Annotated in this window: 206 protein-coding genes and 9 tRNA genes (2 of these 215 cut by a window edge); 129 read left to right on the top strand and 86 right to left on the bottom strand. The window is 66.5% G+C overall.

Annotated features, from left to right (window positions below):
• The 3 genes from fabF to AC6CHL_RS03680 all read left to right on the top strand — a co-directional run.
• On the top strand, positions 1-402 hold the end of the coding sequence (fabF, locus tag AC6CHL_RS03690) for a beta-ketoacyl-ACP synthase II (protein ID WP_498293408.1). It extends 876 nt beyond the left edge of the window; 402 of the gene's 1,278 nt are visible here — the last part of the coding sequence; its start codon lies off the left edge, out of view; the stop codon is at positions 400-402.
• The gene (locus AC6CHL_RS03685) at positions 399-1,025 is read left to right on the top strand and encodes a TetR/AcrR family transcriptional regulator (protein ID WP_498293406.1); all 627 of its coding nucleotides are present in this window, start codon (positions 399-401) and stop codon (positions 1,023-1,025) included. Before fabF ends, AC6CHL_RS03685 begins: the two co-directional genes overlap by 4 nt.
• A 112-nt stretch (positions 1,026-1,137) precedes the next feature.
• The gene (locus AC6CHL_RS03680) at positions 1,138-1,482 is read left to right on the top strand and encodes a hypothetical protein (RefSeq protein ID WP_320491569.1); all 345 of its coding nucleotides are present in this window, start codon (positions 1,138-1,140) and stop codon (positions 1,480-1,482) included.
• 46 nt (positions 1,483-1,528) lie between these two features.
• Here the strand turns inward: AC6CHL_RS03680 and AC6CHL_RS03675 are convergent, their stop codons facing one another.
• Complete coding sequence (locus AC6CHL_RS03675; RefSeq protein ID WP_448136871.1) at positions 1,529-2,071, bottom strand: cysteine hydrolase family protein; 543 nt, start codon at positions 2,069-2,071, stop codon at positions 1,529-1,531.
• Between the two features lie 121 nt (positions 2,072-2,192).
• The gene (locus AC6CHL_RS03670) at positions 2,193-2,690 is read right to left on the bottom strand and encodes a YciE/YciF ferroxidase family protein (protein ID WP_038687788.1); all 498 of its coding nucleotides are present in this window, start codon (positions 2,688-2,690) and stop codon (positions 2,193-2,195) included.
• A gap of 304 nt (positions 2,691-2,994) precedes the next feature.
• On the opposite strand from AC6CHL_RS03670, the gene AC6CHL_RS03665 reads away from it, so the two are divergent.
• Positions 2,995-3,081 (top strand): DUF3606 domain-containing protein, encoded by an 87-nt coding sequence (locus tag AC6CHL_RS03665; protein WP_137190082.1) that lies wholly within the window; start codon positions 2,995-2,997, stop codon positions 3,079-3,081.
• Positions 3,082-3,174: 93 nt separating this feature from the next.
• Positions 3,175-3,984, top strand: coding sequence for an OBAP family protein (locus AC6CHL_RS03660; RefSeq protein WP_498293405.1), 810 nt, complete (start codon positions 3,175-3,177; stop codon positions 3,982-3,984).
• A gap of 671 nt (positions 3,985-4,655) precedes the next feature.
• Here the strand turns inward: AC6CHL_RS03660 and AC6CHL_RS03655 are convergent.
• Both AC6CHL_RS03655 and AC6CHL_RS03650 read right to left on the bottom strand, forming a co-directional pair.
• Positions 4,656-5,012 (bottom strand): Rossmann-fold NAD(P)-binding domain-containing protein, encoded by a 357-nt coding sequence (locus AC6CHL_RS03655; protein ID WP_498293403.1) that lies wholly within the window; start codon positions 5,010-5,012, stop codon positions 4,656-4,658.
• A 57-nt stretch (positions 5,013-5,069) separates the two neighbouring features.
• Positions 5,070-5,882 (bottom strand): AraC family transcriptional regulator, encoded by an 813-nt coding sequence (locus AC6CHL_RS03650; RefSeq protein WP_498293502.1) that lies wholly within the window; start codon positions 5,880-5,882, stop codon positions 5,070-5,072.
• Positions 5,883-6,105: 223 nt separating this feature from the next.
• Here AC6CHL_RS03650 and AC6CHL_RS03645 point away from each other — a divergent pair, with 223 nt between their 5' ends.
• The 9 genes from AC6CHL_RS03645 (at position 6,106) to AC6CHL_RS03605 (ending at position 12,246) form a co-directional block, all read left to right on the top strand.
• Positions 6,106-6,849 (top strand): SDR family NAD(P)-dependent oxidoreductase, encoded by a 744-nt coding sequence (locus AC6CHL_RS03645; protein ID WP_498293402.1) that lies wholly within the window; start codon positions 6,106-6,108, stop codon positions 6,847-6,849.
• Positions 6,850-6,868: 19 nt separating this feature from the next.
• A complete protein-coding gene (locus AC6CHL_RS03640) occupies positions 6,869-7,273 on the top strand; it encodes a VOC family protein (RefSeq protein WP_498293400.1) in 405 nt (134 codons plus the stop codon).
• On the top strand, positions 7,266-7,619 hold the full coding sequence (locus tag AC6CHL_RS03635) for a Cif family virulence factor (RefSeq protein ID WP_498293399.1): 354 nt from the start codon (positions 7,266-7,268) through the stop codon (positions 7,617-7,619). Before AC6CHL_RS03640 ends, AC6CHL_RS03635 begins: the two co-directional genes overlap by 8 nt.
• A gap of 18 nt (positions 7,620-7,637) precedes the next feature.
• Positions 7,638-8,645, top strand: a complete 1,008-nt coding sequence (locus tag AC6CHL_RS03630) for a saccharopine dehydrogenase family protein (RefSeq protein WP_498293397.1) — start codon at positions 7,638-7,640, stop codon at positions 8,643-8,645.
• A gap of 12 nt (positions 8,646-8,657) precedes the next feature.
• Positions 8,658-9,128 carry a nuclear transport factor 2 family protein gene (locus tag AC6CHL_RS03625; protein ID WP_498293396.1) on the top strand — a complete coding sequence of 157 codons (471 nt, stop codon included), beginning with the start codon at positions 8,658-8,660 and terminating at the stop codon, positions 9,126-9,128.
• Positions 9,129-9,397: 269 nt separating this feature from the next.
• A complete protein-coding gene (locus tag AC6CHL_RS03620) occupies positions 9,398-10,303 on the top strand; it encodes a LysR substrate-binding domain-containing protein (RefSeq protein ID WP_038687798.1) in 906 nt (301 codons plus the stop codon).
• A 101-nt stretch (positions 10,304-10,404) separates the two neighbouring features.
• A complete protein-coding gene (locus tag AC6CHL_RS03615; protein WP_478070739.1) occupies positions 10,405-11,586 on the top strand; it encodes an MFS transporter in 1,182 nt (393 codons plus the stop codon).
• 34 nt (positions 11,587-11,620) lie between these two features.
• On the top strand, positions 11,621-11,797 hold the full coding sequence (locus AC6CHL_RS03610; RefSeq protein WP_498293394.1) for a hypothetical protein: 177 nt from the start codon (positions 11,621-11,623) through the stop codon (positions 11,795-11,797).
• 92 nt (positions 11,798-11,889) lie between these two features.
• Positions 11,890-12,246, top strand: coding sequence for a YkgJ family cysteine cluster protein (locus AC6CHL_RS03605; RefSeq protein ID WP_498293393.1), 357 nt, complete (start codon positions 11,890-11,892; stop codon positions 12,244-12,246).
• Positions 12,247-12,330: 84 nt separating this feature from the next.
• On the opposite strand, the gene AC6CHL_RS03600 is transcribed toward AC6CHL_RS03605, so the two are convergent.
• The 7 genes from AC6CHL_RS03600 to AC6CHL_RS03570 all read right to left on the bottom strand — a co-directional run bounded on the left by AC6CHL_RS03600 (position 12,331) and on the right by AC6CHL_RS03570 (position 20,538).
• Positions 12,331-13,578, bottom strand: a complete 1,248-nt coding sequence (locus AC6CHL_RS03600; RefSeq protein WP_498293392.1) for an arsenic transporter — start codon at positions 13,576-13,578, stop codon at positions 12,331-12,333.
• A 17-nt stretch (positions 13,579-13,595) separates the two neighbouring features.
• A complete protein-coding gene (locus AC6CHL_RS03595; RefSeq protein WP_498293390.1) occupies positions 13,596-14,861 on the bottom strand; it encodes an MFS transporter in 1,266 nt (421 codons plus the stop codon).
• A 56-nt stretch (positions 14,862-14,917) separates the two neighbouring features.
• Positions 14,918-16,132, bottom strand: a complete 1,215-nt coding sequence (locus AC6CHL_RS03590) for an acyltransferase family protein (RefSeq protein WP_448136052.1) — start codon at positions 16,130-16,132, stop codon at positions 14,918-14,920.
• Positions 16,133-16,316: 184 nt separating this feature from the next.
• Positions 16,317-17,912, bottom strand: a complete 1,596-nt coding sequence (locus AC6CHL_RS03585; protein WP_498293388.1) for a phosphoethanolamine transferase — start codon at positions 17,910-17,912, stop codon at positions 16,317-16,319.
• Between the two features lie 186 nt (positions 17,913-18,098).
• Entirely contained in the window at positions 18,099-18,491 is a 393-nt protein-coding gene (locus AC6CHL_RS03580) for a diacylglycerol kinase (protein WP_478070733.1), read from the bottom strand.
• A 100-nt stretch (positions 18,492-18,591) separates the two neighbouring features.
• Complete coding sequence (locus tag AC6CHL_RS03575) at positions 18,592-19,821, bottom strand: sensor histidine kinase (protein ID WP_498293387.1); 1,230 nt, start codon at positions 19,819-19,821, stop codon at positions 18,592-18,594.
• A 21-nt stretch (positions 19,822-19,842) separates the two neighbouring features.
• Entirely contained in the window at positions 19,843-20,538 is a 696-nt protein-coding gene (locus tag AC6CHL_RS03570; RefSeq protein WP_498293386.1) for a response regulator transcription factor, read from the bottom strand.
• 239 nt (positions 20,539-20,777) lie between these two features.
• Here AC6CHL_RS03570 and AC6CHL_RS03565 point away from each other — a divergent pair, with 239 nt between their 5' ends.
• On the top strand, positions 20,778-21,551 hold the full coding sequence (locus AC6CHL_RS03565) for a hypothetical protein (protein WP_498293384.1): 774 nt from the start codon (positions 20,778-20,780) through the stop codon (positions 21,549-21,551).
• A 33-nt stretch (positions 21,552-21,584) separates the two neighbouring features.
• The gene (locus AC6CHL_RS03560; protein WP_314401882.1) at positions 21,585-21,719 is read left to right on the top strand and encodes a hypothetical protein; all 135 of its coding nucleotides are present in this window, start codon (positions 21,585-21,587) and stop codon (positions 21,717-21,719) included.
• 66 nt (positions 21,720-21,785) lie between these two features.
• Here the strand turns inward: AC6CHL_RS03560 and AC6CHL_RS03555 are convergent, their stop codons facing one another.
• From AC6CHL_RS03555 to AC6CHL_RS03540, 4 genes are all read right to left on the bottom strand, one after another.
• Positions 21,786-23,216 (bottom strand): PepSY-associated TM helix domain-containing protein, encoded by a 1,431-nt coding sequence (locus AC6CHL_RS03555; RefSeq protein ID WP_498293383.1) that lies wholly within the window; start codon positions 23,214-23,216, stop codon positions 21,786-21,788.
• A 1-nt stretch (position 23,217) separates the two neighbouring features.
• Positions 23,218-25,269, bottom strand: coding sequence for a TonB-dependent receptor (locus tag AC6CHL_RS03550; protein WP_498293381.1), 2,052 nt, complete (start codon positions 25,267-25,269; stop codon positions 23,218-23,220).
• Between the two features lie 174 nt (positions 25,270-25,443).
• Positions 25,444-25,875 (bottom strand): hypothetical protein, encoded by a 432-nt coding sequence (locus tag AC6CHL_RS03545; protein ID WP_498293500.1) that lies wholly within the window; start codon positions 25,873-25,875, stop codon positions 25,444-25,446.
• A 221-nt stretch (positions 25,876-26,096) separates the two neighbouring features.
• Positions 26,097-26,267 carry a CsbD family protein gene (locus AC6CHL_RS03540; RefSeq protein WP_081797188.1) on the bottom strand — a complete coding sequence of 57 codons (171 nt, stop codon included), beginning with the start codon at positions 26,265-26,267 and terminating at the stop codon, positions 26,097-26,099.
• 221 nt (positions 26,268-26,488) lie between these two features.
• Here AC6CHL_RS03540 and AC6CHL_RS03535 point away from each other — a divergent pair, with 221 nt between their 5' ends.
• Entirely contained in the window at positions 26,489-26,779 is a 291-nt protein-coding gene (locus tag AC6CHL_RS03535) for a hypothetical protein (RefSeq protein ID WP_478070728.1), read from the top strand.
• Between the two features lie 963 nt (positions 26,780-27,742).
• On the opposite strand, the gene AC6CHL_RS03530 is transcribed toward AC6CHL_RS03535, so the two are convergent.
• Both AC6CHL_RS03530 and AC6CHL_RS03525 read right to left on the bottom strand, forming a co-directional pair.
• Positions 27,743-28,099, bottom strand: a complete 357-nt coding sequence (locus AC6CHL_RS03530; protein ID WP_448136044.1) for a bleomycin resistance protein — start codon at positions 28,097-28,099, stop codon at positions 27,743-27,745.
• A gap of 34 nt (positions 28,100-28,133) precedes the next feature.
• Positions 28,134-32,045, bottom strand: a complete 3,912-nt coding sequence (locus AC6CHL_RS03525; RefSeq protein WP_498293378.1) for a hypothetical protein — start codon at positions 32,043-32,045, stop codon at positions 28,134-28,136.
• Positions 32,046-32,368: 323 nt separating this feature from the next.
• On the opposite strand from AC6CHL_RS03525, the gene AC6CHL_RS03520 reads away from it, so the two are divergent.
• From AC6CHL_RS03520 to AC6CHL_RS03495, 6 genes are read left to right on the top strand one after another with little or no spacing between them, the layout of a single operon-like run.
• Positions 32,369-33,229 carry an STAS domain-containing protein gene (locus AC6CHL_RS03520; protein WP_141057010.1) on the top strand — a complete coding sequence of 287 codons (861 nt, stop codon included), beginning with the start codon at positions 32,369-32,371 and terminating at the stop codon, positions 33,227-33,229.
• Position 33,230: 1 nt separating this feature from the next.
• Positions 33,231-33,596: an STAS domain-containing protein gene (locus AC6CHL_RS03515; RefSeq protein ID WP_038687823.1), complete on the top strand. Its 366-nt coding sequence runs from the start codon at positions 33,231-33,233 to the stop codon at positions 33,594-33,596.
• Complete coding sequence (locus tag AC6CHL_RS03510) at positions 33,593-33,994, top strand: ATP-binding protein (RefSeq protein ID WP_038687824.1); 402 nt, start codon at positions 33,593-33,595, stop codon at positions 33,992-33,994. The genes AC6CHL_RS03515 and AC6CHL_RS03510 overlap by 4 nt, the downstream gene beginning before the upstream one ends.
• Complete coding sequence (locus AC6CHL_RS03505; protein WP_483006900.1) at positions 33,985-35,001, top strand: ATP-binding protein; 1,017 nt, start codon at positions 33,985-33,987, stop codon at positions 34,999-35,001. The genes AC6CHL_RS03510 and AC6CHL_RS03505 overlap by 10 nt, the downstream gene beginning before the upstream one ends.
• Entirely contained in the window at positions 35,001-35,858 is an 858-nt protein-coding gene (locus AC6CHL_RS03500; RefSeq protein ID WP_038687828.1) for a sensor histidine kinase, read from the top strand. The genes AC6CHL_RS03505 and AC6CHL_RS03500 overlap by 1 nt, the downstream gene beginning before the upstream one ends.
• Positions 35,845-37,785: a response regulator gene (locus tag AC6CHL_RS03495; RefSeq protein WP_448133919.1), complete on the top strand. Its 1,941-nt coding sequence runs from the start codon at positions 35,845-35,847 to the stop codon at positions 37,783-37,785. The genes AC6CHL_RS03500 and AC6CHL_RS03495 overlap by 14 nt, the downstream gene beginning before the upstream one ends.
• Before the next feature lie 12 nt (positions 37,786-37,797).
• On the opposite strand, the gene AC6CHL_RS03490 is transcribed toward AC6CHL_RS03495, so the two are convergent.
• The 3 genes from AC6CHL_RS03490 to AC6CHL_RS03480 all read right to left on the bottom strand — a co-directional run bounded on the left by AC6CHL_RS03490 (position 37,798) and on the right by AC6CHL_RS03480 (position 40,027).
• Positions 37,798-38,757: a cation diffusion facilitator family transporter gene (locus AC6CHL_RS03490; protein WP_498293376.1), complete on the bottom strand. Its 960-nt coding sequence runs from the start codon at positions 38,755-38,757 to the stop codon at positions 37,798-37,800.
• Positions 38,758-38,768: 11 nt separating this feature from the next.
• A complete protein-coding gene (locus AC6CHL_RS03485) occupies positions 38,769-39,179 on the bottom strand; it encodes a response regulator transcription factor (RefSeq protein ID WP_051598789.1) in 411 nt (136 codons plus the stop codon).
• Positions 39,180-39,283: 104 nt separating this feature from the next.
• On the bottom strand, positions 39,284-40,027 hold the full coding sequence (locus AC6CHL_RS03480; protein ID WP_498293373.1) for an SOS response-associated peptidase: 744 nt from the start codon (positions 40,025-40,027) through the stop codon (positions 39,284-39,286).
• Positions 40,028-40,195: 168 nt separating this feature from the next.
• On the opposite strand from AC6CHL_RS03480, the gene xth reads away from it, so the two are divergent.
• Both xth and AC6CHL_RS03470 read left to right on the top strand, forming a co-directional pair.
• The gene (gene xth, locus AC6CHL_RS03475; protein ID WP_498293371.1) at positions 40,196-40,990 is read left to right on the top strand and encodes an exodeoxyribonuclease III; all 795 of its coding nucleotides are present in this window, start codon (positions 40,196-40,198) and stop codon (positions 40,988-40,990) included.
• Between the two features lie 20 nt (positions 40,991-41,010).
• Positions 41,011-45,780: an ATP-dependent helicase gene (locus AC6CHL_RS03470; protein ID WP_498293370.1), complete on the top strand. Its 4,770-nt coding sequence runs from the start codon at positions 41,011-41,013 to the stop codon at positions 45,778-45,780.
• A 12-nt stretch (positions 45,781-45,792) separates the two neighbouring features.
• Here the strand turns inward: AC6CHL_RS03470 and AC6CHL_RS03465 are convergent, their stop codons facing one another.
• Positions 45,793-46,701 carry a hypothetical protein gene (locus AC6CHL_RS03465; protein ID WP_498293369.1) on the bottom strand — a complete coding sequence of 303 codons (909 nt, stop codon included), beginning with the start codon at positions 46,699-46,701 and terminating at the stop codon, positions 45,793-45,795.
• 242 nt (positions 46,702-46,943) lie between these two features.
• Positions 46,944-48,026, bottom strand: a complete 1,083-nt coding sequence (locus AC6CHL_RS03460; RefSeq protein ID WP_498293368.1) for an alpha/beta hydrolase family protein — start codon at positions 48,024-48,026, stop codon at positions 46,944-46,946.
• Between the two features lie 131 nt (positions 48,027-48,157).
• On the opposite strand from AC6CHL_RS03460, the gene AC6CHL_RS03455 reads away from it, so the two are divergent.
• The gene (locus tag AC6CHL_RS03455) at positions 48,158-48,745 is read left to right on the top strand and encodes a DUF4124 domain-containing protein (protein ID WP_498293366.1); all 588 of its coding nucleotides are present in this window, start codon (positions 48,158-48,160) and stop codon (positions 48,743-48,745) included.
• Between the two features lie 52 nt (positions 48,746-48,797).
• Here the strand turns inward: AC6CHL_RS03455 and AC6CHL_RS03450 are convergent, their stop codons facing one another.
• From AC6CHL_RS03450 to AC6CHL_RS03440, 3 genes are all read right to left on the bottom strand, one after another.
• Positions 48,798-51,500, bottom strand: a complete 2,703-nt coding sequence (locus tag AC6CHL_RS03450; RefSeq protein ID WP_498293364.1) for a UvrD-helicase domain-containing protein — start codon at positions 51,498-51,500, stop codon at positions 48,798-48,800.
• Positions 51,501-51,512: 12 nt separating this feature from the next.
• Positions 51,513-51,779, bottom strand: a complete 267-nt coding sequence (locus AC6CHL_RS03445; protein WP_498293363.1) for a CD225/dispanin family protein — start codon at positions 51,777-51,779, stop codon at positions 51,513-51,515.
• A gap of 66 nt (positions 51,780-51,845) precedes the next feature.
• Entirely contained in the window at positions 51,846-53,060 is a 1,215-nt protein-coding gene (locus tag AC6CHL_RS03440) for an MFS transporter (RefSeq protein WP_038687844.1), read from the bottom strand.
• 250 nt (positions 53,061-53,310) lie between these two features.
• Between AC6CHL_RS03440 and AC6CHL_RS03435 the strand changes: the two genes are divergently transcribed.
• Positions 53,311-54,300 carry a GAF domain-containing protein gene (locus AC6CHL_RS03435; protein ID WP_498293362.1) on the top strand — a complete coding sequence of 330 codons (990 nt, stop codon included), beginning with the start codon at positions 53,311-53,313 and terminating at the stop codon, positions 54,298-54,300.
• A 12-nt stretch (positions 54,301-54,312) separates the two neighbouring features.
• On the opposite strand, the gene AC6CHL_RS03430 is transcribed toward AC6CHL_RS03435, so the two are convergent.
• Complete coding sequence (locus AC6CHL_RS03430) at positions 54,313-54,552, bottom strand: DUF1653 domain-containing protein (protein ID WP_498293360.1); 240 nt, start codon at positions 54,550-54,552, stop codon at positions 54,313-54,315.
• A 155-nt stretch (positions 54,553-54,707) separates the two neighbouring features.
• Here AC6CHL_RS03430 and mntR point away from each other — a divergent pair, with 155 nt between their 5' ends.
• From mntR to AC6CHL_RS03405, 5 genes are all read left to right on the top strand, one after another.
• The gene (gene mntR / locus AC6CHL_RS03425) at positions 54,708-55,166 is read left to right on the top strand and encodes a manganese-binding transcriptional regulator MntR (protein WP_038687850.1); all 459 of its coding nucleotides are present in this window, start codon (positions 54,708-54,710) and stop codon (positions 55,164-55,166) included.
• On the top strand, positions 55,159-55,683 hold the full coding sequence (gene tadA / locus AC6CHL_RS03420) for a tRNA adenosine(34) deaminase TadA (RefSeq protein ID WP_038692092.1): 525 nt from the start codon (positions 55,159-55,161) through the stop codon (positions 55,681-55,683). Before mntR ends, tadA begins: the two co-directional genes overlap by 8 nt.
• 102 nt (positions 55,684-55,785) lie before the next feature.
• Entirely contained in the window at positions 55,786-56,355 is a 570-nt protein-coding gene (orn, locus tag AC6CHL_RS03415; RefSeq protein WP_038687851.1) for an oligoribonuclease, read from the top strand.
• A 61-nt stretch (positions 56,356-56,416) separates the two neighbouring features.
• Positions 56,417-57,283, top strand: coding sequence for an EcsC family protein (locus tag AC6CHL_RS03410; RefSeq protein ID WP_258317334.1), 867 nt, complete (start codon positions 56,417-56,419; stop codon positions 57,281-57,283).
• Between the two features lie 127 nt (positions 57,284-57,410).
• Positions 57,411-58,523 (top strand): alkene reductase, encoded by a 1,113-nt coding sequence (locus tag AC6CHL_RS03405; RefSeq protein ID WP_498293358.1) that lies wholly within the window; start codon positions 57,411-57,413, stop codon positions 58,521-58,523.
• A gap of 525 nt (positions 58,524-59,048) precedes the next feature.
• Here the strand turns inward: AC6CHL_RS03405 and ppsA are convergent.
• Entirely contained in the window at positions 59,049-61,427 is a 2,379-nt protein-coding gene (gene ppsA, locus AC6CHL_RS03400) for a phosphoenolpyruvate synthase (protein ID WP_498293356.1), read from the bottom strand.
• A 144-nt stretch (positions 61,428-61,571) separates the two neighbouring features.
• Between ppsA and ppsR the strand changes: the two genes are divergently transcribed.
• Genes ppsR through AC6CHL_RS03385 form a run of 3 tightly spaced genes read left to right on the top strand, consistent with a single transcriptional unit; the run spans position 61,572 to position 63,515 of the window.
• Positions 61,572-62,393, top strand: a complete 822-nt coding sequence (gene ppsR / locus AC6CHL_RS03395) for a posphoenolpyruvate synthetase regulatory kinase/phosphorylase PpsR (RefSeq protein WP_038687857.1) — start codon at positions 61,572-61,574, stop codon at positions 62,391-62,393.
• 60 nt (positions 62,394-62,453) lie between these two features.
• Positions 62,454-62,966 carry a DUF1249 domain-containing protein gene (locus tag AC6CHL_RS03390; protein ID WP_038687859.1) on the top strand — a complete coding sequence of 171 codons (513 nt, stop codon included), beginning with the start codon at positions 62,454-62,456 and terminating at the stop codon, positions 62,964-62,966.
• A gap of 60 nt (positions 62,967-63,026) precedes the next feature.
• Positions 63,027-63,515 carry an NUDIX hydrolase gene (locus AC6CHL_RS03385; protein ID WP_038687861.1) on the top strand — a complete coding sequence of 163 codons (489 nt, stop codon included), beginning with the start codon at positions 63,027-63,029 and terminating at the stop codon, positions 63,513-63,515.
• A 55-nt stretch (positions 63,516-63,570) separates the two neighbouring features.
• On the opposite strand, the gene AC6CHL_RS03380 is transcribed toward AC6CHL_RS03385, so the two are convergent.
• Positions 63,571-64,278 carry a class I SAM-dependent methyltransferase gene (locus tag AC6CHL_RS03380; protein WP_498293354.1) on the bottom strand — a complete coding sequence of 236 codons (708 nt, stop codon included), beginning with the start codon at positions 64,276-64,278 and terminating at the stop codon, positions 63,571-63,573.
• Between the two features lie 323 nt (positions 64,279-64,601).
• On the opposite strand from AC6CHL_RS03380, the gene AC6CHL_RS03375 reads away from it, so the two are divergent.
• The 11 genes from AC6CHL_RS03375 (at position 64,602) to AC6CHL_RS03325 (ending at position 76,871) form a co-directional block, all read left to right on the top strand.
• Positions 64,602-65,216 (top strand): CDP-alcohol phosphatidyltransferase family protein, encoded by a 615-nt coding sequence (locus tag AC6CHL_RS03375; protein ID WP_354284266.1) that lies wholly within the window; start codon positions 64,602-64,604, stop codon positions 65,214-65,216.
• Between the two features lie 55 nt (positions 65,217-65,271).
• Entirely contained in the window at positions 65,272-66,375 is a 1,104-nt protein-coding gene (gene phaE / locus AC6CHL_RS03370) for a class III poly(R)-hydroxyalkanoic acid synthase subunit PhaE (RefSeq protein ID WP_498293353.1), read from the top strand.
• Positions 66,372-67,439 carry a class III poly(R)-hydroxyalkanoic acid synthase subunit PhaC gene (phaC, locus tag AC6CHL_RS03365; protein ID WP_498293352.1) on the top strand — a complete coding sequence of 356 codons (1,068 nt, stop codon included), beginning with the start codon at positions 66,372-66,374 and terminating at the stop codon, positions 67,437-67,439. Before phaE ends, phaC begins: the two co-directional genes overlap by 4 nt.
• Entirely contained in the window at positions 67,436-67,807 is a 372-nt protein-coding gene (locus AC6CHL_RS03360; protein ID WP_038687871.1) for a YfeK family protein, read from the top strand. Before phaC ends, AC6CHL_RS03360 begins: the two co-directional genes overlap by 4 nt.
• 47 nt (positions 67,808-67,854) lie before the next feature.
• Positions 67,855-68,058, top strand: coding sequence for a PspC domain-containing protein (locus AC6CHL_RS03355; protein ID WP_038687873.1), 204 nt, complete (start codon positions 67,855-67,857; stop codon positions 68,056-68,058).
• Positions 68,055-68,504 carry a hypothetical protein gene (locus tag AC6CHL_RS03350; protein WP_051598793.1) on the top strand — a complete coding sequence of 150 codons (450 nt, stop codon included), beginning with the start codon at positions 68,055-68,057 and terminating at the stop codon, positions 68,502-68,504. Before AC6CHL_RS03355 ends, AC6CHL_RS03350 begins: the two co-directional genes overlap by 4 nt.
• A 176-nt stretch (positions 68,505-68,680) precedes the next feature.
• Positions 68,681-68,896, top strand: coding sequence for a hypothetical protein (locus AC6CHL_RS03345; protein ID WP_038687875.1), 216 nt, complete (start codon positions 68,681-68,683; stop codon positions 68,894-68,896).
• 397 nt (positions 68,897-69,293) lie between these two features.
• A complete protein-coding gene (locus AC6CHL_RS03340; protein WP_498293350.1) occupies positions 69,294-71,669 on the top strand; it encodes a Tex family protein in 2,376 nt (791 codons plus the stop codon).
• A gap of 226 nt (positions 71,670-71,895) precedes the next feature.
• Positions 71,896-74,100, top strand: a complete 2,205-nt coding sequence (locus AC6CHL_RS03335) for a PAS domain S-box protein (RefSeq protein WP_498293349.1) — start codon at positions 71,896-71,898, stop codon at positions 74,098-74,100.
• A 303-nt stretch (positions 74,101-74,403) separates the two neighbouring features.
• Positions 74,404-76,263, top strand: a complete 1,860-nt coding sequence (locus AC6CHL_RS03330) for a methyl-accepting chemotaxis protein (protein WP_498293347.1) — start codon at positions 74,404-74,406, stop codon at positions 76,261-76,263.
• 101 nt (positions 76,264-76,364) lie between these two features.
• Complete coding sequence (locus tag AC6CHL_RS03325) at positions 76,365-76,871, top strand: DUF4189 domain-containing protein (protein ID WP_498293345.1); 507 nt, start codon at positions 76,365-76,367, stop codon at positions 76,869-76,871.
• 78 nt (positions 76,872-76,949) lie between these two features.
• On the opposite strand, the gene AC6CHL_RS03320 is transcribed toward AC6CHL_RS03325, so the two are convergent.
• Positions 76,950-77,036, bottom strand: a tRNA-Leu gene (locus tag AC6CHL_RS03320).
• A gap of 124 nt (positions 77,037-77,160) precedes the next feature.
• Here AC6CHL_RS03320 and AC6CHL_RS03315 point away from each other — a divergent pair.
• A complete protein-coding gene (locus AC6CHL_RS03315) occupies positions 77,161-77,541 on the top strand; it encodes a response regulator (RefSeq protein ID WP_498293344.1) in 381 nt (126 codons plus the stop codon).
• Positions 77,542-77,550: 9 nt separating this feature from the next.
• Here the strand turns inward: AC6CHL_RS03315 and AC6CHL_RS03310 are convergent, their stop codons facing one another.
• A complete protein-coding gene (locus AC6CHL_RS03310) occupies positions 77,551-78,507 on the bottom strand; it encodes an SOS response-associated peptidase family protein (RefSeq protein ID WP_498293343.1) in 957 nt (318 codons plus the stop codon).
• 109 nt (positions 78,508-78,616) lie between these two features.
• On the opposite strand from AC6CHL_RS03310, the gene AC6CHL_RS03305 reads away from it, so the two are divergent.
• Positions 78,617-79,033 (top strand): GNAT family N-acetyltransferase, encoded by a 417-nt coding sequence (locus AC6CHL_RS03305; protein WP_051598794.1) that lies wholly within the window; start codon positions 78,617-78,619, stop codon positions 79,031-79,033.
• An 80-nt stretch (positions 79,034-79,113) separates the two neighbouring features.
• Here the strand turns inward: AC6CHL_RS03305 and AC6CHL_RS03300 are convergent.
• The 9 genes from AC6CHL_RS03300 to AC6CHL_RS03260 all read right to left on the bottom strand — a co-directional run bounded on the left by AC6CHL_RS03300 (position 79,114) and on the right by AC6CHL_RS03260 (position 81,074).
• Positions 79,114-79,189 (bottom strand) — tRNA-Glu (locus AC6CHL_RS03300).
• 49 nt (positions 79,190-79,238) lie between these two features.
• A tRNA-Ala gene (locus AC6CHL_RS03295) sits at positions 79,239-79,314 on the bottom strand.
• Between the two features lie 230 nt (positions 79,315-79,544).
• Positions 79,545-79,620: transfer RNA gene (locus AC6CHL_RS03290), tRNA-Glu, on the bottom strand.
• A gap of 47 nt (positions 79,621-79,667) precedes the next feature.
• Positions 79,668-79,743 (bottom strand) — tRNA-Ala (locus tag AC6CHL_RS03285).
• A gap of 121 nt (positions 79,744-79,864) precedes the next feature.
• Positions 79,865-79,940: transfer RNA gene (locus tag AC6CHL_RS03280), tRNA-Glu, on the bottom strand.
• Between the two features lie 51 nt (positions 79,941-79,991).
• Positions 79,992-80,067: transfer RNA gene (locus AC6CHL_RS03275), tRNA-Ala, on the bottom strand.
• A 155-nt stretch (positions 80,068-80,222) separates the two neighbouring features.
• Positions 80,223-80,298, bottom strand: a tRNA-Glu gene (locus AC6CHL_RS03270).
• 53 nt (positions 80,299-80,351) lie between these two features.
• A tRNA-Ala gene (locus AC6CHL_RS03265) sits at positions 80,352-80,427 on the bottom strand.
• Between the two features lie 248 nt (positions 80,428-80,675).
• Positions 80,676-81,074 carry a heavy metal-responsive transcriptional regulator gene (locus AC6CHL_RS03260; protein ID WP_038687889.1) on the bottom strand — a complete coding sequence of 133 codons (399 nt, stop codon included), beginning with the start codon at positions 81,072-81,074 and terminating at the stop codon, positions 80,676-80,678.
• A gap of 220 nt (positions 81,075-81,294) precedes the next feature.
• On the opposite strand from AC6CHL_RS03260, the gene AC6CHL_RS03255 reads away from it, so the two are divergent.
• The 8 genes from AC6CHL_RS03255 (at position 81,295) to AC6CHL_RS03220 (ending at position 91,319) form a co-directional block, all read left to right on the top strand.
• Positions 81,295-82,359: a GlxA family transcriptional regulator gene (locus AC6CHL_RS03255; protein WP_448133894.1), complete on the top strand. Its 1,065-nt coding sequence runs from the start codon at positions 81,295-81,297 to the stop codon at positions 82,357-82,359.
• Between the two features lie 179 nt (positions 82,360-82,538).
• Positions 82,539-83,339 (top strand): redoxin domain-containing protein, encoded by an 801-nt coding sequence (locus AC6CHL_RS03250; protein WP_498293341.1) that lies wholly within the window; start codon positions 82,539-82,541, stop codon positions 83,337-83,339.
• Positions 83,340-83,379: 40 nt separating this feature from the next.
• On the top strand, positions 83,380-84,219 hold the full coding sequence (gene dsbG / locus AC6CHL_RS03245) for a thiol:disulfide interchange protein DsbG (protein WP_498293339.1): 840 nt from the start codon (positions 83,380-83,382) through the stop codon (positions 84,217-84,219).
• A gap of 350 nt (positions 84,220-84,569) precedes the next feature.
• Positions 84,570-86,141, top strand: a complete 1,572-nt coding sequence (locus AC6CHL_RS03240; protein ID WP_498293337.1) for a DcaP family trimeric outer membrane transporter — start codon at positions 84,570-84,572, stop codon at positions 86,139-86,141.
• Positions 86,142-86,192: 51 nt separating this feature from the next.
• Positions 86,193-87,542, top strand: coding sequence for an arginine/agmatine antiporter (gene adiC / locus AC6CHL_RS03235; RefSeq protein ID WP_038687895.1), 1,350 nt, complete (start codon positions 86,193-86,195; stop codon positions 87,540-87,542).
• Positions 87,543-87,563: 21 nt separating this feature from the next.
• On the top strand, positions 87,564-89,852 hold the full coding sequence (locus AC6CHL_RS03230; RefSeq protein ID WP_038687897.1) for an Orn/Lys/Arg family decarboxylase: 2,289 nt from the start codon (positions 87,564-87,566) through the stop codon (positions 89,850-89,852).
• 24 nt (positions 89,853-89,876) lie between these two features.
• Positions 89,877-90,779 carry a cation diffusion facilitator family transporter gene (locus AC6CHL_RS03225; RefSeq protein WP_498293335.1) on the top strand — a complete coding sequence of 301 codons (903 nt, stop codon included), beginning with the start codon at positions 89,877-89,879 and terminating at the stop codon, positions 90,777-90,779.
• 111 nt (positions 90,780-90,890) lie between these two features.
• Entirely contained in the window at positions 90,891-91,319 is a 429-nt protein-coding gene (locus tag AC6CHL_RS03220) for a RidA family protein (protein WP_498293333.1), read from the top strand.
• On the opposite strand, the gene AC6CHL_RS03215 is transcribed toward AC6CHL_RS03220, so the two are convergent.
• On the bottom strand, positions 91,320-91,706 hold the full coding sequence (locus tag AC6CHL_RS03215) for a hypothetical protein (RefSeq protein ID WP_498293332.1): 387 nt from the start codon (positions 91,704-91,706) through the stop codon (positions 91,320-91,322). It abuts the gene before it with no gap.
• A gap of 137 nt (positions 91,707-91,843) precedes the next feature.
• Between AC6CHL_RS03215 and AC6CHL_RS03210 the strand changes: the two genes are divergently transcribed.
• A complete protein-coding gene (locus tag AC6CHL_RS03210) occupies positions 91,844-92,056 on the top strand; it encodes a ParD-like family protein (protein ID WP_038687903.1) in 213 nt (70 codons plus the stop codon).
• Positions 92,053-92,823, top strand: coding sequence for a type I methionyl aminopeptidase (map, locus tag AC6CHL_RS03205; protein ID WP_498293330.1), 771 nt, complete (start codon positions 92,053-92,055; stop codon positions 92,821-92,823). Before AC6CHL_RS03210 ends, map begins: the two co-directional genes overlap by 4 nt.
• A gap of 99 nt (positions 92,824-92,922) precedes the next feature.
• On the opposite strand, the gene AC6CHL_RS03200 is transcribed toward map, so the two are convergent.
• Together AC6CHL_RS03200 and AC6CHL_RS03195 are read right to left on the bottom strand one after the other, a co-directional pair.
• Positions 92,923-93,699, bottom strand: a complete 777-nt coding sequence (locus AC6CHL_RS03200) for a LytR/AlgR family response regulator transcription factor (RefSeq protein ID WP_038687906.1) — start codon at positions 93,697-93,699, stop codon at positions 92,923-92,925.
• Positions 93,696-94,820, bottom strand: a complete 1,125-nt coding sequence (locus AC6CHL_RS03195) for a sensor histidine kinase (protein WP_447594202.1) — start codon at positions 94,818-94,820, stop codon at positions 93,696-93,698. The genes AC6CHL_RS03200 and AC6CHL_RS03195 overlap by 4 nt, the downstream gene beginning before the upstream one ends.
• A gap of 183 nt (positions 94,821-95,003) precedes the next feature.
• On the opposite strand from AC6CHL_RS03195, the gene AC6CHL_RS03190 reads away from it, so the two are divergent.
• Both AC6CHL_RS03190 and AC6CHL_RS03185 read left to right on the top strand, forming a co-directional pair.
• Positions 95,004-95,372, top strand: coding sequence for a hypothetical protein (locus tag AC6CHL_RS03190; protein ID WP_498293328.1), 369 nt, complete (start codon positions 95,004-95,006; stop codon positions 95,370-95,372).
• An 86-nt stretch (positions 95,373-95,458) separates the two neighbouring features.
• Positions 95,459-95,779, top strand: a complete 321-nt coding sequence (locus AC6CHL_RS03185; protein ID WP_498293326.1) for a hypothetical protein — start codon at positions 95,459-95,461, stop codon at positions 95,777-95,779.
• Between the two features lie 37 nt (positions 95,780-95,816).
• On the opposite strand, the gene gstA is transcribed toward AC6CHL_RS03185, so the two are convergent.
• Positions 95,817-96,446, bottom strand: coding sequence for a glutathione transferase GstA (gstA, locus tag AC6CHL_RS03180; RefSeq protein WP_498293324.1), 630 nt, complete (start codon positions 96,444-96,446; stop codon positions 95,817-95,819).
• Between the two features lie 141 nt (positions 96,447-96,587).
• On the opposite strand from gstA, the gene AC6CHL_RS03175 reads away from it, so the two are divergent.
• Positions 96,588-97,001, top strand: coding sequence for a winged helix-turn-helix transcriptional regulator (locus AC6CHL_RS03175; protein ID WP_498293322.1), 414 nt, complete (start codon positions 96,588-96,590; stop codon positions 96,999-97,001).
• Here the strand turns inward: AC6CHL_RS03175 and AC6CHL_RS03170 are convergent.
• Together AC6CHL_RS03170 and AC6CHL_RS03165 are read right to left on the bottom strand one after the other, a co-directional pair.
• The gene (locus tag AC6CHL_RS03170; RefSeq protein ID WP_185753491.1) at positions 96,906-97,280 is read right to left on the bottom strand and encodes a hypothetical protein; all 375 of its coding nucleotides are present in this window, start codon (positions 97,278-97,280) and stop codon (positions 96,906-96,908) included. The genes AC6CHL_RS03175 and AC6CHL_RS03170 overlap by 96 nt on opposite strands.
• Before the next feature lie 35 nt (positions 97,281-97,315).
• Entirely contained in the window at positions 97,316-98,242 is a 927-nt protein-coding gene (locus AC6CHL_RS03165) for a LysR family transcriptional regulator (protein ID WP_498293320.1), read from the bottom strand.
• A 132-nt stretch (positions 98,243-98,374) separates the two neighbouring features.
• Between AC6CHL_RS03165 and AC6CHL_RS03160 the strand changes: the two genes are divergently transcribed.
• Positions 98,375-98,779 (top strand): RidA family protein, encoded by a 405-nt coding sequence (locus tag AC6CHL_RS03160; protein ID WP_463601164.1) that lies wholly within the window; start codon positions 98,375-98,377, stop codon positions 98,777-98,779.
• Positions 98,780-98,793: 14 nt separating this feature from the next.
• Here the strand turns inward: AC6CHL_RS03160 and AC6CHL_RS03155 are convergent, their stop codons facing one another.
• Together AC6CHL_RS03155 and AC6CHL_RS03150 are read right to left on the bottom strand one after the other, a co-directional pair.
• Positions 98,794-99,225, bottom strand: a complete 432-nt coding sequence (locus tag AC6CHL_RS03155) for a hypothetical protein (RefSeq protein ID WP_498293319.1) — start codon at positions 99,223-99,225, stop codon at positions 98,794-98,796.
• Entirely contained in the window at positions 99,222-99,632 is a 411-nt protein-coding gene (locus AC6CHL_RS03150) for a hypothetical protein (RefSeq protein ID WP_498293317.1), read from the bottom strand. The genes AC6CHL_RS03155 and AC6CHL_RS03150 overlap by 4 nt, the downstream gene beginning before the upstream one ends.
• A 205-nt stretch (positions 99,633-99,837) precedes the next feature.
• On the opposite strand from AC6CHL_RS03150, the gene AC6CHL_RS03145 reads away from it, so the two are divergent.
• A complete protein-coding gene (locus AC6CHL_RS03145; protein ID WP_498293315.1) occupies positions 99,838-102,012 on the top strand; it encodes a translocation/assembly module TamB domain-containing protein in 2,175 nt (724 codons plus the stop codon).
• Positions 102,013-102,051: 39 nt separating this feature from the next.
• Here the strand turns inward: AC6CHL_RS03145 and AC6CHL_RS03140 are convergent, their stop codons facing one another.
• Entirely contained in the window at positions 102,052-102,252 is a 201-nt protein-coding gene (locus AC6CHL_RS03140) for a hypothetical protein (RefSeq protein WP_498293313.1), read from the bottom strand.
• Positions 102,253-102,351: 99 nt separating this feature from the next.
• Here AC6CHL_RS03140 and AC6CHL_RS03135 point away from each other — a divergent pair, with 99 nt between their 5' ends.
• On the top strand, positions 102,352-103,263 hold the full coding sequence (locus AC6CHL_RS03135; protein WP_498293311.1) for a LysR substrate-binding domain-containing protein: 912 nt from the start codon (positions 102,352-102,354) through the stop codon (positions 103,261-103,263).
• Positions 103,264-103,274: 11 nt separating this feature from the next.
• Here AC6CHL_RS03135 and AC6CHL_RS03130 read toward each other — a convergent pair whose 3' ends face one another.
• The 4 genes from AC6CHL_RS03130 to AC6CHL_RS03115 form a co-directional block, all read right to left on the bottom strand.
• Positions 103,275-103,697 (bottom strand): hypothetical protein, encoded by a 423-nt coding sequence (locus AC6CHL_RS03130; RefSeq protein ID WP_498293309.1) that lies wholly within the window; start codon positions 103,695-103,697, stop codon positions 103,275-103,277.
• A gap of 96 nt (positions 103,698-103,793) precedes the next feature.
• On the bottom strand, positions 103,794-104,036 hold the full coding sequence (locus tag AC6CHL_RS03125) for a hypothetical protein (RefSeq protein ID WP_314402182.1): 243 nt from the start codon (positions 104,034-104,036) through the stop codon (positions 103,794-103,796).
• Entirely contained in the window at positions 104,033-104,767 is a 735-nt protein-coding gene (locus tag AC6CHL_RS03120; protein ID WP_498293307.1) for a glutamine amidotransferase, read from the bottom strand. Before AC6CHL_RS03120 ends, AC6CHL_RS03125 begins: the two co-directional genes overlap by 4 nt.
• Positions 104,764-105,543: a YggS family pyridoxal phosphate-dependent enzyme gene (locus AC6CHL_RS03115; RefSeq protein ID WP_498293305.1), complete on the bottom strand. Its 780-nt coding sequence runs from the start codon at positions 105,541-105,543 to the stop codon at positions 104,764-104,766. The genes AC6CHL_RS03120 and AC6CHL_RS03115 overlap by 4 nt, the downstream gene beginning before the upstream one ends.
• A 90-nt stretch (positions 105,544-105,633) precedes the next feature.
• On the opposite strand from AC6CHL_RS03115, the gene ptsJ reads away from it, so the two are divergent.
• Positions 105,634-106,956, top strand: a complete 1,323-nt coding sequence (gene ptsJ / locus AC6CHL_RS03110; RefSeq protein WP_498293303.1) for a MocR-like B6 salvage transcription factor PtsJ — start codon at positions 105,634-105,636, stop codon at positions 106,954-106,956.
• On the opposite strand, the gene AC6CHL_RS03105 is transcribed toward ptsJ, so the two are convergent.
• The 4 genes from AC6CHL_RS03105 to imuA all read right to left on the bottom strand — a co-directional run bounded on the left by AC6CHL_RS03105 (position 106,923) and on the right by imuA (position 112,687).
• Positions 106,923-107,429, bottom strand: coding sequence for a hypothetical protein (locus AC6CHL_RS03105; protein WP_159496980.1), 507 nt, complete (start codon positions 107,427-107,429; stop codon positions 106,923-106,925). The two genes, ptsJ and AC6CHL_RS03105, sit on opposite strands and share 34 nt — an antisense overlap.
• Before the next feature lie 117 nt (positions 107,430-107,546).
• Entirely contained in the window at positions 107,547-110,648 is a 3,102-nt protein-coding gene (locus AC6CHL_RS03100; RefSeq protein WP_498293301.1) for an error-prone DNA polymerase, read from the bottom strand.
• Positions 110,645-112,060 (bottom strand): Y-family DNA polymerase, encoded by a 1,416-nt coding sequence (locus AC6CHL_RS03095; protein ID WP_038687935.1) that lies wholly within the window; start codon positions 112,058-112,060, stop codon positions 110,645-110,647. Before AC6CHL_RS03095 ends, AC6CHL_RS03100 begins: the two co-directional genes overlap by 4 nt.
• A gap of 9 nt (positions 112,061-112,069) precedes the next feature.
• On the bottom strand, positions 112,070-112,687 hold the full coding sequence (gene imuA / locus AC6CHL_RS03090; protein ID WP_038687937.1) for a translesion DNA synthesis-associated protein ImuA: 618 nt from the start codon (positions 112,685-112,687) through the stop codon (positions 112,070-112,072).
• A gap of 363 nt (positions 112,688-113,050) precedes the next feature.
• On the opposite strand from imuA, the gene AC6CHL_RS03085 reads away from it, so the two are divergent.
• Positions 113,051-113,941, top strand: coding sequence for a sterol desaturase family protein (locus AC6CHL_RS03085; protein WP_447594163.1), 891 nt, complete (start codon positions 113,051-113,053; stop codon positions 113,939-113,941).
• On the opposite strand, the gene AC6CHL_RS03080 is transcribed toward AC6CHL_RS03085, so the two are convergent.
• Positions 113,926-114,645, bottom strand: coding sequence for a helix-turn-helix transcriptional regulator (locus tag AC6CHL_RS03080; protein WP_498293299.1), 720 nt, complete (start codon positions 114,643-114,645; stop codon positions 113,926-113,928). The genes AC6CHL_RS03085 and AC6CHL_RS03080 overlap by 16 nt on opposite strands.
• Complete coding sequence (locus AC6CHL_RS03075; RefSeq protein WP_448135992.1) at positions 114,642-115,829, bottom strand: MFS transporter; 1,188 nt, start codon at positions 115,827-115,829, stop codon at positions 114,642-114,644. The genes AC6CHL_RS03080 and AC6CHL_RS03075 overlap by 4 nt, the downstream gene beginning before the upstream one ends.
• A 75-nt stretch (positions 115,830-115,904) precedes the next feature.
• Between AC6CHL_RS03075 and AC6CHL_RS03070 the strand changes: the two genes are divergently transcribed.
• Both AC6CHL_RS03070 and AC6CHL_RS03065 read left to right on the top strand, forming a co-directional pair.
• Positions 115,905-116,348: a winged helix-turn-helix transcriptional regulator gene (locus tag AC6CHL_RS03070; RefSeq protein ID WP_498293298.1), complete on the top strand. Its 444-nt coding sequence runs from the start codon at positions 115,905-115,907 to the stop codon at positions 116,346-116,348.
• A 269-nt stretch (positions 116,349-116,617) separates the two neighbouring features.
• Positions 116,618-119,437 carry a beta-glucosidase family protein gene (locus AC6CHL_RS03065; protein WP_498293297.1) on the top strand — a complete coding sequence of 940 codons (2,820 nt, stop codon included), beginning with the start codon at positions 116,618-116,620 and terminating at the stop codon, positions 119,435-119,437.
• A gap of 85 nt (positions 119,438-119,522) precedes the next feature.
• Here AC6CHL_RS03065 and AC6CHL_RS03060 read toward each other — a convergent pair whose 3' ends face one another.
• A complete protein-coding gene (locus AC6CHL_RS03060) occupies positions 119,523-120,419 on the bottom strand; it encodes a LysR family transcriptional regulator (protein WP_038687945.1) in 897 nt (298 codons plus the stop codon).
• Positions 120,420-120,526: 107 nt separating this feature from the next.
• Between AC6CHL_RS03060 and AC6CHL_RS03055 the strand changes: the two genes are divergently transcribed.
• Positions 120,527-121,882, top strand: coding sequence for an MFS transporter (locus AC6CHL_RS03055; protein WP_498293295.1), 1,356 nt, complete (start codon positions 120,527-120,529; stop codon positions 121,880-121,882).
• Entirely contained in the window at positions 121,879-122,268 is a 390-nt protein-coding gene (locus AC6CHL_RS03050) for a DUF4440 domain-containing protein (protein WP_463601148.1), read from the top strand. Before AC6CHL_RS03055 ends, AC6CHL_RS03050 begins: the two co-directional genes overlap by 4 nt.
• A 1-nt stretch (position 122,269) precedes the next feature.
• Here the strand turns inward: AC6CHL_RS03050 and AC6CHL_RS03045 are convergent, their stop codons facing one another.
• Positions 122,270-122,653, bottom strand: a complete 384-nt coding sequence (locus AC6CHL_RS03045) for a hypothetical protein (protein ID WP_498293294.1) — start codon at positions 122,651-122,653, stop codon at positions 122,270-122,272.
• A 197-nt stretch (positions 122,654-122,850) separates the two neighbouring features.
• On the opposite strand from AC6CHL_RS03045, the gene AC6CHL_RS03040 reads away from it, so the two are divergent.
• On the top strand, positions 122,851-124,746 hold the full coding sequence (locus tag AC6CHL_RS03040; protein WP_498293293.1) for a CocE/NonD family hydrolase: 1,896 nt from the start codon (positions 122,851-122,853) through the stop codon (positions 124,744-124,746).
• A 501-nt stretch (positions 124,747-125,247) separates the two neighbouring features.
• Here AC6CHL_RS03040 and AC6CHL_RS03035 read toward each other — a convergent pair.
• Positions 125,248-126,345 carry an alkene reductase gene (locus tag AC6CHL_RS03035; protein WP_498293292.1) on the bottom strand — a complete coding sequence of 366 codons (1,098 nt, stop codon included), beginning with the start codon at positions 126,343-126,345 and terminating at the stop codon, positions 125,248-125,250.
• A gap of 210 nt (positions 126,346-126,555) precedes the next feature.
• On the opposite strand from AC6CHL_RS03035, the gene AC6CHL_RS03030 reads away from it, so the two are divergent.
• From AC6CHL_RS03030 to dld, 7 genes are all read left to right on the top strand, one after another.
• Positions 126,556-127,314 (top strand): SDR family NAD(P)-dependent oxidoreductase, encoded by a 759-nt coding sequence (locus tag AC6CHL_RS03030; protein WP_498293291.1) that lies wholly within the window; start codon positions 126,556-126,558, stop codon positions 127,312-127,314.
• A gap of 124 nt (positions 127,315-127,438) precedes the next feature.
• On the top strand, positions 127,439-127,897 hold the full coding sequence (locus AC6CHL_RS03025) for an MgtC/SapB family protein (protein ID WP_447594139.1): 459 nt from the start codon (positions 127,439-127,441) through the stop codon (positions 127,895-127,897).
• Positions 127,894-128,331, top strand: a complete 438-nt coding sequence (locus tag AC6CHL_RS03020) for a VOC family protein (protein ID WP_498293290.1) — start codon at positions 127,894-127,896, stop codon at positions 128,329-128,331. The genes AC6CHL_RS03025 and AC6CHL_RS03020 overlap by 4 nt, the downstream gene beginning before the upstream one ends.
• A 186-nt stretch (positions 128,332-128,517) precedes the next feature.
• The gene (lldP, locus tag AC6CHL_RS03015) at positions 128,518-130,176 is read left to right on the top strand and encodes an L-lactate permease (protein ID WP_038687964.1); all 1,659 of its coding nucleotides are present in this window, start codon (positions 128,518-128,520) and stop codon (positions 130,174-130,176) included.
• A 39-nt stretch (positions 130,177-130,215) separates the two neighbouring features.
• Positions 130,216-130,980 (top strand): transcriptional regulator LldR, encoded by a 765-nt coding sequence (gene lldR, locus AC6CHL_RS03010; protein ID WP_498293499.1) that lies wholly within the window; start codon positions 130,216-130,218, stop codon positions 130,978-130,980.
• Positions 130,981-130,985: 5 nt separating this feature from the next.
• Positions 130,986-132,146, top strand: a complete 1,161-nt coding sequence (gene lldD, locus AC6CHL_RS03005) for an FMN-dependent L-lactate dehydrogenase LldD (RefSeq protein ID WP_498293288.1) — start codon at positions 130,986-130,988, stop codon at positions 132,144-132,146.
• On the top strand, positions 132,143-133,843 hold the full coding sequence (gene dld / locus AC6CHL_RS03000) for a D-lactate dehydrogenase (protein ID WP_498293287.1): 1,701 nt from the start codon (positions 132,143-132,145) through the stop codon (positions 133,841-133,843). The genes lldD and dld overlap by 4 nt, the downstream gene beginning before the upstream one ends.
• Positions 133,844-133,939: 96 nt before the next feature.
• On the opposite strand, the gene AC6CHL_RS02995 is transcribed toward dld, so the two are convergent.
• Positions 133,940-134,260 carry a hypothetical protein gene (locus tag AC6CHL_RS02995; RefSeq protein WP_038687971.1) on the bottom strand — a complete coding sequence of 107 codons (321 nt, stop codon included), beginning with the start codon at positions 134,258-134,260 and terminating at the stop codon, positions 133,940-133,942.
• A 106-nt stretch (positions 134,261-134,366) separates the two neighbouring features.
• Between AC6CHL_RS02995 and AC6CHL_RS02990 the strand changes: the two genes are divergently transcribed.
• Positions 134,367-134,861 carry a DUF1543 domain-containing protein gene (locus tag AC6CHL_RS02990; RefSeq protein WP_313422611.1) on the top strand — a complete coding sequence of 165 codons (495 nt, stop codon included), beginning with the start codon at positions 134,367-134,369 and terminating at the stop codon, positions 134,859-134,861.
• Between the two features lie 13 nt (positions 134,862-134,874).
• On the opposite strand, the gene AC6CHL_RS02985 is transcribed toward AC6CHL_RS02990, so the two are convergent.
• The 13 genes from AC6CHL_RS02985 to tssJ all read right to left on the bottom strand — a co-directional run bounded on the left by AC6CHL_RS02985 (position 134,875) and on the right by tssJ (position 152,470).
• Complete coding sequence (locus tag AC6CHL_RS02985) at positions 134,875-135,174, bottom strand: hypothetical protein (RefSeq protein ID WP_498293285.1); 300 nt, start codon at positions 135,172-135,174, stop codon at positions 134,875-134,877.
• Positions 135,175-135,403: 229 nt separating this feature from the next.
• Complete coding sequence (locus AC6CHL_RS02980) at positions 135,404-136,153, bottom strand: M949_RS01915 family surface polysaccharide biosynthesis protein (protein WP_498293284.1); 750 nt, start codon at positions 136,151-136,153, stop codon at positions 135,404-135,406.
• Positions 136,143-138,047 (bottom strand): TIGR02594 family protein, encoded by a 1,905-nt coding sequence (locus AC6CHL_RS02975; RefSeq protein WP_313245557.1) that lies wholly within the window; start codon positions 138,045-138,047, stop codon positions 136,143-136,145. Before AC6CHL_RS02975 ends, AC6CHL_RS02980 begins: the two co-directional genes overlap by 11 nt.
• Before the next feature lie 11 nt (positions 138,048-138,058).
• Positions 138,059-138,568: a hypothetical protein gene (locus AC6CHL_RS02970; RefSeq protein WP_137189658.1), complete on the bottom strand. Its 510-nt coding sequence runs from the start codon at positions 138,566-138,568 to the stop codon at positions 138,059-138,061.
• A complete protein-coding gene (locus AC6CHL_RS02965; RefSeq protein WP_498293282.1) occupies positions 138,565-141,429 on the bottom strand; it encodes a type VI secretion system Vgr family protein in 2,865 nt (954 codons plus the stop codon). Before AC6CHL_RS02965 ends, AC6CHL_RS02970 begins: the two co-directional genes overlap by 4 nt.
• 431 nt (positions 141,430-141,860) lie before the next feature.
• Entirely contained in the window at positions 141,861-142,784 is a 924-nt protein-coding gene (locus tag AC6CHL_RS02960; protein ID WP_498293281.1) for a hypothetical protein, read from the bottom strand.
• 14 nt (positions 142,785-142,798) lie between these two features.
• Entirely contained in the window at positions 142,799-143,920 is a 1,122-nt protein-coding gene (locus AC6CHL_RS02955; RefSeq protein WP_498293280.1) for a hypothetical protein, read from the bottom strand.
• Positions 143,921-143,934: 14 nt separating this feature from the next.
• Positions 143,935-145,056 (bottom strand): hypothetical protein, encoded by a 1,122-nt coding sequence (locus AC6CHL_RS02950; RefSeq protein ID WP_463601138.1) that lies wholly within the window; start codon positions 145,054-145,056, stop codon positions 143,935-143,937.
• A gap of 4 nt (positions 145,057-145,060) precedes the next feature.
• Positions 145,061-146,701 carry a hypothetical protein gene (locus AC6CHL_RS02945; protein WP_498293279.1) on the bottom strand — a complete coding sequence of 547 codons (1,641 nt, stop codon included), beginning with the start codon at positions 146,699-146,701 and terminating at the stop codon, positions 145,061-145,063.
• Positions 146,694-149,441, bottom strand: a complete 2,748-nt coding sequence (locus AC6CHL_RS02940) for a type VI secretion system Vgr family protein (RefSeq protein ID WP_498293278.1) — start codon at positions 149,439-149,441, stop codon at positions 146,694-146,696. Before AC6CHL_RS02940 ends, AC6CHL_RS02945 begins: the two co-directional genes overlap by 8 nt.
• Before the next feature lie 156 nt (positions 149,442-149,597).
• On the bottom strand, positions 149,598-150,389 hold the full coding sequence (gene icmH / locus AC6CHL_RS02935; RefSeq protein ID WP_038687984.1) for a type IVB secretion system protein IcmH/DotU: 792 nt from the start codon (positions 150,387-150,389) through the stop codon (positions 149,598-149,600).
• A complete protein-coding gene (gene tssK / locus AC6CHL_RS02930; protein WP_038687986.1) occupies positions 150,389-151,723 on the bottom strand; it encodes a type VI secretion system baseplate subunit TssK in 1,335 nt (444 codons plus the stop codon). The genes icmH and tssK overlap by 1 nt, the downstream gene beginning before the upstream one ends.
• A 186-nt stretch (positions 151,724-151,909) precedes the next feature.
• Positions 151,910-152,470, bottom strand: a complete 561-nt coding sequence (gene tssJ, locus AC6CHL_RS02925) for a type VI secretion system lipoprotein TssJ (protein WP_241658901.1) — start codon at positions 152,468-152,470, stop codon at positions 151,910-151,912.
• 303 nt (positions 152,471-152,773) lie between these two features.
• Here tssJ and AC6CHL_RS02920 point away from each other — a divergent pair, with 303 nt between their 5' ends.
• From AC6CHL_RS02920 to AC6CHL_RS02830, 19 genes are all read left to right on the top strand, one after another.
• Positions 152,774-153,394, top strand: coding sequence for a tetratricopeptide repeat protein (locus tag AC6CHL_RS02920; protein WP_428711743.1), 621 nt, complete (start codon positions 152,774-152,776; stop codon positions 153,392-153,394).
• Between the two features lie 36 nt (positions 153,395-153,430).
• Positions 153,431-153,931 (top strand): type VI secretion system contractile sheath small subunit, encoded by a 501-nt coding sequence (tssB, locus tag AC6CHL_RS02915; RefSeq protein ID WP_038687988.1) that lies wholly within the window; start codon positions 153,431-153,433, stop codon positions 153,929-153,931.
• A gap of 3 nt (positions 153,932-153,934) precedes the next feature.
• On the top strand, positions 153,935-155,428 hold the full coding sequence (gene tssC, locus AC6CHL_RS02910; protein ID WP_038687990.1) for a type VI secretion system contractile sheath large subunit: 1,494 nt from the start codon (positions 153,935-153,937) through the stop codon (positions 155,426-155,428).
• Positions 155,429-155,568: 140 nt separating this feature from the next.
• Complete coding sequence (locus AC6CHL_RS02905) at positions 155,569-156,066, top strand: Hcp family type VI secretion system effector (RefSeq protein WP_038687991.1); 498 nt, start codon at positions 155,569-155,571, stop codon at positions 156,064-156,066.
• A 139-nt stretch (positions 156,067-156,205) separates the two neighbouring features.
• Positions 156,206-156,697: a type VI secretion system baseplate subunit TssE gene (gene tssE / locus AC6CHL_RS02900; RefSeq protein WP_128097832.1), complete on the top strand. Its 492-nt coding sequence runs from the start codon at positions 156,206-156,208 to the stop codon at positions 156,695-156,697.
• A gap of 1 nt (position 156,698) precedes the next feature.
• Positions 156,699-158,534, top strand: a complete 1,836-nt coding sequence (tssF, locus tag AC6CHL_RS02895; protein WP_463601134.1) for a type VI secretion system baseplate subunit TssF — start codon at positions 156,699-156,701, stop codon at positions 158,532-158,534.
• On the top strand, positions 158,498-159,589 hold the full coding sequence (gene tssG / locus AC6CHL_RS02890; protein WP_498293276.1) for a type VI secretion system baseplate subunit TssG: 1,092 nt from the start codon (positions 158,498-158,500) through the stop codon (positions 159,587-159,589). The genes tssF and tssG overlap by 37 nt, the downstream gene beginning before the upstream one ends.
• Before the next feature lie 71 nt (positions 159,590-159,660).
• Entirely contained in the window at positions 159,661-162,411 is a 2,751-nt protein-coding gene (gene tssH / locus AC6CHL_RS02885; protein WP_498293274.1) for a type VI secretion system ATPase TssH, read from the top strand.
• Positions 162,412-162,437: 26 nt separating this feature from the next.
• Positions 162,438-162,791, top strand: coding sequence for a hypothetical protein (locus tag AC6CHL_RS02880; RefSeq protein WP_137189654.1), 354 nt, complete (start codon positions 162,438-162,440; stop codon positions 162,789-162,791).
• A gap of 230 nt (positions 162,792-163,021) precedes the next feature.
• Positions 163,022-165,763 (top strand): type VI secretion system Vgr family protein, encoded by a 2,742-nt coding sequence (locus AC6CHL_RS02875; protein WP_498293272.1) that lies wholly within the window; start codon positions 163,022-163,024, stop codon positions 165,761-165,763.
• 3 nt (positions 165,764-165,766) lie between these two features.
• Positions 165,767-166,612, top strand: a complete 846-nt coding sequence (locus AC6CHL_RS02870; protein WP_498293271.1) for a DUF4123 domain-containing protein — start codon at positions 165,767-165,769, stop codon at positions 166,610-166,612.
• On the top strand, positions 166,599-169,325 hold the full coding sequence (locus tag AC6CHL_RS02865; RefSeq protein WP_185753498.1) for a T6SS effector BTH_I2691 family protein: 2,727 nt from the start codon (positions 166,599-166,601) through the stop codon (positions 169,323-169,325). Before AC6CHL_RS02870 ends, AC6CHL_RS02865 begins: the two co-directional genes overlap by 14 nt.
• A gap of 9 nt (positions 169,326-169,334) precedes the next feature.
• Positions 169,335-170,354 carry a DUF6708 domain-containing protein gene (locus AC6CHL_RS02860; RefSeq protein WP_038688006.1) on the top strand — a complete coding sequence of 340 codons (1,020 nt, stop codon included), beginning with the start codon at positions 169,335-169,337 and terminating at the stop codon, positions 170,352-170,354.
• A 177-nt stretch (positions 170,355-170,531) separates the two neighbouring features.
• A complete protein-coding gene (locus AC6CHL_RS02855; protein ID WP_038688008.1) occupies positions 170,532-171,578 on the top strand; it encodes a DUF6708 domain-containing protein in 1,047 nt (348 codons plus the stop codon).
• A 216-nt stretch (positions 171,579-171,794) separates the two neighbouring features.
• Positions 171,795-172,640: a DUF6708 domain-containing protein gene (locus tag AC6CHL_RS02850; protein WP_185753499.1), complete on the top strand. Its 846-nt coding sequence runs from the start codon at positions 171,795-171,797 to the stop codon at positions 172,638-172,640.
• A gap of 437 nt (positions 172,641-173,077) precedes the next feature.
• Complete coding sequence (locus tag AC6CHL_RS02845) at positions 173,078-175,810, top strand: type VI secretion system Vgr family protein (RefSeq protein WP_498293270.1); 2,733 nt, start codon at positions 173,078-173,080, stop codon at positions 175,808-175,810.
• Entirely contained in the window at positions 175,797-176,711 is a 915-nt protein-coding gene (locus tag AC6CHL_RS02840) for a DUF4123 domain-containing protein (protein ID WP_185753500.1), read from the top strand. The genes AC6CHL_RS02845 and AC6CHL_RS02840 overlap by 14 nt, the downstream gene beginning before the upstream one ends.
• The gene (locus AC6CHL_RS02835) at positions 176,704-179,958 is read left to right on the top strand and encodes a toxin VasX (RefSeq protein WP_185753501.1); all 3,255 of its coding nucleotides are present in this window, start codon (positions 176,704-176,706) and stop codon (positions 179,956-179,958) included. Before AC6CHL_RS02840 ends, AC6CHL_RS02835 begins: the two co-directional genes overlap by 8 nt.
• A gap of 85 nt (positions 179,959-180,043) precedes the next feature.
• Complete coding sequence (locus AC6CHL_RS02830; RefSeq protein ID WP_498293269.1) at positions 180,044-181,021, top strand: hypothetical protein; 978 nt, start codon at positions 180,044-180,046, stop codon at positions 181,019-181,021.
• Between the two features lie 38 nt (positions 181,022-181,059).
• On the opposite strand, the gene AC6CHL_RS02825 is transcribed toward AC6CHL_RS02830, so the two are convergent.
• Positions 181,060-181,491, bottom strand: a complete 432-nt coding sequence (locus AC6CHL_RS02825; protein ID WP_081797199.1) for a formylglycine-generating enzyme family protein — start codon at positions 181,489-181,491, stop codon at positions 181,060-181,062.
• 31 nt (positions 181,492-181,522) lie between these two features.
• On the opposite strand from AC6CHL_RS02825, the gene AC6CHL_RS02820 reads away from it, so the two are divergent.
• From AC6CHL_RS02820 to AC6CHL_RS02795, 6 genes are all read left to right on the top strand, one after another.
• A complete protein-coding gene (locus AC6CHL_RS02820) occupies positions 181,523-182,494 on the top strand; it encodes a DUF6708 domain-containing protein (protein WP_498293267.1) in 972 nt (323 codons plus the stop codon).
• 15 nt (positions 182,495-182,509) lie between these two features.
• Entirely contained in the window at positions 182,510-183,613 is a 1,104-nt protein-coding gene (locus tag AC6CHL_RS02815) for a hypothetical protein (protein WP_498293265.1), read from the top strand.
• Between the two features lie 56 nt (positions 183,614-183,669).
• Positions 183,670-184,704, top strand: a complete 1,035-nt coding sequence (locus AC6CHL_RS02810; protein WP_498293263.1) for a DUF6708 domain-containing protein — start codon at positions 183,670-183,672, stop codon at positions 184,702-184,704.
• Between the two features lie 17 nt (positions 184,705-184,721).
• Complete coding sequence (locus tag AC6CHL_RS02805; RefSeq protein ID WP_498293262.1) at positions 184,722-185,681, top strand: DUF6708 domain-containing protein; 960 nt, start codon at positions 184,722-184,724, stop codon at positions 185,679-185,681.
• Positions 185,682-185,689: 8 nt separating this feature from the next.
• Positions 185,690-186,766, top strand: coding sequence for a hypothetical protein (locus tag AC6CHL_RS02800; RefSeq protein WP_498293261.1), 1,077 nt, complete (start codon positions 185,690-185,692; stop codon positions 186,764-186,766).
• Between the two features lie 264 nt (positions 186,767-187,030).
• On the top strand, positions 187,031-187,267 hold the full coding sequence (locus AC6CHL_RS02795) for a hypothetical protein (protein WP_498293260.1): 237 nt from the start codon (positions 187,031-187,033) through the stop codon (positions 187,265-187,267).
• Positions 187,268-187,339: 72 nt separating this feature from the next.
• On the opposite strand, the gene AC6CHL_RS02790 is transcribed toward AC6CHL_RS02795, so the two are convergent.
• From AC6CHL_RS02790 to AC6CHL_RS02780, 3 genes are all read right to left on the bottom strand, one after another.
• Positions 187,340-187,537, bottom strand: coding sequence for a hypothetical protein (locus tag AC6CHL_RS02790; protein ID WP_038688029.1), 198 nt, complete (start codon positions 187,535-187,537; stop codon positions 187,340-187,342).
• Positions 187,538-187,639: 102 nt separating this feature from the next.
• A complete protein-coding gene (locus tag AC6CHL_RS02785; RefSeq protein ID WP_498293258.1) occupies positions 187,640-188,695 on the bottom strand; it encodes a hypothetical protein in 1,056 nt (351 codons plus the stop codon).
• An 85-nt stretch (positions 188,696-188,780) separates the two neighbouring features.
• The gene (locus AC6CHL_RS02780) at positions 188,781-189,179 is read right to left on the bottom strand and encodes a hypothetical protein (protein WP_498293256.1); all 399 of its coding nucleotides are present in this window, start codon (positions 189,177-189,179) and stop codon (positions 188,781-188,783) included.
• Positions 189,180-189,736: 557 nt separating this feature from the next.
• On the opposite strand from AC6CHL_RS02780, the gene AC6CHL_RS02775 reads away from it, so the two are divergent.
• The 6 genes from AC6CHL_RS02775 to AC6CHL_RS02750 all read left to right on the top strand — a co-directional run bounded on the left by AC6CHL_RS02775 (position 189,737) and on the right by AC6CHL_RS02750 (position 197,985).
• On the top strand, positions 189,737-190,615 hold the full coding sequence (locus AC6CHL_RS02775) for a M15 family metallopeptidase (protein WP_498293254.1): 879 nt from the start codon (positions 189,737-189,739) through the stop codon (positions 190,613-190,615).
• Positions 190,616-190,720: 105 nt separating this feature from the next.
• Positions 190,721-190,981 carry a PAAR domain-containing protein gene (locus AC6CHL_RS02770; RefSeq protein WP_038688037.1) on the top strand — a complete coding sequence of 87 codons (261 nt, stop codon included), beginning with the start codon at positions 190,721-190,723 and terminating at the stop codon, positions 190,979-190,981.
• 59 nt (positions 190,982-191,040) lie between these two features.
• Positions 191,041-192,465 carry a hypothetical protein gene (locus tag AC6CHL_RS02765; RefSeq protein ID WP_448133837.1) on the top strand — a complete coding sequence of 475 codons (1,425 nt, stop codon included), beginning with the start codon at positions 191,041-191,043 and terminating at the stop codon, positions 192,463-192,465.
• Positions 192,466-192,479: 14 nt separating this feature from the next.
• Entirely contained in the window at positions 192,480-196,226 is a 3,747-nt protein-coding gene (tssM, locus tag AC6CHL_RS02760) for a type VI secretion system membrane subunit TssM (RefSeq protein ID WP_498293252.1), read from the top strand.
• Positions 196,223-197,206, top strand: a complete 984-nt coding sequence (gene tagF / locus AC6CHL_RS02755; protein WP_038688038.1) for a type VI secretion system-associated protein TagF — start codon at positions 196,223-196,225, stop codon at positions 197,204-197,206. The genes tssM and tagF overlap by 4 nt, the downstream gene beginning before the upstream one ends.
• Before the next feature lie 2 nt (positions 197,207-197,208).
• Complete coding sequence (locus tag AC6CHL_RS02750; RefSeq protein ID WP_498293249.1) at positions 197,209-197,985, top strand: OmpA family protein; 777 nt, start codon at positions 197,209-197,211, stop codon at positions 197,983-197,985.
• Positions 197,986-198,005: 20 nt separating this feature from the next.
• On the opposite strand, the gene tssA is transcribed toward AC6CHL_RS02750, so the two are convergent.
• Positions 198,006-199,070 (bottom strand): type VI secretion system protein TssA, encoded by a 1,065-nt coding sequence (tssA, locus tag AC6CHL_RS02745; protein ID WP_463601115.1) that lies wholly within the window; start codon positions 199,068-199,070, stop codon positions 198,006-198,008.
• A gap of 391 nt (positions 199,071-199,461) precedes the next feature.
• Between tssA and AC6CHL_RS02740 the strand changes: the two genes are divergently transcribed.
• The 16 genes from AC6CHL_RS02740 (at position 199,462) to AC6CHL_RS02665 (ending at position 219,121) form a co-directional block, all read left to right on the top strand.
• The gene (locus AC6CHL_RS02740) at positions 199,462-199,905 is read left to right on the top strand and encodes a DUF3304 domain-containing protein (RefSeq protein WP_498293247.1); all 444 of its coding nucleotides are present in this window, start codon (positions 199,462-199,464) and stop codon (positions 199,903-199,905) included.
• Positions 199,906-200,104: 199 nt separating this feature from the next.
• Positions 200,105-200,473: a hypothetical protein gene (locus tag AC6CHL_RS02735; RefSeq protein ID WP_498293245.1), complete on the top strand. Its 369-nt coding sequence runs from the start codon at positions 200,105-200,107 to the stop codon at positions 200,471-200,473.
• 95 nt (positions 200,474-200,568) lie between these two features.
• Positions 200,569-201,795, top strand: coding sequence for a T6SS phospholipase effector Tle1-like catalytic domain-containing protein (locus AC6CHL_RS02730; protein ID WP_498293243.1), 1,227 nt, complete (start codon positions 200,569-200,571; stop codon positions 201,793-201,795).
• 209 nt (positions 201,796-202,004) lie between these two features.
• Positions 202,005-204,788, top strand: coding sequence for a type VI secretion system Vgr family protein (locus AC6CHL_RS02725; protein ID WP_498293241.1), 2,784 nt, complete (start codon positions 202,005-202,007; stop codon positions 204,786-204,788).
• Positions 204,789-204,790: 2 nt separating this feature from the next.
• On the top strand, positions 204,791-205,390 hold the full coding sequence (locus AC6CHL_RS02720; protein ID WP_498293239.1) for a hypothetical protein: 600 nt from the start codon (positions 204,791-204,793) through the stop codon (positions 205,388-205,390).
• 2 nt (positions 205,391-205,392) lie between these two features.
• Complete coding sequence (locus tag AC6CHL_RS02715; protein ID WP_498293237.1) at positions 205,393-206,802, top strand: hypothetical protein; 1,410 nt, start codon at positions 205,393-205,395, stop codon at positions 206,800-206,802.
• Positions 206,795-208,978 carry an SH3 domain-containing protein gene (locus AC6CHL_RS02710; RefSeq protein WP_498293235.1) on the top strand — a complete coding sequence of 728 codons (2,184 nt, stop codon included), beginning with the start codon at positions 206,795-206,797 and terminating at the stop codon, positions 208,976-208,978. The genes AC6CHL_RS02715 and AC6CHL_RS02710 overlap by 8 nt, the downstream gene beginning before the upstream one ends.
• Before the next feature lie 8 nt (positions 208,979-208,986).
• A complete protein-coding gene (locus AC6CHL_RS02705; RefSeq protein WP_185753510.1) occupies positions 208,987-209,589 on the top strand; it encodes a hypothetical protein in 603 nt (200 codons plus the stop codon).
• Positions 209,590-209,644: 55 nt separating this feature from the next.
• Complete coding sequence (locus AC6CHL_RS02700) at positions 209,645-210,277, top strand: hypothetical protein (RefSeq protein ID WP_038688052.1); 633 nt, start codon at positions 209,645-209,647, stop codon at positions 210,275-210,277.
• 141 nt (positions 210,278-210,418) lie between these two features.
• Positions 210,419-213,208 (top strand): type VI secretion system Vgr family protein, encoded by a 2,790-nt coding sequence (locus AC6CHL_RS02695; RefSeq protein WP_498293232.1) that lies wholly within the window; start codon positions 210,419-210,421, stop codon positions 213,206-213,208.
• A gap of 3 nt (positions 213,209-213,211) precedes the next feature.
• Positions 213,212-214,069, top strand: a complete 858-nt coding sequence (locus AC6CHL_RS02690; RefSeq protein ID WP_448133825.1) for a DUF4123 domain-containing protein — start codon at positions 213,212-213,214, stop codon at positions 214,067-214,069.
• 46 nt (positions 214,070-214,115) lie between these two features.
• The gene (locus tag AC6CHL_RS02685) at positions 214,116-214,622 is read left to right on the top strand and encodes a DUF3304 domain-containing protein (RefSeq protein WP_447594013.1); all 507 of its coding nucleotides are present in this window, start codon (positions 214,116-214,118) and stop codon (positions 214,620-214,622) included.
• Between the two features lie 69 nt (positions 214,623-214,691).
• Positions 214,692-216,389 carry a T6SS phospholipase effector Tle1-like catalytic domain-containing protein gene (locus tag AC6CHL_RS02680; RefSeq protein WP_498293230.1) on the top strand — a complete coding sequence of 566 codons (1,698 nt, stop codon included), beginning with the start codon at positions 214,692-214,694 and terminating at the stop codon, positions 216,387-216,389.
• A 118-nt stretch (positions 216,390-216,507) separates the two neighbouring features.
• Positions 216,508-217,290 carry a CDP-diacylglycerol diphosphatase gene (locus tag AC6CHL_RS02675; protein WP_038692145.1) on the top strand — a complete coding sequence of 261 codons (783 nt, stop codon included), beginning with the start codon at positions 216,508-216,510 and terminating at the stop codon, positions 217,288-217,290.
• Between the two features lie 40 nt (positions 217,291-217,330).
• A complete protein-coding gene (locus AC6CHL_RS02670) occupies positions 217,331-218,218 on the top strand; it encodes a hypothetical protein (protein WP_498293228.1) in 888 nt (295 codons plus the stop codon).
• Positions 218,219-218,356: 138 nt separating this feature from the next.
• Positions 218,357-219,121: a SapC family protein gene (locus tag AC6CHL_RS02665; protein ID WP_038688062.1), complete on the top strand. Its 765-nt coding sequence runs from the start codon at positions 218,357-218,359 to the stop codon at positions 219,119-219,121.
• Positions 219,122-219,182: 61 nt separating this feature from the next.
• Here the strand turns inward: AC6CHL_RS02665 and AC6CHL_RS02660 are convergent, their stop codons facing one another.
• The gene (locus AC6CHL_RS02660) at positions 219,183-219,503 is read right to left on the bottom strand and encodes a putative quinol monooxygenase (protein ID WP_463601104.1); all 321 of its coding nucleotides are present in this window, start codon (positions 219,501-219,503) and stop codon (positions 219,183-219,185) included.
• A 215-nt stretch (positions 219,504-219,718) separates the two neighbouring features.
• On the opposite strand from AC6CHL_RS02660, the gene AC6CHL_RS02655 reads away from it, so the two are divergent.
• Positions 219,719-220,282 (top strand): hypothetical protein, encoded by a 564-nt coding sequence (locus tag AC6CHL_RS02655; protein WP_498293226.1) that lies wholly within the window; start codon positions 219,719-219,721, stop codon positions 220,280-220,282.
• A 22-nt stretch (positions 220,283-220,304) separates the two neighbouring features.
• Here the strand turns inward: AC6CHL_RS02655 and AC6CHL_RS02650 are convergent, their stop codons facing one another.
• Together AC6CHL_RS02650 and AC6CHL_RS02645 are read right to left on the bottom strand one after the other, a co-directional pair.
• Entirely contained in the window at positions 220,305-220,616 is a 312-nt protein-coding gene (locus AC6CHL_RS02650) for a LysE family transporter (RefSeq protein ID WP_463601102.1), read from the bottom strand.
• Between the two features lie 76 nt (positions 220,617-220,692).
• On the bottom strand, positions 220,693-221,472 hold the full coding sequence (locus AC6CHL_RS02645; RefSeq protein WP_498293224.1) for a helix-turn-helix transcriptional regulator: 780 nt from the start codon (positions 221,470-221,472) through the stop codon (positions 220,693-220,695).
• A 186-nt stretch (positions 221,473-221,658) separates the two neighbouring features.
• Between AC6CHL_RS02645 and AC6CHL_RS02640 the strand changes: the two genes are divergently transcribed.
• Complete coding sequence (locus AC6CHL_RS02640) at positions 221,659-222,114, top strand: GNAT family N-acetyltransferase (RefSeq protein WP_448133819.1); 456 nt, start codon at positions 221,659-221,661, stop codon at positions 222,112-222,114.
• 137 nt (positions 222,115-222,251) lie between these two features.
• Entirely contained in the window at positions 222,252-222,767 is a 516-nt protein-coding gene (locus AC6CHL_RS02635) for a hypothetical protein (protein ID WP_498293222.1), read from the top strand.
• A 13-nt stretch (positions 222,768-222,780) separates the two neighbouring features.
• Here AC6CHL_RS02635 and AC6CHL_RS02630 read toward each other — a convergent pair whose 3' ends face one another.
• The 3 genes from AC6CHL_RS02630 to AC6CHL_RS02620 all read right to left on the bottom strand — a co-directional run.
• Positions 222,781-224,142, bottom strand: a complete 1,362-nt coding sequence (locus AC6CHL_RS02630; RefSeq protein WP_498293220.1) for a serine hydrolase domain-containing protein — start codon at positions 224,140-224,142, stop codon at positions 222,781-222,783.
• 171 nt (positions 224,143-224,313) lie between these two features.
• The gene (locus AC6CHL_RS02625; protein WP_498293218.1) at positions 224,314-225,033 is read right to left on the bottom strand and encodes a DUF2968 domain-containing protein; all 720 of its coding nucleotides are present in this window, start codon (positions 225,031-225,033) and stop codon (positions 224,314-224,316) included.
• A gap of 115 nt (positions 225,034-225,148) precedes the next feature.
• Positions 225,149-226,188, bottom strand: partial view of a TadG family pilus assembly protein gene (locus AC6CHL_RS02620; RefSeq protein WP_498293216.1) — the final stretch only. It continues 1,078 nt past the right edge of the window; the window shows 1,040 of its 2,118 coding nt (coding positions 1,079-2,118); its start codon lies beyond the right edge, outside the window — the gene reads right to left on this strand; the stop codon is at positions 225,149-225,151.

The raw sequence follows: 226,188 nt of genomic DNA, 5'->3' as shown, positions 1-226,188 counted from the left end.
GCGCGCCGGGCAATGGAGATCGCGCTGGCGCAGGCAGGCATTGCGCCGGCGCAGGTCGATCACATCAATGCGCACGCCACCTCCACCCAGGTGGGCGACCGGGCAGAGCTTGCGGCGATGCGCGCGCTGTTTGGTACCCGACCCGATCTTCTGATCTCTGCCACCAAATCCAGCACCGGGCATCTGCTCGGGGCAGCAGGTGGCATCGAAGCCATCTTCACCGTGCTCGCTCTGCGTGATCAGATCGCGCCGGCGACGCTCAATCTGATGCGTCCGGATCCGCTGGCCGAAGGACTGTCGATCGTAGGCGGCGTGCCGCGGAAGGCGGACATGGCGTTCGCCCTGACCAACGGGTTCGGGTTTGGCGGCGTGAATGCCAGCGCGCTGTTCCGGCGCCTATGAACACCGCGGCCTCCACTCGTTGCGCAAGCAAAACCAGCCTCCGCTGGGAGAGGGCGAGGGAGAGCGCCAGGCGGTGCATCCGTGAAGGAGCCGCCACGGTATTTGCGGGGGAGGGGTTTGAGCGGGCAACGATGAGGCGCATCGCGGCGGTCTGTGGCGTCACGAAGGTCACCCTCTACGCGCACTATCGTGACAAGGAGCGGCTTTACAGGGCGGTCATGGACGGCCACCTGGCATCGATGCCGTCAGGCGTGCTCGACATGCACGGGGTTGCCGATCTCGGCGACGCGCTGAGGCGTATCACTGACGGCATCGGGCGATTGGCGGCAGATAGTTCGTGCCAGGCGTTCTGCCGGGCGTTGTCGCACTCTGGCCCGGCCCATGATGTCTACAGGGAACACTGGAACGCGATGCTTGCACCGTATTTCAAGCTTGCAGAAGACGCATTCACGAAGGCGTCCAGCCGCCCGACCCACGCCCCAGACAGCGAGAAGTTCCTGAGGCTGCTCCTCACAGAACATGGCTTACCCCAAGGGGACAGGCTGGTATCTGGACCCGATGCAACCGTCGCGCTTTTCCTGCGGGCCTACGCGACGCCGCTGCCAGGCGCCCGCGAATTTTGACGCGGTCTTGGCGCGTGCTGCGGATACTTCTCCGTCATTGTTCCAGAGGAGAAGGGCAATGGCCGCCAGACAAAAGACCCCGTCAAGCCCCAAGGTGGTGAGGATCGAAGCAATGCCGCTGGACTTCGGCGAAGCCGCCGTCGTGATCGAGCTGGACGCCGAGCCGCCCAAGCGCTGGTTCAAGGCGCTCAAACGCGAGATGACCTATTCAGAGGGCCTGGAGACGGCGTCGGCGAAGTTCGACGGCTGCTTCGTCTACCTCGTGGGGCTGGATCCGGCCCTGGGGAGCGCGGTCCGCTGTGCCAGCCGGCTGCTTGCAGCGGTGCAGGAGGGTCTTGAACAGACCGGCATCGGGTCTCCGGAAGCGCCCCATCTGGCCGCTGACGGCGCACCGCATACAACGGCTTCGATGCAGACGCCACCACGTCCACCTATGGGGAGTCGCCTCCTTATGTAACAGGGGACGGCTGAGACGGCGGCAGAGGACGTATTCATTCGACGCCTCAGCGGCGCAGGTAGCTGGCCAGTTTGAGGACGGTGGCTGCCTTGGACGCTTCGAGCAGTCGTAATGCAGTGGTCTTTCGGGCGCCGATGCCGGCAACCGCTTCCCGAATCACGATCGTTTCATACTCCCTGGCATTGCCATCGAAACATGTGGCCGTGATGCATGACTCCGCCGTCATCCCGGCAACCACGAGTTCCCTCACGCCGAGCTTGGCAAGCAGCACGGCGAGCGGGGTAGCGAGGAACGCCGAGTGTTTGGGCTTGAGCACGAAGTAGTCGCCATGCTCCGGCTGGAGGATCTTGGCGATCCCCGATGACGCACCCTCCGTGGCCAAACAGAGCCTCACCAGCTCTTTGAAATCCATCTGCCAGTTGGCGAAGTTGTCGTTAGCGTAGATGACCGGATGGCCGCGATCCCGGAAATGCTGCGCGAGCCTTGCGATGTGCCGCGCGGCTTCCAAAGCCTTGGGCTTTACTTGGTCGGCGTCCGGGAAATCGAACAACGTGAACATGTCGATGATCAGGAGCGCAGGGCTGGGCATACGCATAGCTGTTCTGGCGCCTTAATCGCCCGTTTGGCCGTGAGGCTCTATCAGAGGCTGGAGTGAAGGAGCGGCGGTCCATGCCGCTCCGTGGATCACTGCTGAATCCGAGCCATGGGCCTCAGGCGGCCTTTGCCGCCTTGGCGTTGCCGCCGGACTTGGCCAGGATCGTCAGCTTCTCATCGGTTGCCTTTTCTTCTTCCAGGGTTTCCAGCAGAAGCGGAAGCGCGTCCTTGTAACCCAGCTGCTTGGCGAGGGCAGCGATGGTGCCGTAGGACGCGATCTCGTAGTGTTCAACCTTCTGGGCGCCGCCGATAAGCGCGGCATCGCGCACGGGGCCTTCCTCGATGCTGTCGATGGCTTCTTTCCCCTCCTCAACCAGCCCTTCCATGGCGGCGCACTTGATGCGCTTGAGCCGAATGCCCAGCAGCTCGACGACCTGGTCGATGCGCTCGATCTGGCCCTGGGTCTCTTCAAGATGGGTTTCGAAGGCGGCGGCCAGGTCCGGGTCGGTGGCGGCGCGCGCCAGGCGGGGCAGCGCCTTGGCCATCTGCTTCTCCGCGCTGTAAATGTCCGACAGTTCGTGGATGAACAGGTCTTCTGCGGTCTTGATCGCCATGAGGATTCTCCGGGTTGGTGGTGGGTGGAGCGCTGAAGCTAGGCGCACTCTCGTTAGGCGCGTGCGCAGATCCGTGAAGGTCTGCTACACGCACGCCATGTCGCGCTTGTCGCACGGCATGCACACCGCTTTCCTTGCGTCGTTCAGGCGTTGATAACCGCCTCGCACGGGTCGTTGAACCCGCTCGCGCGCTTGGCCCAAGGGCCGCAATTCAGGATGGAACGTGTGAAGGGGCATGCAATGCATGTTCACCGGCGCCCCACAGTTGGGGGGCTAGAAAGAGGTCCAGTAGTGGACCAAGGCCTTGGGCGTGACCGCTGCTCGACTCAAGGACGCGATCAAGGCCGTAGGCCCGACCTCGGTAGCGGTTCGCAGGCATCTGGACAAGTGACGGTCGGTGGGGACGTTCCGCACTGAACATGGCCGCACGTCCAGCGTCTGGAACGCAAAGTCGGATCGGTTGGGATGTTCAGGAGGAGCCGCAATGCATCGAGCCGTCGTATGTGCCGCTGTCATCTTCACCTTGTCCGGGTGCGGAGGCGGCAACACAGCGTCCAGCGTCCAAGCGCCCGGGGCCGAAGAAACCGCGAAAACCAAAGCGCTCGAGACCGGGGCAGCCGTGCTGCAGAACCGACCGCCGGTCGATGCCATCAACGCCTATCTGGACGGATTCCATTTCTACAACGGTCAGATGAAGGTCCAGATGGAAGCCCATCACTACTGCGCCCTCCTCAACGAGGATGTCATCCAGTGCACGATCTACGACGGCAACGTGAAAGACGCCAAGTTGATGGGGGTGGAATACATCATCAGTGAGACGCTCTTTGCAGGCCTTCCTGAGCAGGAAAAGGCGCTATGGCACAGCCACGTTCAAGAGGTGAAATCCGGTCAGCTCATCGCGCCGGGGATTCCCGAGGTGGCCGAGCACGCGCTGATGGAGAAGCTCATCCATACGTATGGCAAGACCTGGCACACCTGGCACACAGACCTGGACAAGGACCTGCCCCGAGGCATGCCGCAGCTGATGATGGGATTCACCGCAGACGGCCAGGCGGACCCGGCCATGGTCGCTGCCCGTGACGCCCGGCTCGGGGTCAGTAGTGAGGACAAGCGAAAGCGCCGTGCCGACATTGCCGCGCCCTCAATCGATGCAGGCGCCGATGCGTGGCAGAAGGGGAAGGTCATCCAGATCGAAGACCCGACGGGTGGACATGCTCACGCCGGGAAGGAAGACCCCGATGCGCCGTCCGACGATGCCAAGAATGCGACGTCCAAGGGCAGCTCAGGACGGTGAGAGTGGACGTCGAGGCCAATGCCAGGACGTCCGGCGGCTACTATCTCGTTTCGATGGCCAGAGCCAAAGGGGCCACTGGCAGCATTGGGTTGAGCTGTATTTCCCGTGCCAACGCGTGCTCCGCAGAACGCCTGGAAGGCTCACCAATAGCCGAGAGCCGCGCGTTGCTGACGGCGTGATGCGAGCCGCACTGCCCACAGCGAAAAAGCGCACCACCTGGAAGCTCCATCAGGGAGCCAAGGGTTGAGGCAGTGGTTGTGCTGCAATGGCCGCACTCCACGGTCAGCGCCAGGATTCGCTCGACTTCGCCGGAAGAGGCATAGCTCGCTTCAAAGGAGCGAATGACAAAAGATGCTGAGGTGGGCATCGTTGCTCCTGAACAGGGGGAATGAGCAGAGCATCTCCGGAAACCCGTGACGGGATTGTCGTGATGGGCCGCAGTGTTGTTCTGTCACCACTGCCGCGCCGATTGATACCCACGCAGGTGGCCGGCGGGGATCGGCCAGGCCGCGTGTTGCGTCGTCCTCTCATGGGTGGCTTCCACATCAACGCCCAACCGTCCGGGTAGAGCCACCCCATGGGTGGCTGACGCCCCAATGATCCCGGTCGCACGGCAGCCACCCATGGGGTGGCTCTACCGCCCGATGCCGGTCGCACGGTGTAGCTGGCGTCTACCTGTCCACGTCCATGGCGCAGGTGATCGCCCGGTTCGCCTCCAGCTCTGCCAGCCGTTCGCGCAACGCCGCATGCACCCGCGTATACGCACTGCTTCCGAGCAACAGCCGCCGCGGCGCAACTGCGGCGTCGGCGCACGCGATGATCGCGGCCACCATTTTCTCCACCTCCCCATCGATCGAGAACGCGCCCGCGTTCTCGCCAAACAACGCGCTGCGGATGGCACCGCTGGGGGTATCGGCGTAGGCGGGCAGGGCGTCGGCCTGGTCCAGCGCACCGCCAAAGCCCGTGGCCGTAGGGCCCGGCTCGATCAACGTCATCTGGATGCCAAAAGGCGCCACTTCCTGCGCCACTGCTTCCACGAACACTCTGCTTGCACTGATTCGTGGAAGGCAGTAAGCCCGTGCCGCTTACCCACGTCGGCTTGCGATCATGCGCGCCGCATCCTGCGAGGGCGGCAAACCGAAGGCACGCGCGTATTCGCGGGTGAACTGGGTGGGACTCTCATAGCCGACATCGAGCGCGGCCGCAGTAACGCTTGTTCCCCGCGTCGACAGAATTTGGCGGGCCTGCAGCAGGCGCAGCTGTTTCTGATATTGAAGCGGACTCAGTGCGGTGGCGGACTTGAAGTGCCGGTGGAAGGCCGACTCGCTCATTGCCACCTGTTCGGCCAAGGCGGCGATTCGAAGCGGTTTGGCGTAGTCGCTACGGATGCGCTGGATCGCGCTGCTGATACGCGCCAGCGCCGAATCCGGTGTGGCCAACTGCCGCAGCATGCACCCATGTGGTCCCTGCAGCACGCGGTATAGGATCTCGCGCTCGTACGCCGGCGCCAGCGCAGGTATCTCGCCGGGGCGCTCCATCAGGCGCAACATGCGCACCCACGCATCCATCAGCTCCGGGGTGACGGCAGCGACGTTGAAGGCCTCGGTCTGGGTGGAGGGCTCGCCGCGCCCGGTGGCGGCATCGGTGGTGTCGCACAAAAGCGCTGCGATGATGCCAAGGTCCAGCGTGAGGCTCACCGCCAGGTACGGCTCGCCGGTGCTGGCCGGGTGCACCGCACCTACCGCCGGCAGGTCCACGGACATGATGAAGTACGTGGCCGGGTCGTATTCGAGGGTCTTCTCACCCACCGTCATGGATTTGCTTCCCTGCAGGATCAGGTTGATCATCGGCTCGTATACGGCCGCCAGGACATGCTCCGGGATCTCGCCTTGCACCATGGCAACGCGGGGAATGCCCGTATCGGTACGGCGATTTTCGGCATGCGCCGCGAGGCGGCGCAGTTCTTCCAGTGCGTTGTCCATGACAACATTGGACACCCGCCGCAGGGGCCTGGCAAGGCGGAAAGCAGGAATAGGCAGGAATTGGCGAGGATCAGGTCGGCGCGCCGCAGTCGGCGACCCTAGCCTGTGCATCTCCCCCCAACTGCACAGGACCACCTGCATGAAACACGTACTGATCACCGGCGGCAGCCGCGGCATTGGTGCCAGCGCCGCGTTGCACTGCGCGCAGCGCGGCATGGGCGTCATCCTCACCTACAACGCCCAGCCCCATGCTGCCCAGCTGGTGGTGGGGCGCATCCAGGCAGAAGGCGGCACGGCAGTGGCCCTGCAGCTGGATGTGGGCAACACCGGCAGCTTTGCGGCATTTGCAGCGAAGGTGAAGGACACCTTGCAGGGTACCTGGGGCGCCTCCGCGCTGGGTGGGCTGGTGAACAATGCCGGCTTCGGGCTGTTCAATCCGATCGAGACCGTGACCGAGGAACAGTTCGATGGTCTGTTCAACGTGCACCTGAAGGGGCCGTTCTTCCTCACACAGGCACTGCTGCCGCTGCTGGGTACTGGCGCAAGCATCGTCAATATCACCAGTGCCACCTCGCGTGTGGCCACCGCCGGGGTGGCGCCATACGCTGCCTTCAAGGGTGGGCTGGAGGTGCTTACCCGCTACATGGCCAAGGAGTTCGGCGAGCGCCGCATCCGCGTCAATGCCGTCGCACCTGGGGCGATCCGTACCGAACTGGGCGGCGGCCTCAACGATGAATTCGAAGCCCTGCTGGCCGCGCAGACGGCACTGGGTCGGGTAGGTGAGCCGGACGACGTGGGCCGCGTCATTGCCGGGCTGCTCGGTGATGAGCAGGCGTGGGTCAATGCGCAGACCATTGAAGTTGCAGGCGGCTACAACATCTAGTTCGCAACGGGAGTACGACATGCTCGACCACATTTTCCTCACTGTCACCGACACCACCCGCTCGGTCGCGTTCTACACGGCCGCGCTGGCCCCGCTGGGCATCGTCAACCGGCTCGACTACGACGGTCGGCAGGGGCCCCCCGGCCACCCGGACCTGAAAGGCTTCGGCGCAGGCGGCCGGGTCTTCTTCTGGCTGCGGCAGGGCTTGGCGGCGGCGCAGGCGGCACACGTTGGCTTCGTGGCAGATTCCAGCGCGATGGTCGATGCAGCGCATGCCGCCGCGATGGCCGCCGGCGCCAGCGAGATCCACCCGCCTGGCCCGCAGTTGCACTACGACCCGCGCTACTACGCCGCGCAGGTGCGCGACCCGGATGGCTACAGCCTGGAGTTCGTCTACAAAAGCTGGCAGCACGGCCATGAATGACGCCGCCGCATCGCACCCCGTGCAGGCCACGGTGGTTGACTTCATCAACGCCACGAACGCCTTCGATATCGAACGGGCCTTGGCCTTGTTCAGCACGACGGCAGTGATCGATGACCCGTCCACCGGATGCACCTTCAACGAGCACGCCGGTGTGCGTGACTATCTGGAAAAGTACTTCCTGGGTTACCACACGGTTACCCGGCTGCTGTCGCTGGAAGGTCTTGGCGATGTACGTGCAAGAGCCCGGGTCGATTTCACTGGCGATTTCGGTCACGAGATCGGATTGCTTCTAGTGGCCTTGGATCCCGCAGGCCTTATTTCCCGCATTGACGCCGCACTCGAGTAGGGTGGCGAGGAACACATCATGAAGACATTGATGATCTACGGTGCATCCGGCTACACCGGGCGCATGGCTGCAGCGCACGCGGAAGAAGCTGGGCTGAAGCTGGTACTTGCGGGACGCGACGAAGCTCCGCTGCAGGCGCTGGCCAAGCGCCTTGGCGTGGAGTACCGCGTGTTCGCGCTGGTAAACGCTGGCGATGTGGACTACGGGCTGCAGGACGTCGCGGTGCTGCTCAACTGCGCTGGGCCGTTCGCGCATACCGCAGGAGCACTGATGGAGGCTTGCCTGCGTGGCGGCGTCCACTACCTGGATATCGCCGCCGAGCTGGACAGCTACCAGCTGGCCGAGCGCCATGACCTGAGCGCCGCCAAGGCAGGGGTGATGCTGATGCCGGGTAGCGGGGGCAGCGTGGCGATGCTTGGCAGCCTGGCCGCGCGTGCGGTTGAGCGTGTGCCGTCCCCGGTGTCCATCCGTATCGCCCTGCATGTAGCGGGTTCGATGTCGCGCGGATCGGCGCTCAGTGCCAGCCAGCACGTAACTGTACAGTGTCTGATGCGCAGGGATGATGTGCTCACGGCGCATGCGCCGGACGTGCTGCAGGACCTCGATTTCGGCAATGGGCTGGTGAGTTGTTTCCCGGTGACGCTGCCTGACCTGATCACCATCGCCAGGCAGACCGGGGTTGGCGATATCGAAACCTACGTGCATGTGTCTGGCAGCGCGTTCCCCGAAGGCGGCATCGATGCACTGCCGGATGGACCCACCGCGCAGGAGCGCGCCGACAATCGGTACCAGGCAGCGGTAGAGGTGGTAGGCGCCGACGGTGCCATCACCCGCGCGGTGCTGGATACCGTGAACGGCTACAGCTTCACGCCCCTGGCCGCGGTCGTGGCTGCGCGCCGTGTGCTGGCAGGGGAAGCGCGTCCAGGCTTCCACACGCCTGTAGGTGTATTCGGCAGCGACTTCGCAGAGACCATCGCCGACACCCGTATCACCTTCATTGACCCAGCCACTCCCACGCCTCGCTAAGGAATCCAGCCCATGTCACTGCACGTCAACTCCGCCGATACCCTTCATGACACACATGCCGTGGTCGAAACGCTGTACCGCTTCGCCGCGGGTATCGACCTGCGCGACCACGCGCTACTCTCTTCGGCCTTTACAGAGGATGCCATCTCCGATTTCCGTCCCGCCGGTGCAAAAGCGGGCTTCGAGTACCCGGTGCTGCAGGGGCGGGATGCCATCGTCGAGGCCCTGTCCACGTCGCTCAGCGGGCTCGATACCTCCCACTCGTTCAGCAACCCGAGGGTGGTGGTGGACGGTGATACGGCGCGGGTGGATGTGCTGGTCGAAGCGCAGCACGTATCGAGCGTCGACGGTGCACGCCAGTATCTGATGAAGAACCGCTATGACGTTGTGTTGTCACGCCGTGACGCGGGGTGGGAGATCAAGCGCGTGGTAGTGGACAACGTCTGGAGGACGGGTGATCCGAGCGTGCTCGCCGGAATCTGAGCAGATTGGGCGGTCAATGGCCCGCTTGTGGCCGGAAGCGGACCTTGGGACCGCCATGGCAGCGCTCAAGCCAAGGCAGATGCCTGAAGACGATGGCGACCCCGGAAAGCAGAAGCGCGAGTCCCGTGGCTGACGCGCCCTGGCTAGACTTGGGTGGGTGCATGGCAGAGTGGGGGCGTTGAGATCGAGATCGCGTCGGCGCCCCAGGCGCAGTGATTTGCTATGTTGACCACGCCCAATCCAGGGAAAACAAGAGGTGTGGCGTTTCAGTGATCGAGACCCGCCTGCTCCAACAGTTCGTTGCCGTTGCCGAAGAGCTGCATTTCAATCGTGCCGCTGAGCGGCTGCACATGGCCCAGCCCCCGCTGAGCCAGGCGATCCGCAAGCTTGAGAGCGCCGTCGGTGCGCCGCTGTTCGTCCGCACCAACCGCAGTGTGGCGCTGACCCCGGCCGGGGTGGCATTCCTTGTCACTGCGCGCAGCACCTTGCGCGCGTTGGAGGAGGGCATGGCGCAGACGCGGCGGGTGGCGGAAGGTATTGAGGGCCACCTCACGCTGACCTTCATCAACATCGCGCCCTACGCCGCTCTGCTACGCGCGCTTCGCGGTTTCCGACATGCTTCCCCCGGCATTTCGTTCACCATGGTGGAAGCCACTACCCAGGAGCAGGTGATCGCGCTGGAGGAGGGCAGGGCGGATATTGGGTTCATGCGGACACCCGGAACGTCTGTCCCGCACCTGCGCCTGGCCACCGTATCCAGCGAACCGATTGTCGTCGCGCTGCCTGCCGGCCATCGGCTGGAAGCGGCCCCGACCATCGCGCTGGAGCTGCTCAAGGACGACGCGTTCGTCGCCTCACCGCGGACGCTCGGCAAGGGGTTCCATGACCAGCTCCTCAGCCTGTGCCACGCAGCGGGGTTTGTTCCCGACATCGTGCAGCACGGCCGACAGATGCAGACGCTGATCGCCCTGGTGGCCGCTGGGTTCGGCGTAGCGCTGCTGCCTGCGTCCCTGGCGACGAATGCGCGGACGGACGTGGTGTTCCGCCCGCTCCAGGCGGACGCTTCCGATGCGCTGTCCCGCCTGGACCTGTTCATGGCGTGGAACGAGACCCGGGCATCGGCGATCCGCGACCGGTTGATACAGGCGGTCCTGGAGACATTGCCATCGCCCTGATCGGATGAGACGCGCCGCGTCTTGGTGCGGTATGCAGACAGTCCTTCACCCGCATCAGGCGAGCCACTAGTCTTCGGCAGCCCCGCTGTTGAGGATCCGCAATGCCCGCCGCCATCTATGTATTTTCGCTGTGCGCATTCGCGTTCGGTCTCTCCGAGTTCGTCGTCGCGGGGCTGTTGACCGCCATTGCCGACGATCTGGATGCGCCGATTTCCCTGGTCGGTACGGCCATTGCCGCTTACGCACTGGGTGCCGCCATCGGGGCGCCGTTCATCACCGCGCTGGTCGCTCACTGGCGGGACAGGCATATCCTGTTGCTGGCTACGGCCTTGCTTGGGGTGGGCAGCCTGCTGATGAGTGCATCGCCCAATCTGGTGGTTCTGCTGGCTGTCCGCTTCGTGGTCGGCCTGGGCCACGGCGTGTTCATGGCGGTGGCCTCCGACGCGGCCACCCGGCTGGTGGATCCACAGCGATCCGGTCGGGCGCTGTCGGTGGTGTGGATCGGGCTGACGCTCGCACTGGCCATCGGCGTTCCGCTCGGCACCTATCTGGGAAGCCTGTGGTCCTGGCGCGTGGTGTTCATGGCTATCGGCGTGCTCAGTGTGGGGGGCATGCTTGGGCTGGTGCTGTGCATGCCGCGCGGCGTGGCCGAGGTGGAGTCAACCGGCGCTGGCGCATGGAAGGGCATCAAGGCCATCACCCACCCCCAGCTGCTGATCACCGCCGGTATCGGCGCGCTTGTCAGTATTGCCACGTTCTCGTTCTTTACGTTCGTCTCGCCCTACCTGCAGCAGGTTACTGCGGTGGGCGTGCAGTGGCTGAGTATGGGGATGCTGCTGTTCGGCATCTGTGCGATCGCCGGCAATCTCCTGGGAGGCTTCCTTGCCGACGCGATGGACGTGGATCGCAGCATTCGGCTGGCGTTGGTCGCCCTGGCGCTGAATCTGCTCGGTCTGTACGGCGTGGCAAGCATGCCGGTGCTGATGATGGTCCTGATCGGCACGCTGGGCATCTGCTTCTTCGCCATCGTGACCCTGCTGACGCTGCGACTGCTCAGGCAGGCCCAGCGCTTCATTCCCGCCTACAGTTCGGTGGCGGCGGGGTTGAACATTGCCTCTTTCAATCTGGGGACTGCGCTGGGCGGTGCATTGGGCGGCCTCACGATCAGTTATGCGTCATTGGCGTCCATCCCGCTGACGGGCGCGTCGGCCGCGGTGCTGGCGGTGATGGTGTTGTCCCTGCATAGGCGGCGCATGAAGGAGCTGGGATCGTCGCTCTCCTGATCGGTAGCGACTCGCTGGATGGCACCTGCTCTGATTGACTGACGCGCGGTGGGGGCGCCGCCCGGATGAACGGGACATCGACGCCCGCACCCTGCTGCTGCGGGTGCTGGTGGAGGGCCTGGCGATGCGCGCCGTGCGCGACCCCGGGCTGGCGAAGGAAACCTTGGGGAGACTGCTGACGGCTGCGATCGCGCGCGTGCTGGGGGAGTGAGTCATCTGACGCCTTCCGCAGTGATCGGCGATATCGAGACCGCGGGGGAGTAAAATGCCCCTTCCGCCGATGCGTGGCCGAGGCTCATCGCAATGCCCTATACCAACAGCGACACACTCCTGCGGCTGCGCGATCAGATCCCTTCCTTCCGGTGCATCGTCGGGTGCCACGACTGCTGTGGCCCGGTCACGGTGTCGAGCGAGGAGATGGCGCGTCTACCTGTGAAAAGCGAGGCCGAGCACGATGCTGCCCTGGCCGAGCTCAGTTGCCCCTACCTGGGCGAGCAGGGGTGCGAGATCTACGCGGAGCGCCCGCTGATCTGTCGGTTGTTCGGGACCACCCCGCGCCTGCGCTGTCCGAATGGCCAGCGGCCGGTCTATATGATCGAGGAAGCAGTGGAAGAGGAGATCCATCGCTATCTTGGCAGCACGCGCCAGGTGCTGCTCTAGCCGAGCGGGCTGCTGGCAATTGGTTCAATCGGCACGCTGGGGGCGAAGTGGCCACCGCGACCAATCCGCCATGGCACAAGGTGGCTACAGCAGCCAGAGCGCGGCAAGCAAGGCCGGCGGCATCACCAGGAGGCCTAGGCGCAGGAAGGCAAGCGCGCTGACGTGCTCGCCTTCGCGGCGCAGCGCCACCAGCCAGAGCATGGTCGCCAGCGAGCCGGTTACCGACAGGTTGGGACCGAGATCCACGCCGATGAGCAGCGCGGCGCGGGTCTGTGTGGGCAGGTCGGCCATCTGGCCCGCCGAGCCGGCCACCAGGCCGATCGGCAGGTTGTTGGCCAGGTTGCTCAGCACGGCAGCCGCGCCACCGGCCAGCCAGCTGGCTTCGCCGGGCGATGTGCGTGCAAAGGCCTCCAGTGCATCGGCGGCGATGCGAATCACCCCGGTGTGTGCCACGGCCTCGACCAGTACAAACAGCCCAGCAACCAACGGCAGCACGCCCCAGGACACATGCCGCAGGATCGGCAGCGGGCTGCGGCGTTGGCGCAGACGGATGGCGGCCAGGGTGGCAGCACCGGCGCAGAAGGTGGTCAGACCCAGCGGCCCGTTCATGGCCGAGGTGACCAGCAGCACGCTGCCGGTGACACCGACGCCGATCGCGCACAGGCGTCCGCCCTCGGACAGTGGCTGCTGTTCGGCCAGCGCCACCAGCGGCTGTGCGATCTGGCGGCGATGCGCCAGTCGCAGTACCAGGTAGGTCATGCCGATGGCGGCCAGCGAAGGCAGAGTGAACTGCTGGAGCCATTCGGGCAGCGAGGGCATGTGATCGCCGAAGACCACCAGGTTGGCCGGATTGGAAATGGGCAGGACGAAACTGGCGGCGTTGGCCACGAACGCACAGACGAACAGATACGGCAGCGGGTTGGCCCGGGCGGCCTTGCAGGCCGCGTAGACCGCCGGCGTGAGCACGACGGCCGTGGCGTCGTTGGACAGGAAGATCGTGACCAGCGTGCCCACCAGGAACACCAGGTCAAACAGGCGTTTCCCCGAGCCCTTGGCGTGCTGCACCGCGTACGCGGCCAGCCAGTCGAACAGCCCTTCCTGCCGTGCCAGTTCGGCCAGCACCATCATGCCGATCAGGAACAGGTAGACATCGCCCCCTTCGGCCACGGCGGCCATGGCCGTGTTCAACGGCAGCAGCCCGGTGACGGCCAGCAGCGCGGCCGCGCCCAGTGCCCAGGCGTACTCGGGAATGCGCCAGGGGCGAAAGATGACACCGCAGGTGGCGACGGCGGTTACCGTCCAGATGATCAGGGACGTGGTGGGGATCTGCATCGATTGCTCGGGGAAACTCAAAGGCGGGTGTCGGACGGCGGTGTCGCGGATTCGGTGGCATTGCTGGCCTGGGGGCGGGTCTCCGGCATGGCCATGGCCAGCACGAAGGCAAGGGCAGCAACCGCTGCCAGGGTCAGGAACGCGACATCATACCCAGCGAACTGGACGATCATCCCGGCCAGCCCCGGACTGAAGGCGGCGCCCAGCCCGAATGCGGTGGACACCGCGCCCAGCGTGACGTTGAAGCGACCGGTTCCCTGGGTGAGGTCACTGACGATGACCGGGAGCAGGGCGCCAAAAATGCCGGCCCCAATACCATCGAGCAGCTGTACGCCGAGCAGCCAGGCGGGCGCGTCGGACAGCGGATACAGCACGCCACGGATCGGCAGGATGAGAAACGCCGCCAGCAGCAGCGGCCTGCGCCCCCAGGCGTCGGCCCGGGAACCCACCAGCAGCGCGGCCGGCACCATCACCAGCTGGGCCGCGACAATGCATGCGGCAGTGAGCGTGGTGGCCAGCGCGGGGCTGGTCTGGGACAGCTTCTGGCCCACCAGCGGAAGCATCGCCGCGTTGGCCAGGTGGAACAGTGCGCAGCAGGCGGCCAGGATCACCAACGTTCTGTTCTGTAGCAGCAGGCGGACCGAGGCCGGCGCGGGCGCGTCCTGCCCGGGCGACGGCAACCCGCGTGCACGCTCGTGGTCGATGGCCGCGGAGGGAATCATCAGCACGGCGGCGATGCTGGCCACTGTCATGGCCGCCATCAGGTAGAACACCACCACGGGCCCGCCCACATAGGCCAGCCCGCCGGCCAGCACCGCCGCGAGGGCATTGCCGGCATGATTGAACGTTTCGTTACGGCCCATGCGCCGCGCGAACACCCGCGGCCCGCCGATACCCAGCGATATGGCCGCGATGGCCGGGGCGAAGACCGTACCGGCGATGGCGCCCAGCGCCTGGGTGAGCGCCACGAGCGTGAACGAGGCGGTCCAGGGCAGCACCAGACAGCTCACGGTGACCAGAATCGCGGCGATCACGATCGTCGCCCGCTTGCCGTTCACCCGATCGATCAAGGCGCCGGCCGGCGTCTGCGCGACCAGGGCGGCGAGCCCGGCCACGGTCATCACCGCGCCGATGCTGGCCGGTTCCCACTTGTGGACGGCCAGCAGGTAGATGGCGAGGTAGGGCCCCAGTCCGTCCCGCACATCGGCCAGGAAGAAGTTGACCGCGTCGAGCGCGCGATCGGGCGAGCGGGACGGCTGCAGGACGGGGGGCGATGGATTCACGTGCACAGGCTCGAAGGTCGGGACGATCTGCCCCGACGCTCGCGGGGGTTGGCACGTTATGCGCGTGCGTTCGTGACGGCGGCGTGGCGCCGGGAAATGTCGCCGTTGGCTGCCTTCAGCCCGAACAGGGGGCGGATCCAGCGCACGCGACGAATCAGGTATTCGTGCAGCAGCAGGCAGCCGGCCACCGTTGCCAACAACACCAGCAGGGGTTCGAGCACGGGGCCAAGGTGCAGTGGCTTCAGCCAGAACAGGGCGGCGATGAGAACGCTCTGGTGCAGGATGTACCACGGGTACACGGCCTCGGTGCAGTACGGCAGCCAGGCGAAGGGCCGGTCGAGATGGCGCTTGGCCCAGCCCAGCAGGCTCAGCATCACGCCCCACACATAGAGCATCTCGCAGAACCGGGATTGCAGGCTCCAGAACCCTTCCGGCCAGGTGCGCAATACCGAGTCTGCCGGCAGCCATCGGCCCAGCGCTTCCAGCAGGAAGTACCAGCAGACCGCCAGGCACACGGCAACAAGGCTGGCCCAGCGCAAGGCGACAGCGCGCTGCCAGAACGCGGTCTCCCGCCCGAGTGCATAGCCGATCAGGAACACCGTGAAGTACTTGGCATGCTGGTAGGTGTCGTTCACCAGGGTGTTGGTTGCCGGATGCGCCGGGGCGAGCCAGACCAGCCACAGCAGCAACACCGCGGCCGGCCCGAGAAGGAGGAACAGGCCATGGGACCGTGCCATGCGCCCGGTAAGCCGACGAACCGGGGCCGAATCCAGCAGCGGCTTCAGCAGAACCAGCACCATGCTGTAGCACCACAGGTAGGCCAGATACCACAGGTGATTCCAGGTGATGCCGAACGGGGCGCCAGCGAAACTGCCCTCCGGCCAGGGGCGGACCTGCCAGTAGCGCAGGAGGAACGCACCGAACCCGGGCGACGCATGGCCGTTGCTGACGGCTTCGCAGTAGGGCTGGATCGGGACAACCACGAACATGCCAAATACCAGCGGCAGCAGCAGTCGCCAGGTGCGCAGCAGGGCAAAGCGCCCGGCCGCCAGGCGCGGCCCGAGCAGCGCAATGGCCACCCCGGAAATCAGGAACAGCAGGGACATGCGCCAGCCGTTGACCAGGCGCATCGGCCACTGCAGGTCCGGCGTGGTGTGGGTGCTCTTGAGGTGGAAGCCCCAGCCGTCCACGTAGGCCATGCCCAGGTGATAGAGGATGAGCAGCGCGAAGGCCAGTACGCGCAGGGCGTCGATATCGTGTCGTCGGGTCATACGAAGGGACGGGATGGGGGAGCCGCAGCATGCGGGGCAGGCGGATCGGTTACAGGCCGGAAGGGACCGCCGCACAAGGGAAAGGGACCAGTGGCGGGGCCTGAGGGGCGAGTGGGACGGGCCGTGGAGGTGCACCGGACCCGGCACCGCGCGGGTGGGTTGGATGGGACGCCCGGTGCCCGTGTCAGTGGGTCATCCCCGGCGTCATAGCGGCCGCAGCGGGACGACAGCCCGCGAACAGGTCCAGCTCCTTCCGATAAACGCGGGACTGCACATCGAACAGCCCCAGCAGGGAGTGGTAGAGGTTGTCGTGGCTGTAGCGCCCGAGCTCGGCGCTGTCGCGCAGGCATGCAAGGCTGAGGTTGGCCTGTTCCGCAAAGCGCGGCGAGAACCACATGAGCAGGGGCACGTGCGTCTGCTCCGGGGGCGCAATGAGGTACGGCGTGCCGTGCAGGTACATGCCGCGCTCGCCCAACGACTCGCCATGGTCGGACACATAGATCATCGCCACGTCGCGCTGGTCCGCGTAGCCCTCCAGCAGGGTGATGGCCTTGCCCAGCATCCGGTCGGTGTAGACCAGGGTGTTGTCGTAGGTGTTGGTCAGCGCCTCGTTGGTACAGGTCTGGATCTGGTTGCTGTCACAGGTGGGGCTGAACACCCTGCCGTCTGGCGGGTAGCGCTCGAAGTAGGTGGGGCCATGGCTGCCCAGCTGGTGAAGCACGATCAGCGCGTCGCCCTGCAGGGCATCGATGCGGGCCCCGAGCTGGTGCAGCAGGACCTCGTCGTAGCAGGTGCCGTCCTTGTTGACGCACTGCCCGGCCACCTTGAGCGCCGGCATGTGCTCGGTAGGCACGCGCGCGCACACCCCCTTGCAGCCGCCGTTGTTGTTGTTGCGCCAGAGGATGCCCACGCCCGTGCGCTGCAGGATGTCCAGCAGGTTCTCCTCGGTGGCTGCGCGGACCTCGTCATACTGCGTTCGTGCCATGCGGGAGAACAGGCAGGGCACGGAAATGGCGGTGGCGGTGCCGCACGAGGCGACATGCTTGAAGGCGATGACGTCCCCGCGCTTGGCCAGCACCGGATTGGTGGCGCGGGGGTAGCCGTTGAGCTGCATGTTCTGGGCCCGCGCGGTTTCACCCACGACGGCAATGACGAGCCGGGGCCGCCGGCCTTCCACCGGCGTCGGCCGCCGGGCATCTTCGGCGACGGTCTGCAAGGGCCTCGAGACGGCGATGTACTTGCGCTTGAGGTAGCCATTGGCGTTGCGCACGACGGTGACGGGCAGCAGCTGGTCCTTGAGCTGGCGGTTGTTGCGAAGCAGGGAAGCGTAGTCCTTGTAGAACGCCAGGGACACGACGGTGAGGATCACCAGTGCCGCCACCATGTTGATGACCCACCAGGACACGGTGTGCAGGGCGCCGCCGAAACGCCGAGTGGGCAAGGACACCATGGCAGCAGCCGGCAGAACGCCCAGCGCCAGCACGGTGAGCAGCAGGGGGGCGGAGAAGTAGGAGGCAAGCTCGGCCTGGTTGGTCTCCAGTGCGTTCTGCACCATGCTGCGATCGATCAGCACGCCGTAATGCAGCATGAAGTACGTACAGGCCGCGCTGACCAGCACCAGAAGCGCCAGCAGCGGTTTGCGCAGATAAGGCAGCGCAAGTACCGGCGTAAGCAGCACGTTGAACGCGCAGAACAGGAACATGGGCAGGCTGATGAAGAACAGCGCGCTGCGCAGGCTGTTGATCTCCACGTGGGTCCAGAGCGTTTGCCACAGTGCCATGTTGCCCACAGTGGCAAAGAACAGTGCGGCTATCCAGGTGAGGTGCACCGGGTTGAGCCGCACAGAAACAAGACGTTGAATCACGCGCATTCTTCCGGGGAGCGAAAAGTGCGCGAAGTATCAGAAGGCGAGTATCAGGAAGTTGTCAGGTTTGCTTGCAACCAGACGCGCGCATTGCGTGGTGACCTACGCCAGCAGCACCACGGCCCATACCGCGCCGACCATGAGCAGTGCCACGGTCTGGGCGGCACTGCCCATGTCCTTGGCGTTCTTGGAGAGCGGGTGGCGCTCCAGCGAAATGCGGTCGACCACCGCCTCGATGGCGGAGTTGAGCAGCTCCACCAACAAACTGATGAAACTCACGGCCAGCATCACGGCACGTTCTATGGGGCTGAGGTTCAGTACGAAGGTCACGGCCATCAGCACGCCATGCAGGACCAGCAGCTGCCTGAAGGCGGCCTCGCCCCGGACGGTGGCCATGAAGCCATCGCGGGAGTAAATCAGGGTGTGCAGGATCCGGTTAAGCCCGGTTTTGCCGTGGCGATATTTGCCGGTTCCAGGGGGATTTTGGGGATGCATGTGCAGCTCACGGGGAATGGATCGCTGCAGAGCATTGGGAAGGCGGCGTCAGAAACCTGTCAGGATTCGCCCTGTTGCAGGGTGTGGCCGCGCCAGGTGGTTAGGCTGCCGACATGTCCAAGGTGAAGCGGCAGCCATGCTCCGAACTCTCGACGGCCATGTGCCACCCCAGGTGTTCCACGATGCGCTGCACGATGGACAGGCCAAGCCCTTCGCCACTCTGGCGCGCGCTGGGGGTGAAGCGCTGAAACTGCTGGGGATCGATGCTGGAGGGCAGCCCTGGGCCGGTGTCGGCGATGACCAGGGTGGTGTGCTGCACGCTGATGTGTATCTGACCTTCGTCGGTGTACTGGCATGCATTGCGCAGCAGGTTCCAGACCACGCTGCGCGCCAGTTCGGCGTTGGTGGGGACGCGCGGATCCTGCGGCGCGTCCAGCACCACCACCACCGGCTTGTTGGCCAGCCAGGGCGGGCAACGCGAAATGCATTCTTCGATCAAGGGGCGCAGCGCGACGTCTTCCTTCTCAAGCCGCTGCGGGTCGCGCGACAGCAACAGCAGGCAGGTCAGCTGGCGCTGCATCTCCTGGGTGGTGCGCATGATGCGCTCGGCGCTGGAGTGCAGGTGACTGTCGTCGGGCAGCTGGTGCACGATGGTTTCGGCCGCGCCGGCGATGATGGCCAGGGGCGTGCGCAGCTCATGGCTGGCATCGCCGACGAAGCACCGTTCGCGTTGCAGGAACTGCTGTGCCTCGTAGCTGTGCTGCGCGAAAGCGCGTGCCAGCACGCCTATCTCGTCCCGGGCGTCCTGGAACGGAAACGGCATTTCCTTGCGCTCCACCGCATCGGCCAGGCGCGTGATGGGCGCGATGACGCGCGCGGCCGTCAGCCGGCCGATCCAGAACGCGCACAGAATGCACGACAGGATGACCACCAACGCGTACGCGTCGATGACGTGCTCGAGGTACTGGTAGCGTTTGGCGTCCTGGCGCAGGTAGTAGCGCTGTCCGTCGCGGTCGAACACCAGCATGTGCCAGACGTCGGGATGTTTGGCGCTGTAGTAGCCGGGCGTATAGCTGCGCAACGCCTCGGGTACGGTAGTGGCGTCATAGAGCTGGCTGCCATCGGGCAGGGTGGGGAGGGTGCCGTTGGCCATCTCCGCTTCCAGCCGATGCATCTCGTTGTGCAGGCTCTTTGAGATGACGTAGGCCCGCAGCTCGTCATAGTCGAGCTGCTCTGCGGCCACGATGAAGCCCATCACGGCCACCATCAGCAGCACGAAGGAAATGATGATGCGCGTGCGCAGGGTAAGTTGGCGGTAGATCGATCGCATGGCCTCAACGCTGCTCCCGTATCATTGCGCGGTCGCCTTCTGCGGCTTGCTCAAGCGCCAGCCGACGCCGTGAACCGTCTCGATCAGCGTGGACGGGAAGTTCCGGTCGGCGTGCTGGCGAAGTTCATGGATGTGCGTGCGCAGTGCGCCGCTGTCGGGCGGATCGTCGCCCCAGAGCAGGTATTCCATCTCCTGCTTCCTGACCACGGCAGGTGCGGCGCGCATCAGGCACAGCAGCAGCTTGTGGGTACTGGGGGTCAGGCTGATGGCCTGGCCCTGCCGCCATGCCTGGGGAGCACGCGTGTCCACCTGCAGGTCTTCCCATGCCAGGGTGCCTTGCACCTGCCGACCCTGGGCGCGACGCACCAGCGCCTGGATGCGCGCATCCAGTTCCCGGAGCGAGAAAGGCTTGATCAGGTAGTCGTCGGCCCCCAGCGCCAGCCCCTGTACCCGGTCGTCGACCGGATCACGTGCGGTCAGCATGATGATCGGTACGGAATTCTGGAATTCCTGACGCAGCTTCTGGCACAGCGTCATGCCATCCAGCCGCGGCAGCATCAGGTCCAGCAGGATGGCGTCGTAATCATTCTGCGTGGCCAGGCGCAACCCGGTGGCACCATCACGCGCGTCGTCGAGCACATAGCCGAGTGGCTCGAAGAAGCTGTACAGGTTGGCGACCAACTCCGGGTTGTCTTCAATGATGAGCAGGCGTGTCATGACTCAAGGGCAGGTGGTGCGTGCCGGGAACTCTGCGCGATCTTGGCCGCGTTGCCAAGCGCCGTTGGTCCCGGGGGCGGGGCCGTTGGCACGACCCAACGCGCCATTGGCTGACGCCGTCATCCTTACGGAGTTGGGGACGTCCGGTTACGATAGCGCGACCTCGGACCGGTCGCGTGTCGTTCTGGCAGAGAACGTTCGCGTCAATTCCTGCAGCTGAGCACTTATAGGGACGTTGAATGAAGACGAAGCTCGGTACCCCCGCGTTTTTCTGCATCGTTGCATTGCTCAGTGGATGTACTCCGGGTGACGTGCCGGCACCGCACGCCAAGGAGCCCGCTGAGGAAGTGGACCCCGGGCGCCCTGCTCAAACAGCCGTGCCTCCGTCGGCGCAGCACGCACTCGGTCGAGCCGACACGGACATCGCTGCCACTACCTCCTGGGACGCGGAAGTACGCCGCATGCCCAAGGAGGACGCGGCGTACTTGCAAGCCATCAAGGAACGCTACTTCGGTGCCGTTGCCTATGAGAATGAGCGGGAGCGGCGCTACCTGGAGGACGCCGGTTTCCCCAGCATGGAAGAGTGGCGGCAAACCCGCATGATGAGCGACAGCGAACTGCAGCGGTGGGCGGAGACCGGCGATGGAATGGCGATGGCCTTCTACGTGGACAGAATGATGGAGCGTGCTGCTCCCCATCTTCATCTACGAGGTGCCGATGACGCCGCCTTCAACGCAGGCCCCGGCGCAGGTTACGTACTGAAGGCCTATGCGTATTCCACCCAAGTCCAGTTTGCCCACAGGAGCCCGTTCACAGGCTATCTCCTCGGCGCGGTGTTTTCGACGTTGGCGTACCCGCAATCGCCCGAATCCGCCGCTGCAGGCATGATGGCTGCGCGCGACGCGGGCGACCCCCGAGCGGAAGCGCTACTGGCTGCCTATGGCGCAAGGCATCCAGACATGAACCAGGAGACAGTACTTGCCGCCCATCGCGCAATGAAGATTCCCGAGTGATCTGAAGCGACGCTGCTTGCCGGGCGCACTTCGGTGTACAGGGGAGCGCGTGACTACCTGCTGGAGGACACCCTTGGCACGCGCGATGGTTTTCCTGTTGCGTTCGATTCGCTGGACAAGCAGGTCATGGGCGAGGTGGAAGGCGTGCGCTGCGCCCCGCAGGGATAGTCTGCGTGAAGGAATGGGCAGCGCCTGTAGCACTGCGGGGACTGCGGTCGTGGTTTGAGCGGTGCTTCAGTTCCGTGATGGGCCCGGTGTACGCCATCCACCACTGGCAACAAAATCCAACACGCCCACCACCAGCAGCGACACCCCCACCAACGGGAACAGCACCCCGCCCACGCACAGCAGTGCGAACACGATGGCGACCGTGCGCCGTTCCTTGGGCAGTGGCGGCACCCCGATGCCGCCCAGCGGCCGGCGCTTCCACCACATCACCGCGCCGCTGACGCACAACATCACGATGGCAGCGCAGGCCACCAGCAGGAACAGCCGATTGAACGTGCCGTATTCCTGGCCCAGGTGCACGTTGATGCCCCATTCCAGCCCGCGCCCCAGCGCGCCGTAGTCGGCGTAGCCCATGTCCAGCAGCACCCGACCGCTGTACTGGTTCAGGTGGACCACGCGCTGGCCCGCAACGTCTTCCGGGTACACCGAGGCGGTGTACACGCCCATCGGCCCGCGCGGCAGGGCCACGCTGTAGCCGGGCGCCAGCCCAAGGCGGTTGAACCGCTGCACGGCCGCGTCGATTCCGATGGCGCCCGGTTGCGCTGACAGGTCGCCCAGCGTGCCACCGCCGTGGCCTTCGTGCCCGTCGTGCTTTTCGGCAGCGGCGTGGTGCGCATGGGGCAGGGCCGACGCCGGCAGCCGCGCCTGTTCCATCGACCAGGTGGGCGAGGTGGCATCGGCGAGCCGTTGCTGCGACATCGGCACCTGCACGCGCACACCGGCGGGGTAGCCGTAGTCCTGGCCGTTGGCCCAGGCGTTCACCTGCTTGCCCCACACCACTGACCACGGCATGCCGGTGACGGCCAGGAACAGCAGCACCAATCCGACCCAGACGCCGGTGACAGCATGCAGGTCGCGCCAGAACAGGCGCTGGCGCGGCTGTCCGCGCACGGTCGTGATGCCGCCTTTCTGACCGCGTGGCCACCACAGGTAGAGACCGGTGAGCACCAGCAGGATCGCCCAGCCGGCGGCAATCTCGATGAGTGCGCTGGCGTAGTCGCCCAGCAGGTCCAGGCTGTGCAGGCGGCGCACGACGCCGGAGAACGTGCCTTTGTCGGGCAGGTGCCCGAGCACCTGCGCGGTGGTGGGGTCAACGTAGTAGACCTCGCGCTGCCTGTTGGGCCGCAGCACGCCGATTTCCACGCTGCCATCGGCGCGTTCGGGCGTGGTGTAGCGGAACACGTCGCCGGGGGAGAGGGTGGTGACTGCGGCAATCTGGGCGCTGGGCAGCGCAGGCGCCTGCGGCGAGGGTGCCACCACTTTCAGGTCATGATGCACCCAGCGGTCGATCGGCTTCTGGTAGAGATAGGCGGCACCGGTCAGCGCCAGCCAGGCGATGAAGGGCAGCACGAACAGGCCGGCATAGAAATGCCACCGCCACACCGCGCGGTAGAAGCGCCAGCGGCCTGGGGTGCGCGGGGCGGGGATGGTGTCCATCTCAGAGCTCCCGGGTCCAGCTCAGGTAGAGCGCGCGGCCATCGCCCGGCGAGTAGCCCGACGAGCCAGTGTCATACCAGGCATACACGTAGAAGCGGTCCGTCGCGTTTTTCAGCTGCAGGGCCAGCTGGGTGCGCGCATCCAGCCGGTAGCTGGCGCTGAGGTTCAACAGCGCGTAGCCCCCGTAACGGCCGAGTGTGTTGGTGCGCTCCACGAAGTAGTCGCCCTGGCCATTGCCCCAGGCACTGAAGGTCCAGTCCGTGGTGGGGGCGTATTCCATGCCGGCGCTGGCCAGCCAGTTCGGTACGTTTTCGATCTGCCGCCCACGGGTGCTCGGCGCGGTGGGGTCGGGTACCTGGATCACGGCTTTCTGCCGCGAGTACGCGGCCCACGCGCGCCAGTGCGGGTTGGCCTGCCAGGTCAGTTGCGCGTCCCAGCCACGGCGCAGGGTCTTGCCCACGTTGCCCACTTCGTTGCTGCCCACGCTGCCGTTGACGCCAAGGATGGTGGCCACTTCATCGGACGCGCGTTGTTCCCAGTAGGCCACCCGGGTCTGCAGGCCGTGGGTGGGCGCCCACTTGAGGCCGGTCTCCCAGCCCTCGTTGATGGAGGGCAGGAGGTTGCCGGCCTGGGTGCGGTAGGCACCGTTGCCGCTGCCGATCTGGAAGGTGCGGCCCCAGTTGGCGTAGGCCACCGTGGTGCTGGCCAGGTCGTAGGACACGCTGAGCTTGGGCTGCTTGATCAGGCCGTAGTCGTACACGGGCGCGCGGGTGGTGGCGGCCACGTTGTGGAAGTCACCCCCGATGTGGTCCACGCGGTAGGCGGGCACGATCTTCAGCGCCGGGGTGGGGCGGATCACGGCCTGCACGTAGGCGCCGCGGGTGTCCAGGTCGAAATCCCAGTCGCGCAGGGTGGCCTGGCGCTCGCGCGCCACGGTGCGGAAGCGGCGCGCGGTGTTGTCCTGCCATTGCCCGTCCACGCCGGCATCCAGCACGAACTCGGTCAGGGCCGAGGTGGGGCGCCAGGTGGTGTTGAGCATCAGCCCACGGTGGGTTTCGTCGTTGAAGCGCTCCTGCTGCGCGCCGCCGGCGGTGAACGTTACCCAGCGCTGGTTGCGGTAGTCATTCTGGTAAGCCGTGGCGTTCCAGCTCCAGTCGGTGCCCAGCGCGCCATCGAGGTGCAGGGCGGTCTGAAGGGTTTCGCGCTCGCTGCGGTCATCGCGGGCGTAGTCGGGTGACTGGTTGGGGTTGGCCCGGACGTCGGCGTAGCTCAGGTAGCCAGCTTCCAGTGCGGCGTTTTTGTAGTAACGGCTGGTCAGGCCCGCCCGCCAGCGGCCATCGGGATCGGTATAGAACCATTTGCCGGCAAAGCTGCGCTGCGTGCCATCGGCATGGTCGCGCTCGCCATCGGCGCCGCGCCAGCCGATGAAATAGTTCTGCGACCACGCGCCGTTCTCGAACCCCTTGGCCAACTGGATGTCCCGGGTGCCGAAGCTGCCCACGGTGACGCTGAGCTGGCCGTCGTTGCCGCCCTGACGGGTGAGCACGTTCACATCGCCGGCGATGGCGTGCAGGCCGTAGCGCGCATCGTTGGTGCCGCGCACGATCTCGATCGCGCTGATGTCGAGCGGGAACACGGCGTCGAGATAGGGCATGCCGCCGGCGTTGTCGTTGCTGGGGATGCCGTCGATCAGCAGCTTGACCGCATTGATGCGGCCTTCGCCGTTGAAGCCGCGGAAAGAGAAGCGGCCGGCATCGGTGCCCATCTTGAACTGGGTGACCTGCACGCCGGGGGCGTTCATCAGCAGCTCCCAGCTGTGGTCCACCTTCTGCTGCTGCAGCAGGTCGCCACCGATGATGTCCACTGAGCTGAAGACCGAGCGCGCCGGGAGCGCGCGTTCGGCGGTGGCGCGGGCCTGCACTGTGCCCAGGGTGAGCACGGTGCCGTCCTGTGCGGCGGCGACCGATGGGACCGTGGCCGCGCAGGCGAGGGCGGCCAGGAGGGCGTGGGAAAGCCGGTGTGGAGCGGGAGGTGGGTTCATTGTGCACAACATCGAAATGCCGCGACCCTCGTGGGGTCGAGGCAGGCAAAGGCGCCGGCGTGTGAGCCGGTGGTTGGAGGAGACGGGCTGGATCCAGCGCCACGCGCATGCACCCGGGCAAGGGCCGGCGTGTCTAGCGGAGCAATGACGGCGTGGCGCGATGCGCGCCTTGAGGCCTACGCTGGATCAGTAGGCGAGGGCGTGCGGTGGACCGCGTGCGCCAAGGGTTCCCGGTGAGGGAGATTGCCGCGTAGCCACGAGGCCAGCCAAGGCGCGGAAGTGCACCGGCCCGACGGTCATCAGCAGGAGCAGAGCGACCAGCAGGCTGATCATCCGCGCGGCGATCACGCAGTAGTCGCAGTCCACGCCCATGTCGTGCCGTGCATGGGGATCGGCAGGCGTGGGTGCGGCAGCGGGTGCGGATTCGGCGCGTCCCGGCGGATGCATCATGGCGTGATCCATGCCATGGGCCGAATCGTGATGCATGGGGTGCGCGTGCGGTGCGGCGGTTTCGACCGGCTGCGAATGTGCGGCATGGGCGTGCAGGGGCTGCACGGCAGCGGCCGGCGGATGCGCCAGCGCCCGGCTTACCAGCGGCGCGAGCACCACAAGCAGCATGGCCAGGCAGGCCCAGGCGTGAAGCCAGCGGTGGAGAACAGGGGAGCGCACGGCCCGGATTCTAGGCCATATCGGGGAATCCCCGCGGCGAGGGTGCCCGGTTTCAGCGTGATTGCGACGGTTTGTCGCACCTGCGGCCAGCCCCCGACGGGGGCGGATGGCCATTCATCAGATGGGTCGCTACTGCTCCCTCGCCACAGCTCAGGAGCAGCGCGCTCACGTCAGTGACGGGCGTTGTCTTTGGCCTTGCCCACTTCACTCTGCACCTTGCCAACGGTTTTCTGGGCCTTGCCTTCAAGCTCCTGGGCCTTGTCGCCGGTGACCTTGCCAGCCACTTCCTTCACGGTGCCCTTGACCTGGTTCTTTGCACCTTCGGTACGATTCTTGTCCATGTTCAATGCCTCGCTATGTCGCCCCGGAGTGGGCGTGGCCATGCTGCTTGCACGGGGGGTGTGGCGCGAGTGAAATTCTGCCGTGCGATACCAAACGGTTCAGCGATGCAACGGTGGCGCGATGGCGCCCGGTACGCATCGCGGTCGCTGCATGATCTCTGCACTCGCGCTCCACATCTGGCCGCTTACAGTTTTGCCCATCCCCTCCATGGCGCGCGCTCGTGAACCTGCAGACCTCCGTTCCCCATCCGCTTCCCCGGCGCGCGATGCCCGATAGCTGCCAGTTCGATCTGCTGGATGTGAACGCGTTGCAGGACCCGAGCAGTGGACGCATCGTCCACCTGTATTCGATGGTGGCGCGCTGCATGTCGTGCGAGGTGATCTTCAAGGCGCAGGAGGGGCAGGGTTTCGTCAGCACGTCAGCGGCGCGCGTCCTTCGTTGCCCTACCGGGTGCGGCGAGCAGGCGCTGCGAGGCGCGGCCCTGCGGCAGTGGCAGCTGCAATCGACCTAGCAACTGAAGCGCCCGGGAAGACTCCGGGGCGCCGTTGGTGCGTGGTGCGGGCAGGTCAGGCGGGCACGTTCCACTTTTCGTGGTCGGCGTTCTGCTTGCCTGCTGTGCTGGATGTGGCTGGTAGGGTCGAACCTTGGTCGAATGCCGTGGAACGGCCCGCGTTCGGTGGCGACATGACGCTGGAACGGCGAGGTTGGTTGCGATCAACGGCCCGTCTCCGTTGGAGGTCATGCGTGCAATGGCGTGGACTGTGTATCGGCGGTCGTTTGGGAACCGACCCTACCGGGGCGGCGGCGCGGCTGTTTGCGGCAACGGAGGCCGTGACTGAGACGCCACGCGGGCGGGGCATTCCTGCTGCGCTGGACGTGGCTGGTAGGGTCGAACCTTGGTCGACTGCCGTGGAACGGCCCGCGTTCGGTGGCGACATGACGCTGGAACGGCGAGGTTGGTTGCGATCAACGGCCCGTCTCCGTTGGAGGTCATGCGTGCAATGGCGTGGACTGTGTATCGGCGGTCGTTTGGGAACCGACCCTACCGGGGCGGCGGCGCGGCTGTTTGCGGCAACGGAGGCCGTGACTGAGACGCCACGCGGGCGGGGCATTCCTGCTGCGCTGGACGTGGCTGGTAGGGTCGAACCTTGGTCGACTGCCGTGGAACGGCCCGCGTTCGGTGGCGACATGACGCGGGAACGGCGAGGTTGGTTGCGATCAACGGCGCGTCTCCGTTGATGGTCATGCGTGCAATGGCGTGGACCGTGTATCGGCGGTCGTTTGGGAACCGACCCTACCAAAGCAAGCGGACCTGGCCGTTTGCAGTATGGGCAACCGCAGGACGTCGAAGTGCTTGGGCTTGCGTTCGGGCTTGCCCGTGACGGTCCAGCCTGCCTTTTTCACCGCCGCCAGTACGATGCCCGCGTCTGCTGGCGGGAATCCTGCAAGGTGGAGAGTGTTGCGAGACTGGGGTTCACTCCCCCAGCGTAGCAAACCGCAGCCGGTTGTGATCCGGATCCACCACCATCATCTCGCGACCGCCCCACGGCACATCGGCCGGCGCGCGGAACACGGCCGCTCCGGCGGCCACAAACGCGGCATGCAGGGCATCCACGTCCGGCACATGGAAGTACACCGCACCGCCGGGTTCGCAGTCACCGGCATGTTCGGTCAGGAACAGCAGCTGGCCTTCGCGGCGGATCTGCACGAACAGCGGCATGTCGGGCGCAAAGCGGTGCTCCCAGTCGATGGTGAAACCCAGCTGCTGGTAGAACGGCACGCTGACGGTTGCATCGGTCATGCGCAGCTGGGGAATGACGGTCTGTTGCATGGGGCGCTCCGTGGGTGGCGTCAAATGTCTGATGTTACGGGTGCGGCGTAGCGCCGCCAGCCTCAGCCGCCTTGCGCGCCTTGGTAAAGGCCGCCTCGGCCTTGGCCAGGCTCTGGAACCTGTCAATGCGTACCTTGCCGGCCTGGCCGCGCTTGCCCTTGCGTACCGCCAGGATGGCGGCGTCGCGGTCCAGCCGCAATTGCGTGACATGGGAGGCGCTGGCCAACTGCAGGAACTGCACGTCGGCGTCACCACGTTGGCCGTACCAGAGCAGGTCTGCGTTGGGTACGGCGTGCTCCATGATGTCCAACACTGTGTCGATCAATGCGCTGCGCAAGGCCTCATCGGCCGGGGCGTCGAAGTCGGCGTCGTGGTCGGCCGGGATCACCTGGCGGTCGCTGTCGTCGGTGTCGTCCAGCACCCAGCGTGTCGTACCGCGTGCGTCCACCAGCAGGGGGCGGCGACCGTCCATCGCAGTGATGGCAAGCAACTCGCCTGGCGGCAACAGGCGCATACCCTGGTCGGCAAATTGCCAGCCAATGCTGGCATGGTGCTGCCAGCAGGCCACCAGCACGTCCGGCAGCGGATGGGTTTGGTCGGCGGCCAGTGCGTCGATGTCGGCCTGTGCCGCGGGTGCCTCGCGGTGCGTGTGCAGGGCGGTACCGGGTGGCAACAGGGCATGCGCAGCCAGGTAGCGCTGCAGCGGTTCGGTGGTCTGTTCAAGCGCCTGCGGCACGTTGCTGGCGTGCCGCCGCCCCAGGTCCACAAACCACTCCAGCAGGGGCTGGTCCTGCGGTCGCTTGTGATTGTCCAGGCATTCGATGCTGTAGGTGAAACCGCCGGCGCGGCGGGCCGCCGCTTCCAGCGAGTCGAAGGTGGCCAGCGCTACATCGGCGGGCACGGGGGTGCGGTCGCGGTCGAGCCAGGTGCCGTTGCTGACGAAGAGCTTGAGCCCACCGCCGTGCTCGGGGTGGTAAAGGGTGCGGGCAATCTCGCCGCTCCCGGCGAGGTACCAGGGGTCGCAGGCAACGTACCCGGCGAGCGGATGGGCCCGGATGCCTGCCAGCACGTCTGCGGCGTCCTGCGCGGTGGCACAGCGCAGTGCCAGGTGGACCTGGTTGTGTCCATTGCTCGCGCCGTGGACGACATTGATGGCGGCGCCAAGGCGGGCCCAGTCGTAGAACGTGTCGCCCTTCCAGCACATCCAGCGCTCGGATACCTCGGTGGCGTCGTCAAAGAGGGCCGGACCGGTGTCGGCCAGGGTGTAGCCTTGCAACTGGAAGGGCGGCGCGACGATGGCATGGCCGTCGAAGTAATGCGTGTTGCCCAGCGCGTCCTGGAACAGGGTGGCACCGGTGACGGGATGGCGGAACCAGGCGAACGTGGCTGTTCCCCCGGCCAGCTGGCCCAGCGCCGCCAAGGGGATGCCGGTATCGGGGACGCCCTTGGCGCGCGCCTTGTGCAGGCGTGCGTGCAGCGCCGCCCGTTGCTTCTCTGCCTTGCCATCCAGCGCATCCTGCAGCTGCGCGCGAAGCGCTCCATCGCGGTAGGGGTCAAACACGGCGGTGCTGCTGCCGATTTCACGCGCGGGAACGTCGATATCGGCGGCGCGCTGGTACAACGCGCGGGCGAGGGCCGGTTGCTGGCAGGTCAGGGCAGCGGTGCTGCCCAGCAGCAGGATGTAGTTGAGATAGCCACGTTCGTCGCCGTTGTCCGGCAACGGCCACGCGAGCGCATGCTCGGCCACCTCCAATACCTGTTCGGGGTATCTGTCCCAGCTGTGGATGCTGGGGCAGTAGGTGGCGGCGGCGGTCACCGACGGCCGCGCCCGCAGCGCCTGCATGACCTGCGCATGCACGGCGGGCGAGCGGCAGATGTACAGCGCCCAGTACAGGCCGCGCGGGTAGGCGTGTTCCTGCCACAGCCGCTGAACCAGGTAGCTGGCAACGTCGGGCTGGTGCTTGGCGATCTCGCCCAGGTTGTCGTACATCGCTTTGAGCACGGTTTCGCTGGCGGGCTGACCGGCGGCCAGTGCGTTTGATTCGGCTTCCAGCACCGCACACAGGGCCGGGGCGAGGTCGGGCGATTCCAGCCGGGACAGGATGCGTGGCGTCCAGTGGTCGTCCTCGTGCGCCTGCACCCGCGGCACCGCCCAGTGCAGCAGGCGCTGTCGCTGGTCGGTGTCGAGCACGGGCAGCACCACGCCGATGGCGTTGCCCAGCCGGTCCACCAGCACGCTCTTCAGCGGCGCCCGCTCGAGCATGGCAATCAGCGGGTCGAACAGGCGGGGGTCGCCCCAGAACGGCTGCAGGCCAGCGATGATGGCGTCGGCGCGGGCGTCAGCATCCAGCTCGGCGGCGATGTCACCGGGCAACGGCTGTTGGCCGGCCAGCGTCACCAGCATTGGCACCAGCGGGTCACCGGCGTCGGTGACGGTCTTGCAGATGGCGGGCACTGCCTGCCGCTGCAGCGGTGGGCTCAATTGCGGCAGGGCGCGTTGCAACAGAGCGCAGCGCCCGGGCAGGGCGCTGTCGAGCAGGTAATGCAGTGCCCAGGCGCGGTCTGCGTCGGTGTCAGCCAGGCTTGGAGTGCGGGCCAGACGGATGGCCATCGCCTCGCGCGCGGCAGGCGTGGCGGCGGCCACGCCTTCGGCAAAGCTGGGCGCGTCCCAGATGGCCAGCACGTCCTCGGCTAGGCCACGTTGCTGGGCCAGTGCATCGGCTGGCATGACCTGTTCGCCACACAAGTGCTGCGCGTGCTCGAGCAGGTCCAGCACGCGGGTCATCAGGTCGTCCCAGGCCAGCAGCGGGGTAACCACGTCCAACAAGGCGCGGCCATCGCCGATGCACTCGCGGATGGGGTGCAGGGCCAGCACGGTCTCCAGCGGCGCATGTGGGCTGGCAGCGAGCAGGCGGGTGGCCTGGTCGGCGGCCGCCTGGGCCGGCAGCCCCTGCTTTGCCTGCAGGAACGCACGCAGTGCCCAGACGGCGGGGGCGTCGCGGTCCGGGATACGGTCCAGCAGTTGCAAGGCCACCGCCGCATCGATGGCCGCAGGATCCTGCTCGAGCGCGAGGGCGATCTTGTCCACCATGTCCAGGCCCACCGTGCGCGGGGACATCGCGAGCGCACGCAGCAGCAGCTGCACCGGGCCGTCGGTATCAGCCTGGGCCAGGATCAGCAGTCTGGCGCGGCGGTGGGCAAAGTCGTCCACGACAGTGAGGGGGGCGTTCGGCAGGTGACCGAACGTGGCCACGAATGCCTGCAGCAGCGGAATTTCGGTACGGCCGACGGCGGCCAGCACCTGGGCCAGGCGGTCGTCCTGACCCAGCAGGCTGGCGTGCAACAGCCAGTACAGGGCCACGTGGGTGTCCTGGCCCAGGCGCGGCAGTTCGCTGTCGAAGCAACGCTGCTCACTGCCATCTTCCGGGAACGTACCGATGTAACGCTGGAAGGCATCCACCACCAGGGTGTCCGCACTCAGCAGCACCTGGTCATCACGGCGCGCTGACAGCGCCAGCGCATGCATCACCCACTGGTAGCGGTCCAGCAGCGCGGCGGTGCCGGTATCGCGGTCGTTCGGGGTGAAGGCATACTCCTGCAGCAGCGACGCTTCGTCATCCGGGTCCCGGGAGAGCCGGGCGCGAAACGCCACGTACTCGTCCAGGCTGGCGAAGCGCGGTTCCACCTGACGGGTCTCATGGTCCTGCCACCACACCTGGCCGCCACCGCGCACATCGATCAGGGTGTAATTGTCGCCAGCGTCATCCAGCACCACGAATCCGGACAGGGTCTTGTCGATACCGCCGAAGTACAGCGGGTTGCGTGACAGGTGCGCGTGGACCAGGTCGCTGGTCTGGGTATCGGCGAAATCCGTATCGACTGCTGCAGCAATGGCGGCGGTGACAGGCAGCGCGTAGAAGCGCGACAGTGAGGCGTTGAAATCCATCGTACGTCCGTGTTGGCAGGGCGGCCGCGCGTGGCCGTGCCCGCGCGGGTGCATGCGGCTGTACTCCTCTCGCCGCCGGCGCATTCTAGAGGGTGATGGAAGGGGCAGGTCAAACCCTCCGATGGGGGCTGACGCAGGTGGCCAGGGCGGATCCGGGCAGCTTGAACAGGCGTTACATGAACGAGTCAGCTATGTGCTCGATTCCTTCACATCAGACACTTCACCGTACGCTCCTCAGCTACCTGAATTGATTTAAGCTCCCGTCCCGGCGCCCATTCAGGTGCGTCGGTCTGGTTCTCAACCTTTCTTTGCAGGAATTCCGTATGGCGGCTTTGCAGCAGCGCACGATCGATCTCATCCGCAGCCATCAGGAGCCTTTGCTGGCCCAGTGGACGGACAGCCTGACCTCCGGCAACCAGACCCAGGATGCGCGCTTGTCACCCCGCGAACTGGACGCCCAGGTGCGCGAGTTCTGGCGCCTGTTCCTGCAGGCGCTGTCGGTGGCCAACGTAGGCAGCCTGTCCGGCGCCGACTGGCAGGAAACCCGCCGGTTCCTGGAAGACCTGTCGCGCGACCGCGTGATCAAGGGCTTCGACTCGGCCGAAACCGCGCGCTTCCTGTTCTCGCTCAAGCGTCCGCTCTTCGATCTTATCCAGCAGGGGTACGCCGACGACCCGGCGCTGCTGGGTGACCAGTTGTGGGCGATCTCCGAACTGTTGGACCTGCTGGGCCTGCACAGCGTCAAGGCGTTCCAGAAGACCCGCGAAGACGTCATCCAGCGCCAGCAGGAAGAAATGCTCGAGCTGTCCACCCCGGTGGTGAAGCTGTGGGAAGGCGTGCTGGCGCTGCCGATGATCGGCACGCTGGATTCGCAGCGCACCCAGGTGGTGATGGAGTCGCTGCTGCAGCGGATCGTCGATACCGGCTCGGAAATCGCCATCATCGACATCACCGGCGTGCCCACCGTGGACACCCTGGTGGCCCAGCATCTGCTCAAGACGGTCACCGCCATCCGCCTGATGGGCGCCGACGCCATCATCAGTGGCGTGCGGCCGCAGATCGCCCAGACCATCGTGCACCTCGGGCTGGACCTGCAGGGCATCGTGACCAAGGCCAACCTGGCCGACGCGCTGGCGTTGGCGCTCAAGCGCACCGGGCAGACGGTGGTTCGGGCAGAGCGCTGACATGGAACGCATTCCGATCCTCCAAATGGGCGATCTGCTGCTGGTGACCATCCAGGTGGACATGCATGACCAGCTGGCGCTGACCCTGCAGGACGACCTGAGCGAGAAGATCCGCCGCACCTCCGCGCGCGGCGTGCTGATCGACATCTCGGCCCTGGACATCGTCGATTCCTTCATCGGACGCATGATTTCCACCATCTCCTCCATTGCCCGGATCATGGATGCCACCACCGTCGTGGTGGGCATGCAGCCGGCAGTGGCGATCACGCTGGTGGAGCTGGGGCTCACCCTCAGCGGCGTGCGTACCGCGCTCAACGTCGAGCGTGGCATGAAGCTGCTGCAGCGCACCGACGAAGAACTGCCATGACCGCGCCGACCGGGGTGTTGCCGATCCGCGTCGAACAGGATGTGGTGCTGGCACGCCAGGCCGCGCGCCAGGCGGCGGTGGCGTGCAAGCTGCGGCTGATCGACCAGACCAAACTGGTGACCGCAGCCAGCGAGCTGGCCCGCAACGCGGTGATCTACGGCGGCGGCGGCACCATGGCATGGGAAATACTGGAAAGCGGCCTGCGCAAGGGCGTGCGCCTGGTCTTCACCGACCAGGGCCCCGGCATTCCCGATCTGGCCCAGGCACTCACCGATGGCTGGTCGTCCGGCTCGGGCATGGGCCTGGGCCTGTCCGGGTCGCGCCGGCTGGTGGACGACTTCGAGCTGGACAGCGCACCCGGCGAGGGCACGCGCATTGCCATCACCAAATGGACCTGAACTTCACCGGCCAGGTGACCCGGGTGGTGGTGGTCGAAGAAGTCTCGCAGGTCGGGCAGGCACGGCGCGAAGCGTTGGCCCTGGCCGACCATGCCGGCTTTGACGAGATGGACGCCGGGCGCGTGGCCCTGGCCGCCACCGAACTGGCCACCAACGTGATCAAGCACGGTCGCGGCGGGCGCATGTACCTGTCGCTGGTCTGCGGCCGCAGGGGGCGTGGCGTGGAACTGTGCACGCAGGATGCCGGCCCCGGTTTCTCGCTGTCCGAGTGCCTTCCCGATGGCGTCTCCACCGGCGGAACGCAGGGGCTGGGTCTGGGCGCCATCCGCCGCCAGGCAACGGTGCTGGATGCCTGGTCCGACGCACGCGGCGCGGTGATCGTGGCGCGCATCTACCCGAGCCGATGCGCGCCGGATATCGATCTTGCCTACGGCGCGTTGCGCATCCCCATGCGCCATGAAGTAGCCTGCGGCGACGGCTGGCACCTGCGCGCCGATGGGCACACCACCGCACTGACCCTGATCGATGGACTGGGCCATGGTCTGCCGGCGGCCGATGCCGCCCAGGCCGGCACGGCGGCCATGGCCACCGCCTCGGCCTTCGATGCTGCCACGCTGATCGGCACGATGCATGCGGGCATGTCCGGCAGCCGCGGGGGCGCCGCCGCCGTGGCCTGTGTCGGGCAGAACGGCCAGACCGTGCAGTTCGCCGGCATCGGCAACATTTCCGCCTCGCTGTGCGAGCCCACCGGCTCGCGCGGGATGGCCTCGCACCCGGGCATCGTCGGGGTGCAGTTCCGCAAGGCACAACCCTTTCACTTTCACACTCACGCAGGCACGCTGCTGGTCATGCACAGTGACGGACTGCAGGCGCGCTGGAGCCTGCGCGACTACCCCGGCCTGGTCCACCGCCACCCGGCATTGATCGTGGCGGTGCTGCAGCGTGATTTCGACCGCGGTCGGGACGATGTCGGCATCGTTGCCCTGCGACTTGGAGAGTTACATTGATGTCCACTGCCAACGATCAGCAGGTGCAGCAGCTGCGCATGGAAGCCGACGCGCTGCGCGCCGAACTGGATGAAACCAACCAGGGCGTGCTGGCGCTGTATGCCGAGCTGGACCAGCAGGCCGAGCAGCTGCGCGAGGTCTCCGAGCTGAAAAGCCGGTTCCTGTCCTACATGAGCCACGAATTCCGCACGCCGCTGGGCTCGATCCTGAGCATGACGCGCCTGCTGGAAGATGGCATGGATGGTCCGCTCACCGACGAACAGCGCCGCCAGGTACGCTTCATCAGCGCCTCCACCAGCGAGCTGCGCGAGATGGTGGACGACCTGCTGGACCTGGCCAAGATCGAGGCCGGCCGCATCACCATCTCGCCGGCCTGGTTCGACCTGATGGATCTGTTCTCGGCGCTGCGCGGCATGTTCCGCCCGTTGGTCGAAGGCGACCAGCTGGACCTCCTGTTCGAGGACCCGCCGGCGTTGCCCATGCTGTACACCGATGACAAGAAGCTGGCGCAGATCCTGCGCAATTTCATTTCCAACGCACTGAAGTTCACCCCCAACGGGCAGGTGGTCGTTTCGGCCCGCATGCAGGGCGATGATTCGGTGCGCTTCAGCGTGCGCGACACCGGCATCGGCATCCCGGCGGACCTGCAGTCCACCCTGTTCGAGGATTTCGTTCAGGTCGATACGCCGCTGCAGAAGCGTCTGCGCGGCACCGGCCTGGGGCTGTCGCTGTGCAAGCGCTTCGCCGAACTGCTGGGCGGCCATGTGGGCGTGGACAGCGTGGTCGGCGAAGGCTCGGACTTTTACGTGGTGCTGCCCTACAAGCTCGCCGAGGAGACGCCCCGTGCCGAACTCTGATCGTATCCTGGTGGTGGATGACAACGCCGCAACCCGCTATGCGGTGCGGCGCGTGCTGGAACATCACGGCTACAAGGTCGAAGAGGCCGGTACCGGTGGGGAGGGCCTGGCACAGCTGGCCCGGCAGGATTTCGGTGCGCTGGTGCTGGACGTCAACCTGCCGGACATGAGCGGGTTCGACGTGGTGCGGCAGTTGCGCGACGACCCGCGCATGCGGCTGTTGCCGGTGGTGCACGTGTCGGCGGCCTCGATCGCCACCGGCGACCTCATCACCGGCTTGAACGCCGGTGCGGATGCCTACCTGATCCACCCGGTCGATCCGGACGTCCTGCTGGCCACGTTGCGCACGCTGTTGCGCGCGCGGCGTTCGGAAGAAGCCCTGCGTGAAGCCGAAGCACGTTTTGGCGAGATCTTCCGCCAGATCAATGCGCCGATCGCGGTACTGGATGCCGAGCTGCGCTATCACGATGCCAACGACGCCTTCGTGCGGCTGCTCGGTGAAGACGGTGCGCCGGGCAGGTTGGAGGCGCTGCTGGCGGACCAGGTGGTCCCGCTGAGCGCGCTGAAGGTTGCGCTGGCCGAGGGCGAGCGCTGGCAGGGCACGTTTACCCTGCGTGCGGGCGCGGCAACGCGCATCACCGAATGGCGCGTCACGCCGTACCGTGCGCCCGGCCAGGGCCTGGTGCTGGTCCAGGACACCACCGAACGCCACGCGCGCGAGACCGAGCAGCGCCAGGAGCTGGAAAGCGCGACCTCGGAACTGGCCTTTCAGATCGCAGAGCGCCAGCGCACCGAGGTCGAGCTGCTGCAGGCGCAGAAGATGGATTCGCTGGGCCAGCTCACCGGCGGTATCGCGCACGACTTCAACAACCTGCTGACCACGATCATCTCCGGCCTGGACATGATCGAGATCGCCGTGGCCCGAGGCGCATGGGACAAGGCCTCGCGCTATGTCGACATCGCCACCGCCTCGGCCCACCGCGCCGCCGCGCTGACCCAGCGCATGCTGGCCTTCGCACGCAAGCAGCCGCTCGATCCGCAGACCTTCGACGTGGTGGCCCGGATCCGCTCGCTGGAAGACATGCTGCGCCGGTCCATTGGCGAGAACATCGAGCTGGAACTGGAGCTGGGTGCGCAGCCCATGGTGGCCGTGGCCGATCCGAACCAGTTCGAGAACGTGATCCTCAATCTGGTGATCAACGCGCGCGATGCGCTGGCCGGCCAAGGGCTCATCCGGATCCGGGCCGGCCGTACCCATGTGGAACGCGACCATGAGCTGGCGCCGGGGCACTACATCAGCGTGAAGGTGCTCGACAACGGCAGCGGCATTCCGCTTGAGCTGCTGACCAAGGTCTTCGAGCCGTTCTTCACCACCAAGCCGCAGGGCGAAGGCACCGGCCTGGGCTTGTCGATGACCTACGGGTTTGCCCGGCAGTCCGGCGGCAGTGCGCGCATCGCCAGCGAGCGCGGGGAAGGGACCGAGATCGAGCTTCTGCTGCCCGAAGGCCAGCTGCTCAGCCCCGAGCAGGCGCCGCAGCCCACCCAGGTGCCGCGAGGACGGTCCGAGCGGATCCTGCTGGTGGACGACACCGACTCGGTGCGCATGATGGTGCGCGAGATGCTGATGGAGTCGGGCTACCAGGTCGTGGAGGCGATCAACGCGCAACAGGCGCTGCTGGAGCTGCACTCCGAGCGCGGCATCGACCTGCTTCTGTCCGACGTGGGCCTGCCCGGTATGAACGGCCGTGAGCTGGGCGACGCTGCCCGCGCATTGCGCCCGCAGTTGCCCGTCCTGTTCATCACCGGCTATACCGAGAGCGCGGTGGTACGTAACGATTTTCTCGGAACCGGGATGGCCTTGTTGCCCAAGCCGTTCAGCGTCAACGAACTGCTGCGCAGCGTGCGCCAGATGCTTCCGCTGGCCTGAGCGGGCCGGTTGTTACGGTGACGGGCGGTGCTCGCCGAGCGCTGCCCGTCGCGCGCGGAACACCTCCGGCGTCTGCGGCTTCACGAACAGCGCCACCAGCTCGGGGTACTCCGCTTTCACCGCTTTCTCGATGCGGGTGATGCACGCCTCGATCTGCGGGGTGGTGCGGTCGTCCTCGAATTCGGCGCTCAGCATTGCCACCACCTGGTCGGGCCCCATCTGCATGGTGGTGACGCCGTTGGCATTGCGCAGGTCCGGGTCGGTGTTGGCCACCGCCAGGATCCGGTTGGCCACGCTGGGGTGGGCCGGCTCGCCCACCAGCAGTCCCTTGGTTTCGCGGGCGAGCAGGAAGGCCGTGACCGCCAGCACCGCGGCAATGCACAGCGAGGCCACGCCATCGAGCACCGGCATGTCCAGCAGTTGTGCAGCCAACAGGCCCACCAGCGCGAATCCAAGACCCAGCAGCGCTGCACTGTCTTCCAGCAGCACGGTGAAGGTGGTGGGGTCCTTGCTGCGGCGGAAGGCCTCGAAGTAGCCCATCGTGCCCTTGCTGGCACGGAACTCGCGCAGCGCGATCCACCACGACGCGCCTTCAAACGCGATGGAGATGCCCAGCACCGAATAGCTGATCAGGTGGTTGGTGGCCGGCTCGGGGTGGCGGATGTGCTGGATGCCTTCATAGGCCGACACGCCCGCACCGGCGGCGAACACCAGCAGCGCCACGATGAAGCTCCAGAAGTACAGCTCGCGCCCGTAGCCGAACGGGTGCACGGTGTCGGGCTTCTTCTCCGAGCGGCGCAGACCGTACAGCAACAACACCTCGTTGATGGTATCCACCAGCGAATGCACACCCTCGCTGAGCATCGCCGAACTGCCCGACAGGCCGGCGGCCACGAACTTGGCGATGGCGATGCACAGATTGCCAGCCAGTGCGGCGTAGATGACCAGGCGGGAACCGGACGGCGCGGCCATAACGGGGGAACTCAGTCTGCGGCGCGGTTGGAAGGTGGACCGTTGCGGCCGCGTTCGACGGCGTCCTCGACGCGTGCCACCAGTTCGTTGATGTTGAAGGGCTTGCCGATGAAGGGAACGCCCTGATGCTGCTTGGGCACCATCTGGATGTAGACCGCCGAAGCGAACAGGAACGGCGTGCCGGTGCGGGCGAGGCGATCGGCTACCGGAAACACCGGCCCGTCACCCAGCTCGATGTCCAGCACGGCAGCGTCAAAGCGCTGGTAAACCAGCGTGCCGAGCGCGTCGGTGACCGAATAGGCCGGTACCACGTCATAACCGGCCTGGCTGAGCACTTCTACGAACAACCGGGACACGTCGATCTCGTCTTCCACGACCAGAACAACACCACGCGAAGGGGGAATGCGCACACTACCGTTCATGGGGTTTTTACTGAGGGGGTATTTGATCCTGTGCCTGCTGATGTCAACGCAGCGCCAAGTTGTGTTACGTCGCCGTTGACAGAGGCATGCGGCCAACGCGTGCGCTAGTCCGCGCCGTCTTCATCGTCCAGACCATCGCCATCCCACGCCGCGGGGCCGCTGTCGGCGCCTTCCGCGGCCGGGTCCACCGGTTCCAGCAGGGTGTAGTCGTCGCGCGCGGGATCACGGAAGGCGCGGCTCACCGGATAGGCCTCCAGCGCTGGCGTATAGGCCTGCGCCTGAAGTGCGGCGGGCGTATGCAGGGCACCGGACAGCCACGCCATCGCCACCGGCGCATCGATGAACACCGGTCCATCGGGCGTGAGCGGGGCAGGGATGCCGGGGTTCGGCGCGGTCAGCACGGTGAAGCTGTCGATCTCCTCGCCATCTTCGCCGGCCCAGTGTTCCCACAGGCCGGCCGCCAGCAGCGCCAGGCCGTCGGTGCGTTGCACGAACAACGGCCACGGCGGGCGACGCTGCCGATCCCATTTGTAATAGCCGGTCAGGGCAACCACGCAGGGTCGCTGCTGCCAGGCCTGGGCGAAGATGCGGCTTTTGGCGGCGCGCTCCAGCCGCGCGGTTACGGTGGTGTAGGGCGTGGACGGTTGTTTGGACCAGCGCGGTACCAGGCCCCAGCGCATGTCCGCCGCCACCAGGCTGCCATCGCCGTCGCGGGCCAGCACGGTGGCGCTGCCGTTCTTGCCGATGTTGTAGCGGTCCGGGGCGGTGGCCAGTGCGTCGGCCAGCGAAGCCGGCAGTCCAACGGGCAGTGAGGCAGGGTCGGCGATGGCTTGGGCGAAGCGGCGCATGCCCGCAGGGTACGGGGGCGGTTGTGAGCCGCCGGTCAGGGTGACGCGCCGATGACATGCACCGGCGTCTAATCGGCGCATGGTCAACGCTTCCTTGTCGCTGTCGCTGCACGCACGCGCACCCGCGCGGTGTCACTGCGCGTCTCCTGCGCTGGCGAGGCCAGGCCGATGACGCGCCGCAAGACCCTCACGCTGGCTACCTACAACGTCAACGGCATCGGCACGCGGTTGCCGCACCTGCTGGCGTGGCTGGCGGCCGAGAAGCCCGACGTGGTGGCGCTGCAGGAGCTGAAGGCAACCGACGCGGCGTTTCCGGCGGCCGAACTGGAACAGGCCGGCTATGGCGCACTATGGCTGGGTGAGGCGCGCTGGAACGGCGTGGCCTTGCTGGGGCGCGGTGTGACGCCGGTTGAAAGCCGCCGACGCTTGCCGGGCGAACCGGCCGACACCCAGAGCCGCTACCTGGAAGCGGCCATCCACGGCATCGTGGTGGCGGGCATCTACCTGCCCAACGGCAATCCGCAACCGGGCCCGAAGTTCGACTACAAGCTGCGCTGGATGGAGCGCCTGGTCAAACACGCCCGCAGCCTGGTGGCGCTGCCGCACCCGGTGGTGATCATGGGCGACTTCAACGTCATTCCCACCGACGCGGACGTGTACGACCCCAAGGCCTGGCGCAAAGATGCCCTGCTGCAGCCGGAGGTGCGCGATGCCTACGCGCGTCTGTTGGCACAGGGCTGGACCGATGCGCTGCGTGCGCGCCACCCCGACGAGGTGATCTACACGTTCTGGGATTACTTCCGCCAGCATGCCGAGCGCGACCGTGGCCTGCGCATCGACCACCTGCTGCTCAATCCCGCGCTGGCCGACCGTCTCAAGGACGCCGGCGTGGACCGCTGGGTGCGTCTGCAGGACAAGGCCAGCGACCATGCGCCCACGTGGGTGGTGGTGAACGCGCCTTGAGGCGATCATCTGTTCCGCCCATGCCCACTTCCACGCCCCACGCCACGCCATCACTGGCCGCCTTCGAGCCGGCCACCCGCGCCTGGTTCACGTCCGCGTTCGACGCTGCCACGCCGGTGCAGGTTGCCGCGTGGGCGGCCATTGGTGCCGGCGACCACACGCTGGTGATCGCCCCGACCGGATCGGGCAAGACCCTGGCCGCGTTCCTGCATGCGATCGACCGCCTGTTCCGGGTGCGTGCGCAGCGGCCGCGCGTGCCCGGTGACGGCACCGGCGTGCTGTACATCTCGCCGATCAAGGCGCTGGGCGCGGACGTGCACCGCAACCTGCAGGTGCCGTTGGAGGGCGTGAACGCGCAGCGCGCACTGCGCGGGGACCCGGCGTTGGCGTTGTCGGTGGCGATCCGCAGTGGCGACACCACCAGCGCCGAACGCGCCCGGCTGCTGCGGCGGCCGCCGGACATCCTGATCACCACGCCCGAATCGCTGTTCCTGATGCTCACCTCCAAGGCGCGCGACAGCCTGCGCGACGTGCATACGGTGATCATCGACGAGATCCACGCGGTGGCCGGCAGCAAACGCGGCACCCACCTGGCGTTGAGCCTGGAGCGCCTCGACGCGCTGGCGCAGCAACCGGTGCAGCGGATCGGCCTGTCGGCCACGGTGCGCCCGGTGGAGCAGGTGGCCGGCTTCCTGGGCGGCGACCGGCCCGTCACCGTGGTCAACCCGCCGTCGGACCGGCAGCTGGACGTGCGCATCGTGGTGCCGGTGGAGGACATGGCCGATATTCCCTCGCCGCTGGGCGAGGGCGGCACTGCGCTGGCGGGCCGGGTCGGGTCGATCTGGCCGCACGTGGAGGCCAGCATCCTGGACCAGGTGCTGGCGCGACGCGCCACCATCGTCTTTGCCAACTCACGCGGCGTGGCCGAAAAACTCACCGCGCGGCTCAACGAGCTGTATGCCGACCGCCTGGCACGCGATCCCGGCGTGCACGCACCGCCAGCCGCCGCGCAGGATACCGTGCCTGCAGAGGGCCATTACGCCTCCTTCAACGGCGGCACCAGCGGGCGGGTGAGCGGGGCGGCGGCGCTGATTGCGCGTTCGCACCATGGGTCGGTGTCCAAGGAACAGCGCCGCGAGATCGAACAGGCGTTGAAATCCGGCGAACTGCGCTGCGTGGTGGCTACCTCGAGCCTGGAGCTGGGCATCGACATGGGGCGCGTCGATCTGGTGATCCAGGTCGCGGCGCCGCCATCGGTGGCCAGCGCGCTGCAACGGGTGGGGCGGGCCAGCCACCAGGTAGGCGGCACATCCACGGGGCTGGTGTACCCGCGCACGCGGCGCGACCTCATCGATGCCACCGTGGCCATCGAGCGCATGCTGGCCGGACGCATCGAAGCGGTGGATCCGCCGCAGAACCCGTTGGACGTCCTGGCCCAGCAGACGGTGGCGGCCGCCGCCATGGATACCCTGGATGTGGACGCCTGGTATGCCCGCGTGCGCCGCGCTGCGCCGTATCGCACGCTGCCTCGCAGTGCGTTCGATGCAACCTTGGACATGCTTACGGGGCGTTATCCGTCCGACGACTTCGCGGGCTTCCGCCCGCGCCTGGTCTGGAACCGGCAGACCGGCACGCTGGAAGCGCGGCCGGGTGCGAAACAGCTGGCCGTGACCAGCGGCGGCACCATCCCCGACCGCGGCATGTTCGGCGTGGTGCTGCCCGAAGGCGAGGAGCGCGCCGGGTCGCGGCGCGTGGGCGAGCTGGACGAAGAAATGGTGCACGAGTCGCGGGTCAACGATGTGATCACGCTGGGCGCCACGTCGTGGCGCATCGAACAGATTACCCATGACCAGGTAGTAGTGACGCCCGCGCCCGGGCGCTCGGCGCGGTTGCCGTTCTGGCGCGGCGAAGGCGTAGGACGGCCGGCGGAACTGGGCGAAGCGGTCGGGGCCTTCATAGCGGCGCTGGAACGCGCTGCCGATGAAGGCGAGCGGCCCGCCGCGATGACCGAACGCCTGCAGGCCTGCGGGCTGGCCAGCAATGCCATCGAAAACATTTACGGGCTGCTGGACGAGCAGCGCCAGGCCACCGGCGTGCTGCCTACCGACCGCAGGCTGGTGGTGGAGCGTTGCCGTGACGAGAACGGCGATTGGCGGCTGATGCTGCATTCGCCTTACGGGCGACGCGTACACGACCCGTGGGCCCTGGCGATGGCCGCGCGCATCCGCGAACGCTGGGGCGTGGACCCGGCGGTGGTGGCCAGCGACGACGGCATCATCGCGCGGATTCCCGATACGGCCGGCCGCCTGCCCGGCGCGGACCTGTTCCTGTTCGACCCGGAACAGGTGCGGCGCGAGGTGGCCCGTGCGGTGGGAACATCGGCGCTGTTCGCGGCCCGTTTCCGCGAATGTGCGGCGCGTGCGCTGTTGCTGCCGCGACGCAGCCCGGGGCGGCGCTCGCCGCTGTGGCAGCAACGCCTGCGGGCGGCCGAACTGCTGGCCATCGCACAGCGCTACCCCGACTTCCCGATCCTGATCGAGGCCGCGCGCGAGTGCCTGCAGGACGTGTACGACCTGCAGGCGCTGGGCGCGCTGATGCAGCGCCTGGCCGAGGGCAGCGTGGCCATCGCCGAGGTCACCACCGAGGTGCCATCGCCGTTCGCGGCGAACCTGTTGTTCGGCTACGTGGCCGAGTTCATGTATGGCACCGACGTGCCGCTGGCCGAGCGACGCGCGTCGGTCCTGTCGCTGGATGACGGCCTGCTGGCCGACCTGCTCGGGCAGGTGGACATGGGCGAGCTGCTGGACGCGGCCGTGGTCGACCAGGTCGGTGCGGAGCTGCAGCGTCTTGCGCCGGCGCGGCGCGCGAAGGGAAGGGAAGGAGTGGCTGACCTGCTGCGCGAGCTGGGCCCGCTGTCGCTGCCGGAGGTGGCGCGGCGGCTGGTGGACGAGGCGGCCATCGAGCACCTGCACGCCCTCGAACGCGACCACCGCGCCCTGCGCATCCGCTTGGCCGGCAGCGAACACTGGGCGGCGGTGGAAGATGCCACACGGCTGCGCGATGCGCTGGGCATCGCCTTGCCAGCGTTGCCACCGCATGCCGTATTGCCGCCATCCACCGATCCGCTTGGGGAACTGCTGGCCCGGTACGCGCGTACCCACGCGCCCTTTACCACCGCGCAAGTGGCAACGGCATTCGGCGTGGGCGTGGTGGTGGCCGACGCAGCGCTGGAACAGCTGCAGGCGCAGGGCAAGGTGCTGCGCGGCAGCTTCGGGGTAGTCCGCCAGGGGCAGGAGGCGGCGGCTGGCGTGCCCGCACCGCTGGCGCTGGCCCATCACGAATGGGTGGCCGACGACGTGCTGCGTCGGCTGCGCACGCGCTCGCTGCAGGCGGCGCGCGCGGCCACCCGGCCGGTCGCGCAGGATGCCTACGCGCTGCTGCTGCTGGAGCGGCAGGGCCTGGTGCCCGACGCGGCGCCGCCGGTGCGCGTGGCCCACGTGTCGACCGCCGCGTTGCACGGCATCGATGGCGTGGCGAGGGTAGTGGAACTGCTGGCCGGCGTGAGCGCGCCCGCATCGGTCTGGGAGAGCCAGATTCTGCCCGCACGGGTGGGCGACTACGCACCGGGCATGCTGGATGAACTGCTCGCCACCGGCAGCGTGCTGTGGGCCGGTCATGCGCGCATCGGCGACGATGATGGGCTGGTCTCACTGCACCTGCAGGAGGTCGCGTTCGAGACCCTGCCGGTACCCACCGTGACCGACCTTTCGCCGTTGCAGCAGGCCATCGTGGCGGCGCTGGGCGAGGGCGGTGCCTATTTTGCGCGCGCCTTGGCGATGGCCGTGCAGGGGCGGTTGGCCGCAACGGCGACGGATCCGGACACGGTGCCGGCGATCACTCTGGACACGCTGCATGCGGCCTTGTGGGACCTGGTCTGGGCCGGCCATGTCACCACCGACATCTGGTCGCCGCTGCGCGGGCTGTCCGGCACGCGCACGCCGCGCCCGCGGGTGGTGCGGCCCACCCGGCGGCAGCGCGATCCGCGCTGGATCGACATGGCCGCGCCACGCGAACACGCCGACACGTCGCCGACCTCGGTCGCGAGTTTTGCCGCACCCAGCCTGGCGGGGCGCTGGTCATTGCTGCCGCGCGAGACCACCAGCGACACCGTGCGTGCGGTGGCGCTCGCCGACGGCCTGCTCGACCGGCATGCCATCGTCACCCGTGGCGCGGCGGTGGCCGAGGGCATCGTGGGCGGATTCCCGGCGCTGCAGCAGGTGTATCGCAGCATGGAAGATGCCGGCCGCGTGCTGCGCGGCCGCTTCGTGACGGGGCTGGGCGGCGCGCAGTTCGCCGAGCGCGCCACGGTGGACCGGCTGCGCGCCATCGCCGACACCCTGCAGGCAGCGCCGTCGCCGGTAGTGGTGGGGCTGTCCGCGCTGGATCCCGCCAACCCCTTCGGCAGCGTGCTGCCGTGGCCAGCGCATGCCGCCACGCTGCGCCCGGTGCGACGCGCCGGCGCGCTGGTGGTCATCGGCGCCGGGCGCCCGCTGATGTATTTGGCACAAGGTGGGCGCCAGTTGCTCACGTGGTTCGATGCGGCGCAGGCAAGCGCGGATCTCACCCGGGCCGCGTGCCAGGCGTTGGCGGCGGCGTTGGGGCGTGGCCGACGGGGGCGCTTCACCCTGGAACTGATCAACGATGCACCGGTCGGTCGCGATGCACTGACCGACGCGCTGCGTGCCGCCGGATTCCGCGGTGCGCCCCGTGGCCTGGACTGGGAAGGGTGATCCAGACGCGGTCTAGCTGACCGCCACCAGTTGCTGCTTCGATACCGGGCGCAGCGCGAGTTTGTAGGTGACATTGGTGATGGTGCGGCGCGGATCGGTGGGGTGTGGGCGGGTCGCGGTGCTGGTCCTGCCCAGCCGCCACAGCCCCAGCATGACCACCTGCGCGCCCACCGGGAACGACTGCAGCCACGCTGCATCGTCATGGCCCACGCTGACCTCGACGAACACACGCTCGTCCACGATGCCGGTGTGCTGGTACTTCGGTGCGCAGTTCAGGAACGTGGTGCTGAAATCCGCGCCGGGTTGCGCGGCCCGGTGCGAACGCACGGTGCCTGACAGGGCCAGGGGAATCTCATTGCTGGCCGCATCCACGCGCTCCCATGCCGCATCGTAGCGGTCCAGTGCGTAGAAGAACGCATCCCACGCCACCCGCTTCTTGCCCAGCCGCAACACCACCCGGGCGTCCAACAGCGCGTCGTCGTCGCACATCGCGCGCAGCACCAGCAGCGCGTTCACGGTGCGCAGGTGGGCATCCAGCGCCGGCCCGCCGCCACGCTTCAGGTCCTGGTGCAGGGGCAGCAGGCGCAGCTCGTGGCGGCCGTCCTCCAGCCGATGCACCAGCGCCGGATCGAGGATGCTGGCCAGCAGCGCGTCCAGGCGACCGGGCACGTTGTAACGGCAGGTGGGCGCGTGCTCGGCGTCCTTTTCCAGCTGGATCCCGGCGGGAATCGTGACGGGCACGCGATCAGCACCGGTGCGGGTGTGCTCGGGCACGAAGCGGACCTGCGCGGTGCAGCCTTCACCGTCGCAGAACAGCGCCGGCAACGTCTGCGCTGCGTCCACGCGCTGCTGAAGACCGGCGATGCCATGCGCGGTGCCATGCGACCCGACGGCGGTGTACATCGTGATTGCGCGACTCATCTGGAACCAACTGCACCGACCGGGGGCCTACATGGTAGCGGTATTGGTGGGGCAGCCCCCGTGCGCGTCAGACCGGCGACCAGTGGCGGCACACCGGAAACGCCGGTCGCCGGCCCGCTCCCAATAACCCGGTAGTGCCGGCCGCTGGCCGGCTCCCGATAACCCGTGGAGCCGGCCAGCGGCCGGCACTACCCGGGGGCATCGCCGAGGCCGCGCGGCCACGTTGCGGTTACAACACCCCGTCAGCGGGCGGCAGCCTGCAGGGCACCTACCACGTCGGTATCGACGAAGCCGCAATGGCCTTCCCCGGTGCGCGGCAGCAAGGTAGGCGGGCGGAGGGCACCGGCGTGGGCGGCCAGGGCGGTGTACACCTCTTCGAAGCGCGCGCTGATGGTGGGGTCGTCGCGGTTGTACTGGATCACCAGCGGGCGTTGCAGCGCGCCGTTCAACCCCAGCTGGCGACGCAGATTGGCCTGTGCGGCGGGGTCGGCATCCACGCGGCGCACCGCAGCGTTGAAGGCGGCGTCATCGCCGAACCCTGCATACACGGTGTCGTGGTTCCCCACCGGAACGCCGCCACTGCGCCTGACCAGGTCGTGCCAGACCAGCGCGTGCAGGCTGATGGTGCCGGCCAACTGGTTGGCCGGCACCTGCAGGCGCGTGGCCAGGGTGGCGGCCAGCGCCGGCTGCGATTGCACGGCGGCGTCGATGGCCGGATACAGCGCCTGTTGTGGCAGCGTGGCCGCGGCCGTCGAGGCCAGCCCGTCCACCGGCAGCCCCGGGGCCGCAGGGAACAGGGTGTCGAACGCGAGCAGGGTGGTCAGCATTTCGCGGGCCAGCACCTCCCCGGGCAGGTTGGCCCCGCACAACGACACACCGCCGGCGTAGTGCTGCGGGTAGCGTTCCAGCGTGGCAATGGCCACGGCACCCCCCATCGAAAAGCCCAGAATCCAACTGCGCTGCGTGCGCGGATGTGCGTCCAGGAAGTGCTGCCGCAGGCGTTCGGTGTCGGCGATGGCATCGCTCACCGCCCAGCCTTGGCTGGCGTACCCGCTCTGCGCCACGGCGTACCCGGCCTTCAACAGGGCGGGGGTGGCATCGTTGGCCGGCCACACCGCGTCGCGCGGGGTGCCGGCCGGCTCGAAGCCGTGCGCAAGCATCACCAGTTCACCGTTCCAGCGCGCCGGCAGGTCGATGCGCCATGGCGCACCCTGCAGCTGGCCACTCTGTGTGGGCGGCGGTGGGTCGCCAGGGATGGCGGTTGCCCAACCCGGCAGCGGTGTGGCCAGGGCGATGACAAGTGGCAGCAAGATCGATCTACGCATCGTGGGTGTCCTGAGGCCAGGGCCGTCTGGCTGGAGCATAACCGCACAACAGGAATCGGGACGACGGTACTGGTGCGCTCCCATGCCAGCGGTCAAGAATGGCCCTACAACGAACACGGCGGAGTGCATTCATGGACGGAAGGCAATGGTGGGGCATGGCGCTGGTGTGCGCGGCAGGGGCGCTGGCCGTAGTGCCCTCGGCCCAGGCGCAGGTCTATAAATGCACCGGCGCCAAGGGTGAAACCGTGTACGCGCAGCAGCCGTGTGGCGCGGGCGCCAAAGAGGTCACCGTCCGCGCGAGCCGGGCGGCAACCCGGACCCCGGGAGAGGCCGCCACGCAGTCGGCGGTGTTCCGCTCCACCGATCTGTCCGATGCGTCCATCGCCGAGCGCAACTGCATGAACGCGGCGCGGTCGAACATCCAGGGGCCGATTGACCGGCGCATCGAGACCTATCAGCGCCAGGTAGCCGCACTGAACCAGCAATTGGGCCGCACCGATGAAGACGCGCTGGCCGCCGCCACGCGCGACGCGGGCGTGCGTGCGCAGATCGCCAGCCTGGAGCAGTCGATCAGCGCCGAGCGCCGCAGCGCGGACAGCGCCCTCACCTCGGCGCAGCAGCGCTGTGCCGAGCAGCGCCGGGATCGTGAAGCCAGCATCGAGCGCACGTACGCCCCGGTGCACGCGCCCTCCGACACCGCAACCGACGGCCTGCGCTAGTTCAGCGAGCCGGCCGCGCGGTGTGGCGGCGCCGCATCCGGCCGGAGGCCCATCAATGCGTGGCGTGCACGGCCGGCTGGCGCGGCTTGTACTGGCACCGCGGGTAGCCCGAGCACGACTGGAAGCTGCCGTAGGCACCACTGCGCTGCACGATCACCCCGCCATCGCAGGCCGGGCAGGGCTGTTCCTGGATGCGCTTGCCATCGAGCGATGTCACCTGCACGGCGCCGTCCTGCACCAGTTCGGTGAGGAACGCCGAGCGCCTGCCACGCACGCTGAACATCGCCACCGTGCGCCGCGCACGGGTCAGCGCCACGTAGAACAGGCGGCGCTCCTCGCCCAGCGGCCAGGTGTCGGCGTGGGGCATGGCCAGCGCCAGCACCGGGTCGTCGGCGCGGGTGTTGGGGAAGCTGCGCTCCAGCATGGCCGGCAGGATCACCACGTCCGCCTCGGCGCCCTTGGCACGGTGCGCGGTCAGGAAGCGCACCTCCAGCTGCGGGCCGAACCGTGCCTGCCAATCGGGCGGCACGAACGCGCGGTCGGCGTTGTACCGGCCCAGCACGAACACCGACAACTTGCCGCTGCGCCCCGGCGCGCGCTCGCCACTGAGCAGCTGGCGCTGCAGCTGCTGCAGGTACTGGCCCACGGCATCGCGCAGCTGGTCGCGGTTGGCCACCTGGAAGGCCAGCAGTGCCGGCCCCTGCGCGGCGGTCTGCGACCGCACCTGCTTGTCGATCTGCGCCGGGTTCCGGCTGATGAAGCGGCTGGACACATCGCACAGCGCCTGCGGGCAGCGGAAGGTCTGCTCCAGCTTCAGCACCTGGCCGTGCCCGAACCAGTCGACGAAACCGGTCATCACCGACACATCGGCGCCGGCGAAGCGGTTGATCGATTGCCAGTCGTCGCCCACCGCGAACAGGTGCCGGCCCGGCGCCTGCACCAGTGCGCGGCACAGGCGCACACGGGCGCGCGAGGCGTCCTGGAATTCATCGGCCATCACCAGCTGGTAGGGCGAGGCATAGCGGCCCTGCTCGAGCAGCTCGGCGGCCTGGTTGAGCATGTCCTCGAAGTCGATCGCGTGCTCGGCGGCCAGCGCGTCGTCCCAGCCCTGCAGGATCGGCGCGGCCAGCGCCAGGAACAGGCGATGGCGGTGCTTGAACTGGTCCTCGGGCAGGGCACGCAGGCGCTGCGCCATGTCCTCCACCGTCAGCCCGTTGCTTTTGGCGTGGCTGATGAAGGTGCGCACCAGCGCGATCAGTTCGGTGTCGGGCATGGGCCGTGCGCCACTCTCGGGCAGTGCGCGGTCGGGGTTGGGGTCAAGCAGTACCCCGTGCCTGGCCAGCGCTTGGCCGAGCAGCTCGAACAGCGCGCCGCTGCGCAAGGCGGCCGAATCGGTATGCAGCGTGTCGGCGCGGTCGCGTGCGGTTGCCTCAGGCGCGCCACTGCGGTGTTCATGCCGCAGCGGGGTGCCGGTGTAGTGGAAGCTCGCGGCACCGGCCACGTGGCGATCGGTGCCGGGGTCGAAGTGGTCGCCGCGCTCGTAGCGGTAGCCGACCCCGTTGTAGAACAGCCAGTCGGCAATCAGGCAGGCCTCAATGTCCTGCACCCGCTCGCCGTTGAGGGTGTGCACATAGCCGCGTCCGTCGGCCTCCCACCCATCGGCGATGGGCGCGCTGCCCTGCGTGACCAGGTCGCGCCCGAACACCAGCCGGAACAGGTCCCACTGGGTCCGGAACGCATGCGAGCGGTCCTTGAGCTGGTCCACCAGGTCGGCGAGCCGCTCCAGCCCTTGGCCGGCGTCCACCGCCCAGTCCGGCACGTTCGGGAAACGCCCGGTGGCCTGGCCGATGATCTGCCGGCCCAGCGCGTGGAACGTGCGCGCCTGCACGCCCTCGGCGTCCATCCCCAGCCGCTGGAAGGCCTGGTCGGCGCGCTGCTGCAGCTCGTTGGCGGCATCCTTGTTGAAGGCCAGCATCACGATCTGCTCGGCGGCCACCAGCCCACGGTCCACCGCATAGGCGGCCTTGGCCACCATCGTGGCGGTCTTGCCCGATCCTGCGGCGGCCACCACCAGCACGCGGCTGTCGAAGCACAGCACCGCCTGCAGCTGCTCGTCGGTCAGCGGGCGCTGCTCCACCCGGTCCAGCAGGGATGCCGCCACCGCGCGCTCGCGTTGCATGTGCGTTGCGTTGCGGGCCTTCCAGGCGGCAGGCCAGTCGCCGCACCAGCGGTTGAGGTCGTCTTCGATCTGCGATGCGTCGCCGGGCAACTGGCTGCGCAGGTCCGGATCATCGAACACCGCCCACAACCCCTCGTCATCCAGCGCCAGCGCCGGGCGTCGCTGCAGCAGCGCGTGTTGGTGTTCGGTGGTGAACCAGCGCTGCTGACGGTCGGCCTGCGCCAACGCGGCATCGGCCTCGTCGAGCCACTCGCCAATCACCACCAGCGCCTCGCGCATGGTCTGCACCGGGTGGTCGGCAGCATCGGGTTCCAGGCGCTGCGCCAACGCGGCCTGCAGCGGGCCCAGCTGCGCATTGGGCAGCCCGTCCACGTGCACCGTTGCATCGTCGGCAAACAGGGTCAGCCCGGTCCAGAACAGGCCGCGCTTGAATGTTATCGACGTGGTACGCAGCGGCGCCCGGTGCAGATGCCCGTCAACCTCCAGCGTGATCTGCGCTGCGCCCAGCTGCAGCCGCCACGCGGGCGACTGTGTGATGCGTTGGCCCTGCGCCGAGGGACCCCAGTACTGCGTCATGCCGCCAACGCCTCAACCCACTACGCGAAGCAGCAGACCATACCCGATCAGCACCACGCCCAGCAGGGGAATGGCGACCAGCGAGGCGATCGACCAGCGCAGTGCCTTGCGCGAGGCGGTGGTGGCCAAGGCCATGTTGCCGGCCAACCGATGCGAGGCCACGCGGTTGGCGTGGATCGTGGCGACGATGCCGAACGGCGGAAATCCGCAGATGATGCTGATCACCGCGAACGCCATGTGGTCCTTGGGCGCGTTGGCCGGTGGCGTAGCCGTGTTCATTGCACCATCCATGTTCGAAGGGCCCGGGAGTTTACCCGGGCGCCTTGCGGTTGCGCAGCCCGGCGCTCACCCCTCGCAGGCCACCGCGCTGCGCGAACGCCGGTCCACCAGCACCGCAACGCCCCACAACAGCAGGCCGCCCAGTGCCGTTGCCGCACCGACGTACCCGGTAGTGGCCGGGCTGAAACCGGCGCCGATGGCCATGCCACCGAACCACGGGCCCAGTGCATTGGCGGTGTTGAACGCGGCATGGTTGGATGCGGCGGCCAGCGTCTGTGCTTCGCCGGCCACGTCCATCAAGCGGGTCTGCAGCACCGCGGCCAGCGCGCCCATGGTGCCCACGGCGATGATCATCGGGAAAATGCTCCACACCGACTGCGCCGCCAACGGGTACGCCAGCAGCACCACGATCGACCACACCAGCACCAGTGCAGCGGCACGGAAGTGGAAGCGGTCCACCAGCCAGCCACCGGCCACGTTGCCGATGATCGCGCCGATGCCGAAGATGCCCACTGCCAGCGGCATCCAGGATTCGGCCAGGCCGGTTACCTGGACCAGCGTGGGCGCCAGGTAGGTGAACACGCAGAACATGCCGGCAAACCCCACCGAACCGATCGCCAGCGCCAGCCACACCTGGGTGCGGTTGAACGCGCGCAGTTCGCGCATCGGCGAGGTGCGCACTTCATCGGGATCGGGCAGCAGGTAGCGCGCAATCATCACCACGGTGGCGATGGCCAGCACGCTGACCAGCGCGAAGGCGGTGCGCCAGCTGAACTGCTGGCCCAGCCAGGTGGTGAGCGGGTTGCCCACCAGGATCGCCACCGACAGGCCCAGCAGCACCTTGGACATGGCTGCGCCGCGCTGTGCGGGCGGGCTGATGGCCGCGGCCACCAGCATCGCCACGCCGAAGTAGGCGCCGTGCGGCAGGCCGGCCACGAACCGGGCCACCAGCATGGTGCTGTAGTTGGGGGCCAGCGCGCTGGCCAGGTTGCCCACCGCGTAGAAGCCCATCAGCCCCAGCAGCAACGTGCGCCGGGCATAGCCGGCGCCGGCGAAAGCCAGCACCGGTGCACCCACCACAACGCCGATGGCGTAGGCGCTGATCAGGTGGCCCACCTGGGTTTCGCTGATCGACAGGCCGCGGCTGATTTCCAGCATCAGGCCCATGCTGGCGAACTCACTGGTGCCGATGGCGAAGCCACCCAGCGACAGGGCCAGCAGGATGAACGTGCGCTCGCGCGGGGACAGGCGCGCGGCCAGGGGGGCAATCGAAAGGCTCATGCGGGTGCGGTGGCGGATGCGTTGCAACGGGGAGCGGGGCATTGTACTGCTGCGGCGCAGCAATACCCCGGTTCTGTCGTGCCGCCGGGTAGGATGCTGTGATGCGCCGCCGGGCAACGCAGGCGCCCGCAGCACAAACGTGAAGCGCCGCACGGGCTGTCTCGCGGGATCGTGCGACAATTCATTCCCTGTACCCCCGATGTGGCGGGTACGCCTGCACGGGGCCCACGCCGCCCCATCGAGGAACGCAATGCACACAGGCTCCGGCTTCCCCAGTGTGGTCGGCTTTGACCTGCCTGGCCGGCAGGACGGGCCGGCCCCGTCGCGGGTGATTGTCAGTGCCTTGCTCGACACCACCCCGGCCGATGACTGGATGCGGGTCCTGGATCGCCTGGCCTGGCCGGCATTGCGGCTGGACCACGGCGTCGAACAGCTGCGCCTGGTGGGGCAGGGCATCCACTTCGTCGGGGATATCCGGGATGGACGCGGGTTGTCGGCCGCCGTGCGCGAACTGTTCGACCTGGTCACGGCCAAGGTGCTCTCTGCGCGCATGGCCGCGCTCGAAAATCCGGTGGACGACCTCGCACTGACGGCCCCGCCGTTGGCGCCCATCCTGGTGTCGCACGATCCGCGCCTCGCCGATGTCGCCGCATTGTTGGAACTACCGGCGCTGCCGGCCCTGCTGGAACTGGCCAGCCGCCTGACCGGCATGCGCTTCGTTGCGGTCGCGCGGGTCACCGCCGAACGCTGGACGGCGTGCGCCGTGCACGACCTGCTGGGCTTCGGGCTGCAACCCGGGCAAGACCTGGTGCTGGAAACCACCATCTGCGACGAGATCCGCCAGCACCATCACACGGTGCAGTTCGACCACGCCAGTGCCGACCCGGTGTTCTCCACCCATCCCACGCCGGCGATGTACGGCTTTGAAAGCTATCTGTCGGTGCCGATGTTCCGGCGTGACGGCAGCCTGTTCGGCACCCTGTGTGCGTTGGACCCCAACCCCTCGCAGCTGGATGCGGTAAGCGTGCGGTGCTTCGAAGTGCTGGCCGCATGGATCGGCGCGCAGCTGGAGCTGGAGGACGCGCAGGGCACCATCGACGGCCAGGCGCCACAGACCGTGCGTGCCGCGTTGGCGGCGGTCGCCGAACAGGCGGCACGGATCGCCGCCAGCGCGGCGCCAACGTCAGCGTTGCACGACACCGCCAAGCGCATCGAAGCGTTGAGCCGGGTGGAGCGCTGAGGCCACGCAGGCTCAGCTGTCGGCGTCGACCCGGGCAAAGCGCAGGCGGCGCACGCCGTCCACCTCCACCTCCGCGCAGAACATGGCGAACGGGCGTACCCACAGGCCCACGTCCGCATCGCGCGGGCGGTACAGCACCAGCGGCTCCAGCGTTTCGCTGTGGCGCACCACGCCCAGCACGTCGTAGTTGCCGCCCTTGAAATGGCGGTAGTGGCCAAGGGGCAGGCTGGGCAGGGGCGCAAGATCGGACATGGTGGCGTGGGCAGGTCAACCGATGGCCGCGAAGTATCGCACCGTGCAGGTTCGCTGACGGTGTCGCGCCGCCAGCCCAGCGCCGCTGCCGTATCACCCCCCAACGCGTAGAATGGCCCCATTGCCGTTGTCGGCCGCCTTGGATCCGCGCGCCCATGCCGCCAGCCTCCCTGTCCAGGAAATCCCCGTTGCTTGCCGCCGAAGCGCATGCGGAGGGCTTCGTGCAGGTGCGCGAAGCGCGCCGCTCGGAGCTGGTGGAAGACTACGTGGAGCTCATCGCCGACCTGATCGCCGACGGCCGCGAGGCCCGCCAGGTGGATATCGCCACCCGCCTGGGCGTGGCGCAGCCGACCGTGGCCAAGGCGCTGAAGCGGTTGGTCAAGGAGGGCTGGGCGGTGCAGCGGCCGTATCGGGGCGTGTTCCTGACCCCGGCCGGCGAGGCGCTGGCGGTGGAGATGCGCGCGCGCCACCAGACCGTGGAGAAGTTTCTGCTGGCACTGGGCGTGGACGCCGATTCGGCGCGACGCGATGCCGAAGGCATCGAGCATCATGTGAGCGAAGCGACCCTGGCCGCGTTCGAGGCGTTCGTGCGCAAGGCCAACGGCCATGGTTGAGTACCTGCCCGCGCCGCCGCCGCTGGGCGTGCCGGTGCACGACCAGGACGAGCACTGGATGCGCCACGCGCTGGCCCTGGCCGAGCGTGCCGAACGCGAGTTCAACGAGATTCCGGTGGGTGCGTTGCTGGTCGGCGCCGACGGCCAACTGCTGGGCGAAGGCTGGAACCTCAACATCGCCGACCACGACCCCAGCGCGCATGCCGAGATCGTGGCAATGCGCAAGGCGGGCAGGGCGATCAGCAACCACCGGCTGGTGGGCAGCACGCTGTATGTGACGTTGGAGCCGTGCGCGATGTGCGCCATGGCGATCGTGCATGCGCGCGTGGCACGCGTGGTGTATGCCGCCAGCGATCCCAAGACCGGCGCCTGCGGCAGCGTGTTCGACCTGCTGGGCGACGCGCGCCACAACCACCGGGTCGAGATTCATGGCGGCGTGCTGGCCAAGGACGCCAGCACCCGGTTGACCAACTACTTCCGCGCCAAACGCGGCAAGCCGCCGCTGCTGCTGGAATAACCGGCACTGTCCGCGACGGGGTGATGACGCGGGGGCGGTATCATATCGGCCATTCTCATCCTGGCCGGCGCTGCGGCGCCGTCCCCTGCACAAGGCGTAGACATGGCTGACAACGGCGCAGAAGGCGAACGATTGATCTGGATCGACCTGGAAATGACCGGTCTGGATACCGACAACGACGCGATCATCGAGATCGCCACCGTGGTCACCGATGCGCAGTTGAACGTCCTTGCCGAAGGCCCCGAGTTCGCCATTCACCATCCGGTCGAGCGCCTGGAAGCGATGGACGAATGGAACCGCACCCAGCACCGCCGCTCCGGCCTGTGGCAGCGCGTGGTCGACAGCCAAGTCACCCTCGGCCAGGCCGAAGCGCAGACGGTGAATTTCCTGGCGCAGTGGATCAAGGCCGGTGCCTCGCCGATGTGCGGCAACTCGATCTGCCAGGACCGCCGCTTCCTGCACCGTGAGATGCCGCGGCTGGAGAAGTACTTCCACTACCGCAACCTGGACGTGTCCACGGTGAAGGAACTGGCCAAGCGCTGGGCGCCGAGCGTGGCGGCCGGGCTGACCAAGACCGCCAGCCATACCGCGCTGAGCGACGTGCACGACTCGATCGCCGAACTGCGCCACTATCGCCAGTTCATGGGCGCGCTGTCGGGCCTGCCGGGCTGACCGCAACGGCCTGACGCGGGACGCACATTCCGTTCAACCGCCCGGCGCTATGATCCGGGCCATGAACGCCATCTCCCGCATGCCACCCCCGCTGGACACGCAGATCCTGCCCACTTCGCAGGATTGGGCCGACCTGCAGCGTGCCGTCACGCTGCTGGAGTCGCCGACGATCACCGCCAAGATGGCCAACCTGATCGGCTCACCGCTGGAGTTCGCGGTGAAGAAGCTGCCGAACGTGGTGTCCAAGCGGATCCACGGGGCGGTCGAGGCCGCCCTGTTCAAATCCGCCCAGGCGGCGTTGTGGAGCATGGACAACACCCCCGGCAAGGCGGCGTCCACGCGTTGGCACAAGCTCGCGGCCGCCACCAGCGGCGCGGTCGGCGGGGCGTTCGGCTTCACCTCGTTGTTCATCGAACTGCCGGTCTCCACCACCATCATGATGCGGTCGGTGGCCGACGTGGCACGCAGCGAAGGCTTCGACCTGCGCGACCTCAGCACCCGGCACGCCTGCCTGGAGGTGTTCGCGCTGGGCGGCAATGCCACTGGCGACGATGCCAGCGAGACCGGCTACTACATCACCCGTGGCTTCACCGCCGAAGTGATGCGGCACCTGTCGGCCGAACTGGCCGGGCGCGCCGCCAGCGGGGGCGGGGTGATGATCGGCCTGACCCCAAAGGAGGCCGGGAAGTGGTTGGCCAAGATCGTGGAGAAGGTGGCCGCGCGCTTTGGCGTGGTGGTCACCGAGAAGTTCGCCGCGCAGGCCGTGCCGATCATCGGCGCGGTCACCGGCGCCACGCTCAACACCATGTTCACCGACTACTACCAGGACATGGCGCGCGGCCACTTCATCGTGCGCCGGCTGGAGCGCACCTACGGGTATGAAACGGTGCGTGCGGCCTATTCGATGCTGGCCGGCCAGCGCGGCTGAGGCCGCCACGCCGGGCCACGGGCGGATCGTTGCGCTGGGGGCACAACTGTTTTGCCGTGGTCGCGCTGTTGCAGCCGCCTGCCAGCCCCCATCCTTCGGGCAGACCTGTTTCGAAGGATGCTGTTCCATGTTGTTCACCCCCTACCGCCTGGGCGCGCTGACGCTGCCCAACCGTATCGTGATGCCGCCGATGACCCGCTCGCGCGCGGCCGATGGCAATGTCGCCACCCCGTTGATGGCCGACTACTACGCGCAGCGTGCGTCGGCTGGCCTGATCGTCAGCGAAGGCACCCAGATCAGCCAGCAGGGCCAGGGCTACGCCTGGACCCCGGGCATCCACGATGATGCGCAGATCGCCGGCTGGCGCGGCGTGACCGATGCGGTGCACGCCGCTGGCGGCCGCATCGTGGCCCAGCTCTGGCACGTCGGCCGCGTGTCGCATACCGCGCTGCAGCCCGACGGCGGCGCGCCGGTGTCCTCCTCGGCGTTGCAGGCCGAGGGCGTCAAGGTGTTCGTCGATCCGCAGGGCAGGGGCCCGCAGGGCGGCGTGGGCGAGATGGTGCAGCACGCGATGCCGCGCGCGCTGGCGATCGAGGAAATCCCCGGCATCGTGCGCGACTACGCGCAGGCAGCACGCAACGCGATCGCCGCCGGGTTCGACGGCATCGAACTGCATGGCGCCAACGGCTACCTGATCAACCAGTTCATCGACTCGCAGGCCAACCAGCGTACCGACGCCTACGGTGGCCCGCTGCAGAACCGGCTGCGCTTCCTGCGCGAGGTGGTCGAGGCGGTGGCCGACGCGATCGGTGCCGAGCGCGTCGGCGTGCGCCTGGCCCCGCTGACCACGCTGCAGGGCGCGGTGGACGACACCCCGCAGGCGACCTACCTGGCCGCCGCACACCTGCTGGACAGTATCGGCGTGGGCTACCTGCACATCGCCGAGGCCGACTGGGAAGACGCACCGGTGATGCCGGTGGCCTTCAAGGAAGCGCTGCGCATGCTCTACCGCGGCACTTTGATCTATGCCGGCAAGTACACCGTTGAACGCGCCGAAGAGGCGCTGACCAAGGGCTGGGCCGACCTGATCGCCTTCGGCCGACCGTTCATCGCCAACCCCGACCTGCCCGAGCGCCTGCGCCAGGGCCTGCCGTTGAACACCCCGGACAAGGCCACGTTCTTCGGCGGCGGCGCCGAAGGCTTCACCGATTACCCGGTGGCAGAAACCGCCGAGGCCTGAAGGCGCGCACCCAACCGGGGGTAGAGCTGACCACCGGGTAGAGCTGACCGTTCGGTAGAGCTGACCGTTGGTCAGCTGCCCTCCGATCCGGCGCCATGCAAATCGGCAGGATCCGCCGCGCGACACGCCGCAGCCGACCAACGGTCGGCTCTACCCGGGATGTGTCCATGCGGCGCGGATGTACACCGCCCACGATCCACTCGGATGGACCAATCAACCGCCGTCCATGGGGGTAAAGCTGACCGTTGGTCAGCTGCCCTCCGATCCGGCGCCATGCATGTCGGCAGGCTCCGCCGCGCGATGCGCGGCAGCCGACCTATGGTCGGCTCTACCGGGGGGTGACCATTCGGAAGGATCCGCCGCGCCGTGCGCGGCATCCGACCAACGGTCGGCTCTACCGGGGGGCGACCATTCGGAAGGATCCGCCGCGCCGTGCGCGGCAGCCGACCAACGGTCGGCTCTACCGGAGGCCACAAAACAAAACCCCGCTTGCGCGGGGTTCTGTTTGCTACCGGTCTGGCTGGATCAGCCCTTGGCTTTCAGCTTGGCCAGGCGCAGCCAGGTGTCGACCACGGTGTCCGGGTTCAGCGACACCGACTCGATGCCTTCCTGCATCAGCCATTCGGCCAGGTCCGGGTGATCGGACGGGCCCTGCCCGCAGATGCCCACGTACTTGCCCTTGGCGCGCGCCGACTTGATCGCCATCGACAGCAGCTTCTTCACCGCCGGGTTCCGCTCGTCGAACAGGTGCGCCACGATCGACGAATCGCGGTCCAGGCCCAGGGTCAGCTGGGTCAGGTCGTTGGAGCCGATCGAGAAGCCGTCGAAGATCTCCAGGAACTCATCGGCGAGCAGTGCGTTGGACGGCACTTCGCACATCATGATGATCTTCAGGCCGTTCTCGCCCTGCTTGAGGCCATTCTGTTCGAGCACCTCGATGACCTTGCGGCCTTCTTCCAGGGTGCGCACGAACGGAATCATGACCCACAGGTTGTCCAGGCCCATCTCGTTGCGCACGCGCAGCACGGCCTGGCATTCCAGCGCGAAGGCGGCCGAGAAGCTCGGGTCGACGTAACGGCTGGCGCCGCGGAAGCCGATCATCGGGTTCTCTTCGTGCGGCTCGTAGTTGCTGCCGCCGATCAGGTTGGCGTACTCGTTGGACTTGAAGTCCGACAGGCGCACGATCACCGGGTTCGGCGCAACCGACGCGGTCAGCGTGGCGATGCCTTCGGCCAGACGGCCGACATAGAAGCTCACCGGATCGGCGTAACCGGCGATCTTCTCGTCGATCTTCTTCTTGGTCGCCGCGTCCTGGCGGTCGTATTCCAGCAGCGCGTTGGGATGGATGCCGATGTGGCTGGCAATGATCATCTCCAGGCGGGCCAGGCCGATGCCGGCGTTCGGCAGCTGGCCGAAGTCGAAGGCACGTTCCGGGTTGGCCACGTTCATCATGATCTTCAGCGGCGCCGGCGGCATGTTGCCCAGGTCTGTGGTGGTGCGCTCGAACGCGAGGATGCCGTCATAGATGAAGCCGGTGTCGCCCTCGGCGCAGCTGACGGTGACCTGCTGGCCATCCTGGATCAGCTGGGTGGCGTTGCCCGAGCCGACCACGGCCGGCACGCCCAGCTCACGAGCGATGATCGCCGCGTGGCAGGTACGGCCACCGCGGTTGGTCACGATGGCCGAGGCACGCTTCATCACCGGCTCCCAATCGGGGTCGGTCATGTCCGCAATCAGCACGTCGCCGGGCTGCACGCGGGCCATGTCTTCCAGCGACTTCACCACGCGGGCGGTACCGGCACCGATCTTGGCGCCCACGGCGCGGCCTTCGGCCAGCACCTTGCCGTCCTTCTGGCTCAGCGCGAAACGCTCGATCTGGGTGGCATGGCCACGCGACTTCACGGTCTCTGGGCGCGCCTGCACGATGAACAGCTTGCCGCTCACGCCGTCCTTGGCCCACTCGATATCCATCGGGCGGCCGTAGTGCTTCTCGATGACCAGCGCCTGCTTGGACAGTTCCTGCACGTCCTCGTCGCTGATCGAGAAGACGTTGCGCTGCTCGGCGGGGGTGTCTTCGATGCGCACGCGCTCACCGGGGACATCCGAATACACCATGCGGATGGCCTTGCTGCCCAGCGAACGGCGCAGGATCGCCGGCTTGCCGGCGCTCAGGGTGGGCTTGTAGACGTAGAACTCGTCGGGGTTGACCGCACCCTGCACGACCATTTCGCCCAGGCCGAACGAGGAGGTGACAAACACCACGTCGCGGAAGCCGGACTCGGTGTCCAGGGTGAACAGCACGCCGGACGAACCCACGCCCGAACGCACCATCAGCTGCACGCCCGAGGACAGGAACACGTCTTCGTGCTTGAAACCGTGGTGGACGCGGTAGGCGATGGCGCGGTCGTTGTACAGCGAGGCGAACACTTCCTTGACCTTGAGCACGACATCGTCGGCGCCGGTGACGTTGAGGAAGGTTTCCTGCTGGCCGGCAAACGACGCATCGGGCAGATCTTCGGCGGTGGCCGAGGAGCGCACTGCCACGGCCACGTCGCCGCCGCCGTTCTCGTCGCACAGCTTCTTGTAGGCGCTGCGGATGTCCTGGTCCAGCTGCGGCTGCAGCGGGGCGTCGATGACCCAGCCGCGGATTTCCTTGCCCGCTACGGTGAGCGCGGCGACATCTTCCACGTCCAGCGTGGCCAGCTTGTCGAAGATGCGCTTGGACAGATCGTTGTGCGCGATGAAGTCCTTGAAGGCTTCAGCGGTGGTTGCATAACCGCCGGGGACAGAAACCCCCAGGCCGGCAAGATTGCCGATCATTTCGCCCAGCGACGAATTCTTGCCGCCTACGCGGGCCAGATCGGCCAAGCGCAGTTCGTGCAACCACAGGATATTCTCGTTCAAGCGCGATGCTCCGTTTGGCCATCGCCCGAGGCGGGCTTGGATGGCCACGTCCGTAGGAAGAAGCCGATATGATGCCGGGCAGACCGCTGTCGGCACAAGCTTGTATCGACAGCCTTTTTAAGCTTCGTAGGGGGTAAAAGCCGTATGTCGACGATCCGTCCGGTGTTCTACGTGTCCGATGGAACCGGTATCACCGCTGAAACCATTGGGCATAGCCTGTTGACCCAGTTCTCCGGGTTCAGCTTCATTACCGACCGGATGTCGTTCATCGATGATCCGGAAAAGGCCCGTGAAGCGTGTGAAAGGATCCGTGCAGCCGGGGAGCGCTACCAGGTCCGGCCGATCGTGGTCAGTTCCTGCGTGGACAGCGGGCTGAGCATCATCCTGGCCGAAAGCGGCGGGTTGATGCTGGACGTGTTCGCCCCCTTCATCGAGCCCCTGGAGCGCGAACTGGCGGTCAACCGCCACTCCCGGGTGGGCCAGGCGCACGGCATGGTGGACTTCGAGACCTACCACCGGCGCATCAATGCGATGAACTTCGCGCTGACCCACGATGACGGCATTGCCATCAACTACGACGACGCCGACGTGATCCTGGTGGCGGTGTCGCGGGCCGGCAAGACCCCCACCTGCATCTACCTGGCCCTGCATTACGGGGTGCGCGCGGCCAATTACCCGCTCACCGACGAAGACCTGGAGCAGGACCGCCTGCCGCCCCGGCTGCGCCCGTACCGCAAGAAGCTGTTCGGCCTGACCATCGACCCGGACCGCCTGCAGCAGATCCGCCAGGAGCGCCGCCCAAACTCGCGCTACGCCAACCTGGAGACCTGCAAGCGCGAGGTGGCTGCGGCCGAGACCATGTTCCGCATGGAGCGCATCCCGACCCTGAGCACCACGCACACCTCGATCGAGGAGATTTCCAGCAAGGTGCTGACCACCCTGGGGCTGCAGCGCGAGTTGTATTGACCCCTTTGGCCGGGGCCTGGCCGCCCCCACGTTGAAGGATCAACGTGTAGGATCGACCCCATGGCCCAGGCAACGCCCCGCATCGAACGCATCCCCAGGCTCAGCCGTCTGAGCTGGCTGATGGGCCTGTACGCGGAAAACTACCAGCACCTGGTGCGGCTGTTCGCACCGGCCGAACTGGTGGCCGGCAGCTATGTGTCGTCGGTGGGCGATGGGCTGGACGTCCGCCTGGACGTCATTGAGTGCCACCGCTACACGGTCGAGCTGCGCCTGACCTACGATTTCGCCGACCCGGTCACCGGGCAGCCGGATCCGTCGGCCTATGTGCGGCTGTACCGTGACGCGCGCCAAGCCGAGACCACCCACTGCTACGTGGGGCGGCGCTGGCAGGACGTGGTGGGCATGTACCCGCCGCCGGCCGAGTTGATCAGCCACCGCATGCGCATGAACACCTTCCTGGGCAAATGGCTGGAATACCTGGCCGAGCGCGGTCACGGCGTGGCCACCCTGCGCCGCGACGGCGATGCGCTGCCGGCCCCGGCCGACACCCAGCGCACCCGCGTGGCCGGCTGAGCCAACCGCGCCGCGCCGATCGCGCATAATCGGGGTTTGTGCCTGTTGAGCCCCTGCCTCATGCCCTATACCCCGATCATGGCCACCCTCGGCTACGTGATTTCGCCCGACGGCAAGCAAGCCCTGATGATCCACCGCAACGCCCGCCCGGGCGATCTGCACCTGGGCAAGTACAACGGCCTGGGCGGCAAGATGGAGCGTGATGAAGACGCTGCGGCCTGCATGCGCCGCGAGATCCGCGAGGAAGCCGGGATCGAATGCGGCACCATGCGCCTGCGCGGCACCATCAGCTGGCCGGGCTTCGGCAAGCACGGCGAAGACTGGTTCGGGTTCGTGTTCGTGATCGACGATTTCACCGGTACGCCGCTGACCTCCAACCCCGAGGGCACCCTGGAGTGGGTGGACCTGGACAAGCTGGACACCCTGCCACTGTGGGAAGGCGACCGCAGCTTCCTGCCGCTGGTGTTCGGCGACGACCCGCGCGCCTTCCACGGGGTGATGCCGTACCGCGACGGCGCCATGCAGTCCTGGACCTACACCCGCCTGTAACCGGGTAGTGCCGGCCGCTGGCCGGCAACCCAACCAAGCCAACACCGCCGCGCCATCACCGCCGCGCCAGCAACAGATGGAAGTGCTTCTCCACCTGGCGCCCGTCATTGCTGGTACCGGTTTCCCGGTGCGCCCGCCAGCCGCAGACCCGCAGCCCACTGCTGCGCATGGCCAGCTCCACGTCGGCCAGCTCATGCAGGTGGAACCCATGCGCGGTAAAGGGCAGGGTGCGCATGAAGGCCGCATCGCCGAAGGCCAGGCACAGCCGGCCGCCGGGGCGCAGGACCCGGGCCAGTTCAGCCAGCGCCAGCGCGGGCTGTTCCCAGAAGTACACGGTGTTCACCGCCAACGCCGCATCGATGCAGGTGTCCTCCAGGTCCAGCGCATGCACATCGCCCAGGCGGACGGCGGCGCGGCCGTGCAGGTCGGCGGCGGTCAGGCGGTCCTGCGCGGCATCCACCATGTCCGCCGACACCTCAACACCCAGGTAGCGGCTGCCGGGCGCGCGCAGCAGGTCAGCAGCGAAGGCCGCGTTGCCTGGGCCGATCTCCAGCACCTGTTCGCGCGCGGCGACGGCCAGCAGGGCGATGGCCGCCTGGTTCAGCGCGCCGTTGCTGCGGTTCATGGACTCGGCTACAGCCAGTGCATGGTCCCCATGCGGGTGGCGCAACTGGGCAGCAAGATGTTCGGGTGAAAGCACGCAGGCAACTCCTGTCGCAAGGGGCGGGCAGGACGTAGCGGCGGCGTGTCCACCCACCAGCATACCCGTGGACGGAGCGCTTCGGACACTGCCCGGTGCCGGCGATGACACCGGCGGCAGCTGTCAACCGGCCATCGGTGATCAATAAATAACCAGCGTCGCGGCGGCTGAGACAGAGTTGTCCACAGGGGGTGTGGATGACTGGTGCGCAAGTTTGTGGATAAGCCATGGCAGCCCCCGCCAGTTCTCGCTGTCAAGATGGGTGGCCAAAAATTCACCGCATGTCGTTGTCCTGTGAAGGCGTCGCCAAGGCATTGACCGTGCCGCTCTGTCACGGTTTGGGCTGCTCGCGGTACTCTCTTGCGATTGCCGTCTACAGATCACCCATGAAACGTCATTTCTCGATGCTGCGCGAGTTCCACCTGGCGGACTGGTTCACCCTGGCCAACGCGTTCTGCGGCACCGGCGCGGTGTTTGCCGCCATGCGCTTCCTGCAGGACGGGCAGCGCAGCTACCTGTTGTTCGGCATGGCGTTGATCCCGCTGGCCTTCATCTTCGACGCGCTCGACGGGCGCATCGCGCGCTGGCGCAAGTCCAGCTCGACGCTGGGCCGGGAGCTGGATTCGCTGTCGGACATCATCTCCTTCGGCGTGGCCCCGGCCGCGCTGGCCTACGCCTGCGGCATGCAGGGCGGCTGGGACTGGCTGGTGCTGAGCTATTTCGTGTGCTGCGGGGTCAGCCGACTGGCGCGCTACAACGTGACCGCCGAGGCATTGGCGGGCGAGGGCGACAAGGTGCCGTACTTCGAAGGCACGCCCATTCCCACCAGCCTGGCGCTGGTGGTGGTGCTGGCGGTGGCCGCCAGCATGGGCGCCATCGGCCACGACCTGTGGCTGGGCCAGTGGCAACTGGGTCCGTGGCAGCTGCACCCGATGGTGCTGTTGTTCGCCCTGTCCGGCTCGCTGATGATCAGCAAGACCCTGCGTATTCCCAAGCCATGAACCTGCCCCTGTCATTGCCCCTGATCCTGTCCGGCCTGCAGCCTGGAGCCCGCCGATGAGCACGGCCGGCAGCGGCGGCAACGCGGGCGACATCGAAGCCCTGGCGCGCCAGTATTTCAGCGCCTGGGGCGATGCCCTGCGCCACGCCGCCGTGCCACCCGGCGCGCCCGGCGCACAAGGCGCGGGGCAGGGCAGTTGGCAGCAGGCCATCGACTGGTGGGCGCAGATGATGCCCAATGCCAACAGCAGCCCGGCCGACGACGCGGTGCACCGCTTCCGCGAACAGGCCGGTGGCTGGTACGGCACGATGCAGCAGGTGGCCGCGCAGTTCGCCGGCCGCGATGCCAGCAGCGCCGATGTGGCCCAGGCCTGGAAACAGGCCGTGGAAGGCCAGGGCGACGGGCTGCTGCAGTGGATGTTGCAGGGCGCGCGGGGCCATACCCAGGCCGGCGGCCCGGACCTGTTGAAACTGCTGGAAACCCTGCAGCGTGACCTGGGCCCGTGGCTGCAGAGCCCGGCGTTCGGCCCCGGTCGCGAGCACCAGGCCCGCTGGCAGGCGCTGCTGCGCGCCCAGCAGGACTATCAGGCGCACTCGCGCGACTACGTGGACCAGATCAAGCAGGCGCTGGACGATGCGTTCAAACTGTTCGAACAGCGCCTGGCCGAGCACGAGCAGCCGGGCAACCAGCTGACCAGCGCGCGGGCGATGTTCGACCTGTGGATCGAGGCCGCCGAAGAGGCGTACGCCAAGGTGGCGATGTCCGAGCCGTTCCAGCAGGTGTATGCCGAACTGGGCAACGCGCAGATGCGCCTGCGCGCGGCGACCCAGCACGAGATCGAACGGGTGTGTGAGGCGATCGGCATGCCCACCCGCACCGAAATGGATGCCGCGCACCGCCGCATCACCGACCTGGAGCGGCTGGTACGGCGCATGGCGGCTGGCGTCGGGCCCCGGCCGGCAGCGGCTGAGGCACCGAAAGCGGCGTCGCGCCCGCGTGCGGCCCGCCGCGATGCAGCGCCCACGCCCGGTCCGGTCAAGAAGGCGGCCAAAGCGGCCAAACCTGCTGCGAAAAAAGCGTCCTCGTCCCCCGTGAAAAAGACCGCCCCCAAGGCGTCGGCGAAACCGGCCGCCGCCAAGCCGCGGAAGCGCACGCCATGAAAGGGCCGTTGGGCTTCAACGCCGAGGATCTGCTGCAGGAGACCCTGGCCATGCAGCGCAAGCTGCTGGACGGGTTGACCCTGCTGCCGTCGGTGGAGGACGTGGACTACGGCGCCACCGCGCGCGAGGAAGTGTGGCGCGACGGCAAGGTCGTCCTGTACCGCTTCGTCGGCGACGATGCGCCGGTCCAGCGCACGCCGCTGCTGATCGTCTACGCGCTGGTCAACCGCCCGTACATGGTGGACCTGCAGGCCGACCGCTCACTGGTGCAGCGCCTGCTCGCGCTCGGCCACGACGTGTACGTGCTGGACTGGGGCTACCCGGACCGCTCCGAGCGCTACCAGACGCTCGAGGACTACCTGCTGCGCTTCGTGGACGGCGCGGTGGACCACCTGCAGGCGCAGTCGGGCGCCCCGATCAACATGCTCGGCATCTGCCAGGGCGGGGTGTTCGCGCTGTGCTACGCCGCGCTGCGCCAGCACAAGCTGGCCAACCTGATCACCATGGTCACCCCGGTCGACTTCCAGACCCCCGACAACATGCTGTCGCACTGGGCGCGGCAGGTGGACGTGGACCTGCTGGTGGACACGCTGGGCAACATCCCGGCCGACCTGATGAATGCCAGCTACCTGATGCTCAAGCCGTTCCGGCTCAACGTGCAGAAGTATGTCGGCCTGCTCGACATCCTGGACGACAAGGCCGCGCTGCAGGACTTCCTGCGCATGGAAAAGTGGATCTTCGATTCGCCCGACCTCGCCGGCGAGACCTTCCGTGATTTCATCAAGCAGTTCTACCAGGGCAACGGCCTGATGCACGACGGCATCAAGATCGGCGAAGACACCGTCCAGCTGTCGCAGGTCACCCTGCCGGTGCTGAACATCTACGCCGAGCAGGACCACCTGGTGCCGCCGGATGCGTCACGCGCGCTGCGCGGCCGGATCGGCAGCACCGACTACACCGAAAGCAGTTTCCGTGGCGGCCACATCGGCATCTACGTGTCCGGCCGCGCCCAGCGCGAGGTTCCCGGTACGATCACGGATTGGTTGAAGGAACGTTCCGCATGACCCATCGCCTCCGCGCAGTGCTTGCACTGGCCCTCATCGCCCCCGGCGTGGCGCTGGCCGCCCCGAGCGACACCGCCCGCCGCGAGATCGCCGGCCTGATCGGCGCGCTGGATGGTTCCAGCTGCCGCTTCCAGCGCAATGGCAGCTGGCATGACGCCGCCGAGGCGCGCGCACACCTGCAGCGCAAGTACGACTACCTGCTCAAGAAGGACAAGGTGGACACCGCCGAGCAGTTCATCGAGCGGGCCGCCAGCCAGAGCAGCATGAGCGGCAAGCCCTACCGCATTGCCTGCCCGGGCCAGCCCGAGCAGACCGCCGCGGTGTGGTTTGGCGCGCGTCTGAAGGCCCTGCGCCAACGCACCTTGTAGACATCGCCCGCGGTACAGTCCGCCCTCCAGTCCCGGAGACCGCTGCCATGAACGCCACGCCGCGCACGCTGTCGCGCTCGCTCAACGACCGCATGATCGCCGGGGTGATGGGCGGCATCGCGCACCGCTTCGGCTGGAGTGCCACCGTGGTGCGGGTGGTGTTCGTGCTGGTCTCGGTGCTGTCGGCGGCCTTCCCGGGCATCCTGGTCTACCTGATCCTGTGGCTGCTGATCCCCAACGAGGCCGATTGAGCCTGCCACCGCTGGCGCTGCGCGTCCTGCAGGGGCTGGGCGCGGTGTGGACCGCGCCCAACACCCTGATTGGTCTGATCGGCGGCCTGGCCGGGATGGTGGCCGGCGCGCGCCCGTCCTGGAACCGCCGCGACCTGGCCATCGTGTTCCGTGACTGGCCGTGGGGGCCGGGCGGGGCGATCACGCTGGGCAACGTCATCCTGCACACCGGCCCGGTGCTGGACGTGGCCTGCCGCACCTACGCCCACCAGGCCGGGCACTGCACCGAACCGGTGATCGGCCTGCACGACCACGAGCGCGCGCACGTGTACCAGTATCTGGTGCTGGGCCCGCTGTATCTGCCGGTGTACCTGGTGTGTGGCGGGGTAAGCGCGCGTAACCCGTTCGAACGCGCGGCCGATGTGTACGCCATGACCGGCCGTGGCTGGTGGCCGGGTGTGCCGTAAGGCGCTGTAGCCGACGTTAGTGCGGCGTTAAATCGGTGTAAATAAAACGTCGCGCAACGCGACGTCATCTGCATGCAAACAAAGGTTATTAGGCTGCATGACGGATCAGTCAGGTTCGGCACGCTAAACTGGCGCCTGTTGTAATTGCACGATGCGTCACAGGAGGAACACATCACATGGCAATCGTTCTTTATGTCGGTGGTAGCAAGGATGGCGACAAAGGATTGGTACCCCACGGTTTCAGCAAGTCCCGGGCCGATACCGACACCGGGCCGGAGATCTATACCGAGCGGTTCATGGAACTGCCGGGCATCGGCAAGATCCGGGTAATGGCGCTGGAATCCCTGCGCGACGAGATCGTCCACCAGCGCACCGCCCAGCATTACCGCTGAAGCGGCCCGTAGAGCCGGGCTCTGCCCGGCGCCCGACCGGTAGTGCCGGCCGCTGGCCGGCTCCACGCACACCCCGAACCCGTAGAGCCGGGCTCTGCCCGGCTCCCGACCACGTGGCCGGCTCCACGCACACCCCGAACCCGTAGAGCCGGGCTCTGCCCGGCTGTCCGAGTACCCCGGCCGTAACGAGGAGCCGGCCAGCGGCCGGCACTACCGTGGGCGATGCGATTGTCATGAGCAGCCGGGCAGAGCCCGGCTCTACGGTGGGTGATCCGATTGTCATGACAAGCCCGGCACCCGCGGGCGACAGGTTCGCCCCCCGCTGTCAACGCCTTCCCCCCGCCGCCGTGCGTTGCCACAATCGGGACTTTCCGTACTGCGGCTCCGGCCGGAAGCAATGCCTGACATCAAGCTCGCCCAGCAGATCGCCCAGACCATCGCCGATGAAATCGGTGCCCAGCCTGCCCAGGCGCGTGCCGCCATCGCCCTGTTGGACGAAGGCGCCAGCGTCCCGTTCATCGCCCGCTACCGCAAGGAAGTCACCGGCGGCCTGGACGACACCCAGCTGCGCAACCTGGAAACCCGCCTGACCTACCTGCGCGAGCTGGAAGACCGCCGCGCCGCCGTGCTGTCCAGCATCGACGAACAGGGCAAGCTCACCGACGACCTCCGCAACGAGATCCTCGGCGCCGATACCAAGTCGCGCCTGGAAGATCTGTACCTGCCGTACAAGCCCAAGCGCCGCACCCGCGCCCAGATCGCGCGCGAAGCCGGGCTGGAACCGCTGGCCGATGGCCTGCTGGCCGATCCAAACCTGGACCCGCAGGTGTTCGGTGCCACCTTCGTGGATGCCGACAAGGGCGTGGCCGACACCAAGGCCGCGCTGGAAGGCGCCCGCGCGATCCTGATGGAACGCTGGGGTGAAGACGCCGCGCTGGTCGGCGAGCTGCGCAGCTGGCTCGGCGAAAACGGGGTCATCCGTGCCCGTGTCGCCGAAGGCAAGGAAGAGCAGGGTGCCAAGTACCGCGACTACTTCGAACACGCCGAATCGCTGGCGAAGATTCCCTCGCACCGGCTGCTGGCGCTGTTCCGCGCGCGCCGCGAGGAAATCCTGTTCCTGGAACTGGACCCCGGCACCGACGCCGAAGCGGGCCACGTGTATGCCGAAGGCCGCGTGGCCTACAAGGCCGGCATCGCCGACGCCGGTCGTCCTGGCGACCGCTGGCTGCTCGACGCCTGCCGCCTGACCTGGCGCGCCAAGCTGCACATGCACCTGCTGCTGGACCTGTTCAACCAGGCCCGCGAGAAGGCCGAAGCCGAGGCGATCGCGGTGTTCGGCGACAACCTCAAGGACCTGCTGCTGGCCGCGCCGGCCGGGCCCAAGAGCGTGCTCGGGCTGGACCCGGGTATCCGCACCGGCTGCAAGATCGCCGTGGTCGATGCCACCGGCAAGCTGGTGGCCACCGACACCATCTACCCGCACGAACCGCGCCGGCAGTGGGACCAGTCGCTGCAGACGATCAAGCAGCTGTGCATGAAGCACAACGTGGAACTGATCGCGATCGGCAACGGCACCGCCAGCCGCGAAACCGACAAGCTGGCCGGGGAGGCCATCAAGGCACTCGGCGACAGCAAACTGCAGAAGATCGTGGTCAGCGAGGCCGGTGCGTCGGTGTACTCGGCCTCCGAATTCGCCGCCAAGGAGTTCCCGGACCTGGACGTGTCGATCCGTGGCGCGGTTTCCATCGCCCGTCGCCTGCAGGATCCGCTGGCCGAGCTGGTCAAGATCGAACCCAAGGCGATCGGCGTGGGCCAGTACCAGCACGACGTGGACCAGTACCGCCTGGCGCGCGCGCTGGATGCGCGGGTGGAGGACTGCGTCAACGCGGTCGGCGTGGAGGTCAACACTGCCTCGGCCGCGCTGCTCTCGCGCGTGTCCGGGTTGTCGGCCACGGTGGCCGAGAACATCGTGCGCCACCGCGACGACAACGGCCCGTTCAAGCGCCGCAAGGACCTGCTCAAGGTGCCGCGCCTGGGCGACAAGACCTTCGAACAGTGCGCCGGCTTCCTGCGCATCGCCGATGGCGACCAGCCGCTGGATGCCTCCTCGGTGCACCCGGAAGCCTACCCCGTGGTGGAGCGCATCGTGGCCGCCACCGCACGCCCGATCAAGGCGTTGATCGGCGATGGCAGCTTCCTGCGTGGGCTGAAGGCCGAACAGTTCACCGACGCCACCTTCGGCGTGCCGACCGTGCGCGACATCCTGAAGGAGCTGGAAAAGCCCGGCCGCGACCCGCGCCCGGAGTTCAAGGCGGCGCGTTTCGCCGAGGGCGTGGAAGAACTCAAGCACCTGCAGCCGGGCATGATCCTGGAAGGCGTGGTCAGCAACGTGGCCGCGTTCGGTGCGTTCGTGGACATCGGCGTGCACCAGGACGGCCTGATCCACATCTCGGCGCTGTCGGACACCTACGTCAAGGACCCGCGTGATGTGGTCAAGGCCGGTGACATCGTCAAGGTGAAGGTGCTGGAGGTGGACGTGGCGCGCAAGCGCATCGCCCTGACCCGGCGCCTGGACGACACCCCGGCGCCTGCCAAGGCCCCGGGCGAGCGCGATGCCCGGCCCGCCGGTGGCGGTCGCCGTGATGCCGGTGGCGGGGGTGGTCAGCGCAATGGCGGCCGTGGCGCCGCCCCGGGCCCGCGCCCGGGCAGTGCCGCGCCGCCGGCCAACAACGCCCTGGCCGACGCCTTCGCCCGCGCCAAACGCGGCGGCTGAACCGGCCTGGATCCACCCGCCAGGGGCCGCCGTGTGCGGCCCTTGGCGTCTCTGGCGGGCACGGCACTTCTGGTTTCACTCCGTGTTGGTCACACTTCCCGTCAAATGCCCGTAGGCTGGGCAGGCGCCGGGGAGGCCATATGACAACGCACCAGGCAGGGCCGGAAGGTCGGGCAGGGCCACGTGCAGTACGGCGCGGCGTCCGCCCGCGTGCGTGGCCGGACGCATGAGCCACGATCCGGCCGGCACCGCGCACGGCACCGACGCGGCGTTGCGTGACATCACCGAGCGCCACCGGCGCCTGCAGATGATCATCGACGGCACCGGTGCCGGCACCTGGGAATGGAATGTCCAGGACGGCCGGATGTGGGTCAACGAACGCTGGGCGCAGATCGTGGGCTACACCCGCGACGAACTGGCGCCGATCACCCCCGACACGTTTTTCCGGCTGGTCCACCCCGACGACCTGGCCCAGTCCAACGCGCGGCTGCGCGAGCACCTGGAAGGACGCTCGCCGCACTACGACAGCCTGTGCCGCATGCGCCACAAGGACGGCCACTGGATCTGGGTGCAGGACCGCGGCCGCGTCTACGAATGGGACGCGCACGGCCAGCCGCAGTGGATGGCCGGGGCACACGCCGACGTCACCGACCTGCAGACTGCGCGGCAGGACGCGGCCAACATGCGCCAGCGCCTGCAGGCGGTGGTGGATGCCTCCGACGAAGTGGCGGTGATCGCCACCGACATCGATGGCGTGGTCAACCTGTTCAACACCGGGGCGCAGAAACTGCTGGGCTACACGCCCGCCGAGGTGATCGGGCGGGTCAACCCGGGCCTGTTCCATGACCCGGATGAAATGATGGAGTACCTGCGCCCGCAGGCCGATGCCGATGGCCGCGTGCCCACCGTCTTTGAAGCGCTCACCGCGCACGCCACGCAGGGCACCTGGTCGCACCAGTGGACGTACGTGCGCAAGGACGGCGAGCGCCGCCAGGTGCGGCTGTCGATCAGCCCGCTGGACGCCAGCGGTGGTCACCGGATCGGCTACGTCGGCATGGCGGTGGACATCACCCCGCTGCTGGAAGTCCGCGAGCAGGCGTACCTGGCGGCCGAAAAATTCGCCGGTGCGTTCTCTTCGGCCGCGCTCGGCATGGCGCTGGTGTCGCTGGAAGGGCGCTGGCTGGATGTCAACGACGCGCTGTGCGGCATCCTCGGCTACACGCGCGCCGAGCTGCTGGCAGTGGACTTCCAGACGCTCACCCATGCAGACGATCTCAACACCGACCTGGCCCTGGTCGCCGACCTGCTCAACGGGCGGCGCGACCACTACCACATGGACAAGCGGTACCTGGGCAAGCGCGGCAACATCGTGTGGGGCCGGCTGTCGGTGTCGCTGGTGCGCTCCGAACACGGCGAGCCGCTGCACTTCGTGTCGCAGATCCAGGACGTCACCGCCCAGCGCCAGAGCAGCCTGCAGCTGCGCGAATCCGAGCAGCGCACGCGCATCACCCTGGATGCGGTGGCCGACATGGTGCTCACCCTGGATCTGCACGGGCTGATCCAGTACGCCAACGCCGCGGCTACCCGCGCGCTGGCCGGGGAGGGCGCCGCGCCCCTTACCGGCGGCCAGATCCAGGACGTGATGGAGCTGACCACCGAATACGCGCCCCGCTCGCCGCTGGACATCGCCGTGCTGCTCGACCCGGAGAGCAACGCGGTGGACCTGCATTCGGACCTGCTGCTGTCGGTGGGCGCGCAGCTGCTGCCGGTGGATCTCACCCGTGCCTGGCTGCGCGCCGAGGACGGCCAGGTCAGTGGCGCGGTCTGGGTGATCCGCGATGTGACCCAGCAACGCGCCCGCCAGCGCGAAGCGCGCCACCTGGCCGAGGTCGACCCGCTGACCGAGCTGAGCAACCGCCGCGGGTTCGAAGCCCATCTGCAGCAGGCCATCACCCGGGTCGCGCGGACCGGGCAGTCGGCCTCGCTGATGTTCATCGACCTGGACAACTTCAAGCCGGTCAACGACAGCCATGGCCACCTGGCCGGCGATGCCATGCTCTGGGCGGTGGCCAATGTGCTGCGCCACGGCGTGCGCGATTCGGACATCGTGGCGCGGCTGGGCGGCGACGAATTCGCCGTGATCCTGGCCGGTTGCTCGCTCAAGCGCGCCCGGCGCATCGCCAGCGACCTGCTGGACGGCGTTCGCACGCTGACCATTCCCTGGGACCTGCAGCGGCTCAGCGTCGGCGCCAGCATCGGCATCGCCGCGATCGGCGGCAGCATGAGCGTGGACGACGCGGTGGCCGCGGCCGATGCGCAGTGCTACCTGGCCAAGGCGGCAGGCAAGAACAATGTGCAGGTGGAGACGCCGACCATGGAAGGGCTGGACCCGCTGGACGCGGGTGAGACCAGTGAGGGCGGGGAAGGCTGAACCTGTTGGCATCCGGCCTTCGGCAGCCCTTCGGGCCGCTAAAGCTTCGGCGGGCCGGGTCGATACCGTCTAAGGCAACGCGACCAAGGCGGGGCCACGTTGGACATTGGCTGCGCTCCCTTTGCGGCCCCGATCGCGTGACTTTGCAACATGCCGTCTGCACGCCGCAGTACCGCCGTTGTATTAGCCGCTGGAGCGACGTCCTGCACTGCGGACGTCTGCGCAAGTCCCCAAGCCAATGATGTGCCGGCGGGTTGCTCCCCGTCGGATCCCAATCGCCAACGGGCACCGAGGATCACGATGATGCTTACTTCAGGTATGCACGCGCATGTGCAAGGACGTACCGACGCCGCTGCCAGCCACTCGTTGTGGCAGGCCCTGAAAGCCAGCGTCACCGCCACGGGCCACGCACGCCAGGCCGCCAACGTGGCCGCGCAGCGCCGCCAGTGCGAGCTGGAAGCCCAGGTGGCTGCATTGCACCGGGTGCAGGCGGTGATCGAATTCGATCTGGACGGCACCATCCTGCAGGCCAACGACAACTTCCTGCAGGCCGTGGGCTACCGGCTCGATGAAATCCAGGGCCGGCACCATGCCATGTTCGTCGAACCGGCCCTTGCCCAAGGCCAGGAGTACCGCGACTTCTGGGCGCGGCTCGGGCGCGGTGAATTCGACGCCGGCCAATACCGGCGGCTGGGCAAGGGCGGCCGCGAGATCTGGATCCAGGCCTCCTACAACCCGGTGCTGGACGGCAACGGGCATCCCTACAAGGTGGTGAAATTCGCCACCGACATCACCGCGCAGATGCAGCAGGCCGCCGATGTGTCCGGCCAGCTGGCGGCGATCAACAAATCGCAGGCGGTCATCGAATTCAGCCTGGACGGCCGCATCCTGTCGGCCAACGACAACTTCCTGGCGACCACCGGCTACACACTGGACGAAGTACGTGGCCAGCACCACGCCATGTTCGTCGAGCCCGAGCACCGCCAGAGCCCGGACTACGCCCGGTTCTGGGAAAAGCTGGGCCGCGGCGAGTACGACGCCGGCCAGTACCGGCGCTTTGGCAAGGGCGGCCGCGAGGTGTGGATCCAGGCGTCGTACAACCCGATCCTGGACATGAACGGCCGCCCGTTCAAAGTGGTCAAGTACGCCACCGACATCACCGCCCAGGTGCGTGACAGCCTGGCCATGCAGCACGCCGTGGCGCAGACCCGCGAGGTGGTGGCCGCGGCCAAGGGCGGTGACCTCACCGGGCATATCGCCACCGAGGACAAGAACGGCCCGATCGCCGAGCTGTGCGAAGGCATCAATGCGCTGGTAGAGGCGATGGCCTCGATCATCGCGCAGATCAAGTTCGCCGCCGACACCATCGCGGTGGGCGCCAGCGAGATCGCCGAAGGCAACAGCGACCTGTCGGTGCGTACCGAGCAGCAGGCCGCATCGCTGGAAGAAACCGCGGTCTCGATGAAGGGCCTCACTGCCACCGTGCAGCAGACCGCCACCAACGCCCGCCAGGCCAGCGAGCTGGCGAGCGGCGCGGTGGACGTGGCCGCGCAGGGCGGCCATGTCGTGCATGAAGTGGTGTGCACGATGGCGCTGATCAACGAATCGTCGCGTCGGATCGTCGACATCATCGGTGTCATCGACGGCATCGCCTTCCAGACCAACATCCTGGCGCTCAACGCGGCGGTGGAAGCCGCGCGCGCCGGTGAGCACGGCCGCGGCTTTGCGGTGGTGGCCTCGGAGATCCGGTCGCTGTCGCAGCGCTCGGCGGGCGCGGCCAAGGAGATCAAGCAGTTGATCGCCGATTCGGTGGAGAAGGTGGGCGCTGGTACCGGCCAGGTCGAGAGTGCCGGCCGCACCATGGATGAGATCGTGGTCAACGTGAAGCGGGTCAGTGCGTTGATCAGCGAGATCAGTGCGGTGGCCCAGCAGCAGAGCGAAAGCATCGGGCAGATCCACCAGGCGGTCGACCACATCGACGAAGGCACCCAGCAGAATGCCGCGCTGGTGGAAGAGGCGTCCGCCGCCGCGCGCAGCATGGAAGAGCAGGCTACCCAATTGCTGCAGACGGTGGCCGCGTTCCGGGTGGAGGCCGGTGCGGGAATCGCGCGGCAGGCCATCGCGGCAGCGGGACATGGCCAACCGGCGCTGCGGCTGGTGTAAGCGTCTGCTGTGCCTGACAACGTATCGGGGCGCTACCTGCGTGCCAATCGTGTTGCGCTTTGGGATACTCGGCCTTCCAACGGAAGGTCGAGACCACCACCATGTCAATGACAGCAGGACGCAGCGCAGTACTTCTGGTCGCACTGGCCGCGGCGGGCGCCGCCAACGCGGCGTCGGCCGTGTTTTACGACACCACTACCGGTGTTTACGGCTATTCGATGAACCAGCGCACCGTCAGCGCGGCAGTGCAGCAGGCGTTGGGCTACTGCGTGCAGCGTTCACCGAACTGTGCGAGCCAGGCAAGTACCACCGCCCCGGGATTCTCCGCGGTGTACACCGGCACCCGCGCCGTGGGTTTTGCGCTGTCTGAAAAAGAGGATGGCGCTGCCCAGCGCAAGGCCGAAGTGATGTGCCGTCGCCAGGCCCGGGATTGCGTTCTGGCGCTGGTGTGGCGCGAGACCCCGCCGCTGACGCCGGACGCGTCGGCGCAGGCCGCCGTGCTGCAACAACGGGCTGCGTCTACCGCTGCGGCGGTGGCTGCGGCCAATGCCGCTGCCGCTGCCGAAACCGCTGCCAAAGCGGCGGCTGCATCGAGATCCACTGAATGAGTCCACGGAAGGGGCTGCCGTTCGGCAGCCCCTGAAATGCAAAAGGCCAGATCCGAAGATCTGGCCTGTGCAATTCCATGGTGCCGAAGGTGGGACTCGAACCCACACGCTTTTAAGGGCGGCGGATTTTGAGTCCGCTGCGTCTACCGATTCCGCCACTTCGGCTGGCTGGCCGCGTAGTGTATACAAATTGTAGAGATCTGTGCAGCCCTGAACGCTTCATGTGATGTTCGATCTTCATTGGGGCAGGACGCTATACTCACCGGGCTGAACCATACAGAGAGCCGGGATGAGCGCATTGCAGGATCTTCGGGTACTCGTGGTCGAGAACGACGAAATGAGTGCGGCCCTGCTGCAGATGCAGCTGCTCCAGGCCGGCGCGGTCGTCGTCGGTCCGGCGGCATCGGTTGCCGATTCGCTGCGCCTGCTCGGCCAGAGCGAGCCCCAGGTGGCGCTGCTGGATTACCGGCTGGCCAACAATGAAACCAGTGAACCGGTCGCGGCCGCCTTGAGCGCCCGGGGCATTCCGTTCGTGCTGGCTACCGGCATGGCGCCGGATCACCTGCCGGCGGTGTTCCGCACCGGCGTGATGCTGACCAAGCCGTACCTCACCGCGGAACTGAACGCGGCGTTGGAACGCGCGCTGCAGGCCGCATCGGTCGCCAGCTGATCCCTGCGCTCACGCCGCTTCGGTGTGGGCGTAACTGACCGGCTCACGGTCATCCAGGATGCGATACAGCGCATCCAGATCGTTGGGGTCCGGGTTCAGCCAGGCATCCAGGTTGTCCGGCCGGATCGGGATGATGCAGCGGTCATGGCCGGCCGCGGCGATATCGCGCGGCGGTTCGTCAGTGATGGCCGCAAAGGACAGCAGCCGCCCCTCCGGTCCTTCCCACTCCGACCACAGGCAGGCGATGAGCAGGTCGCGCGGTGGCTGCGGACGGAATTCCAGCACCACGTTGCTGGCCTTCTCGCCGGGCGAGAGGGCGCGTTGCTCCAGCGCATGCCGCGGCACGTGTTCGTAGAACGACTGCACCACCACCACGCCATGGCAATGCCCGAACGCGGGCTTCCAGTATCCGCCCAGGCTGTCGCGGCGCGCGTTGTAGGTGCCGGGGTACAGCGTGTCGTGGCGGGCCGGCGTGTCCGGCAGACGGCACTGATAGCGCATCGGCTTGATCACGCGTTGGCCGCGCTCGGACACGATCACCGGTGCATACACGCCAGGAAAGATGCGACTGTCGCGCGGCAGCAGCCCGGTGCGCCGCAGGTCATCCAGCCGCGCCTGCGCGCGTTCGACCCGGTTGCCAGCGATACGCGCCTCATTGCGTGCCTTCTGTGTGGGGCGCGTGGCCAGGCTGGCGTGAGCGGCGTCGCGGCGTTCGCCCTGCACGCGGATCTCCGTGTCCAGCGCCTGCATTTCCTCGGCATGCCACTGCTGGATCTTTGCCACGATGTCCTGGCCCTGCGCGGTGCGCGCGCCAGCAAAGCCGTCGTCCATTGCTTTGGGCGTTTTCGGGCGCTGCTTGCCGGCATCGTGGGCGTAGAGCTGGGCGAATTCGTCCAGCGACATCATGGCGCCGTATTCCCGCACCAGCTTGGTGTAATCGGCGCGGATCTGGGCGGAATAGCACATGGGGCAGGGACGGGCGAAAGGGGTAGGGGACAGCATAGGCTGGTTGGTATCACCGGATGAGAAACCGATGCGGCATGCTGGCAACCTGTTCACGTGTGCGAGCCGTCCCATGACCCTAGCTGCTGGTCTGAAGTGCATTCCCCATCCGCCCAGCGTGGCCGAGTACCGCGATCTGCGGGTGCGCGCGGGGCTGAGCCCGAAAACATTGGAGGCGGCCACGCTGGGCCTGCCCCATACGGTGTTCGGGGTCAGCATCCGCGAGGGCGATCAGCTGCTGGCGATGGGCCGCCTGGTGGGCGACCGCGGCTGCTTCCTGCAGGTGGTGGACATCGCGGTGGTGCCCGAGCGGCAGGGCCAAGGGTTGGGCAAGGCGGTGATGCGTGAACTGGACGCGTGGCTGCAGGCCCATGCGGTAGGTGCGTACGTGAGCCTTATCGCCGATGGCGACGCGCACCGCCTGTATGCGCAGTTCGGCTTTGCGTTGACCGCGCCGCGATCGGTGGGCATGGCCAAGGTGGTGCGGTAGATACCGACCGTTGGTCGGTACGTATGTTGAGGGCGCACAAACAAAAACCCCCGGCAATGCCGGGGGCTGTTGTTTGTAGCTGGCGTCCCCACGGGGATTCGAACCCCGGTCGCCACCGTGAAAGGGTGATGTCCTAGGCCTCTAGACGATGGGGACGCGTTAAACCGAATTTTGTCTTCTATCGGACGGCCTGTGTCCGGAGAAGTGGTGGAGCCAGGCGGGATCGAACCGCCGACCTCCTGCATGCCATGCAGGCGCTCTCCCAGCTGAGCTATGGCCCCACGTTGATGCTGCGAGCCGCCTATCATAGCGATGGTTGTGCTGGATGGGAAGCTTTTTATTTCGTTCCGGTGCATGCCGATTGTGGGTCGGCGCGCCGGGGGTGTCCTGCATGCGCCATGCCGACCAACGGTCGGCATCTACCGGTATGTGCCGTTTCGGCCAATGGCCGACATTTACCGGGGCACACAAACAAAAACCCCCGGCAATGCCGGGGGCTGTTGTTTGTAGCTGGCGTCCCCACGGGGATTCGAACCCCGGTCGCCACCGTGAAAGGGTGATGTCCTAGGCCTCTAGACGATGGGGACGCGTTAAACCGACAAGTCTTCTATCGGACGGCCTGTGTCCGGAGAAGTGGTGGAGCCAGGCGGGATCGAACCGCCGACCTCCTGCATGCCATGCAGGCGCTCTCCCAGCTGAGCTATGGCCCCACGTTGTACCGCGAGCCGCCTAGTATACCTGCCTGTTCACGTTTGTGGAAGACCACGACGAAAAACTGCAGAAGGCGGTGACAAAAAGACCCGGCGAACCGGGCCTGATGTCGTTGATGAGTGGCGTCCCCACGGGGATTCGAACCCCGGTCGCCACCGTGAAAGGGTGATGTCCTAGGCCTCTAGACGATGGGGACGCATAAACTCATCAATGTTTTCAGCACCTCCGAACGGCCTAAGGTCCGGAGTGGTGGAGCCAGGCGGGATCGAACCGCCGACCTCCTGCATGCCATGCAGGCGCTCTCCCAGCTGAGCTATGGCCCCACGATGCTGGAGGCCGAATTCTACGCGGGTGTGAAGCGTTCGCCAAGTCTTTTGTGTGACATCGCGATGAATTTCTTCGGCCGCGATCGATGGCCGCACGCGACACGGCAAAAACAAAAAGCCCCGACCGGGGTCAGGGCTTTCTGCTTCTTGATTGGCGTCCCCACGGGGATTCGAACCCCGGTCGCCACCGTGAAAGGGTGATGTCCTAGGCCTCTAGACGATGGGGACGCACGAAACTTCAAATTTTGCCACTGCACTTTCAATCGGCCTAATGATTGAAGTGGTGGAGCCAGGCGGGATCGAACCGCCGACCTCCTGCATGCCATGCAGGCGCTCTCCCAGCTGAGCTATGGCCCCACGTCGTGAGGAGCGAAATCATAGCGACGACGTTTTCGATTGGCAAGCAAAAACTGCACGAAATGCGTCATTTGTTGGCCGCGCGTTGATGACGCAGGCGCGCTGCACCGCACGTAGGTTGTGGATGCCGCCAAACCGGCATTCGCACACCGGCCATGCGCGCGATGATGGTCACTACGTTGCACCTGCCACGGCGATGCAACGGCACCACGCGTGGTCGCATGGCGCACGGCCGTTTGCCGGCGCGCTTATTGCCGCGACCCGGTCAGCGCGCTCAGGATCGGGCAGTGCACCAGCTCGCCGTGACCGGGGCAGGCATCCACCAATGTCTTGAGCGCGCCATGCATGGATTGCAGTTCGGTGATGCGACGTTCGATGTCGGTCAGTTTTTCTACCGCCGTGTCACGTACCCGTGCCATGTCAGGGCCGCGCTGGTCGCTGAGGCTGAGCAGCGCGGCAATCTCGTCCAGGGTGAAGCCGAGTGCCTTGGCGCGGCGGATGAACTGCAGCCGTGTCAGGTCGGTATCGCCGAACACGCGGTAGCCGCCGGCACTGCGTCGTGCGGTGGGCAGCAACTGCTGGCGTTCGTAATACCGCACGGTGTCGACCGGAACGCCAGCTTGGCGTGCGAGCTGTCCGATGTTCATGCCCACCTCGATGAAGACCTGGCCGCGAGGGTAAACCCTGGAGTCTGGTCGAGGGTCAAGGGTTGCTGAAGGCCGGTCGACCGATGTCGTTACCGGGCCAAAAGATACAACTAGTTTCATAGCTACTGCGCTTTTGCCTCCGTAGGCTCGGATGGGTTCGCTGCAAGCCCTTGCGCTGCATGGGTTTGCTGGCCCCAGACGTCGCTTGAGGAGCTGTCCCATGGATGCACCGTTCACCCCCTTGTCCCCCTTGCCGCGGCCGGCATCGTCGGCGCTGATGGAAGTTGCCGTGCTGGAATACCCGGGCAGCCTTCGGGCCGCAGCGCCGGTGCTGTCCGAATTGGCACAGCGCTGCAACCGCACTGCGGCGGCGGGAAAGCGCCAGGGCGCGCGGATGCTGGTAACGCGCTGGACCTTGTCCCCGCGCGGCGTGCAGCGGGTGGCGGGTGCGGAGTTGTTCGGCGACGCGCTGCCGGCCCTCATCGTGGTGCCGGGCAATGAACCCAGCTGGCCGCTGCCGCCGCCCGACGAGCGTCTGCTTGCCTGGCTGCGTGACAGCCACGAAGGTGGCAGCGTGCTGGCCGGCTGTGACGAAGGCGGCCTGATGCTGGCCGGCAGTGGCGTGCTGGCCGGGCGCACGGTGAGCTTGCCCGACCTGGCGCGCTGCCCGTCGCTGGCTACCGTGGTGCCCAGCTGGAACCTGGGCGAGCGTGCGCTGGTGGACGACGGCGACCTGCTCACCGCGTCCGGGCCGGATGCCTGGAAGTATCTGAGCCTGCGCCTGCTCGCCCGCGTGTACGGCCAGACCGTGATGACCGCCGCCATCCAGCAGTTGCAGTTGACGATCCCGCGCGCGGTGCAGGACGACCTGGAGCGGTTCAGCCCCAACTTCGCCCACGGCGACCGCGGCATCCTCAAGGCGCAGCGCTGGCTGCATACCATTGCCGCACGCGGGGTGACCCTGCAGGACATCTGCGACTCTGCCGGGCTGGAGCCGCGTACCTTGCAACGGCGCTTCCTCAAGGCAACCGGGCTGCGTCCGATCGAATACTGCCAGCGCCTGCGCATCGCCAAGGCGCAGCTGATGCTGCAGGCCGGTGGTGAAATCGATGAAGTGTCCTGGGCGGTGGGCTACTCGGACCAGAGCGCGTTCCGGCGCTTGTTCCTGCGCATTGTCGGGCTCACGCCGTCGCGCTATCGGCGGCAGCTGGCCGCGCAGCGTCGCGAACGCGCGCGCATTTCCGTCGCCGACGTGGCAGCAGAGCCGATGCGCTCGGCTGCGTAACCGAACCGGCCGCCGCTACCTCTGGGATGAGCAACGGCAGGCATGCGCACGCGGCCTGCCGTTGGCGCATGTGCGGTTGCGGCTTGCCGGATGCGCGATGGGCTGTGACCATGCCGCCGGGGTTGTAGCAGAACAATCGCGGATGCGTTGCACGCAGCCGCGGTGGAGATGGATGGATGATGAGCAGTGTTGGCCCGGTACCGCTGGGCGTCGTGTGGGTATTGCTGGGATGGCTGCTGGCCATCGGCGTGGCGCGGTGGTGGCAGCCGCCGCCGAAGGAGGGGCAGCCCAAGCCTGCAGCGATGCTGCTGGACATGGTGTTCCTGGGTTTGCTTGGCGGGCGGGTGGGGTTCGTGGTGCTGCATTGGCGCGCGTACGCCGCCGACCCGTGGGCGCTGCTGCGCCTGGGCGATGGCGGTTTCCTGCCGGTGGTGGCGGTGCTGGTCGGCATGGGCTGGGCGGCATGGCGGCTGCGCCGCTGGCCGGCGCTCCGCAGGCCGGTATGGGCCGGGGCAGTGGCGGGCATCCTGTGCTGGGCGGGGTTGTCGCTGGGCATGGCCCACCTGCAGCAGTCGCGCATCGCCTTGCCGGCCGTGACCCTGCAATCGCTGCAGGGGCAGCCGGTCGCACTGGCAGACACCGAAGGCAAGCCGGTGGTGGTCAACCTGTGGGCCACCTGGTGCGCCCCTTGCCGGCGCGAGATGCCGATCTTCTCTGCGGCACAGCAGCGCGAACCCAACGTGCGTTTCGTGTTCGTCAACCAGGGCGAAAGCGCGGAAGACGTGCAGCAGTTCCTGTCCAGCCAGAACCTGGTGCTACAGCATGTGCTGCTCGACCCGGACAGCCTCACCGCCGAACGGCTGCAGGTGCACGCATATCCGACTACCCTGTTCTTTGATTCACGTGGCCGGTTGCAGGGCCTGCACATGGGGGAACTCAGTGCAGCCGGTCTGCAGGCCCGGCTCGATGCGCTGCGCTGAACGCGCGGCACCTTACATTTTGTTGCTTCCAGGAGTTGCCATGCTGTTGAAATCGCCGCCCGCACTGGGCTCGCTGCTTGCCGCTGCGCTGTTGATGGGCCTGGCCGGTTGCAGCCAGGCCCAGTCGCCCAGCGCCCCCGACGCGGCCAAGGCCGCCAAGCCGGTTGCCGCCGCCAAGGCCGGTGAATACCCGGCAGTGCTCAAGGGCATCCAGAAGCACGGCTTCGAGGTGGTGGGCGAGTTTGATGCGCCGGGCGGCCTGCGTGGCTTCGCCGGCGTGGTGGGCGGCCAGCAGCCGGCCGCGGCCTACGTGACCCCCGATGGCAAGCACGTTCTGGTGGGCAGCCTGTTCGACGCCAATGGCGAGGATGTCAGCGAGGCACCACTGGACAAGCTGGCGGCCAAGCCGATGTCGGAAAAGATGTGGAACAAGCTGGATGCCAGCGCCTGGGTGCGCGACGGCCGCGCCGATGCGCCGCGCGTGGTGTACACCTTCAGCGATGCCAACTGCCCGTACTGCCACCGCTTCTGGGAAGCCGCGCGGCCGTGGGTGGACAGCGGCAAGGTGCAGCTGCGGCACATCATGGTGGGTGTGATCCGCGAAGACAGCCCGGCCAAGGCCGCTGCCATCCTGACCGCACCGAACCCGAGCGCGGCACTGCTCGAGAACGAGCACAACTTCGACAAGGGCGGGATCAAGCCGGTGGCGAAGCTGAGCCCGGAGGTGGCCAACAAGCTCGATGCCAACCAGGAGCTGATGATCGAAATGGGCTTCCAGGGCACCCCGGGCATCCTGTTCAAGGATGACAAGGGCATGCTGCAGCGCCGTTCCGGCATGCCGCAGGGCCAGGACATGGACCTGGTGATGGGCAAGCGCTGAGCCGCTGTGTGATCGAATGAAACGCGCGCCGGTGCAACGCCGGCGCGCGCGCCTGCAGACCTGCCGATGTAGGGAGGATGTAGGCGCCCGAGGCGTGCTTCGCCGGGACCTGCACATGCGCGACGCGGTGCACTTGATCTGAATCAAGGCCGGAAACGACACGCACATTAGCCTGTGCGCATGACTTCCTTCGTCTCAACCCCTCGCCATGGCTCGCGTGTGCATGCGCCGTTGTCATCGCAACGACCGGCAGACTTCACAACGTGCTCACCCAGCCATTGTTACTCAGGGCGCTGGCAGGCGGGTTGTTTCCGTCATGCCTCCCGGGATGAGGAGGGAATCCCACGCGGGTGTGTCCACCACGCTGTGCATGCGATCGGTTCGCCGGCGCATGCCGCGCGTGTGCTGCGCCTGCATTGCAGTACCGGGTTGCCGACCAGGGCCGCGCGCGCAGGCGCAGCGGAGCTGGTTGGCAAGGCTGTTCGCGGTTCATGGAGAACGTGATGCGCCTGGCTGTACTGACGTTTGCGTGTGCTGCGGTGGTGGTGGCTGCGCCTGCCCGTGCGCAGGATTCGGCCGATGCGTTGCGGCAGGAGATCCGTACCCTGCGGCAGACCCTGGAGGCGATGGAAAAGCGCCTGGATGCGTTGGAGTCCGTCCCAGCCACGGCTAAGGCAACACCCGCGCCTGCAGCCATCGCGCAGGCCAGCCCATCCGCCTTGCCACCGCCCGCAGCGGTCCAGGTGCCAGGCGGGGGACAGGCCATCCTGCCGCCGCGCGATTCGGTCTCCGACCCGTCTTCGGCGGCGTCGCGCCCGGACAGTGCCGCCGGTCCGACCGATCCCGAACTCAAAGGGTTCTTCGCCATTCCCGGCACCGATACGCTGATCCGCATCGGCGGGTACGCCAAGCTGGATGCCATCGCCGATGCACGCGCGGCCGGTGACGAGGACCAGTTCATTCCGTCATCGATCCCGGTGGGCAGCGCGCACCGCGATGTGTCCAACTTCAACATGCACGCCAAGCAGACCCGTTTCAGCTTCGAAGCGCGCCGCCCCACTACCCACGGCAACCTGCGCTTCTACCTGGAGAACGACTTCTTCGGCAGCAGCGACAGTTATCAGTTCCGCCTGCGCCACGCGTATGGGCAGCTGGGCAATACCTACGCCGGTTACGGCTATTCCAGTTTCATGGACGCCGACAGCCTGCCCGACACGCTGGACTTCGCCGGCCCCGGCGCGGCCGGCTACCTGTTGGTGGCCGGCATCCACCACAGTTTTTCGCTCGGCAAGGGCAACACCCTGACCCTGGCCGCCGAAGACCCGGACACGCAGCTGAGCGCACCGGCCGACGGCATCCGCGCGGTGGACCAGGCCCCGGACGTGTCCCTCACCGCGCGCATGGAGCGCGACTGGGGGCACCTGCAGATCGGCATGGTGGCGCGCAGCCTCGCCTACGACGGCGACGCCGGTGATGATCGCCGCATCGGCGGTGGCCTGCAGCTCAGCGGCTCGGCCGCGGTCGGCGAGCAGGACCTGCTGCTGTTTGGCGCGCTGGGCGGCAAGGGCATTGCCCGCTATACCGCCGACCTCACCGGCTCGGGCATGGATGCGGTGGTGGCCGATGATGGGCGCCTGGCGCTGCTGCGGCTGCACGGCGGTTTCGTCGGCTACACCCACTACTGGACGCCGATGTGGCGCTCCAACCTGATCTACGGCCAGCTCAGTGGCGAGCGCAACGCCGCGCTCGCCGACGACGCCTTCCGCCGCAGCCGTTACGGCGTGTTCAACCTGCTGTGGAGCCCGGCGCCGTCCTGGACCATGGGCATGGAACTGCTGTACGGGCAACTGGAGCAACAGCGCGGGCAGCGCAGCGACACGGTGCGGCTGCAGGGCAGCCTGCAATACAACTTCATCAAGTAGACCCTACCGCCCGGCGCGACCGGGCCCATGCCTGGCAAAGGAGAAACCGTCATGGCAGAAGCAAAGAAAATCGGGGTGGTCGGTGCCACCTTCCTGGTGGCCGGCAACATGATGGGTTCGGGGGTGTTCCTGCTGCCCTCCAGCCTGGCCAAGATCGGCACGGCGTCGATCTGGGGGTGGCTGATCACCACGGCCGGCGCGCTGCTGCTGGCCTTCGTGTTCGCCAAGCTGGGCAAGCTGGCGCCCAAGGCCGGTGGCCCGTACGCCTATGCGCGCGACTGGTTCGGCCCGTACATGGGCTTCCAGACCAACACCATCTACTGGTTCGCCAACTGGATCGGCAACGTGGCCATTCCGATCGCGGCGGTGGGCTACTTCAGCTACTTCTTCCCGATCCTGTCCGAGCCGCTGCCGCGCTGCCTGGCCGTGCTGGCACTGGTCTGGGCACTGAGTTTCGCCAACGTGATCGGCCCCTCATTCGTGAGCAAACTGCAGACGGTGACCACCAGCTTCGCGCTGGTGCCGATTCTGGGCATCGCCATCTTCGGTTGGTTCTTCTTCGACCCGACGATCTTCAAGGGCGCCTACAACGTGTCCGGTGAATCCAACTTCGGCGCGATCTCCAGCGCCGCCGCGCTCACCTTGTGGGCCTTCATCGGCGTGGAGTCGGCATCGGTCACCGCTGGCGTGGTGGAAAACCCGGAAAAGAACGTGGCCCGCGCCACGCTGGCCGGCGTGTTCCTTGCCGCCATTGCCTACATCGCCAGCTCCTCGGTGATCATGGGCATGGTGCCCAACGGCGACCTGCAGGTGTCCGATGCGCCGTTCGCGCTGGCCGCCGCCAATGCGGTGGGCGGGTGGGGTGGGGCGCTGGTCAGCCTGTGCGCCTTCGTCGGCGCGGCCGGTTCGCTGGGTGGCTGGATCCTGCTGACCGCGCAAAGCGCCAAGGCCGCCTCCGATGACGGCCTGTTCCCCAGCATCTTCAGCAAGACCAACAAGGACGACGTGCCGGTCAAGGGCGTGCTGATCGTGGCGGTGCTGATGACCTTGGCGGTGCTGGTCACCTCGACGTCGGCAACCGCGTCGGCGCAGTTCGACGTGATTACCTCCGCCGCCGTGGTGCTGACCCTGTTGCCCTACATCTATTCGTGCGTGGCCTGCTACTTCGTGGTCGAGCGCTCGCACACGCTGGTGCATACCGGTGCGTTCTGGCTGCTCACCAGCGTCACGGTGGTGTACTGCCTGTGGGCGATCTTCGGGTCGTCGGGCAGCATCGTCCAGTACGCCTTCCTGTTCGTGCTGTTCATTACGGTGTTCTACCCGTTCTTCAGCGAGGAGCGCCGCCGCCAGCGTGGCCAGCTGCCCGCGCTGGACGCTGCCGTCCGCACGACGCTTTCGTGATCTTCCCCCAGGAGAATGCCTGTGTATTTCAAGTCGCTTGATTACCCCATCATCGTCATCGATGACGATTACGAGTCCCCGCGCATCGGGGGCATCCTGATCCGTGCGCTGGTCGAGGAGCTGCGCAAGAACGACCAGCGCGTGCTGTGCGGCCTGACCCTGGCTGACGCCCAGGCCGGCGCGCGGACCTATGTGGCGGCCTCGGCGGTGCTGATCTCCATCGACGGCACCGAGGACAAGCCCGAACAGTTCCAGCGCCTGCTCGGCTTCCTGCGCGAGCAGAGCGCGCGCCGCGGCAACCTGCCGGTGTTCCTGTATGGCGAGCGGCGCACGATCGAGAAGGTGCCCAGCAAGCTGCTCAAGTACGTGCACGGCTACATTTTCCTGTTCGAAGACACCAAGAGCTTCATCTCGCGCCAGGTGATGCGGGCGGCCGAAGACTACATGGCCAACCTGCTGCCGCCGTTCTTCAAGGCGCTGATCCACCACACGGCCGAGTCCAACTACTCCTGGCATACGCCCGGGCATGCCGGCGGCGTGGCGTTCACCAAGTCACCGGTGGGGCGCGCGTTCCACCAGTTCTATGGCGAGAACACCCTGCGCAGCGATCTGTCGATTTCGGTGCCGGAGCTGGGGTCGCTGCTGGACCATACCGGCCCGATCAAGGCGGCCGAGGACGAGGCGGCGCGCAACTTCGGCGCGGACCACACCTTCTTCGTCACCAACGGCACCTCCACGGCCAACAAGATCGTCTGGCACGGCACGGTGGGTCGCGGCGATGTGGTGTTCGTGGATCGCAACTGCCACAAGTCGCTGCTGCACTCGCTGATCATGACCGGCGGCATCCCGGTGTACTTCACCCCCAGCCGCAACGCGCATGGGATCATCGGCCCGATCAGCCTGGACCAGTTCACGCCCGAGTCGCTGCACCAGGCCATCGCCGCCAATCCGCTGGCCAGCAAGGCGTTCAAGGCCGGCTCCAAGCCGCGCATCGCGGTGGTCACCAATTCCACCTATGACGGCCTGTGCTACAACGCGGAAAAGATCGCCGAGGAGATCGGCAGCGCGGTCGATTTCCTGCACTTCGACGAGGCCTGGTACGCCTATGCGGCGTTCCATCCGTTCTACGAAAATCACTACGGCATGGCCAAGGGCAAGCCGCGTGAGCAGGACGCGATCATCTTCACCACCCACTCCACGCACAAGCTGCTGGCCGCCTTCTCGCAGGCCTCGATGATCCACGTGCGCAATGCGGCCTCGCGCGAGCTGGATGCCGAGCGCTTCAACGAAGCGTTCATGATGCACACCACCACCAGCCCGCATTACGGGGTGATCGCGGCCTGCGATGTGGCCTCGAAGATGATGGAGGGCGCGGCCGGCGAATCGCTGGTGCAGGAAATGCACGACGAGGCGATCGCGTTCCGCCGCGCGATGCTGCATGTACGCGAGGACCTGGGCCGCGACGACTGGTGGTTCAGCGTCTGGCAGCCGGACAAGCTGGAGCGTTCGCTGGCCAAGGGCGATGCACCGGCGCCGATGGTGGCCAAGCGCAGCGAGTGGTACCTGCAGCCCGATGCGCACTGGCATGGCTTTGACGGGCTGGTCGAAGACTACGTGCTGATCGACCCGATCAAGGTGACCCTGCTGACGCCGGGGCTGTCGATCGACGGCGAGATCGGTCAACGCGGCATTCCCGCCGCGGTGCTGAGCAAGTTCCTGTGGACGCGCGGCATCACCGTGGAAAAGACCAACCTGTACTCGGTGCTGTTCCTGTTCTCGATGGGCATCACCAAGGGCAAGTGGAGCACGCTGGTGACCGAGCTGATGGCGTTCAAGGAGCTCTACGACGCCAATGCGCCGCTGAGCCGGGCGCTGCCGGGGTTGGCCGCCGACTACCCGGTGGCCTATGCCGGCTGGGGCCTGCGCGACCTGTGCCAGGCGCTGCATGAATTCAACCGTGAGTTCGCCGTGCCCAAGGTGATGCGCGAGATGTACGTGGACCTGCCCGAGCCGGTGATGACCCCGGCCGAGGCATACGACCACCTGGTGCGCGGGCAGATCGAACGGGTCGACATCGAGGCGATCAGCGGCCGCATCGCCGGCACCATGCTGGTGCCGTACCCGCCGGGCATCCCGACCATCATGCCGGGCGAGCGCTTCGGGGCCAGCGACGAGCCGATCATCCAGTCGCTGCGCATTGCCCGCGAGCAGAACGCCCGCTTCCCGGGCTTCGAGTCGGACGTGCATGGGCTTATCATCGACCGCGACGGCGCTACGCCAACCTACAAGGTGGAGGTGCTGAAGGTCTGAGTCCGGTCAGGCCCTCGGCAAGCGATGGATACAGCACGCGAGCAGCGGGTCCTGACATTCTCGATCGCGGTGACCCTGGCCGTCAGTGCCACCGGCTTTGCCGGTGGCCTGCTGGTGGGTTCGCAGGCCATCCTGTTCGACGGCGTGTACAGCCTGGTCGACGTGGCCCTGACCCTGGTGGCGCTGTCGGTGCTGCGGCTGGTGGCGCGGGAGGAAAGCCCGCGCTTCCAGTACGGCTACTGGCACCTGGAGCCGATGGTGGAGGCACTGGGCGGGGCGATCCTGTCGCTGGCCTGCATCTACGCGCTGGCCAATTCGATCATCGGGCTGACCACCGGCGGCCATGAGGTCAAGGCCGGGCCCGCGCTGGGGTGGGCGACCGTGCTGTGTGTGAGCAACCTGGCGATGGCCGCGTTCGTGCGGACCCGTGCGCTGCGGCTGCAGTCGGCGTTGCTGTGGCTGGACGTGCGGGCCTGGCTGTTGAGCGGCCTGATGAGCCTGGCGGTGGTGCTGGCCTTCGGCATCGCATTGGTGCTGCGCGACGGCGCGCATGCGCACTGGATCCCCTATCTGGACCCGTTGGTGCTGGCGGCCATCAGCGTTGCAGTGCTGCCGGTCCCGTTGCGCAGTGCCTGGAAGGCCATGCGCGAGGTGCTGCAGGTGGCACCGGATACGCTGGACGCACGCGTGCAGGCGGTGATGAGTGCCTTCGTGGCCGAGCACGGCTATCTGGACTTCACCAGCCATGTGGCCAAGATGGGGCGCATGCGGTTCGTCGAGATCCACATCCTGACCCACCCGGACACCGTGATCGGCACCATCGGCAACGTGGATGCATTGCGTGACGAGATCGCCGAGCGATTGGACGCGCGCGGCAGCGAGTTCTGGCTGACCATCGATTTCACCGCCGATCCGGCCTGGACCTAGGCGGCATCGAACTACCCGCTCGGCGTGGACCGCAGCATTCCAACGATTGTCGTTGACCTCAACTTCAGTTGAGGTCGGACACTGCGCGCTCCCTCCCTGGATGCACGCCCCATGTTCAGTGACACCCCCGTTGCACCGGCCGGTCTGTTCGGCTTCATCAATCCCGCCGGTCTGTATGACCCCAGTGCCAACGGCTACTCGCACGTGGCGGTGGTGCGCTTGCCGGCGCGGGTGATCCACGTGGCCGGGCAGGGCGGGGAAACCGCCGACGGCGCGCTCTCGCCGCGCTTCGAGGTGCAGGTGGCGCAAGCCCTGGACAACCTGGTGGTGGCGTTGGCCTCCGCCGGTGCCGGCCTGGCCGACGTGGCCAAGCTGACGGTGCTGGTAGTGGACCATGACCAGGACCGGTTGGGCATGCTGTCCGCGCAGATCGGCCAACGCTGGCCGCTGGGCCGGGCACCGACCTGCACCTTGATTCCCGTGCCGCGGTTGGCATTGGACGGGATGCTGTTCGAGATCGAGGCGACCGCGTATTGCTGATCAGTCGCCCAGCCAGACGGCGCGCGCGACCGATACGCGGGTGATGCGCCCCCCACTGGCCTGGAAGGTGACATCCAGCCCATGCGCCAACAAAAGCGAGGTGTGCACCGGGATGCGGCAGACCATCCGCTCGGGGGTGGTCTGTTGGCAGTAGTCGTCTCCAAGGGCGCTGCGCTGCGGCGCGAGCGGCATGCCGTGCAGCGTCTTGTTCAGACCGGCTTCCAGCGCCGCCGGACTCAGCAGGATACCGGGCGCACTGTAGCCGGCCGCGAAGGACAGCAGGTTGACCGGGCTGATACAGCTGCAGCCCGCAGGGGAGAAGCCCAGCAACGCCACGCCGGTGATCACGGCAATCGCACCTGTGGTGCCTATGGCGATCTTTCCCATCTGCTGCTTCCTTGTTGGCATGGTGGGTCAAGCACGCGGATGTTCTCATGCCTGCAGCGGTCAATGGCGCAGGACGCGGTTGGCGTGGATATACGGAACATATATGATGTGTATATCAATCATCTGGACGCCAGCCCATGGGCATCGTCAACATCGACGACGAACTGCACGACAACCTGCGCCGCGCCAGCGGCGTCTCCGGCCGCTCGATCAACGCCCAGGCCGGCTTCTGGATCAAGATCGGCATGCTGTGCGAGATGAACCCCGGCATGAGCTACCAGGAGATCGTCAGCCGCGAACTGCGTGCGGCCGGGGTTGCGCCCGGCGCGTTGCGGGTGGCCGAGGCATGATCAAGACGCTGGAAGAACAGGCCTTGATGCGCGCCTCCGGCCGTTTGCTGGCGCAGGTGTTCGAGGCACTGGACCAGCTGCCGCTGGAGGGCATGAGCACGCTGCAGGTCAACGACTGGGTGGAGCGCTTCATCGTCGATCACCTGCAGGCGCGGCCGGCCAGCAAGGGCCAGTACGGCTTTGCCTACGTGCTCAACAGCTCGATCGACACCGTGGTCTGCCACGGCGTGCCCTCGGCCGATGCGGTGCTGCGCAGCGGCAGCATCGTCAACCTGGACATCACCCTGGAAAAGGGCGGCTACATCGCCGATTCCAGCAAGACCTACCTGATCGGCGAAGTCGACTACGCGGCCAAGCGGCTGGTACGGGTGACCCGCGAGGCGATGTGGAAAGGCATTGGCGTGGTGCGGCCGGGCGCCACGCTGGGCGACATCGGCTTTGCGATCCAGCAGCATGCCAAGGCGCACGGCTACAGCGTGGTCAAGGAATTCTGCGGCCACGGCATCGGCCAGGAAATGCACGAAGAGCCGCAGGTGCTGCACTACGGCCGGCGCGGTGACGGGCTGGTGCTGGAGCAGGGCATGACCTTCACCATCGAGCCGATGATCAACCAGGGCCGCGCGGCCATCGACATGAGCGACGATGGCTGGACCGTGACCACGCGCGACGGGAAGCTGTCGGCGCAGGCCGAGCATACGGTGCTGGTGACCGCCGACGGGGTGGAGGTGCTGACCCTGCGCGCCGAGGAGCGCGGGTTGGTTGCGTGATGGATGCTGTGCGTGGCCGAACGGGCGCGGTGGTTCCGCAGCCGGGCAGAGCCCGGCTCTACGGGGCTCGGCTGTCTCGCAGCCGGGCAGAGCCCGGCGCTACGGGGTTCGCGTGGAGACGAGCTTGAGGAACGCCTCGTTCTGGTAGCGGCTCATGCGCAGTTGCTGGCCGGTATCCAGGGTCACCACATGGTGGCCGTTGAACCACGGATGGATCGCCTTGACCCGGCGCACGTTGACGATGGCCGAGCGGTGCACGCGGGCGAAGTGGCGTGGATCCAGGCGCGCGGCGAGGCTGGCCATGGTGTCGCGCAGCGCGTGCATGCGGTCGGCCAGGTGGATTTCCACGTTGTTGCCGGCCGCCTTGATCCAGACAATGTCATCCACCGCCACCAGCACCACGTGCTCATCCACGCGCACCGGGAGCCGCTGCAGGTAGTCGTCGCGCTGGCGCAGCGAATCCAGCGCCTGCAGGATCTGCGCCGACGCCTGCGCGCCCACCCCGGCCGCGGCCGACAGCCGGGCCTTGGCCCGCTGCAGCGTGGCGGCGAAGCGCTCGCGACTGAACGGTTTGACCAGGTAGTCCACCGCGTTGGCTTCGAACGCCTTCACCGCGTACTGCTCGTAGGCGGTCACGAAGACCGTGGCCGGCATGCGTTCGGCACCGATGGTGGCCACCACGTCCATGCCGTTGATGGCGGGCATCTGGATGTCCAGGAACACCAGGTCCGGCGACTGGTTGCGGATGGCCGCCACCGCAGACACGCCGTCGCCGCACTCGCCGACGATCTCGATGTCGGCATCGTCGCGCAGCAGGCGAACGATGGCATGGCGGGCGATCGGTTCGTCGTCGACCACCAGTACGGTCAGGGTCATGCCGGCGCCACCCCGGGGGTGAACTCGGGCGCGTCGTCAGCGCTCTCCAGCACCCGGAACGGCACCCGGATGCGGCACGCCACGCCTTCGGGCCAGAGCATGTCCAGCCGCACCTCGCCGGCATCGCCATACAGCTCCTTCAGGCGCAGCCGGGTGTTGGACATGCCGATGCCATGCCCGGCCGACACCGGCGGCTCGGTCGACAACGTGCTGTTGCGGTTGCGCACCTCGATGCACAGCGCGTCGCCGTCGCGCCGCGCCTCGATTTCGATGGTGTCACTGCCCACGCGCTGGCCGATGCCGTGGCGCAATGCGTTCTCCACCAGCGGCTGCAGGATCAGGCTGGGCACGGCGCAGTCCAGCGTATCCGGGGCGATATAGGTGCGGGTGGTCAGCCGGTCCTTGAAGCGGATGCGCTGGATGCCCAGGTACAGCTCGATCAGGTCCAGTTCCTGGCGCAGGCTGATCTCCTGGCCGTCATAGTCTTCCAGGAAGGCCCGCAGCAGCTCGCTCAGGCGCAGCAGCATGTCTTCGGCCGACAGCGTGTCTTCGTCCAGCAGGGTGATGATCGCGTGCAGCGTGTTGAACAGGAAGTGCGGCTGCAGTTGCGCCTTCAGCGACAGCAGGCGCGACTGCGCCAGCTCGGTGGCCAGCTGGCTGGCTTCCAGTTCGCGCCGGGCCTTTTCAGCGTGGAAATGCAGGGCCTGTTGGATCGCAAACAGCGTCCAGTAGGTCAGCAGGCCAATGGCGAAGTGCTGCTCCAGGAAGTACCCCAGCTGCTCGGCAAACCCGCTGGGTTCGAACAGGGTGGAGACCAGCGCGCCCAGAATCATCGCGGCGAACGTGACGCACAGACTGGCCAGCACCTGCGCGCCCAGCCCATGGAAGCGCCCGGTGCCGCGCATCGGGAAACGTTCGGCGAGACGGAACACCGTTGGTGCCAGCGCCGCCCACGTGTACCACTGGATCAGCGACCAGCGGGCCAGGTCCCAGAAAGGCCAGTCGGTGCGGGGCATGCCCACGTTGATGGCGTTCTGCACGGCGAACACCAGGGCCACCATCGTCCACAGGGCGATGTAGCGGGACAGGCGGATCTGGGTACTGCCAAGGCGGATGAGCATCGTCGGTCCTGCGCCGCGCGTGTGCGGTAGGCTCATCTTAGGCGTGGGGGCAGGGGGCGGGAAGCGCCATGGCGGCCCATTACGATTGGCCCGCGCGTGGCGACGATTGGTCCCGGATCGGTTGGCGGCGGCCGGTGGGAAGCGCCTGATGCGGGTGTCCTTCACCGCCACGGAGATGCCGCCATGAACCTGATACGCACCGTCCTGATCTGCCCGCTGCTGGCTGTTTCACTCGGCGCCGCCGCCCACGCCCACGCTGGCGAGGCCCGTTACCTGGGCCTGCTCAACCGCGCGCATGACAGCGTGGTGGCGCTGGAGGTGGCACCGGCCGGCAGCGATGCGTTCGTCGCGCGCCCGATCGAGGTGCTGCCCGGTGGCGGTGGCAGCAGCGTGGTGCGGCTGGGCGAGCAGGGTTGCCGCTTCGACCTGCGCATGACCTTCGGCAACGGCCGCCGCGCGGTGTATCACGCGGTGGATGTCTGCCGTGGCGATACGCTGGCCATCCACCCGTTGCCGCGGTCGCGCGCGCAGACCGCAGTGGCCGGGCGCTGACATCCATCCGGCAAGCGCAGCCCTGGGCTATCATCGCGCCAGCGCCATCGGGGATGGCCGCGCGTAATACGCTCGGGGGAGCAGGTATGGAAGAAATCCTGGGGCGGCTGCTGCTGATCGCGTTTCTGTTGATCATCGCCAGCCTGCCATTCAATGTGGTGATGCTGCTGTGGCTGCGCCGGGATCACCCCGACGTGTTCACCGCGCTCGGGCAGCCGCACACCTTCGGGCTGGGCCGGCACCATCATGGCAATGCAGACTATGCACGTTTCCTGTTCCTGCGCCGCCACCGGCAGCTGGGCGATGCACGCATTTCGCGGATGGCCGATATCCAGCTTGGCCTGTTGGGCATCGGCGCGGGCGCCATGCTGCTGATGGTGGTGTTGATTCTGATGTGGCGCTCGTAGCGCCACGCGTCGACCCGGCATGCGGCCATACAGGCCGTTACTGCAGTCCTTCGGCGGCCAGTGCCTGCTGCACCGATGGCCGCGCACGCACGCGGGCATACCACGCCTGCAGATGCTGCAGGCCGTCGAAGTGGATATCTGCCTTGTAGTACGAGGTGAGCCACGCCGCCTGTCCCCAGCCGAGCAAGGCGAACAGGTAGGCATCGGCCACGCTGAAATGATCCCCCATGAGGTAGTCGCGGTCGGCCAGCTGCTGGTCGATCCAGGCGAAGCGCTGTTCGAGTTTCGGGCGTGCCGTGTCCACGTACTTGCCGGCGGCCACCGCGTACAGCAGTGGAATGAAGCCCTTGTGGATCTCGGTGCCAAGGAAGCTGAGCCATTCCTGCAGCCGGTAGCGATCAGGGCTGCCGACGGCCGGGGCCAGACCGCGTTCGGGTTTCTGGTCGGCCAGGTACTGCAGGATCGCAGCGCCTTCGCGCAGCACGCTGCCGTCATCCAGGGCCAGCGCCGGCACATAGCCCAGCGGGTTGATCTGCAGGTAGTCCTCACCGTGTTCGGTGCGATGGTTGCGGTGGTCGACCTTGACCAGGGTGGCATCCAGGCCGAGTTCGTTGAGCACGATGTGCGGGGCGAGCGAGCAGGCGGCAGGCAGGTAGTAGAGCTTCATCGCGGTATCCAGGTGCAGGGCGGGGGCCTCGATGGGAGGCGTCCCGGCGCATTCTAGGGGCGCGGTATAAAAACGGAAGAAGGCACTATTTCGTGGTGTAGGTACATAATGTATACCTGTTGGCACACGCGAGGCCCCACCATGAAAGACAACGTATCGGGCTGCTCGGTGGAAGAGGCGATGCGTCTGCTGGGCGGACGCTGGCGGTTGTTGATCGCCTCGTATCTGCTGGATGGTGCGAAGCGCTTCAACGACTTGCGCCGCGACATCCCGGCGATCTCGCAGCGCATGCTCACCCTGGACCTGCGCGCGTTGGAAGAGGCCGGGCTGATCAGGCGCACCGTGTATCCCACCGTGCCGGTGAAGGTGGAGTACGCCCTCACCGACGACGGCCGACGGCTGCAGCCGGTGGTGGAGGTGATGAAGGCGTTCGGGTTGTGGGTGAAGGCGCGCGCCAACTCAGGGTGCGTCGCTGGCAGCGCGGAACTGGAGGACCTTGTCGATGGTGAAGCCGGGCAGCATGGCGCGCAGTTCGTCGAGCATGCCGATGCGTGACGCCTCCGCGCTGTCTGCCGGCAACCCGGCATCCAGCGCGCGCAGATAGGTGCCAAGCCCGGCCGCCTGCAAGGCCGGTTCGCAGTACGAGGCGGCCGCCGTAGCGATTTCGGTGGCGCTGGCAGTGCTGCGGAAGTGCTGCTGGGCGTAGCCGAAGTGGCAGTCGAACAAGGCGGTCAGCGCCGGGTCCTGTGTGGTCGGGGGCGCAGGGGTCTGCGCCACCGCCGGTCCACCGAAGGCCAGGGCGACAAGCAGGGCGGCACGGAAGCGACGGGGCATGGCGGTCTCGGTCAAGCGGGTCAGTGACAGCAGGGTCAGCGCGGGCGCAGCGTCTGGACCGGGGCGACCGTTTCCAGCAGCGCCGCGACCCAGTCGATGAACACGCGCAGCTTGGCGCTGACGTGGCGGTTCGGCGGAAACGCAACATACAGCGGCATGGGCGCCACCTGCCAGTCCGGCAGCACGCGCACCAGCTCGCCGTTGGCCACGTGCGCGGCGGCCATGTACTCGGGCAGCCACAACACGCCCAGCCCGGACACGCCCGCAGCCAGATAGGCGTTGCCATCATCCACCGCCAGCAGATACCGCCCGTGCACGTCGCGCTGCTGGTCGTCGCGGCGCAGGGCATAGGGCAACACCGTGTCGGTGCGCGCGCGCAGGTAGCCGACGATGTGGTGGGGGCTGTTTTCCAGGTCGTGCGGGTCCACCGGTGTGCCGGCCTGCGCCAGGTAGGCCGGCGCGGCGTACAGGCCAGCGGGCAGGTCGCCGATGCGACGGGCCACCAGTGACGGCGTGGTGATCTCGCCGCCGCGGATTACCGCGTCCACGCGCTCGTCGATCAGGTCGACATTGCGGTCGCTGACACCCAGGTGCAGCTGGATCTCCGGGTAACGCGCATGGAAGCCGGGCAGTGCCGGCGCCAGGATCAGGCGCGCCAGGGGCGCGGGCGCATCCACGCGCAGGCGCCCGCGCGGCGCGGCGGCTGCGCCGGACAGGCTGGTTTCGGCATCGTCGATGTCGGCCAGCAGGCGCAACACGCGCTCGTAGTAGGCCGCGCCGTCGGCGCTGAGGTTGACCTGCCGCGTCGTGCGATTGAGCAGGCGCACGCGCAACCGCGCCTCCAGCTGTTGCACCAGCTGGGTAACCGTGGTCCTGCTCAGGTGCAGGCTCTGCGCGGCCTTGGTGAAGCTGCCGGTTTCCACCACCCGGGCGAAGGCCTGCATTGCGTCGAACCGGTCCATGCGGGGCATCCGGGAGGAATTGTTTGGATTCTACAAACAGTGATGGTCGGTGTGGGGCGTTTATCACGGGGCCGCGTCGGCCTACCGTGGCGGCAGTGCACTGGATCGGCCTGATGGCCCTTGGAGAAAACGATGGCAACCCGTGACGTGGTCTTCCCGCCGGGCCGGCAGGCCCTGTACGAACGCAACCGCTATTCGCCGGCGGTACGCGCTAATGGCTTCCTGTTCGTATCCGGACAGGTCGGCAGCCGCGAGGACGGCTCGCCCGAACCGGTGCTTGAGGACCAGGTACGGCGCGCATTCGAGAACCTCAACGCGGTGCTGGGCGCGGCCGGCTGCACGTTCGACGATGTGGTCGACGTGACCGTGTTCCTGGTCGATCCCGAGGCGATCTTCGAACGCGTCTGGGCGATCGTGCCCGAGTACTGGGGCCAGGCGCCGTATCCGACCCTGACCGGCATCGGGGTGACTTGGTTGTATGGGTTCGACGTGGAAATCAAGGTGATCGCCACGCTGCCGGACGCGGCGGCGCACTGAACGGCATTCGCCCGCTAGGCGCCTGTGCTGTCTGGGGATGGCTGGGGGACAGGCAGGACGTGCAGGCCCAGTCGGGCGCAGATGACCGGCCAGCGCCTGGCCAGCAACAGCATGACCACCCAGGTCACGCCGGGCAGCGCCGGGATGAAGGCCGAAAACACCGGCACCACGACATCGGCATGCAGCGCGCTCACCCAGCGGCCGGCGGGTGAGCCCATCTCGAGCAGTTGCGGGCCGATGAATATGGCCAGCACCTCTGCCGGCAGCATCACCAGCGCCACGCAGGCGGCGAAGGCGCCGTAGACCAGCGCCGCAACCGTCAGGGTGAACCTGCCGGCGCAGGGAAGGCGACGCCAGGGCAGGCAGGCGCGCAGGGCCGGCGCCCACAACGGTACTGACACCCAGAGCAGCACCAGACCATGGAGGATAGCGTCTTCACGGATCATGTTGCGGGCCGCGCATCAAGGGGCGGCGGCAGGAGCCGCGCCCAGCGTGCGCCGAGAAAGCGCGCAGCCCATCCGGTAAACACCAGCAGGGGCAGGCCGTACACGAGTGCGGCAAGCAGCGTCGCGGCCATGCCGGGGTGTGATGCCAGCTGATCCAGCGCGGCGGACACGGGCGGTGCCGCGAGGATCAGAAGGCGCAGTGCGACCAGGAACGCCAGGTACGCCGCATAGGCCATGCACCCGGCGCAGGTACTGAACAGCAGCGGGCGCGGAAGCCGGCGACGGCCGCCGAACGCCCGCATCGCGGGCCACCAGAACGGCGCGGACGCCCACGCCAGATACCCCGCTGCCACGCCCCCCATCCAGGCCATCAGTTCTAGGCCGAAGGTCTCCACGACTTGCATCATGCCGGCACGCTCCTTGCTGTCTTCGGTCCGGCAGCGATCGATGCCGGCGCGATTGCACAGTAGCGGCAAGCCGTGCGCCGCCGCAACGGCGTCCGCAGCCCGCGTGGAACAGCCGGCCCGTCGCCGTCGTGCTTCGTCTTCACGCGGCTGCGCCAGCCGTCTGCCGATAGTGTGGGGGTCATTCTGCTTCCGCGCGCGTATCTACATGCCCCTGATTCCCGAGCGCGTCCGGCGCTGGCCCCGGCCATGGCGCGTGGCGTTGCTCTCGCTGTTGGCGCTGTATGCGCTGTACCTGATCGCCGGCAACGTGTTCCTCAATACGCCGTTGTTCGACGCGGTCACCAACCGCAAACCTGAAAAGTTCAGCATGCAGACCGGGCCGGCGCTGACCCTGCTGCCTGGGCACGCCGTGGTCTGGAACGTGCGCATGCGCGGGCAGGCCGGGCACACGGTTTACATTTTCCGTGCCGACCGCGCGGGCGCCTGGATCGACCTGCCGGCGCTGTTCCGCCGTGAGGTGCGCATACCGCGGATCGAGGCCACGGGCGTGGAGGCCGAGGTCGAGCGCGTGGACAAGGGCATTCCGCCGCCGCCGCGCGGCGACCGCGGCTGGACGCTGCGCTTCGACGCGATCCACAGCGACAGCATCCGCAGCGGTCGTTTCGGCACGCTGTTCATTGCCGGGCAGGGGCACGGCACCGTCGGCTTCCTCAAGCAGTTGAAGGGCGGGCCGTCTGAATTGTTCGACTCCACGGCCGGGTTCGAGAAGGCCGAGGTGACCGTGGGCGGGGTACGGGTGCTCGATGACGCCCACCTTGCGGCGCGGTTCCATTTCCCGCGCCACTACCGCGACGAAGCGCCGGGCCTGCGCAAGCTGGACATCACCTGGGCACAACTGCAGGTGGATGCGCGCAGCCGCGCCGTGGAAATCGACACCGGCGGACCGCACGTCAGCGTCGGCAGCGCGCCGTCGAACGCCCGTCTTACCGGCGACGTGGTACTGGACCGGGGCGCGCTGCAACCCGGCAGCCGGGTGGTGTGGCGGGTGCCGGTGCATGCCGGGGTCAACGCCGACGATCGCGGGCTGCTGGCGCTGCAGCTGGATGTGGCGCAGGACATGCGCGTGCAGGCACGGTTGCCCCGTGACACGGAAACCGGCAGCGAACTGCATGCCGACCTGCGTATAACGGGCCGTAAAATCCCGTTCCGCGCCCCGGCCGAACTGCTGCCGCGGCTGACCGGGCAGGTGCAGGGCGCATGGAAGTTCGAGTCGCTGAACTGGATCTCCGATCTGTTCGTGCGCAAGCCGTGGTTCCACCTCGATGGCGGCGGCCTGCTGGAAGGCGACCTGAAGATTGCCGATGGCCAGCTGGCGGCGGGCAGTACGCTGGACATCCCGCAGGTGGCGGCCGTGGCCGAGGTGGCCGGGGTGCGGCTGCTTGGGCAGGCCAATGCGCACGGCAGCATCGTGGCCGGCGAGCCGGCGCAGGCGCAGCTGGACGTCAAGATTCCCGAGTTCCGCGCCGCACCGACCGGGGCACCCAAGGCGCTGCTGTTCGATGGCCGTGCGATGGCGCTGACCCTGCGCGGCGACGCGCGCCTGCAGCAGTTGCGTGACGGCATGCGTGCGCACCTGCGCTTCAACGACGCGCGGGTGCCCGACCTGACCGCCTACAACCGCTACCTGGGCGGCGGCACCGGCAATGTGCGCCTGCTCGGTGGCACCGGCCTGCTCAGTGGCGATGTGGAACTGGATTCGTCCGGCCGCGTGGGTACCGGCCGGGCCGACCTGCGCGGCCGTGGTGCACAGTTGCAGGTGGCCGGCATCGCGCTGCGTGGCGATGCGCAGCTGCAGGCGCGCGTCAAGCGGGCCGATTTCGATGCGAAGCAGTTCGACCTGGGCGGCACCACCGTGGCGCTGCGCAACATCCAGGTCGGCGACACTGGCGGACAGGCCAACTGGTGGGGCACGGTGGCACTGCGCCAGGGCCACATCGATGCAGCCGCACCGTTTGAGGTCACCGCCCAGGCCGATCTGCGCCTGCGCGATGCGGGGCCGCTGCTGGGCGTGTTCGCCGAGCGCAGCGCGTACCCGCGCTGGGTGCTGGGCATGCTCGATTCCGGCGAGGTGCAGGCCAGCGGGCAGTTGCGCTGGCGCAGTGGCGAAATGTGGGTGGATGACCTGCAGGCCGAAAACGAGCGGCTGTCGCTACGCGCGCGGCTGGACCTGGCCGAGGCGCGGCGCCGCGGCAACCTGTACCTGCGCTGGGGCGTTCTGGGCGCGGGAATCGAACTGGACGGCCAGGAGCGCAAGTGGCACCTGGCCGGCGCACGCGAGTGGTACGACCAGCAGCCACGCGTGCTGCCGGCCCCCCGGTAGAGCCACGCCATGCGTGGCTGCAGACGCGCGTCCGCACACTCAGGCATCGGCGCACGCGTCCCGTTGCCGTGGCGCACCCGGACGCGCCTCATCGCCGTTCCCTGCTGCACCGCATGCCGCCTCCCGCTTATCCGAGGGCGAGGGCGCCCTGGGCGCCGTTTCCCCACCCGCCAGCTGGCGCGCCAGATCGACGTGGGTGATGTGCCCCTGCAGGAACAACAGGCCGCTGTAGATGTTCATGGTCGACGCTCCACTTGAGTAGCGTTGACGATAGGTGCAGGATGCGGGGCGAAAAAGCGACATTTCCGCAACCTGGTCTTGAGCAGGATTCAAGTCGACATGTCCCGCATGCCCCTGCAGTCCCTGCAGAATTTCGTGACCGCCGCGCGCCTGGGCAACCTCACCCGGGCGGCGGAGTCGTTGAACCTGACGGTCAGCGCGCTCAGCCACCAGATGCGCCAGCTGGAGCAGCGGCTGGGCTACCCGCTGCTGCTGCGGCAACCGCGCGGGGTGGGCGTCACGCCTGAAGGCCAGCGTCTGCTCGAGCAGGTGGGGCCGCATCTGGATGCGATCCAGCAGGTGTTCCAGCCGTTCGGTGCACGCCATGACCGCGTGCTCACGGTCAGCGCGCTGCCCTCGATGGCCTCCAACTGGCTGGTGCCCCGCCTGGGATCGTTCGTGGCCGTGCATCCGGAGATCGAGTTCAACCTGGAGTCCAGCGAACGCCTGACCGATTTCGACCGCAACGTGCAGTGCGATGCCGCGCTGCGCGTGGGTGCCGGGCAGTGGGCGGGAGTGCATGCCGAGCCGTTGTTCGATGAGTGGTTGATGCCGATGGCCAGCCCCGTGCTGGTGGAACGCATGGGGGGCGTGGACGCGCGTCCGCTCTCGGAATGGCCGCTGTTGGGGGATCCCGATGGCGAATGGCAGCGCTGGTTCGCCTTGGCGGGCCTGGACCCGCCGCGTCGCTACGTGGCGATGCTCAACGAGTCGGAGTCACACCATCGCGCGGCGCTGGACGGCTTCGGCGTGGCGCTGGGGCGGGTGACACGGGCGCGGCTGCTGCTCGACTCGGGCCAGTTGGTTGCCTTGTCGCCGCACCGTTTGAAGACGCGCTGGTCGCATTGGCTGGTGTATCCGCCGCGCTCATCAACGCACCAGGGGTTCCTGTCCTTCCGGTCGTGGCTGCATGCACAGGCGGGCGAGCATGCCCGGCACATGCAGACACTGGCACGCCCCGTGGACCTCTGACGCCGCTGTTGTTACGGGTGCAGTGACGAAGCGGGTACCGTGGCCGGCAGTGGCGGGCCGGCCTGCTGTGCTTCGAGCAGGGCCAGCCGGGCCTTTACGCGCGCGTTGTCCTCGACCAGCCCGCGATAGGCACGGAACAGCAGCACCGTGCCGGTGATCCCCAGCAGCGTGGCCGCTATGCCGATCACGCCCCCCACCGTGATCAGGGACAGGACATGCGGCATGGCACTGGCGGTGAAATACGGCAGGCCGATCACCGCTCCATAGGCCAGTCCGATGATGCTGGCCAAGCTGAGCACCAGGAAGCTTGCATGACGGTGCCGACGGTAGGCGGCCAGTTGCAGGCCAAGCAGGACCAGTTGGGCCAGCAGCGCGAAGAGGCTGAGATAGCGCGCGATGGTCATGTAGCGTTCCATTGCGTCATAGCTGTCCATGAGGTGCTCCGCCCGGCGGTGGGCCCACCACCGCGGCAGGCCTCTGGCGGGATGGTAGGCGCGGTGGCGCGGGCGGAACAAGCCGGCAGCGTGTCCTTATGCTGCGGGGGTGGCGATGTCCTGGTAGACCATCTCGCTGCCCAGCACCTTCAGGCCCGCGGGGCCGCTGCTCAACAGCCGCTGTTCGCCGATGGCCTGCTGCCATTGCAGCTGGAATCCGTCGGTGCCCGGCAGCTGCGCGGCCAGGGTATGCAGGTGACGGCGGGCCTGCGGGCCTTCGCTGTCGAAGCGGCCAAGCAGCACGCCGTGCTGGTGCACGATCAGGCGATAGCTGTTCATGCGGGCACCGCCGTGGCAATGGGCGCGGCGGCAACCGGCGTTGGCGGCGGCAGTGCATCCAGCCAGGCCGCGAAGAGGTCGCGTGCGGCAGCCGCCAAGGGCGCGGCGTAGCGGTGGGCCTGTTCGCGCAGCGCGCGGGGATCAATACCGGCGCGCTGCAGTTCGTCGGCATGGCCGATCAGCCAAGTGTCGATGCGGGTGGCGTCGACCTCGGGATGGCACTGCAGGGCCAGCAGGTGGTGGCCGATGGCGAACGCCTGCTGCGCGCAGGCCGGCGTGGCGGCCAGGCGCAGCGCACCGTCGGGAAGGGTGAAGGTCTCGCCATGCCAGTGCAGCACCGGGATGCCCACCAGTGCCCGCAGCGGCGAGGCCAGGCCGGCATCGGTCAGCGACAACGGCGCGAAGCCGATTTCCTTCGCGCCCATCGGTGTCACGCTGGCGCCGAGTGCGCGTGCCACCAGCTGCGCGCCCAGGCAGATGCCCAGCGTCGGGCGGTGCGCGGCCAGGCGTGAGCGGAGCAGGGCATGCAGCACGCGCAGATGCGGGTAGGCGTGGACATCGTTGGCGCTGATCGGGCCGCCCAGCACGATCAGCAGGTCGGCGGTCTCGGCGTCGTCCAGGCGGTCGATGCCGGCCTGCAGTGTCTGCAGCTGCCAACCGCGTGCGGTCAGCAACGGGGCGAGTATCCCCGCGTCTTCAAACGCGACGTGCTGGATCACCACCGCCTTCATGGGGTGCCCTCGGCGGCGGCGGTGGGCCAGTAGAAGCTGTCCGGGGTAGCGCGCGCGCCGAAGATGGCCTGGCCGACCCGCACTACGGTGGCGCCTTCTTCGATGGCCAGGTCGAAGTCGCCGGACATGCCCATCGACAGGTCGTCCAGGACGATCCCCGCCGGCAGGCCGGGCCGCAGGCGGTCGCGCAATTCGCGCAGACGCACGAAGCACGGGCGCACCTGGTCCGGGTCCGGCGAGAACACCGCCAGCGTCATCAGCCCGCGCACGCGCAGCTGGGGAAACGCCGGCAACTGCTGCACGAAGTCGGCAACCGCGATCGGGTCCAGGCCGTACTTGCTGGCCTCACCGGAGGTGTTGACCTGCACGAACACGTCCAACGTGCGCTGCTCCAGCGCCAGGCGTCGGTCCAGTGCCTCGGCCACGCGGAGGCTGTCCAGCGCCTGGAACTCACTGGCGAAGCGCGCCACGTCGCGGGCCTTGTTGGTCTGCAGGTGGCCGATCACCGACCAGCGGATCGGCAGGTCGGCCATGCCGTCGGCCTTGGCCTGCGCCTCCTGCACCTTGTTTTCCCCCAGTTCGTGGCAGCCCGCCGCCCAGGCCAGGCGCAGCCGCGCCTGGTCGACGGTCTTGCTGACCGGCAGCAGGCGCACGCTGGCCGGATCGCGGCCGGCACGTTCGCAGGCGCGCGCGATGCGCTGGCGCACCACCGCCAGGTTGTGGGCGATGGCGTCGACGGTGGTGGCCTGTGGCCAGTCGGGGCGTGCGATGGGCATGGGGGAGCTCCTGAAGCGAGGGCGGCTGCACGGGCGGTCCGGCACGTGCAACACTGTCCCGGGACGATTCACATATTGGCATAGGACAAAATGAAAATCACCGGCCAGACCGCCAGCGCCGTGTTCGACAGCATCCGCCAGCAGATCCTCAGTGGCGCATTGGAGCCGGGGCAGCTGCTGCCGCCGGTCCGCGACCTGGCCCTGCAGCTGCAGATCAACCGCAATACCGTGGCGGCCGCCTACAAGCGGCTGGACGCGGCTGGGCTGGCGCAGACCCAGGGCCGGCGCGGCACGGTGGTGACCGCGCCGCCGGCGGTCGGCGCCCAGGAGGGCAGCACGGGCGGTTCGGCGTTGCACGACCTGTCCAGTGGCAACCCCGACCCGCAGTGGCTGCCGGACCTGCGGGGGTTGTTGCCGGAACGGGCGCCGCGCCTGTACGGCACCCCCACCATCGACCCGCAGCTGGAGCGGTTGGCACGGGCGCAGCTGGACCCGGATTGCCCGCCTGGGTACGCACTGGAACTCAGCCACGGCGCGGTCGATGCGATCGAGCGGGTGCTGGGCAGCTGGCTGGTGCCCGGCGACCGCGTGGCGGTGGAGAATCCGTGTTTTCTCGGCAGCCTCAACACCCTGCGCGCGGGCGGGCACGCCACGCTGGCGGTGGCCATCGATGAACACGGCATGGTGCCGGCGGCGCTGGCGGCGGCGCTGGAGGCAGGCGCACGTGCGGTGCTGCTGACCCCGCGTGCGCACAACCCGACCGGCGCCAGCCTCAGCCAGCGCCGCGCGCGCGAACTGCGCCAGGTGCTGGACCGGCATCCGCAGGTGCTGGTGCTGGTGGACGATCATTTCGCAGTGTTGTCGCAGCAGCCGTACCACTCGGTGATCGCCCCGCGCACGCGGCGCTGGGTGCTGGTGCGTTCGCTGTCCAAGGCGCTCGGGCCGGACCTGCGCCTGGCGGTGCTGGGCTGTGACGCCGACACCGCCGCACGCCTGCGCCTGCGCATGGCCCCCGGCACCGGCTGGGTCAGCCACCTGCTGCAGGATGCGGCAGCCGCGGCGCTGGGCTCGGCGCGGGTGATGGCGCGCGTGGCCAAGGCCGGGCGCGATTATGCGCAGCGTTGCCAGGTGTTGCAGCAGGCGCTGGGCGAGCAGGGCATCCACACCCCGGCGGTAATGGATGGGTTGAACCTGTGGGTGCCGCTGGCCGCCGACAGCCAGCCGCTGGTGCTGGCCATGGCCCAGCGCGGGTGGCAACTGCGCGGCGGCGAAGTGTTTGCCGTGCAGCCCGGCGTGCACGGCCTGCGCATCACCACGGCCATGCTGACGGCCGGCGATGCGCGGCGCGTTGCGCTTGACCTGCGCCAGGCGCTGGAGGATCAGGGCGCGCTGGGGGTACTCGGGCGCACGTAGTGCGACTGGCCGTTGTCGCCGACGAAGATCAATTCCGGCTTGCCCTGCCAGGACGTGAGCATGGCACCGGTGCTGTTCTGGTGCTTGATCACCAGGGTGGCGCCGCGATCCGGGTTGGCGGTGACCTTGAATACTTCGGTGGTGCCGCTGGCATCGTCCAGGGTGAGCATGGCTTCATCCCCCACATCGGCAGTGCCGTAGCCGCCGCGTTCGGAACCGTCGGCGCCGAGCAGGATCAGCCCGGACAACGGCGATGCGCGCGGCCCCTGCGAGATGCCCTTGCTGAGCGGGTCGGGCACCGGTGCGCCCAGGATCACCCGGGCCTGGCCGGTGCTGTCCTGGATGACCAGCCCGCGTGCGGTGATCACCCGGTCGTGGGCCTGGCTCTGGTGCAGGCGGATGCCGGTCCAGGCGGAAACGACAAGCGCAAGGCTGGAGACAACCAGCGTGGTAAGAGTGAGTGCGCGTGACATTGGCGGCTCCAGATCCTTGGAAGCTCGCGACAATACCCCAATGGTCGATTGCGACACCAGTCGGGAAAGTCTGTATTTGCAGTGATCGTGAAGCTGGTCACGTGTTGCTGCGCGGCATCAATGGAAATCCCGACTGTGCGTGCGCACCCCTTCGATCAGCGAATCGATGTTGTACATCTGCCGCACGATCAGGTGCTGCACGCCGTCCACGCGCTCCAGGCGACCATCGATCTGCATCATCCGTGCTTCCACCAGCACCCGGTGCTGGCGGTCGGCGGTCTTGCGCCAGACCACGGCGTTGACCATGCCGCATTCGTCTTCCAGGGTCAGGAAGGTGACCCCGCTGGCGGTCTGCGGGCGTTGGCGCATCCGCACCAGCCCGGCAAACCGCACGGTGCGCCCATGCGGCAGGGCGGCCAGTTCGTCCGAGCGCTGGCAGCGGCGCTGGCGCAGCTGCGCGCGGATGAAGGCCACCATGTGCCGGCCCAGGGTGGTGCCGGTGCTGTTGTAGTCGGCCTGCATGTCCTCCAGCGCACTGGGCGGCGGCAACGGCACGCTGGCTTCCACGGTGGCCCGCGCGGTGTCGAACAGCGGCAACGGCTTTTCCACACCGGACACTTCCCAGCGCGCACGATGGCGATGGCCGCTCAATCCCTTCAACGCCCCCGCATCGGCGAGCAGGCCCTGGTGGCGGCGATCCAGCCGCGCGCGCTGGCTGAGGTCGGCCACGCTGTCGAACGGCTGCCGGGCGCGTGCCTGTACCAGCGCGGTGGCGACATCTTCGCTGAAGCCGTCGATCAGGCGCAGGCCCAGGCGGATGCCGAACGGGCGGTCGGGCGCGGTGGGCGGCAGCAGCGTGCAGTCCCAGTCGCTGTGGCGCACATCCACCGGCAGTACCGGCACGCCATGGCGGCGCGCGTCCTGCAGGATCTGGTCGGGGGTGTAGAACCCCAGCGGCTGGCTGTTGATCAGGCTGGCGGCGAACGCCGACGGGTGGTGGCACTTGAGCCAGCAACTGACATAGGTGATCAGCGCGAAGCTGGCCGCGTGGCTTTCCGGGAAGCCATAACTGCCGAAGCCCTTGATCTGCTCGAACAGGCGTTCGCCGTATTCGCGGCTGTGGCCACGGGCGGCCATGCCGGTGAGCAGGCGGTCGCGATGCGGCTCCAACCCCCCATGGCGTTTCCAGGCCGCCATCGAACGGCGCAGCGCGTCGGCCTCGCCTGCGGTAAAGCCGGCCGCGGCCACCGCCAGCTGCATCACCTGTTCCTGGAACAGCGGCACGCCGAGGGTGCGCTTGAAGACCTTCTCCAGCGCCGGCGGGTAGTCGATTTCCTCGATGCCTTCTTCCTTGAGCTTCTTGCGGCGGTTGAGATACGGATGCACCATGTCGCCCTGGATCGGACCGGGGCGCACGATTGCCACTTCGATCACCAGGTCGTAGAAGCAGCGGGGCTGCATGCGCGGCAGCATCGCCATCTGCGCCCGCGACTCGATCTGGAACACCCCCAGGGTGTCGGCGCGGCAGATCATGTCGTAGGTTTTCGTGTCGCCGGCGGGAATATCGGCCATGCCCATCAAGGGCGCGCCGTGCGCGTGCAGCATGGCCAGGCATTTGCGCACCGCGGTGAGCATGCCCAGTGCCAGGCAGTCCACCTTCATCAGCCCGGTGGCGTCCAGGTCGTCCTTGTCCCACTGGATCACGGTGCGGTCGGCCATGGCCGCGTTCTCCACCGGCACCAGGGTGGACAGCGGATGTTCGGAGATCACGAAACCGCCCGGGTGCTGGGACAGGTGGCGCGGGAAGTCGACCAGTTCGCTGGTGAGCGCCACTACCCGCCGCATCAGCGGCGTGTCCGGGTCGAAACCGCGCTCGCGCAGCGCCTCGGGCAGCGGCTCGTGGCTGCTCCAGCGGTCCAGGCAGGCGGCCAGCTCGTTGACCTGGTCCGGCGGCAGGCCCAGCACCCGCGCCACATCGCGCACCGCACTGCGGCCACGGTAGCTGATCGCCACCGCGGTCAATGCAGCGCGTTCGCGACCGTAGCGGTTGAACACGTACTGCAGCACTTCCTCGCGGCGCTCGTGTTCGAAATCGATGTCGATGTCCGGCGGCTCGTCGCGTTCGGCGGAGATGAAGCGCTCGAACAGCAGCTCCATCTCGCTGGGGTCGATCTCGGTCACGCCCAGCACGTAGCACACCGACGAATTGGCGGCCGAGCCGCGCCCCTGGCACAGGATCTGCTGGCTGCGCGCGAAGCGCACTATGTCGTGCACGGTCAGGAAGTAGGACTCGTACTGTTTCGTGTGGATCAGGTCGAGTTCGTGTTCGATCTGCGTGCGCTGTTTTGCCGTGGCGCCTGTCTTCCAGCGCCATCGCATGCCGTCCTCCACCAGCGTGCGCAGCCAGCTGGCCGGGTCGTGTCCGGCCGGGATCAGTTCGCGCGGGTAGGTGTACTGCAGCTGCTTGAGGTCGAAGTGGCAGCGGTTGGCGATACGCACGGTTTCGGCCAGCAAGGCCGGCGGGTACAGCGCAGCCAGCGCCTGGCGGGTGCGCACATGCCGTTCGCCGTTGGCAAACAGCCGCCAGCCGGCATCGGCGATGGTGCAGTGGTGGCGGATCGCGGTGAGGGTGTCCTGCAGGGCGCGGCGGCGGCGCACGTGCATGTGCACATCGCCGCTGGCCACCAGCGGGATGGCGTGTTCGCGACCGAAGCGTTGCAGCGCGGCCAGGCGCTGCCTGTCATCGGCCTCCCGATGCAGTTCCACCGCCAGCCACAGCCGCTGCGCGAAGCGGGCCTGCAGCCAGGCGGCGTCATCGGCGTTGGGCACGCGGTCCAGCCACAGGCACAGCAGGCTGTCGGGCAGCGTATCCAGATCCTCGCGCAGGCAGCGGTACTCGCCCTTGGGCGCGCGCCGGCGGCAGGTGGTGATCAGCTGGCACAGGCCGGCATAGGCGGCCAGGTCGGTGCACAGCAGCACCAGCCTGGGGCCGTCTTCCAACTGGAACTCCGCGCCGGTGATCAGCGCCAGGTCATGCTTTTTCGCTGCCTGCCAGGCCCGCACGATGCCGGCCAGCGAGCATTCGTCGGTGATCGCCAGCGCGCGGTAGCCCTGGCCCTTGGCGCGTGCGAACAGTTCCTCGGCGATCGACGCGCCGCGCTGGAAGCTGAAGGCCGACAGGCAATGCAGTTCGGCGTAGTCGGGCAGGGTGGCGCTCATGAAAACCAGCCGTGCAGCATCCACGGCCCGCCGCGCCCATCGGCGCTGGTGTAGGCCCAGCCGCGCTGGCCCTGGCCGGTTTCGATGACGTAGTAGTCGCGGCGGATATCGCCTTCATCCCACCAGCCCGATTCGATCCGCTCCGGCCCGGACACGATGCGCAGGTGCGGGTCGAGCAGCGGCTGCGGGCGTGGCAGCAACCAGCCCGGTCGCACGGGCAGGACGGGCGGTGGGCCTTTGGGCGCACCGTGGGCATCGCCGCTGGCACGTTCGGGGCGGTGTTCGGCACGCAGCCCCAGGCCTTGCACGGCGTCATCGCCGAGCCGGGCACGCAGCCGCTCGCGCACCTGTTCCCAGGGCATCGCCTGTTGCGGCCGGGGATCGAACAGGTCGCGTGCGGCCGGTACGAACGGTGGCAGGTGCTCGGCCTGCAGGCGCAGGCCACGACTGCCGGCAGGCAGGCGCAGGTGGTCGACGCGGTTGCGCGCCAGTTCGAACAACATGGCCGCATCGCGTTCGGGCGCGAGCAGGCCGATGTCCAGGCCGGTGTCCGGGTGCTGGTCGTGTTCGAACCACAACGTGAAGCGCTGCACGCCGCCATCGCGCGAACACAGGAAGGCCGCCAGGTCACCGGTGAGCCGGCGCAGCGGGAACAGCAGGGCCTGGGTGGATTCGATTTCGTACTCGAACTCGATGCGTGCGTCGAAGCGGTCCGGCGGTTGGTAGTAGCGCAGCGGCGGCGTGCTGATCCCGCGCAGCGCATCCAGGTGGGCCAGCACGGCCGGCGCGAAGCGTCGCGCCAGGCTGTCGCGCGGTAGCTGGAAGGCCGCGCCCAGCGTGCGCAGACCCGAGCGCGCCAGCACCGTGGCCGCCTCGGCCGGCAGCCCGCTGTGTTCGATTGGCACCTGGGCCAGGGTGGCGTCCAGCTGCTGGGCCTCCACCCCCAACCGCGCATGCACGCGGGTCAGCACCCAGGCCGCATGCGGATTGGGCGCGGCCACCAGGCGATGGCGGAAGCCGAGCTCCTTGAGGCCGTCGCACAGGCGTTTTTCAATCGTGGGCCAGTCACCGAACAGCGCGCGGCTGGCGCCGATTTCCAGCGCCAGCGCATGCGGGAAGGCCAGGCTGACCTGCGAGCTGATGCCATACAGCCAACTGGCCAGCAGCTGCCGGGTGGCCTGTTCGGCGCGCGGGTCGTGTTCGACGGTGAGCATGTCGCGGGTAAGCACCTGGGCGGCCGACAGCAGCATGCCGCGGCGCAGCCCCCGTTGGCGCGCCGCCGGGCTCACCGCATGCAGCACGCGGCGCTGCGCGGGGCCGCTGAGCAGCACCAGCGGCACCGACGGATCGGGTTGCTGGCGCAGGGCGGCATCCAGCGCCAGCTGTGGCAGCAACAGGCAGGCCCAGTGCACGGCGGCCGCTCAATGCGCCAGGGCCAGCGGCAACGGCTGCGCCGGGGCCATGCCGCCGCGGCACTTGAGGACGCGCACCTGGCCGTGCTCAAGCTGCAACCGCAGCGGTGCCGGCGAAGCATTGCGCGCCTGGCGCAGGTCGCGGAAGGCAAACCCCAGGCACTGGCCGGTTTCGGCGGCCACCTGCAGCCGGCGCAGGGCCCGGTCGTCGGCCTGCTGCGGCCAGCACAGCACGGCGGCACAGGCCGCAGAACGCAGGCACTGTTCGGCGGCCCACAGGGCATCGCGCGGGGCTGCCCGCACCACCTGCACCTGGTTCAAGGCCAGCCCGGCACCGGCCCAGCCGGGCGCATGCGGCAGGTAGGGCGGGGCAATCAGCACGATGGTCTGCTGCTGCTGGCTCAGCCGCGCCAGAGTGGGCCAGACCAGCGCCAGCTCGCCGTGCCCCGGCGCGGCCAGCAGCACCTCCGACAGCGCCGCCGGCGGCCAGCCACCGCCGGGCAGGCGGGCGTCCAGCGCCGGGTGGCCGGTAGGGTGCGGGGCCGTGGCCGGCGGCGTGACCTGCGGCCTGCCGCGCCAGACCTGCCGGCTTTCCAGCAACTGGTCCAGGGCCAGAACCGCGCCCATCAGCGCACCTCCCGAAGGGGCTGGCGCAGGCAGGCAGGGGCGGCAAGGCGGGGCATGGCGGGCAGTATCGGCAGGGTCGGTGTCAGGGGCTGAGACCGACAATCCTACCGGCAATTAGTAAAAATGCTAACGGTTCGCGCACCGGCAGTTTGAACGCAGCCGGGGTGATGAATGCTTCAGCCAGTGGCCTGCCCGCTGCTTCCGCTTCCGCTTCCGCGGCCGTGGGGGTCGGGTCGGGTCGGGTCGGGTCGATATGGATGGCATGAAGGGCTGCACCGGCGGCCGCGGCGGGATGCGCGGTTTGTTCAAGCCCGGCCGCGCCGTTGTCGCGAGCATGGCCGCTCCTTTGTATGGAGCAGGTCGATGAAGCGATGGTGGTTGGCGGTGTATGCGCCGGGAATGCTGCTTGGATGCGTGGGGATGGCCACGTGGTGGGTGGGGTATGCAGCGGGGTCGGCCCTGTGGCTGCTGCCGGGGTTGGTGCTGGCCATCGCGCTGTCGTGGCTGGCCGAGCGCTGCTGGCCCTATGACCCGGCCTTCAACGCCCCCCAGGGCGATGCGGGCCGCGATGCGGTCCATGCGCTGGTGAATGAAGGATTGAACCTGCTGGCGATCGGTGCGATTCCGCTGGTGGCCGCGTGGGTGCCGTGGCAGCTGTGGCCGACGCACTGGAGTGTTGTGGCGCAGGTGGTGCTGGCAATCGTCGCCGCGGACCTGGGCATCACCCTGGTGCATTACGCCAGCCATCGCTGGGCCTGGCTGTGGCGGTTGCATGCCGTCCACCACAGCGTGACCCGCATGTATGGGTTCAACGGATTGATGAAGCACCCGCTGCACCAGACGGCCGAAGCCTTGGGCGGGGTGCTGCCGCTGCTGTTGCTGGGCATGCCGTACCCGGTGGCGGCGGTGCTGGCTTTCGCCATTGCCATCCAGTTGCTGCTGCAGCACTCCAACGTGGACATGCGGCCGGGCTGGCTGGGCAAGGTGATGGCATGGGCCCCGCTGCATCGGTTCCACCACATGCGCTATGGCAAGGCCGGCGACGTCAACTTCGGATTGTTCCTGACCGTCTGGGACCATCTGCTGGGGACGGCCTTCGATGCCGACTACCGGATGCGCGTGGACGACCTGGGGATTGGCAGCCAGCCGGCCTATCCACGGGACTACCTGGGGCAACTGCTGGCGCCGTTCCGCGCGCTGCCGCACGTGCCGGAACCGCCGCCGCCCCCGGGGCTGGATCAGTCGCCGCGATAATGCTGCAGGTGCAGGCCGGCCAGGTGCCCGGCCTGCACGCCGAACATGCGCCGCAGGCTGCGTGAGAAGTGCGCCAGGTCGGCGAAGCCGGCGGCATGTGCGCTGGTGGTCAGGCTGTGTCCCTCGATCACCTGGACCAGTGCCTGGCGCAACCGGCGCCACAGCACCAGGCCACGCAGCGACACGGCCAGGTCCTGCTGGAAGCGGCGGTGCAACTGGCTTTCGGACAGGTGCGCGGCCGCTGCGATGGCCGGGGCCGCAATGCGCTCGGGCAACCGCGCGTCCAGTGCGGACAGTGCGGCCTGCAGCCGGCGGTCCAGCGGCGCCCGCGCGACCAGGGCCGACAGGCAGGGCAACACCGCCTGCGGATCGCACGGAAGCAAGGGCAGCTGTGCCTGCAGCGTCTGCAGGTCGACATGGCTGGGTTCAATCCATACCGTGCAGCCGCGTAGCGGCACGCCGCGCACCGCATGCGACTGGAACGAGGGGAGCAACAGGCGCGTGCCGCACTGCAGCCCGTCGTCGTTCTCCACGGTCCAGTGGCCGGCATCGGCCAGCAGCACCTGGTGGGCGTAGTGGGCATGCGCACCGGTGGCACCGGCATGGCCCTGCAGCACGGCGAAATGCGGGCCCAGCAGCAGTGCGCCAGACCACTGCCCGTTCACTGCCGTGGACGCATTCACCGCACGCTCCGCATCGTTCACCCCTTGCACCTGCTGCGCAGGGTAGCGGAAACCGTCCACCACGCGCCCAGCGCAAGCAATGAAACCAGCGCGCCGGCAATGCAGACACCGTTCCAGCCATACGCGGCATACAGGCTGCTGCCCAGCAGCGCGCCGATCCCGCTGCCGGCCGCATAGAACAGCATGTAGGCGGCGATCACCTGCGCCTGCGCGTTGGGCGCGGCGGCCAGGATCAGGCTCTGGTTGGTCACGTGCAGTGCCTGTACCGCCAGATCCAGCAACAGCACGCCCAGTACCAGCCAGCCCATGTGCAGCGGCAGCGCAGCCAGCGGGGCCCAGCTCAACAGCAACAGCAGCAGCGCAGCAAAGGAAACACGGTCGGCATGGCCGCGATCGCTCCAGTGCCCGCTGCGCGCGGCGGCCAACGCGCCGAGCAGGCCGACCAGTGCGAACGCACCGATGGCGGTATGGCTGAGCGCATGCGGCGGTGCGCTCAATGGCAGCGCCATGCTGCTCCAGAACAGCCCGAACGCGGTGAACAGCAGCAGTCCGAGCACGCCGCGTTGGCGCAGCACAGGTTGCTGACGCAGCAGAGTGATCAACCCGATCCGGGGCGCGGCATCGGCCACCGGCAGCCGTGGCAGGCGCAGCCACAGGACCGCGCCGCTGACCACCATCAGCACCGCCGACAGCACATACACCGCACGCCAGCCCCCCAGGTCGGCCACGCCACCAGCCACCACCCGGGCCAGCAACAGGCCGATCACCACGCCGGCCTGGGCCGCCCCCACCACGCGGCCACGCTCATGCGGGCCCGCTGCAGCGGCGGCATAGGCAATCAGCCCCTGGGTCATCGCGGTGCCGAGCAGGCCCACCGCCAACATGCCCAGCAGCAGCGCGGTGGCGTTGCCGGCCAGGGCAACGCCCAACAGGGCCACGACCAGCGCCACGCTCTGCGCCGCCATCAGGCGCCTGCGTTCCAACCGGTCGCCCAGCGGCACCAGCCACAGCAGCGCGATCACCGAGCCCAGCTGAGTAGCGGCAATGACCGCGCCGATCCGGGCGGTGCCGATGTGCAGGTCGGCGGCCAGCGCATCCAGCAGCGGTTGGGCGTAGTAGACGTTGGCCACGCTGAGCCCGGCGGCGCAGGCGAACAACAACAGCAGGGGCGTGGCGGTACGGGGCAGTGGTGCGGCAATGGACATCTGATGGTCTCAAAATAGAACCAGTTGATTCTGGATGATCTGGTTCTAAAATAAAACCACTTATGGAGGTGCCCCATGCACGACGATCCCAACGCCACCTGCCCGGTGGCCCGTGCGCTGGACCTGATCGGTGACCGCTGGTCGCTGCTGATCGTGCGCGACGCCTTCGATGGGGTACATCGGTTCAGTGATTTCCAACGCAGCCTGGGCATGTCGCGCAGCATGCTCAGCCAGCGCCTGCAGGCGCTGCAGGAGTCCGGCGTGCTCGCCCAGCAGCCGGCGGCCGATGGCAGCCGGTACCACGACTACGTCCTGACGCCAAAAGGGCAGGCGCTGTTCACGCTGGTGGTGGCGCTGCGGCAGTGGGGCGAAGCGTTCCTGTTCGCCGAACATGAACCACGCTCGCAGCTGCTCACCCTGGCCGATGGCCAGCCGCTGGCGCCGCTGCTGCCGCAGGACAGGGAAGGGCGCGTGCTGGCGTCCGCGGCAACGCACGTGGTCAAGCCCGCCACGCCGTGATCGACGGGGCGGCCCTACGCCGCCGAAACTGAACACGCTGTTGACAGGGATGAACAGGGTGAACGACTCTTCACCGGATGGGTGCCGCCTGCGGCGCCCACCGGGCAGGGCGGTTGTATCGACGGGCGGAGGGGCCTGGTCGTAGCTGCATTGCCTGGTAGTACCCGATACCGGCCTGCAAGGCGCCGGCATCCGCCATCTTGGCGCTGCACCCTTCTGCGGCACGACTCCCTGGATTTTTTGCGCAAGCAAAGGTGTTTCGCCCGCTTATGAAAACGATTACAAAGCCACTGGCCCTGACGGCCGCCATCACGCTCTCGCTGGCCGCCTCGGCCTGGGCCGCGCCCACCGCCACCACCGGCGGAGCCGACGCCTTCACCGTGCTCAGCCTGGAACAGGCGCCGAAATGGCTCAATGCGGCCGACGTTGCGGCCCAGTTGCAGGCCATGAACGTGGACGCGCTGACCATCGGCAACGTGCACCGTGAAGCGGACACCAGCGGCACCAGCCACGCGCCGGATCCGCTGGAAGCGCTGGCCGACCAGCTGGGTTACACCTACCGCTTCGTCAGTGCCGACCCGGCGTCGGCCGAGCGCCGTGGCAGCATCGTGATCTCGCGCCTGCCGGTGGAAGCCGAGTCGGGCATCGAAGCGCCGGGCATGAACTACCTGCGCTTGAATGACGGCCGCCACGTGGTGGCGCTGTACACGCAGACCGCCGCTGCCGATGGCGCACGCTTCAAGCAGCTCATCGAGGCCTCGCGCGTGGGCGCGCCGTCCGTGCTGCTGGGTGCCAACGATGCCGCCGTGACCGGCTTCGACGCCAACGGCGACGTGGCCCGTTCCAACGGGTTCCAGTCGGCCACCAGCACCGCGGTCAAGCTGCGCATCGATGCCGACAGCCCGGCCATCGCCGGCAAGCTGCTGACCCTGGGCTACACCGCGCCGGTCGGCGGCGACACGCCGTGGATGGACACCTCGCTCAACGCCGATGCACGCGCCCGGCTGATCGTGGCGAAGATGACCGACGACGAGAAGTTCCAGATGCTGCACAGCTACTTCGGGCTGGGCAAGGATGGCGGCCCGCTGCCGGAAGGCGCGGTCGGTTCGGCCGGTTTCGTGCCGGGCGTGGCGCGGCTGGGCATTCCGTCGCAGCAGTCGGCCGACGCCGGCGTGGGCGTGACCAACCCGGGCGGCATCCGCAAGGGTGACCACGCCACGGCGATGCCGTCCGGCCCGTCCACCGCGTCCAGCTGGAACCCGGAAGTCGCCTTTGCCGGTGGCGCCACCATGGGCCGCGAGGCCTGGCAGCAGCGCTTCAACATCCTGCTGGCTGGCAGCGTCAACCTGCAGCGCGATCCGCGCAACGGCCGCAACTTCGAGTACGCCGGTGAAGACCCGTTGCTGGCCGGTCGCCTGGTTGGCGAGTCGATCCGCGGCGTGCAGAGCCAGCACGTGGTGTCGACGATGAAGCACTTCGCGCTCAACGACATGGAAACCTCGCGCAATTTCCACAGCGCCGAGATCGGCGAGCAGGCCATGCGCGAATCGGACCTGCTGGCGTTCGAGATCGCCCTGGACATCGGCAAGCCCGGTTCGGTGATGTGCTCCTACAACCGCATCAACGGTATCTACGGTTGCGAGCACGATTACCTGATGAACCAGGTGCTCAAGCAGGAATGGAAGTTCCCCGGTTTCGTGATGTCCGACTGGGGCGGCGTGCACAGCGGCTCCAAGGCGGCGCTGGCCGGTCTGGACCAGCAGTCGGCCGGTGAAGTGTTCGACAAGGCCGTGTACTTCGACGCACCGCTGCGCCTGGCCGTCAATGGCGGCGTGGTGCCGCGTGCGCGCCTGGACGACATGGTGTCGCGGATCCTGCGCGCGATGTTCGCCAACGGCAATTTCGACCTGCCGCCGCAGCACCAGCCGATCGATGACGCCGCCGGTTTCGCCGCCGCGCAGCGCACCGTGGAAGAAGGCAGCGTGCTGCTGCGCAATGCCAACAACGTGCTGCCGCTGGGCCCGGAGGTCAAGCGCATCGTGATCATCGGTGGGCACGCCGACAAGGGCGTGATCGGCGGCGGTGGTTCGTCGATGGTGGGCTGGACCGCCAAGGGCACCAACGCGGTGCCGGGCGTGCTGCCGACCACCTGGCCGGGTCCGGTGATCTTCCATCCGTCCTCGCCGCTGGAGGCCCTGCGCGCCGAGCGCCCGGACGCCAGCATCGAGTACGTGGATGGCCGCAACGTGGCCGCCGCCGCGCGCGCTGCCGCCGCGGCCGACGTAGCGATCGTGTTTGCCACGCAGTGGTCGGCCGAATCGGTCGACCTGCCGCACATGAAGCTGCCCGACAACCAGGACGCGCTGATCGCCGGGGTGGCCAAGGCCAACCCGAAGACCGTGGTGGTGCTGGAAACCAACGGCCCGGTCGAGCTGCCGTGGCTGCAGCAGGTGCCGGCGGTGCTGCAGGCGTGGTACCCGGGCATCCGTGGCGGCGAAGGCATTGCCGCGCTGCTGACCGGCAAGGTCAATCCGTCCGGCCGCCTGCCGGTGACCTGGCCGGTGGATGCCAGCCAGCTGCCGCGTCCGGAAGTGAACGGGCTGGGCTTCAACCCGAAGCACAAGCCGGACGACACCATCGATTACGACATCGAAGGCGCCAACGTCGGCTACAAGTGGTTCGCCGCCAAGGGCCTGACCCCGCAGTTCGCGTTCGGCCATGGCCTGTCCTACACCAGCTTCACCTATGAAAACCTGAGCGCCATCTCGATGGGCCAGCGTCTGGTCGCCACCGTGGACATCCGCAACACCGGCAAGGTGGCCGGCGCGGACGTGGCCCAGCTGTACCTGAAGATGCCCGAAGGCAGCGCCACCCCGATCCGCCTGATCGGCTTCCAGAAGGTCACGCTGCAGCCGGGCGAATCGCGCCGGATCCGCATCGAGGCCGAACCGAAGACGCTGGCCAGCTTCGACACCGCCGACAAGCAGTGGAAGATCGCCGAGGGCCGCTACGAACTGCAGCTGTCGCGCTCGGCCAACGAGCCGGTGGAAACCATCGCGTTCGTGCTCGGTGATGAAGTAGTGCGTTAAGCGACGGCGGGTACCGACCGACGGTCGGTACCTACCCCGGCACGCAACCCGGTAGGGCACGACCGTTGGTCGTGCCTGCCGCGGCTCAACCGGGCAGATGCTGGCGCAGGTGCGCCAGCAACAGCTGCACCCGACGCGAAGGATGTGCGGTGTTGGGAAACACCGCATACACCCCCTGGCGCGGAAAGCGGTGCCCGCGCAGGATCGGCAGCAGCCGACCTGCCGCCAGGTCCTCGGCAATCAACCACTGCGGCAGCACCGTGGCGCCGGCCCCGGCCAGCGCGAAGGCACGCAACGTGGACGCATTGTCCACCGTGACCACCGCATCGGCGGGGTTGCTGGCAAACATCTGATCGCTGCCATCAGGGGCGATCAACGGCAGGTCCGCCAAACGCGGATAGCCCAGCCGTGGCAGCGTACGCACCCAGTCCGGGTCGTCACGCGCGGCATCATCGGGCAAGCCCGATAACACCGACGGCGCGGCCACCGCGCACAACGCGTGCTCATCGAGCAGGGTGGCGCGCAGCTCGGAATCGGCCATGCGCCCCAATCGAATGGCCAGGTCGAACCGCTCGGGAATCAGGTCGGCATGCGCCGGTGTGGTCGACAGGTGCAGCCGCAGCTGCGGGTGCAGGGCGCGGAACCCCTCCAGCAGCGGCACCACCTTGGCGGCGGCATATTCGGGCGTGGTGGTCAGGCGCAGCGTGCCGCGCAGCTGCAGCTGCTCGCTGCGGGCCTCTTCGATGGCCCGTTCGGCGGTGGCCAGCATCGCCACGCAGTGCTGGTGGAAGCGCTCGCCGGCCTCGGTCAGCGCCAGGCTGCGGGTATTGCGCACCAGCAGGGTCACGCCCAGTTCCTGCTCCAGCCGCTTCAGATTGAAGCTCACCACCGCCTTGCTCTGGCCCAGGCGCTGCGCGGCTGCGGTGAGGCTGCCGGCATCGACCACGGCCTTGAAGGTCTCGAAGCGGTCCAGGCTGACCATCGCGCACGCCTCTTGTGTCAAAAATGGTTTGACAGTCTTGCATTGGATGTTCGGTTTATCCAGCGTCGCCCAGCGCGCATGCTGCCGCCTCGCAACTGGAGTGCCGCATGACCTATCGCGCCAAAGTGGAGCTGCTGTACCTGCTCGGGTTCTCGCTGGACCTGGTGAACATGTTCATCGGCACGGTGGCCTATCCGGCCGTGGCGGCCGACCTGCACGCCTCGGTGCCGCAGCTGGCGTGGATCGGCAACGCCTACATGCTGGGCCTGACCCTGGTGATCCCGCTGGGCAGCTGGCTGGCCGCGCGGCTGGGCGAGCGGCGGCTGCTGTGCCTGTCACTGGCGGTGTTCGCGCTGGGCGCGATCCTGGCCGGCACTGCGCCCAGCATCGAAGCGCTGGTCGGCTGGCGGCTGCTGCAGGGACTGGGCGGCGGGTTGCTGATTCCGGTCGGGCAGGCGATGGCCTACCGGCATTGCCCACCGGCCGAACGTGGCCGCCTCACCGCGCGCATCATGGCCGTGGCCCTGCTGGTGCCGGCGCTGTCGCCGACCCTGGGCGGCTGGCTGGTCGGGCTGGGGTCATGGCGCTGGGTATTGCTGGCCAGCGTGCCATTGGCCGCGCTCACGCTGCTGCTGGCTGCCGCGTGGATCCGCACCGAGGCGCCGCGGGCGCTGCCGCGGCTGGACCGGCGCGGCCTGGTGCTGGGCTCGCTGGGCCTGAGCCTGCTGCTGGTGGCCCTGAGCCAGATCGCCGAGGCTCAGCAGCGCACGCTGGGCATCGCGCTGCTGGTGGTCGCCGCCGGTGTGCTGGCGGTCTATGCGCGCACCGCCGCCCGCACTGCGCAGCCGGTACTGCACTGGGCGTTGCTGCGACACCCCACGCTGCGCCTGGCCATGGTGGTGTACCTGCTGGTGCCGGGTACCTTCATCGGCACCCAGCTGGTGGCGACGCTGCTGCTGCATCGGCAGGGCTACACCGCGGCGGCCATCGGCGGCTTCATGCTGCCTTGGGCGATGGCCTCGGCCTGCGCGATCGCCACCACGCGGCACTGGCTGCCGCGCATCGGTGCGCGGCCGCTGTTGAGCGCGGGCATGCTGTGCCAGGCCGTGGGCATCGTGCTGTTGATCGGCATCCAGCCTGGCCAGCCAGGGTTGCCAGTGCTGGCATTTGCGCTGATGGGGCTGGGCGGCAGCCTGTGCAGCAGCAGCGCGCAGACGCTCGCGTTCCAGGGCATGCAGGACCAGGACATGCTGCCGGCCAGCGCGCTCTGGAATCTCAACCGCCAACTCAGTTTCTGCCTGGCCGCCGCGCTGCTGGCCTGCGTGCTGGCGGTGCTGTCGTCGCGGATGCCCGACCGCGCTTTCGCGCTCACCCTGTTGCTGGCGGCTGGCATGAGCCTGCTGCCGCTGCTTCTGCTCTGGCGCCTGCCGGCGTCCACCCTGACCTTGAGGACCTCCGCATGACTGACACCTCCGCCTTGCACGAAATCCACGCGCTGCATGTGCTGATCGAAGACTGGTTCAACGCGCGTATCCCGGTATCCGCGCTGGACACGCTGATGGCGCGTTTCACCGATGACTTCTGCATGGTCGGGGTGGCCGGCCAGCGCCTGGATCGAGACGCCGTGCAGGCGTTGTTCGCCGGCAGCCACGGCGCACGCCCCGGGCTGGTGATCGCCATCGAATCGGTGCAGGCCACGGCCCTGCCGTCGCCGCTGGCCATGCTGCGCTATCGCGAAGGCCAGGGCGTGGAGGAGGGCGCGATGCGCTGGCGGGAATCGCTGGCCGTGCTTCGCCAGGAGCACGGGCAATGGCGCTGGTTGGCGCTGCATGAAACAGCCAGCGCCTGAGTCAGCGCACGCGGTAAACGCCGAGCTGGTCCTCGTCGACCAACACCACGCGGTCGGGTCGCGCGCTGAAGCAGGGCGCGATGAGCAGCGGCCGCACATCGCCGGCCTGCATTGCGCCACGCAGGAAGGCGACCACATCGGCCGCCGTGGCACGGAAGGTGCGCCCGCCGAACAGGGCGGTGCGCCCCTTCCAGGTCACCACGTTATGCGCCACGTAGCAGCTGGCATCCTGCAGGATGTCCGCCAGCGCCTCCAGGTCGGCGATGGGCTGGAATGGCGCGCCCGCGGCAACGGCATCGCGCATCTGGAAATAGACGCGCTGCTCTTCCTCCCGTGACGCCAGCTCGGCGCGTACCAGTGCCTGCAGTGTGTAGTGGTTCTTCATCATCAGCCGCCTGGTCCGGTGGCGAGTGCCGCCGTGGACTCCGGGGCCCATTCTGCGGTGGCGCGCATGGCTTTGCACGATACGGTGGTTGATGGCTGAATGCGGGCGAGGGCGTTCCGTCGGGACCATCGGCATCTACCGGCGCGGCGCGGGCGGCGCTAGGCTGCGGTGATTGTCACCCTGCCGGGAGAGAGCCCATGCGTGTCCGTGTCGTGCCTGTCGTGCTGTTGAGCCTCATGGTTGCCGCCAGTGTGTCGGCGCAGACCTCGCCGATGACCCCGGATGTTCCGGCCAAGGGGTTCGTCACGCCCACGGCCAGCAATGACTACGACAAGCGCGTGGTGATGGTGCCGATGCGCGACGGCACAAAGCTCTACACGGTGATCGTGGTGCCCAAGGGCGCGAAGCACGCCCCGATCCTGCTGACCCGCACGCCGTATGACGCGGCCAACCGCGCCAAGCGCATCGACTCGCCGCACATGCGCGACATCCTGCCCCAGGGCGATGAGGTGTTCGTCGACGGCGGCTACATCCGGGTGTTCCAGGACATCCGCGGCAAGTACGGCTCCGAAGGCGATTACGTGATGACCCGACCGCTGCGCGGGCCGCTCAACAGCACCAAGGTGGACCATGCCACCGACGCCTGGGACACGATCGACTGGCTGGTCAAGCACGTGCCCGAAAGCAACGGCAAGGTCGGCATGCTGGGCTCTTCGTATGAAGGCTTCACCGTGGTGATGGCGCTGACCAACCCGCATCCGGCGCTGAAGGTGGCCGCACCGCAGAGTCCGATGATCGACGGCTGGATGGGCGATGACTGGCTCAACTACGGCGCCTTCCGCCAGGTCAACTTCGGCTACTTCACCGGCCAGCTGGCCAAACGCGGCAAGGGGCCGTCGATTCCCAGCGTCGGCTACGACGACTACACCACCTTCCTGCGTGCCGGCTCGGCGGGCGACTACGCGCGCGCCAACGGGCTGGACCAGCTGCCGTGGTGGCACAAGCTGATCGAGCATCCGGCCTATGACGCCTTCTGGCAGGAACAGGCGCTGGATGCGCAGATGGCCAAGACCCCGCTGAAGGTGCCCACCATGTGGCTGCAGGGCCTGTGGGACCAGGAAGACATGTGGGGCGCGGTGCACAGCTATGCGGCGATGGAGCCGCGTGACAGCAGCAACACGCTCAACTACCTGGTGATGGGCCCGTGGCGGCACAGCCAGGTGAACTACGACGGCAGCAATCTGGGCGCGCTGAAGTTCGACGGCGATACCGCACTGCAGTTCCGCCGCGACGTGCTCAAGCCGTTCTTCGACCAGTACCTGGTGGATGGCGCGGCCAAGGCCGATACGCCGCCGGTGCTGATCTACAACACCGGCGAGAACCACTGGGACAAGCTGCAGCAGTGGCCGCGGACGGTGGCACAGAGCAAGCCGCTGTATCTGCGTGCGGGCGGCAAGCTGTCGTTCGAGGCGCCGCAGCCGGGCGAAGCCACCTACGAGGCCTACGTGGCGGACCCGGCCAAGCCGGTGCCGTTCGTGCCGCGCCCGGTACGCTTCGCCGACCGCGACATGTGGACCAGCTGGTTGGTGAAGGACCAGCGTTTCGTGGACGGGCGGCCCGACGTGCTGACCTTCGTCAGCGAACCGCTGACCGAACCGCTGCGCATCGGCGGCGCGCCGCAGGTGAACCTTGCCGCGGCCACCACCGGCAGCGATGCCGACTGGGTGGTGAAGCTGATCGACGTGTACCCCGACCAGACCCCGTCCACGCCGGAGATGGGCGGCTATGAGCTGGCGGTGTCGATTGCGATCTTCCGCGGGCGCTACCGCGAGAGTTTCAGTGCGCCCAAGGCGATCGCGGCCAACCAGGTGCTCGATTACACATTCGGCTTGCCCACGGCCAACCACGTGTTCCAGCCGGGCCACCGGGTGATGGTGCAGGTGCAGTCCAGCCTGTTCCCGCTGTACGACCGCAACCCGCAGACCTTCGTGCCGAACATCTACCTGGCCAAGCCGGGCGATTACCAGAAGGCCACGCAGCAGGTATGGCACGCGCCGCAGCAGGCGAGCTTTATTTCGCTGCCGGTGTATTGATCGCGGACGCACGCTGACGCACGGATAACCATCAACGCCCGGGTAGAGCCGACCGTTGGTCGGCTCCACATGAACCCGGATGGATGCACGAGGAGCCGACCAACGGTCGGCTCTACCGGTTGTAACGCGGCGTGTCGGGGCTCGGGCTGCCGGTGTATTGATCCCCACGTGTCCTGGATCGGGTACAGCCGACCGTTGGTCGGCTCCGCATGAACCCGGATGGATGTGCGAGGAGCCGACCAACGGTCGGCTCTACCGGTTGTCACGCGGCGTGTCCGGCATCAGGCTGCCGGTGTATTGATCCCCACGTGTCCTGGATCGGGTAGAGCCGACCGTTGGTCGGCTCCGCATGAACCCGGATGGATGCACGAGGAGCCGACCAACGGTCGGCTCTACCGGTGTGCGGATGGCGTGCGGATAGCCGACCAATGCAACCGACCAACGGTCGGCTCTACCAGGACGGTCGGCCAGCGGCCGGTACTACCGGGTCAATGCAGGTGCTTATGCGCCGGAGACGCTCGGGTAATCGGTGTAGCCGCGCGAGCCGCCGCCGTACAGCGTGTCCGGGTCCAGGTCGGACAGCGCAACGCCCAGGCGCAGGCGTTCCACCAGGTCGGGGTTGGCGATGAACGGACGGCCGAAGGCGATGACGTCGGCGTAGCCGGAGGCGATGGCGGCTTCGGCGGTGTCCTTGGTGTAGCCGTTGTTGGCGATCCACGCGCCCTTGAACTTCGCGCGCAGCGCCGCGTAGTCGAACGCGATGTTGTCGCGCGGGCCACCGGTGGCGCCTTCGATGACGTGGATGAACGCCAGCGGGCCAATCGCATCCAGGCGTTCCACCGCGCGTTCGAACAACAGCTGCGGCTGCGAATCGTGGGCATCGTTGGCCGGGGTCACCGGGGACAGGCGCACGCCGGTACGCTCGGGGCCGATCTCCGACGCGATCGCACGGACCACCTCGTCGAGCAGGCGGGTGCGGTTTTCGATGCTGCCACCGTACGCGTCGGTGCGCTGGTTGCTGCCGTCGCGCAGGAACTGGTCGATCAGATAGCCGTTGGCGGCGTGCACTTCCACGCCGTCGAAGCCGGCGGTGATCGCGTTGCGCGCGGCCTGGCGATAGTCCTGGATGAGCGCGGGAATCTCGGACAGTTCCAGTGCGCGCGGCACCGAAACGTCTTCAAAGCCCTTGGCGGTGAAGGTCTTGGCCTTGGCCGGCAGCGCGCTCGGGGCCACCGGCACCTCGCCGTCGGGCAGCAGGCTGGTGTGCGAGATGCGGCCCACGTGCCACAGCTGCAGCACGATCTTGCCGCCGCGTGCATGCACCGCATCGGTGACCTTCTTCCACGCGTCGATCTGGCCTTGGCTGTAGATCCCAGGGGTGTCCAGGTAGCCCTGGCCCAGCGGGCTGATCTGGGTGGCCTCGGCAATGATCAGGCCGGCGCTGGCGCGCTGTTCGTAGTACTGGATCGCCAGGGGATTGGGCACGCGCCCTTCGATGGCACGGTTGCGGGTAAGCGGTGCCATCGCGATGCGGTTGGCGACCGCGATCGCGCCGAGGCGGGTAGGGGTGAACAGGGGGCCGTCACTGGAAGAAGTCATGTGCATACCTAGGGAGGAGGGGGCCGCATCACGCAGCGTGTTAATGACCAGATGTGGACGTACGACCGCCAGCATAGGGGGGCGTGCGTTGCACCGATGGGAAGCATTGTTGCGGTCGCCCCTGTGCACGTTCTGTAACGCGTTGCAGGCGTACCGTGAGGGCAGATGCAGGCGCTGCCTGCGACATGTTCCAACCAGAGGTACAACGCGATGATTGATTATCAGCTCAAGGGCAAGGTGGCGATCGTGACCGGTGGCGTGTCCGGCATCGGCCTGGCCGCCGCCGAACTGCTTGCGGCATCCGGTGCAGCGGTGGCGGTGTGGGATCTGAAGGACGAGGCGGTGCAGAAGACGGCCGAAGCGCTGCGCGCCAAGGGCGTCAAGGCGATCGGCGTCGCGCTGGACGTGACCGACGAGAAGGCCGTTGAAGCGGCGGTACAGCGCACCGTGCAGGAACTGGGCGGGCTGCACATCGCCGTCAACAACGCCGGCATCGGCGGGCCGTCGGCGACCAGTGGCGACTACCCGGTGGACGGCTGGAAGCGCGTGATCGACGTCAATCTCACCAGCGTGTTCCTGTGCCAGCGTGCGCAGATCCAGGCCATGCGCAACGGCGGCAAGGGCGGCAGCATCATCAACATGGCGTCCATCCTGGGGCAGGTGGGGTTCAACAATTCCGCTGCCTACGTGGCGGCCAAGCACGGGGTCGTCGGGTTGACCCAGACCGCAGCGTGGGAGCATGCCGGCGACAGGATCCGGGTCAATGCCGTGGGCCCCGGTTTCATTGCCACGCCGCTGCTGGACAAGATGGATCCGACGGTCAAGCAGGCGCTGGAAAGCAAGCACGCACTGGGCCGTCTCGGCCAGCCCGATGAGGTCGCCGCGCTGGTGGCGTGGCTGGCCAGCGACGATGCCTCGTTCGCCACCGGCACCTATTACGCCATCGACGGCGGCTACCTGGCGCAGTAAGGAGCGCCCGCCGGTCATGCGGTACCCCACTGCCGCATGACTGTGCACATCCGCCTCACGCACCCCTTCACGGTGCTGCCACGGCCGCCACGCAAGGCTGGGCCGAACAGGCGAGGACGTACGGATGGGACTGGAACAGGATCTATCGATACTGCTGCGGATTGCCGCAGCCATGGTGTTTGGTGGCTTGATCGGCATCGAGCGCGAGATGGGCAAGCACGCAGCCGGGCTGCGCACGCACATGCTGATTGCCGGCGCGGCCGCCTTGATCGTGGGCCTGGGCGACAGCATCGCCGAACACTTCCAGCAGGAGCGTTATCGCGACCTGCTGCAGGTGGATCCGGTGCGCCTGATCGAAGCGGTGGTGGCCTGCGTTGGCTTCGTTGCCGCCGGCACCATCCTGCGCGGGTCGCGCGATGACCAGGTCAGCGGCCTGACCACGGCCAGCTCGCTGATCATGTCGGCGTCGATCGGCATCGCGGTGGGCATCGGCGAGTACGTCATCGCCATCGGAGTCAGCATTCTGTGTCTGATCGTGCTGGCCGTGTTCAGTCGGATTGCCAAAAAACTGGAGACGTCATGAGCAGCGACCGTCCCTTCCAGATCCAACATATCGACCACATCGTGCTGCGCGTGCAGGACCTGCCGCGCGCCGTGGCGTTCTACCGGGATGTGCTCGGCTGCACGGTGGCGCGCGAACGGCCATCGCTGGGCATGGTGCACCTGCACGCCGGGACCTCGATGATCGACCTGGTGGCCGTGGACGGAAAGCTGGGCGCACCCGGCGGCGCGGCGGCGGGCGCGCAAGGGCGCAACCTGGAGCACCTGTGCCTGCGGGTGGAGCCGTTCGATGTTGAACAGCTGCGGGCGCACCTGCAGATGCACGCGGTGGAACTGCGTGGCAAGCCGGAGAACAACTTCGGCGCCGAAGGCGATGGCCTGTCGGTGTACCTGCACGACCCGGACGGCAACGGGGTGGAGCTGAAGGGCCCGGCCAGCGACTGCGGCTGCAGCTAATGGTCATACCAAAATACGGGGCATAGACCTATGGTCTAATAGGCCTGTCGCGCAATTGGCGTTTCAATGCGGACACTTCCTGACCCTTCTCTGCTTATTGGTCGTACCAATGGCGGCGGGGTGGGAATGCATGCCGGCCCGCACCTCCCGTGCGCGGCCTTCCGTCCGTCCCGTTGAGATCCGCCGATGCAGCCCTGGCAACAACTGTATGACCCCGCTGGCAACCTGTGGCTGTCCAGCCTGATCGCGCTGTTGCCGATCGCGTTCTTCTTCGTCGCCCTGGCCGTGCTGCGCATGAAGGGCTGGCTGGCCGGAACGCTCACCGTGGCCATCGCCCTGGCGGTGGCGCTGCTGTTCTACCGCATGCCGGTGCAGCAGGCGTTCGCGGCCGGGGCGTACGGGTTCATCTACGGGCTGTGGCCGATCGCCTGGATCATCCTGGGCGCGGTGTTCCTGTACAAGGTCTCGGTCAAGACCGGGCAGTTCGACATCATCCGGGCCTCGATCCTGTCGGTCACCGAAGACCAGCGCCTGCAGATGCTGATGGTCGGCTTCGCGTTCGGCGCGTTTCTGGAAGGCGCGGCCGGTTTCGGTGCGCCGGTGGCGATCACCGCCGCGCTGCTGGTCGGGCTGGGCTTCAAGCCGCTGTATGCGGCCGGGCTGTGCCTGATCGTCAACACCGCACCGGTCGCCTTTGGCGCGATGGGCATTCCGATCATCGTGGCGGGGCAGGTCACCGGCCTGGATCCGTTCGAGATCGGGCAGATGGCCGGCCGCCAGCTGCCGTTCCTGACCATCATCGTGCTGTTCTGGATCATGGCAATCATGGACGGCTGGCGCGGCGTCAAGGAAACCTGGCCGGCGGTGCTGGTGGCTGGCGGCTCGTTCGCCATCGCGCAGTACCTGACCTCCAACTTCATCGGCCCGGAACTGCCCGACATCACCGCCTCGCTGGCCTCGCTGGTGTGCCTGACCCTGTTCCTGCGCCGCTGGAAGCCGGTGCGGATCTTCCGCTTCGATACCGAAACCAGTGCGGAGGCCGCAGCGCAGGCGCTGGAGGCCCCGCGTTACCGCACCGGGCAGATCATCAAGGCGTGGTCGCCGTTCCTGATCCTGACCGCGATGGTCACGGTATGGAGCATCAAGCCGTTCAAGGCGTTGTTCGCCGCTGGCGGGCCGCTGGAACACTGGGTGCTCAAACTGCCGGTGCCGGCGCTGGACCAGCTGGTGCAGAAGATGCCGCCCATCGTGCCATCGCCCAGCGCCTACGAGGCGGTGTACAAGTTCGATGCCGTATCGGCCACCGGCACCGCCATCATGCTCGGCGCGGTGCTGGCCATCGTGCTGCTGAAGATGCGTCCGGCCGCAGCGCTGCGCACGTTCGGTGAGACCGCCAACGAGCTGAAGGTGCCCATCTACTCGATCGGCATGGTGCTGGCGTTTGCCTTCATCGCCAACTACTCGGGTCTGTCGGCCACACTGGCGCTGGCCCTGGCACACACCGGCAAGGCGTTCACCTTCTTCTCGCCGTTCCTGGGCTGGCTGGGCGTGTTCCTGACCGGCTCGGACACCTCCTCCAACGCACTGTTCTCGGCGCTGCAGGCCACCACCGCCCAGCAGATCGGCGTGTCCGAGGTGCTGCTGGTGGCGGCCAACACCACCGGTGGGGTGACCGGCAAGATGATCTCGCCGCAGTCCATCGCCATCGCCTGCGCGGCGGTGGGGCTGGCCGGCAAGGAGTCCGACCTGTTCCGCTTCACGGTCAAGCACAGCCTGATCTTCACCGTGATGGTGGGCATCATCACCACGCTGCAGGCCTACTGGCTGACCTGGATGATTCCCTGAGCCATGCGCGGATCCAGCCATGCGGGCGACAATGACGGCATGAAGAACGAACGCCTGTCCGACAAGGTGGCCGCGCAGCTGCGTGGCCTGGTGAGCACGCAGAACCTGCAGCCGGGGGATCGGCTGCCGGCCGAGCGGGCGCTGGCCGTGCAGCTGGGGGTGTCACGCACTGCCCTGCGTGAGGCGATCGCGCAGCTGGCCAGCCAGGGCCTGCTGACCGCGCGGGTGGGCGGTGGCACCTACGTGGCCGAACCCGCCGCGCGCGCCCGGCAGGCCATCGACGAACCGCTGATGCCGTACCTGCCGCTGTTCCAGGGCGACCCGGAATACCGCTTCGACGTGCTGGAGATCCGTCACGCGCTGGAAGGCGCCACCGCCTGGCACGCCGCGTTGCGCGCCACCGATGCGGACCGGGCGAAGATCCGCGATGCCTTCGATACCATGATGGCTGCCCACGGCAAGGACGACCCGGCCGGTGAGGCGCGCGCCGATGCGGCCTTCCACCTGGCCATCGCCGAGGCGTCACACAACCTGGTGCTGCTGCAGGTGATGCGCGGCCTGTTCGAGCTGCTGCAGACCAACATCTCGCAGAGCCGCGAAAAGCTGTACACCTCGCCGCGCACCTTTGAGCCGTTGTCGGTGCAGCACCGGGAAGTGATGGACGGGGTGCTGTCCGGCGATCCCGAACGCGCGCGTGCCGCCGCACACGCCCACCTGGAATTCGTGCACACCTCGCTGCGCACGCTTGACGACAACGAGGCCCGGCGCACGCGCGCCTCGCGGCTTCCTTCTGCCCACGGTTGATTCCCATGATCATCTCCGCCTCCACCGATTACCGCGCGGCCGCCCAGCGCCGGCTGCCGCCGTTCCTGTTCCACTACATCGATGGCGGCGCGTATGCCGAACACACGCTCAAGCGCAACGTGTCCGACCTGGCCGACATCGCGCTGCGCCAGCGCGTACTGCGCAACATGGCCGAGCTGAGTCTGGAAACAACCCTGTTCGGCGAGCGCCTGGCGATGCCGGTGGCGCTGGCGCCGGTCGGGCTGACCGGGATGTATGCGCGACGCGGCGAGGTGCAGGCGGCGCGGGCGGCGGCCAGTCGCGGCATTCCCTTCACCCTGTCGACGGTGTCGGTGTGCCCGATCGAAGAAGTGGCGCCGGCCATCGACCGCCCGATGTGGTTCCAGCTGTACGTGCTGAAGGACCGCGGCTTCATGCGCAATGCGCTGGAGCGGGCCAAGGCCGCCGGGGTCACGACGCTGGTATTCACCGTGGACATGCCCACCCCCGGCGCACGCTACCGCGACGCCCACTCGGGCATGAGCGGCCCCAATGCGCCGCTGCGGCGCATGCTGCAGGCCGCCACCCATCCGCGCTGGGCGTGGGACGTGGGCCTGCGCGGTCGCCCGCACGATCTGGGCAACATCTCCACTTACCGCGGCAGCCCGACCGGACTGGCGGACTACATCGGCTGGCTGGGTGCCAACTTCGACCCCTCCATCTCCTGGAAAGACCTGGAGTGGATCCGCGAATTCTGGACCGGGCCCATGGTGATCAAGGGCATCCTCGACCCCGACGATGCACGTGATGCGGTGCGGTTCGGCGCCGACGGCATCGTGGTCTCCAACCACGGCGGCCGCCAGCTGGATGGCGTGCTGTCCACCGCGCGTGCGCTGCCGGCGATTGCCGACGCGGTGAAGGGCGACCTGAAGATCCTGGCCGATTCGGGCATCCGCAGCGGCCTGGACGTGGTGCGCATGCTCGCACTGGGCGCCGACAGCGTGCTGCTGGGCCGTGCGTTCGTCTATGCGCTGGCCGCGCAGGGCGGCGAGGGCGTGGCCAACCTGCTCGACCTGATGGCCAAAGAGATGCGCGTGGCAATGACCCTGACCGGGGCGAAGACCATCGCCGACATCAGCGGCGACGCGCTGGCCGAGGTGGCCCGGCACGCACAGGTGCGGCCGTGAGCGACCGTGCCGCGCTGCTGGCCGCGCTGCTGGCCATCGTGGGCACCGCGCATGTGCTCAGTGGCGACAAACCGACCCGGCGCTTCCGCAAGGGCTACCGCTTCGGTGACGGCCCGGTGCTGGCCGTGGTGCGCCCGGGCACGCTGGTGGAGCAGTGGCGCGTGCTGCAGGCAGTGGTAGCGGCCGATGCCGTGGTCATCATGCAGGCCGCCAACACCGGCCTGACCGGCGGATCCACCCCCGATGGCGCGGACTACGACCGGCCGGTGGTGATCATCAACACGCTGCGCCTCACCGGCATCCAGCTGGTGAACGACGGCCGCCAGGTGGTGTGCCTGCCCGGCGCCACGCTGGACCGGCTGGAGCAGTTGCTGGCCCCGTTGGATCGCGAGCCGCATTCGGTAATCGGCTCGTCCTGCATCGGTGCGTCGGTGCTGGGCGGCGTATGCAACAACTCCGGTGGCGCCCTGGTGCGGCGTGGCCCGGCGTATACCGAGCTGGCCCTGTACGCCCACGTCGACGCGCACGGGCAGCTGCAGCTGGTCAACCACCTGGGCATCGCGCTGGGCAGCGCACCCGAAGAGATCCTGGACCGCCTGCAGCGGGGCGACTACCGCGCTGCCGACATCGACAACGACAGCGGCCGCGCGGCGACCGACCCGCGCTACGCCGAGCAGGTGCGGCAGGTGGATGCGCCCACCCCGGCGCGCTTCAATGCCGACCCCGCGCGGCACTACGAAGCGGCCGGGTCGGCCGGCAAGCTGGCGGTGTTTGCGGTGCGCCTGGATACCTTCGCGCGCGAGCAGGCCGAGGTGTTCTACATCGGCAGCAACACGATGGACGACCTCACCGCGATCCGCCGCCACCTGCTGACGGCGTTCGAACGCCTGCCGATTTCCGGCGAGTACCTGCATCGCGACGCCTTTGATATCGGCGAGCGCTACGGCAAGGACACCTTCCTGCTCATCGATCGCCTGGGCACTGCGCGTGTACCGGCCGCGTTCGCGCTGAAGAGCCGCATCGACGGCTGGTTCGAGACGCTGGGCCTGCGCGGGGTCACCGACCGCGTCATCCAGGCCATGATGGGCCTGCTGCCGGGGCACCTGCCGCCCCGCATGAAGCAGTTCCGTGACCGTTACGAGCACCACCTGCTGTTGAAGGTATCGGCGGTGGATGCGGCCGCCACCGAGACCTTCCTGCGCACGCACTTCGCCGATGGCGAGGGTGACTCCTTCGCCTGCACCGCCGATGAAGGCCGCAAGGCGTTCCTGCACCGTTTTGCGGTGGCAGGCGCGGCCGTGCGGTATCGCGAAGTCCACCGTGAGGCGGTGCAGGACATCGTCGCGCTGGACGTGGCCTTGCGCCGCGATGACCGCCAGTGGGTGGAACAGCTGCCGGCGGCCATCGACGCCAAGCTGGCCGGCAAGCTGTATTACGGGCACTTCTTCTGCCACGTGTTCCACCAGGACTACATCGTGCGCAAGGGCGAAGATCCGCTGGCGATCGAGCATGCCATGTGGGCGTTGCTGGACGCGCGTGGCGCCGAGTACCCGGCCGAACACAACGTGGGCCACCTGTACCCGGCCAAGCCGGCCCTCGCGGCGTTCTATCAGCAGCTCGATCCCAGCAACACGTTCAACCCGGGCATCGGCCAGACGCCCAAAACCCGCCACTGGAACGGCTGCGACTGCACCTGAACCGGAACCGGGTAGAGCCACCCCGTGGGTGGCTGCACGGAACACCCGCGATCGGATGGCACAGCCACCCATGGGGTGGCTCTACCGGGTGGGGAATCACTCGCAGCGGACGGCGGTGATCACGTTCTGCTTGTCGATGAACACGCGCAGGCGATCCTGGCGAAGGTCACGGGTGGTAATGGTTTCCGGGCCAATCGGGTTGACCAGGCCGGCACCGCTCTGCGCCGACAGCTTGCGCATGGTGGCTTCATCGGCCGGCTGCCCCACGGCCCACTCCAGGCCATCGGCCTTGCACAGGCCCGGACCCTTGACCTGCGGACCGGGGGTGCTGACGCAGGCGCTGAGCGCCAGGCTGGCGACAAGGGCCAGCGTGGCGGCCAGGCGGCCGGAAGTAACGCTGCGCGAATGGAAAGTCATGGGGTCGCTCCTGCGGATTCAGGCGCTGACGATACCACTGCCGCCGCGATCTTCGCGTGGTGGCAACGCTACACTGCACGCCGTCGCAAAAGAGTGGGAGAGCGCAGTGCTGCACGTGTTCATGCTGGGCGGGCGCCATGCGCGTGCGCGCATCGAGGTCCATGACGTGGCCTTCGCCAATGTCGACCGCCCCGAAGATGCCTACCCGCAGTTGCGCCGGGAGTGGTTCGGAGACGCCAAGGGCCTGCACGTGGACGGCTGGCTGGCAGTGGACGGGGTCGACGGCCATCAGGTCCGTTTCGGCGATGTTGCCCCGGGCCCGGCTGCGCCGCGCCTGTTCTTCATCAACCTGGGCGGCTACGTGCCACGCGCGCTGGGCGAGGCGCACGACTACCTGCTGCTGGTCGCCGCTGACGTGGCCGACGCCAGGCAGAAGGCCAAGGGCCTGCGCGACGCCAGTTGGATCATGCCGCATACCGACGCGGTGTTGGACGTGGACGACTGCATCGCCATCGACCAGGTGGGCGGCCGCTACGTGCAGCTGCAACCGGGCGCGCATGCGGAGATCACGCTGGTCAGCGATTACATCGTGATCGGCTGAGCGCGCCCGTACCTCAGCCGGTGGGCGACGACTGCCGGTCCATCGAGGGGCACCTTTCGGCCTGCTCCGCTGCGGCCACCGTGACCGTGGCGCGTTCGCCATCACGCTGGCGCAGGACGATGTCATCCACCCGCGCCCACTGCCCGTCCGCGCTGAAAGCGGTCTCGTAGGGCCCATGCACGAGCGAGAAACGGGCCAGCACCTGCGCCGCCTCCAGGTCCAGCAGGAACACGTTGGCGTAGCGACTGGTGCCGGGGGCCATCTGGTCCCACGGGACGCCCCAGGCGAGCGCGCGGGTGCGGGCGCAGTTCACCTGCCACCCATCCACCGCCGATCCCAGCCGTATCCGGATCGCACGGGTGCCCCGCTTGAACACCACGTCATGGCCGCGGACCGCGACGTCGGTGACCGCGGCAGGAGGGCGGTGGGACGGGAGCGGCCGTTCTGTACTGGCTGCCGCTACGCCACTGCAGGCAAGCAACAGCAGGCAGCCATCGGCGAGCCGGCCACCCCGGAACACGAAGGGGCGTGTGCCCGCGCGACTACGGCGTCGCTTCATCCTGTCCGCCACGCCGCGTGTAGACAGCCTTCCAGACGGCATCCAGGTGCTTCTGGAACAGCGGCGGGGCATCCTTGTAGGACGCGCTGTCCTGGCGCTCGCCGCCGAACGGTGCGTCGCCTTCGATGGTGACCAGCGATTCGCCGTCGATGCGGTAGATATCGTTGTCGCGCCGAAGTTCGATCACGATCTGCTGTGGGTCCACGCCGCCGCCGCAGAAGCTGTGGCTGGCCAGGGTGAGCTCGGCCACGCCATCGCCGTCCAGGTCGCTGGCGCCGCTCTGGTCGAGAAAGTAGCCCGCGTCCAGGTCCAGGCCTTCGCACTCGGTCGGGCTTTCGCTCTGCCAACGCTGCACGAAGGGAGCGTCGGCGGCGGCGCGGCCATACAGGGTGGCGGTCAACGTGGCCACGTCCATGTCCTGGTCGCTGTCGGCGTCGTGCGTGCGCGTATCGGTGCGCGCCAGCACCAGCAGGCCTTCGCCGGCGGTGTCGCGGTAGTGCACCAGCTTCAGCGGGTCACGGATGCCCAGGCCATCGGTTTCGCTGCCGGGCAGGGCGGGCAGGACCGCAAACCCACCGGTCGCCGGCTGCGCGGGCGCTGCTGCAGAAGCGGGGCCTTCAGGGGCGGCATCGGTGGCGACATCGGTGTCCGTCGCCGCCTTGCCGGGCCCGCCGCACGCGGCCAGCGCCAGCGCGCAGGCCACGGCCAGCCAGCCGCTGCGGTCAACGCTCATTGCCGCTGGCCTTGGTGACGACGACGATGCCGAGGGCGTCATTGAGGGTTTTGGCGTGGGTCGCATCGAGTTTCGGGTCCTTCAGTTCTTTGTTGGCGAAGGCCAAGTAGGCCTTGGGCACGTAATAGCGCAGCGACGCAGGATTGTATTTGACGAAGTTGATCTGGTCGCTCTGGTTGCCGCCCAGCAGGATCGGGCTGCTGCCATCGAGCGCGTAGACAAAGCCCACGTGGCTGGTCTTGACCAGCGCGATCGCGCCAAACACCGGTGCATCGATCTGCACGTAGTTGGTGGTGTCGGCGGCGAACGAGCGGGCGCGGTAGGGATGCGGGCTGGAGATGGGGTACCCGGCCTTGCGCATGCAGTAGTTCACGAACGAGGCACACCAGGCGTTGTCTCCGCCGGCCATGGTCTTGAACTGCTTGCCGTAGCCGATTTCGTCGTGGAAGTTGATCGTCTTGGTGATCACTGCTTCCTTCTTGCCCGACCACTTCTTGGCCTGCGCGTAGGCATGCTCGATCCACGGCGCACGTTGCTGCGAGTACGGTACCAACGCGATCGGGTGGGCCTGGTTCTCGGCACTGCGCACCGGCCGGGTGTCCACGGCCGCGGGCGGCTTTACCGCCGGCTGCTTGGGCGGGGCAACCGGCGGCGGCTTGACCAGGCTGGGCGCCGGCCCGCTCGGCTTGCTGGAGGCAGGCGGCTGGCTGGTCTTGGGCTTGGTGACTGCGGTGGAGGCCGGTTCTGCCTTCTTCGCACCGGCCGGCAGGTTGATCGACTGCCCCGGGCTGATCTTGTTGCGGTCCTTGATCGCCGGGTTGGCGGCCATGAGCTGGTCGACCGAAACGCCGTGGCGGTCGGCGATGCCCGACAGCGTGTCGCCGCGCTTGATCGCATAGCTGTTCCGGGCGGCGGCGGGTGCGGCATCGTTGGCGGCCGCGCCGGACGTGCTGCCCTGCGGTGCCGGCCCGTAGATCCAGATCACCTCGCCCGGAAAGACCTTGTTGCGGTCCCGGATCCGGTTGTTGCTGACCAGTTCGTCCACGCTGGTCTTGAACTTGCTGGCCACCGTGCCGAGCGTGTCCTTTGGCTGGATCACATAGCGGATCGGCGCGCGCTTGGCGTCGCGCGGACTGCTGTCGGGGTTGTGCGGCTGCGAGCCGGCCAGCGCGGTGACCAGCGGCCGCGCGAACAGCAACGACGTCGACGCCTGGTCCAGCACGAACTCGCCGATCTTGGTGCCCACCTTGCCGGCCTCCTCGGCGAACAGCTGCACCATCTCACCCGGCTTGCTGGTGATGAACGCCGGCAGCACGCCATAGGCGTTGGTGGTGAGCTTCTTCTCCTTGCCGGTGCTGGTCTTGGCCACCACGGGGAAGGACGGCAGCGGCTTGGCGCCATCGGACAGCGACACCTGGGTGGCGTGCACGATCTTTTCCTTGCGCGTGTCCGAATTGGCGTTGAAACCTTCGTACTGTTCCATCGCCGCGACCATGCCGTTGAACTGCTCGTCGGTCATGTCCTTGATGACCGTCTGGTCGGTCGCGCCGGACTTCTTGCGCACGAACGCCAGGTACTTGGCCGTGTCGTTCTCGCCTTCCGGGGCATAGGTGTGCATCGCGTTGTACAACGTCATGTCGTTGTACTTGCGCCGCAGCAGGGCGCGCTTCTCCTTGCGGCCTTCCTCGGCGCTGGAAAAGATGGCGAACTTGCCGCTGGCCGTGTCGGCCTGGCCGATCATGCTGACGTACTTGCCGCCAGGGCGCAGGTTGCCCGGGTTGTTGAGCAGCCACGCCAACGTACCGCCGGTGCGCAACATCTTGTCGCCGTTCGCAGCGGTGAATTCCACCGTGCGGATGTCCTTGTGAAATACCGCGCTGATGTACGTGGTCATGGGCTCGACGCTCAGGGGGATGGCGGCGCTGCCAGCGCCTGGGTGACGGTTTTCTTGCCAACGTTGCGGGTGCTGCGCAGCACGAACACCCACCGGTCTTCGTCGGGCTGGCGCACCAGCTCATACCGCTTCAGCTCGACGCTGGCGTTGTCGTCGTACGGTGTGTCCTCGTACGTGAGCTGGGCCGTGGTCAGCCAGGTCTTGCCGCCGGCCTGCACCACGCGAGCGTCGCTCAACGGGAAGTCCGCGGTCGCGGTGGTCTTGAACACGAATTCACTGGGCACCGCGTCCGGCTTGGCCAGCAGCGGCACCTGGTTCCACACCGCGTCCTTGCCCTGCGGCTGCCACTGGAAGCTGTAGACGTAGAAGCTGTGCGCGTTGAAATGGTTGACCAGGCCCGAGTTCACCCGCAGCGTGCCTTGCGCGCTGGCGATGGTGGCGGTACCGGGCTTGTACTGCTGGGCCTGCGCCGGGGCGGCGGCGATCGCGGCGGCCAGCAGCAGATACGACAGGGTTTTCATGCGTGATCGTTCTCGTTGCCGAGCAGTTCGAGGATCTGCTCCGGGGTCAGGGCGCCCGTCTGCGCGGCGGCATCGAGCTCGCCGCGGTAGCGGTCGCCATCGGGGTCGTCATCGTTGTCGCCGTCTTCTTCCGGCGGCGCGGCGGTGGCGGCGGTGATCTTTTCCCACTTGTCCTCACCGACCTGCAGGGTGAGCGTCCTGCCCAGCCCCTCGGACATCACGCGCGGCAGGCGGCCATCCTCGCCAACGGTGCCGGCGGCCACTTCCTTGTTGTCCTGGTCGACGATCTTGAAGGGCAGGTTGGTCCAGCCCAAGTCGCCGGCCAGCACGTCCGCGCCTTCCACCGCGAAGCGCAGGCTGTCGGTAAAGGCGAAGGTCTGGTCGGGCAGCGCGGGAACGGCAGCGGCGTCGCTGGCCCCACCCAGGAACGGATGCTGCCCGGCCTTGACGGTAAACGTGCCAGGGCAGCTGAAGGTGATGTCCCCACCTTCCAGCGTGATCGCGCTGTTGCCGGCCTGCAGCACCACTTTCTGCTGGGCCAGCACGTCGATGCGGTCGTCGGTGGCGGTGATGGTGATGGCCTGGTCGGCCAGCAGTTCCAGCTCGCCGGTGTGCGCCTGCAGGCTCACCGGCCCGTTGGCGGCAATCACCTTGATCGGGCCGTCCTGCGCAAACAGTGCGGTGTGCTCGCCGGACACGGTGGAGACGGTTTCGCCGGCGCTGATGTGCAGGTCCTGCTGCACGGTCATCTGCAGGTTCTGCCCGGCGTAGGCCACCGCACTGGCCGGGGTGGTCCAGATGATCTGCTCGGGCGACTCGGCCAGCAGCAGGGCCGCGGCAAAGCGCTCCACCGGGTTGCTGCCCGGGGTACGGCCATCATCGGGTTTCATTGCAGACTGGCCGTTGACCTCGCCGTCGTACTTACCGTCCACCTGCGGATCGATTTTCTCGCGCAGCTGGGTAGTGCTTTTCAGCGCCGCCAGGGTCGGTACGTTCTGCTGCTGCAAGGTGTCGTGCATGCCTTCCAGGCTGCGCTCGGCGCCCTTGAGTTGGGCGACAGCCTCGTTGCTGTCCAGCACCGTGGAGGCGCCATTGCTGCGCGCGGTGGTGGAGATCAGCAGGCCCTTGGCCGCGTGCACGTTGCCCCAGCCCTGGGTGGCCAGCTCGAAGCCCTGGCCGCGCAGTGCGCCGCGGCGGGTGTCGCCGTGTTCGATCAGGTAGCCCAGTTCCAGCCGGCTGTCGGCCAGCGAGGTCTGCAGGCGCGTGCGCAGCTGCCCGGGGGTGTCGTCGATTACCCACTGCTGGGTGCCGCCACCGTCATGGGACTGGGTATGCAGGCCGCTGAGCACGCCAGGGTGCTGGGCCTTCTCGTCGATGCCGCCGCCAAACGGTGGGGCGACTTCACCGTTGTATAGCTGGCCGGTGATGCGTGGCTGGTCGATGTCCCCGTGCAGGAACTCCACCAGCACCTCGCTGCCGATGCGCGGCAGGAAATGCGTGCCCCAGTTCGGGCCGGCGACCCACTCGGCCACCGGCACCCAGCTGCCGCTGGTCTGGTCGCCCGGGGCATGCCCGGTGAGCTTGCTGCCGGTGTCGGTCAGCCCGCCCGGGTTGGGCGCCGTGCCGCGCTGCCAGCCGAACTGGATGCGTACCTGGTGCTCGCGATTGGGCGTGACCACGCTGTCGGACACGCCCACCACGCGGGCGGTCTGCGGGCCGTGCAGAGTCGGGCGGTCCTGCGGCAAGGCGCGGATCGGGGCGTCGCTGGGCGCGGCCAGGAAGCGGTTGCGATAGCTGCCGTTCTCCAGGGCGGATTCGCCAAGCAGTTCGACGATGCCGTGGCCCAGGTTATTGACGGCCACATGCGCCACGGCCAACAGCTGGAAGGTCTGGCCCTGGTGCTGCGGGTGCTGGGTGAGGGTGAAGCGGTTGCCGGCGGCCAGCACGCGCACGCTGCCGCTGCCCTGGAACAGGGTCATCGGTACGCGCAGCGCATCCAGACGGGCCTGGGCCTCATCGTCGGCCGAGGCGCCCTTGCCGAAGCGGCCGGCACGCGGCTGCACATAGACTTCCAGCGCCGGCAGCTCGCCGGCCTCGGCCTGGCTCTGGCCGCTCACCGCCTGCAGCTGCTCGCTGTGCCAACTCGCCACGCTGCTGGCGTTGGGCACCAGCTGGCGCTGCTCGGCAAATGCGGTGATGCCATCGAGGGCTTCGGCCATGTCGGCGCGGTGGAAGCGCTGCGTGCCCAGGTCGGTCAGCTCGGCGCCGGGCTCGAAGACCACCAGCGCGTGTGCGGCGGTATCGCCCTGGGTCTGCTCGATCCGCCACGCCAAGCCGGCCTCGGCCAGCAGCCGGGTCACAAAGCCCCAGTCGCTCTCGCGGTACTGGGTGGTGATGGCGCGGGCGGGCAGGGCGGACTGCACGTCGAAGCGGAACACCGCCTGCGGGTAGTCGCCGAAGATCTGCTCGCAGATGGTGCGGGTGTCCAGTTCCTGGAAGATCACCGCGTTGCGGCGCAGCTCCAGCAGGGCCGTCCACGGCTCCAGGGTAAACCGGTAGCGGGCCAGGCCACCGTCGCTGCCCAGCTGGGCCACCTCGGTGCACAGCCCATGCCACTGACGCAGGCCGCCGTCGGCTTGCCGAAGCTGCAGGGTGAGCGGCTGTTCCAGCCACGGGTCCATGTCCAGGAACGCATCGGTGGACAGGCAGTCGATCTCGAAGCGGGTGCTGCCACAGACCGATTCCTGGCCCTCGAAGCGCTCCACGACCAAGCCAGAGGCAGGGCCCTGCAACTGGATCAGACGTGCCTGCTGCGAGGGGGCGCCCAGCGAAGCCAGCAACTGTGCGGGGGAGACATCCATATCGACAATCCCATGTCAGGAGTGCAACCAAGCATGTGCCCGGCGGCGGTCGCATCAGCGCCCAACACCGCCAGTCCCCACGCCACTTACCCGGGACCATAACAAACCCCGTCCCCGGGCCATTTCACCTACGGTTCCGGTCACGTCCCCAGACGCGCGCCCGGCAACGGCTGGGCAAGGAATGGGGGTAATTCTGGCGCATCCGACGAGATACGCGGCAATCGTGTCAAAGAGTAGGCGTCAAAGTGTGACGAACAGCACCATATGGGGCGTCGTTGCGCCCGGATTCCATCGTGGGTGCCCCCTCTTGTGGCGCTTGGCTTGGTGGCGGGCGTTCCCGGCTTGCAGGGGCCATCTGGCCACTGGCGCTGCCGGGCCATTCCGCCTGGTGGCGGGAACGGGACGAAAGGTAACGGCGACCCGGGGAATGCCTAAGCGCGGCCTGCGTAGCTGCCATCATGGTCCTCGTACTCACCCTCCAGCATTTCGACGAAGTACCACTTGCACGGGCGGCCGTCGAATCCCTGCAGGGCGACGGCAGCCGGTGCAAAATCCACGCGCGCTCGATCACTTTCATCGATCCTTGGTAAGTGTCGATGCCGAGGTTCATTGATCAACGCATGAAGGCCTGATTCGTCGGACCAGAGTCCGGCTCTGCCGACCCGCTCAAAGGCGATCTTTCCGAAGTCGTTCAACGTATACGTATCACCCAGTTCCCCATAGCCGCCTGTCCAGCCGAACTGAAGTGCCCCCATGGGATCATCCTGCGGAACGTAAACGCCCGTGCGTGGCGGAGTTTGGGCGCTCACGCATTCAATATCGGTCCTTACGCGAAAGCAGGGAATACGTGGAAAATCCTGCCTGTTCTGTTCCCACAACAACGAGAAAACGAAGTCATTCCAGGTGGTGGGGCGGCGCATCATACGGCTGATGTTGCCAGCGTACTTGAAGACAGCTTCTGCGCGACCTTGGAACGATGCTTCCTGTTCGCCGGTCGCCCAGATCATCTGGTAGGCGTACTCTTGCAACATTCTGGAGCACTGACGTTCGCCGGCCTCGCTGTAGCGTTCGTAACTGCGAGCTGCAATGGCTCTGATCACTTTCTCTCTGAAGTCTACCAGTGCGGGAAACGCATGGGTTGAGAAGTGCCCAGCCGTATCGGCCGGCTGCCAATGGGCGAGTGAGCGACCCGCAGCGTCCAAGCCGCCACGATCTTCGAGGATGTCGTCGGTGAAGCCGATCAGCTGATTGATCTTCTCCAGCAAACCTTTGAGGTAGGGCAGAGAAGCAAAATGGTAGAGAAGCGTCGCTTGACGTCGGTGCCACGGAGCCAGCTCCGGTTCGTTTGTTCGCATCGCGCCACGTGCCCTCAGCCAAGTTTCGGTGCAGACTGATCCGGTGACCAGATCCAGAAGGTGGTTCCGAACTCGTTTCCGTCCAACTGGGGAAAGCGGTCGTCCTTCTTGAAGTATCGCGTTGAGCCCATCTTTGCCGGTGTATACCACCAGCCGCTCTGGGGAACCAGCTCGCCCCCTGCGACTCGGTGTGGTCTTGTTGAGGTCGCGACGGACGAGCTGCCGGTGTAACTGCCGTCATGATCTTCATATTCATCGTCCAGCATTTCAACAAAATACCATTTGCACGGCCGCGGACTGAATGATTGTCTTGCCACGGCCGCCGGTGCGAGCTCCACGTGTTCGCGTTCACTCGGATCGGTATTGGGCAAGTGGCGGTGTTGAGGCTCGTTGATCAATTCATGGAGGCGCTGAGCGTCAGACCATAGCCCCGATCGCCCAATGCGCTCCAAAACGCGTGCCCCGAAGTCATTCAACGTATACGTATCGCCCAGTTCTCCGTAGCCACCCGTCCATCCGAATTGGAGGGCAGCCATGGGGTCGTCTTGCGGAACGTAAACGCCTGTGCGTGGCGGCGTCTCACCGCTTTTGCAGGCAATATCTGCTCGGACGCGGAAACGGGGGATGCGCCCGAAGAAGGGTTTGTTCTGCTCCCACAACAATGAGAAAACGAAGTCATTCCAAGTGGTGGGGCGTCGCATCATTCGGCTGATGTTGCCTGCGTACTTGAAGACCTCTTCTGTGTGAATCTTGAACGAATTCTCTTGTTCGCCGGTCGCCCAGATCATCTGGTGCGCATACTCTTGCAGCATTCTGGAGCACTGGCGCTCGCCGGCCTCGCTGTAGCGCTCATGGCCGCGTGAGGAAATGGAGTCGATCACATCCTGCCGGAAGTCAACTAGTGCAGGGTATGCATGGCTGGAGAAGTGGCTGCCGGTATTGACAGTCTCCCAACTGGAGAATGCGCGGCCTGCATGGTCCAGGCCAGCGCGATCTTCGAGGATGTCATCGGTGAAGCCGATCAGTTGATTGATCTTCTCCAGCAAACCATTGAGGTAGGGCAGGGAAGCAAAATGGTAGAGAAGCGTCGCTTGACGTCGGTGCCAGGGAGTCAGCTTCTGTTCGTCTGTTCGCATCGCGCCAAGCGCCCTCAGCCAAGCTTCGGCGCAGACTGATCCGGTGACCAGATCCAGAAGGTGGTTCCGAACTCGTTTCCCTCCAGCTGGGGAAAGCGGTCGTCCTTCTTGAAGTATCGCGTTGAGCCCATATTGGCGGGCGTATACCACCAGCCGCTTTGGGGAACCAACTCGCCTCCTGTGACTCTGTGTGGCCGTATGGAGGTTGCAGCAGAGGCGGTGCCCGTGTAGCTCCCATCATGGTCCTCGTACTCGTCGTTCACCATTTCGACGAAATACCATTCGCACGTGCGCGCTTCAAACCCTTGCCTCGAAACGGCAGCGGCCGCAAGCTTCTCATGCTCAAGCTCAATGTCATAGATGTTGGGCAGTTGGCGGTGCTTCGGCTCATTGATCAGCCTGTGCAGTCCTGGCGAATCTGACCATAATCCCGCCCTGCCAACTTGGTGCAAAGCGAGCAATCCAAACTCGTTCAATGTGTAGGTATTACCGAGCTCGCCATAGCCGCCGGTCCAGCCGAACTGAAGCGCAGACATGGGGTCGTCCTGCGGAACGTATACGCCCGTTCGTGGCGGAACCTGCCCGCTCGCGCATACCACATCTGTTCGAATGCGGAAGCGAGGAATCCGCGCGAAGTGTTGCCCATGTTCTTGCCACAGTAGCCAGAAGATGAAGTCATTCCAAGTGGTTGGACGGCTCATCATTCCGCTGATCAGTCCAGCGTACCTGAATGTTGATTCGGCCCTTTCTTTGAATAGCGTCTCTTGCTCTTTGCTGGCCCATAGCATCTTGTATGCATACTCGGTAAGCATCTGCGAGCACTGGCCTTCGCCGACTTCGTCATATGATTCGTATGCGCGGCGAGCGATATTCTTTATGACGCTCTCCCTGAAATCTATGAGGGCAGGGAATGCGTAGGTCGAAAAGTGTCCGGCGGTATCTACGGGCTGCCAGTTGGCGAGTGCTCTGCCTTGGGAGTCCAAGCCGGAGCGTTCGTCGATCAAGGAGTCTGTGAAATCTATCAGTTGATCGATTTGTCCAAGTAAGCCTCTGACGTAAGGCAGCGAAGCGAAGTGATAGAGAAGCGTAGCTTGACGCTTATGCCATGGATTTAGTTCCATGTAATGAATGGACATCGTCTTAGCTCTTGGTGACCTGGCCGGGAATGCTGGGGAGGCCCAGCCTTACGTCATTCAATTGGGTGCCGAAGTCACTCGTTCCCCAGTGGGTATCAAATGGGCCTTGAATGCTGGGTTGATTGATCTTGGTTCTAAGGCTCTGGTACTTCACCTGCTCATGAGATGGCAGATCCTTCCAGATGGGGTATGTCATCTTACTTGGAGTCAGCGCTCCTGTTGTCGGATTTACGTCATAGAACGCTGAGCTGTCGGGAGACTGTCGAATGTTCTTCGCTGAATCCTGAATTGGCCTTCCTTCCAGGTCATAGGACGCGCTTCCATCAAATTTTATTTGTTCGTATCCGCCTTCCAGGTGGTGGTCTGGAAGAATGTCCTTCGTCTTTACCTGAGCTGATGCTTCGCCTCGCCAGACCCTTATCTTCTCGCCGGCTTTTAGTTCATAGATGACGAACTGGCCGTTAGGGTTCCAGTCTGGCCAAACTGCAAGGTTCTTACGCCACGCAGCCTTGGCGTCGGATGATCGCATGATTGTGTTGAAGACATCTTCGGTCATCCAATCTGCTCCCGCAGCGAAATTGGCTGGCGAGACGATCCGGTAGAGTTTCATGGGGCCGTTTAGGATGTCGTCCTTTAAGCGCGTAAAGCTCTCGATCTGGTTATCGGTTAGAAGGGGGTAGCCATCCTTCTCTTTTATTTCAACGCGAGGCCTTTCGGCCTTGGCAGTGAGTCGGATGTTCTTCGTCGGCCTTCCTGCACTCAGCCAGGACGGTTGCGGGTGGACGCGACGCATCAGTGTCGCCGCGTGTGTCTCAGGCAGGGTTCCGGTGAAATGTACGTTGCCGGCATCGAGGACGCTTCGACGTTGAAGGAAGTCCTCGAATTCCAATCGCCGAATGATCTCATCCAGAGTCCTCAGCGCGGGAGCGGTGAACTCGGTGATCTTTCTTCTTGCCAAGCTGCGAACGTTGTTCACCAGCTTGAGCGTCTCCTGTGCAGCGGGACCAACCACAGGGATGTGCTTGGCATAGCCCAGGAGGTTGTCCATCAGCTTGATGGCGCGGTCGAATGCATCGAGCAGGATCTTTGGGCTGACCAGGGCGCGTACCACGCGGGTCTGGTTGGCCAGTTCATGGAACAGGCGATCCCATTTCAGCGCCTTCCAGTATTTCATCACCTCGCGTCGGCGCAGGAAGGTAATTACCCAATCCATCGCCTCGTCGACTGCACGTGCCACGTGATTCAGACCGGCGCGGCGCACGTAGATGAAGAAGATCTTGAGAACGCCCTTGAGGAGCGAACCCACAGTGGGGATCAGACCAACAAGGGTCAGTACCAGTCCAACCCACGCCCAGGTGTTGCTGGTGTCGTCATTGATCTGTTTGCAGTTGGCAACGACATCACGGACGTCACAGACCTGATCAACGCCCGGAATCATGGAGATCGCGGTGTCGAAGGCGATCTGACCTGTAGTGCGCTCCTGGTTGAAGTCGCCCTGGATGGCTTCCCACAGCCATTCGACTACGTTCTTGGAGCCGTCAGTGACGTTCTTGTACTGCTCGGTGACGAAGGCCAGCGCTTCCCGCAACTGCTGAAGGGTAACCGGGGCTGCTTCGTTCGGGCGATCGTGACCTGAATCAGCCATGCGTATTGCCCTGCAGGTTGGCAATCAGCTCCAGGTCGGGCCAGGCAGTGTCCCGTGTCGGATCGCGTGGCTCGTAGATGACTTTCGCGACCTTCTTTTCGGGTATCGGGCCGTGATGCGCCTTGCCCTCTGCGTCCAGCTTGCCCTGAATCGTAGATCCGTCTTCGAAGTGGATCTCGTATGGCGTCCCTGCCAGTGCCTGCATCGTGTCAACGTCCATGTAATTGAGTGCTATCCAGTGCGTGGCTTCCTGCGCGCCGCTGGGAAGCGGGGGGAGGAATGCTTCATCCTTGGCACCGCCCAGGAACGGATGCTGCCCGGCCTTGACGGTAAACGTGCCGGGACAGCTGAAGGTGATGTCCCCACCCTCCAGCGTGATCGCGCTGTTGCCGGCCTGCAGCACCACTTTCTGCTGGGCCAGCACGTCGATGCGGTCGTCGGTGGCGGTGATGGTGATGGCCTGGTCGGCCAGCAGTTCGAGCTCGCCGGTGTGCGCCTGCAGGCTGACCGGCCCGTTGGCCGCGATCACCTTGATCGGGCCGTCCTGCGTAAACAGCGCGGTGTGCTCGCCGGACACCGTCGACACGGTTTCACCGGCGCTGATGTGCAGGTCCTGCTGCACGGTCATCTGCAGGTTCTGCCCGGCGTAGGCCACCGCACTGGCCGGGGTGGTCCAGATGATCTGCTCGGGCGACTCGGCCAGCAGCAGGGCCGCGGCAAAGCGCTCCACCGGGTTGCTGCCCGGGGTGCGGCCATCATCGGGCTTCATTGCAGACTGGCCGTTGACCTCGCCGTCGTACTTGCCGTCCACCTGCGGATCGATCTTCTCGCGCAGCTGGGTGGTGCTTTTCAGCGCCGTCAGGGCCGGTACGTTCTGCTGCTGCAGGGTGTCGTGCATGCCTTCCAGGCTGCGCTCGGCGCCCTTGAGCTGGGCGACAGCCTCGTTGCTGTCCAGCACCGTGGAGGCGCCATTGCTGCGCGCGGTGGTGGAGATCAGCAGGCCCTTGGCCGCGTGCACATTGCCCCAGCCCTGGGTGGCCAGCTCGAAGCCCTGGCCGCGCAGTGCGCCGCGACGGGTGTCGCCATGTTCGATCAGGTAGCCCAGCTCCAGCCGGCTGTCGGCCAGCGAGGTCTGCAGGCGCGTGCGCAGCTGCCCGGGGGTGTCATCGATCACCCACTGCTGGGTGCCGCCACCGTCATGGGACTGCGTATGCAGGCCGCTGAGCACGCCAGGGTGCTGGGCCTTCTCGTCGATGCCGCCGCCAAAGGGTGGGGCGACCTCGCCGTTGTAGAGCTGGCCGGTGATGCGCGGCTGGTCGATGTCCCCATGCAGGAACTCCACCAGCACCTCGCTGCCGATACGCGGCAGGAAATGCGTGCCCCAGTTCGGCCCGGCCACCCACTCGGCCACCGGCACCCAGCTGCCGCTGGTCTGGTCGCCCGGGGCATGCCCGGTGAGTTTGCTGCCGGTGTCGGTCAGCCCGCCCGGGTTGGGCGCGGTGCCGCGCTGCCAGCTAAACTGGATGCGCACCTGGTGCTCGCGATTGGGTGTGACCACGCTGTCGGCCACGCCCACCACGCGGGCGGTCTGCGGGCCGTGCAGGGTCGGGCGGTCCTGCGGCAAGGCGCGGATCGGGGCGTCGCTGGGCGCGGCCAGGAAGCGGTTGCGGTAGCTGCCGTTCTCCAGGGCGGATTCGCCAAGCAGTTCAACGATGCCGTGGCCCAGGTTATTGACGGCCACATGCGCTACCGCCAACAGCTGGAAGGTCTGGCCCTGGTGCTGCGGGTGCTGGGTGAGGGTGAAGCGGTTGCCGGCGGCCAGCACGCGCACGCTGCCGCTGCCCTGGAACAGGGTCATCGGTACGCGCAGCGCATCCAGCCGGGCCTGGGCCTCATCGTCGGCCGAGGCGCCCTTGCCGAAGCGGCCGGCACGCGGCTGCACATAGACTTCCAGCGCCGGCAGCTCGCCGGCCTCGGCCTGGCTCTGGCCGCTCACCGCCTGCAGCTGCTCGCTGTGCCAGCTGGCCACACTGCTGGCGTTGGGCACCAGCTGGCGCTGCTCGGCAAACGCGGTGATGCCATCGAGTGCCTCGGCCATGTCGGCGCGATGGAAGCGCTGTGCGCCCAGATCGGTCAGTTCGGCGCCGGGCTCGAACACCACCAGCGTGTGCGCGGCGGTATCGCCTTGGGTCTGCTCGATCCGCCAGGCCAGGCCGGCCTCGGCCAGCAGCCGGGTCACAAAGCCCCAGTCGCTTTCGCGGTACTGGGTGGTGATGGCGCGGGCGGGCAGGGTGGACTGTACGTCGAAGCGGAACACGGCCTGCGGGTAGTCGCCGAAGATCTGCTCGCAGATGGTGCGGGTGTCCAGTTCCTGGAAGATCACCGCGTTGCGGCGCAGCTCCAGCAGCGCCGTCCACGGCTCCAGGGTAAGCCGGTAGCGGGCCAGGCCACCGTCGCTGCCCAGCTGGGCCACCTCGGTACACAGCCCATGCCACTGACGCAGGCCGCCGTCGGCTTGCCGCAGCTGCAGGGTCAGCGGCTGCTCCAGCCACGGGTCCATGTCCAGGAACGCATCGGTGGACAGGCAGTCGATCTCGAAGCGGGTGCTGCCACAGACCGATTCCTGGCCCTCGAAACGCTCCACGACCAGGCCTGGGGCAGGGCCCTGCAGCTGGATCAGGCGTGCCTGCTGCGAAGGAGAGGCGAGCGCGGCAAGCGCCGTTGAGCGGGAGATGTCCATATCGTCGTCAGGCTTCTTGGAAGATGGGCGAAGATGCGCACGTTCCTGTGCGCATCCGCATGAGGTCGACACGGACCGTCATGCGCTGAAAACTGCTTGCTGCCCCGGTGGAGCAGCGCAAGGTCGCCGGGCCACGGGCCGGCGACCCTGTCCGGCTCAGGGCAGCGTGATGGTGATGTGCGCCGTGCGCTGCGGCATCTGCACCACATCGTTGTATGCCGCCATCCGCTGTTGGGTTTCGTGACCCAGATAGAAGCGCAGGCCGAAGAAGCCGAGCAGGCCGAACCCGGCCACCAGGGCTGCAGGCATCCACAGCGGCACCACACGGCGCAGACTGTGGCGCACGTTGTCCGGCGGCAGTGCATGCGGCGCGAAGCCGTGGCGCTTGCCCTTGAGGTACACGATCTCATCGCCCAGGCGTGCGGTGAGGTAGCCGAGCTTCTCGGTGCCTTCCAGGCGGTACTTGCCCTCGAAGCCCATCAGCAGGCAGAAGTGGTACACCTCCAGCGACGGCAGGCGCGGGGCGCCCTGGCGACGCAATTCTTCAAGCCGGTCGAAGAAGTGCTCACCGGCCAAGTGCTCGCCGAACAGGCGCAGCTGCAGCGGATTGCGCTCCCAGGACTCATGCAGCGACGACGGCTGCGACAGGATCGCTTCGTCCACCGCGGCGCAGAACGCGTACTTGGCTGCGTAGACGTCTTCGGAGGCGATGCCCATGCGGTTGGCGTTGCGCTCGACGCCGTCCAGGAACTTCTGCACGGTGGACACGAACGCTTCGCCGTCGGAGGGCAGCTGCCCACGCTTGAGCAACAGCAGCAGGTAGAAGCCATCGGCCATCAGGTCCTGCAGGCTCTGCGGGTTGGCCGCCTGCGGGGCAGGCGCGGCCAGGCCGCCATGCGAGCTCAGCGAGGGCATCGGGCCCGGGGTAGGGGGCAGGGGCGAATTCATCATGAGGTCACCGCGACAAGTTCCATTTTGAGGTCGGCAATACCGGACGGCACGTACACCATCAGCGACTGCGACTTGAGCATGCGCTCATAGAGTGCGCCGCGCGTATCCAGCTCGAAGTAGTGACTGCCCGGGCGCACCGGGATGGCGGCCGGCACCTGGTTGGCGTGGGTGAGCTTGACGCCGGGCAGCGCCGACAGCACGCACTTTTCCACGTCGTCGGGGGCGCCGATCTTGAAGCGCACCGGCACCGTCTGCACCAGCTCCTGCGCCGGCACGTCGGCCGACACCGCCAGGTAGAACGAGGCATCGCCATCGATGCGCTGCGAGTCCAGCCGGCCCAGATGGTAGGACGGCTTGACCTCGTTGAGCGCGATCTTGAAGTAACGCGCCGAAATCACCGTGTCCAGCAGCGTGCGGATGATCTCGAACAGCTGCCGGAAGCCGGCTTCGGGCTGCGCGTGCAGGTAGCGCGGCAGATCGTTGAGCGCATACGCATTGGAGAACGTCAGCATCGCCCCGGCCATGCGCAGCAGTTCCTGGTGCAGGCGTTCGGGGTGCAGCTGCGGATGGTGGTACAGGTGCGCCAGCGAACTGAACGACGAGTTGATCGTGTGCAGCAGCCAGAACGAGGCGATGTCGCCCGAGCGGAACTCGATGATGTTCTTCGATGGTTCGCGGTGCAGGCCGTACAGCGCGTCCACCTTGGCCTGCAGCGAATCGAGGATGCCGCGCAGTTCCCGATGCAGGGTCGGCGAGGCTTCCAGGTGTGCGCACGGCGGGATGAACTCGTCGTCGAGCTCGAACCCGCCGGTAGAGGTGCGGCGGATGCGCGCCAGTGCCACGGTGGAATACGGATCGCGCGGGTTCTCGTCGGTCAGCAGCTTCACCGCCTTGCCGAGGAAGCCGAGTTCGGCCTCCACCGCGTCGGTGTAGAGGTCGTTGGCGCCGCGATTGATCTGGCGATAGCGGGCCAGCTGGCTCGACTCGGCATCGGCGCAGTTGTCGCCGTCATCGCGCAGCAACGGCAGTGCGAGGTGGATCACCGTGGACTGCACGCCGGGCGGCAGGTCCTTCAGCGAGAGCGCATCGGGCAGTGCGTCGTGCACTGGCGCGTCGTAGCTCTCGCCATCGGGAAACACGGCCGAAATGTCCAGCGGACGCAGCGTGCCGCTGCCGAGTGCCTGCGGATCGAAACGCACGCGACGGCAACCCCAGGCATAGGGGTGCAGCGTGAGTGACAGGTCCTGCAGACGCGCCTCGTGATAAGCATCCTGGCGCTGGAAATGCTGGGGCCTCAGGAACAGGCCTTCACCCCAGAGAACTTTGGACATCCTGCTTACATATGCCACATTTCAATCCTTGGAAATCTCGGGCCAACCCCGCCCGATACACACTAGGTTTCCACACACACTCCCAAGACAGGAATGTGAAAGTGCGAGATGCATCACGTTTTCGATGCCCGGCTACTCAACAATACTACCGCATGCCGGGATTCTGACGTCAGAATGCAGGCATCTTCAACGAGGAGAGACGCAGCGCACGGAAGCGAGACTGCCCGGGTCCCCTGACACACGTGTGACCAGGGCCTGGCTGTCAGTCGTCAGTGCGCAGGCATGGATTCCCACCGTAATACCTTCGTTGGCCAGGTTCTTGTGCTTGCCGTCGAACGCGAACCGCCAGCGGCCTTCGGCCGGTGCGCGGAACAGGGCGACCACACCGAGCACCGCGGTCCCTTCACTCAGCTGTTCCTTGAGCTCCTGGCGATTGCCTGGGGTCAGCACGATCTCGTTGACCGACAACAGGTCTGCACCCAGCGCGGCCTGTTCGCCACTCTGGTCGAGGAACGCATTGAAGGGCGCCTGCTCGAAGCGCTGTGCACTGCGCAGGTGGTAGACCTTCACCACTGCGGCAGTGGCGCGCTTGTCGTTGCCGGCGTTGAGGTTGATGCCAGCCAGCAGCCGCAGGGGAACCACCGGCGGTGCCTCCGGTTGCGCATCACGGATCCCGACCGCCTGCAGTGTCTTGTCCATGGCCTTGCCCAGCCCGCCGCTCGCGCAGCCGGTCAATGACAATGACATCGCCGTGACAAGACATATAAGAGTGTGACGCCCTAAGCAGAAATTTCGGCTCATGAGGGGTTTCATGCATTCTCGGACGGAGGGTTGGGGATGGTGATCAGCGGGACGTTGCGAAGCCGCATGTACGTCAAGATCGCGGAAGACAGTGTGAAAAACGGCAACGTTGCATTGAAACACTCTATGCGCTTCACTATACCCCTGCGTATTTGCAGTTGTACACTTGCGGCGGTAAGGGAAGGGAATCCCGTGTGTTGTATCGGCGGGGACCGGACTCACCTTTAGAAGTTTCCATGAGGGATTGGCATGAAAGTGAAGGTAATGGGGAAGGCTGTCTATCGGCCGTTGTTGGCAATGGCACTGCTGTCTGGTCTGGCGGCCTGTTCGTCGGCGCCGAAGAAGGGCGCGGTGCCTCCGTACGATGCAACGATGACCACGGCGGAGACGCAGGTCACCACGGTGGGTTCGGAAGCCGCCATCAAGAGCTTTGAAGACGCCGCGCGCGCCGATCCGACCCGCAAGGAACCGTGGGTGCGCATCGCGCAGCTGCAGTTCGACCAGGGCCAGTACGCACGTGCCATCGTTGCCGCCGAAGAGGTGCTGCAGCGCGATCCGGATGACCTGGTGGCCGATGGCGTCATCACCGTGGCCGGCTTCCGCATCGCCAACACCTCGCTGACGCGCCTGCAGGGCCGCGGCGCATTGGCATCGGAAACTGCGCGCAAGGAAGCCAAGACCCTGGCCGACACGCTGCGCAAGACCATGGGCGATGCCGTGCTTGAAGATCCCAAGCCGAAGCCGCGCGCGCCGGCCCGTCGGACGCGTCGTACTGCCGCGCCCGCCGCTGCCGCACCTGCTGCCGCGCCCGCTGCACGTCCGGCGTCGTCCAACGGCGGCGATCCCTTCCAGAACCTCGGCGGCAACTGATCCGCACGCAGTAACGCCCCCAGTCAGGAGACACCGATGGCGAAGAAGGACAGTATTCAGAAGCGGCTCCAGAAGATCCGCCCCCCGCGCGTGCAGTTGACCTACGACGTGGAAAAGGGTGATGCGATCGAACAGAAGGAGCTGCCGTTCGTGGTGGGCGTGCTCGGTGACCTGAGCGGCAACCCGGAACAGCCGTTGCCCAAGGTCAAGGACCGCAAGTTCGTCAACGTCGACCTGGACAATTTCGACGAAGTGATGGAAGGCGTCGCCCCGCGCGCGGTCTATCGCGTCGCCAACAAGATCAGTGATGGCGGCGGCGAGTTCGGCGTCGAGTTGAAGTTCAACTCGATCGACGATTTCCGCCCCGAATCGGTGGTCGACCAGATCGAACCGCTGCGCAAGCTGCTGGAATCGCGCACCAAGCTGGCCGACCTGCGCAACAAGCTGGCCGGCAACGAGAAGCTCGAAGACCTGCTGACCGATGTCCTGAACAACACCGAACAGCTCAAGAAGCTGGGCACGGGCAAGGAGCAATAAGCCATGGCAGCAGAAGCTACCGGTGTAGCCGAACAGTCGGCCGCAGCCGTCGAGGAAATCGGCCTGCTCGACCAGATTGTCGAGAAGAGCAAGGTCGCCAAGTCCGAGACCGAGCACCAGCGTGCCAAGGACATCATTTCCGAGCTGGCCAAGGAAGTATTGGAGGGCACCGTGGTGGTGTCCGACAACCTCAACCTGACCCTGGATGCGCGCATCGCCGAGATCGACCGGATCATCTCCGAGCAGCTCAGCGCGGTCATGCATGCCCCGCAGTTCCAGCAGCTGGAAAGCACCTGGCGCGGCCTGCATTACCTGTGCCAGCAGACCTCCACCGGCCCGAACATGAAGATCAAGGTCTTCAACGCGCCGAAGAAGGACCTGGTCAAGGACTTCAAGTCGGCGATCGACTTCGATCAGAGCGCGCTGTTCAAGAAGGTCTACGAAGAAGAATTCGGCACCTTCGGTGGTGCGCCGTTCGGTGCGCTGGTCGGTGACTATTTCATCGGCCGCCAGCCGGAAGACATGTACTTCGTCGAGCAGATGTCGCACGTGGCTGCTGCCGCCCATGCGCCGTTCATTTCGGCTGCGTCCGAGGGCATGTTCGGCCTGGAGACCTTCACCGATCTGGGCAAGCCGCGCGACATGGCGAAGATCTTCGACACGGTCGAATACGCCAAGTGGAAGTCGTTCCGTGAAAGCGAGGACAGCCGCTACGTCGGCCTGACCCTGCCGCGCTTCCTGGGTCGCCTGCCGTACAACCCGAAGGATGGCACCACGGTCGAAGGCTTCAACTTCGTCGAGGAAGTGGACGCCGCCGACCACAGCAAGTTCCTGTGGTGCAACACGGCCTATGCGATGGCCGCGCGTCTCACCCACGCGTTCGAGGATTACGGCTGGTGTGCGGCCATCCGCGGCGTCGAAGGCGGTGGCCTGGTCGAGGACCTGCCCACCCACACCTTCCGCACCGACGACGGTGAAGTGGCACTGAAGTGCCCGACCGAAGTGGCGATCACCGATCGCCGCGAAAAAGAACTCAGTGACCTCGGTTTCATTCCGCTGGTCCACTGCAAGAATACCGACTACGCCGCGTTCTTCGGCGCCCAGTCGGCACAGAAGCCGAAGAAGTACAACACCGATTCGGCCAATGCCAATGCGATCCTGTCTGCCCAGTTGCAGTACATGTTCGCCGTCTCGCGTATCGCCCATTACCTGAAGGCGATGATGCGCGAGAAGATTGGCAGCTTCGCGTCGGCGGGCAACGTCGAGGAGTTCCTGAACCGTTGGATCTCGCAGTACGTACTGCTGGACGACAACGCCTCCCAGGAAGCCAAGGCCCAGTACCCGCTGCGCGAAGCCGCTGTGAACGTTTCGGAAGTACCGGGGAAACCCGGTGTCTACCGCGCTGTGGCCTTCATCAGGCCGCATTTCCAGCTCGATGAGCTGTCTGTTTCGTTGCGATTGGTTGCCGAATTGCCGGCAACTGCAAAAAAGTCGTAACGCATTGATGTTGCTGTAGCGCCAAGGGGCGGATGCCCTGATTGCAGCGACGTTTTTCCAAGAGGGTTAAACCCCCCTGAACCGCCGGGAGCGATCCCGGCACCCAATCTCACGGAAGACCGGAACTTAGGAGACCAGATATGCAGCACGCTTTCCTCTCTATCGACACCATCAAGGGCGAGTCCCACGACGACAAGCACAAGGATTGGATTGAAATCCAGTCCTTCTCGCAGGATCTGCTGCAGCCGCGTTCGGCCACTGCGTCGACCTCGGGTGGCACCACCGCAGCTCGTGTGAATCTGTCGCCGATCGAAATCACCAAGACGATCGATCTCGCCACCACTGCCCTGAACCAGGCGGCCAGCAATGGCACCACCTTCCCGAAGGCTCGCATTGAATTCATGCGCGCTGACAAGGACGGCAACGCGATCAATTACTACACGGTCGAGCTGCTGAACGTCCTGGTTCACCGCGTCACCACCACGGTTGATTCCGAGGGGATGCCGCAGGAAGTGATTCAGTTGAGCTTTGGTGCGATCAAGTGGACCTACCAGCAGCAGAAGCCGGAAGGCGGCGTTGGTGGCAAGGCCGTGGCGCAGTGGAGTGCAACCAAGAACATTCCGAACTACGCCGTTTGATGTAGTGTCGCTGCGATGGCGCCTTGTGCGCCATCGCAGTCTGAAATCACCTGGCAGTACATCGGGAGTGGCCAGGAACGGCCGCAGCGCGTGTTGCCCCTCTGCATGATGCAGGGACGCAGACAGACCGGAATGACCAATGAAGGGACTCGAACCCAGCTTGCTCGAGAAACTGTTTGACGATGCCCCCAAGTCCAATGGGGGAGGGCATGTGTTCAAGTCCATATCGCTGGACCAGTACAAGGAATCGATCGCCCGCGACCTGGAAGGCCTGCTCAATTCCCGTGCAGCGTTCCAGGAAGAAGACATGGCCGAGTTCCCGAACTGCAAGCAGTCGCTGCTGACCTATGGCCTGGCGGATTTTTCCGCGATGAGCCTCGCCAACGCCTATGACCGCGCCGCCATCTGCCGCTCGCTGGAGCAGGCCGTGGCCCGGCACGAGCGCCGTTTGAAGAACGTGGGGGTCAGCCTGGAGGTTGGCTCGCAGTTCGGTGGCGGCCTGCACTTCACCATCAACGCATTGCTCGATCTGGAGCCGGCCCGCGAGCCGGTCAGCTTCGATGCGATGCTGCAGCCGTCGACCCTGCAGTACCAGGTCAGCCGTACGCGTCGCCAGCAGGCGACCAGCTGACATGCAGGATCTGCTGCCCTATTACGAACGCGAACTGGCTTACCTGCGCCGCTACGGCCGCGAGTTCGCCGATCGCTACCCCAAGATTGCCGGTCGCCTTCAGCTCAATGCCGAAGGCAGCCAGGATCCGCATGTCGAGCGCCTGATCGAAGCCTTCGCGCTGCTCAGCGCACGCGTTTCCAAGCGCATCGAAGACGATTACCCCGAATTCACCGACGCCCTGCTGGACGTCCTGTATCCGCACTACCTGCGGCCGTTCCCGTCGTGCTCGATCGCCCATTTCGACATGGACGGGGTGTCGTCCAAGTTGAGCGCGCCGATCACCGTGGCGCGCGGCACGGCCCTGCAGTCGCGCCCGGTGCGCGGCGTGTCCTGCCGTTTCCGTACCGCCTTCGACGTGGTCCTGGCACCGATCGCGGTGCAGTCGGCGGTCTACCGCGGTGTGGCCGAAGCGCCGATGGCCACCAGCCTGCCGGCCGGCAGCGGCGCGCAGGTGTCGCTCAGTTTCCGCCTGATGTCCGACCAGGCCAGCTTCGATACGCTGGGTACCGATGCCCTGCGCCTGTTCCTGGACGGCGAGCCCTCGCTGCGTGCGTCGCTGCGCGATGCCATGGCGCTCGGGGTCAAGGTGGCCTATGTAGAGGCCGACAACAGCGGCCGCTGGCGCCGCCTGGACGAGGTGCCGCTGCGCCAGGTCGGCTTCAGCGAGGACGAATCGCTGGTCGACTTCCCGGCGCGCTCGCACCCGGCCTATCGCCTGCTCACCGAGTTGTTTGCCTACCCGGAAAAATTCGGCTTCGTCGACCTGCTGCTCAAGCCGGTCACCGCCGGCGCCAGCCGCAGCTTCACCCTGCACCTGATCCTGCAGGCCAGCGCCCCCGAGCGCGGCAACCAATTGGTGCTGGAGGATCTGAGCGCCAGCAACGTGCGCCTGGGCTGCACCCCGATCGTCAACCTGTTCACCCAGCCGGGCGAGCCGATCCGCGTGACCCATCGCACGGTCAGCTACGCGGTGCTGGCCGACGCGCGGCGTGCGTTTGCCTACGAGGTGTACTCGATCGACTCGGTGCACCGCATCCGGCAGACGCCACAGGGCGAAGTGATCCAGGCGTTCCGTCCGTTCTATTCGCTGCACCACGGCGAAGACCCGGACCGCACCGGCCAGTACTGGGTGTCGCGTCGCGACGAGGACATCGCGCGGCAAAGCCCGGGCTTTGAAACCGAGATCAGCTTCGTCGACCTGGCCTTCAACCCGACCCTGCCGCAGACCGACACCGTCAGCCTGGAGCTGACCTGCAGCAACCGGGACCTGCCCAGCCACCTTGCCCATGGCGTGGCCGGCGGCGATCTCACCCTGGAAGGCGGCACGCCCGCGCGGGCCATCAGCCTGCTGCGCAAACCGACCCGGCCGTTGCGCTTCCGCCAGGGCAAGAACGCCCAGTGGCGCCTGATTTCGCACCTGTCGTTGAACCAGCTGTCGCTGACCGGCAGCGGGCTGACCGCGCTGAAGGAGATGCTGCGGCTGTACGACTTGTCCGGCAACAACGTGTCGGCCCGGCAGATCGACGGCATCCTGGCGTTGGAGCAGCACCCGGTGACCAGCTGGATGTCCGGCAAGCAGTTTGCCTCGGTCGTACGCGGGCTGGAGATCCGCCTGACCATCAACGAGAACCATTTCGTGGGCGCCGGCATTGCCGCGTTTGCCCAGGTGATGGATCACTTTTTTGCACTGTACGTGCATGCCAACAGTTTCACCCGGCTGGTGCTGGTTTCCAGCGACAGTGGTGAGGAGATCGTCCGATGCCCGGCGCGAAGCGGCGAATCGATCTTGGCGTAGCCCAGCAACTGCTCGCCGAACCGCACCGCTTCGAGTTCTTCCAGGCGGCGCGGTTGTTGGAGCAGGTGTTCCAGCGCCAGGGCGTGAAGGCAGGCCAGGCCGTGCCCATGCGGGTGCGGTTCCGCAACCCGTTGTCGCTGGGTTTCCCGGCCACCGAGTTGAGCTCGGAATGCGTGGCGTACAGCCTCAAGGGTGACAAGCTGGAAGACGCCGCAGCGATCGACCACGCGCTCGAGCACGAGACCCTGGCCGAGGTGCACCTGACCCCGCACTTCATGGGCTTGCTGGGTACCTCTGGTGCCTTGCCGCTGCATTACACCGAAACCCTGCAGATCCGCGAGCTGTACGACCGCGACCGCACCGCACGTGCGTTCCTGGACATCTTCTCCACGCGTGCGGTGTCGCTGCATTACGCGGCGTGGAAGAAGCACCGGTTGGCCCTGCAGTACGAGATCGATCGTCGCGAGCGCTTCCTGCCGTTGATCATGTCGCTGTTCGGCATGGGCATGAACGAACTGCGCGACCGGCTGGTGGATGGGCACGGCGACGTGTTCGACCAGGCCTTTGCCTACTACGCCGGCGCGGTGCGGCAACGCCCGGTGTCGGCGGCGCTGATGCAGCGGGTGCTGGCCGACTACTTCCAGGTGCCGCTGGCGCTGGAGCAGTTCGTCGGTGCCTGGTACCGGGTGCCGGCCGGGCAGTCCACGCGCCTGGGCCAGGCCAACGCCACGCTCGGCGCCAGTGCGCTGGCCGGCGACCGGGTCTGGCAGCGCGACCTGCGCATGCGCCTGAGCATCGGCCCGCTGCGACGGGAGCAGTTCGATGATTTCCTGCCCGGCGGCAGCGCCGAGCAGGCGCTGGCCAAGTGGCTGTCGCTGCTGACTGGCGGCACGCTGGAATACGAAGTGCGGTTGGTGCTGCGTCAGGAAGACGTGCGCGGCGCCGGGCTGGGTGCCGGCGTCGGCGCGCGGCTGGGCTGGGACAGTTACATGTGCTCGCGTGCCGCCGACGGCCCGCGGTCGGACACCACCTACGGCATCCATACACTGCAATGAACAGGTCGGGGCAGGGCTGACCGGCCGCTGCCCTTCATCAACAGGTTTCAGCAAGGAGCGCGTTTTCCCGCATGAGCATCAATCTCAAGACCCTGATCAGCAAGCTGGACGATACCTGCCGTCTGGCCGCCGAGCGTGCCGCCAACCTGTGCATGTCGCGCGGCAACTACGAGGTTGATCTGGAGCACCTGTTCCTGGCGCTGCTGGAGCAGCCGCACAGCGATTTCGTGTTGATTGCCCGCCGCTGCGGCATCTCGCCCGATGCGCTGGAACGCGACCTGTCCGACGAGATCAGCCAGTTCAAGACCGGCAACGGCCGCACCCCGGTGTTTTCCCAGCACATTCCCAAGCTGTTCGAACACGCCTGGCTGATCGCCTCGCTGGATTCGGAAACCAGCCGCATCCGCAGCGGCCACCTGCTGCTGGCGCTGATGACCGAACCGGAGCTGTCGCAGCTGGCCTACCGCGGCTCCAAGCTGTTCGTGCGCTTCAAGCTGGACGAGCTCAAGCACGACTTCGCCAAGCTCACCGAGGGCTCGCAGGAAGCCACCCAGACCGTGCGCAACGCCGATGCCGGCGCAGGCGAGGGTGACCTCGGTGGCGAGACCGCCGCGGCCGTGGACGGGGGCAAGGGCGGGCTGTCCAAGACGCCGGCGCTGGACCAGTTCACCACCAACCTGACCGAGCGTGCCCGCGAAGGTCGCATCGACCCGGTGATCGGTCGCGATGGCGAGATCCGCCAGGTGATCGACATCCTGATGCGTCGCCGTCAGAACAACCCGATCCTCACCGGTGAGGCCGGCGTCGGCAAGACCGCCGTAGTGGAAGGGCTGGCCCGCCGCATCGCCGACAAGGACGTGCCCGACGTGCTGCTGGGCGTGGAACTGCATACCTTGGACATGGGCCTGCTGCAGGCCGGTGCCAGCGTCAAGGGCGAGTTCGAGAACCGCCTGAAGAACGTGATCGACGAGGTCAAGAAGAGCCCGCACCCGATCATCCTGTTCATCGACGAAGCCCACACCATGATCGGTGCCGGTGGCACGGCAGGCCAGAATGACGCCGCCAACCTGCTCAAGCCGGCCCTGGCCCGTGGCGAGCTGCGCACCATCGCGGCCACCACCTGGAGCGAATACAAGAAGTACTTTGAGAAGGACGCCGCGTTGGCGCGTCGCTTCCAGGTGGTCAAGGTGGAAGAACCCACCGAAGCCCTGGCCGCCGCGATGTTGCGCGGCATGGTCGGCCTGATGGAAGCGCACTTCAACATTCGCGTGATGGACGAGGCCGTTACCGAAGCGGTGCGCCTGTCGCACCGCTACATCAGCGGCCGCCAGCTGCCTGACAAGGCGGTCAGCGTGCTCGACACCGCCTGCGCGAAGGTGGCACTCGGCCAGAGCGCCACCCCGGCGATCATCGAAGACACCCGCAAGCACCTGGATCGCCTGGACGCCGAGCTGGCCGCGCTGCAGCGCGAAACCGCCGGCGGCGCCAACCACCATGCCGAGCGTCTGGGCGAACTGCAGCAGCTGCAGGCCGATGCCCGGGCCGTGCTGGCCACCAATGAAGAGCGCCTCTCGCTGGAGCGTGCCCTGGCCGACCAGATCCGCCAGCTGCGCCAGCAGATGGAGAACGGTGGTGTCGAAGCGGCTGGCAGTGAGGCAGCCCCGGCTGACACCGTCGCCGCCGAGAAGCCTGCGGCGCGTGGCAAGAAGGCCGCCGCCGCCGCAGTGTCGCCGCAGCAGGCCGAGCTGGACCGCCTGCTGGCCGAACTGGGCCAGCTGCAGGGCGACACCCCGATGGTGCCGCTGCAGGTGGATGGCGGCGTGGTGGCCGAAATCGTCTCGGCCTGGACCGGCGTCCCGCTGGGCCGGATGGTCAAGGACGAGATCCGCACGGTGCGCACCTTGGGCACCCTGCTGGTCGACCGTGTGATCGGCCAGGACCACGCGCTGGAGGCCATCGCCCAGCGCGTGCGTACCGCCACGGCCAAGCTGGAAGACCCGAACAAGCCGCGCGGTGTGTTCATGTTCGTCGGCCCGTCCGGCGTGGGCAAGACCGAGACCGCACTGGCGCTGGCCGACATCCTGTACGGCGGCGAGCGCAAGCTGATCACCATCAACATGAGCGAGTACCAGGAAGCGCACAGCGTTTCCGGCCTCAAGGGCTCACCCCCGGGGTATGTGGGCTACGGCGAAGGTGGCGTGCTGACCGAAGCGGTCCGCCGCAACCCGTACAGCGTGGTCCTGCTGGATGAAGTGGAAAAGGCCCACCCGGACGTGCTGGAGATGTTCTTCCAGGTGTTCGACAAGGGCCAGATGGACGATGCCGAAGGCCGCGAGATCGACTTCCGCAATACGCTGATCATCCTGACCTCCAACATCGGCTCGTCGCAGATCATGCAGGCCTGCCTGAACAAGCCGGCCGAGGAGATCCCCACTGCCGACGCACTGGGTGAAGCCCTGCGCCCGGTGTTGATGAAGAGTTTCAAGCCCGCGTTCCTGGGCCGCATGAAAGTCGTGCCGTACTTCCCGATCAACGACGACGTGCTGGCCCAGATCATCGCGCTCAAGCTCGGCCGCATCCGCGACCGAGTGGCGGGTAACCACAAGGCCACGTTCTTGTGGGACGACAGCCTGGTCGAGGCCGTGCTGTCGCGTTGCACCGAGGTGGATTCCGGTGCACGCAATGTTGATCACATCCTCAACGGTACGCTGCTGCCGGAGGTCGCGGAAAGCGTCCTGGCGGCGATGGCCGAGGGGAACCGGATCAACACCATCAAGGTGACCGCAGGGAAGAACGGCGCCTTCAAATACAAGCTGTCCTGATTGTCGACTGGAAAGGAGATACGAATATGGATTTCTACGGATTCAACCGCGCCAAGGCCATTGCCAACTGTGGCAGCCTGGAACTGGGCCTGGCCCGCGACACCAACAACGTGCGCGCCTGGAACCGCCTGCGCCCGGAGCACATCGTCGAGCTGCTGCACGGTGCCGCCGCCGATGCCCGCCAGGATGCCCGTAACCTGGCCGCACAGATCAGCCGTGGCGCCTGGCGCATCCAGACCCACGCACCCGCGCAGGGCAAGGCCAACCAGCTGGTCAGCAATGCCCGTGAAGTCTCAATCACCGCTGGCGGCCGCGACTACCGCCTGCTGCTGAACGAAGGTGCCAAGCTGCAGCTGGAACGTATCACGCAGTCGGCCTGATAGAGGCTTTCAGGTGCACCCGCCGCAGAAGCGGCAGGTGCACCGGGCTGCTCTCCGATGCAATGCGCAGAGAGCTATCACCCAGCTGGAAATGTGTGACATGTGACGTGTGCGACGCAATGCCCACCCGGGGTACAGCCCGGGTGAAATATACGGTGCTTGCGCTGATCTATGTTGACGATGGATCGCTCCAGTCGAATTCACTGGGCTAATGAATGCGGGGATGGATCATGGATTCCGTAACCAAGATACTCGCCGCGCTTGCGGCACCGGGGCAGGCCCAACGCCTGCTGCAGCTGCGCACCTCGCTGGGGAGCGACGTGCTGGTGGCCGAGTCGCTCAATGGCGTCGAGCAGATCGATGGCGTGGGTTTCGTGTTCGACGTCATCGCACTGTCGGCCGATGCCAACCTGTCGCTGGACGGCCTGCTGGGCCAACCCGCCGTACTGCAGATGCAGGCCATCGGCAGCCCACGCCCGTTCCACGGCCGGATCACCGCGGCCGAGCGGATCGGCAGCAACGGCGGCCTGGCGCGGTATCGCCTGCGCCTGCAGCCGTGGTTGGCCTTCCTGGGCCAGCGCGTGGACAGTTACGTATTTCATGACGCCAGCGTGGTCGACATCGTCGAGAACGTGTTCGCCGACTACAGCGGGCTGGTACCGGCCTGGCGCTGGGACCTCACCGACCGCAGCCTCTACGCCAAGCGCAGCCTGACCACGCAGTACCAGGAAACCGACCTGGCCTTCGTGCAGCGCCTGCTGGCCGAAGAGGGCATCTATTACTGGTTCGAGCATGGCGCAGACCCGGACAGCGAGTCGTTTGGTGCACACACGCTGGTGCTGGCCGACAACCATCATGGCGCCAAGGATCTCGGCGCGGTGCGCTTCCACCGCGGCGATGTGACCGAGCGCGATGACAGCGTGCAGCAGTGGTCGACCGCGCGCCGCTGGCTCACCACCAAGGTGTCCCGGCATACCTGGGATCACCGCACGCTGGAGCTGCGCCAGGCCAGCGCGGAAGCGCAGACCGCGCACGAGGCGACCGGCGAAGATGCCGACACCTGCGGCCCGTACGGCTGGCAGGACAACGCCCGCGGCCAGCGGCGCGCGCAGCAGCATCTGGATGCGCTGCGTGTGCGCGCGCACACGATTGAAGGGCAGGGCAAGTGGCGGCAGCTCACCCCCGGGGCGCAGTTCCAGCTGGGGCAGCATCCGGGCGTGGACGCGGGCACCGCCTTCCTGTGCCTGTCGGTGCAGCACCAGGCGCGCAACAATTTCGAGGCCGACGTGTTCGACGCGCTGGAGCAGCAGTTGGGGCCGGCCGCGCAGGCGCCGCTCAGCTTGCCGGGCGCCTTGACGGGCTTGTCCGTGACCAACACCGCGCCGGACCTCACCACCACTTTTTACGACAACCGCTTCGTCGCCATTCCGGCCGACGTGGTGTACCGCCCGCAGACCGAGGACGGCCACGGCACGCGCCTGCATCCGCGCCCGTCGATCACCGGCACGCTCAGCGCCATCGTGGTCAGCGACGGCGAGCCGCTGCAGTCCGATCGCGACCACCGCATCAAGGTGCAGTTCCCGTGGCAGCGCGGCGGCAGCTCCAGCACCGGCTTGGCCCATCCCGGCGGCGACGACAACGCCCCGGCCAACAGCGGTGCCTGGACCTGGGTGCGCGTGATGACCCCCTGGGCCGGCGACAACTGGGGCGGCGTGGTGCTGCCCCGTCGCGGCCAGGAAGTGCTGGTGGCCTTCCTTGAGGGCGACATCGACCGCCCGGTCGTGGTCGGCGCGGTCTACAACGGCCGCGGCCAGACCGATGCCGCCCATAACCAGGTCGCCAGCGGCGGCGCCAACGCCACGGGCAATGCGCCGGCGTGGTTCGACGGCAATGAACATGCCGCCGTCTACACCGGCTTCAAAAGTCAGGCGCTGGCCGACAGCCAGGGCGGGCAGGGCGGTTACCAGCAGATGCGCCTGGATGACACGCCGGGCCAAGGACGTGCGCAGCTGTCCACCACGCAACACGCCACTACGCTGACCTTGGGTCACCTGAAGGGGGGCGAAGACAACGTGCGCGAGACCGAGCGCGGCTTCGGCGCAGAGCTTTCCACGCAGGCCTTCGGGTCCCTGCGTGCCGGGCAAGGCCTGCTGCTCAGCACCGAGCCTGGCGAACCGCAGTTGGCTGCCAACCAGGCGCTGACCCAGCTGCAGGAAAGTGCCGAGCTGCTGCAATCGCTCAACGAATCGGCAGTGAACCAGCAGGCCCAACTGCCTGAGGAACCGACCAAGTTGCAGGCCCACGACGCGCTGGAACAGCTGCAGGAAAGCCTGCGCGCTACCCAGAGCGGCAGCGCGGCGGGCAGCATCAGCGGCGGCGACGGCGATGCCCCCGGCTGGGACAAGCCGGTGCTGATGGGCAGCGGCGTGGCCGGCGTGATGAGCCTGACCCCGGCCGACCAGGTCTGGGTCAGCGGCACGCACACCACGCTGGCCTCAGGCGTGGCGCTGAACTGGCTGAGCCAGGGCTCGATCACGATGGCGGTAGCCGGTGGGCTGGTGCTGTACACCGCCGGCGCCGAGCCGAAACCCGAAAGTCCGAATCAGGAACGTGGGATTGCGCTGCACGCCGCGCAGGGCAAGGTCAGTGCGCGCGCGCACAAGAATCAGGCGATCCTGGCAGCCAAGACCAACGTGAAGATCACCAGTACCCAGGCCGATGTGCAGTTGTCGGCGCCGAGCAAGCATTTGCTGGCGACGGCGGCCGGCGCTTACATCCGGATCGAGGGCGACAACATCGAGCTGGGCGCGCCCGGGAAGGTGGAGTTCAAGGGCACGCAGCGGGAGTGGACGGGGGCAAAGGCGTTGAAGCTTGCGGCGCCCACCTTGCCTTCCGCAAGCCACGGGCCGTGCCAGTTCCGCGTGAGAGCAGCCGAGCAGAGTGGTGCGGCTGTTGTGCCGCTGGGGAGCTGATGCATGGAGTTCAGCCACCGCTTCTTCATGTCCCAGGACTTCGCGCTGATCAATCCGATGCAGATCGATGCCGACATCGTGGCGCTTTGGCCAAGTGAGCCGATTGTTCCGGATGCACTGAAGGGACAAGAAAAGCACATGCCGCGTCTGATCGCGTTGGCCGAGCTGGACGAGGATGATCGTCTATATCGGTTGGATCAGACCATGAACTATGGCAACGCGCGCAACAAAGCTCCCTTCTGCGGCTTGCTGCGGAGCCAGGCCTCGCCCAGGCGGGTAGCCAGGCATGTGGCGAGCGCGATGGTGCAGAAGATCGGCGGCGAAGCGATGTGGCTGCGTCTGCACGATCCGCGGGTGTGGCTCAACCTTCGCTGGATCCTGCGACCCCTCCAGGTCGACGCCCTGCTGGGCCCAATCAGTCACTGGTCCTGGCCGGTGCCTGGCAGTGAGCGCTGGACGGCCAGTACAAGTGAGCGGGCGGCCGCGCAACGGCTTGACCTGGATATCGAGCAGATGCGGGCGCTGTCCATGACGGGGTCGGTCAATCGCGTCTTCGCCAGGCTGGCGCGCGACGGCGCCCCGGTGCTGGACACCGACGCATCAAGGAGGACTGCGTTCAACGAGATGATGAGGGCTCAGGCACTTGGCTTGAGCACCGATGAAGATGTGGAGTTCTTCGCCTTCCTCTCGCTTGTCAGGTCTCCCCAGGTGCATGACCAGCCTGTGGAGCGAAGGATGATCGATCTGGCTGTCGCGGGGGAGTGCGGGTACTTGTCGGCATGGATGGATGAGTACGGCCAATCAATGGAAGTGAATGCAGAGGAGCTGGACGAACGTGGCAACAACTGACACCAAACAGCCGGGTGGCCTTGGGGCCTGCGATCCGAGCAAGAAATGCCAGATGTGCGACCAACGCGGTCTGCCCATTCTTCCCTTGCGCTACTCACTTGCGCGTACCGATGTGCGGGCAGGATTCACCATGCCGCCGCTGGAAGGAAAGTTCGGTGCGGGCGTCAAGGACATCGTCCTGCCGGCTGCGCGTGCCCAGTACACCTTGCGACTGGCACGCCAGGGCTATCTTTACGTATTCAACGAGGCGCGGGGCGAATGGAAGGGGTACTTCGTCACGGAAGATGCCTACCTGCTTGAGTTTGATGTGCACGCCGATGCGCCGCCGATGGAGGAGTTCGCGCCCACCTGTGCGCGCATGGCGACCTCGCAGCTGGCGCGCTTCGTCACCATCCCCGACCCTTCGAGGGCCGGCAAGGTTTGGTTTGGTTTCAGCGAGGCACCGTGGGCGCCCGAGGTGCTGAAGCGCAACCGGCTCTCCTCCGAGCGAAAGAAGCACATGCGCGCGGTCGATGTGAAAGCGTGGGTTGGCGGGGCGCGCCCCGATCACACCGGTGAAGTGGGTGACGCCAAGCGTCTGGTGAGTGAGTTTGCGTTCGAAGAGCAGGTTGCAAAGCCTCGAGACCCGAGTCAGCCGACGTCGCAGATGGTGCTGGATCCAAAAACCGGAAAGATGATCAAGCAGGTCAATCTTGAAGGCGTGACGGTCTCCAATAACCCGGCGTATGACTTCACCACCTTCGCTTTCCGCCGCTGCAAGCAGCAGGTCGCGGGCATGGAGGAATGGGTCAAGAAGGCGTCTCCGGAGGTACCGGCAATGATGCTGGCCCTGAACGATCCCGCCGGTCTTACCCAGGACGTGTCGGCCTTGATGCGGGAGTTGGTGAGGGACTTCGAAACCGGCAAGGATCGCAATTGGAAGTTGGCCGCGGCGACGGGCATCAAGGGCATCCGGAAGGCGATCGAAGATCAGGCGGCCGCTACCGAGCTGAGCGAGCGGCGCGCAACGGCGATCACGGGCAAGGCATCGGCAGAGCTCTACGCTGCCGGACTCATCAAGATGCCCGAGTCGTTGACCGCCGAACAGGACCGCAAGGCGCGCGTGTCAGCGTGGAACCGCTACAAGGATGACTACGACGAGTCGGCCGTGTCCAAGTTCGAAGCAGAGCTGGAGCGGGAAACCAAGGAATTCACCAGCAGCCAGCTGACACCGTTGGCGATGTCGTTCGTTCGCTGGTATCAGTCCGATGCGCTTCGTGACTGGTTGTCGTCCAACCATCATGAAGGCCTCGAAGGCGGTGGCGGGGCATTCACCGTCATTGTCCAGCGCTGCGTGGAAGGCATCACCGGTCATGACCAGGTTGCTGCTGCGCTGTTGAAGGATCTCAACGGGCGTTTCGATGAAAAGCGCAATATCACCCTGCGTGCGCTGGTCCTGAACGACACCACGATCGCCAAGTACCTGGAGCTTGCGGCCGGGCCGAGCCTCGAACTGGCCAACAACCCGGGCGCCTGGAGCAACGTGCTGAAGGCGTTCGCACACGTGGACGACAGGAAGAAGAACAATCCGGCGGACATGCAGACCCGCACCGGTATTGTGGCCAACTTCATGCATGAGATTGCCGGGTCATTCATCACCGGGCTTTCAAAGGCAGGGCAGACCATCAAGGTTGGCGCGGCGAATATTGCGCTCAGCATTGCCATGAAGCACCGGATGATGGCCTTGATGGGCGCGGTATCGGGCCGGCAGATCACCCGGCTCCCTGTGAGGGCGTCCGAAGCCGAGCTTGCCCACTTCATCGTGGAGGCGCTGACGGCTGGGCAGTCTCCCGCCGAGAAGGCACGTGCCCGCCAGCAGGTGGATACGCATCTTCGTCAGCAGCTGACAGAACGATCCGGTGCGCGGACCGCCACCGGTGAGCGGAATGCGCGGGGTCGCAAGGTCTTCCAATGGGCGGTCTACTGGGACGATGAAACCATGCGTGCCCTGCGCGGGACGAATATCACGACCCTGGACCGGGCGCTGTTGAGCGAGGACCAGTTGCGGGCCGTGGTCAGAAGCCGCGCAGCCTCCTTTGCATCCGTCAACATCCGGGCAGACGTTGGCTTTGGTGTGGTGGGTCTGCTGCTGGATGGTTGGAATGCCGCGGATGCCTTCACCAAACTTGATGACGAGAAGCAAGGTCCAGAGAATCGCCGCCGCATCAGCCTCGGGTCGGCCCTGTTCGGGCTTGCGGGGACGAGCATTGAGTTGACCGCTATCGGATTGGAACGAACTGCGTATGGGCAGGTGGCGCGATCGGTGCGGATCGCGGCCGTCGAACTGAGGACGACATCGGCCGTCATCGGATGGATGGGCAAGCTTGTAGGAACCGTGGGGGCGTTCCTTGGCGCCGTCGTCGATGGTTGGAAGTTCTATGAAGCCGCCAAGAGTGGCGACATACCGATGGCCATCCTGTTCGGCGCAACGGCTGTGGGCGGCGCTGTGGTTGCCGTGTGCGTGCTGTTCGGCTGGATGACCGCTGGCATAGGCTTCATCATCATGATTGTCCTGGCCATCATCGGGTTTGTTGGCGAGTGGCTGATCAACCTTATTCGCGATGATAAGATCGAAATCTGGATCAACAAGACACCCTTTGGTGCGCATGATCATGGACGTTTCGAGTCACTTGAAGACCAGGAAGCAGCGTATGTCGCATTGCAAGCCAAGTAGGACCTCCCGATGAGCAGTTTTACTGGCTGGCTGGTCAGCCCTTTCAAGCTGGGCCGTGAAGTTTCCGAGAAGGAAGCGCGCGCCAACCTGCGATCTCCCGGGATACCGCGTCCGAAGCCACTGAACAAAGGCGCCATCCATCTCGATTCCACCTGCCTGGAGTATCTGGACCGGTACTTCCTGATGCGCGGCTGGGGGGTGCTTGGGGGTGGGTTTCTTGTTGTCTTCTGCGTGGTCCTTGGCGGCGCAGGCATTTACGGATTCCTGCAAAGCTCACAGGGACAGGTTGCGCCTGTGTTCTGGGCGCTGGTCATCATGGCCGTGATGTTTGGTGTGCCCGCGCTTGTGGCGCTGAAGGTGCTCGTGCTCAAGGATGCGTTTCGGTACACCCACTATCCTGTCCGCTTCAATCGAGCCAACCGTAAGGTCTATGTGTTCACCGGCGGGGCGCGGAAGTACCTTGAGGTGCCGTTCGACGATGCATTCTTCTTCATCAACGAAGATGGCGGTACCGGTGCCAACAACGTCCGCATTTACGACCTGCGGATGCATGTCATCGAAAGTGGCAAGATTGTTCATACGGTGTCGATCGGATCCGATGGTGGCAGTAGCCCGGGGGTCGTCCTTGCGCATTGGGAAATGATTCGCCGCTTCATGGATGAAGGGATGGACGATCTGCCGTTCCCTCCGCTTGGCATCTTTGCGTCCTCGCGTGTTTCGTTGAAGAACGCGTTCATCATTCCGTTTGCAGTGTTCAACGGCGCATTGCGCTGGATACTCGCGCCTTTCCTGTTTCCGATTGGTGTCGCCCGCTACATGGCGCTGGCAAGCAGTAAGCGCCCGGTGTGGCCAAGCTCGGTGGAAGCAGAATGCGCGCCAGCGCGTGGCAGCCGGGTTCTGCGCGAACCGCAGGTTTACGGCGACCTTCCGGGCGGCAGGAGTGGGGAGGCGGCGTTCATGCAGTACTGGAACGAAGCTGAGACGCAGGCAAGGGCGGAGGACCAGGGCCTGGCGTCGCTCTTCAGGTGAGGCGTGGGTGACTGGACGCTGCCTGTCAGCGCGGTCCAGGCCCGATTGAACCCGGTGCGCGGCGCTGGGTGGCTCCGGTTTCTGCTGGTGTCACGCAGCGCAGTCGTACGCAACGCGGGCTGGACGACGTCCAACCCGGCAGCGCCTGGCGCAACGGCCGACTTCAAGGATGTGAGCATGAGTGCATTTGCAGGCTGGTTGGCCCAGCGCTATCGGGTCAACAGACCCTTGTCGGACGCCGAGCGCAACGCAGATGTGCGCAATTTCGATGGCATGGTCAAGGATCCAATCGACCAGGGCATCATCGCGCTCAATCCCACGTTCATCGAATATGTAGACCGGCATTTCCACTATCGCGGCTGGGGGGCGATGTGGGGGCTGCTGGTCATTGCGCTTGCCGTTGCATTCGCCGTTGCGATGGCAATGGCACCAACGGTGACGCCCCAGGGCTTTCCACGGCCGCTGACAACGGGCGAGCGTTTCGTGGTGGGCTGGATCGTCACACTGTCGTCCGGGTTGGCAGCCTTCAGCTACTGGATGCTGTTGGGCCGGGATGTCTTTCGGTATCAGTACTATCCCGTTCGGTTCAACCGCAAGTCGCGCAGGGTGCATGTCTTTACCGGTGGCCGCCGTGGCGCGCTCTCGGCACCGTGGGATGAGGTGCGTTTCATCATCGGAAGCGGCGCGCCGGTGGGCGCGGGCGACAGGGACGCAACCTACGATCTTCGCGGCCACCTGATGCAGGGCGATCAGGTGATTCACACCTTCGCCGTTGGCAGCGACAGTGGGGCCAATCCCGGGCCAACGTTGGCGCACTGGGAGATGATTCGCCGCTACATGGACGGGGGCATGGAGGCGCTTCCATTTCCGCCGCTGCAACTCTACACATCGACCACGCCCAGCCTTCGGAATGCCATCATCATCCATGTGTCGTCTGCCGGCACGGGCCTGGGTCTGCTTGCTTTGCCCATTACGCTGCCGTGGGCCATGTTCAGGTATCTGTCGATGAAGCTGTGCAGACGCCCCAGCTGGCCGCGCGCAGTCGAGGATGATTGCGCCGGCGGTGCGGAGGCTGGGAGCCTGAAGGAGCCGGTCGTGTACGGTCGGGTAGGCGACGGCCGTGGCAGCGAAACCATGCTGGCGTACTGGACGCAAGCCACCCGTGATGCAATGGCGCTCAACGAGACGTTGCGCACACGGATGAAGGGAAACGGCGGGCATTGATCGCCTCGAACAAGCGCCTGCGCAGTGTCACTTGCCGCATCCTTGCTGCTGCACGTCACATTGGCTTGGATAGGCCCGCTGAGTGCGTTGTTCCCGCATGCGAGCGAACACGGGAGTGAGACGAGGATGTACACAGGTTGGTTGAGAAGGTTCAAGGTGGATCGAACGATCGACCCTACCGAGCAGTGTGAGCCATTGAAGCGGGAGCGCACTGGCGTGAGCAACGAACGGCACTGCGTCATCCGCCTGAACTCGACGTACATGGATGTGATTGATCGGCGCTACCGTCTTCGGGGGATGGTGACGACGACCGTGGTAACGCTGGTCAGTACCGCCTTGGCGCTGTTCGGGGTATGGATGCTGGTGACCTGGCTTCCCACCGTGTACGCGGGGCGAGCGGTAGACTGGTTCATGGCGGGCGTTCTGGTGATCGGCTTCGTCGGTCAGTTCGCGCTGATGTATCGATTGGTCATTGGCCGCGATTTCTTCACCTACAAGTACTACCCGATCCGGTTCAACCGTCGCACGCGGATGGTGCACGCCTATACGGATGCGGGCCCTTCCGGCGTCATCAGCGTGCCGTGGGAGCAAGCGTACTTCCATCTTGGGCACGGTCAGGGTGAGACGTTCCTGCGCGATATTCGTTGCCACGTCATGGAGGGGGATACGGTCAGGCATACCTTTGCCGTCGGTCACTATTTCGACGATGCGGACAAAATTCGCGAGATCTGGGAGTTCATCCGACGCTACATGGACGAAGGACCGGAGCACGTGGTTGACGCGCCGTCGTCGCGGCGTGTGCACCTGTCTGTGGCGGACACCTGGAAGAATTGCTACCTGACGGTGATCATCAGCCTCGGTGAGGCGTTGCTACCGTATCGCACGGTGCTGATGCCGTTGCTGGGGCCATTGGTCGTATGCCGATGGCTGGTGTTGAAGAGCAGCAGAGCGCCGGAGTGGCCGGCCCATGTGGTGACGGAATCCGTCGTCGACGTGGCCGATCCGCATCAGTGGCCGGAGCCGGAGTATGTCGGGCAGTTCTATGCGGGACGCGGTGTCTGACTGCTTAGCGCTCTCAGAGGAGAATGCCAGTGCGGCGGTGCCACTTCATCGTGACTTGGCGACGCGCATGCTGTGCCTGTGTTCTCGTCTGCATCCGGTGACATGCGGCAGGCTGCACACGCGCGCCCGATTGAGGGGCTGTCGATGTGAAGATGCACCGAATAGGGCATTTTCCCAGCGTGCTACTCGACTGACTTGCCTGTGTTCCCTATTCTAGGTGGCATGTCCGAGTTTCCGGGTTAGCCTGGAACAAGAGCGCGGCGTCGCTCGGCGCTCTTGATCGGTGCACATTGTGACCTGGGTCACACTGTGCACTGTATAGGTTCCGATGGTTGGTTGATTTTCCGTCGCGAATGAATCGTGCGGCGTCTCGACTGATGTTCTGCTGATGATGGGTCGCCCCAGTTGAATCTGCGGGGCTAATGAATGGAAGCATTATGAAATCCACAAGCACGATACTGGCCGCGCTTGCGGCACCGGGGCAGGCACAGCGCCTGCTGCAGCTGCGCACCTCGCTGGGGAGCGACGTGCTGGTGGCCGAGTCGCTCAATGGCGTCGAGCAGATCGATGGCGTGGGTTTCGTATTCGACGTCATCGCACTGTCGTCCGATGCCAACCTGTCGCTGGACAGTCTGCTTGGGCAGCCGGCATTGCTGCAGATGCACGCCATCGGCAACGAGCGCCCGTTCCACGGCCGGATCACCGCCGCCGAACGGATTGGCAGCAACGGCGGCCTGGCGCGGTATCGCCTGCGCCTGCAGCCCTGGCTGGCCTTCCTGGGCCAGCGCGTGGACAGCTACGTGTTCCATGACGCCAGCGTGGTCGACATCGTCGAAAACGTCTTCGCCGACTACAGCGGCCTTGTTCCGGCATGGCGCTGGGACCTGACCGATCGCAGCCTCTACGCCAAGCGCAGCCTGACCACGCAGTACCAGGAAACCGACCTGGCCTTCGTGCAGCGCCTGCTGGCCGAAGAGGGCATCTATTACTGGTTCGAGCATGCGGACGACCCGGGCAGCGAGTCGTTTGGGGCCCATACCCTGGTGCTGGCCGACAACCACCACGGTGCCAGGGACCTGGGCACGGTGCGTTTCCACCGGGGCGATGTGACCGAGCGCGATGACAGCGTGCAGCAGTGGTCGACCGCGCGCCGCTGGCGTACCACCAAGGTGTCCCGGCACACTTGGGACCACCGCACGTTGGAGCTGCGGCAGGCCAGCGCCGAAGCGCAGATGACACAGAATTCCATGGGTGAGGACGCCGACACCTGCGGCCCGTACGGCTGGCAGGACAACGCGCGTGGCCAGCGTAGCGCGCAGCAGCACCTGGATGCGCTGCGCGTGCGCGCGCATACGATTGAAGGGCAGGGCAAATGGCGCCAGCTCACGCCCGGGGCGCAGTTCCAGCTGGGGCAGCATCCGGGCGTGGACGCGGGTACCGCCTTCCTGTGCCTGTCGGTACAGCACCAGGCGCGCAACAACTTCGAGGCCGATGTGTTCGATGTGCTGGAGCAGCAGCTAGGGCCGGCCGCGCAGGCGCCGCTCAGCCTCCCGGGTGCCTTGAGTGGCTTGTCCGTTGCGAATGCATCGCCGGACCTCACTACGACCTTCTACGACAACCGCTTCGTCGCCATCCCGGCCGAGGTGGTGTACCGCCCGCAGACCGAGGACGGCCACGGCACGCGTTTGCATCCGCGCCCGTCGATTACCGGCACGCTCAGCGCCATCGTGGTCAGCGACGGCGAGCCCTTGCAGTCCGATCGTGACCACCGCATCAAGGTGCAGTTCCCGTGGCAGCGCGGTGGCAGTTCCAGCACCGGTTTGGTCCATCCCGGCGGTGACGACAACGCCCCGGCCAACGGTGGAGCGTGGACCTGGGTGCGAGTGATGACCCCGTGGGCCGGCGACAACTGGGGCGGCGTGGTGCTGCCCCGTCGTGGTCAGGAAGTGCTGGTGGCGTTCCTCGAGGGCGACATCGACCGGCCGGTCGTGGTCGGCGCGGTCTACAACGGCCGCGGCCAGACCGATGCCGCCCATAACCAGGTCGCCAGCGGCGGCGCCAACGCCACCGGCAATGCGCCGGCGTGGTTCGACGGCAATGAGCACGCTGCTGTCTACACCGGCTTCAAGAGCCAAGCGCTGGCCGACAGCCAAGGCGGGCAGGGCGGCTATCAGCAGATGCGCCTGGATGACACGCCGGGCCAAGGACGTGCGCAGCTGTCCACCACGCAACACGCCACCACGCTGACCCTGGGCCACCTGAAGGGTGGCGAAGACAACGTGCGCGAAACCGAGCGCGGCTTCGGCGCGGAGCTGTCTACGCAGGCCTTCGGGTCACTGCGTGCCGGGCAGGGGTTGCTGCTGAGCACCGAGTCTGGCGAACCGCAGCTGGCCGCCAACCAGGCACTGACCCAGCTGCAGGAAAGCGCCGAACTGCTGCATTCGCTCAACGAATCGGCAGTGAACCAGCAAGCACAACTGCCCGATGAGCCATCCACGCTGCAGGCCCACGACGCGCTGGAACACCTGCAGGAAAGCCTGCGCGCCACCCAAAGCGGCAGCGCGGCGGGCAGCATCAGTGGCGGAGACGGGGATGCCCCTGGTTGGGACAAGCCGGTCTTGATGGGCAGCGGCGTGGCCGGTGTGATGAGCCTGACCCCGGCTGATCAGGTCTGGGTCAGCGGCACGCACACCACGCTGGCCTCGGGCGTGGCGCTGAACTGGCTGAGCCAGGGCTCGATCACGATGGCAGTGGCCGGCGGGCTGGTGCTGTACACCGCCGGTGCTGAGCCGAAACCCGAAAGTCCGAACCAGGAACGCGGGATTGCGCTGCACGCCGCGCAGGGCAAGGTCAGTGCGCGCGCGCACAAGAACCAGGCGATCCTGGCGGCCAAGACCAACGTGAAGATCACCAGTACCCAGGCCGACGTGCAGTTGTCGGCGCCAAGCAAGCATTTGCTGGCGACTGCGGCCGGTGCTTACATCCGGATCGAGGGCGACAACATCGAGCTGGGCGCGCCCGGCAAGGTGGAGTTCAAGGGCACGCAGCGGGAGTGGACGGGGGCGAAGTCGATGACCTCCGACGTCACAGCGCAGGCGGGAAAGAACGATCGATGCAACGAGGCAAGTGTAGATGCGGCCAGCGCAGGAGCAGCACATGTTGCGCTATGACGCCCGATATGACGTCTTCGTTGGACTGAAAGAGCGGATACAGAGCTCGTCGGGCGCCGTGTACATCCTTATGGACCCAATGTCGCGCTGTGATCTCAGCATGCTGAACGGCTTCAAGAGGAAGAGATACACCGTCGACCTAGAGCGATTCGGAATGCGCAGCGAACTGTGCCCATACGTCCTAGAGGTTGAGAGCATGAACGATGACGTGTTGAAGGAGAGCGTCAACGTCGCTTGGGAGCATCGCGAGGATTGGCAAAAGCCACAGCCGGTTTGTGGTTGGATTTCCAGCCCACTTTCTGCGTCGGCATTGGCGTCGGCGATACTTGTGCAGGCTGTAACCACTGCTGCAGACCGGACCAGGCATCTCAATAGGTTCTACGACCCGCGAGTAGCTCGGCATGCAACTTTCGCACTAACCGTGTCCGAGGATTTTCCAGGTGCCTTGGCGTGGTACCAGCTTGGCTGGGATGGGGAACTACAAGAACTGCCCTGCAATGTTCGCGTTGCGTGTCAGCCGACGTACATGCTGCACTCGCAGGATCCGCATGCAGAATGGTGCATACCTATCAACGCCGCTATCTCGCAATTGCAGCGAATGGGTGTCGCTTCCGTTCATCACGAGGAGGAGCTGCAGCGCGCAGTTCGCACGGGCATGTCGCTTGGTCTCCCAGCCAGCGAAGTTGCGGATGCGACTACCTTCCTGCTTCACAAGGTGTTAGTTCATCCGCAGATCGAGAAACATCCGGTGATTGCTGGCTGGCTGCGGGAGGTCGCAGGGAGGAGGGCCTCTTACGCCGATCTTTGCTCCCAAGCCGATTCTGAGTGGTGGTGCGGAGTCGAAAAAGGCGCTTGGATCAACGATGTGAAGGGAATCAAATTGGAGGTTGGACATGGCTGATGGTGCGAGTATTGCGAGTGGTGTGAAGCGATCAGTGCAAAACCCAGCGCCGTTCGGTGACTGCAAACGCTGTGACAAGGCGGGCTTCCCGATACTGCCGATGCGCTTTGCATACACACCGCGATCAGCCGCGTCCGAAGTCGGATCTGCAAGCCTGAGCAATCAGGACTACAGCTTCCGAGCTGGCGTATTGGGTATGCGGCTGTTGAGCCAAGGCTTCCTCTATGTACTGGACGAGCGAGGCGGTGGCACGTGGCGTGCCTTCCAGGCATCCATCGAAGGGTCGCTGTCTGAATTCCCGGTAGCTAGCAAGCCTGAGACCGCGGAGCCTCAATGCGGGCGCTCCGACCATGCCGTTCGTTCCGCTACGTTCTCGGTCCCCGAACCCAAGAGCGCTAAGCGCATTTGGGTGGCCTACTTCTCAGTCTGGCAAACCGAGCACCAACTGCAGATGTTCGAAGCCGCGCTGCTTGGTAAGGCGATGCCCGCGCGTTTGGAGGACGACCCTGATGTTGAACTCAAGGACCTGAAAGCACGATTCCAAGAGTTCTCCGTCCCTGACCTGGTGGCCGGCGCCAAGGCCGGTGAAGTGCAGCATCAACAGGCAGATGCGTTTGGGTTGAGTCTGGCAAGGGTGAAGGACTATGCCCCGGAGTTCGGTGGTCGCCACGCCCTGTATGCCGAGAGTGTCACGCCTGGTGTTGATCGGTCAGGACTAGCGGCCTCGGTGGCGCAGCGCATGGCGGGCATGCACGAGGCCGGGGGAGTCGCGCTGTATCTCCATGATCCGATCGGGATCGCCATGGAGATCCGACACCTTTCCAATCTCAAGCGTTTGCAAATTGAGGAGATCAATCAAAAGTATCGGAGGCAGATCGCCGTCAAGCAGCTCATCGAGCAGATCGGCAAGTCTTGGAAAGCCCACGGTGCCGAGAAAGAACGCGAGTGGCTAGAGGAGTACATCAACAAGATCGATGCGACTAAGCTGGGTGCCTTCGAGCGCGAATTCGCCGCGGACATGGGGCAGCGCCCCATGATACTAAATGGGTTCTGCGATGATATTGGTGAGTTTCAAAAAAGCTGGGCGCTGAGACACGCTTGTAAACACGACTTTGATATTGCAGATGCAGATTCAACCATTGAGATGGTCTGCCAGATGGCGACTATCATGGGCGGTGGTCCTCATGGTGAAATTGATCGACAGCATGCGCTGCAGGAGTTTGAACGGCCCGTTGAGGATAACCTATGGTATTGGGCGATCACCGCTGGTCAGAAGAGCCTCCTGAGCAGTATCGTTGAGGACAAGCAGGCGGATGCTCAAGGAATAGTCAAGTCCGCATATAGTGTTCTTGACGCTTGGAATGTGGAGAAGGGCAACTATCTTTCGCAACTTCAGGCGCATTTGGCGGGGGCTGGCGATCCGCCAAAGGCGATTTCCTCCGGCGCAATGCGAAGGACGGTTTTTCGAGCGTGCTTGGGCATTGAAGCGGCCCTGCGGAACCTCATGACCTTTGGTCAAGGTCTGCTAAGCGACATTAACCTCGCTGCATTCAAGCATGTCCGAGTGTTTGCAATGGCTGGCGCACTTTGGTTCCGCACCGCAGTGCAGCCCTTGGTTGAAGAGGTGACGCATGCAGACTTTATACGCGACAACAAGCAGAGCGCTTGGGGTCATTCCCTTGAATCTCGGTTGCAGCATACGGTCGATGGTGAAGGTGCCAAGCGTTCGGCGATCAACGTAGCAGACGTTACGGATGAGCTGGGTGAAGCTGGGCGCAAGAAGATCCCTCTGCTGAGAATCCATTGGGGAGAGATGATTGAGATTGACTCGTTGAGTGGTGAGCAGGCTCGCAGGGTCGGGCAGGAGTTGAATCGTAGGCAGCGTCGCGCAGCAGCTAAGTCCGGCAGAGGTTCAGATGCAGGAAGGGCGCCTGGTAAATCCGCAAAGGCGCCGCTGAGTGCTGCGATGGAAAAAGTCTATGAGCAGTTGCGCCGGCAGGCACTGATTGAGCAGGTTTCAACGAAGGTCAGGCAGGAGGTTGCCGCAGACGCCGCAAGGATCAATCGTGCCCGCGTACAGACGGCCTCAGGACCGCTAGCGGCAAGCCCTGCGCTGGCAGGCGTTCCTCGGGCGACAACGGGTGGCTGGAGCAGCAGAACGATGGCAGCCCTCAAGCAGGGGGGGGCATCTGGAACGCTGGCGGTCTGGGCTATGGCCTTTCAGGGGGTCGCGATCGCGGCATCCTGCAAAGAAGCTCTCGACAAGCCGTCAGGAGCCGCTTTGGCCAAGATCACGGCTTCAATACTTGGATTTCTCGGCGCCGGATTTGAGGCCACTGGCGCGGCAATGACGTTGCGCTCCTATTTTTCCAAAAGAGCGGTAACTATATTCTCCCTGTCCGGTGAAGCTGTTGCAGCGGCCGGGGGCGTTATTGGTGGCTTCGCCGGGATAATCATGGGTGCACTTACCATGATGGAAGGGCGAGCTCTGAGTAAAGAAGGCGACGAAGATGCTGGCGGATTAATGGTGGTCGCCGGGGTGCTCTTGACCGTTAGTGGAGTTGCAACCGGTTTGGGTGGCCTGTCAATTCTGGGCGCGATCGGCGGTGGTCCCGTTGTCTGGACGATAATAGCTGTTGGAGCGGCTATTTTGGGGCTCTACGTATTGGTATCAGCTGAGGAAAAGCGCGACAACGCGGTTCAGGTCTGGCTTCGATCCTGCATCTTCGGAAAGATGCCGAAGTATTTGAGCGAGGAAGAAGAGCGGCGTGCCCTGGAGGCGTTGTATGTTGTTCCGTTCGCGGTTACCGCGGTCTGGAGAAGTGGGCGTTCTATAGCCGGATTCAGCTTCGGCGGGACTGTCGATATTATTATCGATGCGCCTGACGTGAGGACTGGCAAGGGGTGGCTTGAGCACAGTATTTCATTGGAAATGAAGGATGGTCGTAAGCTGGCAGCGCGCTCCGCTCGCCTCGTTGAATCTGGTATTAGGACCGGCCTCACCGATCCGAATCGCCTGTCCGAAGGCCTTGAGCATCATAATAGAGGATTGTCTGCACCGACGTCCGGGGGGGCGAATCTACGGGTGTCTCCATCAGGAGGGGTGATGTGGCGAATATGCTATGTGACTGACGCATTACGCAGTGTAGAGGTTGTCGCGCGCTTCTGGCCTGACAAGGTTGATAATGCTGGTCTTGTCTTGCCCAATGGGAATGGTATATCGCATATGTTGACGGCAGGGAATTGATATTATGGTCGAGGAGTGCTCGGGTTCTCGTGGGGATGTAGATGTTGTGGATTTTTCGTCCCCTGTCCAGGGCGTAGGTGGTGTCATGTATCCGCTGCTGCATTGGCGTGTTGAAGATGTCGATGCTGATTTTGTGATGGACATTAACGATGAGGAACTCGTCGTGGCCTCTGACGTTACTCTGCTTTCAGGTGGGAAGGGCGGAGTTCTTTGGATGATGTGCGTCGTCTTGCTCATGGATTTGTTTTTCATTCATCTTCTTATTGAGATGATTAGTTTTGGTGGTTTTGGGTTTGTAGAGTTTTTCGTCGCTGCGGTCGGTCTTTCCAGTATCCCCCTGTGCATTTGGATGTATAAGTCTGTCAGGTACAGGGGTCGTATTGAGCCAATAGTATTTAATAGCGTGCATAGAACCGTTAGTCATTACGGAGAGGATCGCGTTCGGACCATCGACTGGAATCGCGTCAAGCCATTCATTCGTATCGTTCGCGCAGTCGGTGCAGCCGGTGGGGCACAGGTGCAGCTCCTCGTTCTGGCGGACGTGGATGAAGTTTCTGGTAGGGTCAAGGCGGAGATCGTTGCTGGCCGGGGAGGGGTGATCACAGCAGGCGCTTTGAGATATGGATTCTTCAAGACATTCATGGACGGTACGCTAGAGGAACTGCCCCGATTCCGCCTGATATCGGTAAATCTGGATTGGATGCAACGCATGGCGATCAGTCTCTGGACGGTTCCTGCTTTGCGTTGGCGCTGGTTGGGTGAGAGACGTTGGTCCCCATGGGTAGGGCTGGCAAGCTTTTGCAACACGCTTGCGGCGTTCCCCCTATTGATGGCGGAGTTGATTGCATCGCGAATCACCCTCGGACCCCGCGGCGAGTCTTCCTTGGGGCCTTGGCACAAACGATTCGATGCGCTTGCGCCGGATTCTCTGCTTCGTGAACGTGCACGCCATCATGGGGATGTAGTCGTGGAAGCCAAGCGCTGCTTGCTAGCTTCAATTGCGATTGGCTGTGTATTCTGGTTGGCCGCACTTATTTTCTTTGGAGTGGTTTTGACGTCATGACGCCGCCCGGCTCCCAATGTGGTCGGCCCCTTGGAGATTCAGCGCGCCTTCGCGACGCAGCGGAAGCCGTTGCCAAGGTTGGGGTTGGGATTCTCTTCGACCACCTCCCCATCAGCAAAGGTGACCGGGCCAGGCTCGGGCACCTGATGGCTGCGGGTGAACGTCATCGACGTGACCGAAAGTTGATCGGCGTCCCGGTCGGTGCTGCTGCGCTGGACGCGCTCGGTACCCGATGCTGGTCCGGTCGGGTTGCGGATTTGTTTAACATCGTACTCGGTTGCGTACCAGTCGCTCACCCATTCCCTGCCATGGTCGATCATGTCGTATAGCCCCAGTGCGTTGGGCGGAAAGGCGCCCAGAGAGCTAACATCCGTGCGCTGACGATGCTTACTGGCAAATGCGTCGTACTGCGCAATGCTGGATACGTTGCGGCCGTTGTCCAGCTCGCCATTGTCGGTTTGCCAAGGCACTGACGCCTTTTAGGACATCTAGGAACGCAAGATGATTACCGGGTGGCTCAAGCCGTTTCCCACGCAACGACCTTTGACGAAAGAGGAGGCGCAGGCGCGGCTCAATCCTGACGCGCATCAGGGGCATGTGCGGCCAGACGCGAGGCTCAGCCTGATCGGCCTGGATGAGTATTCGGCGGAGTTCGTGGATAGAAGCTTCCGCATGCGCGGCTCCTCGATCACACTGTTTGCATTGGTCTGTTTTCTGGTGATTGTCGCCACGTTGCTCTACGTGGTCCTGGGGCTGGCATGGCCGAGCTATGCGCAGGAAAAGTTCGGCGCAGGAGATCTGCTGCTCGCCATCCTGCCGGTGGTCCTGGTTGCCGGCGCTGCCAGTACGATGATCGGGCGGCGAACGCTTCGCCGCGAGCTCTTCACCTATACGCACTATCCGGTTCGGTTCGACCGTGAGCGCGGTTTCGTCCATGTGTTTCGGCATAACGGGCCGGACGGCGTGCTGAGTGTTCCCTGGAAGGACGTCCATTGGTTCGTTGGCCGTGGTGAGCGTCAGGAGTATCTTCTTGATGTCCGTGGTGCGCTGCTCGACCGCGGCCTGGTTCAGGACATGTTCTCGGTAGGCCACTATTTTGATGACGGCGCGCAGGAAAGCGTCCAGGCATTGTGGGAGTTCATTCGCACATACATGGCCGGTGGCCCCGCTGCGTTGGCGGCTGCCGGTGTGCCGCCGCTGATCGATCTCTCCGTTCGACCCACTTGGCGCAACGCATGGCGATGGGAGATGCTCCGATTGGGCGAGCGTTTCGCGCGTATGCGCTACCTGCTTTTCATGATTTACTACCCGATCATGCTGGTCATGACGTCGTGGCGTTGGATGGTGTTGAGTTCCTGCAAGGCGCCCGCCTGGCCGTCATCGGTGCTGATGAGCAACGCTCCGGTGCGTCCCTGGCCGCAACCCCGTTGGGTTGGAGAGATATCGGATCACGTATCGCGGCCGTCGTTGTAGCGGCTGGTCTGCACCGTGACCGAGTTCAATGAATCACCCCGGGGAGTTGAAAACGCAATGCGGGTAAACGATGTAGCGACCCCGGCCGGCTCTGCCATCATGGACATGGCCTCTCCAGTGCAGGGGCCGGGTGGGGTGATGTACCCCCTTACCCATCACCGCGCAGAAGATGTGGATATCGACTTCGTGCTTGATGTCGACGAATCCGAGCTTGTGGTGGCGCCTGACGTGACCCTCCTGTCCGGTGCCAAGGGCGGGCTGCTGTGGCTGGTCGGGATGATCATGCTGGTGGATATCGTGATCCTGGCCGGCCTTCCTGGCATGCTCGCCGACTGGAAGGACATGGTGGCCTCCACCATTGTTACCCTGCTGTTTCTGGTGCTGAGCGCAGCCTTCTGCGTGGGCATGGTCCGTTCGGTCAGGCGGGGGAACCGGGTGGAGCCCGTGCTGTTCAACCGGGTAGCCTGCACGGTTACACATTTCGGTAGCCAAGGTGTTCGCACCTACCCTTGGGAGCGGCTTCGGCCCTTTGTCCGGATCGTCCGCGTAGTGAATACGGTGGGCGGCGGCCAGGCCTACCAGCTCGTGTTGGCCGATGTGGATCCGATCACTGGCCGGGTTGACGCCGAGTTCGTCGCGGGTAAAGGGGACCTGATCGGCGCCGGGGTGCTCCGCTATGGATTCTTCAAGACGTATATGGGCCAGCCCCTTGAGCGCTTGCCGAGCTTCGGCCTCGTATCGGCCAGCCCCGATTGGATGCAGCGCCTTGCACTGAGCATCTGGACCTTTCCAGGTCTCGCACAGCGATGGCTTGGCGAGCGACCGTGGTCGTCGCTGGTTGGCCTCGGCAGTGTGCTTAACACTGCCTTGGCAATGCCGCTGCAGACGCCGGAACTGCTTGCGGCCCGGATTTCACTGGGGCCGTACGGCGAGGGCGCTTTGGCGCCGTGGTTGAAGCGCTTCAACGCGCTGCCAGCCGGCACCACGCTACGGCGCTTGGCGCGTAGCCATGCGGCTGTCGTTGCGCCTGCGCGCAGATGCATCCCGGTTGCGTTGGCCATCGGGACGGTGTTCTGGGCGGGCGTGTTGTGGTTGCTGGCGGATGCCGCGCTTGGCTGAATGCTTGCCGGAAAGCGGGGATAATGAACTGATATCGCACAATGGAATGAGTGATCTTGGAATCGGACGAGCAAGCCGGAGCATTTCCGGATGATTTGAACCCGCCAAACGGACAGGCCGTGGGCCTGCTGCCCGCGGCTAGCGTGCAGAGCAGTCATCACGCCAATACGGGGGGCGGGGTAGTGCGTGTTTACCCGGACGGCCTGGCGTTCGTGGATCAGCTGGGCGCCATGCGGGGCTACCTGAGCTCTTTCGGTCTATTGGCCCTTCCGCTGGCGATCGCGATGCTCATCATGGGGATCAGCAACGGCTGGTGGCTGCCCTTGATCATGGTCGTGATCTTGCTATGGCTGGCGTTGCTGTTCATCCAGGTGGACTGGGTGGGGTTCCGCTACGAGCCGGTGCTGCTCAACCGTGCCTTGGGAAAGGTGCATGTGTTCAAGGCCATGGGTCTGCCATGGTGGCAGTGGGGATGGAAGTTGTGGGGTAATAGCCGATACGAGATAGACACGTACGACTGGTCATGCGTCCGCGCGGAGGTCGTGGAGTTCACCATTTTCACCGGTCAGATTTCACGACGGGAGTCTGGCCTGGTGTTTGCGATTACCGACGTACCGGGTGGGCGTGACGTGGTGCAGCGCTTTGGGGTGGGTCCCAGCTTCGGCTACGGCGATCTTGAATTCCCGGTTCAGCGCTGGGAGCATATTCGACGCTTCATGCGTTATGAGGGGGCTGCCTGGACGCTGATGGACAGCCTTTACGAGGACTGGGGCGTCGCGTTCTGGCCCTCGTTCTGGTTGCTTCAACCCCTGTTCGACGATCGCGCAGTCGCGTGGCGGCGAAAAGGGATCCTGGCCTGGATGGCTGGCGTAGGCATGTTGTTCTTCCTGCCGTTCACCGCCTACATGGGGCTGGTACGCTATCTCAGCTACCGCCTGAAACGGGAGCCCGCGTGGAGCAGGGACATTCTTGCCAGTCTCGGTGGCCCTGCGCTGACCCATGAACAGTTGAGCGCTTTGGCCCTGACAGATGCGAAGGTGAAGCCGAGCAAGGGATCCAAGCATCGGCGGCGCCGCCAAAAAAGCCATTGAGTGCTGGAGCGTGAGCGATGTACACCGGCTGGTTGAGGAAGTTCAAGGTAGACAGGCTGCTCGCGCCCCAAGAGCGCTATGAGGCACTGCCGCGGAATCGCAGTGGGCGTAGCAACGAACACCACTGTGTGATCCGCCTGAATTCCACCTACATGGACGTCGTTGATCGTCGATACCGCCTGCGCGGCATGGTGGCAACAACGGTGGGGACACTGGTGTGCACCATGATGGCGTTGTTCGGCATATGGCTGCTGGCGACGTGGGTTCCGAACGCTCGACCGGACGGGCGGATCGACGGGTGGCTGGTCGCGATCATACTGACGCTGTTCATTGGCCAGTTTCCCGTCATGTGGCGTTGCACGTTTGGGCGTGATTTCTTCACCTATAAGCACTATCCGATTCGTTTCAATCGGCGCACCCGGATGGTGCACGCCTACACCGACGCCGGCCCATCCGGTGTCATCAGCGTTCCGTGGGAGCAGGCGTACTTCCATCTGGGACACGGTGAGGGCGAGACGTTCCTGCGGGATATTCGCTGCCACGTCATGGACGGGGAGATGGTCCGGAAAACGTTCGCCGTCGGCCACTATTTCGACGATCCCGCCACGATCCGCGAGATATGGGAGTTCATCCGGCGCTACATGGATGAAGGCCCGGAGCACGTGGTTGACGTGCCTGCGTCGGCGCAGTTGCACCTGTCCGTGGCGGATACCTGGAAGAACTGCTACCTCACGGTGATCATCAGCCTGGGTGAGGGGTTGCTTCCCTATCGCGCGGTGCTGATGCCGTTGTTGGTGCCGTTGGCAGCTTGCCGCTGGTTGGTTTTGAAGAGCAGCAAAGCGCCGCAATGGCCGGCGTACGTGGTGGCAGAATCCAGCGTCGACGTGGCAGATCCGCACCAGTTGCCAGAGCCGGCGTATGTCGGACAGTTCTATGAGTTCACGGCATCTGGTGGCTGTGCACGCCGAGAGAGGTAAGGGGCGATATGAAGAAGGCAGTGCGTGATCTCGTCCTTGGGATGAAAGATTTACCTGAGAAGGGAGGGTATTGGGGGCTTCTACTCAGTAAGAAGGGGGTGCCCGCAGATCTGGAGCCAGCTTCGGCGAGCGCGATTCAGTCTGTGAATGATAGATACATTTTGTTTGCTCCAAGTCTTCAGGCGTCGAACAGGGGTTTCGGGTTCGTCTTTGGATCTGTCATTGGGCTTGCTTTTCTTAGCATGTTTGTTTCTGTGCTGACAATATATGGGCTATACAATGATGCTGGTTTTGTCGTTGATAGGCTGATTGTTTTGCTCATACTCGCCATTCTAGGGTCTGGCTTCTTTGGCTGGGCGCATGTGTCGCTTCGCACTAAGGTGTCACCGCCTGTTGTGCTTAGTAAGAGGCTGCGCCGTTTTTACTACTGGATGAACAGCAAGGATGGCTGGATTTCCCTGCCCTATGACGATGTCCAACCCGTCAATATGGTGGCCAGGATGTACAGCACGGCAGGTGGATCGACGGCATACGTGTTGGCGATGGTCGACCTCGTGCCGGGTAGCCGCCGTATCCGCTGGTACCTGCCTCTCGCGGTCCCGCACCGGAGCATCGAGACGCCGGAACGCATCTGGGCGTTCATTCGCTGCTATATGGACGGTGCGCCGGAGTACCTTCCGCCCGTGGAGGCGCAACCTGCGATCGACGATCCCAGGGCTGATCTGGCGCGCATGGACCGCTTTCTCTTTGGCAGTTTGGTTGATGAGAACCATCGTGTGGTCCCCGGAGTATTCTCGAAGCTCTATGTTGGCTTTGTCGGGGGCACCATGTACTGGTTCGAGCGCGCCGGTTTATGGATATCCCGGACGGCGCCTCGGCCTCAGTGGCCCGAAGAGATTGCGGAAGAAATGGCGCTGCCGGTTGATTCCAGCGCCTACAAGGTTCGTGCACCAACACCCGCACAACGCCTGGCCAACGAGAACGCGCTGCCGCACATGCGACGGCGTTGGATGGTGCTCGGTGGCATCTCCACGATATTTGTCCTAACGATGTTTGCAGTTTTAGGTATCCCGCCGTGGTTCTAGGGTTCTGACGATGTCTGCTCGAGGGCAGCATGGCTCGCGCGAGCGCGTAGACTGGGCTTTACGCAGCCAGCCCCGATGGCGCCCGGTTGATGCCGGTCTTGACGGGCAACGCGCAATCCAGTGTGAGGATAGCGGGCACTCACGAAAGTTCCGGGGTAATTGTGGGTGGCGGTCGCTGACTCTCCTCCCGAGTGTGCGGCCAGAGAACCGCTGTGCATAGCGCTGCGCAGAGAGAGGGGCGGCAAGGGGACTTGAGGGATTGAAATGGATTACGCGGATATCGATGCACGAAATCTCAGGTTCCCGGTCAATCGCCCCTTGACCGATGCAGAGAGGATGGCGCAGTTGGATCCGACCCGATCTACGGGTGTCGCACCTCGGATCGGGTTGTCCATTGTCAAACTCAACTCGACCTGCATTGAGCTCGTGGACCGTTGGTATCCGGTCAAGGGATTCAATGTCTGGCTGTCTGTCATGGAGGCGCTCGCACTGCGCGGGTAATGCCTTCGTACGGCAACGTCGTCAGCCGCCAGGCCTCGGGCTGGCGGCTCCAGCGTCGCCGTCTCCAGGGAATCAGCGGAGCCCGACCAACAGGAAACCAGACAGCGCGAAGAGCATGGCGAGCAGGACGGGGCTGATGGCCAGCAGTCGCTTCAGCGGTGATTGCCAGCCGGCGAATCGGCCCAGATAGCGGTAAACCGCTCGCACAAAGCCACAGCAGATCGCCATGACCAGCACGAAGTACACGATGTAAGTCCAGGTCCAGTTCACTCGATGCATCCAGCTTCAGAGGGCGGCTAGAGTAAGCCGGACCGGTGCGAGCGTCGAGTGGACATGCAGGCCAAATGCGGGTGTTCCAGCCGCGTGGCCGCCTCAGCCAAACACCGCGTGCAGCATTTGCCGTGCCACCACTGACCAGGCGGCAACGCTGATCAGCGTGCACGCCCCACAGACAATGGCGACGGTGAGGGCGGCTTTTCGCCTGCCGCGCAGCTCGCCCGCCGACGCTGGCGTGATGGCGTAGGGCGACGCCCCGCTGCCGTGGCCAGTGGACACCCCCGCAAGCGATGCCGGCAGCGGCACCCGGGGCCTGAAGCGTGCGTACACCATTCGGAATACCTGGTCTGGCCAGAACGCGACCCAGACCAGTACCGCCAGGAGATGCTCTCCACTCCAGAAGGGCTGCCAGTTGTGATCCCGCAACCCTTGGATGAACCCATGTGCGTCGCCACCCCCGGACAAGGGGCCAAATTCCAGCAGCGCTGACGTCCATGATCGCGGATTCACCACCGTCTGCATGGGGAGCGCTGCAGGCGCCTCATCCATGTAGCGGCGGATCAGCTCCCAGCTCTGCTGGCATGCCTCACGCCCCGGCATGGGTGCCTCCACAACGAATCGGGCGCGCCAGGTCTGCGGGTCGTTCTTGAGGTACTCCACCAGTTCCAGCGCCACAAAGGGGCGTGAGCCCAGTTGTGGCGGACCGAAGCCAAGTCGCACGTTCGGACGGACGTTGTCCCAATCAAGAACGAACTCCGTCTTGTTGGTGTAGTGGAAGATCTTGCGCTGCTTCCTGAGGAAGTAGACGTCGCTATGCTTGCTTCCAAAGCTGATGCGCCAGGCGAAGTAGGCGCCCGTAGCGCCACCGACGGCCAACAGTGCAGCCAGCGATACACTCAGTGCGCGCATGCCGAAACTGTCCATCGAGTCGCTCAGCACCGAAACACCTGCGCCGATGCCCCCAAGCGAGATGATCACGCCCGCAATGGCGAAGAAGGGCATGATCGATTCGATGACCGCTGCTGCGCCATCGTCGGACCACACCATCATTTCCTCGTCCAGGCGGATGATGTCCCGCATGCTGCCGGGCTCGGCGTTGCTGCGAAACGGCAGCTCCCCTTCGTGGATCTCCGGTGGCGGCGGTGTACTCACGGGTTGGGCCTCATTGCACGCACCGTCCTGGGCGCGCCGCGTCCGCAGCTGGATCAAGCGCTGCGGCGACCGCCGCAGCGCGACCTCACATCGCCGGGCAGGCCGGATCCTTGCCTGCAGCCGCGGCGCAGATCTTCTTGCGGCAGTTCAGGCCGGCCGTCGTGGTGGCGCTGCCGCAGCTGCGCAGCTTGGCCTGAATATTGGACTTGGTGGACGCGGTGGCGTTGCGGCCGCTGATGTTGTCGAACACGTTGTCGGCATCGGCAGCCTGCTTGCGTTCGTCGGCCTGGATCTGCGCGATCAGTGCGTCCATGGAATCCGGGGCGGCCTTGGCCTTCGGCTTGGGCTTGGCCTTTTCGTCTTCCTTGATGATGCCCATCAGCGTCCCAAGCAGGTTCTCGTCACCCTTGGGCTTGTCACGGGTGGTGCGTGCAGCCGCGGTGCCGGCGGCCGGTTTGCGCGCGGCAGTTGCAGCTGCAGGCACAGCCGCAACTGCAGCAGTGGTAGCCGCAGCGTGCGCGCCCGGTGCGGGCTCTGCCGCAGCGCCGATACCTTCCAGCGGATCTGCCGCGGGCGCTGTGCCGCTGGCATCCACCGGTGCGTCGACAATGGTGGCGCCGCCGGGTGTGGACGCTGCCTCCGGCGCAGGCGCCGCAGGTGCGCTCGCTTCGGGTGGCAACGAGTACCCCATGGGTTCTTCGCTGCTGCCGGCAGACAGGCGCCATGCCGCGAACGCACCCAGCACCACGACTGCCGTTGCCAGCAGTGCCAGCCACAGCCATCGACGTGATCGGGTGCCTGGCGATGCGGCGGCGCGTGCAGCGCCGGCGACCGGGCGTCCTTCCATGTCTGCCAGGATGCGGCCCGTTGCCGGTGCCGCGTTCTTCGTCTGCGCTCCCCCTGAGAGCAGACTTGGTCGATTTATTCCGCCATTATTCAAGTGCATCCAGCCCTTGTTGGGTCGGCATCTGCCGAAAGCGAACCGCCCCATTCTAGTGACTGGGGCAGGACCGTCAACAACGAACAATACATGGAGGATCGGTGGTCGTCATTATCGGGGGAGCGGTGCTGCTGGTGCTGGTCATGGCCGCAGTCGGTTGGGTGCTGATGTTTCCGGAGTCGTTCGAACGCATCCAGGCCGCGCTGGGGCGCGTGTTCGGGCGGGTAGGGAATGCCGCCGGTCGTGCCGGGCGGCGGGTCTCGCAGCGCACCGACCGCCTGCAGGGTGGCGTGCGTGAAGAGCTGGGCGCGGCGCAGGGCGCGCTGCGCCGGCATTGGATGGTGCTCGCCGCGGCCGGCTTCCTGTTGCTGGTGCCGCCGGCGGTCATTCTGCTGACGCGGCAGAACGTGGTGCTTGATGAGTTTCGGGGCGATGACCTGTCCGAATCCGGCTCGATGGTCGCCCAGCTGCTCCGCGGTGAACGCCTGACCCCGCCCGCGCCGCCGCCGCCGGAAGTCTTCACGACCGAAGAGATCCGCAAGACGCGACCCGAAATTGTGACGGCCGACAGAAAATGGGGCCAGATCGACCCCGATCTGCAGCAGCGCGTACTGGCCATCTATGAAGTAATGCGCCGACAATATGGCTATGAGATGGTGCTGGTGGAGGGCTACCGCAGCCCGGAACGCCAGGCCGAGCTGATGAGCGGCGGCAAGGCCACGCGCGCCGGTGCCTGGCAGAGCTGCCATCAGTACGGGCTGGGCGTGGACAGTGCGCCGATCCGTGACGGCAAGCTGCAATGGGACATGGGCGACCCATGGACCCGGCGCGGCTACTTCCTGTACGGCGAACTGGCCGAGCAGGCGGGGCTGGAGTGGGGTGGCAACTGGCGCAGCATCAAGGACTACGTGCACGTGGAGATGTCGCAGCAGTGCCGTGCGGCGCGTGCGGCGAAGAAAGCTGAATTGGCGAAAGGGTGATACTTTCATCAGTCAGCTGATATCGTTGGCAGACGATCCGGATCAGCCCCGGGTAGCGGGGGCGATGGAGTCGCCGGATGCGGAAGCAATCAAGGAGCATGATTGATGTCACGACCATTCGTAGTTGTCGGGGATAAATTGAGTCACGGCGGTAGCGTGGTCACTGGATCGGGACAGACCGATATCGGTGGCAAGCCGGTGGCCCGCATCGGCGACAACGCCGTGTGCGTGGCACATGGGCCGACCACGATCGTCAGTGGCGATGCCACCGTGGTGGTCGACGGCAACCCGGTGGCGCGTGATGGGGACCGCACCGCATGCGGCGCCACCTTGATCGCGTCACAGGGCACGACCGGCATCGGTTGACGGGCAGCGCAGGTTTGAATCAGCAGGATGGCTTGATGACTCAGGGAGCAGGACGCTAGATGTCCGGGATACTTGGGAAGGCGTTCTCGGTAATCGCGATCTTCGCGGTGGCATGGGGTGGCGCAATCTTCTATTGGCGCAGCACTGGCACGGTTCCGTCGGGCATGGAAATGCTCGCCTACCTGGGCCTGGTGCCCGTTGGCGTGAGCGGTGCCGGCTTCATGCTGCGCAACGCCGGGCGCAGCATGCTGGACAAGGCCGTGGATGCGGCCAGCAGCAGCGGCGACGCGAGTGCGACCAGCGCGCAGGCCGAGGCAATCACGACGCGGGCGGTGCCGTCGGTGGCGGTGCTGGGCGCAGACATGCGCCTGGGCGTGATGCTCGAGGCCGATGCGTTGCTGGACATGGCCGCCGCGCCGCCGCGCCCGTCGCTGGATGCGCGCTTCCATGATCGCGACGGGCTGCCGTTGCTGATCAGTGCGGACAAGGACCTGGACGACACCGCGGTGCTGCAGGTGCAGATGCCCGGCTTCACCACCCGCGATGGCGAACGCCGCGCGATGACGCTGCTGGAACCGGTGGCCGATACCTTGATGGGCCAGGCGCTGCTGGCGCTGCCCGAACTGGAAGTGGCCGAGGAGCGGGTGATTGCCGGCCTGCGCCGCCGCGACGAGCAGGTGGTGGGGCAGGTGCTGACCATTGAATTGCTGGTGCCGGCCGACTGGTCGGCGTCACTGCGCACCTACTGCGCCGACTGGCTGTACGCGCGGGCGGTCTACAACGGCCTGGACCCGCGCCGCTTCTCCATCAACGTGGCCGTCGCCAGCCAGGCGCTGGATGTCTGGTCGCGGCTGCAGCGTGTCACCGATGCGCTGGCCCAGGGCGAGCCGCGCTGGTACCTGCTGCTGTCGTGCAGTTCGGCGGTGGACCCCGGCACGATTGCCGCGTGGCTGGACAGCAACCGCATCCTGCACCGGCGCAACAAGGACGGGCAGATTCCAGGCGAAGGCGCCGCCGGGCTGCTGCTGGCCTCGTCGAGCTTGTCCGTCGCGCCCACCCCGCACCTGTGGCGCCCGCACCGTATGGAACTGGCCGAAGGCCTGAGCAATGCCGAGTCGCGTCGCCAGGCCGAGGCATTGGGCCGCGCGATGCTGGCCGATGCCGCACTGGCGCCAGAGCGCGTGGGCTTTGCCCTGCACGATGCCGATCAGCGCAGCCAGGTGGCCGTGGAGGCCTGCGCCGCCGCGGTGGCCGCCAATCCCGATCTTGAACTCGACCAGCAGACGCTGGCCGTGCCGGTATGTGCCGGCGAGCTGGGCCCGGTGCTGCCGCTGGCGCTGCTGACCCTGGCCCATGCACATGCCGCACGCGGCCAGAGCGCCGCACTGGTGCTGTCGGTGGGCGCGCCGGCCCAGCGCGTGGCCGCGATCATCGATATTCCCGTTTTGAACGACCCGTCGACCGACACTGTGTCGGCGGCATAACCCTGGACGCCTAGATGATGTTGAGTAATTTCAGGTACTTCCTCGGCGATTACCGCCTGTGGATGGTGATTGGCTTGATCGGTGCCGGTTCGTTGGCGTACTTCGGCGCCGCCGAAGCCCGCCAGATCGGCATCTGGGTGGCCATCGCATTGGCAGCGCTGCTGTTGCTGGCGCTGGTGGTGTGGGTGATCAAGCGCATCCTGGCCCGGCGTGCGGCCAAGCGCGTGGAGTCGATGGTGCAGACGCAGGCGGACCAGGCCGTCGCCGCCGCGCCCTCGGCCCAGCGTGCCGATACCGAAGCGCTGCGCTCGCGCATGATGGAGGCGGTCAAGCAGATCAAGACCTCGCGCCTGGGCGTGCTCAAGGGCAAAGCGGCCCTGTACGAGCTGCCGTGGTACGTGATCATCGGCAACCCGGCGGCCGGCAAGAGCACCGCGATCCTGAACTCCGGGCTGCAGTTCCCGTTCGAGGACAATCGCAGCAATGTCATCCAGGGCATCGGCGGTACCCGCAACTGCGACTGGTACTTCACCACCACCGGTATCGTGCTCGATACTGCCGGCCGCTATTCGGTCAGCGTGGAAGACCGCATGGAGTGGCTCACCTTCCTGGGCCTGCTCAAGAAGAACCGGCCGCGCGCGCCCATCAATGGCGTGATCATCGCGGTGAGCATCGCCGAGCTGTCCGGCAGCAAGCCCGAGTTCGCCATCGAACTGGCCAAGAACCTGCGCCAGCGCGTGCAGGAAATCACCGAGCGGCTGGAAGTGTTCGCGCCGGTCTACGTGCTGTTCACCAAGGCCGATCTGATCGCCGGGTTCAGCGAGTTCTTCCGCAGCCTGGATCCGTCCGAGCGCGAGAATGTGTGGGGCGCGACGCTGCCCTTCGACGTCCACGCGCAGGGGGATGCCCTGACGGCCTTTGATGCGCACTTCGACCAGCTGGCCGAAGGCATCAAGGAAATGAGCCTGTCGCACATGGCCATGCAGCGCGGGCGGGACGTCTCGCCGGGCCTGCTGACCCTGCCGCTGGAATTCGTGGGCATCAAGCCGGCGCTGCGTACCTTCATCGCCACGCTGTTCGAAGACAACCCGTTCCAGTTCAAGCCGGTGTTCCGTGGCTTCTACTTCAGCAGTGCGCTGCAGGAAGGCCACTCGGTGCACCACGCGTCCGATCGCGTGGGTCGCCAGTTCTCGCTGTCCTCGCGGGGGCACAACAGCGATGAAGCGCCGACCGGGCAGACCGCGTTCTTCCTGAAGGACCTGTTCCGCAAGGTCATCTTCTCCGACCGCGAGCTGGTCCGGCAGTACTCCAGCCCTCATCAGAACCGCCTGCGCTACGGCGTGTTCCTGGGCGCGGTGGGCGTGCTGGCACTGGCGCTGGGCCTGTGGACCTGGTCCTACACCACCAACGTGCAGCTGGTGAACAACGCGACCAAGGACCTGGAGCAGGCCGTCCGCGTGCAGAAGGATCGGGTGGACCTGAAGTCGCGCATCGATGCGTTGCTGCTGCTGCAGGACCGCATGGAGCAGCTGGATCGGTACAAGAAGGAGGGTGGCATCACCACCAGCCTGGGCCTGTACCAGGGCGACAACATCCGCGCCAAGCTGATGAAGGAGTACTACCACGGCATGCAGCAGGTGATGCTGGATCCGACCGTGGCCAGCCTGGAAGGCTACCTGGGCCAGGTGGTGAACGAGCGCGAGAAGCTGGGGCAGGGTGGCCCGGTGGCCGCCGAAAGCGACGTGCTGTACCAGAACGCCTCGCCCACCAACACCAATGATGCCTACAACGCGCTCAAGACCTACCTGATGCTGGGCAACCGCAAGCAGGTGGAGGGCGCGCACCTGTCGCAGCAGCTCACCCTGTTCTGGCGCAACTGGCTGGACGCCAACCGCGGCCAGATGACGCGCGAGGAGATGGTGCGTGCGGCCGAGAAGCTGATGAACTTCTACGTGGCCCAGTCCGCCGACCCGGCGTGGCCGCAGGTGCAGAACAAGGTTACCCTGGTCAGCGACAGCCGCCAGGCACTGACCCGCGTGATGAAGGGCCAGCCGGCCATGCAGCGCGTGTTCGCGCAGATCAAGGCACGTGCCGCGGCACGCTTCCCGACGGTCACGGTGGATGCGTTGATCGGCAACGAGCGCAACGGCAGCCTGATCACCGGCAGCTACGCCATTTCCGGCGCGTTCTCGCGCAAGGCGTGGGAAGACTACGTCAAGGATGCGGTGAAGGAAGCCGCCAGCACCCAGCTGAGCACCACCGACTGGGTGCTGGGTACCACCGAGCAGAGCGACCTGTCGCTGGCCGGCAGCCCCGAGCACATCGCGCGTGAGCTGGTGACCCTGTACAAGCAGGAGTACGCCGCCGAGTGGACCAAGTTCCTGCAGGGCCTGAGCGTGGCCCAGTTCGACAGCTTCGATGAAGCCGCCGCGCGCATGAATGCCCTTGGCGATGCCAACAACTCGCCGCTGCGCACGCTGCTGGAGAAGATCAACGAGCAGACCATCTGGGACAACCCGGCCGCCGAAGCGCGCTCGAAGAAGGCCAAGGGCGGGTTCGTGGCCTGGTTCCAGAAGACCATCCTGCGTAAGGACCCCGAAGCGGTGGCCCAGCAGCAGCCGGTGGGGCCGATCGGCAAGGCCTTTGAGGGTATCGCCAAGCTGACCACCAAGCGGGGCGACCAGCCCGCGGTGATCGATGCCTACTTCGAGACCCTGGCCAAGCTGCGTGCGCGTCTGAACGCGATCAAGGGCCAAGGTGACCTCGGCGTGGGCACCCGCAAGCTGATGCAGGACACCTTCAGCAATGAAGGCTCCGAGCTGAGCACGGCGGTGGCGCTGGTGGACGAGCAGGTGCTGACCGGGCTGGACGCCGGCCAGCGCGAAGCGCTGCGTCCGCTGCTGCTGCGCCCGTTGACCCAGACCTTCATGGCGCTGGTGGAGCCGACCGAAGAAGAGGTCAACAAGAGCTGGACGGCGCAGGTGTACACGCCGTTCGCCGACCGCATCGGCAAGCAGTTCCCGTTCAACCTCAATTCCGACGTGGACGCCGCGCCGAGCGACATCGCCGCGATCTTCGGCGCCAGCGGCAGCATCGCCGCGTTCAACAAGGACCAGCTGGGTACGCTGGTGCTGCAGCGGGGCAACCTGCTGGAAGCGCGGCGCTGGGCGGGCATGGGCATCAATCTGTCGGCCGATCTGGTCGCCAACTACGGCAACTGGGTCAGTGGCAGTGCAGCCGGTGCGGCCGCGCAGGACACCACCATCTTCGAGATCCTGCCGGCGCCAGCGACCGGCGCGCTGGAGTACACGATCGAGATCGATGGGCAGACGCTGCGCTACCGCAACACTCCGCCGCAGTGGACCACCATGCAGTACCCCAACGTGGGCCAGGTGCCGGGCGTGAAGATCACGGCCGTGGCGTCGGATGGTCGTACGGTGGAAGTGTTCAATGCACCGGGCAGCAACGGCTTCACCCGCCTGATGCGGGAAGGCTCGTTCGAGCGCCTGGAAGGCGGCAGCAGCCGCGTGACGTGGAAGGCCGACAACGTGGAAGTCACCGTGGAGATGCGCGTGGTACGCCGCGCAGGTGAGTCTTCCGGCGGCGGCGATTGGCAGCGTGGCGCGCAGTTGCCGGCTCGCGTGGCCGGTGGTGCCGCCCCGGCCACCGCCGCACCGGCGGCCCCGGGCACGGCACCTGCCACGGCGCCTGCGCCGGCGGCAGCGCCAGCCGCGGCCCAACAGAGCGGAGGTTCGCGATGAGTCGTGTGGTCAGTGCGGGCGTGTCGTACTTCGGCAAGGTGCCCTCGCGCGGCGATTTCGTCCGCGCCGCCGACAATCACCAGCTGCTCGGCTGGCTGGACCGCTGGGCCGGCGAGAGCGTGGAACTGCTGAGCCAGAACCCCGACTGGAAGCGCGTCTACGACGACTCCCCGGAAATCCATTACGCGTTCCTGGGTTCACGCAGCAAGCTGGTGTTGTGCGGGCATTTCCTGCCCAGTCGCGATGCCTCGCAGCGGCGGTTCCCGCTGTTGTCGGCGGTGCGCCTGGAAGCCACCGAACCGCTGCCGTTCATCGGCCGCAGCCCGCTGGCCATGTCCAACGCCTGGTCGGGTCTGTCGCGGATGGCGCGGCAGGCGTTCAACGATGAAGACGCAGGCAATGCACTGAACGAACTCGCCGATGCGCGCTTCAGCATCAGCACCGACCCCAGTGCCTACAACGCCACCTTCCGTGACTTCCTGGAAGGGCAGACCATCGGGTCGATGGAGCGCCTGCTCCGCGACGCCGGTCATCCGGACATCTCGCTGAAGAACGCGCTGCTGGCGCTGGGGCTGCTGCTGCAGCCGGTGCTGGGCGGCGGCGATGTCAACGTTGATCGCGCCCTGGTATTCCCGCTGGTACGCGATCCGCTGTACCGGCCGCTCGTGGCGGCGTTCTGGCTGGATATCGTGGCCTGCTTCGTGGCCCGCGGCGACTTCGAACTGGCGGTGTTGATCCGCAACGATGCCGCGCCGTCGATGCTGGTGGGCTTCAATGGTGCCGACCGCCACGCGCTGCGCGCGGTGCTTGACCCGGCCGAAGCCGGCGACTTCCTGATCCGCCTGCAGGAGGCCCAGTGGGTCGAGGAATACCTGCACAGCGACTACAACCTCAACCGCCTTGCCAGCTACCTCGATCGTGACGATCTGGCATTGAGCACGGCGCGCAGCCTGTTCGGCGAGACTTTCCTGGGAACCTGACCATGCGCCTCCGCTCTACTCTCATTGTTGCCCTGGCCGCGTTGTCAGTCACCGGCACTGCCTTTGCGCAGGCCCCGGCAGCGGCCGCCACCGAGCGCCCGGTCGTGATCGAAGGCGTGGTGCCCGACCAGGCGACCAAGGCGCGGTTGCTGAAGAACCTGCGGGAGGTCTACGGCGCTGATCGCGTGGTCGACCGCATCCAGGTGGAATCGATCGCCACGCCGCCGAACTGGGGCGAGTACGTGGCCGGCATGATCACCCCGGGGCTGAAGCGGGTGTCGCCCGGCAAGCTGGAAGTGAACGGCCAGTCCGTGCGCGTGACCGGCGAAGTGGGCAACGAAGCGCTGCGCCAGCAGGTGGCCAGCGACCTCAGCCTGGCCAGCAATACCTCCTACACGGTGACCAACGCGCTGAAGGTGGGCTCGCAGCAGAAGCTGCTCGACCAGACGCTGGCCAACCGCATCATCGAGTTCCAGAGCGGCAGCGCCAAGCTGACCCCGCTGGGCATGAGCATCCTGGACGAAATGGTGGCCAAGATGGCCCTGATGGGCGACACCAGCTTCGTCATCATCGGCCATACCGACAACGTCGGTCAGCGCGAGAGCAACCTGACGCTCAGCCATGCGCGCGCCCAGGCGGTGAAGGCCTACATGGTGCAGAAGGGGATCGCCGGCAACCACCTGGACGTGGTGGGCAAGGGACCGGACGAGCCGGTGGCCGACAACACCACCAACGACGGTCGCGCACGCAACCGCCGTATCGAGTTCAAGATCCAGTAATCCGGTAACGCTCGACGGGCTTACTGCCCGTCGAGGTTCTGGTTGATGTCCAGCATCTCTTCCATCTGGTCGAGCACGCTGGAATCCTTGATGACCCGCTTGAGCCACACGTGCAGCGGCATCTCGCCCCAACGCGCGGCCTTTTCGGCCAGGTAGGCCACCGGGCTGTGCGGTTCGGTGCGGCGGAAGAACTCGGCCACCTGGCGCAGTTGCTGCAGCGCTTCCTTGCGGCTGGTGGGCGCGCCGGCCGGGCCACGGGGCGCAGCGGCGGCCGCGCTATCGGTGCTGCTCACCTCTACCGCGAAGCTGTCATCGGCGGCGATGTCTTCGGCCATGTCGCCGTCCAGCAGCACGCCCGCGTCGCGCGCGAAGCGCATCACCGTGCGCTGCAGGTGCTCGATCTGCTCGCGCACCGCGCTGAAGCTGGGGCCATCCAGGCCCAGGCGGTTGTCGACCGCGGCCTGCAATGCCGCCAGCGCGTCGGCGCATTCCGGCAGAACCTCGACCAGCTGGCGATAGAACTCGTGCTGGGTATCGCGGCGAGCCGCTTCCAGCTGTTCCAGGCCAGGGCGATCGTCGTGGTAGTCGCCGCCATTGCTGGCCCGCGAATGCGCCACTTCGAAATCGGACAGGCTGAAGCGGCCCTGCGGCGCGGACACGATCGGCACGTTGCGCAGCCACTGCAGCGAATTGCTGAGCAGCCAGCTGAGGTTGCCGATGCGCTCTTCCTGGTCGTCGTCGACGGCAACGGGATGCACATCGTCCCAGTACTGGTCGCACAGCCCAGCCACCACGCGGTAGCCGGTGGTGAGGCCACGGAAGCCCTCCACCTGGGTCGCCGCTTCGGTCAACCAGCCGGCCAGGCGCAGGTCCTTGGTGCGGGTCTGCAGCAGGTCGGCGCATTCACGGGCGACGCTGCTCCAGTCGGCGTATTTGATGTCGGTCTGCCACTCGCCCTGGTCCAGGGTCGGGTCATCGGCACGCCGGCTCTCCTGGATCCGGTCGAACTCCGGCGAGAAGGAAAGGTCGTCGCCGGTGGGGGCGTGGTCGGCAATCGGGGCCAGCAGGGCATCCTGATCCAGCATGGCAAATCTCGAGATGGGAACTGCGGTGATTCTAGCGTGGTGATCGTGGGCTGCGGGGATCGCGGCCGTGACAGTTGGTTGAGGCCGGAGGGATCACGACGGTGTGAAATTGTGATGTTAAGCACGCTTGTGTGTAGGAATTCCCCGGTACCGGGGCCACCGTCGCTTTGTTACCGTTGCTGGTGTGGACACGGAAGTCCCGGTGAGTCGGGGCGGCGATTGTGCCGTCGTGGGAGACCCTCACTGCGCGGTCAACCTCGGGTGCCGACCCCGAGCAGGGCGCCCCTCGGGCTGAGGACAGGTGCGCCTCTTCTCCTGACGTTCTCACTGGTTGCATGGCTGAAGTCAAAAGAAGAACGACATGCGTGGTAGGACAATCTGGCTGCTGGGCTTGCTCGTTCTGCTGCTGCCGCTGTTGGCAGCGTGTCGTGGACGTGAGGCCGCTACCGAAGTCGGCATTCTTGGCTACAACCACACCGACGGGGACATACCGCAGTTCACCATCAATGGTGGCAACGGTGGATCTGCCCGGCGTCACACCGAAGGCGGCACTGTCTGCTGCACCTCGATGCCGGACCAATGGAAGCCGGGCATGGACGTGCGGGTGCGGTGGACCAATGACCTGTCCACCTACCATCAAGCGATCGTTCCAGTGCCCCGTTACGAGAGAATAGGCAATCTTGCGGTGCACTTTCTCCGCAATGGCGAGGTCAACGTATTTGTCACGTCCATGGTCTTGGGGCATCCGAAGTATCCCTTGACGGGGCCCGAAGCGGGTCTGCGGGAAGGAGAGGATCCGGTGTGGAAGCATCTGCGTCCGGCGCCGGGTGGCTGATTGAGGCGCGACACTGACTGTTTGGGTTGAGTTGACGTTGATAGCAGGAGAGGGCGTCATGACTGCAAGTACAGCCACCGGTGCGTATCCCATGCCTCAGGAGGGCCGGCGAACCCTGACCGGCTCGGAAGCCCAGCGCCGAGCGCGTGCATTGGCGTGCCTTCGTGAGACTGGATCGGAGTGCCAAGGTCAGGTGCACGTGAACATCTACTTTGATGGAACAGGCAACAACCGTGAGTGGGCTGGTACGTTTGTCACCGGCAAGACACGGAGTACGCAGACACAACTGGCCCGCAACGGACACAGCAATGTTGCCCGTCTCTACGATGTCGCCCTGCAGGACCGCGAGAATGGCTTTTTCAATTTCTACGTCCCAGGTGTCGGCACCCCTTTTTCAGACGTTGGGGATACCAACCAAGATGGCGACACCCTTGGCGGAGGTGCGGCGAAGTACGGGGCGGACCGAATTCACTGGGCCATTCTGCAGATCTTCAATGCTGTTCATCAGTATCTGAACGCCACGGACCTGCTGCCCCCAATGAGCTGGAACCGCTCGTCGCCTCACTGAGTGAGGCTCGCATCCTTGAAGGCGTGGCACGCAGATCCACCTTGAGTGCGGTAGCCAACCGCCTTGAGAGAGTTGTCAAGGGACACCAGCGTCGCGTGAAGTCAGTTCACGTTTCAGTCTTCGGTTTCTCTCGTGGCGCCGCCCAAGCGCGGGCATTCGTACACCGGCTGTATGAAATTTCCGAGATGTGGGGCAGCGGCTGCGGCTACAACGTAGCAGGGATACCCCTGTATCTGAACTTCATGGGCATTTTCGATACTGTCGCCTCGGTCGGCATTGCAGCCATGAGCCGTGTGTCGAAAGGTAAATGGGACTGGGCGGCTGGTGAGATGATGAGCATCCATCCCGAGGCCCGTCAGTGTGTCCATTTCGCTGCCTTGCATGAGCAACGCATCAATTTTCCGGTGGATCTGGCCGCCGGCGGACGTGAAATGCTGTATCCCGGCATGCATTCGGACGTGGGGGGAGGCTACTCGCCGGGCAGTCAAGGCAAGGACTTCGTCAATGGGAAGGCTGACGGGACCGCCAAGCTGTCCCAGATCACCTTGATTGACATGCACCATGAGGCGATCAAGGCCGGCGTGCTGTTGATGTCCATGGATGAAATCCGCCAGCAGCTGGTATCAGCAATGCACTTCGGCTGCCATCCGCAGTTGATTCGTGATTACAACGCATGGCTGGGCGGACACGGTGTCGGATCGGGCGCACACGCACAGCAGATCCGCGGCCATGCCACCCAGTTTGTGGCGTGGAAGGGCAAGCGTCTCTGGAACGGGCCCGAGAGCATGCTGGAGCAGCCCTTCTACAGGCAGTCCGATGAAGAAGATCGTGTGGATCTGAGTAATGCGCAGCGTGACTTTGGCAAGCTGATGGCAACCCTTGCGCAGGGCAAGAAGGAAATGGCGTTGTACCGCAAGCAAATGGAGGAAGTGCATAAGCGTATGGAGGAGGGGCGTAGGGCCGGACGGCCAGTGTTCGAGCCGTCTCCTCGTGCGTCGCCGGCGGGATACAAGTATGCGACCCTTCCCGACGAAACCAGGGCGTTGTTGGACATGGTGTTGGAGCATGCGCCGGTACCAGAATGTAGCGTCGTTCTGTTCGACAACTACGTCCATGACTCCCTCGCCGGCTTCTACATGCTCAGATACACGGAGCTCAATATCCCAGCGCTGAATACGCATGGCTACTTACGCTATCGCGAAGTGTTCAGTGTCGCCGGCGTCAATTCACAGGAGTGCCGTGGCCTCTCTACGTTGCCGCCCGGCAGTGTCCCGTCCATTGGAGGTGCATTCCAGCAGTTGGGCATGGCGATGGGGGGCTGAGCGAGGGTGGAGCGTTACGCGCGAAGCAGGATGTCCGCAGGGCCAAGCTGCAGGCAGTGACGTATTTCGGTCATCTACGCCGCGTGAAAATGTGATTGGAGTCTCATTCGGACCCCGATCCAACGCGACGGTGTTGGGTTTCTGACGCTTCTGGTACATTTCGCGGTTGGGAAAGGACGTCCCGCGCCGCGGGATGACAGCTGGCAGAGATGGCATTGGACGCGTTGAACTCTTTATTCGCACAGGTCGCGGGCCTTTCGGGTGCCCCGCGGTTGCATCGTCTGGCCCTGCCGGGGGCGGGCGACCTGGTGGTCGAGCGTTGGAGTGGCGAGGAATCGCTGTCCACGCATTTCGACTACGTGATCGATTTCCTCTCGCTCGATGCCGGCCTCGACCTGGAGGCATGGCTGGGCCAGCGCGCGACCTTGACTACGCGGGCCGCCAGCGGCGCCGATATCGAGCGCGTGGGCCTGGTCAGCGACGCGACCCTGCTCGGCAGCGATGGCGGTGTGGCGCGCTACCGGATCGGCGTGCGGCCGTGGACGTGGTGGCTGGAGCACGGTCGGCACAGCCGCGTGTTCCAGGAGCGCAGCGTGCAGGACATCCTGTCGTCGGTGTTCGACGGCTACAAGGACATCGCCCGCTGGCAATGGAGCGACGAAGTGGCCGGTTTCCTCGGTGCCGAGCGCAAGCGCAGCTATTGCGTGCAGTACCGCGAAAGCGATGCGGCGTTCGTGCAGCGCTTGCTGGCGGAAGAAGGGCTGGGCTGGCGCGTGCAGAACGACGCCGAGGCGCCGGCAGGCCACTGCATGGTGATCTTCTCCGACAGCGCGACGCAGCCGGAAGACGCGACGTCGTCGAGCAGCGGCGTGCGTTTCCATCGCAGTGCCGCCACGGAAAGCGAGGACACGGTGCAGGCGTTGGGTCAGTCGCGTCGGCTGGGCAGCAATCGGCTCACGGTCTTCAGCGGTGACTACAAGCGCAGCAGCGGGCAAGGCGCGCAGGTGCCGGTCAATGGCGGCGGCAGCCAGTCCGCGCGCGAGGCCTATGATCCGGCCGGCGCCTATGCGTTTGCCGACAGCAGCGACGGTGACCGCCTGGCGGGCCTGCAGGCCGAGGCGCACGAAGCACGCAACCAGGCGTGGCGCGGGCGCAGCAGCGTGCGCTCGCTGTGTGCGGGCCAGTGGCTGCGGATCGGCCAGGTGCCCGCGTCGGCGCCGTCGGAGGTGCTGCTGACAGGCGTCTGGCATCTCGGCGTCAACAATCTTCCCGTGGACCTGCGGGCGTCGCTTGCGCAGGCATTGGGCGCTGCACCTTCCGCGCATCCGGTCGATCCGGCCGTGCACGAACGCGCCGAAGCGGTGGGCTATGCGAACGCGTTCACCGCGATCCAGCGCACGACGCCGTGGCGGCCGGTGCTGCATGATGACACCGGCGTGCGCCTGAACCCGCGGCCGCTGGCGCCGGGGTACCAGACCGCCATCGTGGTGGGCGCGCAGGGCAGCGCTGCCGGCGCCGGCAGCCACGAAGTGCACGCGGATCTGGCCGGGCGTATCCGGGTCAAGTTCCATTTCCAGTCCGGGCAGGGCGATGGCGCGCGCGACAGTGCGTGGCTGCGCGTGGCCCAGCGCTATGCCGGTCCGGGCGTGGGCAGCCAGTTCCTGCCGCGGATCGGTCAGGAGGTGCTTGTCGGCTTCCTCGACGGTGATATTGATCGCCCGGTGGTACTGGGCGCGCTCTACAACGGACGCGGCGAAGCCGGGGTTGCACCGACCCCGGCCGGCCAGGCCGCCAGCGCTGACACCCGCGCCTATGCGCAGGCCGCCGATGCACGCGCCAGCGCGCAGGCCAATGTGACCGGTGGACACGCGCCGGCCTGGCATGCGGCCGCCGGCGGCGACGATGCGCACCGCCATCCCGGTGCACTGTGGGGCCTGCGCTCCAAGGAGTGGGGCGGCAGTGGCTACAACGCGCTGCTGTTCGACGACAGTGACGCCCAGTTGCGCGCACAGCTGCTGACCACCCAGGCGGTGACCAGCCTCAACCTTGGCCACCTGATCCACCAGGCCGACAATTTCCGCGGCAGCCTGCGCGGTGAGGGCTTTGAGTTGCGCAGTGATGCCTGGGGTGCGCTGCGTGCGCGCTCGGGGCTGTGGCTGAGTGGCTATGCGCGCGGCGCGCAGGGCAAGGCCGGTGATGCGGCGCAGCCGGTCGCGCTGCTGACTCAGTTGCAGACGCTGGGCACCTCCTTCGCAACGGCGGCCAGTACCCACCTGACCAGCAAGCTGGCCGCGCACGAAGGTGCGCAGCAACCCAACCGCTCGCGGCTGGTGCAGGACAAGGCGCCGCTGGCCGCGCTGCTGGCCAGTGCGCGCACCACCGTGGAGGGCGTCGAGTACGCGTCGGCCCGTGGACAGGCGGCCGAGCGCGATGCTGGTGCCGGCGAGAACAAGGTGCCGCACGTGGGCGACGCACTGCTCGGCCTGGCCGCGCCCGACGGCGTGGTGCACGTGGCCGGGCAGGCGCTGGGCTGGGCGATCGGCGAGACCCTGACGCTGGGCAGCGGGCAGGCCAGCGAAACGGCGGTGATGGGGCAGATGCGGCTGCATGCCGCGCAGAGCGTGGGCGTGCTGGCGACGGCGGTGCAGGGCAAGGCGGCAACGGCTGCTGCGCTGAGCGTGGTGGCCGGGCAGGGTGAGCTGGACGTGCAGGCGCAGCAGGATGAACTGCGCATCCAGGCACAGGCCGCACTGAAGATGGCCAGCGCCCAGTCGCAGTTCGACCTGGCCGCCGGCAAGACCCTGCACGTGGCCACCGCCGGCGGCGCCAGCGTGACCATCGAAGGCGGCAACATCACCTTCACCGCACCGGGCAACATCGTGGTGCATGCCGGCAAGAAGTCGTTCACCGGTCCCAGCAATTACCAGGCCGAGCTCAAGAGCTGGGTGCATGGGGACCTCAAGAAACAACGCATCATTGGATTCTCGGGATGAGCATGAACAGGATTTTTCTCGCATCGCTGCTGTCCGGCGCGATGCTGCTGGCCGCCTGCCAGGCACAGCCGCCGGCAGACCAGGTGGCCGATGCCGCCGCCCAGGGTGATGCGGCCACCGCCGCGGTGGCCGTGGATGCACCGGCAGCCGAGCCCGCTGCCGCAACCGCCTCCGAGGCGACCGATCCGCTGGCCACCGAACTGTTCAACCTGGTGGGTGACGCCGTCTGCGGCAAAACCTGCCCGCAGTACGACGCGCGCGTGGACAAGGCGTTCAGCGACATGCTGGCTGACGCGGCGTCGCTCGGCGATGCGCGTCTGCGCGAGCGGATCGGCAGCGGGCCGCAGCCGCTGGGCGAACGCATCCAGACCGCGGCCGGCGAACGCTGGCTGTACCGCGCCTGCCAGGCGCACCAGTGCAACCTGACCACCCTGGTGGCGCTGTACGACCCCGCTACCGGCCGCATGGCCGGGCGCCTGGTCGACAAGTGCCAGGTGCATTGGCTGGGCACGCTGCCTGCCGAGGCCATGGATCGCATCAGCGAGCTGGCACCGGTGCAGATCAGCGACGAAGATTACACCGCGTTCTGCACCGGGAACTGATCATGGCAAAGGACCTGCAGGGCTTCCTCAATGCGTTGTTCGCCTCCGAAGGCGGCGGCAACCTGTCGATCATCAACAAGTTCGGCTACGTGGGTAAGTACCAGTTCGGCGAAGACGCGCTGATGGACCTGGGCTACTTCAACCACGACGGACAGAAGCACGAAAAGGACGGCAAGTTCTTCCAGGACTGGGACGGCACGTGGACCGGCAAGGACGGCGCCACCAGCCTGCAGGTGTTCCGCAACAGCGAGGCCATCCAGGACAAGGCGGGCCAGGCCTGGGTGCGCCGGCTGTGCAGCATGGGCCGGAAGTATGGCGCGCACGCGTACATCGGGCAGACCATTGGCGGGGTGCTGGTCACCGAGTCGGGGATCATCGCCGCGGCCCACCTGAAGGGCTACGGGACGGTCACGCCCAAGGAAGGCAAGTACAAGACCCCGGCGGTGATGGCCTTCCTGAAGACCGGCGGGGCGATCAATGCCACCGACGCCTTCGGCACTTCGGTGGGCAAGTACATGGCCAAGTTCGCCGGCTATGCGCTTGGCTGCTGCGAGCCGGTGGAGGTGCAGCAACCCTGGTCGTATCCGTTCCCGCCGCAGGGCAAGACCACAGCGCTCGACGGTGCCGCGTATATCGGCCTGCCGGCACTGCAGGGCGCGTTGAGCAAGGCCGACGACGGGTTCTTCCCGATCGGCGCGAGCGGCCTGTGGCATGGCGGCATCCACTTCGATGCCGGCACCGGCACCGTACTGAACCAGACCGATGGCGTGCGCTGCATCAAGGACGGCGAGATCGTCGCCTACATGGTGAACCGCAAGTACCCCGAAATCACCTTCCCGAAGGTGCAGCGCAGCGCAGCGTATTCGTCCGGCTTCACGCTGGTGCGGCACCGCATCGAGCTGCCGCCGAATGCCGAGGCGCTGTTCAAGGCCGAGGCCGAGAAGAACGCGCCCAAGACCTGCACGCCCGACAACCCGTCCGGCGGTGTTGCCGCCGCGGGCGCCGCAGGGGCGACCACCGGTGCTGCGGCGGCAGCGGCGCCGGGCACGGCAAAGAAGGAACCGGCCAAGGCGGATGCGCCCAAGCCGCGTGATCCGGGCATGCAGATGGTGTTCTACAGCCTGTACATGCACCTGCTGGACTTCCAGGGCTACGAAGAGAATCCCAAGCGCGCCCGGCCGGCGTACTGGGATGCCAGCAACGAGTTCGTCGTGGGTGAGCGCGCCAAGGACAAACAGGAGGTGCCGCCGCCCCCGGTACAAGCCGCTGCGGAAGCCCCGGCCGAGGTGGAAGAAGTGGGCTGCGATTGCGGCCACAGCATCTCCAGCGAAGCCAACGAACTGCTCGGGTTCTTCCCGCCCGAGACCAAGGAATGGGACAACGTGACGTCCGAGGAGCTGGTCCATGAGTGACGCCGCCGCACCGATCATCGGCCTGAACATCCGCAAGGAAGCCAACGGCAAGAGCGCCCGCATCGGGCTGCTGCCGCGTGGCGCGCGCATCACGGTGAAGAACCGGGGCGAGAAGTGGGCGCAGATCGACCGCATCCTGGAAGGCCAGATCGCGCCGGTGCGTCCGGGCGAGGCGGTGGATCCGGCGGCTGCGCAGGGCTGGGTGTTCCTGTCCGAGCTGGACCCCGGCCCCAAGGCGCCACTCACCCTGGATCAGGTGGTGATTCCGGAAAAGCCCATCCCGGTCAGTGCCGGTGCGCTGCTCGGCCACGTAGGCGAGTACCAGCAGTACGTGGATGCCCAGCCGCGCGCCAAGCGCGGCTGGCGGCAGATGGTGCACATCGAAACCTTTGCCGGCAATGACCTGCCGGTGTTCATCAAGACGGCGCGCAAGTATGCGTCGCTGCTGCCCCCCAACACCGGTTCCATGTTCCTGATCGACAAGGGGGCCAAGCTCAAGCTGCCGGTGGCGCACGACACCACCTGGCCGGCCGACACGCGGCTGGTGCAGGGCAAGGACGGTGCGATCGGTCCGTGGGCGAAGATCCAGAAGGCGGGGCTGGTGGTGATGGACCGCGAGGCGTTGGGCGCGTACTCGTCCAAAAGCAAGCGCTACGCCAAGGCGCCGGATGCCGAATGGACCGGCTGGTTCGTCGGCCCGGCCGACACCGACCGCACCCTGGACGAGAAGCTGGCCAAGAAACTGAACTACAAACGTCGCGAGATGCGCATGCCGCAGGGCGACGCGGTGTGGGTGGAGCGTGCGTCGCTGGTGTCGTGCGGTGCCGACGGCATGAAGGTGTGGAAGAAGTTCCCGTTGCGGCTGGATGGCCCCGATGCCGGTGGCGAAGCCGCGTTTGCACGGGTGATGACCCGCGCCGAGCTGGAGAAGAACCCGCCGGCCGATCGCGTTGTCGACGCCGATGGCAAGCCGTGGTGGCGCGTGTCGGTGCGCAGCCAGAATGCCGGCAAGATCCACGTCGGCTGGGTCTGCGAAAGCGGCATGCCGAAGGTGGGCTGGCAGTCGCCGTGGGCGTGGCCGGGCTTCGACTGGGTGGAAGAAGGGCAGATCCAGCCGGTGGACATGCTGTCGGCCTCGCTGGTGAACATGGGCGCGCTGCGCGCCGATGAGGTTACCGACTACAAGATGCGCGCCGACAAGGTGGACAAGAGCGCGCTGGTCAAGAAGCTCTATGAGCAGCTGGACACCGACAAGAGCGGCTACCTGTCCAAGGCCGAGCTGCGCACGGCGATGGAACAGCCGCTGATGGCCCAGGCCATGAGCCGGATGATCGCCAGGTACGAAAGCGAGTGGGGCGGCAGCGATGCCAAGTGGGATGCGCTGGACCCGCTGATGCTGGGCGGCCAGCCCGAGTGGAGCGCCGAGAAGCTGCGCATCAAGCACCTGCGCTGGTGGGACAAGGTGCAGCCGAAGGTGCCCGGTTTCCCGGTGTCGCCGGAGGTGTACCACATCCACCCGATCGCGCTGCTCAACAATTTCTATTCGCCGCTGGGCGAGGCCAATGCCGCAGCCACCGATGGCGGTGCCACCAGCAAGAGCGGCAAGCACTGGCATGGCCGGTTCCTGCAGAGCGCCAAGGTGGCCGACCTCAAGTCGCCGTTCCGCGAGGGCGCCAGCAGCTTCATCGCGGCGATGAAGGCCGGTGGCATCGACGTGATCATCAATACCACCCTGCGCCCGCCGCAGCGCTCCTACCTGATGTACTACGCCCGCGAAGTGGTGCAGGGGCTGGCGCCCGGCAAGGTGCCCAAGTTCGTGCCGCAGAATGGCGACGAACCGGTCAACATCGACTGGGAGCACCTGGACGCGAACGGCAAGCCGGACCTGGACGCGGCCAAAAAGGGCGCGCGTGCGATGGACCAGGCGTATGCGGCCGCCGGCGCGATCGGCAAGCCCTACAGTTCCAACCACAACGGGGGCGAGGCGATCGACATGAAGTTCGATCCCGCCTGGGGCATCGGCAAGACGGTCAAGAACGCCAGTGGCGTGTCGGTGGCGATCACCAGCAAGCGCGACCTGCAGGAAGTGGGCGCCACGTACAAGGTCTATCACTGGACCTACTTCGGTCCCAAGAACAAGGTCGACGAACCGCATTGGTCCAAAACAGGTAATTGAGCATGTCCATGAAAGGCGTCACCGCTGTTGTGTTTTCCCTGCTTGCCGCCGCTGGCAGCGCCCAGGCGGCAGGGCCGTCCGCGGGCGGCTGGCGCAGCCTGACGATCGGGCCGGCGTATTCGGTGTCCGAACAGCGCAGCGCGTTCGTGATGCTGCCCGCCGACGCGGGCAAAGGCACCCGCTTCACGGTGATGGACCTGACCCGGTGGCAGCCGGTCTGCTGCCTGGAGGTGTCCAGCCCGCGGCTGCAGCAGGCCACCCTGGAACATTCCTACCAGGTGCCCGGGGTGTGGGCATCGGATCTGACCAGTGGGCTGGACAATGGCGCCGGCGGCGCATCGCACGTGTTCGCGGCGCGCCCGGTGGGTCGCCTGCTGGGCTACCGGTTCGAGGGGCATTTCACCGAGAGTGGCGAATGGGGCGGCCTGTTGCTGCCAGCCGATGCACAGGCTGCCGGCGCGGGCAAGGTGAGCTTCGGCGGTGCTACCTACACGGTGGTCCGCACCGTGGATACGCTGCCCGACGATGACGGCGGGCTGGAAACCTACCGCCTCACGCCCGAAAACGGTGGCGCCGCGCAGACGGTCGACGTACGCTTCGGCACCAATTGATCCTCCCGCGCCGCTGACGCATAGTGGCGGCGCTTTCAACACTGGACCCACACCCATGCAGGGCAGAAACATCACGCAGGCGCTGCTGTTGGCGCTGGGGCTTTCCGTTGCCCTGGACGCCGCCGCACAGGGCGCAACCACGGCCCCGGTCTTCGGCGGCTGGCGCAACCTGCACTCGGCCAATGGGGTCGAGCCGGCACAGGACGACCTCGCGTTCGCGATGCTGCCGACCACCGCGGCCAAGGGCACGCGCTTTGCCATCCTGGACCGGGAAGCCAAGCGCGTGGTCTGCTGCATGGTGGTGAGCAGCGACCGGCTGGACGCGGGTGTACTGGAAACGCAGTACCGCCTGCCCGGCGTCTGGGTGTCGGACCTGCTCAACGAGGGCAACGACACCCCGCCGCCCTACGAACCGCGCGTGTACGAAATGAAACGCGACGGCGCGCTGGCCACATACGTTTTCCATGACGCGATCGAGGCCTATAGCGACCTGGGCGGGCTGCTGCTGCCCCCGGGCGCCAGCATCGATGCCGCCGGCACGGTCAAGACCGGCACCCGCAGCTACACGCTGCAGTTCCAGTCGACCACCTTCGCCGATGAGGATGGCACGCTGGACCGCTTCACGCTGCGCCCGGTGGGATCGCCCGGCGCCCCCGTGGTGGTTGAAGTTCCTTACGCCACCTACTGAATCCGTTGGCGGCACGTTGACGTGGTTTTAACGGACGCTGCCTTGCGTAGCGTGCGTGTTGGTTTTGCATCTGCTACCGTCGGACCACAGGGGATGGAAGCGGCACCGGCACTGCCGGTGGCGCGCGAGCCAAGGTGAGCCATGGAAGCAATGCGGAACCTGATGACACAGGCGGCCCGGTTGTTGGATGGGGAACGTCTGTACCGGATGCAGTTGCCGGATGCGCCGATGGTGCTGGTGGACCGCTGGCAGGGGGAAGAACAGCTCTCGCACGGGTTCCGCTACGAGGTGCTGCTGTTGGCGCTCGATGCCGACCTGCCCCTGGAGAAGTGGCTGGGCAGTGCTGCCTGCCTGCAGACCCGCCTGGCCGATGGTCGCTGGCTGCCCCGGCATGGCCTGATCACCGAAGCGTACCTGCTGGCGGACGACGGCGGCCTGGCGCGCTACCGCGTGGTGCTGCGTGATGCCAGTTGCCGGTTGGAACACGGCCACCACAGCCGCGTGTTCCAGAACATGGACATGCAGCAGATCGTCGACACCGTATTAGGCGACCACGCCGGCCAGCTGCAGTGGCGCTGGAGCGGGGAAGCAGCGGATTTTCTCAAGGGCGCGCGACCGCGCAGCTACTGCGTGCAGTACCGCGAGACCGACCTGGCCTTCATCCAGCGCCTGCTGGCCGAAGAAGGCCTGGGCTGGCGGGTGGAAGACAGCGGGCAGGATCCAGGTGGCCACGTGCTGGTGCTGTTTGCCGATGCGGCCGCGCAGACGCAGGACCCGGTGTCGCAGGCGGGCGGTGGTGTGCGTTTCCACCGTGCCGATGCCACCGAAGCCGACGACACCGTGCAGGCCGTAGGCCGCCGGCGTCGCCTGGGCGCCCAGCGCCTGACGCTGCACAGTGATGATTACAAGGCCAGCCGTTCGCTCGCCGCCGGCGTGCCGTTGGAAGGCGGCGGGCAGGGTGACGCACGCGAGGTGTATGACCCATCGGGTGCTTACAGCTTTGCCGACAGTGTGGAAGCGGATCGTTACGCCGGGCTGATGGCCCAGGCAGGCGAGGCGCAGGCTCAGCAGTGGCAGGGGCGCAGCACGCTGCGCAGCGCCACGGCCGGCCAGTGGTTGACGGTGACCGGGTTGCCCGGGAACGCGCCGGCCGAACTCGTGCTGACCCGGGTGCGGCATGTGGGAATCAACAATCTGCCGGTGGACCTGCGCGAGGCACTTGCGGGGCTTCAACCGGTGGACGCCGCCGAGGCGTCCGCAGACCGTTCCGGGGCCGCACAGACGCACGGCTACACCAATACCTTCGACGCCCAGGCACGCGACCTGGCCTGGCGGCCGGTGTTGTTCGACGACAGCGGTGCGCGCCTGAACCCGCGGCCGTTGGCACCGGGCTACCAGACGGCCGTGGTGGTGGCCGCGCCCGGGGTCAGCACGGAGGGTGCGCGTGACGTGCACGCCGACAGCCTCGGGCGGATCCGGGTTCGTTTCCATTTCCAGAGCGCTGCCGGCGCGAGTGCCGACAGCACCTGGCTGCGCGTGGCCCAGCGCTACGCGGGGCCGGGCGTGGGCAGCCAGTTCGTGCCGCGCGTGGGGCAGGAAGTCCTGGTGGGCTTCCTGGAGGGCGACATTGATCGCCCGGTGGTACTGGGCAGCCTGTACAACGGCCAGGGTGAGGCCGGCACCGTGCCGACCCCGGGCGGCCGCAGCGCCGAAGCCGACACCAGCGCCTATGCGCAGGCCGGCGATGCCGTGGCCAGCGCGCAGGGCAACCGCAGTGGCGGCCATGCACCGGCGTGGCACGCCGCCGGCGGCGGCGAGGATGCGCACCGGCACGCCGGGGCCATGTGGGGCGTGCAGTCCCGCGAGTGGGGCGGGCAGGGCTACAGCCGCCTGCTGTTCGACGACAGCGATGCCCAGCTGCGCTTGCAGTTGGCGACCACGCAGGCGTCCAGCGGCCTGAGCCTGGGCCACCTGGTCCACCAGGCAGACAACTTCCGCGGCAGCCTGCGCGGCGAAGGGTTCGAACTGCGCAGCGATGCCTGGGGCAGCGTGCGTGGCCGCGCGGGGCTGTGGCTCAGTGCCTATGCGGGCGCCGCCAATCCCGCAGGCACCGCATCGGCACCGGTCGCCCTGCTGACCCAGCTGGACACGCTGGGCAGCACGTTTGCGGCGGCGGCCGGCACCCATCAAACCGTGCGCCTTGCCGACAGCGAAGGCGTGGCGCGCCCGGCGCAGTCCCGGCTGGTGCCCGATGCGGCCCCGCTGCAGGCGCTGCTGCGCAGTACCCGCACCGCGGTGACGGGCGGGGCCTACCCCGATGCGCGCGGGGCGGCGCCGGATCGCGATGCCGCGGCCGGCGCAGACAGCGTGCCGCATACCGGTGACCCGTTGCTGGGCATCGCCGCGCCGGGTGGCATCGGTCATGTGGCCGGGCAGTCACTGCAGTGGGCGCTGGGCGAAACGCTCACCCTCGGCAGCGGTCTGGCCAGCGAAAGCGTGGTGATGGGCCAGGCGCGCTGGCACAGCCGCCAGGCCTTGGGCGTGCTTGCCGCAGCGCGCACCGGCCAAGGCGCGCAGGCCACCACGTTGAGCGTGGTCAGCGGCACCGGCACGCTGGAGCTGCTGGCGCAGAACGACGAGATCCGGGTGCAGTCGCAGGCGACGCTGCGCGGTGCCAGCGGCCAGGCGGCGGTTGAGCTGGCCGCCGGGCGCACGCTTCACGTGGCCACGGCCGGCGGTGCCAGCCTCACCATCGAACAGGGCAACATCACCTTCACCGCGCCCGGCACCATCACCGTGCATGCGGCGCGCAAGTCGTTCCAGCCCGGCGGCAGCGGCAACTATCCGTTGCCGGTGTTCCCGCAGTCGGTGTGCAAGGAATGCCTGCTGTTGGCCGCGCAGCGCGCCGCGCCGTTGACCCCGAAGGGCTGATCCATGGTGCCGACGACCTTTCCGCGCATGCAGTGGCAGCCCTTGGCGACGGGGCAGCATCGCTATCTGCTGCTGGACGGCGCCCAGTGCGACGCACCGCAGGCGGTACTGCAGTTCCTGCCGCATGCGGCGTCGCGCCTGTTCGATGGGCTGCTGGCCGATGGCAGCGCGGACACCTCGGTGTACCTGTCCCGGCTGCCCCCCGACCTCCCGGCGGAGGCCGTGCTGCTGCGCCTGGACGGGCATGCCAAGGCGCTCGGTGCCGCCACCGTGATCGAGTCCCCGTTAACCCAGGACGTGCTGCTGCAGCGCCTGTCGCGCCGGCTGGACGCACGGTACCCCAACGGCAAGGAATTCCTGGCCCGCTTCTACGACGGGCGCGTGCTGCCCTGGTGGGTGCAGGCGCTGGACCCCGAGCAGCGCGACGCGTTTGTCGCGGTGGGGGAGCGTTGGCATTACGTGACCCACGATCACCATTGGGACACCCTGGCGCTGACCTGTCCGGCCATCGACCCGCACCTGCTGCCGTGGACGCTGGAAGCCGAGCAGCGTCGTGTGCTGATCGATTCGGCTTACCCCTACACGCTGATCGAGCACTACCAGCTCACCGATCCGGAACTGCTCGATCGCCTGCCATCGGCCAACTGGTACGGGTTCCTGCGCGGCGCGGTGGCGCTGGCCGCCCGGTTCGGCATCGAAGACAGTCGGCGGGTGCTGATGGTGTGCACCTGGGCGTTGCTGGTCGGCGATGACCTGGCCGACGACCCGGCCTGGCAGCAGCGTTTGCAGGACTTCGCCGATGGCCGCCGCACCGCAAAGCAGATCGGCGATGCGGTCTGGCCGATGGAGGAAACCTGGTGATGCATTCCCGTTCGTACACCGTTGGTCTGTTTCTCGTGGAGCGTGCATGTTGAGTCTGAAGTCGTTTACCTGGATCGCGCTCGCGGCGCTCGCCATCGTGCTGATCGGCGCGGGCTGCTCGCGTGCGATGGCCAAAAGCAAGCCGAAGTCGCCGTACCTGACGCTGTTCGCGTTCAATTACAGCGACCGCTATCTGTACGACACGCGGGTGGATGGCAAGTGGATGGGGGGCGTGTCCGCGTACACCGACAGTGGTTCGGTGATGGGCCCGCTGGCGCCGCGCACCGACACGCCGCTCACCCTCAACGTCACCTGGGAACTGTCCGGTCGATACGACCTGAAAACCAACACCTACGTGGACGTCGGCCCGCGTGAGCCGAAATCGGCGCAGGTGACGGTGCGCCAACCGTATCCGGCCGACCCGCACACGCTGCTGCTGCACTTCTACCAGGACGGTCACGTCGAGGCCGAACTGCTCGAGCGCGGCAAGGATCCCTGGGACCTGCGCCGCGAGAAGATCCCCAAGGGCCATATCGCGAACCAGGGCCTGTAAGTACGCGTTGCCCGTTCTCCAAGGAAGCCATCCGGTGCCCGCACCGGTAGATGAAGGAGTGCATTGCCGATGACCGCTACCGATCCCACCGCCATCCCCGGCCAGGTAGACCTGGAACCCGGCTCGCCCGAGCCGGTGGCCGACGCTGATCCCACGGCGCGCACCGCGCGGCTGGCCCGGGGCACCCGGCCGATGACCGATGCCGAGCGCCAGCAGCGCCAGGCCGCGCAGAGCTGCACGTTGCCCGAGAAGGAAGAGGCCACGACCGGCTGCAGCCAGTCACTGCAGGTCACCATTTACTTCGATGGCACCGGCAACAACCGCGATGCCGAAATGGGCAAGCAGGAAAACGAACGGGCCCTGTCCAACATCGCCCGCCTGTACAACGCCCGCATCGATGGCCATCGCAACGTGATGTCCACGTACCTGGCCGGGGTAGGCACCCCGTGCCCGGAGGTGGGCGACAGCGGTGGCACGTTGGGCCTGGCGATCGGCAAGGGCGGTCGCGAGCGCATCGACCATGCGCTGGAGCAACTGGATACCTTCATCACCCAGCAGGCGGCGCAGATGCGCATCGTGGTTGTGAACGTGTCGGTGTTCGGCTTCTCCCGCGGCGCGGCGCAGGCCCGTGGTTTCATCCGCGACCTGGTGGCGCTGTGCACGCGCCAGCCCGACGGCACCTGGATGTACAACAAAACCGTGCCGATGCGGATCGGGTTCGCCGGCCTGTACGACACGGTGGTGTCGGTGTGGCCGACCCTGGCGCACGCCGCGGTGAATGCGGGCAATGGCCATAACGGCTGGGGCGAGGGCATGCGCATCCCGCCGATGGTGGTGCAGTCGGTGCACATGACCGCCGCGCACGAGCTGCGCGGCCAGTTCCCGCTCGACTCGACACGCGACGATGCACGCTATCCCGACAACACCCAGGAAATCTGGTACCCGGGCGTGCACTCCGACGTGGGCGGCGGCTACGATCCGCAGCACCAGGGGCGCCAGAACAGCATCGCGCGGTTCGCCCTGAACGAGATGTACGACATTGCCCTGGCCGGCGGCGTGCTGCTGCACCCGATGACCCGGCTGGACCCCTCGGTCCGGGCGGAGTTCGACAAGTCCGATCCCGAGCTGCAGGCGGTGTACAACGCCTACCTGCAGGCGATCCGGGTCAAGCGGGGGCGCATGGAAGACGTGCAGGCCGCGCACATGGAGCTGCTGCACCGCTGGTTGAAGGTGCGGGTGGCGCGCGGCGACAAGCTGCCGTCGATGCAGCGCCTGCAGGAGCGCCAGGATGCGCTGGATGCGGAGGTGAAGACCCTGCGCCGGCGCCGCGCGCAGCTGGGCGACCCGTATGCCCGCGATGGCGGCCCCAGCGACATGAGCAGCGAACAACTGGCCGAATGGAACCGGGTGTCCGATGAATTGAGCGCACGCAGCGATGCGCTGTCGGAGGTCAAGAAGCAGCGCAAGGGCCTGGCCAGCGAGACCGACACGCTGGTCGGCAAGATGGTCAGCCTGCGTCGCAAGCGCGAGCGCGGCAAGCGGCTCACCCTGGCCGAGCGCACCATGCTCGATGCCTGGGACAACAAGCAGCTGCTGCCCGAAGCGGTGGAGACCTTCTTCGACGGCTACGGCCACGACTCGATCTCGCACTGGTTCATCGGCAACCTGGCGATGTGGCGGGTGCTGTACTTCGGCGATACCAAGTACAAGCCGGGCGACATCGAGGAGGGCGCTGCGGCGCCCCAGGCAGAGACCGAACCCGCGTAGGCCCAACGGGCAACAGGGCCGCGCTGTGTCGCCGGACGGTCAAGGCCGAGCGGGTACACTACCCGCAGAGCCGGCCCAGTACGGGCCGGACGGTAGCCGTAGCCGAGTCCTGCCTGTGATCCACCGCCTGTTATTGTCCAGCGCACTGGTGCTGTTGGCCGCCTGTGCCAGCGCGCCGCCCCCGGCCAAGCCGCCGGTCAATCCCGATGCGCTGTGGGGGATCGTGCAGCGCGACTGCCGCCTGCAGGGGCCGCCCCAAGGCAGCTGCGTGGCGGTCAACCCGCAGGCCGAACGCCGCGATGTGGTGCTGAAGGATTCGCACGGCCAGTATCAGTATCTGCTGCTGCCGCTGGACCGGGTGACCGGTATCGAAAGCCCGTTGCTGCTGCGCGCCGATGCACCCAACTATTTCGCGGCTGCCTGGCAGGAGCGCTGGCGCACCGCGCAGGCACTCGGGCGCCCGCTGCCACGGGAGGTCACCAGCCTGGCGCTGAACTCGCCCCACGGGCGCTCGCAGCACCAGCTGCACATCCACGTGGACTGCCTGCGCGCTGATGTGCTCGGGCAGCTGCAGCGCCTTGGCCCGGGCATCCAGACGCGCTGGCAACCGCTGCCGGAGCCATTGCGTGGCCACCGCTACCAGGCGCGTCGGGTGGCGGGGGAGGCGTTGACGGTCGATCCGGTGCGGCTTCTGGCCAGCGAACTGGCCGGCGTGCAGAACCTGGGCCAGTGGTCGCTGGTGGTGGTGGGTGCCCACGCCGCCGACGGCAGCCCGGGCTTCCTGCTGCTGGCCACGCAGCTGGATGCGGCGCAGGGCAACGATGCCAGCGGCGAAGAACTGCAGGACCATGCCTGTGCAGCGGTGACCGGCGCGCAGGACGCGCTCGACGGGGTGCGCTGAGCGCTGCGCTATCCTGTTCGTTTCCGACAGGATGTGGCCCATGCCAAGGACGTTGCAGCGCAGACCCTTTCTTGCCGCCGTGGGCGTGCTGCTGGCAAGCATCAGCAGCGCTGCGGTGGCCGCGCCGGTGCACGACCGTGCCGGCAACCGGCTGGAGGCGTTGATCGAGCAGCCCGACGCGCAGGCGGGTGCCGAGCAGGCGTCGGCACGCTTCTGCACGGCCGACCGGCAGTGGTGTGTGCGCACCGCCCGTGAGGGCGACGATCAGGCGTCGCAGCTGGAGATCGAGCATCACCTGCCCGGTACAGCGGAGCCGCACACCTGGTTCATCCCCCTCGATAGCGGCGATGCCGACGCTGCCGGCACCGATCAGCCCTGGCCGTTCATCGTGCGGCTGGCGCCCGGGGCCGACGCGGGTCAGGTACCGAGCGACCCGCAGCAGGCCGCGCTGGAGAACGTGCTGGTGGGGGTGCGGCGCAGTGTGACCACGATGTACTCCGGCGGGGATGCCAGTGCGTCCACGCTGGTGCTGAGCCGTATCCGCCACATGGACGATGGCATCCAGATCGACCCGGATGTACTGACGCTGCCCACCGACGGCCACGCCATGATCCGAGCCTGCTTCGGCGAACAGGACAGCGCGCGGCGCGCGGGCGCCTGCCATGACGAGTACAGCTTCCACGGTGTCCTGACCCTGGACCCGGCCGGGCAGGGCATGCCGGTGCTGCGCTATGCCACTACGGCCACCCGTTTCCCGGCGGGGGCGTCGCGGCTGCAGGATTCCCAGGCGCGGGGGCCGCTGCGCCGGCAGGACCTGCGCACCCAGACCGACCGGACGTGCTCCTACCAGCGGGTGCTGCGCTTCGACGGCGGCCGTTACCAGCCCGATACCCCGCTGCCCGAGTGCGGGGAGTTCACCGAGCTGTAGAGGGAGAGCGCCATGCCTGCGGCCATCCATGCCTTCCGGCACGGCGCACATCGTCATGGAGCCACGCTATAGTGGCCGATCAATGCGGTGCCCGCTTTCGCGCCCGGGCTGTCTGGCGCGTCGTACCTGACCTATTCCATGACTGCTGAAACCACTACCCCTCCGGCACCGGCCCAGGCGTCCGGCCCGCTGTTCTACCGCCAGCCGCTGCCGCTGCAATCGGACAAGCACGCCAATTGGCGCCTGATGCAGGGCACCGTGGCCTTTGCGGCCGAAACCAACGCCATTCCGGCCGTGGTGGGCGAGTTCGGCCTGGCCGCGCAGCATTTCCCGATCCTGTTCACCGGCAAGGATGCAGCGCCGATCCTGGCCGTGGGCCTGGCCCGCAACAACCTGTTCATCGACGGCGACAAGTGGGCCGAAGACACCTACGCGCCGGCCTACGTGCGCCGGTATCCGTTCGTGTTCATGCAGGCCGACACCGACGGTGACTACCTGCTGGCCATCGACGCCGAAGCCGAGCACGTCAACAAGGGCACCAGTGAAGAAGGCGAGCCGCTGTTCGTGGATGGCAAGGCCAGCGAACTGATCGACAATGCCATGCGCTTCTGCGGCGATTTCACCCGCGAGCACGAGGCGACCCGTCAGTTCACCGCGGCGATCCTGGCCCAGGACCTGCTGGTGGAGCGCAGCATCGATGTGACCCTGAACAACGGCGAGCAGATGTCGGTGAACGGGTTCCACGTGGTCGACGTGGAAAAGCTGTCCAAGCTGCCCGACGACATCGTGCTTGCCTGGCACCGCAACGGCTACCTGGCCCTGGTGCACCACCACCTGAGCTCGCTGTCGCGCTTCAACGCGCTGGTCCAGCGGCAGAGCCTGAAGGCCGCTGCCAAGGCCTGATCGCCGCAGCCACGCAATGCACCACAACGGCGACCGCAGGGTCGCCGTTGTTGTGTCGGGCCTACTGCCAGCTCTGCAGCAGTTCCAGTAGCTGCGGTTCACGTGGGCGCTGCAGCAGGTCCGGCAGCAGGGCGTCGTAGGTGGCGCGGTAATCGGTGGACTGGTGGGCCAGGAAGTCCTCGACCGAGGCCTCGTCCCAGCGCTCGTACAGGGTGAACCGGGTCGGGTCGTGCGCATCGCGGTGCAGATCGCAGGACACGAACGCGGGCTCTTCGGACATGCGGTCGATCAGGCCGTGCACGGCGTCCAGCCACGTCTGCAGGTGTTCGGGCTTGACCTGCAGGCTGACGTAGAAGACGAGGGGTGATTCAACGCGGATCATGCCGGACTCCGTAACAGGGTGCCGCGGATTGTACGCGGTGCTGCCGCTCCGAAGGCAAAGAGCGCGCCATTTGTTTGTCAGGAATTCTTGGAGATCAGTGCCATTATCTGGCTTGGCGCGACATATGCATTTGATATAAGCAATGGCAATTTTGATGTGGGCTGGATAATGTCTAGTTTTGCAAACGACAGGGGCTGTAAATCAAGGAGACGGTAATGATGCGCAAGACATGGATGCTGTTGGCCGGGGTTGGCTTGGCGCTGGGCGTTCCTGCAGTTTGGGCGCAACAACAGGGTGGGCTTGAAAGGATCGTGACGGGCAGTCAATTCCATTTCGACGAGAAAGATGGGGTGGTGACGGTCACGGATTCGTCGATCAATCGTCCTGGAATATCGATAAAATCCCGATCATCGGGATACAGGATCGATGAAGACGGAGCTACAAAAACGGTGAGTCTGAAAGGTGCAGTGGAAGTCAAAACCGGAGCAGCAATCTTTACGACCGATGCTGCAACGTACTACCCGGAACTTGACACTCTGACTGCCCGGGAGTTCCGTCTCGTTGCTGGGGACAGGGTATCGGCTCAAGCTGCAATCAGCTTCACCTGTAGTGGTGGCACGTTGTATGGGGATGGCGCCGCGATTCCCGGTGGCAGATATTCCAACTGCGATGGCGGTGCTTCCATCCTCCAGGAGCGCATTGCCGCCAGCGGCTACACCATTACGTGTGGCGGCTCTGGTGGAAACCAGGTGATTCTGCGTCGAGGCTGCTTCGACTAGATTGTTTGATTGATATCTTTGACTACGATGCCGCAGCCTCTGCTGCGGCATTTGCGTTCATGACGTTTGCCTGGGCCGAGCGGTCACAAGGCCATTCGCGTATGCAGCCGGCCAAATGTATTGCGATGAACCCCGCGCTGTCAGTACGCAGCGCGGCAAGCCCTGCGAAGGCGGCGGCGATGAATACCCCGTTGCCGACTGCGATACCGATACAGGCGCCACTGGCGGTGCGCCAGCCGGCGGTGATGGCGGTGCGTGCGACCAGGAAGAAGCCCGGGTCCGGCGATAGCAGGGCGAGGAAATGCACGGTGGCGACGATCGGGAACTGCTCCATCGGATCCAGTACGGGCGGGTGACGGGGCGCCAGTGTGGCCGCGTTCAACCGGCCGGTATTGAACGAAATTGCGCGCTCAGCGCCGGTATTGGCCCGGCGTGGCGGCCGTATGCGCCTTGAACATGCGCTGGAAATGGCTCTGGTCGGAAAAGCCCAGCCCGTGCGCGATGGCGGCGAGCGCGTCACCGTCGCGCAGCTGCAGGCGTGCGCGCTGGATGCGCTGGTCCATCTGCCAGGCATGCGGGGTCAGCCCGGTGGCGCGGCGGAAGGCGCGGATCAGCTGATAGCGGCTCATTCCCACCCGCCGCGCCAGGTCGTCCAGCGGCGGGGTGTGTGCCAGGTCCTGCCGCAATTGCGTGGTTACCGGCGCAAGGCGGCGTTGCAACGCTGCTTGATCAATCGTGTCCTCGAGGGCATCCCCCTGTGCAGGGTCAAGATCACCGATGAACGCAACCAACGCGGCATCCTTGGCTTCCATGGCAGCGCTGGAGAACAGCAGCGCGTTGAGGTCGCAGAACTGGCGATAGCGCACCGGGTCATCGCAGACGCGGACCGCGTCCATACCGACCTCGTTGCCGGTGGGCGCGGGCATTTCGTTACGGACCGCGTGCACCCAGTGTGCATCCAGATGCAGCATCTGGTAGTTCCAGCCCTGGTCGGGCAGGGGATTGCAGGCATGCACGCGCCCGGCAGGCACCACCACCACGCAGCCCGGCTGCAGCACGCGTGGACCGTCGGCTGCACCGCTGAAGACACTGCCGCCTGCATCCACGGCACCGACCGAGAACGTGGCATGGCTGTGCGCGCGGTAACAGGCACGGCTCGCGCAGGCACGTCGGCTTTCGACGTGAGGCATGCGCGGATCTCGCCAGAATTCGGTGGTGGCAGGCACGGGATGGGGGGGGCGGCGGGGGGACGGGAAGCATGCCATGCGGCGCGTGCGCCTGCCGGACGCTGCCGATGCGGTCTGGCAGCTGCGGGAAGCGGGCGGGTATGCTGCGACGCTGCCATTGCCTGTGTGGCATGGACAAGGAGCCTGATGATGAACGTTGCATACCGTCCTGCCGTACCGGCCGATGCCGCGGCCTGCATCGACCTGCGCGGACGCACGCGCGAGAACGCGTTTTCCGCCGCGCAGCTGGCCGCGCTTGGCATCACCGTGGACAGCTGGGCCGCAGGCATCGCCCAAGGCGGCTTTCCGGGGCACGTGGCCGAGGCCGACGGCGGCATGGTGGGCTACTGCTTCGGCGATCGCGACAGTGGCGAGATCATCGTGCTGGCGCTGCTGCCGGCATGGGAAGGCAAGGGCATCGGCAAGGCGCTGCTGGCGCGGACGGTGGACGACTTCCAGGGCTGGGGTTTCCAGCGCCTGTTCCTGGGCTGCGCCGCCGACCCGGGTGTGCGCTCGCATGGGTTCTACCGGCACCTGGGGTGGCGGCCGACCGGCGAGATCGACGATCTGGGCGATGAGGTGCTGGAACTGCATCTGCGCGGGTGACCGCGCCGCCGCCCGGGGACAACCGCTTCCCCGCATGCACGTGTAGGGACACCACGCGTTGGTGAGGGCGCGCAACGTGCATCCCGGTTTGCCCGCAACGGTCGCGCGACGCTGGCGGCCGTTCCGGGAGGATGCCGATGCGAAAGGTCCGTTGTCGATCCACGTTGCGCGCCCGCTGGTGGTGGGTGCTTGTCCTGTTGCCGGTGCCCGCGATGGCGGCGCCATCACCCCCGCCGGCACCCGCGCCGCAGGTCCAGCAGATCCATAAATGCCGGGTCGCCGGGGTGGCCACGTTCCAGCGCCACGCCTGCGCCGACGGGCAGGCCGAGCAGGCGTGGGAAGTGGACGTGGTGCCGGCACAGCGCCAGCATGCGGCCCGGATCGAGGCGATCCGGCGAGAACTGGAGGCACGCAAGCGCGCGCTGGAACTGCAACGCAGGCCGCTGGTCGATCCGCGTCCGCGGCGCGGCAGCAGCCCCCCACGGCGGCGGACGCGCGCGCCCCGCGACGCCCTTATCGCGCTGCATCATCAGCCGCGTGCCTGCGCCAAGGCGAAGCGCCAGCGCGAAGCTGCGTACCGGAAGGCCGGCATGGCGCGCAGTCTCGCCCTCAGCCGACGCATGGACGACGCGGTGTTCGATGCGTGCCGCTGAGCCCGCCCAGACCCTACAGGGTGGGCTGCGCCATCAGGTAGCGCGCCAGCGCATCGAAGGCGGGCAGGGTGGTGGGGTCGTTGGCGCTGTTGCCGGCCACTGGATGCGACCCGAAGCGGGCGATCACCACCTTGGCCGCAGGATCGATATACAGGGCCTGGCCGTGCACGCCGCGCGCCATGTAGGCGCCGTGTGCGTTGTGGCTCACCCACCACATGCCGCGATAGCTCCAGCCCGGCAGCAGGGGATAGCTGGCCTTGGCGAAGGCGCGCCTGTCACCACCGGCCCGGATGCGCGCGATGGCGGCCGCAGGTACGACCTGCTCGCCATTGCTGCGCCCGTCCTGCAGCAGCAGCTGGCCCAGCCGGGCCATATCACGCAGCCCGGCATTGAAGCCGCCGCCGGCGAACGGCGTGCCGCTGGAATCGACGGTGTAGTAGGCGTCCTGCTCGGCACCCAGGTGGGTCCAGATACGCTCGGACAGCAGCGTGGAGACCGGTTTGCCGGTACGCCGCGCGATGATCCAGCCCAGGGTGTCGGTGTTGATCGTCTTGTAGCCGAACGCCTCGCCGTGGCGCCCCTGTTTCTGCACGGTCTGCAGGTAATCGTAGTAGCTGCGTGGACCGGTGTAGCCCGGGGCAGGCGGCAGCGTACTGCCGGCGGCGGCGTACTGCCAGACTTCGGCGTTGGGGTCGGCGTAGTCTTCGCTGTAGCGCAGGGCGGTGGTCATCTCCAGCACCTGCTTGACCGTGGCATCGCCGAACGCGCTGTGCGCGAGTTCCGGAATGATCGCACCGACGGTGTCGTTCTCATCCAGCACGCCTTCGGCGACCAGCATTTCGCCGAGCAGGCCGGTGATCGATTTGGTGACGGACATCGCGCCGTGCTGGCCATCGGGCTGCAGGCAGCCGGCGTAGCGTTCGTACACCACCACGCCGTCGTGCAGCACGATGACGCCGTCGGTGTAATTGGCCTGCAGCGATTGCGCCCAGGTCATGCGGGTACGCGTGTTCAAGGGCGTGAACGGCAGCGCGTCGATCGCCGCATCCAGGCGCTGTGGCAGCGGCGCCGCTGCCCCGGGCCCGCGGCTGACGCCCACGGTGGGCATCAGCTGGCGAAAGTGGCAGGCGGTCCAACGCAGCTTGGGAAACGCGAAATAGTCGCTGTCGGTGTAGCGGATGCGCTTGGCCTCCGGCGGCGGGAAGCCCTGCATCCAGCCCAACGCGCCCGGGTCGGATGCCGCGGCGTCCAGCGGTGCTGCGCCGGCGGTGGCGCCGTGGGTGGCAGGCAGCAAGGCCAGGGCACCCAGCAGCGTGCATGCGGCGGCCAGCCGCCGTGGCGCGCGCGGGAAGTGCAACCGGGTGGGGATCGCCATGGCCGTGTCCTTGTGCGCTACGCCGTTCGTAGAGGCACAGGGTACTGCACTGCGCGCGGGCACAGGCCAAGGCGCACCGGCAGCAGCAACAGGCTGGGGTGTGGCGGAAAGGCGCGGTGATGCCGCGCGTAGCGGCGGCAGGCTCCCTGCGGGGCAGGGAGCCGCGTGGCGTTACGGGTTGCTGGATTCGCCCGTGGGCGCCGGTGCGATGGCCGGTGCGCTGCTTTCCGGCGTGGGCAACGACAACGCCGGATTGCCCTGCTGGGCCTGCAGCGCCTGGATGCGCTGGTTCAGCGCGTCGAGCTGGCTGTGCGTGCTGCGCAGGTCGGTGCTCAGCGTTACCGCCTGCTGCTTGGCCTGCTGGATCGAACTGCTGACCTGCAGCGACTGCTGGCGCTGCAGCTCGGCTTCCTGCTGCAGGCTGCGCAGGCGCTGTTCGTTGAAGGCGACCAGGTTTTCGGTGTAGCGCTTGCCGGCTTCCAGGCGCGTGGTGTCGATGTACACCTGGGCCAGTTCTTCGGTCTGCTGCACGAAGGTGCGGTACACCTTTTCGGCGTCGTCGACCGAATCGGTCTTGATCACGCGCCAGAAATCCTTGTCGTGGAACAAGGCGGCGTAATACTGCAGCGTGCTGGTGTTGAACAGCAGGCTGGCGCCGTAGCTGCCGTTGTAGGTGGTGCGCAGTTCGGTCAACTGCTTGGAATCGACCAACTGGCGCAGCTCATCCACGGTGTTGCGGACCACCGGGGCGCTGCGCGCCGGCTCGGTGGCCTCGCCCTTGGGCGCGCGCGCGGCCAGTGCCTGCGGAACCAGGCCCAGCGACAGCAGCACCAGGCTGCCCACGAGCAGGCGCTGGCGGGTGGAACCCAGGGTTTTTCTCTCTTGCATCATCAGGCCGTCCACGAGTGGCGCATCGGTGAAATTTCGTCTGTGAAAATCCAGTCCCCGCCGCAGTCTAGCGTGTCCCGCTGCGCCCTGCATCCTGCGGGCGCAGGCTGCACGGCACTCAATACACCAGCTGGGCAGGGTTGCACTGCACCGCCTGCAGGTGCACGTCGGTGCGGCCCAGTTCCAGCCCCAGCACCATCGCAAGGGTCTGGGTGAGCAGCGTGCCCACGCCGTTGAGCAGGGGCTTGAGCAACCCCTCCAGCACCGGCCGCAGCAGGGTGCACAACAGGCCGCTGCAGGCCACGCTGTTGGTGCCGGGGTCGGTGACGCTGCCGCTGCCCTGGTGGTTGTCGAGCATGCCGGACGGAGCGGTCTGCAGGTACGTAGCCAGGTTGCCCTTGACGCAGCTGTTGTAGGCCAGCAGCGTGCTGACCAGCCCGCTGCAACGGTTGATCACCAGCCCGCCCAGGACAGTGCCGAGCAGGCCATCCAATACCCCGAGGCCCTGGCCGGTGACCACGGCGCGATAGCCCTCCCAGGCCGAGCCGTCCTTGTAGCAGGTCTTCAGAAGAAGCAGGCCGCAGGCGTATGGCACCCCATCCTTGACCTCCCAGTCACCGAAGGCCTCGATGCCCTGCGCCGACGAGCCGTTGCGCAGCAGCGCAATGGTTTTGTCGACGTCGTACAGGCCATTGCCTGGGTTGGCCGCCTTGAGGAACTGGTCGGCCAGCTGGTTGGCGGTATCGGCGTTGCCCATGCCCTTCGATGCGGGGTTGAGCATGCCGCTGAGCACACGCAGCAGCTCCCGGACCAGGTCGTTGACCGCCGTGCCGATCTGCGCGCCGTTGATCCAGGTCGACCCGGTCTCGCCCGGTGACAGGGTCAGCGTTTCATCGTGGGTGAGCGCGTTGAGCTTGATCTGGTCATTGATCAACGGCGCGCCGAGCAGGGTCAGCAGCTGTTCGTTCTGCAGGCTGGCGTCGCACACGTTGCGCGTGGAGAACTGCGTGGCGGCATCCACCTTGCCCACGCACGCGCGCAGCACCGAGGACTCCACGCGGATGGTGGCGGTGGCCGGTTGCGCGGCGCATTGCAGCCCGGTCAGGGTGCCCATGGCATTGGTCACATCGGCATACACCGGCAGGTGCAGGCGGATGC

It is taken from the genome of Stenotrophomonas sp. GQ19, assembly GCF_059758695.1.
The sequence above is the reverse complement of the archived record's forward strand: the minus strand, read 5'-3'. Positions and strand labels throughout refer to the sequence as shown.

What these genes read in the sequence shown, in the direction of transcription:
- AC6CHL_RS03600 (WP_498293392.1), bottom strand. Translation starts at nt 13,578, where the DNA reads ATGCAGATCCCCACCACGTCCCTGATCATCTGGACGGTAACCGCCGTC.
- AC6CHL_RS03635 (WP_498293399.1), top strand. Translation starts at nt 7,266, where the DNA reads ATGAATGACGCCGCCGCATCGCACCCCGTGCAGGCCACGGTGGTTGAC.
- AC6CHL_RS03215 (WP_498293332.1), bottom strand. Translation starts at nt 91,706, where the DNA reads ATGGGAAAGATCGCCATAGGCACCACAGGTGCGATTGCCGTGATCACC.
- AC6CHL_RS03645 (WP_498293402.1), top strand. Translation starts at nt 6,106, where the DNA reads ATGAAACACGTACTGATCACCGGCGGCAGCCGCGGCATTGGTGCCAGC.
- tadA (WP_038692092.1), top strand. Translation starts at nt 55,159, where the DNA reads ATGGTTGAGTACCTGCCCGCGCCGCCGCCGCTGGGCGTGCCGGTGCAC.
- AC6CHL_RS03590 (WP_448136052.1), bottom strand. Translation starts at nt 16,132, where the DNA reads ATGACCCGACGACACGATATCGACGCCCTGCGCGTACTGGCCTTCGCG.
- AC6CHL_RS03510 (WP_038687824.1), top strand. Translation starts at nt 33,593, where the DNA reads ATGACCGCGCCGACCGGGGTGTTGCCGATCCGCGTCGAACAGGATGTG.
- AC6CHL_RS02700 (WP_038688052.1), top strand. Translation starts at nt 209,645, where the DNA reads ATGCAGGGCAGAAACATCACGCAGGCGCTGCTGTTGGCGCTGGGGCTT.
- tssG (WP_498293276.1), top strand. Translation starts at nt 158,498, where the DNA reads ATGCCCGGCGCGAAGCGGCGAATCGATCTTGGCGTAGCCCAGCAACTG.
- AC6CHL_RS03140 (WP_498293313.1), bottom strand. Translation starts at nt 102,252, where the DNA reads ATGAACATCTACAGCGGCCTGTTGTTCCTGCAGGGGCACATCACCCAC.
- AC6CHL_RS03650 (WP_498293502.1), bottom strand. Translation starts at nt 5,882, where the DNA reads ATGGTGCAAGGCGAGATCCCGGAGCATGTCCTGGCGGCCGTATACGAG.
- AC6CHL_RS03455 (WP_498293366.1), top strand. Translation starts at nt 48,158, where the DNA reads ATGGACGGAAGGCAATGGTGGGGCATGGCGCTGGTGTGCGCGGCAGGG.
- AC6CHL_RS02690 (WP_448133825.1), top strand. Translation starts at nt 213,212, where the DNA reads ATGGTGCCGACGACCTTTCCGCGCATGCAGTGGCAGCCCTTGGCGACG.
- AC6CHL_RS03120 (WP_498293307.1), bottom strand. Translation starts at nt 104,767, where the DNA reads ATGAAGGCGGTGGTGATCCAGCACGTCGCGTTTGAAGACGCGGGGATA.
- AC6CHL_RS03025 (WP_447594139.1), top strand. Translation starts at nt 127,439, where the DNA reads ATGGGACTGGAACAGGATCTATCGATACTGCTGCGGATTGCCGCAGCC.
- orn (WP_038687851.1), top strand. Translation starts at nt 55,786, where the DNA reads ATGGCTGACAACGGCGCAGAAGGCGAACGATTGATCTGGATCGACCTG.
- AC6CHL_RS02795 (WP_498293260.1), top strand. Translation starts at nt 187,031, where the DNA reads ATGGATTACGCGGATATCGATGCACGAAATCTCAGGTTCCCGGTCAAT.
- AC6CHL_RS02875 (WP_498293272.1), top strand. Translation starts at nt 163,022, where the DNA reads ATGGATTCCGTAACCAAGATACTCGCCGCGCTTGCGGCACCGGGGCAG.
- tssA (WP_463601115.1), bottom strand. Translation starts at nt 199,070, where the DNA reads ATGCTGGATCAGGATGCCCTGCTGGCCCCGATTGCCGACCACGCCCCC.
- AC6CHL_RS02940 (WP_498293278.1), bottom strand. Translation starts at nt 149,441, where the DNA reads ATGGACATCTCCCGCTCAACGGCGCTTGCCGCGCTCGCCTCTCCTTCG.
- AC6CHL_RS03375 (WP_354284266.1), top strand. Translation starts at nt 64,602, where the DNA reads ATGAAACGTCATTTCTCGATGCTGCGCGAGTTCCACCTGGCGGACTGG.
- AC6CHL_RS03020 (WP_498293290.1), top strand. Translation starts at nt 127,894, where the DNA reads ATGAGCAGCGACCGTCCCTTCCAGATCCAACATATCGACCACATCGTG.
- mntR (WP_038687850.1), top strand. Translation starts at nt 54,708, where the DNA reads ATGCCGCCAGCCTCCCTGTCCAGGAAATCCCCGTTGCTTGCCGCCGAA.
- AC6CHL_RS03210 (WP_038687903.1), top strand. Translation starts at nt 91,844, where the DNA reads ATGGGCATCGTCAACATCGACGACGAACTGCACGACAACCTGCGCCGC.
- AC6CHL_RS03550 (WP_498293381.1), bottom strand. Translation starts at nt 25,269, where the DNA reads ATGTTGTGCACAATGAACCCACCTCCCGCTCCACACCGGCTTTCCCAC.
- AC6CHL_RS03565 (WP_498293384.1), top strand. Translation starts at nt 20,778, where the DNA reads ATGAAGACGAAGCTCGGTACCCCCGCGTTTTTCTGCATCGTTGCATTG.
- gstA (WP_498293324.1), bottom strand. Translation starts at nt 96,446, where the DNA reads ATGAAGCTCTACTACCTGCCTGCCGCCTGCTCGCTCGCCCCGCACATC.
- icmH (WP_038687984.1), bottom strand. Translation starts at nt 150,389, where the DNA reads ATGAATTCGCCCCTGCCCCCTACCCCGGGCCCGATGCCCTCGCTGAGC.
- AC6CHL_RS03485 (WP_051598789.1), bottom strand. Translation starts at nt 39,179, where the DNA reads ATGAACGGTAGTGTGCGCATTCCCCCTTCGCGTGGTGTTGTTCTGGTC.
- AC6CHL_RS03305 (WP_051598794.1), top strand. Translation starts at nt 78,617, where the DNA reads ATGACCCTAGCTGCTGGTCTGAAGTGCATTCCCCATCCGCCCAGCGTG.
- AC6CHL_RS03625 (WP_498293396.1), top strand. Translation starts at nt 8,658, where the DNA reads ATGTCACTGCACGTCAACTCCGCCGATACCCTTCATGACACACATGCC.
- AC6CHL_RS03515 (WP_038687823.1), top strand. Translation starts at nt 33,231, where the DNA reads ATGGAACGCATTCCGATCCTCCAAATGGGCGATCTGCTGCTGGTGACC.
- AC6CHL_RS03660 (WP_498293405.1), top strand. Translation starts at nt 3,175, where the DNA reads ATGCATCGAGCCGTCGTATGTGCCGCTGTCATCTTCACCTTGTCCGGG.
- AC6CHL_RS03570 (WP_498293386.1), bottom strand. Translation starts at nt 20,538, where the DNA reads ATGACACGCCTGCTCATCATTGAAGACAACCCGGAGTTGGTCGCCAAC.
- AC6CHL_RS03505 (WP_483006900.1), top strand. Translation starts at nt 33,985, where the DNA reads ATGGACCTGAACTTCACCGGCCAGGTGACCCGGGTGGTGGTGGTCGAA.
- AC6CHL_RS02715 (WP_498293237.1), top strand. Translation starts at nt 205,393, where the DNA reads ATGGCAAAGGACCTGCAGGGCTTCCTCAATGCGTTGTTCGCCTCCGAA.
- AC6CHL_RS03545 (WP_498293500.1), bottom strand. Translation starts at nt 25,875, where the DNA reads ATGCTGCTTGTGGTGCTCGCGCCGCTGGTAAGCCGGGCGCTGGCGCAT.
- AC6CHL_RS02720 (WP_498293239.1), top strand. Translation starts at nt 204,791, where the DNA reads ATGAACAGGATTTTTCTCGCATCGCTGCTGTCCGGCGCGATGCTGCTG.
- AC6CHL_RS02710 (WP_498293235.1), top strand. Translation starts at nt 206,795, where the DNA reads ATGAGTGACGCCGCCGCACCGATCATCGGCCTGAACATCCGCAAGGAA.
- tagF (WP_038688038.1), top strand. Translation starts at nt 196,223, where the DNA reads ATGAGTCGTGTGGTCAGTGCGGGCGTGTCGTACTTCGGCAAGGTGCCC.
- dsbG (WP_498293339.1), top strand. Translation starts at nt 83,380, where the DNA reads ATGCTGTTGAAATCGCCGCCCGCACTGGGCTCGCTGCTTGCCGCTGCG.
- AC6CHL_RS03030 (WP_498293291.1), top strand. Translation starts at nt 126,556, where the DNA reads ATGATTGATTATCAGCTCAAGGGCAAGGTGGCGATCGTGACCGGTGGC.
- imuA (WP_038687937.1), bottom strand. Translation starts at nt 112,687, where the DNA reads ATGGGCGCGGTTCTGGCCCTGGACCAGTTGCTGGAAAGCCGGCAGGTC.
- AC6CHL_RS03390 (WP_038687859.1), top strand. Translation starts at nt 62,454, where the DNA reads ATGGCCCAGGCAACGCCCCGCATCGAACGCATCCCCAGGCTCAGCCGT.
- AC6CHL_RS03355 (WP_038687873.1), top strand. Translation starts at nt 67,855, where the DNA reads ATGAACGCCACGCCGCGCACGCTGTCGCGCTCGCTCAACGACCGCATG.
- AC6CHL_RS02645 (WP_498293224.1), bottom strand. Translation starts at nt 221,472, where the DNA reads ATGCCTCACGTCGAAAGCCGACGTGCCTGCGCGAGCCGTGCCTGTTAC.
- AC6CHL_RS03035 (WP_498293292.1), bottom strand. Translation starts at nt 126,345, where the DNA reads ATGACTTCTTCCAGTGACGGCCCCCTGTTCACCCCTACCCGCCTCGGC.
- AC6CHL_RS02665 (WP_038688062.1), top strand. Translation starts at nt 218,357, where the DNA reads ATGACTGCTGAAACCACTACCCCTCCGGCACCGGCCCAGGCGTCCGGC.
- AC6CHL_RS02965 (WP_498293282.1), bottom strand. Translation starts at nt 141,429, where the DNA reads ATGGATGTCTCCCCCGCACAGTTGCTGGCTTCGCTGGGCGCCCCCTCG.
- AC6CHL_RS02650 (WP_463601102.1), bottom strand. Translation starts at nt 220,616, where the DNA reads ATGGAGCAGTTCCCGATCGTCGCCACCGTGCATTTCCTCGCCCTGCTA.
- AC6CHL_RS03165 (WP_498293320.1), bottom strand. Translation starts at nt 98,242, where the DNA reads ATGGACCGGTTCGACGCAATGCAGGCCTTCGCCCGGGTGGTGGAAACC.
- AC6CHL_RS02830 (WP_498293269.1), top strand. Translation starts at nt 180,044, where the DNA reads ATGTATCCGCTGCTGCATTGGCGTGTTGAAGATGTCGATGCTGATTTT.
- map (WP_498293330.1), top strand. Translation starts at nt 92,053, where the DNA reads ATGATCAAGACGCTGGAAGAACAGGCCTTGATGCGCGCCTCCGGCCGT.
- AC6CHL_RS03470 (WP_498293370.1), top strand. Translation starts at nt 41,011, where the DNA reads ATGCCCACTTCCACGCCCCACGCCACGCCATCACTGGCCGCCTTCGAG.
- AC6CHL_RS03340 (WP_498293350.1), top strand. Translation starts at nt 69,294, where the DNA reads ATGCCTGACATCAAGCTCGCCCAGCAGATCGCCCAGACCATCGCCGAT.
- AC6CHL_RS02960 (WP_498293281.1), bottom strand. Translation starts at nt 142,784, where the DNA reads ATGCGAACAAACGAACCGGAGCTGGCTCCGTGGCACCGACGTCAAGCG.
- tssB (WP_038687988.1), top strand. Translation starts at nt 153,431, where the DNA reads ATGGCGAAGAAGGACAGTATTCAGAAGCGGCTCCAGAAGATCCGCCCC.
- AC6CHL_RS03630 (WP_498293397.1), top strand. Translation starts at nt 7,638, where the DNA reads ATGAAGACATTGATGATCTACGGTGCATCCGGCTACACCGGGCGCATG.
- AC6CHL_RS03315 (WP_498293344.1), top strand. Translation starts at nt 77,161, where the DNA reads ATGAGCGCATTGCAGGATCTTCGGGTACTCGTGGTCGAGAACGACGAA.
- AC6CHL_RS03405 (WP_498293358.1), top strand. Translation starts at nt 57,411, where the DNA reads ATGTTGTTCACCCCCTACCGCCTGGGCGCGCTGACGCTGCCCAACCGT.
- AC6CHL_RS03585 (WP_498293388.1), bottom strand. Translation starts at nt 17,912, where the DNA reads ATGGCACTGTGGCAAACGCTCTGGACCCACGTGGAGATCAACAGCCTG.
- AC6CHL_RS03580 (WP_478070733.1), bottom strand. Translation starts at nt 18,491, where the DNA reads ATGCATCCCCAAAATCCCCCTGGAACCGGCAAATATCGCCACGGCAAA.
- AC6CHL_RS03160 (WP_463601164.1), top strand. Translation starts at nt 98,375, where the DNA reads ATGGCAACCCGTGACGTGGTCTTCCCGCCGGGCCGGCAGGCCCTGTAC.
- AC6CHL_RS02800 (WP_498293261.1), top strand. Translation starts at nt 185,690, where the DNA reads ATGAAGAAGGCAGTGCGTGATCTCGTCCTTGGGATGAAAGATTTACCT.
- AC6CHL_RS03380 (WP_498293354.1), bottom strand. Translation starts at nt 64,278, where the DNA reads ATGCTGGTGGGTGGACACGCCGCCGCTACGTCCTGCCCGCCCCTTGCG.
- AC6CHL_RS03525 (WP_498293378.1), bottom strand. Translation starts at nt 32,045, where the DNA reads ATGGATTTCAACGCCTCACTGTCGCGCTTCTACGCGCTGCCTGTCACC.
- AC6CHL_RS02765 (WP_448133837.1), top strand. Translation starts at nt 191,041, where the DNA reads ATGTCCGGGATACTTGGGAAGGCGTTCTCGGTAATCGCGATCTTCGCG.
- AC6CHL_RS02660 (WP_463601104.1), bottom strand. Translation starts at nt 219,503, where the DNA reads ATGATCCGCGTTGAATCACCCCTCGTCTTCTACGTCAGCCTGCAGGTC.
- ptsJ (WP_498293303.1), top strand. Translation starts at nt 105,634, where the DNA reads ATGAAAATCACCGGCCAGACCGCCAGCGCCGTGTTCGACAGCATCCGC.
- AC6CHL_RS03460 (WP_498293368.1), bottom strand. Translation starts at nt 48,026, where the DNA reads ATGCGTAGATCGATCTTGCTGCCACTTGTCATCGCCCTGGCCACACCG.
- AC6CHL_RS03410 (WP_258317334.1), top strand. Translation starts at nt 56,417, where the DNA reads ATGAACGCCATCTCCCGCATGCCACCCCCGCTGGACACGCAGATCCTG.
- AC6CHL_RS03330 (WP_498293347.1), top strand. Translation starts at nt 74,404, where the DNA reads ATGCTTACTTCAGGTATGCACGCGCATGTGCAAGGACGTACCGACGCC.
- tssM (WP_498293252.1), top strand. Translation starts at nt 192,480, where the DNA reads ATGATGTTGAGTAATTTCAGGTACTTCCTCGGCGATTACCGCCTGTGG.
- tssK (WP_038687986.1), bottom strand. Translation starts at nt 151,723, where the DNA reads ATGTCCAAAGTTCTCTGGGGTGAAGGCCTGTTCCTGAGGCCCCAGCAT.
- AC6CHL_RS02945 (WP_498293279.1), bottom strand. Translation starts at nt 146,701, where the DNA reads ATGGCTGATTCAGGTCACGATCGCCCGAACGAAGCAGCCCCGGTTACC.
- AC6CHL_RS03145 (WP_498293315.1), top strand. Translation starts at nt 99,838, where the DNA reads ATGCCCCTGATTCCCGAGCGCGTCCGGCGCTGGCCCCGGCCATGGCGC.
- AC6CHL_RS03480 (WP_498293373.1), bottom strand. Translation starts at nt 40,027, where the DNA reads ATGCGCCGCTTCGCCCAAGCCATCGCCGACCCTGCCTCACTGCCCGTT.
- AC6CHL_RS03260 (WP_038687889.1), bottom strand. Translation starts at nt 81,074, where the DNA reads ATGAACATCGGACAGCTCGCACGCCAAGCTGGCGTTCCGGTCGACACC.
- tssH (WP_498293274.1), top strand. Translation starts at nt 159,661, where the DNA reads ATGAGCATCAATCTCAAGACCCTGATCAGCAAGCTGGACGATACCTGC.
- AC6CHL_RS03150 (WP_498293317.1), bottom strand. Translation starts at nt 99,632, where the DNA reads ATGATGCAAGTCGTGGAGACCTTCGGCCTAGAACTGATGGCCTGGATG.
- AC6CHL_RS03045 (WP_498293294.1), bottom strand. Translation starts at nt 122,653, where the DNA reads ATGAAGAACCACTACACACTGCAGGCACTGGTACGCGCCGAGCTGGCG.
- phaC (WP_498293352.1), top strand. Translation starts at nt 66,372, where the DNA reads ATGAAAGGGCCGTTGGGCTTCAACGCCGAGGATCTGCTGCAGGAGACC.
- AC6CHL_RS02845 (WP_498293270.1), top strand. Translation starts at nt 173,078, where the DNA reads ATGAAATCCACAAGCACGATACTGGCCGCGCTTGCGGCACCGGGGCAG.
- AC6CHL_RS03520 (WP_141057010.1), top strand. Translation starts at nt 32,369, where the DNA reads ATGGCGGCTTTGCAGCAGCGCACGATCGATCTCATCCGCAGCCATCAG.
- AC6CHL_RS03170 (WP_185753491.1), bottom strand. Translation starts at nt 97,280, where the DNA reads ATGCCCCGTCGCTTCCGTGCCGCCCTGCTTGTCGCCCTGGCCTTCGGT.
- AC6CHL_RS03490 (WP_498293376.1), bottom strand. Translation starts at nt 38,757, where the DNA reads ATGGCCGCGCCGTCCGGTTCCCGCCTGGTCATCTACGCCGCACTGGCT.
- phaE (WP_498293353.1), top strand. Translation starts at nt 65,272, where the DNA reads ATGAGCACGGCCGGCAGCGGCGGCAACGCGGGCGACATCGAAGCCCTG.
- AC6CHL_RS02855 (WP_038688008.1), top strand. Translation starts at nt 170,532, where the DNA reads ATGAGTGCATTTGCAGGCTGGTTGGCCCAGCGCTATCGGGTCAACAGA.
- AC6CHL_RS03500 (WP_038687828.1), top strand. Translation starts at nt 35,001, where the DNA reads ATGTCCACTGCCAACGATCAGCAGGTGCAGCAGCTGCGCATGGAAGCC.
- AC6CHL_RS02820 (WP_498293267.1), top strand. Translation starts at nt 181,523, where the DNA reads ATGATTACCGGGTGGCTCAAGCCGTTTCCCACGCAACGACCTTTGACG.
- AC6CHL_RS03190 (WP_498293328.1), top strand. Translation starts at nt 95,004, where the DNA reads ATGAACCTGATACGCACCGTCCTGATCTGCCCGCTGCTGGCTGTTTCA.
- AC6CHL_RS02770 (WP_038688037.1), top strand. Translation starts at nt 190,721, where the DNA reads ATGTCACGACCATTCGTAGTTGTCGGGGATAAATTGAGTCACGGCGGT.
- tssF (WP_463601134.1), top strand. Translation starts at nt 156,699, where the DNA reads ATGCAGGATCTGCTGCCCTATTACGAACGCGAACTGGCTTACCTGCGC.
- AC6CHL_RS03065 (WP_498293297.1), top strand. Translation starts at nt 116,618, where the DNA reads ATGAAAACGATTACAAAGCCACTGGCCCTGACGGCCGCCATCACGCTC.
- AC6CHL_RS03445 (WP_498293363.1), bottom strand. Translation starts at nt 51,779, where the DNA reads ATGAACACGGCTACGCCACCGGCCAACGCGCCCAAGGACCACATGGCG.
- AC6CHL_RS03250 (WP_498293341.1), top strand. Translation starts at nt 82,539, where the DNA reads ATGAGCAGTGTTGGCCCGGTACCGCTGGGCGTCGTGTGGGTATTGCTG.
- AC6CHL_RS03345 (WP_038687875.1), top strand. Translation starts at nt 68,681, where the DNA reads ATGGCAATCGTTCTTTATGTCGGTGGTAGCAAGGATGGCGACAAAGGA.
- AC6CHL_RS03575 (WP_498293387.1), bottom strand. Translation starts at nt 19,821, where the DNA reads ATGCGATCGATCTACCGCCAACTTACCCTGCGCACGCGCATCATCATT.
- AC6CHL_RS02705 (WP_185753510.1), top strand. Translation starts at nt 208,987, where the DNA reads ATGAAAGGCGTCACCGCTGTTGTGTTTTCCCTGCTTGCCGCCGCTGGC.
- AC6CHL_RS03175 (WP_498293322.1), top strand. Translation starts at nt 96,588, where the DNA reads ATGAAAGACAACGTATCGGGCTGCTCGGTGGAAGAGGCGATGCGTCTG.
- AC6CHL_RS02725 (WP_498293241.1), top strand. Translation starts at nt 202,005, where the DNA reads ATGGCATTGGACGCGTTGAACTCTTTATTCGCACAGGTCGCGGGCCTT.
- tssJ (WP_241658901.1), bottom strand. Translation starts at nt 152,470, where the DNA reads ATGTCATTGTCATTGACCGGCTGCGCGAGCGGCGGGCTGGGCAAGGCC.
- AC6CHL_RS03430 (WP_498293360.1), bottom strand. Translation starts at nt 54,552, where the DNA reads ATGTCCGATCTTGCGCCCCTGCCCAGCCTGCCCCTTGGCCACTACCGC.
- AC6CHL_RS02975 (WP_313245557.1), bottom strand. Translation starts at nt 138,047, where the DNA reads ATGACCACGTACATCAGCGCGGTATTTCACAAGGACATCCGCACGGTG.
- tssC (WP_038687990.1), top strand. Translation starts at nt 153,935, where the DNA reads ATGGCAGCAGAAGCTACCGGTGTAGCCGAACAGTCGGCCGCAGCCGTC.
- AC6CHL_RS03040 (WP_498293293.1), top strand. Translation starts at nt 122,851, where the DNA reads ATGCGTGTCCGTGTCGTGCCTGTCGTGCTGTTGAGCCTCATGGTTGCC.
- AC6CHL_RS02905 (WP_038687991.1), top strand. Translation starts at nt 155,569, where the DNA reads ATGCAGCACGCTTTCCTCTCTATCGACACCATCAAGGGCGAGTCCCAC.
- AC6CHL_RS03670 (WP_038687788.1), bottom strand. Translation starts at nt 2,690, where the DNA reads ATGGCGATCAAGACCGCAGAAGACCTGTTCATCCACGAACTGTCGGAC.
- AC6CHL_RS02635 (WP_498293222.1), top strand. Translation starts at nt 222,252, where the DNA reads ATGCGAAAGGTCCGTTGTCGATCCACGTTGCGCGCCCGCTGGTGGTGG.
- AC6CHL_RS02920 (WP_428711743.1), top strand. Translation starts at nt 152,774, where the DNA reads ATGAAAGTGAAGGTAATGGGGAAGGCTGTCTATCGGCCGTTGTTGGCA.
- AC6CHL_RS03255 (WP_448133894.1), top strand. Translation starts at nt 81,295, where the DNA reads ATGGATGCACCGTTCACCCCCTTGTCCCCCTTGCCGCGGCCGGCATCG.
- AC6CHL_RS03225 (WP_498293335.1), top strand. Translation starts at nt 89,877, where the DNA reads ATGGATACAGCACGCGAGCAGCGGGTCCTGACATTCTCGATCGCGGTG.
- AC6CHL_RS03200 (WP_038687906.1), bottom strand. Translation starts at nt 93,699, where the DNA reads ATGACCCTGACCGTACTGGTGGTCGACGACGAACCGATCGCCCGCCAT.
- AC6CHL_RS03605 (WP_498293393.1), top strand. Translation starts at nt 11,890, where the DNA reads ATGCCCTATACCAACAGCGACACACTCCTGCGGCTGCGCGATCAGATC.
- AC6CHL_RS02950 (WP_463601138.1), bottom strand. Translation starts at nt 145,056, where the DNA reads ATGTCCATTCATTACATGGAACTAAATCCATGGCATAAGCGTCAAGCT.
- AC6CHL_RS03135 (WP_498293311.1), top strand. Translation starts at nt 102,352, where the DNA reads ATGTCCCGCATGCCCCTGCAGTCCCTGCAGAATTTCGTGACCGCCGCG.
- AC6CHL_RS03125 (WP_314402182.1), bottom strand. Translation starts at nt 104,036, where the DNA reads ATGAACAGCTATCGCCTGATCGTGCACCAGCACGGCGTGCTGCTTGGC.
- lldP (WP_038687964.1), top strand. Translation starts at nt 128,518, where the DNA reads ATGCAGCCCTGGCAACAACTGTATGACCCCGCTGGCAACCTGTGGCTG.
- AC6CHL_RS03050 (WP_463601148.1), top strand. Translation starts at nt 121,879, where the DNA reads ATGACTGACACCTCCGCCTTGCACGAAATCCACGCGCTGCATGTGCTG.
- AC6CHL_RS03155 (WP_498293319.1), bottom strand. Translation starts at nt 99,225, where the DNA reads ATGATCCGTGAAGACGCTATCCTCCATGGTCTGGTGCTGCTCTGGGTG.
- AC6CHL_RS02655 (WP_498293226.1), top strand. Translation starts at nt 219,719, where the DNA reads ATGATGCGCAAGACATGGATGCTGTTGGCCGGGGTTGGCTTGGCGCTG.
- AC6CHL_RS03195 (WP_447594202.1), bottom strand. Translation starts at nt 94,820, where the DNA reads ATGCTCATCCGCCTTGGCAGTACCCAGATCCGCCTGTCCCGCTACATC.
- AC6CHL_RS03435 (WP_498293362.1), top strand. Translation starts at nt 53,311, where the DNA reads ATGCACACAGGCTCCGGCTTCCCCAGTGTGGTCGGCTTTGACCTGCCT.
- AC6CHL_RS03220 (WP_498293333.1), top strand. Translation starts at nt 90,891, where the DNA reads ATGTTCAGTGACACCCCCGTTGCACCGGCCGGTCTGTTCGGCTTCATC.
- AC6CHL_RS03675 (WP_448136871.1), bottom strand. Translation starts at nt 2,071, where the DNA reads ATGCCCAGCCCTGCGCTCCTGATCATCGACATGTTCACGTTGTTCGAT.
- AC6CHL_RS03075 (WP_448135992.1), bottom strand. Translation starts at nt 115,829, where the DNA reads ATGTCCATTGCCGCACCACTGCCCCGTACCGCCACGCCCCTGCTGTTG.
- AC6CHL_RS03680 (WP_320491569.1), top strand. Translation starts at nt 1,138, where the DNA reads ATGCCGCTGGACTTCGGCGAAGCCGCCGTCGTGATCGAGCTGGACGCC.
- AC6CHL_RS03185 (WP_498293326.1), top strand. Translation starts at nt 95,459, where the DNA reads ATGGAAGAAATCCTGGGGCGGCTGCTGCTGATCGCGTTTCTGTTGATC.
- AC6CHL_RS03105 (WP_159496980.1), bottom strand. Translation starts at nt 107,429, where the DNA reads ATGTCACGCGCACTCACTCTTACCACGCTGGTTGTCTCCAGCCTTGCG.
- AC6CHL_RS03335 (WP_498293349.1), top strand. Translation starts at nt 71,896, where the DNA reads ATGAGCCACGATCCGGCCGGCACCGCGCACGGCACCGACGCGGCGTTG.
- AC6CHL_RS03085 (WP_447594163.1), top strand. Translation starts at nt 113,051, where the DNA reads ATGAAGCGATGGTGGTTGGCGGTGTATGCGCCGGGAATGCTGCTTGGA.
- AC6CHL_RS03385 (WP_038687861.1), top strand. Translation starts at nt 63,027, where the DNA reads ATGCCCTATACCCCGATCATGGCCACCCTCGGCTACGTGATTTCGCCC.
- AC6CHL_RS03440 (WP_038687844.1), bottom strand. Translation starts at nt 53,060, where the DNA reads ATGAGCCTTTCGATTGCCCCCCTGGCCGCGCGCCTGTCCCCGCGCGAG.
- AC6CHL_RS02860 (WP_038688006.1), top strand. Translation starts at nt 169,335, where the DNA reads ATGAGCAGTTTTACTGGCTGGCTGGTCAGCCCTTTCAAGCTGGGCCGT.
- AC6CHL_RS02870 (WP_498293271.1), top strand. Translation starts at nt 165,767, where the DNA reads ATGGAGTTCAGCCACCGCTTCTTCATGTCCCAGGACTTCGCGCTGATC.
- AC6CHL_RS03070 (WP_498293298.1), top strand. Translation starts at nt 115,905, where the DNA reads ATGCACGACGATCCCAACGCCACCTGCCCGGTGGCCCGTGCGCTGGAC.
- AC6CHL_RS02695 (WP_498293232.1), top strand. Translation starts at nt 210,419, where the DNA reads ATGGAAGCAATGCGGAACCTGATGACACAGGCGGCCCGGTTGTTGGAT.
- AC6CHL_RS03555 (WP_498293383.1), bottom strand. Translation starts at nt 23,216, where the DNA reads ATGGACACCATCCCCGCCCCGCGCACCCCAGGCCGCTGGCGCTTCTAC.
- AC6CHL_RS02840 (WP_185753500.1), top strand. Translation starts at nt 175,797, where the DNA reads ATGTTGCGCTATGACGCCCGATATGACGTCTTCGTTGGACTGAAAGAG.
- lldR (WP_498293499.1), top strand. Translation starts at nt 130,216, where the DNA reads ATGAAGAACGAACGCCTGTCCGACAAGGTGGCCGCGCAGCTGCGTGGC.
- AC6CHL_RS03100 (WP_498293301.1), bottom strand. Translation starts at nt 110,648, where the DNA reads ATGAGCGCCACCCTGCCCGACTACGCCGAACTGCATTGCCTGTCGGCC.
- AC6CHL_RS02970 (WP_137189658.1), bottom strand. Translation starts at nt 138,568, where the DNA reads ATGAAAACCCTGTCGTATCTGCTGCTGGCCGCCGCGATCGCCGCCGCC.
- AC6CHL_RS03060 (WP_038687945.1), bottom strand. Translation starts at nt 120,419, where the DNA reads ATGGTCAGCCTGGACCGCTTCGAGACCTTCAAGGCCGTGGTCGATGCC.
- AC6CHL_RS02980 (WP_498293284.1), bottom strand. Translation starts at nt 136,153, where the DNA reads ATGAGCGTTGACCGCAGCGGCTGGCTGGCCGTGGCCTGCGCGCTGGCG.
- lldD (WP_498293288.1), top strand. Translation starts at nt 130,986, where the DNA reads ATGATCATCTCCGCCTCCACCGATTACCGCGCGGCCGCCCAGCGCCGG.
- AC6CHL_RS03685 (WP_498293406.1), top strand. Translation starts at nt 399, where the DNA reads ATGAACACCGCGGCCTCCACTCGTTGCGCAAGCAAAACCAGCCTCCGC.
- AC6CHL_RS03640 (WP_498293400.1), top strand. Translation starts at nt 6,869, where the DNA reads ATGCTCGACCACATTTTCCTCACTGTCACCGACACCACCCGCTCGGTC.
- AC6CHL_RS03615 (WP_478070739.1), top strand. Translation starts at nt 10,405, where the DNA reads ATGCCCGCCGCCATCTATGTATTTTCGCTGTGCGCATTCGCGTTCGGT.
- tssE (WP_128097832.1), top strand. Translation starts at nt 156,206, where the DNA reads ATGAAGGGACTCGAACCCAGCTTGCTCGAGAAACTGTTTGACGATGCC.
- AC6CHL_RS02750 (WP_498293249.1), top strand. Translation starts at nt 197,209, where the DNA reads ATGCGCCTCCGCTCTACTCTCATTGTTGCCCTGGCCGCGTTGTCAGTC.
- AC6CHL_RS02835 (WP_185753501.1), top strand. Translation starts at nt 176,704, where the DNA reads ATGGCTGATGGTGCGAGTATTGCGAGTGGTGTGAAGCGATCAGTGCAA.
- xth (WP_498293371.1), top strand. Translation starts at nt 40,196, where the DNA reads ATGACGCGCCGCAAGACCCTCACGCTGGCTACCTACAACGTCAACGGC.
- AC6CHL_RS02880 (WP_137189654.1), top strand. Translation starts at nt 162,438, where the DNA reads ATGGATTTCTACGGATTCAACCGCGCCAAGGCCATTGCCAACTGTGGC.
- AC6CHL_RS03450 (WP_498293364.1), bottom strand. Translation starts at nt 51,500, where the DNA reads ATGACGCAGTACTGGGGTCCCTCGGCGCAGGGCCAACGCATCACACAG.
- AC6CHL_RS03115 (WP_498293305.1), bottom strand. Translation starts at nt 105,543, where the DNA reads ATGCCCATCGCACGCCCCGACTGGCCACAGGCCACCACCGTCGACGCC.
- AC6CHL_RS03055 (WP_498293295.1), top strand. Translation starts at nt 120,527, where the DNA reads ATGACCTATCGCGCCAAAGTGGAGCTGCTGTACCTGCTCGGGTTCTCG.
- AC6CHL_RS03130 (WP_498293309.1), bottom strand. Translation starts at nt 103,697, where the DNA reads ATGGACAGCTATGACGCAATGGAACGCTACATGACCATCGCGCGCTAT.
- ppsR (WP_038687857.1), top strand. Translation starts at nt 61,572, where the DNA reads ATGTCGACGATCCGTCCGGTGTTCTACGTGTCCGATGGAACCGGTATC.
- AC6CHL_RS02685 (WP_447594013.1), top strand. Translation starts at nt 214,116, where the DNA reads ATGTTGAGTCTGAAGTCGTTTACCTGGATCGCGCTCGCGGCGCTCGCC.
- AC6CHL_RS02625 (WP_498293218.1), bottom strand. Translation starts at nt 225,033, where the DNA reads ATGATGCAAGAGAGAAAAACCCTGGGTTCCACCCGCCAGCGCCTGCTC.
- AC6CHL_RS02680 (WP_498293230.1), top strand. Translation starts at nt 214,692, where the DNA reads ATGACCGCTACCGATCCCACCGCCATCCCCGGCCAGGTAGACCTGGAA.
- AC6CHL_RS02670 (WP_498293228.1), top strand. Translation starts at nt 217,331, where the DNA reads ATGCCAAGGACGTTGCAGCGCAGACCCTTTCTTGCCGCCGTGGGCGTG.
- adiC (WP_038687895.1), top strand. Translation starts at nt 86,193, where the DNA reads ATGGCAGAAGCAAAGAAAATCGGGGTGGTCGGTGCCACCTTCCTGGTG.
- AC6CHL_RS02640 (WP_448133819.1), top strand. Translation starts at nt 221,659, where the DNA reads ATGAACGTTGCATACCGTCCTGCCGTACCGGCCGATGCCGCGGCCTGC.
- AC6CHL_RS02955 (WP_498293280.1), bottom strand. Translation starts at nt 143,920, where the DNA reads ATGCGAACAGACGAACAGAAGCTGACTCCCTGGCACCGACGTCAAGCG.
- AC6CHL_RS03540 (WP_081797188.1), bottom strand. Translation starts at nt 26,267, where the DNA reads ATGGACAAGAATCGTACCGAAGGTGCAAAGAACCAGGTCAAGGGCACC.
- AC6CHL_RS03530 (WP_448136044.1), bottom strand. Translation starts at nt 28,099, where the DNA reads ATGCAACAGACCGTCATTCCCCAGCTGCGCATGACCGATGCAACCGTC.
- AC6CHL_RS02995 (WP_038687971.1), bottom strand. Translation starts at nt 134,260, where the DNA reads ATGACTTTCCATTCGCGCAGCGTTACTTCCGGCCGCCTGGCCGCCACG.
- AC6CHL_RS03360 (WP_038687871.1), top strand. Translation starts at nt 67,436, where the DNA reads ATGACCCATCGCCTCCGCGCAGTGCTTGCACTGGCCCTCATCGCCCCC.
- AC6CHL_RS03465 (WP_498293369.1), bottom strand. Translation starts at nt 46,701, where the DNA reads ATGAGTCGCGCAATCACGATGTACACCGCCGTCGGGTCGCATGGCACC.
- AC6CHL_RS02805 (WP_498293262.1), top strand. Translation starts at nt 184,722, where the DNA reads ATGTACACCGGCTGGTTGAGGAAGTTCAAGGTAGACAGGCTGCTCGCG.
- AC6CHL_RS03325 (WP_498293345.1), top strand. Translation starts at nt 76,365, where the DNA reads ATGTCAATGACAGCAGGACGCAGCGCAGTACTTCTGGTCGCACTGGCC.
- AC6CHL_RS03310 (WP_498293343.1), bottom strand. Translation starts at nt 78,507, where the DNA reads ATGTGCTATTCCGCCCAGATCCGCGCCGATTACACCAAGCTGGTGCGG.
- AC6CHL_RS02630 (WP_498293220.1), bottom strand. Translation starts at nt 224,142, where the DNA reads ATGGCGATCCCCACCCGGTTGCACTTCCCGCGCGCGCCACGGCGGCTG.